General features: G+C 69.5%; 206 protein-coding genes, 2 tRNA genes and 2 pseudogenes (2 of these 210 running past the window's edge). 86 read left to right on the top strand and 124 right to left on the bottom strand.

Annotated features, from left to right (window positions below):
- From BLU84_RS01440 to BLU84_RS01415, 5 genes are all read right to left on the bottom strand, one after another.
- Window positions 1–812, bottom strand: partial view of an AMP-binding protein gene (locus BLU84_RS01440; RefSeq protein WP_074861934.1) — the 5' portion only. Its footprint begins 523 nt before the window's first position; only the first 812 of its 1335 coding nucleotides appear in the window; the start codon lies at window positions 810–812; its stop codon lies off the left edge, out of view.
- Complete coding sequence (locus tag BLU84_RS01435; RefSeq protein WP_074861931.1) at window positions 809–1312, bottom strand: hypothetical protein; 504 nt, start codon at window positions 1310–1312, stop codon at window positions 809–811. Before BLU84_RS01435 ends, BLU84_RS01440 begins: the two co-directional genes overlap by 4 nt.
- Before the next feature lie 375 nt (window positions 1313–1687).
- On the bottom strand, window positions 1688–3781 hold the full coding sequence (locus tag BLU84_RS27660) for a nucleotidyltransferase family protein (protein WP_233431037.1): 2094 nt from the start codon (window positions 3779–3781) through the stop codon (window positions 1688–1690).
- Window positions 3778–4557, bottom strand: coding sequence for an ABC transporter permease (locus tag BLU84_RS01420; protein WP_074861927.1), 780 nt, complete (start codon window positions 4555–4557; stop codon window positions 3778–3780). Before BLU84_RS01420 ends, BLU84_RS27660 begins: the two co-directional genes overlap by 4 nt.
- A gap of 44 nt (window positions 4558–4601) precedes the next feature.
- Window positions 4602–5246 (bottom strand): GrpB family protein, encoded by a 645-nt coding sequence (locus BLU84_RS01415; RefSeq protein ID WP_233431036.1) that lies wholly within the window; start codon window positions 5244–5246, stop codon window positions 4602–4604.
- 568 nt (window positions 5247–5814) lie between these two features.
- Here BLU84_RS01415 and BLU84_RS26050 point away from each other — a divergent pair.
- A complete protein-coding gene (locus tag BLU84_RS26050; RefSeq protein WP_139174535.1) occupies window positions 5815–6486 on the top strand; it encodes a hypothetical protein in 672 nt (223 codons plus the stop codon).
- A gap of 147 nt (window positions 6487–6633) precedes the next feature.
- Here BLU84_RS26050 and BLU84_RS01410 read toward each other — a convergent pair whose 3' ends face one another.
- The 3 genes from BLU84_RS01410 to BLU84_RS01400 all read right to left on the bottom strand — a co-directional run bounded on the left by BLU84_RS01410 (window position 6634) and on the right by BLU84_RS01400 (window position 10453).
- Entirely contained in the window at window positions 6634–7413 is a 780-nt protein-coding gene (locus BLU84_RS01410) for a TSCPD domain-containing protein (RefSeq protein ID WP_074861921.1), read from the bottom strand.
- 114 nt (window positions 7414–7527) lie between these two features.
- Complete coding sequence (locus tag BLU84_RS01405; RefSeq protein WP_074861919.1) at window positions 7528–8049, bottom strand: hypothetical protein; 522 nt, start codon at window positions 8047–8049, stop codon at window positions 7528–7530.
- Between the two features lie 250 nt (window positions 8050–8299).
- A complete protein-coding gene (locus tag BLU84_RS01400; protein WP_074861916.1) occupies window positions 8300–10453 on the bottom strand; it encodes an adenosylcobalamin-dependent ribonucleoside-diphosphate reductase in 2154 nt (717 codons plus the stop codon).
- A gap of 867 nt (window positions 10454–11320) precedes the next feature.
- Between BLU84_RS01400 and BLU84_RS01395 the strand changes: the two genes are divergently transcribed.
- The 16 genes from BLU84_RS01395 (at window position 11321) to BLU84_RS01320 (ending at window position 30019) form a co-directional block, all read left to right on the top strand.
- Complete coding sequence (locus BLU84_RS01395; RefSeq protein ID WP_074861914.1) at window positions 11321–12763, top strand: Do family serine endopeptidase; 1443 nt, start codon at window positions 11321–11323, stop codon at window positions 12761–12763.
- 238 nt (window positions 12764–13001) lie between these two features.
- Window positions 13002–13364, top strand: coding sequence for a hypothetical protein (locus BLU84_RS01390; protein WP_074861912.1), 363 nt, complete (start codon window positions 13002–13004; stop codon window positions 13362–13364).
- On the top strand, window positions 13365–13886 hold the full coding sequence (locus BLU84_RS01385; RefSeq protein WP_233431035.1) for a phage holin family protein: 522 nt from the start codon (window positions 13365–13367) through the stop codon (window positions 13884–13886).
- Window positions 13883–14257, top strand: a complete 375-nt coding sequence (locus BLU84_RS26045) for a hypothetical protein (RefSeq protein WP_074861909.1) — start codon at window positions 13883–13885, stop codon at window positions 14255–14257. The genes BLU84_RS01385 and BLU84_RS26045 overlap by 4 nt, the downstream gene beginning before the upstream one ends.
- A gap of 504 nt (window positions 14258–14761) precedes the next feature.
- On the top strand, window positions 14762–15787 hold the full coding sequence (locus BLU84_RS01375) for an AI-2E family transporter (protein WP_232518492.1): 1026 nt from the start codon (window positions 14762–14764) through the stop codon (window positions 15785–15787).
- Between the two features lie 7 nt (window positions 15788–15794).
- Complete coding sequence (locus BLU84_RS01370; protein ID WP_074861906.1) at window positions 15795–16292, top strand: endonuclease V; 498 nt, start codon at window positions 15795–15797, stop codon at window positions 16290–16292.
- Between the two features lie 70 nt (window positions 16293–16362).
- A complete protein-coding gene (locus BLU84_RS01365) occupies window positions 16363–17094 on the top strand; it encodes an HAD family hydrolase (protein ID WP_074861901.1) in 732 nt (243 codons plus the stop codon).
- Window positions 17091–18467 (top strand): leucyl aminopeptidase family protein, encoded by a 1377-nt coding sequence (locus BLU84_RS01360; RefSeq protein WP_074861898.1) that lies wholly within the window; start codon window positions 17091–17093, stop codon window positions 18465–18467. Before BLU84_RS01365 ends, BLU84_RS01360 begins: the two co-directional genes overlap by 4 nt.
- 22 nt (window positions 18468–18489) lie before the next feature.
- Window positions 18490–19146, top strand: a complete 657-nt coding sequence (locus BLU84_RS01355) for a nucleoside 2-deoxyribosyltransferase domain-containing protein (RefSeq protein ID WP_211664496.1) — start codon at window positions 18490–18492, stop codon at window positions 19144–19146.
- A 422-nt stretch (window positions 19147–19568) separates the two neighbouring features.
- The gene (locus BLU84_RS01350) at window positions 19569–21650 is read left to right on the top strand and encodes a DUF7933 domain-containing protein (RefSeq protein WP_074861895.1); all 2082 of its coding nucleotides are present in this window, start codon (window positions 19569–19571) and stop codon (window positions 21648–21650) included.
- A gap of 252 nt (window positions 21651–21902) precedes the next feature.
- Window positions 21903–23927, top strand: coding sequence for a GEVED domain-containing protein (locus tag BLU84_RS01345; protein WP_139174533.1), 2025 nt, complete (start codon window positions 21903–21905; stop codon window positions 23925–23927).
- Window positions 23928–24125: 198 nt separating this feature from the next.
- On the top strand, window positions 24126–25394 hold the full coding sequence (locus BLU84_RS01340; protein ID WP_074861888.1) for an efflux RND transporter periplasmic adaptor subunit: 1269 nt from the start codon (window positions 24126–24128) through the stop codon (window positions 25392–25394).
- A 256-nt stretch (window positions 25395–25650) separates the two neighbouring features.
- A complete protein-coding gene (locus BLU84_RS01335) occupies window positions 25651–26343 on the top strand; it encodes an ABC transporter ATP-binding protein (RefSeq protein ID WP_074861885.1) in 693 nt (230 codons plus the stop codon).
- A 13-nt stretch (window positions 26344–26356) separates the two neighbouring features.
- Window positions 26357–27523 (top strand): ABC transporter permease, encoded by a 1167-nt coding sequence (locus BLU84_RS01330; protein WP_074861882.1) that lies wholly within the window; start codon window positions 26357–26359, stop codon window positions 27521–27523.
- A gap of 12 nt (window positions 27524–27535) precedes the next feature.
- The gene (locus BLU84_RS01325) at window positions 27536–28861 is read left to right on the top strand and encodes an ABC transporter permease (protein ID WP_074861878.1); all 1326 of its coding nucleotides are present in this window, start codon (window positions 27536–27538) and stop codon (window positions 28859–28861) included.
- 162 nt (window positions 28862–29023) lie between these two features.
- Entirely contained in the window at window positions 29024–30019 is a 996-nt protein-coding gene (locus tag BLU84_RS01320) for a hypothetical protein (protein ID WP_074861875.1), read from the top strand.
- A gap of 1 nt (window position 30020) precedes the next feature.
- Here BLU84_RS01320 and rarD read toward each other — a convergent pair whose 3' ends face one another.
- From rarD to BLU84_RS01305, 3 genes are all read right to left on the bottom strand, one after another.
- Entirely contained in the window at window positions 30021–30929 is a 909-nt protein-coding gene (gene rarD, locus BLU84_RS01315; RefSeq protein ID WP_074861872.1) for an EamA family transporter RarD, read from the bottom strand.
- Window positions 30926–31891 carry a drug/metabolite exporter YedA gene (gene yedA, locus BLU84_RS01310; protein WP_074861869.1) on the bottom strand — a complete coding sequence of 322 codons (966 nt, stop codon included), beginning with the start codon at window positions 31889–31891 and terminating at the stop codon, window positions 30926–30928. The genes rarD and yedA overlap by 4 nt, the downstream gene beginning before the upstream one ends.
- A 306-nt stretch (window positions 31892–32197) precedes the next feature.
- Window positions 32198–32698 (bottom strand): GNAT family N-acetyltransferase, encoded by a 501-nt coding sequence (locus BLU84_RS01305; protein ID WP_211664495.1) that lies wholly within the window; start codon window positions 32696–32698, stop codon window positions 32198–32200.
- Window positions 32699–32849: 151 nt separating this feature from the next.
- On the opposite strand from BLU84_RS01305, the gene BLU84_RS01300 reads away from it, so the two are divergent.
- Window positions 32850–33356 carry an Lrp/AsnC family transcriptional regulator gene (locus BLU84_RS01300; RefSeq protein WP_074861863.1) on the top strand — a complete coding sequence of 169 codons (507 nt, stop codon included), beginning with the start codon at window positions 32850–32852 and terminating at the stop codon, window positions 33354–33356.
- A 301-nt stretch (window positions 33357–33657) separates the two neighbouring features.
- Here BLU84_RS01300 and BLU84_RS01295 read toward each other — a convergent pair whose 3' ends face one another.
- Complete coding sequence (locus BLU84_RS01295) at window positions 33658–34566, bottom strand: bifunctional transcriptional activator/DNA repair enzyme AdaA (protein WP_083382232.1); 909 nt, start codon at window positions 34564–34566, stop codon at window positions 33658–33660.
- A 350-nt stretch (window positions 34567–34916) separates the two neighbouring features.
- A complete protein-coding gene (locus BLU84_RS01290) occupies window positions 34917–37130 on the bottom strand; it encodes a carboxy terminal-processing peptidase (RefSeq protein WP_074861861.1) in 2214 nt (737 codons plus the stop codon).
- Between the two features lie 573 nt (window positions 37131–37703).
- Between BLU84_RS01290 and BLU84_RS01285 the strand changes: the two genes are divergently transcribed.
- Entirely contained in the window at window positions 37704–38048 is a 345-nt protein-coding gene (locus BLU84_RS01285; RefSeq protein ID WP_074863230.1) for a hypothetical protein, read from the top strand.
- A complete protein-coding gene (locus BLU84_RS01280) occupies window positions 38045–38914 on the top strand; it encodes a DUF6973 domain-containing protein (protein WP_074861858.1) in 870 nt (289 codons plus the stop codon). The genes BLU84_RS01285 and BLU84_RS01280 overlap by 4 nt, the downstream gene beginning before the upstream one ends.
- Before the next feature lie 118 nt (window positions 38915–39032).
- Here BLU84_RS01280 and lipA read toward each other — a convergent pair whose 3' ends face one another.
- The 3 genes from lipA to BLU84_RS01265 form a co-directional block, all read right to left on the bottom strand.
- Window positions 39033–40070: a lipoyl synthase gene (gene lipA / locus BLU84_RS01275; RefSeq protein WP_074861856.1), complete on the bottom strand. Its 1038-nt coding sequence runs from the start codon at window positions 40068–40070 to the stop codon at window positions 39033–39035.
- Window positions 40071–40233: 163 nt separating this feature from the next.
- Window positions 40234–40917, bottom strand: coding sequence for a lipoyl(octanoyl) transferase LipB (gene lipB / locus BLU84_RS01270; RefSeq protein ID WP_139174634.1), 684 nt, complete (start codon window positions 40915–40917; stop codon window positions 40234–40236).
- Window positions 40917–41195, bottom strand: coding sequence for a DUF493 family protein (locus BLU84_RS01265; RefSeq protein ID WP_074863229.1), 279 nt, complete (start codon window positions 41193–41195; stop codon window positions 40917–40919). Before BLU84_RS01265 ends, lipB begins: the two co-directional genes overlap by 1 nt.
- Before the next feature lie 219 nt (window positions 41196–41414).
- Between BLU84_RS01265 and BLU84_RS01260 the strand changes: the two genes are divergently transcribed.
- From BLU84_RS01260 to BLU84_RS28100, 4 genes are all read left to right on the top strand, one after another.
- Window positions 41415–42110 carry a hypothetical protein gene (locus BLU84_RS01260; protein WP_074861851.1) on the top strand — a complete coding sequence of 232 codons (696 nt, stop codon included), beginning with the start codon at window positions 41415–41417 and terminating at the stop codon, window positions 42108–42110.
- The gene (locus BLU84_RS01255; RefSeq protein WP_074863227.1) at window positions 42107–42697 is read left to right on the top strand and encodes an NIF family HAD-type phosphatase; all 591 of its coding nucleotides are present in this window, start codon (window positions 42107–42109) and stop codon (window positions 42695–42697) included. Before BLU84_RS01260 ends, BLU84_RS01255 begins: the two co-directional genes overlap by 4 nt.
- Window positions 42698–42863: 166 nt before the next feature.
- Window positions 42864–43772 carry a hypothetical protein gene (locus tag BLU84_RS01250; protein ID WP_139174531.1) on the top strand — a complete coding sequence of 303 codons (909 nt, stop codon included), beginning with the start codon at window positions 42864–42866 and terminating at the stop codon, window positions 43770–43772.
- Window positions 43773–43808: 36 nt separating this feature from the next.
- Entirely contained in the window at window positions 43809–43874 is a 66-nt protein-coding gene (locus BLU84_RS28100) for a DUF6053 domain-containing protein (RefSeq protein WP_425479315.1), read from the top strand.
- 117 nt (window positions 43875–43991) lie between these two features.
- Here BLU84_RS28100 and BLU84_RS01245 read toward each other — a convergent pair whose 3' ends face one another.
- The 6 genes and pseudogenes from BLU84_RS01245 to BLU84_RS01225 all read right to left on the bottom strand — a co-directional run bounded on the left by BLU84_RS01245 (window position 43992) and on the right by BLU84_RS01225 (window position 49482).
- Window positions 43992–45233, bottom strand: coding sequence for a D-alanyl-D-alanine carboxypeptidase family protein (locus BLU84_RS01245; protein ID WP_074861845.1), 1242 nt, complete (start codon window positions 45231–45233; stop codon window positions 43992–43994).
- A gap of 232 nt (window positions 45234–45465) precedes the next feature.
- Window positions 45466–47118: a septal ring lytic transglycosylase RlpA family protein gene (locus tag BLU84_RS27995; RefSeq protein ID WP_074861842.1), complete on the bottom strand. Its 1653-nt coding sequence runs from the start codon at window positions 47116–47118 to the stop codon at window positions 45466–45468.
- 68 nt (window positions 47119–47186) lie between these two features.
- Window positions 47187–48335: pseudogene (mltB, locus tag BLU84_RS01235) on the bottom strand (lytic murein transglycosylase B); the annotation flags it as partial.
- Between the two features lie 160 nt (window positions 48336–48495).
- Window positions 48496–48588 carry a DUF6053 domain-containing protein gene (locus tag BLU84_RS28095; protein ID WP_425479314.1) on the bottom strand — a complete coding sequence of 31 codons (93 nt, stop codon included), beginning with the start codon at window positions 48586–48588 and terminating at the stop codon, window positions 48496–48498.
- Window positions 48569–49003 carry a hypothetical protein gene (locus BLU84_RS01230; RefSeq protein ID WP_074861838.1) on the bottom strand — a complete coding sequence of 145 codons (435 nt, stop codon included), beginning with the start codon at window positions 49001–49003 and terminating at the stop codon, window positions 48569–48571. Before BLU84_RS01230 ends, BLU84_RS28095 begins: the two co-directional genes overlap by 20 nt.
- Window positions 49003–49482: a hypothetical protein gene (locus BLU84_RS01225; RefSeq protein WP_139174529.1), complete on the bottom strand. Its 480-nt coding sequence runs from the start codon at window positions 49480–49482 to the stop codon at window positions 49003–49005. The genes BLU84_RS01230 and BLU84_RS01225 overlap by 1 nt, the downstream gene beginning before the upstream one ends.
- 144 nt (window positions 49483–49626) lie before the next feature.
- Here BLU84_RS01225 and BLU84_RS01220 point away from each other — a divergent pair, with 144 nt between their 5' ends.
- A complete protein-coding gene (locus tag BLU84_RS01220; RefSeq protein ID WP_074861832.1) occupies window positions 49627–50757 on the top strand; it encodes an alpha/beta fold hydrolase in 1131 nt (376 codons plus the stop codon).
- A 19-nt stretch (window positions 50758–50776) separates the two neighbouring features.
- Here the strand turns inward: BLU84_RS01220 and BLU84_RS01215 are convergent, their stop codons facing one another.
- From BLU84_RS01215 to BLU84_RS01180, 8 genes are all read right to left on the bottom strand, one after another.
- On the bottom strand, window positions 50777–51100 hold the full coding sequence (locus BLU84_RS01215) for a hypothetical protein (RefSeq protein WP_074861829.1): 324 nt from the start codon (window positions 51098–51100) through the stop codon (window positions 50777–50779).
- Complete coding sequence (locus BLU84_RS01210) at window positions 51097–51579, bottom strand: GNAT family N-acetyltransferase (protein ID WP_211664494.1); 483 nt, start codon at window positions 51577–51579, stop codon at window positions 51097–51099. Before BLU84_RS01210 ends, BLU84_RS01215 begins: the two co-directional genes overlap by 4 nt.
- A 5-nt stretch (window positions 51580–51584) precedes the next feature.
- Window positions 51585–52019, bottom strand: coding sequence for a YcxB family protein (locus BLU84_RS01205; RefSeq protein WP_170849066.1), 435 nt, complete (start codon window positions 52017–52019; stop codon window positions 51585–51587).
- A gap of 282 nt (window positions 52020–52301) precedes the next feature.
- Complete coding sequence (locus tag BLU84_RS01200) at window positions 52302–52700, bottom strand: DUF1801 domain-containing protein (RefSeq protein ID WP_074861821.1); 399 nt, start codon at window positions 52698–52700, stop codon at window positions 52302–52304.
- Window positions 52701–52743: 43 nt separating this feature from the next.
- Entirely contained in the window at window positions 52744–53214 is a 471-nt protein-coding gene (locus tag BLU84_RS01195; protein ID WP_074861818.1) for a DUF1801 domain-containing protein, read from the bottom strand.
- The gene (locus BLU84_RS01190) at window positions 53211–53876 is read right to left on the bottom strand and encodes an SIMPL domain-containing protein (protein WP_083382230.1); all 666 of its coding nucleotides are present in this window, start codon (window positions 53874–53876) and stop codon (window positions 53211–53213) included. The genes BLU84_RS01195 and BLU84_RS01190 overlap by 4 nt, the downstream gene beginning before the upstream one ends.
- Before the next feature lie 58 nt (window positions 53877–53934).
- The gene (locus tag BLU84_RS01185; protein ID WP_074861813.1) at window positions 53935–54444 is read right to left on the bottom strand and encodes a YcxB family protein; all 510 of its coding nucleotides are present in this window, start codon (window positions 54442–54444) and stop codon (window positions 53935–53937) included.
- Window positions 54445–54504: 60 nt separating this feature from the next.
- Window positions 54505–55131: a HEAT repeat domain-containing protein gene (locus BLU84_RS01180; protein ID WP_074861812.1), complete on the bottom strand. Its 627-nt coding sequence runs from the start codon at window positions 55129–55131 to the stop codon at window positions 54505–54507.
- Window positions 55132–55395: 264 nt separating this feature from the next.
- On the opposite strand from BLU84_RS01180, the gene BLU84_RS01175 reads away from it, so the two are divergent.
- The gene (locus BLU84_RS01175) at window positions 55396–55893 is read left to right on the top strand and encodes a hypothetical protein (RefSeq protein ID WP_074861809.1); all 498 of its coding nucleotides are present in this window, start codon (window positions 55396–55398) and stop codon (window positions 55891–55893) included.
- Window positions 55894–55926: 33 nt separating this feature from the next.
- Here the strand turns inward: BLU84_RS01175 and BLU84_RS01170 are convergent, their stop codons facing one another.
- The 3 genes from BLU84_RS01170 to BLU84_RS01160 form a co-directional block, all read right to left on the bottom strand.
- Window positions 55927–56289 (bottom strand): hypothetical protein, encoded by a 363-nt coding sequence (locus BLU84_RS01170; protein ID WP_074861806.1) that lies wholly within the window; start codon window positions 56287–56289, stop codon window positions 55927–55929.
- 284 nt (window positions 56290–56573) lie between these two features.
- A complete protein-coding gene (locus BLU84_RS01165; RefSeq protein ID WP_083382229.1) occupies window positions 56574–57458 on the bottom strand; it encodes a PIG-L family deacetylase in 885 nt (294 codons plus the stop codon).
- Window positions 57459–57694: 236 nt separating this feature from the next.
- Window positions 57695–58636 carry an AraC family transcriptional regulator gene (locus BLU84_RS01160; RefSeq protein ID WP_074861800.1) on the bottom strand — a complete coding sequence of 314 codons (942 nt, stop codon included), beginning with the start codon at window positions 58634–58636 and terminating at the stop codon, window positions 57695–57697.
- A 131-nt stretch (window positions 58637–58767) separates the two neighbouring features.
- Between BLU84_RS01160 and BLU84_RS01155 the strand changes: the two genes are divergently transcribed.
- Window positions 58768–59724 carry an alpha/beta hydrolase family protein gene (locus BLU84_RS01155; protein ID WP_074861797.1) on the top strand — a complete coding sequence of 319 codons (957 nt, stop codon included), beginning with the start codon at window positions 58768–58770 and terminating at the stop codon, window positions 59722–59724.
- 565 nt (window positions 59725–60289) lie between these two features.
- Here the strand turns inward: BLU84_RS01155 and BLU84_RS27005 are convergent.
- The gene (locus BLU84_RS27005; RefSeq protein WP_170849065.1) at window positions 60290–60574 is read right to left on the bottom strand and encodes a hypothetical protein; all 285 of its coding nucleotides are present in this window, start codon (window positions 60572–60574) and stop codon (window positions 60290–60292) included.
- 569 nt (window positions 60575–61143) lie between these two features.
- On the opposite strand from BLU84_RS27005, the gene BLU84_RS26040 reads away from it, so the two are divergent.
- Window positions 61144–61677, top strand: a complete 534-nt coding sequence (locus BLU84_RS26040) for a hypothetical protein (protein ID WP_139174527.1) — start codon at window positions 61144–61146, stop codon at window positions 61675–61677.
- Window positions 61678–61757: 80 nt separating this feature from the next.
- Complete coding sequence (locus tag BLU84_RS01145; RefSeq protein ID WP_083382228.1) at window positions 61758–62435, top strand: DUF4145 domain-containing protein; 678 nt, start codon at window positions 61758–61760, stop codon at window positions 62433–62435.
- Window positions 62436–62637: 202 nt separating this feature from the next.
- On the opposite strand, the gene BLU84_RS01140 is transcribed toward BLU84_RS01145, so the two are convergent.
- From BLU84_RS01140 to BLU84_RS01130, 5 genes are all read right to left on the bottom strand, one after another.
- The gene (locus tag BLU84_RS01140; protein ID WP_074861789.1) at window positions 62638–63018 is read right to left on the bottom strand and encodes a VOC family protein; all 381 of its coding nucleotides are present in this window, start codon (window positions 63016–63018) and stop codon (window positions 62638–62640) included.
- A gap of 366 nt (window positions 63019–63384) precedes the next feature.
- Window positions 63385–63903, bottom strand: a complete 519-nt coding sequence (locus BLU84_RS26035) for a hypothetical protein (RefSeq protein WP_139174525.1) — start codon at window positions 63901–63903, stop codon at window positions 63385–63387.
- A gap of 1 nt (window position 63904) precedes the next feature.
- Window positions 63905–64219 carry an STAS-like domain-containing protein gene (locus BLU84_RS01135; RefSeq protein ID WP_074861786.1) on the bottom strand — a complete coding sequence of 105 codons (315 nt, stop codon included), beginning with the start codon at window positions 64217–64219 and terminating at the stop codon, window positions 63905–63907.
- 2 nt (window positions 64220–64221) lie between these two features.
- Window positions 64222–65145 carry an ATP-binding protein gene (locus BLU84_RS26030; protein WP_139174523.1) on the bottom strand — a complete coding sequence of 308 codons (924 nt, stop codon included), beginning with the start codon at window positions 65143–65145 and terminating at the stop codon, window positions 64222–64224.
- Between the two features lie 213 nt (window positions 65146–65358).
- Entirely contained in the window at window positions 65359–65604 is a 246-nt protein-coding gene (locus tag BLU84_RS01130) for a helix-turn-helix domain-containing protein (protein ID WP_074861783.1), read from the bottom strand.
- Window positions 65605–65816: 212 nt separating this feature from the next.
- On the opposite strand from BLU84_RS01130, the gene BLU84_RS26025 reads away from it, so the two are divergent.
- Window positions 65817–66194, top strand: coding sequence for a hypothetical protein (locus BLU84_RS26025; RefSeq protein ID WP_139174521.1), 378 nt, complete (start codon window positions 65817–65819; stop codon window positions 66192–66194).
- A gap of 108 nt (window positions 66195–66302) precedes the next feature.
- Here the strand turns inward: BLU84_RS26025 and BLU84_RS01125 are convergent, their stop codons facing one another.
- From BLU84_RS01125 to BLU84_RS01095, 7 genes are all read right to left on the bottom strand, one after another.
- Window positions 66303–66734 carry a hypothetical protein gene (locus tag BLU84_RS01125; protein ID WP_074861780.1) on the bottom strand — a complete coding sequence of 144 codons (432 nt, stop codon included), beginning with the start codon at window positions 66732–66734 and terminating at the stop codon, window positions 66303–66305.
- Window positions 66735–66850: 116 nt separating this feature from the next.
- Entirely contained in the window at window positions 66851–67279 is a 429-nt protein-coding gene (locus BLU84_RS01120) for a hypothetical protein (protein ID WP_170849064.1), read from the bottom strand.
- A 28-nt stretch (window positions 67280–67307) separates the two neighbouring features.
- Window positions 67308–68423 (bottom strand): rod shape-determining protein RodA, encoded by a 1116-nt coding sequence (gene rodA, locus BLU84_RS01115; RefSeq protein ID WP_074861775.1) that lies wholly within the window; start codon window positions 68421–68423, stop codon window positions 67308–67310.
- A complete protein-coding gene (gene mrdA / locus BLU84_RS01110) occupies window positions 68420–70681 on the bottom strand; it encodes a penicillin-binding protein 2 (protein WP_074861772.1) in 2262 nt (753 codons plus the stop codon). Before mrdA ends, rodA begins: the two co-directional genes overlap by 4 nt.
- 1 nt (window position 70682) lies before the next feature.
- Entirely contained in the window at window positions 70683–71168 is a 486-nt protein-coding gene (gene mreD / locus BLU84_RS01105) for a rod shape-determining protein MreD (protein ID WP_074861769.1), read from the bottom strand.
- Window positions 71165–72379: a rod shape-determining protein MreC gene (mreC, locus tag BLU84_RS01100; RefSeq protein ID WP_074861765.1), complete on the bottom strand. Its 1215-nt coding sequence runs from the start codon at window positions 72377–72379 to the stop codon at window positions 71165–71167. The genes mreD and mreC overlap by 4 nt, the downstream gene beginning before the upstream one ends.
- A 185-nt stretch (window positions 72380–72564) precedes the next feature.
- On the bottom strand, window positions 72565–73611 hold the full coding sequence (locus BLU84_RS01095) for a rod shape-determining protein (protein ID WP_057949112.1): 1047 nt from the start codon (window positions 73609–73611) through the stop codon (window positions 72565–72567).
- A gap of 541 nt (window positions 73612–74152) precedes the next feature.
- Between BLU84_RS01095 and BLU84_RS01090 the strand changes: the two genes are divergently transcribed.
- A complete protein-coding gene (locus BLU84_RS01090) occupies window positions 74153–75085 on the top strand; it encodes a carbohydrate kinase family protein (protein ID WP_074861762.1) in 933 nt (310 codons plus the stop codon).
- Window positions 75086–75373: 288 nt separating this feature from the next.
- Window positions 75374–76423 (top strand): alpha/beta hydrolase family protein, encoded by a 1050-nt coding sequence (locus tag BLU84_RS01085; protein WP_074861759.1) that lies wholly within the window; start codon window positions 75374–75376, stop codon window positions 76421–76423.
- 141 nt (window positions 76424–76564) lie between these two features.
- Here BLU84_RS01085 and BLU84_RS01080 read toward each other — a convergent pair whose 3' ends face one another.
- The 5 genes from BLU84_RS01080 to BLU84_RS01060 form a co-directional block, all read right to left on the bottom strand.
- Window positions 76565–77302, bottom strand: a complete 738-nt coding sequence (locus BLU84_RS01080) for a GH25 family lysozyme (RefSeq protein ID WP_083382226.1) — start codon at window positions 77300–77302, stop codon at window positions 76565–76567.
- 28 nt (window positions 77303–77330) lie between these two features.
- Window positions 77331–78008, bottom strand: a complete 678-nt coding sequence (locus tag BLU84_RS01075) for a hypothetical protein (RefSeq protein ID WP_074861752.1) — start codon at window positions 78006–78008, stop codon at window positions 77331–77333.
- An 84-nt stretch (window positions 78009–78092) separates the two neighbouring features.
- Window positions 78093–78824 (bottom strand): hypothetical protein, encoded by a 732-nt coding sequence (locus BLU84_RS01070; RefSeq protein ID WP_074861748.1) that lies wholly within the window; start codon window positions 78822–78824, stop codon window positions 78093–78095.
- Window positions 78821–79801 (bottom strand): alpha/beta fold hydrolase, encoded by a 981-nt coding sequence (locus BLU84_RS01065; RefSeq protein ID WP_074861746.1) that lies wholly within the window; start codon window positions 79799–79801, stop codon window positions 78821–78823. Before BLU84_RS01065 ends, BLU84_RS01070 begins: the two co-directional genes overlap by 4 nt.
- Window positions 79802–79820: 19 nt before the next feature.
- Entirely contained in the window at window positions 79821–81785 is a 1965-nt protein-coding gene (locus tag BLU84_RS01060) for a M1 family metallopeptidase (protein WP_074861745.1), read from the bottom strand.
- Between the two features lie 395 nt (window positions 81786–82180).
- Between BLU84_RS01060 and BLU84_RS01055 the strand changes: the two genes are divergently transcribed.
- Entirely contained in the window at window positions 82181–82924 is a 744-nt protein-coding gene (locus BLU84_RS01055; protein WP_074861744.1) for an SDR family NAD(P)-dependent oxidoreductase, read from the top strand.
- Window positions 82925–83419: 495 nt separating this feature from the next.
- Here BLU84_RS01055 and BLU84_RS01050 read toward each other — a convergent pair whose 3' ends face one another.
- Genes BLU84_RS01050 through BLU84_RS28090 form a run of 3 tightly spaced genes read right to left on the bottom strand, consistent with a single transcriptional unit; the run spans window position 83420 to window position 84583 of the window.
- Entirely contained in the window at window positions 83420–83620 is a 201-nt protein-coding gene (locus tag BLU84_RS01050; RefSeq protein ID WP_074861741.1) for a hypothetical protein, read from the bottom strand.
- Between the two features lie 22 nt (window positions 83621–83642).
- A complete protein-coding gene (gene ubiE / locus BLU84_RS01045) occupies window positions 83643–84407 on the bottom strand; it encodes a bifunctional demethylmenaquinone methyltransferase/2-methoxy-6-polyprenyl-1,4-benzoquinol methylase UbiE (protein ID WP_074861739.1) in 765 nt (254 codons plus the stop codon).
- 8 nt (window positions 84408–84415) lie between these two features.
- Complete coding sequence (locus BLU84_RS28090) at window positions 84416–84583, bottom strand: DUF6053 domain-containing protein (RefSeq protein ID WP_425479313.1); 168 nt, start codon at window positions 84581–84583, stop codon at window positions 84416–84418.
- Window positions 84584–84630: 47 nt separating this feature from the next.
- Here BLU84_RS28090 and BLU84_RS01040 point away from each other — a divergent pair, with 47 nt between their 5' ends.
- Entirely contained in the window at window positions 84631–85107 is a 477-nt protein-coding gene (locus BLU84_RS01040) for a GNAT family N-acetyltransferase (protein ID WP_074861738.1), read from the top strand.
- On the opposite strand, the gene BLU84_RS01035 is transcribed toward BLU84_RS01040, so the two are convergent.
- Window positions 85081–85989: a DUF417 family protein gene (locus tag BLU84_RS01035; RefSeq protein WP_074861736.1), complete on the bottom strand. Its 909-nt coding sequence runs from the start codon at window positions 85987–85989 to the stop codon at window positions 85081–85083. The genes BLU84_RS01040 and BLU84_RS01035 overlap by 27 nt on opposite strands.
- 143 nt (window positions 85990–86132) lie before the next feature.
- Here BLU84_RS01035 and BLU84_RS01030 point away from each other — a divergent pair, with 143 nt between their 5' ends.
- The 3 genes from BLU84_RS01030 to BLU84_RS01020 all read left to right on the top strand — a co-directional run bounded on the left by BLU84_RS01030 (window position 86133) and on the right by BLU84_RS01020 (window position 88468).
- Complete coding sequence (locus BLU84_RS01030) at window positions 86133–86588, top strand: nucleoside deaminase (protein WP_074861735.1); 456 nt, start codon at window positions 86133–86135, stop codon at window positions 86586–86588.
- 57 nt (window positions 86589–86645) lie between these two features.
- Complete coding sequence (locus BLU84_RS01025; RefSeq protein WP_074861733.1) at window positions 86646–87905, top strand: hypothetical protein; 1260 nt, start codon at window positions 86646–86648, stop codon at window positions 87903–87905.
- A gap of 92 nt (window positions 87906–87997) precedes the next feature.
- Window positions 87998–88468: a GNAT family N-acetyltransferase gene (locus BLU84_RS01020; RefSeq protein ID WP_074861729.1), complete on the top strand. Its 471-nt coding sequence runs from the start codon at window positions 87998–88000 to the stop codon at window positions 88466–88468.
- A gap of 254 nt (window positions 88469–88722) precedes the next feature.
- Here the strand turns inward: BLU84_RS01020 and BLU84_RS01015 are convergent, their stop codons facing one another.
- The 13 genes from BLU84_RS01015 to BLU84_RS00955 all read right to left on the bottom strand — a co-directional run bounded on the left by BLU84_RS01015 (window position 88723) and on the right by BLU84_RS00955 (window position 104441).
- Window positions 88723–89196 carry a DUF2269 family protein gene (locus tag BLU84_RS01015; protein ID WP_074861728.1) on the bottom strand — a complete coding sequence of 158 codons (474 nt, stop codon included), beginning with the start codon at window positions 89194–89196 and terminating at the stop codon, window positions 88723–88725.
- Window positions 89197–89200: 4 nt separating this feature from the next.
- Complete coding sequence (locus tag BLU84_RS01010) at window positions 89201–90544, bottom strand: NAD-dependent epimerase/dehydratase family protein (protein ID WP_083382224.1); 1344 nt, start codon at window positions 90542–90544, stop codon at window positions 89201–89203.
- Between the two features lie 190 nt (window positions 90545–90734).
- Complete coding sequence (hslU, locus tag BLU84_RS01005) at window positions 90735–92111, bottom strand: ATP-dependent protease ATPase subunit HslU (protein WP_233431033.1); 1377 nt, start codon at window positions 92109–92111, stop codon at window positions 90735–90737.
- A 51-nt stretch (window positions 92112–92162) separates the two neighbouring features.
- On the bottom strand, window positions 92163–92714 hold the full coding sequence (hslV, locus tag BLU84_RS01000; protein WP_074861727.1) for an ATP-dependent protease subunit HslV: 552 nt from the start codon (window positions 92712–92714) through the stop codon (window positions 92163–92165).
- 84 nt (window positions 92715–92798) lie between these two features.
- Window positions 92799–93704, bottom strand: coding sequence for a tyrosine recombinase XerC (gene xerC / locus BLU84_RS00995; protein WP_074861726.1), 906 nt, complete (start codon window positions 93702–93704; stop codon window positions 92799–92801).
- 70 nt (window positions 93705–93774) lie between these two features.
- Entirely contained in the window at window positions 93775–94458 is a 684-nt protein-coding gene (locus BLU84_RS00990; RefSeq protein ID WP_074861725.1) for a DUF484 family protein, read from the bottom strand.
- Window positions 94455–95315, bottom strand: coding sequence for a diaminopimelate epimerase (gene dapF / locus BLU84_RS00985; RefSeq protein WP_074861724.1), 861 nt, complete (start codon window positions 95313–95315; stop codon window positions 94455–94457). The genes BLU84_RS00990 and dapF overlap by 4 nt, the downstream gene beginning before the upstream one ends.
- A complete protein-coding gene (lptM, locus tag BLU84_RS00980; protein ID WP_074861723.1) occupies window positions 95308–95673 on the bottom strand; it encodes an LPS translocon maturation chaperone LptM in 366 nt (121 codons plus the stop codon). The genes dapF and lptM overlap by 8 nt, the downstream gene beginning before the upstream one ends.
- Before the next feature lie 93 nt (window positions 95674–95766).
- Complete coding sequence (locus BLU84_RS00975; RefSeq protein WP_074861722.1) at window positions 95767–96225, bottom strand: YbaN family protein; 459 nt, start codon at window positions 96223–96225, stop codon at window positions 95767–95769.
- Window positions 96226–96466: 241 nt separating this feature from the next.
- Window positions 96467–98593 carry a S9 family peptidase gene (locus BLU84_RS00970; RefSeq protein WP_139174632.1) on the bottom strand — a complete coding sequence of 709 codons (2127 nt, stop codon included), beginning with the start codon at window positions 98591–98593 and terminating at the stop codon, window positions 96467–96469.
- A gap of 407 nt (window positions 98594–99000) precedes the next feature.
- Window positions 99001–101118, bottom strand: coding sequence for a prolyl oligopeptidase family serine peptidase (locus BLU84_RS00965; RefSeq protein WP_074861720.1), 2118 nt, complete (start codon window positions 101116–101118; stop codon window positions 99001–99003).
- A gap of 395 nt (window positions 101119–101513) precedes the next feature.
- Window positions 101514–101900: a hypothetical protein gene (locus BLU84_RS27645; protein WP_233431032.1), complete on the bottom strand. Its 387-nt coding sequence runs from the start codon at window positions 101898–101900 to the stop codon at window positions 101514–101516.
- Between the two features lie 159 nt (window positions 101901–102059).
- The gene (locus BLU84_RS00955; protein WP_074861719.1) at window positions 102060–104441 is read right to left on the bottom strand and encodes a M66 family metalloprotease; all 2382 of its coding nucleotides are present in this window, start codon (window positions 104439–104441) and stop codon (window positions 102060–102062) included.
- Between BLU84_RS00955 and BLU84_RS27000 the strand changes: the two genes are divergently transcribed.
- Window positions 104440–104826 carry a hypothetical protein gene (locus tag BLU84_RS27000; protein WP_170849063.1) on the top strand — a complete coding sequence of 129 codons (387 nt, stop codon included), beginning with the start codon at window positions 104440–104442 and terminating at the stop codon, window positions 104824–104826. The genes BLU84_RS00955 and BLU84_RS27000 overlap by 2 nt on opposite strands.
- 9 nt (window positions 104827–104835) lie before the next feature.
- Here the strand turns inward: BLU84_RS27000 and BLU84_RS00950 are convergent, their stop codons facing one another.
- The gene (locus tag BLU84_RS00950) at window positions 104836–105804 is read right to left on the bottom strand and encodes a patatin-like phospholipase family protein (protein WP_074861718.1); all 969 of its coding nucleotides are present in this window, start codon (window positions 105802–105804) and stop codon (window positions 104836–104838) included.
- Complete coding sequence (locus BLU84_RS00945) at window positions 105804–106772, bottom strand: helix-turn-helix transcriptional regulator (RefSeq protein ID WP_074861717.1); 969 nt, start codon at window positions 106770–106772, stop codon at window positions 105804–105806. The genes BLU84_RS00950 and BLU84_RS00945 overlap by 1 nt, the downstream gene beginning before the upstream one ends.
- A gap of 90 nt (window positions 106773–106862) precedes the next feature.
- Here BLU84_RS00945 and BLU84_RS00940 point away from each other — a divergent pair, with 90 nt between their 5' ends.
- Window positions 106863–107453 carry a LolA family protein gene (locus tag BLU84_RS00940; protein WP_139174517.1) on the top strand — a complete coding sequence of 197 codons (591 nt, stop codon included), beginning with the start codon at window positions 106863–106865 and terminating at the stop codon, window positions 107451–107453.
- Window positions 107454–107508: 55 nt separating this feature from the next.
- Here BLU84_RS00940 and BLU84_RS00935 read toward each other — a convergent pair whose 3' ends face one another.
- Window positions 107509–107712, bottom strand: coding sequence for a hypothetical protein (locus tag BLU84_RS00935; protein ID WP_074861715.1), 204 nt, complete (start codon window positions 107710–107712; stop codon window positions 107509–107511).
- 117 nt (window positions 107713–107829) lie between these two features.
- Between BLU84_RS00935 and BLU84_RS00930 the strand changes: the two genes are divergently transcribed.
- From BLU84_RS00930 to BLU84_RS28995, 7 genes are all read left to right on the top strand, one after another.
- On the top strand, window positions 107830–110847 hold the full coding sequence (locus tag BLU84_RS00930; protein WP_074861714.1) for a molybdopterin oxidoreductase family protein: 3018 nt from the start codon (window positions 107830–107832) through the stop codon (window positions 110845–110847).
- Between the two features lie 116 nt (window positions 110848–110963).
- Complete coding sequence (locus BLU84_RS26020; protein ID WP_096376641.1) at window positions 110964–111167, top strand: hypothetical protein; 204 nt, start codon at window positions 110964–110966, stop codon at window positions 111165–111167.
- Window positions 111164–111949 carry a 4Fe-4S dicluster domain-containing protein gene (locus BLU84_RS00925; RefSeq protein ID WP_074861713.1) on the top strand — a complete coding sequence of 262 codons (786 nt, stop codon included), beginning with the start codon at window positions 111164–111166 and terminating at the stop codon, window positions 111947–111949. The genes BLU84_RS26020 and BLU84_RS00925 overlap by 4 nt, the downstream gene beginning before the upstream one ends.
- Before the next feature lie 74 nt (window positions 111950–112023).
- The gene (locus BLU84_RS00920; RefSeq protein WP_074861712.1) at window positions 112024–112977 is read left to right on the top strand and encodes a dimethyl sulfoxide reductase anchor subunit family protein; all 954 of its coding nucleotides are present in this window, start codon (window positions 112024–112026) and stop codon (window positions 112975–112977) included.
- A 207-nt stretch (window positions 112978–113184) separates the two neighbouring features.
- The gene (locus tag BLU84_RS00915; protein ID WP_074861711.1) at window positions 113185–113904 is read left to right on the top strand and encodes a DUF481 domain-containing protein; all 720 of its coding nucleotides are present in this window, start codon (window positions 113185–113187) and stop codon (window positions 113902–113904) included.
- Between the two features lie 281 nt (window positions 113905–114185).
- Window positions 114186–114866, top strand: a complete 681-nt coding sequence (locus BLU84_RS00910; RefSeq protein ID WP_074861710.1) for a DUF481 domain-containing protein — start codon at window positions 114186–114188, stop codon at window positions 114864–114866.
- A gap of 142 nt (window positions 114867–115008) precedes the next feature.
- Window positions 115009–115083, top strand: a complete 75-nt coding sequence (locus BLU84_RS28995) for a DUF6053 domain-containing protein (protein ID WP_484502529.1) — start codon at window positions 115009–115011, stop codon at window positions 115081–115083.
- Window positions 115084–115331: 248 nt separating this feature from the next.
- On the opposite strand, the gene BLU84_RS28080 is transcribed toward BLU84_RS28995, so the two are convergent.
- From BLU84_RS28080 to BLU84_RS00885, 6 genes are all read right to left on the bottom strand, one after another.
- Complete coding sequence (locus BLU84_RS28080; protein ID WP_484502528.1) at window positions 115332–115409, bottom strand: DUF6053 domain-containing protein; 78 nt, start codon at window positions 115407–115409, stop codon at window positions 115332–115334.
- 39 nt (window positions 115410–115448) lie between these two features.
- Entirely contained in the window at window positions 115449–116390 is a 942-nt protein-coding gene (gene hemC / locus BLU84_RS00905) for a hydroxymethylbilane synthase (RefSeq protein WP_074861709.1), read from the bottom strand.
- Window positions 116391–117106: 716 nt separating this feature from the next.
- Complete coding sequence (locus BLU84_RS00900; RefSeq protein WP_074861708.1) at window positions 117107–117841, bottom strand: LytR/AlgR family response regulator transcription factor; 735 nt, start codon at window positions 117839–117841, stop codon at window positions 117107–117109.
- A 17-nt stretch (window positions 117842–117858) separates the two neighbouring features.
- Entirely contained in the window at window positions 117859–118929 is a 1071-nt protein-coding gene (locus tag BLU84_RS00895; RefSeq protein WP_074861707.1) for a sensor histidine kinase, read from the bottom strand.
- 12 nt (window positions 118930–118941) lie between these two features.
- Complete coding sequence (locus BLU84_RS00890; protein ID WP_074861706.1) at window positions 118942–119631, bottom strand: alpha/beta hydrolase; 690 nt, start codon at window positions 119629–119631, stop codon at window positions 118942–118944.
- 71 nt (window positions 119632–119702) lie between these two features.
- Complete coding sequence (locus BLU84_RS00885) at window positions 119703–120755, bottom strand: TonB family protein (RefSeq protein WP_139174515.1); 1053 nt, start codon at window positions 120753–120755, stop codon at window positions 119703–119705.
- Window positions 120756–121117: 362 nt separating this feature from the next.
- On the opposite strand from BLU84_RS00885, the gene BLU84_RS00880 reads away from it, so the two are divergent.
- The 5 genes and pseudogenes from BLU84_RS00880 to BLU84_RS00860 form a co-directional block, all read left to right on the top strand.
- Window positions 121118–121477, top strand: a complete 360-nt coding sequence (locus BLU84_RS00880; protein ID WP_074861705.1) for a hypothetical protein — start codon at window positions 121118–121120, stop codon at window positions 121475–121477.
- Window positions 121478–121605: 128 nt separating this feature from the next.
- Window positions 121606–122964 carry a TolC family protein gene (locus BLU84_RS00875; protein ID WP_083382221.1) on the top strand — a complete coding sequence of 453 codons (1359 nt, stop codon included), beginning with the start codon at window positions 121606–121608 and terminating at the stop codon, window positions 122962–122964.
- Window positions 122961–123992, top strand: coding sequence for an efflux RND transporter periplasmic adaptor subunit (locus tag BLU84_RS00870; protein WP_074861704.1), 1032 nt, complete (start codon window positions 122961–122963; stop codon window positions 123990–123992). The genes BLU84_RS00875 and BLU84_RS00870 overlap by 4 nt, the downstream gene beginning before the upstream one ends.
- Window positions 123982–127254, top strand: coding sequence for an efflux RND transporter permease subunit (locus BLU84_RS00865; protein ID WP_074861703.1), 3273 nt, complete (start codon window positions 123982–123984; stop codon window positions 127252–127254). Before BLU84_RS00870 ends, BLU84_RS00865 begins: the two co-directional genes overlap by 11 nt.
- Before the next feature lie 118 nt (window positions 127255–127372).
- Window positions 127373–128266: pseudogene (locus tag BLU84_RS00860) on the top strand (cation diffusion facilitator family transporter); the annotation flags it as partial.
- Window positions 128267–129262: 996 nt separating this feature from the next.
- Here the strand turns inward: BLU84_RS00860 and BLU84_RS00855 are convergent.
- Genes BLU84_RS00855 through BLU84_RS00845 form a run of 3 tightly spaced genes read right to left on the bottom strand, consistent with a single transcriptional unit; the run spans window position 129263 to window position 132656 of the window.
- Entirely contained in the window at window positions 129263–129850 is a 588-nt protein-coding gene (locus BLU84_RS00855; protein ID WP_139174513.1) for a hypothetical protein, read from the bottom strand.
- A gap of 11 nt (window positions 129851–129861) precedes the next feature.
- On the bottom strand, window positions 129862–132051 hold the full coding sequence (locus tag BLU84_RS00850) for a xanthine dehydrogenase family protein molybdopterin-binding subunit (protein ID WP_074861701.1): 2190 nt from the start codon (window positions 132049–132051) through the stop codon (window positions 129862–129864).
- Between the two features lie 56 nt (window positions 132052–132107).
- The gene (locus tag BLU84_RS00845) at window positions 132108–132656 is read right to left on the bottom strand and encodes a (2Fe-2S)-binding protein (protein WP_083382219.1); all 549 of its coding nucleotides are present in this window, start codon (window positions 132654–132656) and stop codon (window positions 132108–132110) included.
- Between the two features lie 356 nt (window positions 132657–133012).
- Between BLU84_RS00845 and BLU84_RS00840 the strand changes: the two genes are divergently transcribed.
- A complete protein-coding gene (locus BLU84_RS00840) occupies window positions 133013–134023 on the top strand; it encodes an XdhC family protein (RefSeq protein WP_074861700.1) in 1011 nt (336 codons plus the stop codon).
- Window positions 134024–134026: 3 nt separating this feature from the next.
- Window positions 134027–134620 carry a nucleotidyltransferase family protein gene (locus BLU84_RS00835; RefSeq protein ID WP_074861699.1) on the top strand — a complete coding sequence of 198 codons (594 nt, stop codon included), beginning with the start codon at window positions 134027–134029 and terminating at the stop codon, window positions 134618–134620.
- 362 nt (window positions 134621–134982) lie between these two features.
- Here the strand turns inward: BLU84_RS00835 and BLU84_RS00830 are convergent, their stop codons facing one another.
- Together BLU84_RS00830 and BLU84_RS00825 are read right to left on the bottom strand one after the other, a co-directional pair.
- On the bottom strand, window positions 134983–135198 hold the full coding sequence (locus BLU84_RS00830) for a hypothetical protein (protein ID WP_074861698.1): 216 nt from the start codon (window positions 135196–135198) through the stop codon (window positions 134983–134985).
- A 257-nt stretch (window positions 135199–135455) separates the two neighbouring features.
- A complete protein-coding gene (locus tag BLU84_RS00825) occupies window positions 135456–136403 on the bottom strand; it encodes a LysR family transcriptional regulator (RefSeq protein ID WP_074861697.1) in 948 nt (315 codons plus the stop codon).
- 101 nt (window positions 136404–136504) lie between these two features.
- On the opposite strand from BLU84_RS00825, the gene BLU84_RS00820 reads away from it, so the two are divergent.
- The gene (locus BLU84_RS00820) at window positions 136505–136966 is read left to right on the top strand and encodes a carboxymuconolactone decarboxylase family protein (protein WP_074861696.1); all 462 of its coding nucleotides are present in this window, start codon (window positions 136505–136507) and stop codon (window positions 136964–136966) included.
- 156 nt (window positions 136967–137122) lie between these two features.
- Here BLU84_RS00820 and BLU84_RS00815 read toward each other — a convergent pair whose 3' ends face one another.
- A complete protein-coding gene (locus tag BLU84_RS00815; RefSeq protein ID WP_074861695.1) occupies window positions 137123–137932 on the bottom strand; it encodes a class I SAM-dependent methyltransferase in 810 nt (269 codons plus the stop codon).
- A gap of 225 nt (window positions 137933–138157) precedes the next feature.
- On the opposite strand from BLU84_RS00815, the gene BLU84_RS00810 reads away from it, so the two are divergent.
- The 3 genes from BLU84_RS00810 to BLU84_RS00800 all read left to right on the top strand — a co-directional run bounded on the left by BLU84_RS00810 (window position 138158) and on the right by BLU84_RS00800 (window position 141079).
- On the top strand, window positions 138158–138763 hold the full coding sequence (locus tag BLU84_RS00810; RefSeq protein WP_074861694.1) for a TetR/AcrR family transcriptional regulator: 606 nt from the start codon (window positions 138158–138160) through the stop codon (window positions 138761–138763).
- Window positions 138760–139983 carry an MFS transporter gene (locus BLU84_RS00805; protein WP_074861693.1) on the top strand — a complete coding sequence of 408 codons (1224 nt, stop codon included), beginning with the start codon at window positions 138760–138762 and terminating at the stop codon, window positions 139981–139983. Before BLU84_RS00810 ends, BLU84_RS00805 begins: the two co-directional genes overlap by 4 nt.
- Window positions 139984–140131: 148 nt before the next feature.
- On the top strand, window positions 140132–141079 hold the full coding sequence (locus BLU84_RS00800) for a DedA family protein/thiosulfate sulfurtransferase GlpE (RefSeq protein WP_074863213.1): 948 nt from the start codon (window positions 140132–140134) through the stop codon (window positions 141077–141079).
- A gap of 64 nt (window positions 141080–141143) precedes the next feature.
- Here the strand turns inward: BLU84_RS00800 and gloA2 are convergent, their stop codons facing one another.
- The gene (gene gloA2 / locus BLU84_RS00795) at window positions 141144–141530 is read right to left on the bottom strand and encodes an SMU1112c/YaeR family gloxylase I-like metalloprotein (protein WP_074861692.1); all 387 of its coding nucleotides are present in this window, start codon (window positions 141528–141530) and stop codon (window positions 141144–141146) included.
- A 138-nt stretch (window positions 141531–141668) separates the two neighbouring features.
- Between gloA2 and BLU84_RS00790 the strand changes: the two genes are divergently transcribed.
- Window positions 141669–141953, top strand: a complete 285-nt coding sequence (locus BLU84_RS00790; protein WP_074861691.1) for a DUF4031 domain-containing protein — start codon at window positions 141669–141671, stop codon at window positions 141951–141953.
- A 21-nt stretch (window positions 141954–141974) separates the two neighbouring features.
- Here the strand turns inward: BLU84_RS00790 and BLU84_RS00785 are convergent, their stop codons facing one another.
- Complete coding sequence (locus tag BLU84_RS00785; protein ID WP_193830637.1) at window positions 141975–142604, bottom strand: LysE family translocator; 630 nt, start codon at window positions 142602–142604, stop codon at window positions 141975–141977.
- A gap of 413 nt (window positions 142605–143017) precedes the next feature.
- Here BLU84_RS00785 and BLU84_RS00780 point away from each other — a divergent pair, with 413 nt between their 5' ends.
- From BLU84_RS00780 to BLU84_RS00775, 3 genes are all read left to right on the top strand, one after another.
- Window positions 143018–143422: a hypothetical protein gene (locus BLU84_RS00780; protein ID WP_074861690.1), complete on the top strand. Its 405-nt coding sequence runs from the start codon at window positions 143018–143020 to the stop codon at window positions 143420–143422.
- Between the two features lie 194 nt (window positions 143423–143616).
- Entirely contained in the window at window positions 143617–144300 is a 684-nt protein-coding gene (locus BLU84_RS26010; RefSeq protein WP_139174511.1) for a hypothetical protein, read from the top strand.
- On the top strand, window positions 144293–145726 hold the full coding sequence (locus BLU84_RS00775) for a hypothetical protein (protein WP_139174509.1): 1434 nt from the start codon (window positions 144293–144295) through the stop codon (window positions 145724–145726). The genes BLU84_RS26010 and BLU84_RS00775 overlap by 8 nt, the downstream gene beginning before the upstream one ends.
- 414 nt (window positions 145727–146140) lie before the next feature.
- On the opposite strand, the gene BLU84_RS00770 is transcribed toward BLU84_RS00775, so the two are convergent.
- From BLU84_RS00770 to BLU84_RS00760, 3 genes are all read right to left on the bottom strand, one after another.
- A complete protein-coding gene (locus tag BLU84_RS00770) occupies window positions 146141–149299 on the bottom strand; it encodes an autotransporter domain-containing protein (RefSeq protein ID WP_074861688.1) in 3159 nt (1052 codons plus the stop codon).
- Between the two features lie 379 nt (window positions 149300–149678).
- Window positions 149679–150338 carry a response regulator gene (locus BLU84_RS00765; RefSeq protein ID WP_074861687.1) on the bottom strand — a complete coding sequence of 220 codons (660 nt, stop codon included), beginning with the start codon at window positions 150336–150338 and terminating at the stop codon, window positions 149679–149681.
- Window positions 150335–151846, bottom strand: coding sequence for a HAMP domain-containing sensor histidine kinase (locus BLU84_RS00760; protein ID WP_074861686.1), 1512 nt, complete (start codon window positions 151844–151846; stop codon window positions 150335–150337). The genes BLU84_RS00765 and BLU84_RS00760 overlap by 4 nt, the downstream gene beginning before the upstream one ends.
- Before the next feature lie 127 nt (window positions 151847–151973).
- Here BLU84_RS00760 and BLU84_RS00755 point away from each other — a divergent pair, with 127 nt between their 5' ends.
- A complete protein-coding gene (locus BLU84_RS00755; RefSeq protein WP_074861685.1) occupies window positions 151974–153188 on the top strand; it encodes a DUF418 domain-containing protein in 1215 nt (404 codons plus the stop codon).
- Between the two features lie 36 nt (window positions 153189–153224).
- Here BLU84_RS00755 and BLU84_RS00750 read toward each other — a convergent pair whose 3' ends face one another.
- Complete coding sequence (locus BLU84_RS00750) at window positions 153225–154310, bottom strand: lipid A deacylase LpxR family protein (RefSeq protein WP_083382218.1); 1086 nt, start codon at window positions 154308–154310, stop codon at window positions 153225–153227.
- Between the two features lie 288 nt (window positions 154311–154598).
- Entirely contained in the window at window positions 154599–155000 is a 402-nt protein-coding gene (locus BLU84_RS00745; protein WP_074861683.1) for a DUF3224 domain-containing protein, read from the bottom strand.
- A gap of 266 nt (window positions 155001–155266) precedes the next feature.
- Between BLU84_RS00745 and BLU84_RS00740 the strand changes: the two genes are divergently transcribed.
- Genes BLU84_RS00740 through BLU84_RS28075 form a run of 3 tightly spaced genes read left to right on the top strand, consistent with a single transcriptional unit; the run spans window position 155267 to window position 158930 of the window.
- Window positions 155267–157468 (top strand): TonB-dependent receptor, encoded by a 2202-nt coding sequence (locus tag BLU84_RS00740; RefSeq protein ID WP_074861682.1) that lies wholly within the window; start codon window positions 155267–155269, stop codon window positions 157466–157468.
- Window positions 157465–158820 carry a PepSY-associated TM helix domain-containing protein gene (locus tag BLU84_RS00735; RefSeq protein WP_074861681.1) on the top strand — a complete coding sequence of 452 codons (1356 nt, stop codon included), beginning with the start codon at window positions 157465–157467 and terminating at the stop codon, window positions 158818–158820. Before BLU84_RS00740 ends, BLU84_RS00735 begins: the two co-directional genes overlap by 4 nt.
- An 8-nt stretch (window positions 158821–158828) precedes the next feature.
- Window positions 158829–158930, top strand: a complete 102-nt coding sequence (locus BLU84_RS28075) for a DUF6053 domain-containing protein (RefSeq protein ID WP_425479311.1) — start codon at window positions 158829–158831, stop codon at window positions 158928–158930.
- Between the two features lie 147 nt (window positions 158931–159077).
- Here BLU84_RS28075 and BLU84_RS00730 read toward each other — a convergent pair whose 3' ends face one another.
- The 8 genes from BLU84_RS00730 to BLU84_RS00695 form a co-directional block, all read right to left on the bottom strand.
- A complete protein-coding gene (locus tag BLU84_RS00730; protein WP_083382217.1) occupies window positions 159078–166976 on the bottom strand; it encodes an autotransporter outer membrane beta-barrel domain-containing protein in 7899 nt (2632 codons plus the stop codon).
- Between the two features lie 518 nt (window positions 166977–167494).
- Window positions 167495–167920: an organic hydroperoxide resistance protein gene (locus BLU84_RS00725; RefSeq protein ID WP_074861679.1), complete on the bottom strand. Its 426-nt coding sequence runs from the start codon at window positions 167918–167920 to the stop codon at window positions 167495–167497.
- A 160-nt stretch (window positions 167921–168080) separates the two neighbouring features.
- Window positions 168081–168566, bottom strand: a complete 486-nt coding sequence (locus BLU84_RS00720; protein WP_074861678.1) for a MarR family winged helix-turn-helix transcriptional regulator — start codon at window positions 168564–168566, stop codon at window positions 168081–168083.
- A gap of 247 nt (window positions 168567–168813) precedes the next feature.
- Window positions 168814–169977: a serine hydrolase domain-containing protein gene (locus BLU84_RS00715; RefSeq protein WP_083382216.1), complete on the bottom strand. Its 1164-nt coding sequence runs from the start codon at window positions 169975–169977 to the stop codon at window positions 168814–168816.
- A 110-nt stretch (window positions 169978–170087) separates the two neighbouring features.
- Complete coding sequence (locus BLU84_RS00710; RefSeq protein WP_083382215.1) at window positions 170088–170882, bottom strand: M15 family metallopeptidase; 795 nt, start codon at window positions 170880–170882, stop codon at window positions 170088–170090.
- Window positions 170842–172419 (bottom strand): serine hydrolase domain-containing protein, encoded by a 1578-nt coding sequence (locus tag BLU84_RS00705; RefSeq protein WP_074861677.1) that lies wholly within the window; start codon window positions 172417–172419, stop codon window positions 170842–170844. The genes BLU84_RS00710 and BLU84_RS00705 overlap by 41 nt, the downstream gene beginning before the upstream one ends.
- Before the next feature lie 110 nt (window positions 172420–172529).
- A complete protein-coding gene (locus tag BLU84_RS00700; RefSeq protein ID WP_074861676.1) occupies window positions 172530–175499 on the bottom strand; it encodes a TonB-dependent receptor in 2970 nt (989 codons plus the stop codon).
- 44 nt (window positions 175500–175543) lie between these two features.
- Window positions 175544–176983, bottom strand: coding sequence for a transglutaminase-like domain-containing protein (locus tag BLU84_RS00695; RefSeq protein ID WP_074863204.1), 1440 nt, complete (start codon window positions 176981–176983; stop codon window positions 175544–175546).
- A 332-nt stretch (window positions 176984–177315) separates the two neighbouring features.
- Here BLU84_RS00695 and BLU84_RS00690 point away from each other — a divergent pair, with 332 nt between their 5' ends.
- Window positions 177316–178758, top strand: a complete 1443-nt coding sequence (locus BLU84_RS00690) for a C40 family peptidase (protein WP_074861675.1) — start codon at window positions 177316–177318, stop codon at window positions 178756–178758.
- Here the strand turns inward: BLU84_RS00690 and BLU84_RS28070 are convergent.
- Window positions 178730–178975, bottom strand: a complete 246-nt coding sequence (locus BLU84_RS28070) for a DUF6053 domain-containing protein (protein ID WP_425479310.1) — start codon at window positions 178973–178975, stop codon at window positions 178730–178732. The two genes, BLU84_RS00690 and BLU84_RS28070, sit on opposite strands and share 29 nt — an antisense overlap.
- Here BLU84_RS28070 and BLU84_RS00685 point away from each other — a divergent pair.
- From BLU84_RS00685 to BLU84_RS00675, 3 genes are all read left to right on the top strand, one after another.
- A complete protein-coding gene (locus BLU84_RS00685) occupies window positions 178974–180074 on the top strand; it encodes a dipeptide epimerase (protein ID WP_074861674.1) in 1101 nt (366 codons plus the stop codon). The two genes, BLU84_RS28070 and BLU84_RS00685, sit on opposite strands and share 2 nt — an antisense overlap.
- 67 nt (window positions 180075–180141) lie before the next feature.
- Window positions 180142–180990 (top strand): MurR/RpiR family transcriptional regulator, encoded by an 849-nt coding sequence (locus BLU84_RS00680; protein WP_074861673.1) that lies wholly within the window; start codon window positions 180142–180144, stop codon window positions 180988–180990.
- Window positions 180991–181190: 200 nt separating this feature from the next.
- Entirely contained in the window at window positions 181191–181955 is a 765-nt protein-coding gene (locus tag BLU84_RS00675; protein WP_074861672.1) for a L,D-transpeptidase family protein, read from the top strand.
- A gap of 404 nt (window positions 181956–182359) precedes the next feature.
- Here BLU84_RS00675 and BLU84_RS00670 read toward each other — a convergent pair whose 3' ends face one another.
- The 9 genes from BLU84_RS00670 to BLU84_RS00630 all read right to left on the bottom strand — a co-directional run bounded on the left by BLU84_RS00670 (window position 182360) and on the right by BLU84_RS00630 (window position 193366).
- Window positions 182360–184240, bottom strand: a complete 1881-nt coding sequence (locus BLU84_RS00670; protein ID WP_074861671.1) for a DUF885 domain-containing protein — start codon at window positions 184238–184240, stop codon at window positions 182360–182362.
- Between the two features lie 173 nt (window positions 184241–184413).
- Window positions 184414–185658 carry an alpha/beta hydrolase family protein gene (locus BLU84_RS00665; protein WP_074861670.1) on the bottom strand — a complete coding sequence of 415 codons (1245 nt, stop codon included), beginning with the start codon at window positions 185656–185658 and terminating at the stop codon, window positions 184414–184416.
- A 354-nt stretch (window positions 185659–186012) separates the two neighbouring features.
- Entirely contained in the window at window positions 186013–187218 is a 1206-nt protein-coding gene (locus BLU84_RS00660) for a M24 family metallopeptidase (protein WP_074861669.1), read from the bottom strand.
- Entirely contained in the window at window positions 187215–188822 is a 1608-nt protein-coding gene (locus BLU84_RS00655; protein ID WP_074861668.1) for an aldehyde dehydrogenase family protein, read from the bottom strand. The genes BLU84_RS00660 and BLU84_RS00655 overlap by 4 nt, the downstream gene beginning before the upstream one ends.
- Window position 188823: 1 nt before the next feature.
- Window positions 188824–189729, bottom strand: a complete 906-nt coding sequence (locus tag BLU84_RS00650; RefSeq protein ID WP_074861667.1) for a dihydrodipicolinate synthase family protein — start codon at window positions 189727–189729, stop codon at window positions 188824–188826.
- Window positions 189726–191078, bottom strand: a complete 1353-nt coding sequence (locus tag BLU84_RS00645) for an NAD(P)/FAD-dependent oxidoreductase (protein WP_074861666.1) — start codon at window positions 191076–191078, stop codon at window positions 189726–189728. The genes BLU84_RS00650 and BLU84_RS00645 overlap by 4 nt, the downstream gene beginning before the upstream one ends.
- On the bottom strand, window positions 191071–191316 hold the full coding sequence (locus BLU84_RS00640; protein WP_074861665.1) for a 2Fe-2S iron-sulfur cluster-binding protein: 246 nt from the start codon (window positions 191314–191316) through the stop codon (window positions 191071–191073). Before BLU84_RS00640 ends, BLU84_RS00645 begins: the two co-directional genes overlap by 8 nt.
- Entirely contained in the window at window positions 191313–192413 is a 1101-nt protein-coding gene (locus BLU84_RS00635; RefSeq protein WP_074861664.1) for an NAD(P)/FAD-dependent oxidoreductase, read from the bottom strand. The genes BLU84_RS00640 and BLU84_RS00635 overlap by 4 nt, the downstream gene beginning before the upstream one ends.
- A gap of 14 nt (window positions 192414–192427) precedes the next feature.
- On the bottom strand, window positions 192428–193366 hold the full coding sequence (locus BLU84_RS00630; RefSeq protein WP_074863202.1) for a 4-hydroxyproline epimerase: 939 nt from the start codon (window positions 193364–193366) through the stop codon (window positions 192428–192430).
- A 170-nt stretch (window positions 193367–193536) separates the two neighbouring features.
- Between BLU84_RS00630 and BLU84_RS00625 the strand changes: the two genes are divergently transcribed.
- Entirely contained in the window at window positions 193537–194235 is a 699-nt protein-coding gene (locus BLU84_RS00625; RefSeq protein WP_083382305.1) for an AraC family transcriptional regulator, read from the top strand.
- A 102-nt stretch (window positions 194236–194337) separates the two neighbouring features.
- Here the strand turns inward: BLU84_RS00625 and BLU84_RS00620 are convergent, their stop codons facing one another.
- Entirely contained in the window at window positions 194338–195699 is a 1362-nt protein-coding gene (locus tag BLU84_RS00620; RefSeq protein WP_074861662.1) for a Gfo/Idh/MocA family protein, read from the bottom strand.
- 254 nt (window positions 195700–195953) lie between these two features.
- On the opposite strand from BLU84_RS00620, the gene BLU84_RS00615 reads away from it, so the two are divergent.
- The 5 genes from BLU84_RS00615 to BLU84_RS00595 are packed head-to-tail and all read left to right on the top strand — an operon-like array spanning window position 195954 to window position 200678.
- Complete coding sequence (locus BLU84_RS00615; RefSeq protein ID WP_074861661.1) at window positions 195954–197180, top strand: hypothetical protein; 1227 nt, start codon at window positions 195954–195956, stop codon at window positions 197178–197180.
- Entirely contained in the window at window positions 197177–197374 is a 198-nt protein-coding gene (locus tag BLU84_RS00610) for a hypothetical protein (protein ID WP_074861660.1), read from the top strand. Before BLU84_RS00615 ends, BLU84_RS00610 begins: the two co-directional genes overlap by 4 nt.
- Window position 197375: 1 nt before the next feature.
- Window positions 197376–198671, top strand: coding sequence for an amino acid deaminase (locus BLU84_RS00605; protein WP_074861659.1), 1296 nt, complete (start codon window positions 197376–197378; stop codon window positions 198669–198671).
- A 28-nt stretch (window positions 198672–198699) separates the two neighbouring features.
- Complete coding sequence (locus tag BLU84_RS00600; RefSeq protein ID WP_074861658.1) at window positions 198700–199584, top strand: MurR/RpiR family transcriptional regulator; 885 nt, start codon at window positions 198700–198702, stop codon at window positions 199582–199584.
- Window positions 199581–200678 (top strand): 2-dehydro-3-deoxygalactonokinase, encoded by a 1098-nt coding sequence (locus BLU84_RS00595; protein WP_083382213.1) that lies wholly within the window; start codon window positions 199581–199583, stop codon window positions 200676–200678. Before BLU84_RS00600 ends, BLU84_RS00595 begins: the two co-directional genes overlap by 4 nt.
- Before the next feature lie 76 nt (window positions 200679–200754).
- Here BLU84_RS00595 and BLU84_RS00590 read toward each other — a convergent pair whose 3' ends face one another.
- Window positions 200755–201282, bottom strand: coding sequence for a nuclear transport factor 2 family protein (locus tag BLU84_RS00590; protein WP_233431030.1), 528 nt, complete (start codon window positions 201280–201282; stop codon window positions 200755–200757).
- A gap of 168 nt (window positions 201283–201450) precedes the next feature.
- Window positions 201451–201741, bottom strand: a complete 291-nt coding sequence (locus BLU84_RS00585) for a hypothetical protein (RefSeq protein ID WP_074861657.1) — start codon at window positions 201739–201741, stop codon at window positions 201451–201453.
- A gap of 230 nt (window positions 201742–201971) precedes the next feature.
- Between BLU84_RS00585 and BLU84_RS00580 the strand changes: the two genes are divergently transcribed.
- The 3 genes from BLU84_RS00580 to pdxR all read left to right on the top strand — a co-directional run bounded on the left by BLU84_RS00580 (window position 201972) and on the right by pdxR (window position 204766).
- Window positions 201972–202214 (top strand): hypothetical protein, encoded by a 243-nt coding sequence (locus BLU84_RS00580; RefSeq protein WP_074861656.1) that lies wholly within the window; start codon window positions 201972–201974, stop codon window positions 202212–202214.
- Window positions 202215–202509: 295 nt separating this feature from the next.
- Window positions 202510–203127 carry a hypothetical protein gene (locus BLU84_RS00575; protein WP_211664493.1) on the top strand — a complete coding sequence of 206 codons (618 nt, stop codon included), beginning with the start codon at window positions 202510–202512 and terminating at the stop codon, window positions 203125–203127.
- A gap of 148 nt (window positions 203128–203275) precedes the next feature.
- Window positions 203276–204766, top strand: coding sequence for a MocR-like pyridoxine biosynthesis transcription factor PdxR (gene pdxR / locus BLU84_RS00570; RefSeq protein WP_074861655.1), 1491 nt, complete (start codon window positions 203276–203278; stop codon window positions 204764–204766).
- 22 nt (window positions 204767–204788) lie between these two features.
- Here the strand turns inward: pdxR and BLU84_RS00565 are convergent, their stop codons facing one another.
- Complete coding sequence (locus BLU84_RS00565) at window positions 204789–206465, bottom strand: sensor domain-containing diguanylate cyclase (RefSeq protein ID WP_074861654.1); 1677 nt, start codon at window positions 206463–206465, stop codon at window positions 204789–204791.
- A 582-nt stretch (window positions 206466–207047) separates the two neighbouring features.
- On the opposite strand from BLU84_RS00565, the gene BLU84_RS00560 reads away from it, so the two are divergent.
- Complete coding sequence (locus BLU84_RS00560; protein WP_074861653.1) at window positions 207048–207923, top strand: endo alpha-1,4 polygalactosaminidase; 876 nt, start codon at window positions 207048–207050, stop codon at window positions 207921–207923.
- A 114-nt stretch (window positions 207924–208037) separates the two neighbouring features.
- Here the strand turns inward: BLU84_RS00560 and BLU84_RS00555 are convergent, their stop codons facing one another.
- The 11 genes from BLU84_RS00555 to BLU84_RS00505 form a co-directional block, all read right to left on the bottom strand.
- A complete protein-coding gene (locus BLU84_RS00555; protein ID WP_074861652.1) occupies window positions 208038–208811 on the bottom strand; it encodes a Crp/Fnr family transcriptional regulator in 774 nt (257 codons plus the stop codon).
- A 251-nt stretch (window positions 208812–209062) separates the two neighbouring features.
- Window positions 209063–209401, bottom strand: a complete 339-nt coding sequence (locus tag BLU84_RS00550) for a RebB family R body protein (RefSeq protein ID WP_074861651.1) — start codon at window positions 209399–209401, stop codon at window positions 209063–209065.
- A gap of 99 nt (window positions 209402–209500) precedes the next feature.
- Window positions 209501–209821: a RebB family R body protein gene (locus BLU84_RS00545; protein ID WP_074861650.1), complete on the bottom strand. Its 321-nt coding sequence runs from the start codon at window positions 209819–209821 to the stop codon at window positions 209501–209503.
- Window positions 209822–209881: 60 nt separating this feature from the next.
- Window positions 209882–210511: a hypothetical protein gene (locus BLU84_RS00540; protein WP_074861649.1), complete on the bottom strand. Its 630-nt coding sequence runs from the start codon at window positions 210509–210511 to the stop codon at window positions 209882–209884.
- A gap of 329 nt (window positions 210512–210840) precedes the next feature.
- Window positions 210841–211089: a hypothetical protein gene (locus BLU84_RS00535; protein ID WP_074861648.1), complete on the bottom strand. Its 249-nt coding sequence runs from the start codon at window positions 211087–211089 to the stop codon at window positions 210841–210843.
- Between the two features lie 48 nt (window positions 211090–211137).
- On the bottom strand, window positions 211138–213477 hold the full coding sequence (locus tag BLU84_RS00530) for a hypothetical protein (protein ID WP_074861647.1): 2340 nt from the start codon (window positions 213475–213477) through the stop codon (window positions 211138–211140).
- A gap of 107 nt (window positions 213478–213584) precedes the next feature.
- Complete coding sequence (locus BLU84_RS27640; RefSeq protein ID WP_233431029.1) at window positions 213585–214622, bottom strand: hypothetical protein; 1038 nt, start codon at window positions 214620–214622, stop codon at window positions 213585–213587.
- Between the two features lie 55 nt (window positions 214623–214677).
- Window positions 214678–214911: a RebB family R body protein gene (locus BLU84_RS00520; protein WP_074861646.1), complete on the bottom strand. Its 234-nt coding sequence runs from the start codon at window positions 214909–214911 to the stop codon at window positions 214678–214680.
- 103 nt (window positions 214912–215014) lie between these two features.
- The gene (locus BLU84_RS00515) at window positions 215015–215650 is read right to left on the bottom strand and encodes an RNA polymerase sigma factor (protein WP_233431059.1); all 636 of its coding nucleotides are present in this window, start codon (window positions 215648–215650) and stop codon (window positions 215015–215017) included.
- Window positions 215651–215926: 276 nt separating this feature from the next.
- Window positions 215927–216409, bottom strand: a complete 483-nt coding sequence (locus BLU84_RS00510; protein ID WP_074861645.1) for a hypothetical protein — start codon at window positions 216407–216409, stop codon at window positions 215927–215929.
- The gene (locus BLU84_RS00505) at window positions 216406–216972 is read right to left on the bottom strand and encodes an RNA polymerase sigma factor (RefSeq protein ID WP_074861644.1); all 567 of its coding nucleotides are present in this window, start codon (window positions 216970–216972) and stop codon (window positions 216406–216408) included. The genes BLU84_RS00510 and BLU84_RS00505 overlap by 4 nt, the downstream gene beginning before the upstream one ends.
- 229 nt (window positions 216973–217201) lie before the next feature.
- Between BLU84_RS00505 and BLU84_RS00500 the strand changes: the two genes are divergently transcribed.
- Both BLU84_RS00500 and BLU84_RS00495 read left to right on the top strand, forming a co-directional pair.
- The gene (locus tag BLU84_RS00500; protein ID WP_074861643.1) at window positions 217202–217525 is read left to right on the top strand and encodes a hypothetical protein; all 324 of its coding nucleotides are present in this window, start codon (window positions 217202–217204) and stop codon (window positions 217523–217525) included.
- A 217-nt stretch (window positions 217526–217742) separates the two neighbouring features.
- On the top strand, window positions 217743–218762 hold the full coding sequence (locus BLU84_RS00495; RefSeq protein ID WP_074861642.1) for a polysaccharide deacetylase family protein: 1020 nt from the start codon (window positions 217743–217745) through the stop codon (window positions 218760–218762).
- A gap of 90 nt (window positions 218763–218852) precedes the next feature.
- On the opposite strand, the gene BLU84_RS00490 is transcribed toward BLU84_RS00495, so the two are convergent.
- The gene (locus BLU84_RS00490; protein WP_074861641.1) at window positions 218853–219287 is read right to left on the bottom strand and encodes an Lrp/AsnC family transcriptional regulator; all 435 of its coding nucleotides are present in this window, start codon (window positions 219285–219287) and stop codon (window positions 218853–218855) included.
- Between the two features lie 113 nt (window positions 219288–219400).
- On the opposite strand from BLU84_RS00490, the gene BLU84_RS00485 reads away from it, so the two are divergent.
- From BLU84_RS00485 to BLU84_RS00465, 5 genes are all read left to right on the top strand, one after another.
- Window positions 219401–219961: a cysteine hydrolase family protein gene (locus BLU84_RS00485; protein ID WP_074861640.1), complete on the top strand. Its 561-nt coding sequence runs from the start codon at window positions 219401–219403 to the stop codon at window positions 219959–219961.
- A 658-nt stretch (window positions 219962–220619) separates the two neighbouring features.
- Window positions 220620–220687: transfer RNA gene (locus tag BLU84_RS00480), tRNA-OTHER, on the top strand.
- Window position 220688: 1 nt separating this feature from the next.
- Window positions 220689–220755 (top strand) — tRNA-Leu (locus BLU84_RS00475).
- Window positions 220756–221178: 423 nt separating this feature from the next.
- Window positions 221179–222309: a slipin family protein gene (locus tag BLU84_RS00470; RefSeq protein WP_074861639.1), complete on the top strand. Its 1131-nt coding sequence runs from the start codon at window positions 221179–221181 to the stop codon at window positions 222307–222309.
- Between the two features lie 161 nt (window positions 222310–222470).
- A protein-coding gene (locus tag BLU84_RS00465) for a hypothetical protein (protein ID WP_074861638.1) crosses the window boundary here: on the top strand, window positions 222471–222963 show its 5' portion. 362 nt of this gene lie beyond the right edge of the window; the window shows 493 of its 855 coding nt (coding positions 1–493); its start codon is at window positions 222471–222473; its stop codon lies beyond the right edge, outside the window.

The following is a 222963-nucleotide window of genomic DNA, read 5'->3' as shown; positions in this document are numbered from 1 at the left end:
GCCGCGGAAATCGCGATCACGCCCAGCTCCGAACTTCCGTACAGGTCGAACACGCGCTGGAACACCACCTGCGCTTGCGCGTGCAGCGGCGCCGGGATGCCGTCGCCGGCCAGCACCAGGCTGCAGTTCTCCGAAATGGGAGCGTGCTTGCGCTGCACCAGGGTGCGCAGCAGATGCGGCGTCGAGTACACCCAGGTCGGCGCGGCGGTGCGCAGCGCTTCGTTGAAGCTGAGCAGGTTGGCCTTCGGCAGCAGATGGACCTGCGCCCCCGCCAGCAGTGCGGGGATCAACGCCGCGCCGAGACCGTACATATGGTGCAGCGGCACGGTGACCAGTACGCGGTCGTGCGCGCGAAGGTCCAACCGCCGCATCGCCAGCGCCGCGGTCGCGAGCAAGTCGTGCGGGTCGTGCCAGATGATTTTCGGGGTGCCCAGCGTGCCCGAAGACAACACCGCCAGGCCGTCCGGATATAGCGGATGCTCCTCGGCGATGCGCGCGCGGTCGTCGCGGATTTCGATCGCGCCACCGATAACGCCATCGCACGCAGCGGGCGCGGCCGCGTCGGCAGCGCACAGCAACGCCGTGCGCCGGTCGACGATGGCGGCCAGCAGCAGCGACAACATGTCGATGTCGCCGATCCCGCGCAGCGCGGGGAACCTGCAGGCCGCATGCGCCTGCCAGCCGGCGCGCCCGCGCGCCAGCAAGGCCTGCACGCCGAGCGATTCGCCGCCCAGGTGCACCACGCTGGCGCTGGAGGCGAGCGCGTCGGTCCAGTCGCGGTCGGCCCGCGTCGCGCGTTCGACTGCGCTCATCGGGCGCGCTCCAGCGATTCGTTGTTGAGGATTTCGCGGATCTCGCCGTAGTGCACGCCGTTGATCGTCATCGAGAAATAGCGCGAAACGGCCCAGTCCGAGGCGGTCTGCAGGGTGTGCGGCGCCGGCACGCGCGCGACTTCGATGTCGCGCTTTTCGAGCAGCCCGAGATTGCCCGGATCGAGCAATTTGCCGATGCCTTCGATGCGCTCGATGAGTTTCTCGCGCTGCTCCGGGTCCAACCGCGACAACGCGATCTCGGATTCGGCCACCAGGACGATGTTGCGCGGATGCCGCACGTAAAGGCGCGAGTGGCGATGCAGGATGTCGCCGCGATGCGGATGCGTTTCGATGGACTGCTGCAGTACTTCGACTTCGACCGGATGGCCGCTGATGGTCTGCAGAAAGAACGTGGTCGAGCCCTGCAGGGCCAGGTAATCGGCGAGCCGCTTGGAAGGCGCGGCCTCGTCCGTACTCAGGAGGGTGTCTGCAGAAGCCAAGCCCGCGCTCGCAAGCGCCGGCTGGAGAGCCAGGAAATCAGAGTTCATGGACGTCCGTGCCGAGAAGCGATTCCATTGGCCGCCGGTGCGGCGACCACTGCCTGTGCGGGTCCAGCGAAGCGGATGCGTCCGTCGGCAAGGCTGCCGGCTTATACAGTCCAATTGTGGAAAGCGCGTGACGACTATAGGCACCGCGCAAGGGGGAATTCAATACACAGGTCTAGCCACGATCACCGTGGATTCGGACCCGTATCACGAAACCCTGGAGACTTCCGCAACGATTCGCTGTTGCAGTCACTTTAGGCCGGACAGGTCTCGCAGACCGAGAAAGCGCGCGCCGTTGAAATAGGGATCGATCGTTGTCCGCCGACGCAGTCAGCGCTTCCATTCGGCGAGCGCGGCGCCGGCCGACACCGAGAACACCCAGGCGGTCTGCCGGCATCGCTTGGCGTTGGGGTCGTAGCCGCCGACGTACATCATGTCCGGCGCGAACGGCGAGGCGGCGAAGGTGCGCGCGGCGACGAGATCGGCGGTGCCGGGCACTTGCGGATCGTCGACGCGTCCCAGCGTGTAGCGCGAGCCGTCGGGATCGCGAATGAGATACCACGCGTCGGTCACCCAGGCATCGGCCGGGTGCGTGTCGAGTTGCGTGCTGTAGGTGGCGCCCAGTCCGCACAGCAACCGCGGCGCGCCGCCGTGCGCATCGGCCACCGGAGTGAAGTCGTCGTAGGCGGCCACGGCATAGGTCGGACGCGTTCCCCACTGCTGGTGCAGGAAATCGATGACATCCAGCTCCAGGGTTTCGCGGAAACCGTCGTTCGGATCGATGCGCACCACGCGGCACAGGTCGCCTTCGAGCGCGGCCAGCAGCACTTCGCCGCTGCCGTTCGGATCGGGCACGGTGCTGAGCCCGCGGAAGCCACTGCTGGGAACCACCAACGGATGAGCAATGGTGTAGACCTTTTCCCACTGCGGCGTCGGGCCATCGATGCGCCGGTAGATGTCGGGCTTGATGCTGACGTATAGCTGGCCGTTGCATCGGGTAAACGACATCGGCCGACGCGTGTAGCCCGACAGCTCGGCGGTTTCGTCCCAGCGGATGCGGCCCGGCACGTCCGGGTCGTAGACGCCGCTGAAGATGCCGGTGGGTGCGGTGCCGGCGAATACGCGTTCCTGGCCGGTCGCAGTGTCGCGATGGATGAAGAAGCTGCGGGTGCTGGCCACGCCGTCGCCGCTGCCCAGATGGGTGCGCGTCCAGGTGCCTGCGTCGTCGTCGAAGCTGTCGACATAGACATGCCCGCGGCTGTCGGAGGGCGCGGCGAGCAGCAGCGACACCGGCGCATCGAGCGAGCGCCCGTGGCCGTCGCGGGTGAAGGTCACCGACTCCAGCGTCGTGCGCCAATGCACGCGCTCGTAAGCGTGGGCGAGCCGCCAGTCGCCATCGGCGCGGTCCAGCACCGCGATCTGCGCGCCGTTGTTCGGATCGTCCGGCCGGTAGTCGTTCAACTTGTACGACAGCGACGCGAACAGGCGCCCGCGATGCGGCACCAGATGCAACACTTCGGTCCCGCCCAGGAGTTGCCCGTCGGCATCCGTCAGCCCGGCTTGGAAGACGCGGCGGAACGAGGCGGGCGCGGTCGGGGTCGATCCATCCATGAGCGGGTTCCGTTGGAAGTGGCTGTCGAGCACCGCGAACGAGGCGGGCTCGCGCGCATGGGCGTAGAGCCGTCGCCGGAACTGCGCCCGCTGCGCGTCTTCGAGATGCAGGTGGTTGGGGATCCAGCGATGGATGCGCTCGCCCATGCCCTGGATGTCGCGGTCCGCACGCTGCTCAAGATGCGCGTGGATGCCGTCGGTGGCGGCGTAACCGCGACTGAGGAACTGCAGGATGCGAAAGCTGGTGCGATAACTGGTGTCGAGCACGCGATGGTGGGTGATCAGCCGCAGCGTCTTGGTCCGCACGTCGTCGATGCCGCAGCCCAGCGGATCGAGCAGCGCGTTGTCGCGGCAGTCGTAATAGAACGCATTGACCGAGAAGTCGCGCATCTGCGCGTCCTCGACCAGATCGGCGCGCGGAACGAACGTGGTGGTCCACATGTCGTCGTTGCGGATGTCCTTCCAGCTGCGCAGCATGTTGATGTCGACGCCGCCGCTGGCTTCGTCGCCCCAACGCAGCACGCCGAAGCGCTGGTTGTGCATGCGCACGCCGTCGATGGCCGGATACGCTTCGCGCAGGCGCAGCAGCGCGTCGTCGGCGGCCGCGTCCACGCACAGGTCGATGTCGTTGCCCGGTTGCCCGACCAGCCAGTCGCGCGGCGCGCCGCCGACGATGAACACGCGCATGCCGGCAGCCTGGAGCAGCTCGATCACCTCGCCGACGCGCACGTCGTGGCGGTCGTCGCGATACACCGGCCGCGCGTAGGCGTCGGCGATCAGGACAGGATCGAGCGCGGCATCGATGCGGTTCACGAGCGCGTCCCCACGCCGCGGCCGAGCAGGGCCAGGGCGAGCGCGGACAGGCCCAGCGTCAGGCCGAGCATCACCGCGATGGACAGGCCGAAGCCCGACGCGCCGGTGCCGAGCACGCCGTAGCGGAAGGTGCCGATCATGTGCGCCAGCGGATTGACCTGGGCGACCGCCTGCCATGGCGCGTCCAGCAGGCTGATCGGGTAGAACACGCCACCGAGGTAGGCCAGCGGCGTGAGCACGTAGTGCGAGACGTGGCCGATGTCGTCGAGCGTCTTCGCGTACAGCGCGTTGATGAAGCCCAGCAGCGAGAAGATCGTCGCGGCCAGCAACGCCGACAGCACGGCGACCAGCGGGTGCGCCAGGGACAGCGACGGCGACAGCACCAACGCGATGGCGACGACGATCGCGCCCACCATCAGGCTGCGCACCACCGCGCCGGCGACGTAGCCGAGCAGGATGATCCAGTTGCGCATCGGCGACACCAGCATCTCCTCCACCGCGCGGTTGAAGCGAACGAAGAAGAACGAACTGGAGGCGTTGCCGTAGCTGCTGGTGATGATGCACATCATCACCAGCCCGGGGGTGATGAACTGCAGATAGCTCGAGCCGCCGTCGACGCTGCCGATGCGGTCGCCGATCAGCTTGCCGAAGATCGCGAAGTACAGCGCGGTGGACACCGCCGGCGGCACCAGCGTCTGCAGCCACAGGCGCAGGATGCGCGAGACCTCGCGGCGCACGATGCAATGCAGCGCGATCAGATCGGAGGAGACGCTCATGCCTGACGGCCCCGGGCCGGAACGCGATGCTGCCGCATGCAGGCTCAGACCTCGCCGCCGGCCGCGCGCCAGGCGTTGGCCCGTGCGGTGATGCGCACCACCAGGATCTTCTTCAGCGCGCTGTATTCCAGCCAGGTCTGGCCCGGCGTGGCCGCCAGTTCGCGCTTGAGCTCGACGTAGCGCTGCCGCTCCTGCGGGAACGCGCACAGGAAGTCGCGAAAATTCTTGATCTCGGCCAACCGCGGGTTGTCGGCGGCGCAGGTGTGGACCACGAACGAGCGGCCGCCGTCCTGCGCGATCCGCCAGTGCCACGCGAAGCCGGCGTCGATCGGGCTTTCGCCATGGGCCTGATAACCCAGTCCGGCCAGCGTGCGCGCCACGCGCTCGATCGCCGCCGCATCGCGCATCGCCACCACGATGTCCAGGATGTCCTTGCTCGCCAGTTGCGGAATCGCGGTGCTGCCGATGTGTTCGATGCCGGCCACGTCTTCGTCGGCGAGCGCCGCCAGCAGGCGCTGTTTCTCGTCGCCGAACGCTTGCGGCCAGGCCGGGTCGTAGCCGCCGTGCAGGTTCAGATCGAGCGCCGGCGCGCGCACGCGCGAGTAGCGGCGCACGAATTGCTCGACGCTTTCCGCGCCCAGCTCGCCGGGCTGCACCTGCGCCCGCAGCCGCCGGAGGACGCGCGCCACCTGCAGCGCCCCGCTGAGATCTCCTGCCGCTGCATTCATCGCGTTGCGTCTCGCAGTCCGCGCGCAGCCGTCTCGCGCCATGCGGCGCGCAGGAGCGAAGTCGTATTTGAGACGGCGTCCGAAGTTTCGCGGTCGGCGATGCCGAGTGCGGCGGACGTAGGCGGGTGTGAGACGGCGGGTAGCGGATTCATCCTGATCCTGAGCGCGACTGCTGAACTCCTGGGGGTAACATAGCATGCAGTCCGCGGGTCCCCGATAGTGAGATCCGGCGCCGCGGCCGACTGCCGCCCTGGTCGAAAACCTCGCCCCGGGGCGCCGCCGCACCGGCGTTGCGTCTAATAGCAACGCACTGCGTTTCGCTTCAAGAACGACTCGGCGACGGCGAGCCCGCGATCATCGCAGAATCCGACGCGGCGCTCACGATGCCGCAAAACCGGCCTTTTATATCTGTGAGCGGCAACACCTTATGCCGCGCGGAAATCTATAGATCATTGATCGCACAGGACGCACCGTGCGATCGCTCGCCCGTGGAAGTTTGCATCGCTAAACGGACTTACAGGGAGCCGCCATGAAATTGCTCAGATTGCTATCGGTTCTGGCAGTTTTTCTTTTCAGTCAGCCGGCCTACGCCGCCTACATCAATGTATCGCCGCTTCCGGTCGTGGTCCCTGCGGGGCAGTCGACCACCAACGTTACGATCTCGTGGGGCGACGCGTTCTCCACTACCTGCGTGTGGTGGAACGGGGACCCGAGCAACAACAACTACACGCCGTGGGGCCCGCAGAAATGCGGCGGCGGCGGCGGAACCGCGACGCCCTACGCGCTTACGCCCGGACGATACAAGTTTTGGATAAGCGAAGGATCGTCCTCGAATGCGGTCCGATCCGAAATCAGATTCACGGTGGAAAGCGCGCCCGCCAATCCGATCGGCCTGTTCGCCACGCCGAATCCGGTCACGATTCCGTCGGGTCAAACGTCGACCAACTTCTTGCTGACCTGGAATTGGCCGGGATATTCGAGCTTCGACGTATGGGTGACCGTGGACGCCGCGCCGAATGCGCTGTGCATCGGTCAGGGGATCGGGCCTTCCGGCTCCAGCACCAACGTGGGCATAGGCTCGCGCCAGAAACTGATCTTCTATCTGGTGCCGACGTCAGGCGCAGGCTGCAGAGCCGGCACGACTTCGCCAAGCATTCCCACGCCGATTCTGACGACGCTGACGGTCACCACTACGAACTGAGGTACGCGCGCCCGAACGTGTGCGGATGTATTGTCGAGCACGCACTGCTTCGCAGGCGCTCAAAACAAAAGGGCCCCAAGGGCCCTTTTGTCCATGCCTATCGGCTCGCCCGCAACGCGCTTGCGCGATCGCGACGGCGCTATCGCCTCAGCCGCACTTCGAATACCCGCAGTTCAAGCACGTCGCGCAGCCGTCCATGATCACCACCGCCTTGGTATTGCACTTGTGGCACATGGTCGCGCTGGGCGGGAAGCTGGCGCCGTCGCCGGTGACGGTGACGTCTTCGCTGCGCGGGGCGACTACGCTGATCGAGGCGCCGGCGTCAGCGTTTTTTTTTGAGCGTTCTTCGTAGGCGCGGCGCTTCTCGGCGATGAGTTCGCGCTGGGAGTCGCTCATTTCCGGGTCGTGGATCATGCCGATCGACTTGAGGTGGTCTTCGACGATCGCGCCGAGTTCGGCCACCAGCGAGGGCATGTAGACGCCGCCGGCCTTGAAGTAGCCGCCGCGCGGGTCGAACACGGCCTTCATCTCGTCGACCAGGAAGGTCACGTCGCCGCCCTTGCGGAACACCGCCGACATGATGCGCGTGAGCGCCACGATCCACTGGAAGTGGTCCATGTTCTTGGAGTTGATGAAGATCTCGAACGGACGGCGCAGTTCGTGTTCGGTGCCGGCGTTGAGCACGATGTCGTTGATGGTCACGTACAGCGCGTGCTCGAACAGCGGCGATTTGATCTTGTAGGTCGAGCCGATCAGGATCTCGGGGCGCTCGATGCGTTCGTGCATCTGGATCACGTTGTCGACCGGCAGTTCGGCCGGCGCGGCGGCCGCGCTCGCGGCGGCGGCCTTGGCGGCGGCGTCCTTAGCCTTGTCTTCCGGCGTGACCACGCTGTAGCCCTTGATTTTCTTCTCGATCTTGACGGCCATGGGCCCGACTCCTGCGTTGCTGCGCTGCTGTTGCTGATGGGGGAAGCTCGTTGCCGGGCGGGGACGCCGCCCTGCCCTCTCCCGTCGCGGGACGGGAGAGGGACTTCGCGGAACTCAGCGCTTGGCGGCCTTCTTGGCGGCCTTCTTCGCCGGCGCCTTCTTGGCCGCGGCCTTCTTCACCGCTTTCTTGGCGGCTTTCTTGGCCGGCGCTTTCTTGGCGACGGCTTTCTTGGCGGCGGCCTTCTTCGCCGGCGCCTTCTTCGCCGCGGCCTTCTTGACCGCCTTGACCGCCTTCTTCACCGCCTTCTTGGCGGCGGCCTTCTTGGTCGCGACTTTCTTGGCGACCTTCTTGGCCGCCTTCTTCGCGGTCTTCTTGGCGGCGGCCTTCTTGCCGGTGGCCTTGGCCTTCAGCGAGGAGGCTTCCTTCTTGGCCGTGGCGCTGGCCTTGGCGAGCTTCTTCTTGGCGTCGCCGACCGCCTTCTTGGCGGCCTTGCGGGCGCGCTTGGCGGTCTGCTTGACCGAGGCCACGGCCTCTTCGGCGCGCGTGGCGATGGCGCTGCCGAGGTTGGACGCGGTTTCCTTCACGTTCTCGGCCGCCTGGGTCAGGGTCGCCGTCACTCCATTACCGTTGCTCATTGTGCCCTCCTGGTGGGCGGTATCGTCTTAGGCGTACGCATGGTTACGTGCAGCAATCGGGGTGTTGCCGGAGTGATGCTATACCTGTGGCGCGCCGTAAAAACAGAGGGCGCGCGCCGCTGCGACCAACGGCGCAGAGCCGGCGCGGCGCAGTGGATCGCAAATCGGCGAGTTCGCTGCGCCGCCTGAACGGGAACGCCCGCCTTCGCGCCGCCCGGCCCGGGGCCGGCGGCGCGCGGCGGGCGCGCCGTCAGAACTTGCCGTAGTAGCCTTCTTTCAGCGCGTCGAACAGGTTGGCGGCGGTGTGCATCTCGCCGTCGTATTCGATTTGCTCGTTGCCCTTGACCTCCAGCACGCTGCCGTCTTCGAGCTCGAAGCGGTAGGTGGTGTTCTCAAGGTCGGCTTCCTTGACCAGCACGCCCTGGAAGGCGGCCGGGTTGAAGCGGAAGGTGGTGCAGCCCTTGAGGCCCTGCTGGTGGGCGTAGCGGTAGATGTCCTTGAACTGCTCGTACGGGTAGTCCGTGGGCACGTTCGCGGTCTTGGAGATCGAGGAATCCACCCACTTCTGCGCGGCGGCCTGGACGTCGACGTGCTCTTTCGGGCTGATGTCGTCGGCGGCGATGAAGTAGTCCGGCAGCTTGGCCTCGGCTTCGTCGCTGAACGGCATCGCCTTGGGGTTGATGAGTTCGCGGTAGGCCAGCAGCTCGAACGAGTAGACGTCGACCTTTTCCTTCGACTTCTTGCCTTCGCGGATCACGTTGCGGCTGTAGTGATGGGCGAAGGACGGCTCGATGCCGTTGGAGGCGTTGTTGGCCAGCGACAGCGAGATCGTGCCGGTCGGCGCGATCGAGCTGTGGTGGGTGAAGCGCGAGCCGGTTTCGGCCAGTTCCTCGACCAGCTCCGGCGCGGCCTCGGCCACCCGCTGCATGTAGCGCGAGTACTTGGCGTGCAGCACCTTGCCCGGGATGTCCTGGCCGACGGTCCAGCCGTCGCGCTTCATTTCCGGGCGCTTGCGCAGCATTTCGGCGGTGACGGTGAAGATCTCGTCCATGATCGGCGCGGCGCCCTTTTCCTTCGCCAGCGCCAGGCCCATCTCCCAGCCGGCCACGGCCATTTCGCGGGCGATGCGCTCGGTGAACTCGCACGACTCGGCCGAGCCGTACTTCATCTTCAGCATCGTGACCGTGCTGCCCAGACCGAGGAAGCCCATGCCGTGGCGGCGCTTGCGCATGATCTCGTTGCGCTGCTGCTCCAGCGGCAGGCCGTTGACCTCGACCACGTTGTCGAGCATGCGGGTGAACACGCGCACGACTTCCTTGTACTCCTCCCAGTCGAACTCGGCCCGGTCGGTGAAGGCGTTGCGCACGAACTTGGTCAGATTGACCGATCCCAGCAGGCAGGCGCCGTAGGGCGGCAGCGGCTGTTCGCCGCAGGGGTTGGTGGCGCGGATGGTCTCGCACCACCAGTTGTTGTTCATCTCGTTGACGCGGTCGATCAGGATGAATCCGGGCTCGGCGTAGTCGTACGTCGAGACCATGATCATGTCCCACAGGTGCCGGGCGCGGATGTGGCCGTAGATCTTGCACGCCACCAGGCCGTCGTCGCGGACGATGTAGTTGCGGTGGGTCGGCCAGTCGCGCCAGACCGTCTGCTCGGGGTTCTCCAGGTCCAGGTCGCCCTTTTCCTTGATGTTGACCGGGAACACCAGCGGCCAGTCGGCGTCGCTGTCGACCGCTTCCATGAAGCCGTCGGTGATCAGCAGCGATAGGTTGAACTGGCGCAGGCGGCCGTCTTCGCGCTTGGCGCGGATGAAGTCCTTCACGTCGGGATGGCTGACGTCGAAGGTGCCCATCTGCGCGCCGCGGCGGCCGCCGGCGGAGGAGACGGTGAAACACATCTTGTCGTAGATGTCCATGAAGGACATCGGCCCCGAGGTGTAGGCGCCGGCGCCGGCGACGAACGCGCCGCGCGGCCGCAGGGTCGAGAATTCGTAGCCGATGCCGCAGCCGGCCTTGAGGGTCAGGCCGGCCTCGTGGACCTTCTCCAGGATCCCGTCCATCGAATCTTCGATGGTGCCCGAGACCGTGCAGTTGATGGTCGAGGTGGCCGGCTTGTGTTCCAGCGCGCCGGCGTTGGAGGTGATGCGGCCGGCGGGGATGGCGCCGCGGCGCAGCGCCCAGACGAAACGCTCGTACCAGTACTGCTGCTTCTCGGCGTTGGGCTCGGCGTCGGCCAGGGCCCGCGCCACGCGCTGGTAGGTTCCGTCGATGTCGGCATCGACCGCGTCCCCCGACTTGGTCTTGAGCCGGTACTTCTTGTCCCAGATGTCCTGGGACGCGGGCTGCAGCGCGATCTCCTGCTCTGCCGCCGGGTGCTTGACCGCCTCGAGGCGCACGGTGCTCATGCCTGTTTCGTCTCCTTCAATGGCGGCGGGCCGTTGGGTTGCGCCCGCCGCCGGTGGTTTCTTTGTACGAGGTAATCGGGGGATGGTGCTTACGGTGTCGCAATGTGCCGGGTCACAGCACGGGTGGTGCCACTACTGCATCGGTGAAGCGGGTCAAACCGGTAATCGGGACTTTCTTTTTGTGTCCCGAAACGGAGTTCCCCAGACGTGTTGTGTATCGATTCACGTGTGTAGGAACCGTCGCGGGTGGATTGCATCCGCTCGGGCGATGGCGGCCCGGCGCGGGTCGTTGCGAGCGCGCCGTCAGCCCCCCGCCGACGACGATGCGCGCGGCGCGTTGGCTACGCGTCGCGTGCTGCCTTTTTGGTGGTTGCGAGGTTCGCGTCCGCTCTCGTCATGAGCATGTACCGCCTCAAGGAGACGTGAAGACCTTCCCAAGCCGAACCCCTACGCTTGGGCTCCCTCCGCAGGGCCAACCACTAGATGTTGTGGCCTCGCAGGGGTTCAACGCTACGCCCGGCGTTCCTGGAAGTCAACGGCTTGTTGATGACTATCACGCTTCGCAGGGCTTCGCCGCGACCGGGGTCGCAGCCCGGCCGCGCCCGCGCATGCCGCACACGCAGCGTGCCTGCGCGGCGCAACGCGACGGCGGCGACTTCATCGGGTATTTATTGCCGCTCTCCAACACTGCACAGCGGCGCCGGAACGAGTCGCGGCCGTCGCGGTCCAAGCCCGCGCGCGGCGCTTGAAGCCGCGGGCCGCCGCCACGATTGCTGTAACCACGCACGATTCGGGAACGCGCGCCGCCGCGGCGTTCGTTCCGCCCGCCCCGCCCTCCCGTCCACGCAACTTCGGAACCGCGACACGATGCGCCCCTTGCCGACCTTGTTGACCCTCGCCCTGGCCGCCGCGTTCGGCGGTTTCGCCGCCACCGCCATCCGCGAAGGCCTGGAGGCGCCGGCGCAGGCCGCGCCGCCGCCGGCGATCCCGTCGGTGACCGTGCCGGCCGCGGCGGCGCTGCCGGCCTCGGTGGTCGGCCAGCAGCTGCCGTCGCTGGCGCCGATGCTGCAGCGGGTCACCCCGGCGGTGGTCAGCGTGCACACCAAACAGACCGTGCGCATCCGCAACCCCTTCGCCAACGATCCGATCTTCCGCCGGATGTTCCCCAACATCCCGCAGGAACGGATCAACGAGTCGCTGGGCTCGGGCGTCATCATCGACGCCAAGAACGGCTATGTGCTGACCAACCACCACGTCATCGAGGGCGCCGACGAGGTCTCGGTGACGCTGGCCGACGGGCGCACGGTCAAGGCCGACTTCATCGGCTCCGACCCGGACACCGACGTGGCGCTGATGCGCATCCCGGCGCAGAACCTCAGCGCGATTTCGCTGGCCGATTCTGACGCGCTGCGGGTCGGCGATTTCGTGGTCGCGGTCGGCAACCCGTTCGGCATCGGCCAGACCGTCACCTCCGGCATCGTCTCGGCGGTGGGCCGCAGCGGCCTGCGCGGGCTGGGCTACCAGAACTTCATCCAGACCGACGCCTCGATCAATCCGGGCAATTCCGGCGGCGCGCTGGTCAACCTCAACGGCGAGCTGATCGGCATCAACACCGCCAGCTTCAACCCGCAGGGCAGCATGGCCGGCAACATCGGCCTGGGCTTCGCGATCCCGGTGAATCTGGCGCGCAACATCAAGGACCAGTTGATCGCCAACAACGGCGTCGTGCGCCGCGGCACGCTGGGGCTGGAGTCGCAGGACGTGACCCCGCAGCTGGCCGCCGCGCTCAAGCTGGCCGAGCCGCGCGGCGCGCTGGTCTCGCGCGTGTTCGCCGGCAGCGCCGCGGCCGCGGCCGGGCTGCGCGCGGGCGACGTGATCCTGGCGGCCAACGGCCAGCGCGTCGACGGGCGCGATGCGCTGCGCAATTTCGAAGGCCTGCAGTCGATCGGCAGCAAGATCGCGCTGGACGTGCGCCGCGACGGCCAGGCGCTGCAGCTCAACGCCACCTTGCGCGAGCAGCCGCGCTCGCTGGCCGGCGCCGATCTCGATCCGCGCCTGGCCGGCGCCAGCTTCGGCGAGCTGCCCGAACGCCTGCGCCAGTCCGGCCTGTCGGGCGTGGTGGTGGAAAGCGTGGCCCGCGGCAGTCGCGCCGAGGCCAACGATTTGCGCAAGGACGACATCATTCTTGCGGCCAGCAGCGGCAATTTCGATGATCTTCCGGGCTTCCGCGCGAGCTTCACGCGCGCCCCGGCACAGTTGCTGCTGCGCGTGCAGCGCGGCAACAACGTCGGCAACCTGGCGCTGCGCTGACTGCGCCGTCCCGCCCGGCGCACGCGGGCCGTTAACATCGGCCCGCTAAGATCGAGGCGCCTAGATCGAGCCATTGAGTAAGATCGACCGCGCCAACGCACGGCCGCCACGGCGGCCGCGCCCCGCGACACCCGTTCAACGCCGCGCAAGGGCCGCTGCATCGCCCGGCCCGACCGCGGCACGCCGAACCCGGGACACGTTCCGCGGTTCATTCCCGCAGCAATACGGAGGAAACCACATGTCCCCCACCTCGACCGATAACGTCAAGAGCAACCTCGGCCAGGCCGGCAGCCACCTCAAGCAGGCCGCCAGCGACGCCGGCGAAGCGATCCGCAGCGCCGCCGGCGTGGCCGGCGAAGAGCTCAAGCTCGGCAAGGCCAACGTCAAGTCCGATCTGGCCGACAGCGCGCTGGCCGGCATCGCCGCGGCCGAGCACGCCGGCGGCGCCGCGCGCGAGCAAGTCGACGCGCTGATGGACAAGGGCCGCGATCTGATCGAAAGCGCCGCCGAGCTGGTGCGCGAGCGTCCGCTGGCTTCGTTCGGCGTCGCCTTCGCCGCCGGCTTCATCATCGCCAAGCTCGCCCGCAGCGGCGACAAGTAAGTGAGCGCAAGCGACGCGCCCAACGCCGAGCGCGCGCCGGGCGAAGCCCCGCGCGCCGACGGCAGCAACCGCAGCGAGCCCCGACAGGGGCCGCTGCCGCTGGAGGACGCGGTGCGCGAGATCGGCGATGCCGGCCGCGAAGGCCTGTCCGCCGCGCTCGACACCGGCCGCGCGCTGCGCGGCCTGTTGATCGCCGATCTCGCCCTGGCCCGCAGCGCGCTGGGCCGGGCGCTGATGTGGGTGGCGGTGGCGATCGTGTTCGGTGCGTCCTCGTGGCTGTTGTTGATGGCGGCGCTGATCGCGCTGTTGCAGGGCGTGCTGGGCTGGTCGTGGCTGGCGTCGATGTCGACCGCGGCCGGGCTCAGCCTGGTGGTGACGGCCATCGGCGCGTGGCAGGCGTTGCGTTATTTCGAATACACCCGGCTCGCGGCGACGCGGCGGCAGTTGCGCCGCATGGGCCTGGGCCACGACGACGACGACGATCGCGAGATCGACGCGCGGCAACCCAAGGAGGCGCGATGAGCCGGTTCGATCGCCTGCAGCGACGCGTGGACAAGCGCGAGCGTTTGCTCGAGGGCCGCTACGAGCAGGTGCAGGAACGCAAGCAGGTGTTGCTCAAGACCTGGCGCGAGGCGTGGACGCCGGGGCGGATCGTGGTCGTGGGGCTGGTGACCGGTTTCTTCATGGGCCGCGCCGAGCCGGTCAAGATCGCGGTCAAGAGCGGCAATCTGATGCAGATCGTGAGCCTGTTGTCGGGGCTGTTCGCCGGCGCTGGCGCGCAGGAAGCGGCGGACGAAGCTGGGCAGGCGGCCGGTCAGGCCGGGCGCGCGGCACGTGCGGCGGGGCAGGCGGCGGATGGGGCGCAGGCGGCGGCGGAACGCAGCGCGGCTTGATTTCGTTTTGACTCGGGGGCGCTGAGCGAGGCTTCGGGGCTCGGACCTTGGGCCGGGGAAGCTCCCCGCGGGCTAGGGCCTGCGGCAAACGCCCGCGGGGAGCTTCCCCGGCCCAAGGCCCTCCACCTCTTCTGATGGCTCGCATGCGCGGCGTGTGCATGCACGTCCGCCCAGCTCGCGCCGTAGCACCGGCGCCCTTCCCCACCCACCCAACGAAAATCGGAGCATCGGGCCTGGCGGGGTTCCCCACGGGCGTTTGCCGCAGGCCCTAGCCCGTGGGGAACCCCGCCAGGCCCGATGCCCCCGCGCCCCCAACACATCGCGCTGGCGCGTACACGCGCAAGAGCGCACAGTTTGCGCCGGTTCCGCCGCATCGCCGCCGCCTTGATCCCGTCCCCGCCGTCCGCCACCGATTCCGTCCCGCCGCCTGCGCCGGACGCCGCTACCGCTTCCGTCGCCGGCGAATCCGGCGTCGTGCCTGCGCAGCCGCGCCCGCGCGGGCCGGTGTCGCTGCTGGTCCTGGCCACGCTCGCATTCGGCTACACCTTGTGGGCGGCGCAGGAGCTGCTGCTGCCGATCCTGCTGGCGGCGTTCTTCGCCCTGGTCGGCAATCCGATCCTGCGCCTGCTCGGCAAGCTGCGCCTGCCGCGGCTGTTGGCCGCGCTGCTGGTGCTGGCCGGCGGCCTGGCCATCGCCGGCACCCTGACCCTGCAATTAGCCGAACCGGCCGGCGAGTGGGTGCGGCAGGTGCCCAAGGAACTCAAACAGGTCGGCCCCAAGCTGCGGCAGATGACCAAGCCGCTGCAGGACGCCAACCGCGCCGCGCAGAACTTCGCCCGCGCCGCCGGCGGCGAGAACACCGCCAAACCGGTGCAGGTGGTCAAGACCGAACTCGACGATCCCTACCGCGCGCTGACCTCCACGCCCAAGCGCGTGGCCCAGGTGCTGGCCGTGGTGCTGCTGACCTTCTTCTTCATGGTGTTCGGCGAATCGCTGCAGCGCAACGCCATCGCCCTGTTGCCGAGCCAGCAGCAGAAGAAACTCACCATCGACATCCTGCATTCGATCGAGCGCGAGATCTCGCGCTACGTGCTCACCATCAGCCTCATCAACACCGGCCTGGGCCTGGCCCTGGCCGGCGCGCTGTACGCGCTGGGCACGCCGCTGCAGGAAGCGCTGCTGTGGGGCACGATGGCCGCGATCCTCAACTTCGCGCCCTTCGTCGGCCCGCTGATCGGGGTGGCGGTGATGCTGGTGATGGGGCTGGTCGCCTTCGACGAACTGTGGCCGTCGCTGCTGCCCGCCGGGCTGTATCTGGGCCTGCACACCATCGAATCGCAAGTGGTGACGCCGCTGGTGCTGGGCCGGCGCATGCGCCTGTCGCCGCTGGTGCTGATGCTGGCGCTGATGTTCTTCGGCTGGCTGTGGGGCATCGTCGGCCTGCTGCTGGCGGTGCCGCTGCTGGTGTGCGTGAAGCTGGTGCTGGCGCGGATCGAAGGCCTGGACGGCTGGGCCCGGCTGCTGGAATGAGCGGGGCATGATCCTCGCCACCGATGTCCACTATTTCGGTGCCAGCGCGCGTGCGGCCGGGGTGTTGTTCGCCGACTGGAGCGATCCGCAGGCAGCGGCGACGCTGACCGTCGATATCGACCAGGTCGCCGACTACGAACCCGGCGCGTTCTACCGCCGCGAACTGCCGTGCCTGGCCGCGCTGCTGGCCCGGCTCGACGCGGCGCCGGACTGCATCGTCGTCGATGGCCACGCCTGGCTCGACGGCGCCGGCCGGCCCGGCCTGGGCGCGCACCTGTGGGAATCGCTGCAGCGCCGCACCGGCGTGGTCGGCGTCGCCAAGACCCGCTTCGTCGACACGCCGGCGGACGCCGAAGTCCTGCGCGGCGGCGGCACCCGGCCGCTGTACGTGACCGCCGCCGGCCTCGACCCGGCGGCAGCGCGCGCCGCGGTGGCGCGCATGGCCGGCGCGCACCGGCTGCCGGACTTGCTCAAGCAGGCCGACCGGCTGGCGCGCGGCGGCTGAACGCGGCCGCGCGCGCGCACGGCGACGCGCGTCGGCCATTGCGGCCGCCCCGGCAGGCTAAAATGCCGGCATGAGCTTCCCCGTCCGCGCCATCACCCTGGACCTCGACGACACCATCTGGCCGATCGCGCCGGTGATGCTGCGCGCCGAGGCGATCCTCGACCAATGGCTGCGCACGCATGCGCCGCGCACCGCCGCGCGGTATCCCATCGAAGCGGTGCGCGCGCTGCGCGACCGCATCGCCGGCGAGCGCCCGGATCTGGCCCACGACTACACCACCCAGCGCCGCCTGACCTTGCAGCACATGCTGCGCGAGTCCGGCGACGACCTCGCCCTGGCCGAGCCGGCGTTCGATGCGTTCTTCGCCGCGCGCTGCGAAGTCGAGCACTACGCCGACAGCGAAGCCGCGCTGGCGCGGCTGGCGGCGAAGGTTCCGCTGGCGGCGCTGAGCAACGGCAACGCCGACCTCAAGCGGATCGGGCTGATGCCGCTGTTCCGCTTCCAGCTGGGCGCGCGCGAGCACGGCCGGGCCAAGCCCGACGCCAGCATCTTCCACGCCGCCTGCGCGCGCCTGGAGCAGGAACCCGCGCAGGTGCTGCACGTCGGCGACGACATCGAACTGGACGTGGTCGGCGGCCGCCTGGCCGGCCTGCGCACGTGCTGGATCAACCGCGAGGCGCGCGCGTGGCCGGCGCATCACCCGCGCCCGGACCTGGAATTTTCCACCCTCACCGCTCTGGCCGACTGGCTGGAGCGCGCCCCATACGACCGCACGCCCCGCACGGACACCGCCGCCGCATGACTCTGCCCCTGGGTTTCACCTCCTCCGACGCCGGCGCGCTGCCGCTGGACCTGATCGGCCGCGCCGACTTCGCCGCCTGGCGCGACGCGCTGCCGGCCCCCACCGCCGCCTGGGTGCAGGCGCACGGCTTCGACGGCTCGCCCGGCAGCAGCGTGCTGCTGCCCGGCCCGGACGGCCAGCTGATGGGCGCGGCGGTCGGCATCGGCGATCCGCTCGACCCGTATTCCTACGGCCACGCGCCGTTCGCGCTGCCGGCGCGGACCTGGCGCACCAGCGGCCGCCACGAGCCCGGCGTGCGCGACGCGCTGCGCCTGGGCTGGGGCCTGGGCAGCTACCGCTTCGACCGCTACAAGTCGACGCCGCGCGCGCCGGCGCAGTTGCTGGTCGACAACGCCGACGACGAAGTCTTCGCCGTGCTCGCCGCCAGCGTGCGCGTGCGCGATCTGGTCAACACCCCGACCGAGCACATGGGCCCGGCCGAACTGGAGCAGATCGCGCGCGAGATCGCCCAGCGCCACGGCGCCAGGATCGAAGTGACCACCGGCGAGGAACTGCTGGCGCAGAACTTCCCCGCCATCCACGCCGTCGGCCGCGCCTCGCACCGCGCGCCGCGCCTGATCGCGCTGGAATGGGGCGACGCCGCGCATCCGCACGTGGCCCTGGTCGGCAAGGGCGTGTGCTTCGACACCGGCGGCCTCGACCTCAAGCCCGCCGACGGCATGCGCTGGATGAAGAAGGACATGGGCGGCGCCGCGCACGCGATCGCCCTGGCCGAGCTGATCATGGCGCGCAAGCTGCCGCTGCGGATCACCCTGCTGGTGCCGGCGGTCGAGAACGCCGTCGGCCCCGACGCGTTCCGCCCGGGCGAGGTGATCGCCACCCGCCAGGGCATCAGCGTGGAGATCGACAACACCGACGCCGAAGGCCGGGTGATCCTGTGCGACGCGCTGACCTACGCCGGCGAGCGCAAGCCGGCGCTGCTGCTCGACTTCGCCACCCTGACCGGCGCGGCGCGCATCGCGCTGGGCCCGGACCTGCCGGCGCTGTACTCCAACCAGGACACGCTGGCGCAGGACTGGCTCGACGCCGGCATCGTTCAGCGCGACCCGGTCTGGCGCATGCCGCTGTGGCGCCCGTACCTGCGCTACCTCACCAGCCACATCGCCGACATCGCCAACGGCGGCCCGTCGAAGATGGCCGGCTCGGTGACCGCAGCGCTGTACCTGGAGCGCTTCGTCCCGGCCGACCAGGCCTGGGCGCACCTGGACGTGTACAGCTGGAACGACGCCGACCGCCCCGGCCGCCCGGCCGGCGGCGAAGCGCAGGGCTTGCGCGCGGTGTACGCGATGCTCAAGTCGCGCGCGGCGCGCTGAGGCTGCGATGCGCGCGCCTGGGGTGAGAACGCGCTCGGTCGCGCTGACGTTTGCGGCGATGGTGGCTGCGGCGCCGGCGATGGCGGCGGAACAGACGCCGGCGGCGGACGCGGCGCAATCGAATCCGGCGGTATCGAATACCGCCGTGCCGAACGCGGCGATCTCGGGATCGGCGCAGCCGTCGACGGTTGCGCGCTCGCAATTGGTGCGCTCGCCCGCCCCTGTGCCCGCCGACGACCGGCTCAAGGTCTTCCTCGCCGGCAGCATCGACATGGGCGGCACCCAGGACTGGCAGGCGCAGCTCGCGCGCGAGCTCGCCGACGAAGGCGTGGTGCTGCTCAACCCGCGCCGCGAGGATTGGAACCCGGCGTGGAAGCCGGTCGCCGAGGAACCCGAATTCCGCCGCCAGGTGGAATGGGAACTCACCGCGCTGCAACGCGCGGACGTGATCGCGATGTACCTGGCGCCGGGCTCGCAGGCGCCGGTCAGTCTGCTCGAGCTCGGCCTGCACGCTGGCTCGGGCAAGGTCCTGCTGGCCTGCCCGGACGGGTTCTGGCGCAAGGGCAACGTCGACATCGTCGCCCAGCGTTACGGCATTCCCCGCTACGACTCGCTGCCGGCGCTGGCGCAGGCGGTGCGCGAACGGCTGGCCGAACTGCGCCGCGCACGCGCGCGCTGAGCGCACGCTCGGATCTACACACGTCACCCGCCGAATCGCGGCGAACACGCGCGACGCCCGGCGACGGCGCGCCTTCGAACATCTCGCGATGACGCGGCGCGCGAACGAGCAGCTGCCCGGCCGCAGGCGCAACCCGCGCCAGCCCGCTCGCCCGGATCGCCCAGCACAAACGAAGCGCCGGCGCGGCCGGGCCGCGCGCCGCCCGCTGTCCTCTCCCGCGCCCGTATCCCGTTATTCCTTGCGGTTCCGGGTGTCCCAGGGGACTGGCGCCCGGACTCGTGTTCAGACAAAATGTGATTTGTGGCACATTAATTCAGTGCCATGAATCACTGTAGTCCGCCCGGGCCTGCGTCCGGGTCTCAGGGCCGCCAGGCAGCCTCAGCGCCCGAACCTTCGCAGTAAGGCTCGAAACAGGGGAATCCATGAATCGCTCGACCCAACTCGGCCGCACGGCCGGCGCGCTGCTGTGCGCGTTCGCGCTGGCTTTCGCCGGCACCGTCCTGGCCAACGGCGCCAGCACCCAGCGCACGGCCAACACCACCGGCGGCCTGCTGGCCGACGGCTCCGACGGCCTGCGCGTCATTTGGGGCAGCAACAGCCAGTTCCAGGTGCGGCTGGGCAATGCCGACCAGGTCTACAACAGCGGCGCCACGCCCTCCAGCGGCAGCATGTTCAACAGCGTCTCGCTGCGAGTGGACCGCGGCGCCGGCGCGGTGCGCGTCTACAACAACAACGACAACTCCAACGGCGCGCCGTTCCTGCAGTTCACCCAGGCCTCGCAGAGCGGGATCTCCGCCGCCTCGCCCTATCAGGTGACCACGGTGTTGCGCCCCAGCAACGCGGCCGACAACGGCATCAGCGTCAGCATCGACGACCGCTATGTGACCCCGCAGGCTTGGTTCACCCGGCGCGTCACCCTGAGCGGCCTGCCGACCACCGGCGCGTCGATCAAGTTCTACCAGAACATCGACACGTATCTGCAGGGTGGCGACAACGGGCCCGGCTTCGTGCGCACCAGTCCCGGCAACAACAGCGGCCGCCCCGATCTGGTCGGCGTGGCCAAGGGCACCCAGTTCGAAGCGCTGTGGTGGGAGCCCTCGTCGGGCACGCCCAATTGGGACCGCTACTTCACCGGCCGGTTCGACTGGCCCAAGCTGCTGACGTGCTACGGCAACACCACCGGCACCGGCGCCTGCACCACCGGCACCGGCAATCTCGACAATACCGTCAACACCAACGCCGGCACCGACAACGGCATCGCCGCGCAGTGGGACGTGCCGGCCGGCGTTTCGACCTACACCATCGAGTACCGCGTCACCTTCGCGCTGGCATCGGTCGACCTGATCAAGCGCTTCGCCCCGGCGACGATCAACGTCGGCGGCGTGTCGACGCTGACCTTCGACCTGACCAACAAGAGCGTCAATCCCGCCAACAGCATCCGCTTCACCGACACGCTGCCGGCCAATGTGGTGGTGGCGCCGACGCCGAACGTGCGCACCAGCTGCCCCAACGGCGGCGCGCTGGGCACCGCGCTGGGCGGCATGACCGTGACCGCCACCGCCGGCAGCGGCTCCATCGCGATCAACAACGCCACCGTCAACGGCGCCGCCAGCAACGGCGGATTGCGCACCTGCCAGATCGCAGTCGATGTCACCTCGGCCACCGTCGGCGTCTACCACAACACCAACGCCAGCATCGGCAACACCAACAATCTGGTGAACCTGGTCGGCGACGAAATCCTGACCGTGGTGCAGCCGCAGCTCACCGCCAGCAAGTCGGTGGTCGGCGCGCTCGCCGCAGGCCAGACCGGCGCGGCCGCCGACGGCTACTTCAACATCGGCGTACAGAACAGCGGCAGCGGCCCGACCAGCGGCGCGATCTCCATCGTCGACACCTTGCCCGCCGGCTTCAGCCTGGTCGCGGCGTCGAGCGCGCAGGGCGCGGTGAATTGCGGCACCCTGCCGGCCACCGGCACGGTCACCTGTACCTTCACTCCGACTGCGCCGATCGCCGCCGGCGACAGCGCCAGCGTGCGCCTCAACGTCGCCATCCTCGCCACCGCGACCGGCTCGCCGATCAATCACGTCGCCGTCGCCGGCGGCGGCGATCCCGATCCGCTGCCGACGTGTCCGGCCGCCGGCAATCCGCAGTGCGCGCAGACGCCGGCGCCGATCGCGGTCAACGTCAGCCTGAGCCTGGTCAAGAGCGAGCAGCCGGTGTCGGCCACCTACACCCCGGGCAACGGCAGCACCTACACCTTGCGCGCGTGCAACGCGAGCGGGCCGGCGGTGGCCAACGGCGCCACCCTCAACGACCCGCTGCCCAACGGCGCGCGCCTGTCCGGCGCGTGGAGCTGCAGCGGCACCGGCGGCGGCACCTGCCCGGCCAACGGCGGCAGCGCCGGCGACGCGGCGGTCGCCATCGCCGGCGTGGTCCTGCCGGTCGGCGCCTGCATCAACGTGTTGGTGCCGGTGACGTTCAACCCCAATCCGGGCAGCTACTGACAGCACCGCGGGCGCATCGCGCCCGCACCGGCCGGCCCCGACGGGGCCGGCGACCCGGCAGGACGCGGCGTGTGTCCGTCCTGCGAAGCGGTTCGCGTTTTACCTCCTGAGTTACGAGTTTTGGTGGATTAAGCACTGATAGAGTGCGTACCGCCCATCGCATCTGGGGCCCCGATCGAGGTCGGGGTTTGCGATCGTCCACTCGGGAATCCAATGATGCAGATCACGAATTTCCGGTCGCGCGCGACCGGCATGCGATTCTGTACGGCGACGTTGTGCGCGCTCGTGCTCGGCCTGGGATCGGCCGCGCAGGCCGCGCAGGTCAACAACGCCACCGCCAGCGGCACCACCGGTACCGCCGGCTCATCGAGCAAGCCCTATCCTTCGGCGTTGACGGCGACCTACACCCTCGCCGGCGGCACCAACGTGCAGATCATCGCCAACAACGTGCCGCTGAGCACCTTGGGCGGCGCGACGGCGGCGATGTTCAGCCCGAACGTGCCGACCACGACCACCGGCATCCAGCTGCAAACCGTCGGCGCGTCGTGCAACTTCGCCAACAACGCCGCCGCCACCGTGACCTGCGGCAACATCGGCAGCACCCTGACGATCAGCTTCAGCCGGCCGGTGACCAATCCGGTCGTGCACTTCCTCGGCCTGGGCAGCGTGCGCAGCATCACCGGCGATACCGTCACCATCACCGCCGGCCGCACCACCCACACCCTGGCCGGCTCGAGTCCCGCCGGCGCGACCCTGACCACCCTGCCGGGCGCGGTGAACCTGCAGCCGCTGACCAACGCGCCGCTCAACAGCACGCTGGACATCGCCAACGCCACCTACAACGGCACCAACTGCTCGACCATCGCCGCGCCGGCGACCCAGCTCGCCGGTTGCGGCAGCGTGCGCGTCAACGGCACGGTGACCTCGGTGACCTTCACCATCGGCATGTCGGGCGCGCGCAACGTCTTCAACGCGACGATCGGCAACGCGCTCGGCGACGACGGCTACATGGTCACCACCAGCGTCGACGAAGACTTCGGCGACGCGCCGGCCAGCTACGACTCGGTCGAAGCGGCCAGCCACATCGTCGACGGCCTGCGTCTGGGCGCGAGCATCGACGCCGACAACACCAACGTGTTCAACGACACCCCGGCGGTGACGCCGAGCCCGAACGCGGTCGCCGCCGGCGCCGACAACAACGGCAGCAACGGCGACGGCAGCGACGAAGACGGCCTGACCACGCCGCTGCCGACCCTGCACACCGGCCTGATCGGCCAGACCTATTCGCTCGCGCCCACGCTCAGCGGCGGCACCGCCGCCGGCAACGTGTGCGGCTGGATCGACTTCAACCGCAACGGCGTGTTCGAGACCGCCGAAGGCGTGTGCAACGCGGTCGCCAACGGCGCGACCTCGACCACCTTGAACTGGACCGTGCCGATCGCCACCACCGCCGGCCGCAGCTACGTGCGGCTGCGCGCGACCCAGGGCGCGCAGCTGAGCCCCGCCACCCCGACCGGCCGCGTCGACAGCGGCGAGGTCGAGGACTACATGATCGAGATCAAGCCGGTCATCCGGGTCATCAAACAGCTCAATCCCACCGGCGCCACCGGCCGTTTCGATCTGGGCATCGGCGGCACCGCGTTCGCGGTCAACCAGGGCCACAACGGCACCACCGGCTTCCGCACGCTGTACCACAACAGCGCATCGGGCGCGCCCGACCTCACCGTGGCCCAGAACATCGCCACCACCGCGATCACCACCGCCGTGGTCGAAGTCCCCAACGCCGCGACCACCGCGCTGTACACCGCTACCTACACCTGCGTGAACGGCGCCGGCGCCGCGGTCGCGACCGGCACCGGCACCAGCGTCAACATCACCCTGCCGGTCTCGGTCACCGGCGCCGCCGCCAACGGCCGCGCCCAGGCGGTCACCTGCACCTTCACCAACCGCCTCAACACCTCGGCCTTGTCGATCGTGAAGAGCGACAGCGCGACCACCTACACCCCCGGCGGCCCGGCTACCTACACCCTGACCGCCTGCAACGCCGCCGGCGCCGACGCCGCCAACGGCGCGACCATCGCCGACACCCTGCCCGCCGGCGCGACCCTGTCGGCGCCGTGGCAGTGCGTCGGCAGCGGCGGCGCGAGCTGCTCGGCCGGCAGCGGCGGCGCCGCGGGCGGTTCGACCATCAGCCTCAGCGCGACCGCGCTGCCGGCTGGCGGCTGCCTCAACATCACCGTGCCGGTGTCCTTCAGTTCCAACCCGGCCAATTACTGAGCCCGGCCCATCGCCGGGCCCGCACAGCCGGCTTTGGGGCCGGCTGGCGCCGCGCAGGCGTCGGCCGACACCCGCCGCAGGTGACAACTGTCAGCCCCCGGCGCCGACAACGGCGCTGACAAAAACTGACTTTAAGCAGGTTGGATCGGATCGGTGCCGCGGTCACACTACGCAACGTCTGGCGTCCTGGTTGGGAACATGAGCGCATCCGCCGATCTGCTGAAGGAACTCCGCATCGACCGCAACCGCCCGCCGGCGCCCTCGGGCCCGGGCCGCGGCGTATTGATCGGCGTGGCGGTATTGCTGGTCGCGGCCGCCGCAGGGGGCTGGTTCGTCTTCGGCCGCAGCGCCGGCGCGCAGGTGCGCACCGCCAGCGTCACCGCGATCGGCGGCGGCAGCGGCGGCGCGGGCGCATCGGTGCTCGACGCCACCGGCTACATCGTCGCCCGCCGCATCGCCACGGTCTCGGCCAAGATCACCGGCAAGGTGCGCGAGGTGATGATCGAGGAAGGCCAGCGCGTCGAGGAAGGCCAGATCATGGCCACGCTCGACCCGATCGACGCCAACGCCCAGCGCGAGCTCAGCGCCGCCCAGCTCGCGGCCGCGCAGAGCGACGTCGCGCGCGTGCAGGCCCAGCTCAAGGAAGCCGAGGCCAACGCCGCGCGCCTGTCGTCGCTGACCCAGCAGCAACTGGTGTCGCGCTCGCAATACGATCAAGCCATCGCCCAGCGCGATTCGCTGCGCGCGCAACTGGTGACCGCGCAGCGCAACGTCAAGGTCTCCGGCGACAGCCTGCGCATCTCCGACCTGGGCGTGGACAACACCATCGTGCGCGCGCCGTTCGCAGGCGTGGTCACCGCCAAGGCCGCGCAGCCGGGCGAAATCGTATCGCCCCTGTCGGCCGGCGGCGGCTTCACCCGCACCGGCATCGGCACCATCGTCGATATGGATTCGCTGGAAATCGAAGTCGACGTCGGCGAAGCCTTCATCGGCCGGGTCAAGCCGAAGATGCCGGTGGAAGCCACCCTCAACGCCTACCCGGACTGGAAGATCCCGGCCGAGGTGATCGCCATCATCCCCACCGCCGACCGCGGCAAGGCCACGGTCAAGGTGCGCATCGCGATCAAGAGCCGCGACGCGCGCATCGTCCCCGACATGGGCGTGCGGGTCAGCTTCCTGGAACAGGCCGCGGCCAAGCCCGCCGGCGCCGCTCCGGCCAAGCCCAGCGCGATGCTGCCCAACGCCGCGCTGGCCCAGCGCGGCGGCAAGGACGTGGCGTTCGTGGTCGAAGACGGCAAGGCCCGCCAGGCCGAGCTGACCCTGGGCCGCAAGCTCGGCGACGACCGCGAAGTCACCGCCGGCCTCAGCGGCGGCGAGACCGTGGTGCTCGACCCGCCGGACTCGCTGGAGAACGGCGCCAAGGTGCGTGTCGAAAACGACGGCGCCGATTCGTCGGATACACATTGACGCGTTGACGCGACCACGTTGACGCGCGCAAACGCCGACGCGCCCACGCGCTGACGCGGACGCAGCGACGATCCACGGCGACCGCGGCCCTACGGCCGGCGGCCGCCGCCGCAACCCCGCGCGGCAGCCTCAGCGCCGCGCGCGCTCCACCGGTCCGCGACCGGCGCGCCTGCGTGCGCGCGGCGCCCGCCGGTTCCGCACGCGTACCCGCCTCCGTACCCACACCGCATCCGCACACCGCCCGAGGACGTCGAAGATGGACACCCTGGTTTCGATCAATCACCTCACCAAGACCTATCAGCGCGGCCCGGAAAAGGTCGAAGTGCTGCACGGCATCAACCTGGACATCGCCAAGGGCGACTTCGTCGCGCTGATGGGCCCGTCGGGCTCGGGCAAGAGCACCCTGCTCAACCTGATCGGCGGCCTGGACAACCCCAGCAGCGGCGAGATCACCATCGAAGGCGAGCGCATCGACCGCATGAGCCCGGGCCAGCTGTCGCAGTGGCGCAGCCGCCACGTCGGCTTCGTGTTCCAGTTCTACAACCTGATGCCGGCGCTGACCGCGCAGAAGAACGTCGAACTGCCGCTGCTGCTGTCGCCGCTGGGCGGCGCGCAGCGCAAGCGCAACGCCGAGATCGCGCTGACCCTGGTCGGCCTGGCCGAGCGCCGCAGCCACCGCCCCAACGAACTGTCCGGCGGCCAGCAGCAGCGCGTGGCGATCGCCCGCGCGATCGTCTCCGACCCGACCCTGCTGATCTGCGACGAACCCACCGGCGACCTGGACCGCCAGTCGGCCGAGGAAATCCTCAACCTGCTGCGCCTGCTGAATCGCGAACACGGCAAGACCATCGTCATGGTCACCCACGACCCGAAGGCCGCCGAGTACGCCACCCACACCCTGCACCTCGACAAGGGCACCCTGGTCGAGCAGCAGCCCGGCGCGCACTGAGCGGAGACCGGCCATGAAATATTTCCATCTCATCTGGGCGGAGCTGATGCGGCGCAAGACCCGCACGGCGCTGACCCTGCTGTCCATCGTCGCCGCGTTCTTGCTGTTCGGCCTGCTCGACGGCGTGCGCGAGAGCTTCGACCAGGCCGGCAACAGCGCCAACGGCGTCAAACGCCTGCAGACCGGTTCGCGGCTGTCGTTCATCCAGCCGCTGCCGATGTCGCTCAACGACCGCATCGGCCAGGTGGCGGGCGTGAAGCAGGTGTCCTACGCCAACTGGTTCGGCGGCGCGTACCAGGATCCGCACAACCAGATCTTCAGCTTCGCGGTGGCGCCGAACTATCTCGACCTGTATCCGGAAATCCAGGTCGACAAAGCCCAGCGCAAGGCCTTCGACAACACCCGCACCGGCGTGCTGGTCGGCGCGCAGCTGATGCAGCGCTTCGGCTGGAAGGTCGGGCAGAAGCTGCCGCTGCAGTCGACCATCTTCCCCACCAGCGACGGCAGCAAGAACTGGAGCTTCGACATCGTCGGCGTGATCGAAGCGGCCGACAAGAAGACCGGCGGCTGGTACGACCAGATGGTGCTGCTGCACTGGAAGTACTTCGACGATTCCAACCCGTACAACCGCGGCCAGGTCGGCTGGTACATCACCGAGGTGAGCGATGTGAACCAGGCCGACCGCGTGGCCAAGGCGATCGACGCGATCTCGGCCAACTCCGACCACGAGAGCAAGACCCAGACCGAAGCGGCCTCGGCGGCCAACTGGATGAAGCAGATGGCCGACATCGGCCTGATCGTCGGCTCGATCATGGGCGCGGTGTTCTTCACCCTGGTGCTGCTGACCGGCAACACCATGGCCCAGGCGGTGCGCGAACGCACCTCGGAACTGGCGGTGCTCAAGACCATCGGCTTCCCCGACCGCAGCGTGCTGATGCTGGTGCTGGCCGAATCGGTGCTGCTGCTGTTGATCGGCGGCGTGATCGGCGTGGGCCTGGCGCGCGTGCTCGGCCCCATCGTCAGCGCCGCTAGCCGCGGCGCGATCAACGTGCCGCCGATCAGCGGCAGCAGTTGGGCGATGGCGCTCGGGCTGATGGTCGCCATCGGCCTGGTGGTCGGCGCGCTGCCGGCGATCCGGGCGATGCGCCTGAACATCGTCGACGCCCTGTCCGGGCGCTAACGGAGACTGCACATGAACAAGCTCGTTAAATGGGGCCGCGGCCTGCTCACCGCGCTCGCGCTGATCGCCGGACTGGCGCTGTGGGCGATCGCGCCGTGGCCGGTGCTGCTGGCCTTGGCCGCCGCGGTCGCGCTGTGGATGCTGCTGACCCGCAGCGGCCAGCAGGCCGCCTCGGTCGCCGGCGTCGGCATCAGCACGCTGCGCCAGCGGCTGGGTTCCTCGTCGGTGGTGGTGATCGGCATCGCCGGCGTGGTCGCGGTACTGGTGGCGATGCTGTCGATGGCCGAAGGCTACCGCCAGACGCTCTCGCGCACCGGCAGCGACGACAGCGTGCTGGTGCTGCGCGGCGCCTCGGCGGCGGAAGTGATGTCGACCCTGGACCTGGCCAGCATCAACGTGATCGAACAGGTGCCCGGCATCGCCCGCGGCCCCGACGGCCGCCCGCTGGCTTCGCCGGAGACCGTGGTCGCGGCCAACCTGCCGGTCAAGGGCATGGCGCCCGACGTGGACGGCAGCGTGCAGTTGCGCGGCGTCGGCGACCGCGCCTGGCTGGTGCGGCCGCAGGTCAAGATCGTGCAGGGCCGCAAGTTCGAAACCGGCAAGCGCGAAGTCGTCGTCGGCAGCGGCGCGCAGCGCCAGTTCGCCGGCCTGGAGGTCGGCAAGCAGATCCGCCTGGGCAGCGAGCAGTGGACCGTGGTCGGCGTGTTCAAGTCCGGCGACGCGATGGATTCGGAAGTGTGGGCCGACGCCGAGATGGTCGCGGCGACCTACCGCCGCGGCGCCTCGCGCAACGCGGTGGTGGCCAAGCTGACCTCGGCCAAGGAGTTCAAGAGCTTCAAGGCCGCGCTGGCCGGCGACCCGCGCCTGCAGGTCGATGTGACCACCACCGCCGAGTACTTCGCCAAGCAGTCCGAGACCATGACCACGGTGATCCGCGTCATCGGCATCGTGGTCGGCTCGATCATGGCCATCGGCGCGGTGTTCGGCGCGCTCAACACCATGTTCGCCACCGTCGCCACCCGCGCGCGCGAGATCGCGACCCTGCGCGCGATCGGCTTCCGCGGCCTGCCGGTGGTGGTGGCGGTGATGCTGGAGACGATGCTGCTGGCCTTGGTCGGCGGATTGATCGGCGGCTTGCTGGCGTGGGCGATCTTCAACGGCTACACCGCGTCCACCATCGCCGGCGGCGTCGGCCAGCTGACCTTCGACTTCCGCGTCACCGGCGCCTTGCTGTGGAGCGGATTGAAGTGGGCGCTGGCGATCGGCTTCGTCGGCGGCCTGTTCCCGGCGCTGCGCGCGGCGACGTTGCCGGTGACGGCGGCGCTGCGGGCGTTGTAAGCGCAGGCGCCGAGCCGCGGCGCCGAATGTCGGTGCGATCCCGGAGCCCCCTTCCTCGAAGGGGGCTCTTTCGTTGCGGCGACGCGGCGCCCGCCGGGATCGCTGGCAGCCTCAGCCCGCTGCGCGCTAGGCTTCGATGACGCCATCGTGTCCAAGGATCGGATGAACGCCATTGTCCGCAAGCGCTGCTACACCCTGGCCGCGACCGTGCTGGGGATGTCGACGATGATCCTCGCGCTCGAAACCCCCGGGCCCGGCATATCGTCGCCCTGGCTGGGCCTGGGCCTGTTGCTGGCAGGCGCCGCCGCTGCCGCGGCCTGCGCGATCGCAGCCTGGCGCATCGATGCCGACCCGCCCGCGCAGACCCACGCGCAAGTGCGCGATGCGCTGCGCGACGGCGGCGTGCGCGGCGTCGGCGGCGATCCCGGATGGACGATCGCTGTGTTCGTCGCAGCGGCCGTCGCGTGCGGGTGGCTGGCGTGGGCTCAGGCGTCCCAGGGCCGCATCATCCCGGCGCTGCTGGCCGCCGCGCTCGCTGCCCTGGGCGCGACCGGCTCGGTATGGCGCTGGCGTACGCGCATGCACCGGCGCGAGCTGCGCATCGATGCGGCCGGCGTGCATTCGCCCGACTTCGGCCTGATCGTCTGGGCCGATGTGGTCGGCCTGCGCCGTTACCGTGCGCAGCTGTCGAGCGTGGACTGCGAAGGCCTGCAGCTGTTGTTGCGCGATCCCGGCCGCTATGCCGCGCGCGCGCCGGCATGGCTGCGCCGAATCAGCGGTTTGGACGCGCCCGGCCAGCGTTACGCACCGTTGCTGCTGCCACTGGATGTGTACGGCATTCCGGTGGAAGCCGCCTACGTCGCCGCGACGACCCTGCGCCGCCGCGCGGGAACGCCGTTCGTCGAAGGCTGGCATCCGCGCATGGAGACAGCCGAAATCGACGAACTGCTGGCCGCTCCCGCACCGCAGCCGCTACCCGCCGCCGATGCGCCGTGGCGCGAGGATCCGCTGCTGCCGATGGTGCGCCGGCAACTGCGCCATCACCGGCGCGAACAGCGCCGGATCGAATCGATGTTCTTGTGGCGCAGTCTGGTCATACCAGCGACGGCGCTGGGCTACATCGCGCTGCACCTGCTGATCGAGCGCCTGCTCGCCTGACTCAGGCCGCCTGAGCCGCCGCTGCCAACCTGCGCGAGCGCAGCACGCCCTCGCTGGCGAACACCGCCAGCCCCGCCCAGATCAGCGCGAAGCCGATCGCGCGCAGGCCGTCGAAGGCCTCGCGCAGCACCAGCCAGCCGATCAGGAACTGCAGGGTCGGCGCGACGTACTGCAGCAAACCGATCGCGGTCAGCGACACCCGCCGCACCGCGTAGGCGAAGCCGATCAGCGGCAGCGCGGTCAGCGCGCCGGCGATCACCAACAACGCGTCGATGCCCAGGCCCCAGCCGCCGAGGAAACCGCCCATGCCCTGGGTTTCGCCCCAGACCATCAGCGCCAGCGCGGCCGGGAACAAGTAGACGTTCTCCACGCCCAGCCCGGTCACCGCCTCCACCGCGACCAGCTTGCGCACCAGCCCGTACACCGCGAACGAGATCGCCAGCCCCAGCGCGATCAGCGGCGGACGCCCGTACTGCACGGTCAGCCAGACCACGCCGGCGAAGGCCAGCGCCACCGACACCCATTGCACCGCGCGCAGGCGCTCGCCGAGGAACAGCACGCCGAGCATCACGCTGACCAGCGGGCCGATGAAATAGCCCAGGCTGGTTTCGATCACGTGGCCGGCGTTGACCGCCCAGATGTACAGCCCCCAGTTGAACGCGATCAGACAGCCGCTGACCGCGAGCATGCCGGCCTTGCGCGGCTCGCGCAGCACCTCGCGCAGCCAGTGGCGGCCGTTCTTCCAGCACAGCCACGCGGTCACCAGCAAGGTGCTCCAGACGATGCGGTGGGCCACGATCATCAGCGAGGGCACCGAGTTGAGCAGATGCCAGTACAGCGGCATCAGCCCCCACAGCACGAAGGACGCGACCGCGATCCACAACCCGCGGCGGTCGGTGCCGGTATTCATGTCGACTTCTCCAGTTCGCCCGCGGCGGCGGCGGCCGGCGCGGGCGCGGCCGCGACGACGGCGGTCTTGCCCGCGCGCGCCTTGGCCAGGGTGATGATGACCACGCCGACCAGGATCACCGCCATCGCGCCCAGGTCGTGGGAGGTGAAACGTTCGCCCGCCAGCAGCGCGCCGAACAGTACCGCGATTGGCGGATTGACGTAGGCGTAGCTGGTCGCCAGCGCCGGCCGCACGTGGTGCAGCAGCCAGATGTAGGCGGTGAAGCCGAAGATCGAGCCGGCCACGACCAGGTACAGCAGCGCCGCGGTGGCGCTGAAGGTCGGCCACTCGTGGATGCGCTCGCCGCTGACCGCGGCCGCGCCGAGCATCCACGCGCTGCCGGTCAGCATCTGCGCGCTGGCGGCCATGAACGGCGACGGCAGGTCGAGGTCGCGGCTCCAGATCGAGCCCCAGGCCCAGGCGATCGGCGCGACGATCAAACACACCAGCCCGAGCGTGGACGCCGACAGCTTGCCGCCGGCGTTGAGCCACACCACGCCGGCGAAGCCCACCGCCAAGCCGACCCACTCGATCTTGGCCGGATGCCGCCCGCGCATCATCGCGAACACCCCGGCGAACAGCGGCATCGACGCCACCGCGATCGCCGCCAGGCCCGAATCGACCTGGGTCTCGGCCAGGTTCACCAGGCCGTTGGACAGCAGCACCATGAAGATCGACAGCACCCACAGCGTGCGCCACTGCTTGCGCGTCGGCGCCGCCGCGCCGCGCCAGCGCAGCACCACGTACATGATCGCGCCGGCCAGGAACATGCGCGCCGCGCCGAGCAGGAACGGCGGGTAGCTCTCCAGGGCGAAGCGGATGCCGAGGTAAGTCGAGCCCCACAGCACGTAGACGGAGGCCAGGGCGAAGCCGACGGCCAGCGGGCCCGGAGCGCGGTGATCGGAAGAAACGGCGGCGCCCATGGGCAAGTACTCGCGGGGAACAGCGGTGGCGGGGGAAACGCCGGCCGCAGGCGGCGCCGGCAGGCGAGAAAAGAACGGCGAAAAAACCGGCGCGCAAAGCGAAGGGGAAAAACGCGATAGCTTGACCCGCCCGAGGGCCGCGCGGGAGCGAGAAAAACTTGAGTCAGCCTGTAGCAACGCTTGAGTCCGCGCGGCTCAAGGCCGTGCGCCCTCGCGCGTTCGCATCCGTGCGTCGCGGGCGCGCGGCCCGCCATGGACGCGCTTCGTGCGCGCCTGTCCCCTGCGGCTTCGCGCCGCCGCGCCGGCTCAGTCGCCGGCGAGCCAGCGCGAGACGCTGGTGCGGCCGCTGCCGGCCACGCGCCGGCGCGGGTCGTCGTAGACGTCGATGACCTCGAAGCCGGCCTTGCGCATCATCCCGGCCGAGCCTTCGTTGTCCTCGTGGCGCTCGATGTAGATCTCGCGCAGGCCCATCGCGCGCATGCGCTCCACCGCCTGCGCCAGCAACTGCGAACCCAGCCCGTGGCCGCGATGGCCGCGATGCACCACCGCCTCGCCGACATGCCCCTGCCAGGCGATCTCGCGCCCGGCCGGTTGGTAGCGATGGAAAGCGTCGCTGGGTTCGAACGTGACTACCGCCACGATTTCGTTACCGGCCAGCGCGACCAGCGCCTGGGTGCGGCCACGACCGATCCCGGCCAGGTGCGCCGTCAGCTCCCGCTCGGGCAGGTAGTTCCAGGGATTGGGCCCGTGTTCGCGGATCAGCGTCAGGATCTCGCCGATCTGCTCGGGTACAGCGGCTTGCGTCACGTACCGGGACATCCCGGGGGCGTCCGTTCTTGAAGGGTCGGGGGAATACGCCGGCACATAAAAATTCTTCATGACCCCGGCGCAGGAATAGCGTATCGATGTCAGTCAAATTGCGGTTGAATATTTATCCGCGCGGACGCAAAAATCTTGCATGAACGCTGCCCCCCTGGTCCTGGACGAGTTCGATCACAAGCTGCTCGAACTGTTGCAACACGATGCCTCCGCCACCCTGAGCGAACTCGGCGACGCCGTCGGCCTGTCGCCGAGCGCGGTACAGCGGCGCATGACCCGCTATCGCCAGGACGGCCTGATGCGCCAGGTCGCGGTGCTCGACCCGATGGCCCTGGGCAGCACCCTGGCCGCGGTGTGGGTAACGATGGAGCGCGAATCGGCCGAAGGCAATGCCTCCTTCCACGCCCGCGTGCGCGCCGCGCCGGAGGTGCAGCAGTGCTACACCCTGGCCGGGGAATGGGATTACCTGGTGATCCTGGCCACCACCGGCGTCGCCCACTGCCGCCAGGTGGTGGACCGCCTGTTCCTCGACGAAGGCAACGTCAAGCGCTACGACACCCATCTGGTGTTCGACGTGGTCAAGCACGGCCTGGAGCTGCCGACCCGCGACGCCCCGCGCGCCGCGCGCAAACGCCGCGGCGCCTGAGCCCTGGACCTTGTCGCGCCGTGCCGCGACAAGCCTCTGCCGCGCAGGCCGGGTATCTCCCTGTAGGAGCGGCGCAAACCGCGACCGCGTTGCTTCCAGTTTGCGCCGCGAGCCCCGAGTCCGCGGTCGCGGCTCGCGCCGCTCCTACAGGGGCTTCGGGCGCGTCCGCCTCATCGGGCCACAAGATGCAGCCCAAGCGCGAGCTACGCCGCCCCCCCTGTAGGAGCGGCGCAAGCCGCGACCGCGCCCTTTCAAACTCGCACCGCAAGCCCGAAGCCGCAGCCCAGCGCATAACCTCCCCTCAAGCCGCCCGCTCGCGCTGCAGCAGCCTGTCCTTGAGCGGCAAGCCCCAGCGATACCCGCCCAGCGACCCATCGCCGCGCACCACCCGATGGCACGGCACCACCACCGCCACCCGATTGTGCGCGCACGCCTGCGCCACCGCGCGCGCGCCGCGCGGCGAACCGATCTGCCGCGCCACCTCTTCGTAGCTGCGGGTCTGACCGGGCGGAATCTTCATCAGCGCGTCCCACACCTTCTTCTGGAACGCGGTGCCGATCAGGTCCACCGGCACCTCGCGCTCGCCGCCGCCGAGCGCGTCGGCCACCGCCTGCACGCGCGGGGCGAGGAATTCGTCGCGACCGGCGTCGACCCGTTCCAGCGAGGCGCGCGGGAACTCCTCGCGCAATCGCGCCTCCAGCGCCGCCGCGTCGTCGCCGAGCTCGACCATGCAGATTCCGCGCGCGGTCGTCGCCACCAGCGCCAGGCCCAACGCGGTGCGGGTGACGCTCCAGCGGATCTGCTCGCCGGCGCCGCCGGCGCGGTAGCGCGCCGGGGTCATGCCCAACTTCGCCGCGCCGGCCTCGTACACGCGCGACGGCGAGCCGTAGCCGGCGTCGTACAGCGCGGCGCTGACGTCGTTGCCCTCGCGCAGCGCGCTGCGCAGGCTGCCGAGCTTGCGCTGGGCCAGGTACTCGGCCGGGCTCAGGCCGAAGCGCGCGCTGAAGCGGCGCTGCAGGTGCGAGGCGCTCAGGCCGACCGCGGCCGACAGCTCGGTCAGCGACAGTTCGCCGCCGTCGAGCAGTTGGCGGGCGCGTTCGAGCTTGTCGCTCGAAGGCGCGGAGGTCGAAGTTACGGGAGACGAGACACCGGCGATCGCCTGAGCGGCGGGGCCGGGACCGGACTTGCGCAGGGGAGATTTGGCGTTCATGGGGCAAGACTAGGCCTGCGAGCGCGGGGTCGCTATCCGCATCTTGTGCGCCGGTGGTTTGTTTGTCGGCGGGGCTTGGCTTGCGGGGACTGGGATTCCAGGCTTGCGGCGCGGATTGAAACCCTGCGGTCGCGGCTTGCGCCGCTCCTACATGAACTCCGGCGAGTTTCGTATCCGACTGTAGGAGCGGCGCGAGCCGCGACCGCGGGGCTTCAATCTCGCGCCGCAACTCGCAGATCGCGGTCGCGGCTCGCGCCGCTCCTACAGGGGCTTCCCCGACATTCGCGGCGCGCAAAAAGAAAGCGCGCCGAGGTCGGCGCGCTTTCGGTACTACGCAAACCCAGCCAGGCTCAGTCGGCCCAATGCCCCGGCCGCGTCGCGGTCGGCAGCACCTGCGCCGACAGCTGGCGGTCGGCGTTGAGCAGGCGCACCGCGTCGGCCAGGATCGAGGCCGATTCGCGCAGCAGCGGGTCCGGACGCTTGTCGGCCAGCTTCTCGCGCGCCGCGTCCTTGACGATGTCGCGCTCGGACGAGGCCAGCCCGTCGTCGGTGGCGTCGTCGGCCAGCGGGTCCAGGGCCAGGCCGAGCGTCTTGCGCTCTTCCTGGCGCTGCTTGCGCTTGGCGTCCTCGCGGTCGCGCTCGGCGCGGCGGTCGGCCTCGTTGAGCGAGATCCACTTCTTGGCGCGCTCTTCGCGGAACTGCGCCACGTCCTGCGACCACCACTGGAATTCCTTGTCGCCGGCGATGCGCGCGCTGTGCAGGGTCTCCAGCTTCGGCAGCAGCGGCGCGAAGTTGCCGTAGCTGGTGTGCTGCACGGCGGCGATCTTGGTCCACGGCAGCGCGTTGTCGTAGGTGCTCTCGCCGTACTCGGTGGCGTCCACCGAGACCGGGAAGGCCAGATCCGGCACCACGCCCTTGTTCTGGGTCGAGCCGCCACTGACGCGGAAGAACTGGGCGATGGTCAGCTTGACCTGGCCGAAGCGCGCGGTCTCGTTGGCCGGCCAGCGGTCGAGGTCGACCAGGTTCTGCACCGTGCCCTTGCCGAAGGTAGTCTCGCCGATGACGAGGCCGCGACCGTAATCCTGGATCGCGCCGGCGAAAATCTCGGAGGCCGAGGCCGAACCGCGGTTGATCAACACCGCCAGCGGGCCTTCCCAGGCGATGCCGTTGTCGCTGTCGCCTTCCACGCTGACCCGGCCGCCGGATTCGCGCACCTGCACCACCGGGCCGCGGTCGATGAACAGACCGGTGAGCTCGATGGCTTCGTTGAGCGAGCCGCCGCCGTTGTTGCGCAGGTCCAGGACCACGCCGTCGACCTTGTCGGCGCGCAGCTTGACCAGCAGCTTGGCCACGTCGCGGGTGGCCGAGGCGTAATCGTTGGCGTTCTTGCGGCGGCCTTCGAAGTCCTGATAGAAGCCCGGCAGCTTGATCACGCCGATGCGCTTGGCCGGGCCGTCGCCGGCGGCGGGGATGTCGATGATTTCCGACTTCGCCGCCTGTTCCTCCAGCCGCACCTTGTCGCGCACCAGCACGATGCGGTTGGGCTTGCTGTCCTGGCCGGCTTCGGCCGGGATCACGTCCAGGCGCACCTTGGTGCCCTTGGGGCCGCGGATCTTGGCGACCACATCGTCGATGCGCCAGCCGATCACGTCCTCCATCTGCCCGCTGTCGCCCTGGCCGACGCCGACGATGCGGTCGCCGGGCTTGACCAGATGGCTGCGCGCGGCCGGGCCGCCGGGGATGATCTCGCGGATCGCGACCACGTCGTCCTGCTTCTGCAGCTGCGCGCCGATGCCGTCGAGCGACAGCGACATGGTCATGTTGAAGTTGTCGGCCGACTTCGGCGTGAGGTAGTCGGTGTGCGGGTCGATCGCGTTGGCGTAGCTGTTGACGAAGGTCTGGAACACGTCCTCGCCCTTGAGCTCGCCGATGCTCTTGGCCATGTTGGCGTAACGCTTGTCCAGCGTCTTGGCGATGTCGTCGGGCTTCTTGCCGGCCAGCTTCAGCCGCAGCCAATCGTTGCGCACCGACTGCTTCCACAGCGCGTCGACCGCGGCGGTGTCGGCGGCCCACGGCGCTTCCTTGCGGTCGTACTCGTAGCGCTCGCTGCCGGTGAACTCGAAGTTGCCGGGCTGCTTGAGCAGCGTGCGCGCGTAAGCGACGCGCTCGTCCACGCGCTGGCGGTAGGTCGAGAAGATGGTGTAGGCGGGGGTCAGGTCGCCGCTCTTGATCGCATCGTCGAGCTTGTTCTTGAACGCATCGAAGCGGGCGATGTCGGCCGCGCTGAAGAACTGCTTGTTCGGATCGAGCGATTCGAGATAGCGCTTGTACATGTCGGCCGAAAGCGCATCGTCGAGCGCGCGCGGCCGATAGGCGTAGCGGCTGTCGGAGAGCAGGCCGTAGACCAGCTTGGCCGCCGTGGTCTGGTCGGCGGTGGGCGCGCTGGGCAGGGTCGAAACGGAATTCGCGGACGCCGCGCCGTCGGGCCGCGCCAGCAGCGCCAGCGGAGCGGTCAGCAGCAGGCCTGCGAACAGGGTCAGGGCACGCGTGTTCTTGGAGGTCATCGCGGGGTCTTCCCGGCCGGGGGAGCCGGACTTGGGCGGTTGCAGCAGGAGGATGATGCGGCGTTGGACAAGCTCACAGTGCCGAAAGTTGCCGGCCCTGTCACGCGACTGGGCGCAATTGCGTGTTGCGGGCACGAAACCGGTTCAGATTGTCGCCGGCGCGGCGCAGATCGGGTGCCGCGCAGCCGCCCGGGCCGCCGCGGCTCACCGGATTTCACCGGATTTCGCCCGCTCCCGAGCCCCGTTTCGCCGGGTCGCGCCCGCGCGCCGCCGCGGCGGCTTGTCGCCCCATCGGGACTGGACTATGTTGGCGCCGTGCAAAGCGACGGCCGCGCGGCGGCCGCCCCACCGACCCGCAACCGCCCCGCGCGATTGCGCCTGGAGTCCGCCAATGGAACTGGCAGCGACAAAATCGGCTCTTTTGAAGCCGGCCCCGGCCCGCCGCCACCGCGCGGACGCGCCCCCGTCCGGCCCGCCCCGCGCCGGCCCCGCCGCATTCCCGGTCCCGCCATGCGCCTGACCCGCCTCGCCCTGCTGATCGCCCTTTCCACCTGCTTTCTGAGCGGATGCCCCATGTCCCACACCGATGACGCCCAGCAGTACTTCACCCGCCAGGTCGCCAAGCTGCTCGAAGGCCGCGACTCGGCCGTGGTCGACGCCGCCCAGCTGACCGACTTCGACTGGCAGAAGCTGTGCTTCGAGCGCGAAGACGCGCTCGAGCTCACCTTCAGCGGCGCCGGCGCCGACAAGGTGTTCCGCTTCGGCTACGAGGACTATTTCGTCGCCGAGCCCTACGTCGAGCGCTCGCCGGCCGAGCGCTGCATCGGCCGCCAGGACAAGCTGGTGCTGAAGAAGAAGTACCCCGGCTACAAGGACACCGTTGAGTTCCAGCTCGCCGACGGAGCGGCCGCGCCATGAACAATCCCATGAGCGACATCAAGCGCGGCATCGAGCAGGACGCCTACCGCTACTACGAGCAGCTCAGCGGCCAGACCCTGCAGCGGCGCGCCGACGGCAGCTTCGCCGGGCAAGGCCACAACGACGCCCTCGACGCGTTCCGCCACGCCTACACCAGCGGCCGGGTGACCCAGCTGTCGATGGACCAGCAGTGGGTCGCGCGCAGCTACGGCGACGACAACGAGATCGGCCCCAAGCATCCCAACGATCCGCGCGAACACCGCATGGATCTGTGGAACAACGAAGTCGGCCGGCGCCTGGGCGACGAGGCCTCGGGCAAGGACGATCTGGCCAAGCGCTGCTATGAAGCGGCAACCAACGGCACCTTGATCACCAGCCTCAACGACACGCGCATCGGCCAGCTGTATCCGAGCGACCCGCGCCTGCAGCGGCCGCAGGGCGATCCCGAGCGCGAGCTGATGACCAAGGAGGACGTGGCCAAGGTCAACCGCGACGTCAGCCACGCGCTCGACCACCCGCGCGTGCCCTTCCCCAAGGACCATCCCGACCGCGACCTCTACGACAAGCTGCGCTCGGGCCTGCCGGCCCAGGTGACCGATGAGAAGGTCGCCGAGGCGGTGCTGGCGACCAAGCGCGCCGGCATGCACGAGCCCAGCGACATCGGCAAGGTCGCGCTGCAGAACGACCAGATCTTCATCGCCGGACGCACCCCGGGTTTCCACGCCCAGGTCGATGCGGGCAAGCCGGCGCCCGACATGAGCGGCACCGTGCAGCAACTGAACTCGCACAACCGCGCCGAGGCCTACGAGCAGAAGAACCAGCAGCAGCAAGAGCAGCAGCCGAACCAGCAATACGGCGGGCGCTGAGGCGGCAAGGCGGCGCGCGGCGCCGGCCGATCCGCAAACGAAAAAGCCGGCGCGATGGCGCCGGCTTTTTCGTTTCGACGCGCGCGACTCGCTTCGCCGCGCGCATGCCGCGCCGCGCTTACGCCACCGCGAACCCGGCGTCGATCGCCTGGCGGTCGGCGTGGTACGACGAGCGCACCAGCGGGCCGGAGGCGACGTGGGTGAAGCCCAGCGACATGCCGTAGACCTCGAGTTCCTTGAACTCTTCCGGCGTCCAGTAGCGCAGCACCGGGTGGTGGTGCGGCGTCGGCTGCAGATACTGGCCGATGGTGATCATGTCGACGTCGTGCGCGCGCAGGTCGCGCAGGGTCGCCTGCACCTGCTCCATGGTCTCGCCCAGGCCGAGCATGATGCCGGACTTGGTCGCCACGTTCGGATGCTGGGCCTTGAACTTCTGCAGCAGGGTCAGCGACCACTGGTAGTCGGCGCCCGGACGCACGTTGGTGTACAGGTCCGGCACGGTCTCGACGTTGTGGTTGAACACGTCCGGCGGGTTGTGCGACAGGATTTCCAACGCGCGTTCCATGCGGCCCTTGCCGCGGAAGTCCGGGGTCAGCACTTCGATCTTGGTGCGCGGGCTCTGCGCGCGGATCGCGGCGATGCAGTCGACGAAGTGCTGGGCGCCGCCGTCGCGCAGGTCGTCGCGGTCGACGCTGGTCACCACCACGTACTTCAGGCCCATGTCGGCGACGGTGTTGGCCAGGTTGATCGGTTCCTGCGGATCCGGCGGCTTGGGCCTGCCGTGGGCGACGTCGCAGAACGAACAGCGGCGGGTGCAGACCTCGCCGAGGATCATGAAGGTCGCGGTGCCGTGGCCGAAGCACTCGTGGATGTTCGGGCAGCTGGCTTCCTCGCACACGGTCACCAGGCGGTTCTCGCGCAGCTTGGCCTTGAGCTGGGCGACCGAATTGCCCGAGGGGATGCGCACGCGGATCCACGAAGGCTTGCGCAGCACCGGCGCGTCGGCGAACTGCACCGGCGAGCGGTTGATCTTGTCGCCGCCGAGCTGTTTGGCGCCCGGGGTCATGGTGGTGGATTGCAACACCGCCGGGGCCACGACCGGATCGGCCGCGCCGACGACGGTGAGCGGGATGGTCTTGCTGGCGGTGTCGCTCATGTGTGCATCGACTCTGGAGATTGATCTCCCTCTCCCGCTTGCGGGAGAGGGCCGGGGTGAGGGCATCGGCGGCCTGCGGTATCGCGGCGCCTGGCGGATTCGTGGGCCCTCATCCGCCCTTCGGGCACCTTCTCCCGCAAGCGGGAGAAGGAAGAAACAGCGGTCAGCCGAAACTCAACGGCGCCGCATCCTCGACGCTCAAACCGAACTGGCGCGCGATGTTCGCCACCAGCACCGGCTTGACCTGGTCCATGCCCGAGGGGCCGCCCAAGTCTAGCACCGAGGTCACTTGCAGCCCCTGATAACCGCAGGGGTTGATGCGCTGGTACGGCGACAGGTCCATGGCGATGTTGAACGCCAGCCCGTGGAAGGTGCAGCCGCGGCGCACGCGGATGCCCAGGGCCATGACCTTGGCGCCAGCCACGTACACGCCCGGGGCGCCGTCGCGGCGCGCGCCTTCGATGTTCCATTCGGCCAGGGTGTCGATGGTGGCCTGCTCGATCCGGTCCACGTACTCGCGCACGCCGACCTTGAGCCGGCGCAGGTCCAGCAGCGGGTACAGCACGATCTGGCCGGGGCCGTGGTAGGTCACCTGGCCGCCGCGGTCGACGTGGATCACCGGGATCTCGCCCGGCATCAGCACGTGCTCGTCCTTGCCGGCCTGGCCGAGGGTGAACACCGGGTCGTGCTCGACCAGCCACAGCTCGTCGGGCGTCTCGGCATCGCGCGCGTCGGTGAAGGCCTGCATCGCCCGCCATACCGGTTCGTAGGGCTGGCGGCCGAGGTCGCGCAACTGCGCGCGCGGCGGCGCGGACGGGCCGCCGAAGACTTCGGCGACGGCGTCGATTACAGCGTCCACTTCACTTCCGGGTGATCGCGCAGCACCTGGTGGGCCAGGTCGTACTGGGCGCGGTCGACGGCGCGGAAGGTCAGCCGGACCGAGACGTACTTGCCGGTCGAGGACTGCTTCCACTGGATGGTTTCGGTTTCCACGTCGATCCCGGCCTCGAGCAGGCGCTTGGGCAGCTCGCGCTCCAGGCCGGCGTCGGCGGCGCCCATCGCGCTGAGCTCGAAGGTGCCGGGGAATTGGAAGCCGTGATCGGGGTTGTCGGAATGAATGTCCATGGCCGCCATTATGGGTCCGCGGCCAGGGCAACCCAAGCGCGGCGGCGGGACGGCGGCATTGCGCTGGTGGAACGCGGCCGCGCCGCGGCTGCGGCCGCGACCGCCGGATTCCCGCAAGATTCGGCACGGCCGCGGCGCGCGACGCCGTTGCGCCGGCGGTCTGCCGAAACGCCACGACAGACGTTAACGTGGAGCTCCCGTTCCGCAGTTCAGGCCACGATGGGTCCGCGCGACCGCCAGCATTCGATCCGCCTCAAGGCCCCCGGCCTGCTCGTCCTGCTGCTGTTCGCCGCGGCCCTGGCGGTGGCCGTGCCGGCCCTGCGCCGGCCCGAGCGCGCCGGCTGGATCGCGCTGCCGCCGCAGCCGATGGAGGCGACCGACCCGGACGTGCGCGAACTGCTGCGCAAATCCGCGCAGCTGGCGCCGGCCGGCCAGCCCGCCCTGGCCGTCAGCTGCGGCGCCGACGACGTCGAACCCGAACGCCTGCCGCCGGACTTCGCCCGCCCGCCGGCGCCGGCCGACGCCGACGAGGCGCCGCTGGAAGAACGCTACGCCCTGCTGATCGGCGGCCCGGACCGGCGCCCGTGGCGGCTGGACATCGACGTGCACGGCGAGCGCGCCCGCCTGCGCGCGCAGGAGCCCGGCGCGGCCGCGACCGAGCGCGAGCTGCCGCTGACGGCGCTGGCGCCGCTGCGCGCGGCCCTGGCCGAGCCGGAGCTGTGGTCGGCGCCGCAGCGCAGCTCGGTGTTCTGCGCCGACCGCCACCGCCTGCGCCAGGCCTACGTCGAAGCCTGCGTGGACGGACGCTACTTCGCCCGCGACCGCGCCTGCGACCGCCTCGCCGCGCCGCTGCTCGACGAGCTGTGGCGGCAGGCGCGCGCGCTGGCGGCGCCGGCCGCCGGCGCCGCACCATGACCCGCGACCGCCCCGCCGCGCCCAGCGGCGACCGCCTGACGCTGATGCTCGACCTCGACGAAACCCTGGTCTACGCCAGCGAGATCGAACTCGGCCGCGCCGCCGATTTCCAGGCCCTGGGCTATCACGTCTACCGCCGCCCGCACCTGCAGACCTTCCTCGACCACGTGCTGGCGCGCTACGACGTCGGCGTGTGGACCGCGTCCGGCCGCCGCTACGCCGACGCCGTCTGCGCCGCACTGTTCCCGCCGCAGGCCCTGCGTTTCGTGTGGTCGAGCGAACGCTGCTCGCTCAGCCGCGACTGGACCACCGGCGAATACCTCAACCGCAAACGCCTGCAAAAGCTCAAGACCCACGGCTACCGCCTGGAGCGACTGCTGGCGATCGACGACACCCCGAGCAAGCACGCGCAGAACTACGGCAACCTGGTGTGCGTGAGCGAGTACCTGGGCGAGGACCCGCACGACGACGAGTTGCTGCGGTTGATTGGGTACATCGATGCGCTGGCCGGCGAGGCCGATGTGCGCAAGATCGAAAAACGCCGCTGGCGCGAACGCAGCGTCGCAAGCGCGCCGAAGCCCCTGTAGGAGCGGCGCAAGCCGCGACCGCGACACCTGGCTTGCGTCGTAAGCGCGATGTCGCGGTCGCGGCTCGCGCCGCTCCTACAGGGGGCTCCGCAGCAACGCGCCAGTCTCAATTTGTGCGCACAAAGCGCGATAGATTGGCACCTGCCTCGTCCTCCGGAGCCCGGCCATGCCTCCCAGCCAGTCCGTTGCCCTGCCCTTGCGCGGCCAGTTCCGCGCGCTGTACCAGCAGCTCAAGCGCGCCGGCGCGCTGGCGCGCACGCCGGTGGTGTTTTGCGAGGGCGATTCGTGGTTCTCCACGCCGCTGGCGATGAACCTGCTCGACTGGATCGTCTCGCCCGCGCCGCAGGACGAGGAACGCGGCGTGCCGCTGCTCGGCCAGGGCGGGCTGTTCTTCCGCGCCGAGCGCAGCGGCGATTGCGCTGCGCGCAATCCCGACGATCCCAAGCGCTCGATGTTCGTGCGCGACAACATCGACGACCTGATCGGCTGGTATGCGAACTTCGAGTTCGACCTGATCCTGCTCAGCGCCGGCGGCAACGATTTCGTCGACGGTTTCCTGCGCCGCGCGCTCGGCAACCGCAACGGGCTGAGCGCGCAGCAGGCGTTCCAGCGCGTGCTCGACAGCGGCCAGTACGACACCGTGCGCAAGGCCTATGCGCTGTTCCTGCAGGCGGCGATCGCGGCGCGGCCGGGCGTGCCGGTGCTGGCGCACACCTACGATTATCCGCTGCTGATCGGCCGCCCCGGCGCGCTGACGCCGGGCAACCTCGGCGTGGCGGCGTTGCTGAAGAAGAGCGTGGGGCCGTGGATCGGGCCGAACATCCTGGGCGTCGTCGAGAGCGAGCGTCCCGCGTTCGTGCGCCTGCTCATCGACGGGTTCGAACAGCACGTGCTGCGCGCGCTGAAGCAGGACGCGCGCTTCGCCGCGGTGTTCGACTACGTCGACCTGCGCGGCACGCTGACCCAGCCGCAGCAGTGGTTCGACGAGATGCATCCGACCGAAGCCGGGTTCCATGCGCTGGCGACGAAGTTCCGCGGCGTCATGCTCGGCAAGTTGCCGGCGAACAAGCGCTGAGGCGCTCGCGCCCTTGTGGCAGGGCCTTCAGGCCCGATGCTTGGCACTCTTGTGGGAGGGCCTTCAGGCCCGATGCTTTTGTTTCAGATCGCCGCGACTTGAACCAAAGGCATCGGGCCTGAAGGCCCTCCCACAAAAGCCCTCGCACAGGCCTTCCTGTCGCACAAAAACAAAAAGGCCGGCGAAGGCCGGCCTTTTCGTCGCGATGCGAAGCGGCGCTTACTCCGATTCCCACCACATCCAGAACTCGTCCCACAGGCGCTTGAAGAAGCCGCCTTCTTCGACCGCGGCCAGCGCCACCAGCGGACGCTGCGCGACCACCTTGCCGTCGAGCATGACCTTGACCGAACCGATGGCCTGGCCCTTCTTGATCGGCGCGACCAGGGTCTTGGGCACGTCCATGCTCGGCTTGAGCTGCGGGTACTTGCCGCGCTGCACGGTCACCAGCAGCGGCTCGGCCACGCCGAGCTGCACTTCGGCGCTCTGGCCCTTCCAGACCTTCTGCTTGGCGATGGCCTTGCCGGCGTCGTAAAGCTTGTGGGTCTCGAAGAAGCGGAAGCCCCAGTTCAGCAGGGCCTGGCTGTCGGTCGCGCGCTGGGCCTCGGAGGTCGAGCCCATCACCACCGAGATCAGGCGCTGGTCGCCGCGCTGGGCCGAGGCCATCAGGCAGTAGCCGGCCTTGGAGTGGTGGCCGGTCTTGATGCCGTCGACCGACGAGTCGCGCCACAGCAGCAGGTTGCGGTTGGGCTGGGTGATCGGCCCGACCTTGAGTTCCTTGATCTTGTTGTACGAGTACGCGGTCGGGAAGTCGTGGATCAGCGCGCGGCCGAGCAGGGCCAGGTCGTGCGCGGTGGAGTAGTGGTTCTCCTGCGACAGCCCGTGCGGGTTCATGAAGTGGCTGTTCTTCAGGCCGATGCGCGCGGCGTACTGGTTCATCAGCGCGGCGAAGGCGTCCTCGCTGCCGGCGACGTGCTCGGCCAGGGCGATCGCGGCGTCGTTGCCGGACTGCACCACCATGCCCTTTTCCATCTCCACCAGCGGCGCGGTCTGGTTGACCGCGAAACCGGAGTAGCTGCCGTCGGTGGCCGCGCCGCCCTTGCGCCAGGCGTTCTCGGTCATCATCACCTGGTCGGTGTCCTTGACCTTGCCGCCGGCCATTTCGGCGGCGATCACGTAGCTGGTCATGACCTTGGTGATGCTGGCCGGCTCGACCCGCATATCGGGCTCATGGCTGGCCAGGATGTTGCCGCTGGCCGCGTCCATCAGCACCCACGCGGTGCCGGCGATCTGCGGCGGCGGCGGCACCGGCAGCGCATCGCTGGCCGGCGGTTGCGCGGCGGCGGGAGCGCTGGCCGCGGCGGCGGGCTTGGCGGCGGGCGCCTGGGCCGAGGCCAGGCCGGCGACGGCGGTGGCGAGGAAGGCCGAGGTCAGCGCGGCGAAGGCGGCCGCGCGCGGGGCCATTCTCTTAAAGCGGGAACTCATCGTTGAACTGTCTCCGGGACCGGTACCGTGCCGGCCGCAAGGCTTGGAGGTCGGCGCCGCCGTCCTGGCGGCCACCGTCGAAAGTGGCGGGACCGTGCCTTCCTGCTGCGGTCCGCGAGGCGTGCATCGTGCCTGAGATGGGCGGCGCTTGCAGCCGCCGGCCCTGTTGGCCGGCGGTGCGCGTTCAGTCGCGCCCGTTCAGGCGGGCGCCTCAGTCGCGAACGCGCTGCGGCTGCCCGAAGCCCAGACCGACGATGCGGGCGGCAAGTTCCGGCGCCGCGTCGGCCTGCAGCGGGCCGACCCGCAGGCGCCAGATCTTCTGGCCGTTGGCGGCGTTGCCGTCGAGCAGCCGGGCCGCGGCGATGCCGGCGCCGCGCAGCATGCCCAGGGCGCGGTCGGCGTTGCTGCGGGCGGAGAAACTGGCCACCTGCAAGGTCACATCGCCCGCCGAGGGCGTGCTGGCGGCGACCACCGCGGCGGCCTTGGCCGGGGTCGGCGGCGGCGGCGCGGCCGGCGGCGCCGGCAATGCTGCGGCGGCTACGGCCGTGGCCGGGACGGCGCTGCCGGCCTTCTTCGCGGCCTTCTCGGCCTCGGCCAGCGCGCGCTGCTGTTCCTTCTGCTGCTTGGCCAGCAACTTCTGCTGCTCGCGCTGCTGTTTCTCCAGCGCGCGCTTCTCGGCCTTGGTCAGCGCCTTGGTCGGCGGCGGCGCGACCGGTTGGCCGGTGGCCACGCGCACTTGGCGCGATTTCATCCAGGCGTCGAATTCGTCCGCGGTCATCGACTTGCCGTTCTGCATCATGTCGAAGCGGTAGTCGTGCGGGCCGGGCTTGCCGGCCGCGGCCGTCGGCGCGGCGCTGGCGACTGCGGTCTTGGCCGGCGCCGGCTGGCCGGTGGCGACCGTGGTCTTGACCGGTTCGGCCGCCGCGACCGGCGCGGGCTTGCCGGTAGCGACGGTGGTTTTCACCGGTGCGGCGCTGGCGCCGGCGCTCATCGGCGTCGGCTTGCCGGTGGCGATGCGCACGCCCGGCGGCAGTTCGCCGGCGTTGGCGCTGGCGATCGGCATCGCCGAGACCAACCGATCCATCGCACTCGGGGTCTTCGGCGCGGCGGCGGGCGCCGGCGGCGGATTGTTGCCGGCGCTGGCGTACAGCGGCGGCGCCGCCTCGCCCGGATGCAGCGCGCGCACCTCGACCCGGCCGGTGCCGCGCTGGGTGATGCCCAGCTTGATCGCGGCCGCATAGCTCAGGTCGATCACGCGGTCGTCGTGGAACGGGCCGCGGTCGTTGACCCGCACCGTCACCGACTTGCCGTTGTCCAGGTTGGTGACCCGGGCGAAGCTCGGCAGCGGCAGCGACTTGTGCGCGGCGGTGAAGGCGAACATGTCGTACACCTCCAGGTTGGAGGTGCGGCGGCCGTGGAATTTCTGGCCGTAGTAAGAAGCCGTGCCGGTCTCGACGTAATCGTCGTGCGAGTCGAGCACCTTGTAGGTCTTGCCCAGCACCACATACGGCGAGCGGTTGCCGAACTGCGAACGCGCCTCGGCGACGACTTCGGGTTCGGGAATCGAATCGACGTCGGGGATGTAATCCGGCGTGCTGTCTTTGACCCCCGGCGCGTACAGGCCGCCGGCCTTGTAGTTGCCGCGCTTGCTGAGGTCTTCCTGGGCCGGCGCGTACGGCGATTTCTTGCGCGCGCCGCCGTGGGCCAGGGCCGAGCTGTGGACGCGGCCGCGGTCGGGCAGCGCGAGCGCCTCGGAGCCGGATTTCTTCGGGGAGCTGGCGCAGGCCGCGAGGGCCAGCGGCAGCGCGGCGACGACCAGCCGCCCGATCAATTCGATCGACGGCCGCTTCGCGCCGGCGCTCATGGGCGTGGCGCCTGGGGTTTGACGGCGGGCGCCGGCGCAGCGGCGGGCGCGGTGGGTGCGGTCGCAGTGGCCAAGGGATTCTCCCGTCCGGCGATCGCTTCCGCCAACTGGTACACCGCCATGCCGTAATGCTTGGAGATGTTGTAGCGGGTGATCGCGTAGAAGTTGCGGAAACCGAGCCAGTATTCGGGACCGTTCGCCCCGTCGAGATTGAGCAGCGTCGCGGTCTCCGTCGGCGCCACCGGGGTCAGCGGACGGTAGCCGCGAGCGGCCAGATCCGTGAGCGAGTACACCGGGTCCATGCTCTCCGGCGCGAAATCCTGCGCGCTGGCGTCGCGGTTGGCGCGCGCCACCACCGGGCCGCCGCGCACCCAGCCGCCCTTCTTGACGAAGTAGTTGGCGACCGAAGCGAACACGTCGTCCAGATCGGTGAACAGATTGCGCTTGCCGTCGTTGTCGCCGTCCACCGCGAACTCGCGGTAGCTCGACGGCATGAACTGGCCCCAGCCCATCGCGCCGGCGTAGCTGCCGGTGAGGGTGGTGATGTCGATGCCCTCTTCCTTGCCCAGCGCGAACAGCTGCGCCAGTTCGCCGCGGAAGAACGCCTCGCGGCGGTTCTCGCGATCGAGCTTGGCCGGATCGCCGCTGCGCGGATAGGCGAAGGCAAGCGTGTACAGCGCATCGACCACGTTGTACTTGCCGGTGTTCTTGCCGAAGCTGGTCTCGACGCCGACGATGGCGACGATGATCTCGGCCGGCACGCCGGTCTGCGCCTGCACGCGCTCGAGCTGGGCGCGATGCTCGGCGAGGAAAGCCTTGCCGCCGTCGATGCGCGCCTGGGTGATGAAGATCGGCCGGTAATCGCGCCACGGCTTGGCCTCGGCCGGCCGAGACATCGCCGCGACGATGGCGTCCTTGATCTGCGCCTTGGCCAGCACCGATTCGATATAGGCCGGCTCCAGGCCGTACCGGATCGCGGTGTTGGCGACGAACTGGGCGCGGGCCTGCTCCAGCGGCATCTGCACCACCGGCTCGGGCAGCGCGGGCGTGCCGACCACCGGGGTGGCCGGCTTGACCGGCGCCGGGGCGGCGGCGGCTTGCGGCGGCGCGGCCTGGGCGGAGGCGATGGGCGCGATCGGCGCCTGCGTAGCGCAGGCGGCCAACGCGATCGTGAGCGCGCCGAACAGGGCGCAACGGGCGGTGTGGCGTCGGGTCATCGGCGCGAGAGTAGCACGCGATTGCGAGGCAAAAAACCTTGGCATTGCGGGACTTAACCGATTTTATTCATGTAGGGTTTGCGAAGTGGAGACGCCTTCGGGCCGCCTGGAAAGATGAACAGAGGCACGTTCCCGCCCCCGCTCCCGACCGCTGCCGCCCTCACCCAAGACGGCCTTTTGTGGGAGGGACTTCAGTCCCGATGCCTTCCGCTCCGGTCGCCGCGCCGCCCCCATCAGTCCCCCAGCCGCGAATTGCCGATGGTCAGATGCAGCGCCGGCTCCGGCTCGCGCGGCAGCCCCAATTCCTCGCGCAGCGTCAGCAGGCGCTCGCAGCGCACCGGGCACCACACGAAGCCGTCGGTCTCGCGCACCGCCGGGTCGTAGCCGAACTCGACCGTGGCGCCGTCCCAGCGTTTCCACAACGCCTCCAGCGGCGGCCGCTCGCCGCGGATCGCCGAGATGTGCGCGCCCCACAGCGGCCCCTGCAAACGCCGGGTGCGGCGATGGCCGAGCAGGAACTGATGGCGCAGATAGCGGCCGAGCTCGGGATCGCACTCCACGATCAGCCACCACTGCGTGCTGCCGCCGTCGCGGCGGGCATGGCCGGTTTTGCCGAGCGCGGGGCTGTAGCGCAGGGTGCCGGTGGCGGGGAGGAAGCGGTCTTGCATCAACGTCTCGACCGCATACGCAGTTCGTCCAATTGCGCGCTCAACTGCTCTATCGAAGCGACGACCTCTTGCAGCGCTTCGATCGAGTACGCCGTTTCCGTCTGCTGCGGCGACGTGGGCAGTCCCGTCACGCACATCGCGGCCGGCGGCTGCGCCCTGAATCCCCAACGGGCATGGATCAACTTATTGCGCATTTCGCGCATGGCATCGGTGCGGTCCAGCCAGTCGATATAGGCGATCCGCAGCGATTCGTCCGTCAGGCCAGACGCGTATTTGCGCAAGAACTCCAGCTTCGCATGGAACGTGCGGTTGCCGAACTCATCCGTCAGCCGCTCCAATCGCGCAGGATCGGTCCAGACCACGGCCAGTCCCAGCAGCGTTTCCAGCCGGCCGAAGGCGAACAACAGCCGCCCAAGCGCGAGCGCCGCCGCCTGCTCGATCCGTTCCCGTTCGCAGAAGAGGTTCATGGCGATACTCATCGAAATGCCCCTGGCCGGGGTCCTTCGCCAGGTCACGCCAGTTTATGTCGGCGGCGAATCGCCGCGTCGGCGAAACCGGTGTAAACCGATCCTGCCTTGGCCGTATCCAGGATCACCATCGCCCGTCCTTCGCCCGGAGCCCGCATGAACGTCCTCGCCCGCACTCTCGTCCTCGCCGCCGCCCTCGCCGCCGGCGCCGCGCACGCCGACGAGCCGGCGCCCAAGCCGGTCAAGCCGACCAATCGCGCCGAAGCCATCGCCGTCGTCGCCCAGGCGCGCCGGATCGTGACCCCGAACGCCATCGAGCGCAGCGAGAAGGTCCGCATCGGTGGCATCGAACAGTGGGTGTCGATCCGCGGCAACGACCGCCGCAACCCGGTGCTGCTGGTGGTGCACGGCGGCCCCGGCTATGTGTCGATGCCGATGAGCTGGTGGAACGGCCGCGGCTGGGAGGAGTACTTCACCGTGGTCCACTGGGACCAGCGCGCCTCCGGCAAGACCCACCTGCTGACGCCGCGGGAACAGATCGCGCCGACGCTGACGCCCGAGCGCATGATCGCCGACGTCGAAGAAATGGTCGCCTGGGTGCGCAAGGACCTGGGCAAGGACAAGATCTTCCTGCTCGGCCATTCCTACGGCAGCTACCTCGGCCTGGAAACCGCGCGCCGGCATCCGCAGTGGCTGCACGCCTACATCGGCGTCGGCCAGGCCACCGACGTGGCCGAAAGCGAGCGCCGCGGCTGGCGCGCCACCCTGGACGCGGCCAAGCGCGACGGCAACGCCGAGGCGGTGCGCGAACTCGAAGCGCTGGCGCCCTACGCCGCGCCGGGCCATCCGCCGACGATCCAGCAGATCTACGCGCAACGTAAATGGCTGCAGCGCTATGGCGGGACGATGGCGTACCGACAGAACAACGACGACGACAGCGTGCTGGCGCGCCTGTCGCCCGACTACAACGACGAACAACTGCGCGGAGTGTGGAAAGGCAACGACTTCGCCACCCCGATCCTGCTGCCGCAGCTGATGACCCAGAACCTCGCCACCGGCAAGACCCTCGACTGCCCGCTGATCCTGCTGCTCGGCCGCCACGACACCAACGTCAACTCCGACGTCGCGGCCGAGTGGTACGCGCAAGTCAGGGCGCCGGGCAAGGCGCTGGTGTGGTTCGAGCACTCCGCGCACATGCCGATGACCGAGGAGCCGGGCAAGTTCCTGCTGGCGCTGGTGAATCAGGCGCGGCCGTATGCGCAGAAGGTCGGGGACGCGGCGCCGTAAGCGCTGCGTCGGGAAGCGCTCAATCCTGCGGCGCTTCGTCGCGCACGAGTCGGGAGCGGCGCAGACCCAGCGCCCTGCGCAGCGGAACGTCTGCCTGCTTGCGCCAGCCGTGGCGGCGCGTCGCCGCGACGGCCGACTCCACCGTCTCGGCGTCGGCCGGCTCGCCACCGGACAGCGCCGAGAGTTCCTGATGCACGGCCTTGCGATAGGACTGGTTGACCCAGCGCTTGCGCCGCGCGATCGCGGCCCGCGCGCCCCACGGGCTTTCCGCCACCGTGTTGCGGCAATCGCGATCCAGGCTGAGTTCCTTTTTCTCGCGCGGGGTGCGGCGGCGTTTCTTCATGCGCGCTCCCCTGCGCCCAGCGACAAACGCATCTCGGCATTGGGCACTTCCACCCCGCGCACCAGCGGTCTGCGCTGCTCCGTCACCTCGAAGCCGAAGCGGGCGAAGAACGGTTGTGCGGTGCGGCTGACGTGCGAGCGCACCGCGGGCAGGCCGCGCTCGCGCGCGTCAGCCAGCAACTGCGCCATCAGCGCGGCGCCGACGCCGCGGCGGGCGAAGTCGGGCGAGACGTAGAAGTGGTCGATGAGTCCGTCGTCCTGCAGGTCGGCGTAGCCGGCGAGGACGCCGTCGATCTCGGCCACGAACGGATGCAGCGCGCGCACCCGTTCGATCCAGGCTTCGCATTGCGCCGGCAGCCAGTGCGGCGGCGACCAGGCGTCGATCTGTTCGGCGCTGTAATCGCCGGCCGCGGTAGTACGCACGGCGGCGCGGAAGATCGCCAGCAGCGCCGGGATTTCGTCGGCGCGGGCGGCGCGCACGCGCATCAGCCGGCGGCCGCGCCGACCCCGTGCGCGCGCGCCAGCGCGGTCAGCGCCGCTTCCTGCGGCCCCGGCAGCGCGCGCAGCGGAATGGCGTGGGCCTGGCGCGGCGAAACGAAGAACAGCAGGAACCCGCCGCTGCGCTTCATGCGTACGATCTGGGTCCAGTCGTGGGTGTGCTGGAACGCGCTGGTCCACACATGCACGCCGCCGTGGTCGAACGCGTAATTCAACGGCTCGCGCATGCGTCCGCCGACGATCAGCGCGCCGATCGCGCTGATCGCCAGCACGACCGGCATCAACGCGAAGCAGAACGCGACCAGCCGCCACACCGTCGCGCCGACCGGCAGGTCCGACGTCAGCGCGATCACCGCCAAGGTCACGCCGACCATCGGCCAGGCCAGGATGAAGACTACGAACAGCTTGCGCTGGAACTGCATCACCGCGGCGAGGCGGACGCGTTCCCAGGGGCTGGGCGAAAACGAAAGGCGAAGGTCCTGGGGCTGATCCATAGCGACGGCGCAGATGAGTGGAAGCTCGGAAGGAGTCGGCGGCGCGGATTCCTTCGCGCCGGCGTCGGGCACGGGCTGGATGCAGGTCCGGCCTCGCGTGGGCGGCCAGTGTACGTGGCCGCGCGGCCGCGGTCGAAGCCATACGCTCGCGGCAGCGCCCACGGCGCAGACATTCGCGTCCGCGATCGGACTACCGCGCGCGGCGTCGCCTCACTTCGACAGGTTCAGCGCCGCCGCCGCGCGGATCAGCGCCTGCAACGCCTTGCCGTCGATCTTGTCGCCTTCATGGATGTCGATGGCGCGGCGGGTATTGCCGTCCAGACTGGCGTTGAACAGCCCCTTCGGATCCGGCAGCGACGCGCCCTTGGCGAAGGTCAGCTTGACCGCGCTCTTGTAGGTCTCGCCGGTGCACAGGATGCCGGCGTGCGACCAGGTCGGCACGCCGCGCCACTTCCACTCCTCGACCACCTCCGGATCGGCCTCGAGGATCAGCTTGCGCACCTTGGCCAAGGTTTCGCCGCGCCAATCGCCCAGTTCCTGGATGCGTTCGTCGATCAGCTGCGAGGCGGCCGCGGAAGGAGCGGCCGGGGAACCAGCGGTCTTTTTCATGCGCAGTGTCCTGTAGTCGTGAACGAGAACGGCGGCGCGCGCCTCACATGCGCTCGCCGGGCAGACGGCTGGCCTGCGCGATCCAATCGGCCCAGCGCGCCTCGTCGAACGGATCGTGCTCGTGGATGTGGTGATAGCGCACGTGCTCGACCTTGGACGGCTGCGCCGGCGGCGGATCCAGCGCGGCGCCGCGAAAGAAGGTGACCTTGAGATAGCGGTCGAAGCAATGCATGGCGAGGAACCAACTGCCCTCCTCCACCCCGTACAGCGGCGTGTTCCACTTCACCGCCTTGCGCACGCCGGGCACGGTGCGCTCGATCAGTTCGTCCAGGCGCCGGCCGACCTCGCGCTTCCAGCCGGGCATGGCGGCGATGTAGGCCTGCACGGGCGCATCGCCGTAGCCTTTGGGAATCTGCGGATTGCCGCCGGAGAGCAGGCGGGGTTCGGCGGGCGTCGGCTCGTGCGCGCCTGGATTCCGCCGAGCCGGACGCGCGGCTTTGTCTTTGTCGGTCATCGTGGTTCCTGCGCGAACTCGCCCACCCGCAGCTCCATCCGCACCGTCAGCGCGAGCTTGCCTTCGTGGTTCTCCACCAGCTGATAGCCCTTCATGTCCTCGACGCTGGCCGCCAGTTTGGCGCGCATGCTGCGGGCCCCGCCGTAGTGCGGCTCGTCCGGCTCGCCGGGCTCGGACCACTGCTGCGACAGGCTGTGGACCGAACGCAGCGTCAGCCCTGCGGCGTCCGCGATCAATTTGGCCTGGCGCATCGACTCGGCCACGGCGGCGCGCAGCAGTTCGTCGCGCTCGGCGGTCAACGCGCCGTACTCGCGACGCATGCTGCGCAAGGAAACGCCCTTGAGCGCCGACAACCCGGCCAAGGCCTCGGGCACCGATTGCGGCGGCAGGTCGCGGATTTCCAGATCGATCTCGACCGAGGAACCGGAGAACCAGCGCTCGCCGGCGGCGAAGGTCAGCGAGTCCACGCGGATCTTGTCCTCGGCCACGCCCAGCCCGCGCATCAGTTCCTGGATCGCGACCAGTTCTTTGCTCTTGCGCACCGCCGCCATCGAACCGACCGCGACGGTGCCGACTACGTGCACGTGCAAGACGATGCCGATTGGCTTGACCCAAGCGTCGCGGGTGACTTGGGTTTCTATGCGGTCGGGCATGGAAGACATCGGAACATCCTGAAGATGAGAAAGGGTCTAGGGTCGATCCGCGGTGAACCCGCAGGGGTCACGCGCGACTGACATCGGCGCCGTGCGCGGCCGCCAAGGCGACCAGTTCCGCCTGCGTCGCCCGGTCAGCGATCGCGCGCAGCGGGATGCAGTGCGCGCAGCCCGGCGAGAAGAAGAACATCAGGAAGCCGGCGCTGCGCTTCACTTTGAAGATCGCAGGCCATTTGTGCGTGTACTCGTACGTGGTCGCCGATACGTGCACGCCGTCGGCATCGAACAGATAGGCGAACGGCTCGCGCGACCGACGATGCCCGAAATACGCGATCGCCGTATTCAACAGCACCATCGTCGGGACAAAGAGCATGGCCAGGACCACGGCCAACCAAAGCTCGCCTGTGAACCGCAAGCCATTGCTCCACGCGAACACCAGCAACCCCAGGCCGGCCAACGGCCAGATCAGCGCGATGGCCAGAATCCAGGGACGCTCCAGGATCAGAACCAGCGCGGCGCGAACCCGGTCCCAGTAACCGAAAGCCGGCGAAAGGCGTATTTCTTGCGGGCGATCCATCCATTCCTACTCGGTAGCCGAATCAGTGCCGATGCAGCCGGCCCGCGTCCAGTGTCGCACTCATTTCAGGTTCTGCATGCGTTCGGCGAACTGCCGCAGAAACGGCCGATTGTCCTGCATCGCCTCGGCCAGCAGCCGATCCAGCCGCGGCGAGCCCAGCATCTGCAAGCATTCCAGCACCGACATGCGCGCCCACTCCTGATATTCGTCGGCGCGATGCCACGCCGCCCACGCCAGTTCCTCGGCCGCGCGCACGCCCAGGCCGGCCAGCGCGCGGATCGCGCGGCGGCGCACGTATTCGTCCTGGTCGGTCGCCAGCGCGAACAGCAACGCCTGGGCCTCTTCGTCGTCGGCCAGATGCCCCAGCTCCGCCGCCAGTTGCCAGCGCGCGTCGGCCTCGCCGTGCGCGAGCGAGGCGCGCGCAAGGAAACGCAGCGCGCCGGGACGGCGCTTGCGGATTTCGCGGACCAGGTATTGCGCGTCGTTGTCGCGCGCGATCGCGTACAGCACGTGGCCGATCTCGGCCTGCGACCAGCCGCGCGGATTGGATTCGTCCACCTTGGCCAGCACCGCGCGATGCCACGCCGGCCAATCGCTGTAATCGCATTCCCACTGGCCCTCGCGCGGGCCCAGGCCGCCTCCGGCCCATTCGCGGAAACGGGTGGTTTCGATGCTCAGGTCGGTCATGACGGCGCGGCGGCTCCGTGCGGGCGCTGGCGGCCAGCTTAGCGAAAAGCGCGCGCCGCCGGAGCCGCGACAGCGACCCGCCTCACCGCCGCTCACGCTGCAACGCCAATCACATCGGCCCGGTTCGCGCCGCGCCTAAGATCGGCCCCGGCGGCCGTCCGCGCCGCCTCGTACCGTCAGGCCAGTCCCTCGCGCGCAAGCGCCGTCGCCCGCGTGCCGCCCCCGCGGCGCGCGCCGTCCGTCGTCCCGTTCACGGAGAAGACCATGAGCCGAAGCCTTCCGATCGCCTGCCTGTTCCTGCTCGCCGCCGCCTTCGCCGGCGATGCGCTCGGCAAGAAGAATTTCGTCCGCCAGCTCGGCGGCGCCTGCGGCGAAGACGCCAACATCGTCGCCACCTGCGATGTCGGCATGAGTTGCAAATCCGGCTATTGCGAGATGAACAGTTACTTGTCCGCCGCGTCCAAGGGTTGCCGCGACCTCATGATCGGCGCCGGCGTCATCGGCCCGCGCGAGACGGTCTCGGTGCACGACGGCTTCTGCTACAAGAGCTGCGACGGCATGTACGAGTTGGCGATACGCGCCACGCCGGTGACCGAACGGTTGATGTCGCGCGCGCAGGTCGGCTCGAAGGAATTCGGCGACGAAGTGGCCAAGCTGTCGGACAGCGAAAAGGCGATATACAAGGCCGCCGAAGACAAGTGCAACGCCTGCGGCAAGCAATGCGCGATCGGCCCGGTCTACCTCGGGCGCGGCGGCTACTGACCCGCCGCCGCGGCGCGCGCCGTCCGAAGCCGACTAAGGCAGGCCGGCCAGAGCGCCGGCCACGGACGCGCCGTGCGCCGCCATCGCATCGACGGGCAGCGCCTGCGCGGCGGTCGCGGCGCAGCGGCCGGCGTGGGCGCCGAAGCCGGTGCGAACGCCGGTACGAAAGTCTGCGCGCAGCGGCCGCGCCGCCAACGCCATCGACGGCGCCGCCGACGGGTGCGTCAGCGAACGCTGGGTCCGCTGCACCCACTGCAAAGCCGCCGGCGTGCGCGCCGCCGCATGCCGCGCATCGTCGGGCGCGAACCGCAGCGCCGCCCCGGTCGAGGCCATGGCCAGGGCGTAGACGATGAAAGCCGGCCGCACGGCCTGGAGGAAATCGCTCGACGTCAGCATGGGGGATGGCCTCGATGGGGAGCCATCGCACGCTATCGCCGGGCCGGCGGCGGCGCGGGGTTTATCGGTCGAGTGGGGAAATCGGCCGGCGAGCGGCCGGATCGGCGGGCGAGCGGCGGGGTGGATCGGCCGATGCCGCGGGCGGCGGCTGCGGGGTGCCCGCTTCGCCGCGGGGCCGGCGTCATGGCGAGCCGGTATCGGAAAGCGCCTGCCGCCGATGCGGACGACAGGCGCCTGGTTCGGCGATTACAGCCGGTTCGGCAGCGCCGAACCGGCCGCCGCGATCAGAGCGCGCAATCCCCCGTGCCGTTGAGCACTCGATAGTAGGTGCGCGTCAGCCACGGATTGTGGTCGTTGTCGAAGGAATTGGCGTGGTCCATGTCGGCGATGCCGGAGTTGGTCGCGCCCCAGGTCGCGACCTTGGTCACCAGGTTGTCGCCGCCCACGTTCGCCGGCCGGTTCTTGGTGTCGTATTCGACGAACAGCGCCTGATTGATGCAGGTCGACAGCGCGGCGCGCGCCTCCTGCATCGCCTGCGAGGTGTAGACGTGATCGGTATGGTCGCCGGGATTGAGCGTGGCGTCGGTGTCGGCGAGGTTGAACCAGACATCGATCGAACCCGACGCCTCCGCGCGCACCAACGCGGCCAGGGTCGCCGTGAAATCCGCCCAGGTGCCGTACGTCGTCGAGCCGTCGATGGCGCTGACCGGCGTGCCGGCCGTCTTCAGCAACGCGATGCTCTGGCTGCCGCCGACGCCACCGTCGGGCAGCCGCAGGAAATACATGACCGCGCGACCATCGCTGGACGCATAACGCACGATCGGATGCCCGTTGATCGTGCGCACCGTGCGCTGCAACTGCTGCTGGCCGACATCGCGGTACGCCGACTTGATGAAGCGCAGCGCGCGCAACGCCCCTTCCTCGCGTGCGAGGTAATACGGCTGCGAACGCCCGGCGTTGCCCGTCCCCACGCCGGCGTCTCCCGCGGTGGTGTGGACGATGACGGTACGGGCGTTGGCGTCGCGCACGTCGTTGAAGGCGTTCGGGTTCATGAACAACTGCCAGTCGTCCTGATGGCCGACGGCGTAAACACTCGTAGTGGGCGTGGCGGCCGTGGCGGCCGAAGAGGCGAGAGCAAGCAGGAGGAAAAGCGGATTCAGGATTTTCATGGTGGCTCGCAATGGAAGGTCCGGTTCGCAGCGGCTACAGGGACCGGATCGCCTCGCGAAACGCTGACGCGAGCAGGGCGATGGGAGAGCCAGGCGCGATCCGGTGCGGCGAGTCTATCGCCGGGCGACACACTGCATGAGACGCGGAAACCTCGGCCCGAAGGAATACTCGCGTCGGCCGAAGCGTTCGTTCGGCGAACGCCACCTATGGGTGCGTATCCGTCAAGCCGCTGACGTCACTCGCCCGACGCCACCGCCGTTTGCGGCCGTTCCGAATCCACCGCCAACGAACGCAAGTAATGCGACGGCGCGACGCCGACGAAGCGGGTGAACGCCGCGCTGAACGCGCTCGCAGATCCGTAGCCGACGCGCTCGGCGATGCCGGCCAGACCGTCCTGGCCGCGGTGCAGGAAGTTCTTGGCCAAGGCCATGCGCCACGACAGCAGATACTCCATCGGCGCCACGCCCATCGCGCGACTGAAGCGCTCGTAGAACGCCGAGCGCGACAGCGCGGCCTCGCTGGCCATCGACGCCACCGTCCAGTTGCGCGCCGGGCTTTCGTGCAGGCGGCGCACCGCGGCTGCGAGCCGCGCATCGGCCAGACAGCGCAGCAAACCCGGCGATGCGGCGGTGCCGGAAGAACAACGCAGCGCTTCGATCAGCATCACTTCGAGCAAGCGCGCCAGCACCACCTCGCGCGCCGGGCGCCGATGGCGTGCTTCCTCGCCGACCAGGGCGACGATGGCGCCCAGCCGCGGATCGCCGCGCACGTGGATCAGCGCGGGCAGCAACGACACCAGCAGCGCGCTGTCCGGCGAACCAAAGGTCAGATGACCGACCAGGGCGCGCAGATTGGCCGGCGCGTCGGGATCGCCATGACGCACCTCGCCGTCGCGCACGGCGACCGCTTCCGGATCGGCGCCGCCGTCGCTCTCGGGCTCGCCGCCGGACAACTCGAAGCCCGACATCGCCGGGATCAGCACGAAATCGCCCGGCAACACCTCGACCGCCGCCTGCCCGCCCACCCGCAGCGCGACCGTGCCCTCCAGCACCACGCAGTAGAACGGCCGGTCGCCGCCCGGGCGGCGCACGCGCCAGGCGCCGCCGCCGCTGACCACCTTGGACAGCGCCGCTTCGGGCTGCAGCAGCGAGACGACTTCGGCGAGCGGGTCGGTCACAACCGGACGATCTCTGGCGATTTATGGATATTCGACTATGGGACGTCCTGTTTGCGCTGTCTACAGTGGCTCATCCCGTCCCGCCCTTCGCCCTCGCGGAGCGCGCCCGGATGCCACCTCAGGAGCCCGCCATGAGCGAACCGAGCCTCAAACCCGACCGCGCCCCGGTCACCGCCGCCACCCCGACTCTGTCGTTCAACCCGGTCCGATTCGACGTACCCGGCCGGATCGCGCCGCTGGAACTGCGCGTCACCGCGCCGGTGACCGGCGAGGCGCTGCCGATCCTGCTGCTCTCGCACGGGCACGGCGCCTCGAACTACCTGTCCTCCAGCCGCGGCTACGCCCCGCTGGTCGACTTCTACGCCGCGCACGGCTTCGTGGTGATCCAGCCGACCCACCAGGACTCCAAGACCCTCGCGCTCGACCCGACCGGCCCCGAAGGCCCGCTGTTCTGGCGATCGCGCGCGCGCGACATGCACTTCATCCTCGACCACCTCGACGCCATCGAAGCCGCGGTGCCGTTCCTGGCCGGGCGCCTGGCCAAGGACCGCGTCGTCGCCGTCGGCCACTCGCTCGGCGGCCACACCGTGTGCCTGCTCGCCGGCATGCGCATGACCGACGCCGACGGCCACCTCGTCGACCTCACCGATCCGCGCCTCAAGGCCGCAGTGGTGTTCGGCGGCCCCGGCGACGGCAAGGACGTCGCCGCGTGGGCGGCCGAGAACTACCCCGACCTCAAGGGCAACGACTTCAGCACCATGACGCTGCCGATGCTGGTCGTCGCCGGCGACAAGGATTTCCATCCGTTCTTTTCCGAGCGGCAGGATTGGCGCGCCGACGCTTACCGGCTGGGGCCTGCGCCGAAGACGTTGCTGACGGTGTTCGGGGCCGAGCATCTGTATGGCGGGATCAGCGGGTATGACGCGAAGGAGGCGACGGATGAGGATCCGCAGCGGTTGGCGGATATGCAGCGCTTGAGTTGGGCGTATTTGCGCTCGGCGTTGGATCCGCAAGACACGGCTTGGCCGGTGGTCGTGGAGGAGTTGGCGAAGGCCGACAAGCCGGTGGCTGCGGTGCAGAGCAAGTAAGGCGGGTTGCGGGTAGCGGCGTCGGCGCGAGCCGGCGGCCCAAGCGCAAGCCGCGCAGCCCCGGCCGCAACCCGTCGCGGCTTGCGCGCAACGCGCTGATACCCGGCCGCAACCCCGCACAGGTTGCCCGCGACGTATTTGGCTTGAGCGCAACGCTCAAAGCGTTGCGCTCGCAAGCCAAAACGGCTCGCGCGCAAGCCTTTCCGCACCAAGCGCAAGCCACCGTGCCCCAAGCGCAAGCCAAACGACTTGCGCGCGACACCCGGCGCGTTGCGAACGCAAGACTCGAACCGTCGCGCGCAAGCATCCGCAGCTTGGGCGCGAAGCGAATCGCCTTGCGGCCGGGATGCGCGATGCGGCGACCCGGGCGGCGCGGCTTGCGGGCGAGAAAAAGCCCTCCGACGGCGACCCCAAAAGCCTTGCGCGCGACGCCTTCCGGCTCGCGCGCAAGGCTTTTTGGCTTGCGATCGGCGCGGCCCGGGCCGACGCCAAGTCCTACCGCAGCGACGGCGAGGCAGGACGAGCCGCAACCGCCCTGCCGCTACCGGAGCAAGCCCCCCACAGGTCAGTGCAGACGCCGCGACGGCGCCGGCCCCGCCCCATCGTCCCCAACGGGCGACCACACACAAGCATCCATCACCGGATCCAGCCGCCGCGCCAGCGCCTGGAACACCTCCCGCAGCAAGCGATGGTCCTGCCCGGCGGGATAACCGATTTCGACCAACACCTCCGGCTGCAAGGTCCGCACGATCCCGTGCAACTCCTGCTGGAAAGCGGAAAGCGCTTCGAACGCGTCAACGGGCATCACCACCCCTTCGCGCGGGGGCTCGGGGTCGGATTTACGAGGCATACGCGGCACTCCTGTCCTTGAGCGGAAAACCCGCGCGGCGCGGCATGCGGCCGGCGGGGTGTCGGGAGGCTCTAACCGCTCGAAGCCGGCGGGCGTATTCCCCTTGCGGGTCTTGTATTAGCCGCCCTCCCGACGCAGGAAACCGCATCGGTATGCCTGAACATCAGACGTGAAAAACCCACCGTTTACGTAAGGTGGGTACCGCTTCGAGCGGAGGTTAGAGGCTCCGTGGCTGGGACTTTGTAGAGCCAGCCAGCGGGCGTCAATCAGACAAGTCCGAATTTATTGCCGAAACGCGTATCTCGTAGAAGATATTCAAGGGCAATAGATCGCAGAGAGGCCGCTTCCGACCTAAAGCGGACTTTCATGACTGCTAAGTTCGGTCTCGTCGATCCGGTTATGGGTCGACTTGTTAGCCGGACCAAGCGGCCCTAAGATCGCGCCGTATCAGGGAATAGCCCACCATACGGTGCTCTGTAGATAGGTCGTATAACCGGACACAGGAGTCCGGCTATTAGGTAGTTAGGTGAAAGACCCAATGCCACTCCGGCGAATTACAGGACCGAGCCATGACCGTTGAGTTCACAGTGCAGAAACGACTTGAACTTCAGACAGAGGACATTCCCAATACGCACGGATTGATCCGTACACTAAATGAGAAATCGATCGAGCGAATTCAGACCAGCGCTTCCGGCAAAGGCTACGGCATCTATATCTTCGCCTTGAATAACGGCGGCGGCAATCCTGTTCCCTGGTATGTAGGAATGGCAGCGAAACAAACGCTTTGCGCTGAGTCCGTAACGCGAGACAAGTTGAGGAAGTACTCAGCAGCAATGTTTGGTCGACAAGGAAAGCCATCTATCACTTTTATTTCCGCAGATAGCAAACAAGCCATTTCCAAAATAGATAGTCTTGAGACGCTATTGATATGGATTGCAAGATCTAAGAACCCCGGCCTAATAAATGAAAGAAAAGTCAGCGGACGTCCGAAAACCATAATTTCAACTGTAAATCAAGTTTCCGTGAGGGGAGTGATAAACCGCGGCCAAGGTCAGCCGTCCAGCAACGCACGAGCCTTCGCAGGACTTATGGGGCTAGAATGAAGGCTGCGGCCTATCTGTCACCTAAAGATTAATTCGAGGCGTACGACCACGCCGCCGCTCAATTACGGGGTTAAAACTCTATGCCAAAGAATACTGTCACCCGAGAGATAAACAAGACCGCCAATGCGGTCATTGACGCTCAGTGCAGCGAGTGCAAACGCTCGACAAAGCACCTTGTACTCGCTTCTGTGAACATCGATGGAGAAAACTGGTTCGGTGAGAATTCAGTACAGTACTGGGCTGAGTACCAAGTGATCATGTGCCAAGGTTGCGAGATAACTGGATTTCGGTCGTCCAGTCGCAACTCGGAAGATTGGGACTTTATTGATCTTGAGAACGTTGAATACAACGAGACTCTAAACCTCTACCCAGCTCGGGACGGAAGGTCGCCGCTTAAAGATGTGTACCTTTTACCCGGCAATGTGCAGCGGATCTACGAAGAGACTATCAAGGCAATAAACAACAATCAGCCTGTTCTTGTTGGCATAGGTCTTAGAGCAATCGTCGAGACGGTCTGCAAAGACAAATCCTCCCCGGGGGCAAACTTAGTCCAGCGCATTGACGGATTAGTTTCCCAAGGATCGCTGTCTCCAGAGGGGGCGAAAATCCTTCACAAGATAAGAACGCTTGGAAACGACGCCGCGCATGAGGTTAAACCACACAGCGAAGACCAACTCGGCGTCGCGCTCGATGTCTGTGAGCATCTTCTCCAAGATGTGTATGTACTGCCCCAGCATGCAGCTAGAGCGTTCACGTGAAGAGGTCTAACAAATCATTCAAACGATGCCGCTTCGCGGCAAGCGTCCTTCACGCGGTCATTGAGGCTAAGTACGACAAGGCTACGATGCAGAAGATTGCTAGAACGGGGTCAGAGCAGCCTTTCTCGACTTATAGAGAGAAAGGCTGCTCTGACCCCTATTTGCGCGGAGGCTAATGTCCAATCGGTTGGCGCGTCCGTGCTCAATCCCATGCCGTCGCGTTCTTCGGAAACCCAGGCCGCTGAACCCGCACCACGCAGAACCGCTGCCCCGTAGGCGCCTGCATCACCACCCAGCGTTCCAGGCGGTCGACCACCGTTGCGCCCAACGCCTCAAGGCGCGCCACCTCCGCTGGAATATCGTCGGTCTCGATATCGATATGGACCCGACTCTCGTGGTCGACCTTCTGGATCTGCATGATGGGCTCATCCGGCGGCGTTTCCAGCATGCGGTAGTTTCCGCGGGTTCCCGGATGATCGGGATCCACCGGACGGCCCAGCGCGTCGGCCCAGAACCGGGCGGCACGGTCGATGTCGGAGGTGTTGCAGTCGATCAGAAGGGCGCAAAGACGCGAGTGGTGCATGGCGGGTTCCTTCGCTAGAAAGGGGTCAGAGTAGCCTTTCTCGTCTTATAGAGAGGAAGGCTACTCTGACCCCTGCTTGCGGTCGAGGCCATGGTCACCGCATAGACGATGAAAGCCGGCCGCACGGCCTATATGAGATCGCTCGACGTCAGCATGGGGGGCCTCGATGGGGGCGCCATCGCACGCTATCGCCAGGCCCGGGTGGGCGCGGAATAAATGGCGAATGTGAGATCGGGGGGCGAGCGGTAGAGGGTTGGGGATGACGCGAAGCTGATTGCCATACATCGCTGCGCTTGGCCCGCGCCGAGCGCCTTGTCCATCCGCGCATTGGCATGAGCCATCACATCAGTCGGAACCAAAAGTCATTTAGTAAATACGGCGCACAATGCCCTTCAACAGGGAAGCGATCGTATATTCCGGCTGCTTAATTACAACTTCAGCGGACTCAAGTAAAAATCGATCCAGATCATCCGCCGCCTCCTCAACCCCCTGAATTAATTCGGAACTAGCATCATGGAGGGCAAATTCGCCAGGATCGAAATTAGAGAACGTAATGGCCTTTTTAAACTTAAAAACGTAATCTCCAGCACTCATTCCTACTAACTTTGCGCGATTCAACTGAGAAACCTCAAGCCCCAGCGTCGACAGCGAGCGCATAATATTTCTGCCGGCTCTAGCGTCATATTCGCCTGTATGGTAAGCAATAGCTGCAACTTCTATCTTTGAAACGCTTTCGCGAAGCTTGGAGAATTTTGAATAGTTGTTTTTTGCTATCTCCATCTGAACCTGGCGCTCGCTGATAACAAGCCAACCAATCATTACAAGCATCCATGTAACTAGCGAAGTCACCACTTCCCCAAGCATTTTCAAAGTGGCCTCATCCATATCACGAGGCCGCCTGTTCAATATAAAATTGAATCTCTTTTTTTAATGATTCATCCTTTGTAATGAGCTTGACCCTCGCCAGCAGATCTGTTTTTTTTACCCCACTTCTAATCATTCCGCCAAAAACCTCTTCCAGGAAAGAAGATCCATATCCAAGAGCGCTATCAAATAAAATCTCAACCAGCTCATTGCTAGTCAGAGCTGGCCGCAGCCAGTCCTCCCGGAAAATCTCTCCGTTGTGTTTCCCTTGATTTTTATACCGACCCACCGGGTACCGGCTAAATTCTTTCCCGATATCAATTATCTTAGTGCCCATAGCTATTTCGCCTTGAGGGGTATAGTCCAGACAACTACAGTGCCCTTTATTGAACGTCTAAAGTTCTTTCTCGTGAACCCACCATTCCTATAAGTAACGACGCCGCGATTGCTGAACAGATGCAGAGTTCCACCTTCAACTTCATCGATAATTCTCTTCAGATCAAATAAACCAATGCCGCGTCCGTCACGCTCTGTTCTGGTTCGAGCAAGTTCCATTGCCGCCTGGATCATTCTTGAGTCAGTTCGGTAATAACCGCCGCTTAGCGCAGCCATAGCTCCAGAAATGTATTCGTCTGCATATTTCTTAGGCAACGACCTCGGAATTCCAATCCCAAGATCGCAAACAGCAACAAAAAAAGATTCCTCGGTTTCGCGGCAAAACATCCACCAATTGCTCTGAGAGGGGGGCGGCAATCCATCTTCTCGATCCTCTACGTAGGCATGTTCAACTGCATTGATCATGGCTTCGCTTGCACCGCGAAAGAAGTGACTTCCAACATCCGGCGACAATGAAAAACGATCTATAAGCCCACCAACCTTATCACCATCAATTTCCGATCCTTGAGCCATCTTCCAGCAAACGATGTCAGGACGCCTGGGAACTACATGGCTCGTGAATCCGCACAACTCAAATATCCGCAAGTGTTGCAGCGCTTGATTAACTGAATCCTCCTTCGATGGGATGCAGTAGAGCCGTATCGTTGGATAGATAACCTTGAGACGTTGGAGTTCGGAAAAAAACAATAATGTTCCGCCAGCTACGCATTGAGTTGTAGGCCGGAAATCCAGAACGGCTCTCTTTTGAGCGGCAGCTGCGGAGCGAAGTTCCGTCAAAAATCGCACTAGATCGTCATGCCACGGAGCTTCAAGGGCGAACTTCTGGGGCCCCCGGATACGGACATCATCTGCGGCAATCTCTGGCATGTCCTCAGCCAAGCGCCTCAATTGATGCAATCTCGCTAGCCGCCGCCGCTCCCTAGCTTTCGCCAGCTTGAGCAGCTTCCATTGCCGAATCTTTGCATGATCCATATGTTCTCGACGTATAACGCCGCCCCATTTATGAACACATGTTATACGAGCCCATCGCTGACAACGAGACCATCTGGATCCTCTCGCAGCCGTCAGTCTTCGGCCGCCCTAGTGAAGTCGCGCCTCAAAGCGCTTCACGAATGCAATCAGTTGGTCTCCACAGGCAGCGCAGTAGTCACGGAGCTGGATCAAATCCAATCGACGTGTGCCACTTTCGATGTCGCTAATGTGGGATTGCGATCGCCCCAGAGCTTCAGCGAGAGCCACCTGTGTGATACCCGATGCCTGACGCATCTCTCTGAGCAGTTCGACCAGAACGGCATGCTCATCTTGGTGGACTGATTTCTTAGGCATTTCTTGTGGCCCCAAAAATGTCGGACCACCAAGACGCTATATCTACTTTTTAGATATCAGAAAAACAGATATAACTGCATCGACGCGACTGCCGCGCAAGGGGCCTCAGAGGCGGCTAACGCGCGACGTCAAGCGCTCCGCAAACATGGAGAACAGCAGCTATGTCTTACGCTACAGCCTCATCCCACACAGCCTCTTTAGTGCTGGAGCTATTGAACCGCCCCCAACCCACCCAAGTCAGTCTTGGACACCTCGACGCGACCGTACTCGACTACCTACAAACCAAGGCTCTGAGCCTCCATTGCCGTGCTATTAGCGAGGCACGTGACCTGCTCGATGTCGTGCTGGAGTCGCTTGAACATCCCCTATCTCCAGAGCATCAACGTCGTCTGATCGAAAGAGCGGACGACGAGCTGGCTTCAGCCCAGCAGTGGAGCGAATTGGCGGCGAACGCGCGTTTCTGCAGGGAACATCCCGAGTTGGCGCAGCAACTGGCGGGCGACGCCACACGAAGCACAGCGCCAGCTACGGCGCCGCGCGAGGAATTGAGGCCACGACGCGCGAACCGCAAGAACGCGGCACGCAGTTGAGACGAAAGCCATGCGTGTCTCGCTCGGATTCAGCGTGCGCTGGCCGCCATGGTTCGCGGTCGCGGCTTGCGCCGCTCCTACAGGGAGAAACCGAGGCCACGCGACAGGTCAGTTGTCGAACCAGAACACCACGCGCGCGACGCCGGATGCCTGCAGGTCGCGCACTTCCGTCAGGAACTCGTCGTCGAGCAGCTCGCGATAAGTGGCTTCGGTGCAGCGGGGGTCGCGGCCTCCCTCGCGGAACAGCAGCGGCTGGTCGTAGTCGAAGTTCAGCAGTTCGTGGAGGGTCAGCCAGGAGTGGGAGTGTCCGTCGACGTCCCATTCGTCGGATTGCTCGCGCACGGTGGCGCTGACGTCGTGAGGCAGGCCGCGCGGGGAGCTGAGCGGGATGATGTTGGCCCAGTTGCGCACGCCGGCCAGGAAGGCGAAGCGGCTGTAGCTGCGCACGCCCAGCGGGTACTCGTCGGGCACCTGCGGGATTTCGACGAAGCGGCCGCGTTCGTCGCGGCGTTCGAGGTGGACGTGGATGTCGCAGCCCATCGGTTGCTCCTTGCGGTGGGCGGGGTTGGGGGTTGCGTCGTTGGTGCGGTGTCGCGGTCGCGGCTTGCGCCGCTCCTACAGGGGGAATCGGCGCTCGCGCCGAGATTGAAGCGGCGTCAGTGAATCCAGTACACGATGCGATCCGCGCCCAGCGCCTTGAGCTGGTTCGCTTCGTCGAAGATCTGGTCGCCGAACAGGGCGCGGTAGGTATCGGCTTTGAGCCGGGGGCCGGGGCCACTTCCTTGGAAACGCAGCGGCGCGTCGTAGTCGAAGCCGAGCAGTTCGTCGATGCTCAGCCACGACATCGCAACGATGTCGCCGCACTCGGCCAAGCCTTCATAGGCGAGGCGAACCTGTTCGGAGACGTCGTCCGGCAGCTCGCGCATCGGCGCGATCGGTTCGAGGTTGTGTTCGTTCCTTACCCCGGCGAAGAAGGCGAACCATGATGGAGTTCCGGTGTCGGACAGCAGTTCGGTTTCGCCCAGGGAGCAATAGCGACCTTGCTGGTCGCGTTTCTCCGCGTGCACCGCCATGACGTAAGCCACGATTGCTCCCTGAAAAATCGCTCGCCGGTCAGCGGCCGCCGTGCACGGGTTTGTGGGCGCGTACGGCCATGACTACGCCCAGGCCCGCGAGCAGCGAGACGGCCGAGGTGCCGCCATAGCTCAGCAACGGCATCGGCACGCCCACCACCGGCAGCAGGCCGGAAATCATGCCGCCGTTGACGATCACGTAGACGAAGAACGCCAACCCCAGCGCACCCGCGATCAATCGCGAGTAGCCGTCGCGCGCGCCGGCCGCGATCCACAGGCAGCGGCCGACGACGAACAGGTACAGCGACAACACGGTGATGACGCCGACCCAGCCGAACTCCTCGCTCAACACCGCGAAGATGAAGTCGGTGGTGTGTTCGGGCAGGTAGTTCAGGTGCGACTGCGAGCCTTGCAGCCAGCCCTTGCCGGTCATGCCGCCGGCGCCGATGGCGATCTTGGACTGGATGATGTTCCAGCCGGTGCCCAGCGGGTCGGTTTCGGGGTTCAAGAACGTCAGGATGCGGTCTTTCTGGTATTGCCGCAGCAGGAAGAACCACGCCGCCGGGGCGATCGCGGCGACGGCGCCGAAGGCGGCGACGAACCACCACCACGACAGGCCGGCCAGGTACAGCGCGAACGCGCCGCTGATGCCGACCAGCATCGCGGTGCCGAAGTCGGGCTGCAGCAGGATCAGCACGGTCGGCGCGCCGATCAGCACGCCGGCGATCAGCACGGTGAGGAACTTGGGCGGCAGCTGCTGGCGGTTGAGGAACCAGGCCACCATCATCGGCAGGCTCAGTTTCAACAGCTCGGCGGGCTGGAAGTAGAAGACTTTCAGGTCGATCCAGTGGCGGCCGTGCTTACCGGTGCCGATCACCAGCACCGCCAGCAGCGGGATCATCGACACCGCGTAGATCACCGGCGTCCAGTTGCGCAACTGGGTGATCGACATGCGCGACAGGCCCCACATCGCGGCCAGGCCCACGGCGAAGCGCGAGCCCTGGGCGAAGACCATGCGGGTGGAATGTTCGCCGGCGCTGTACAGCACGGCCAGGCCGATGACCATCAGCGCGAGCAGCGCGGCCAGCATCATCAGGTCCAGGGTGCGGGTGAAGCGCAGGCCCAGGTCCCACAGGTAGCGCAGGATCACTCTCACCGCTGCGGCTCCACGGTCGGGCTCACATCGTCGTCCTGGGGGTCGAGGTCGGGTTCGATCAGCGCGTCGTCGTTGCGCGCGGGCGCGCCCTGCTCGGGCGGCGGCACGTAGCCGGGCAGATTCGGGCGCAGGCCGGATTGGTTGCCGGCCTCGGCCTGCGGCACGTGGCCGGGCTGGGTGGCGACGCGCGCGTTGGCCTGCGCCACCGCCTTGGCCCAGGCGCCGTTGACCGGCACCGCCACGACTTGATGCTCGGCCGGCACCGCGGCGCCTTCGCCGACGCTCTGGCCGGGCGAAACGGTCGGCGCCGAACCCGGCGCCATCGCCAGCGGCGCGATCGGCGGGCCGCGCTTGGCGTCCTTGCCGTCCTTGCCGGGCTCCGGCTCGGGCATCTTGCCCAGCAGCCAGGCGTCGAAGATCTTGCGCGCGATCGGCGCGGCGGTGCTGCCGCCGTAGCCGCCGTGTTCGACCACCACCGCGACCGCGATGGTCGGGTTGTCGGCCGGCGCGTAGCCGACGAACAGCGCCTGATGGCGCAGGTGGTACGGCAGCGAATGCGGGTTGAGGCTGACGTTGCCCTTGCGGCTGACCTTCTGCGCGGTGCCGGTCTTGCCGGCCATGCGGTAGGGCGCGCCGCGCGCCATCACCCGCGCGGTGCCGCGGCCGCCGTGGATGGTCGATTCCATGCCCTCGTGCACGGCCTGCAAGTGCGCGGGGTTGTCGGTGATGCGGGTGGGCTCGTTGAGCTCCTTCGGCAGCCACGGCGATTCGTAGCCGGTGCGGATCTCGCGCACCAGGTGCAGCTGGCGCAAGGTGCCGTTGTTGGCGATCGCGGCAGTGCCGCGCGCGAGCTGAAGCGCGGTCACCACCCAATAACCCTGGCCGATGCCGGCGATGACGGTTTCGCCCGGGTACCAGCCTTCCTTCTTGTTGCGCTTGGCCTTCCACGCCGGCGACGGCAGGATGCCGATGTTCTCGCCGAGCAGGTCGATGCCGGTCTTCTGGCCGAAGCCGTAGCGGATCATGTACTGATCGACCCGGTCGATGCCCATGTCCAGCGCGAGCTTGTAGTAGTAGGTGTTGACCGACTGGGCGATGGATTCGCGCAGGTCCACCCAGCCGTGGCCGCCGCCGTGCGAGTCGCGGTAACCACGCTTCTGGCCGGGAATGTGGAATTCGCCGGTGGACAGGGTCTTGTCTTCCGCGCGGCGGAAACCGCTGTCGAGGCCGGCCAGCGCCATGAACGGCTTCATGGTCGAACCCGGCGGGCCGCCGCCGAGCACGTTGCGGTTGAACTGCGGGCGCGAGGGATCGTCGTTGAGCGCCTTGTAGTTGGCGCTGGAGATGCCGTTGACGAACATGTTGCTGTCGTAGCTGGGCAGGCTGACCATGCCCAGCACTTCGCCGGTGCGCGGATCCACCGCCACCGCCGAGCCGTCCATCTCGCCGAAGGCGGTGACCATGGCGCGTTGCAGGTCGAGGTCGATGCTCAGGCGCAGGTCGGCGCCGGGCTTGGCCGGGACGTGGCCGACCTGGCGGATCGGGCGGCCGTCGACATTGGTTTCGATCTGCTCGTAACCGACCTGGCCGCGCAATTGTTGTTCGTAGGAACGCTCCAGCCCGGTCTTGCCGATGTGGGTGAGCACGCCGGCGTTGACGCCGAGCGACTCCTGGTCCTTGGTGTCGATGCGGCCGACGTAGCCGATCACGTGCGCGAACAATTCGCCGTAGGGATAGCGGCGGTTGAGGTAGGACACCAGCTCCACGCCGGGGAACCGCCAGCGGTCGACCGCGAACGCCGAGACTTCCTCGTCGCTGACCCGCATCTTCAGCACGATCGGCTTGAAGCCGCGGGTGGCCTTGCGCTCGGCTTCGAAGCGCGAGATGTCCTCGGGCGTCAGCGCGATCACCCGCGCCAGCTGCGGCAGCCATTTGTCGCTGTCGCCGGCTTCCGACGGGGTGACTTCGATGCGGAACGCGGGGACGTTGTCGGCCAGGATGCGGCCGCGGCGGTCGTAGATCAGCCCGCGGCCGGGCACCACCGGGCGCAGCTTGACCCGGTTCTGCTCCGAACGCATCGCGTAGTCGTCGTGCTGCCAGACCTGCAGGCGGAAGTACCAGAAGCCCAGGCCGACCACGCCGATCAGGACGAAGAAGAACGCGACCGCGGCGCGCAGGCGGAACTGGTCGGCCTCGGCCGCGGTGTTCTTGAGCACGCGCGGGCGGCGGTTGAGCAGGCGGCGGCGGCGCGGTCCCATGTCAGCGCCTGCGCCAGGTGCCCAGACGCAGCGCGTCGAGCAGCAGGAAGATCACCGGCCACAGCGCCATGCCGGTCAGCGGCGCGAACCAGTACGCCGACGGCAGCGAGGGCTCGCGCAGCACCATGTGCACGGCGGCGGTGACGATGCGGTCGTTGAGCATCAGCCCGCCGACGGCGAGCGCCTGCTGCGACAGCGGAAAGAAGCGCAATCGCGCGCGGAAGCGCTGCAGGATGAAGGCCATCACCACCAGCCGCAGCGCCTGTTCGCCGAGCAGGCCGTCGGACACCAGGTCGCCGCACAGGCCGACGATGAAGGCGAAGCCCAGGCCGACCCGGTCGGGGTCTTCGATCACCCAGTAGGCCAGCACCAGGCCGAGCCAGTACGGGCGCAGCGGCGCCAGCAGTTGCGGCATCGGCAGCAGGCTCAGCGCCAGCGCGGCGACGAGGCTGACCGGCAGCACCCAGTGGTGGCGGGCGCGGGTCATCGCTGCGGCTCCTGTGGGGTCGGCGCTTGCCGGCTCGGCGCCGGTTGGGTGCGTGCGGGCGTCGCGGACGCGCGCGCGGCGGGTGCGGCGTTGTTGCGGTTGCCGGCGGCGGCGCCGGCGTTGGCGTTGGCACCGGCGTTCGAACGTGCGCTCGCACCGGCCGCATTGTCGGCCGGCGGCGCCGGTTCGATCTCGGACTTGAGCTCTTCCGGCGCGGTCGCGCTGCGCGCCCTGGGCTTGCGCTGCTTGAGCTCGCTCAGGCGCTGCGCGGCGGCCTGCTCGGCCGCGGCCTGGGCCGCCGGCGAGGACGCCGACGCGGTCTCCGGCATCGCCGGCTGGGTGTCGAAACCGCCCGCGTCCACCGGCGGCGGCGGCAGCGACAGCAGCACCAGCACTTCGCGGCCGCGGTCGAGCTGTGCGGCCGGCTTCACTTCGCCGACCAGGAACGCGCGGCTGTCGTCGGGTTTGAGCGCGGCGATGGTGCCGACCGGGAAGCCCGGCGGGAAGCGCCCGCCGAGGCCCGAGGTGACCAGCACGTCGCCGACGCGCACGTCGCTGGACAGCGGCACGCTGCGCAGGGTGAGGCGGTCGCTGCGGCCTTCGCCGTAGGCCACCAGGCGCACGCCGTTGCGGGCGACCGCGACCGGCACCGCGTGCGAGGGGTCGGTGATCAGCAGCACGCTGGCGTGCAGCGGGGTGATGCCGGTGATCTGGCCGAGCAGGCCGCCGGCGTCGATCACGCTCTGGCCGACGCGCACGCGCTCGCGGCTGCCGGCGTCGAGGATCAGGCGCTGGCGCGAGGGGTCCAGGTCGATGTCGAGGATCGGCGCCAGCACCACGTCGAGATTGCCGCGCTCGGCCGCTTCCAGCAGCCCGCGCAGGCGCAGGTTGTCGGCGGCCACCGATTGCAGCCGGGCCATGCGCGCCTGGTTGAGCAGCGCTTCGTTGCGCAGGCGGCGGTTCTCTTCGGTGAGCTGGCTCAGGGTGCCGGCGTCGTCGCTGACGCGTTCGACCAGCCGGCCGGGCCAGCCGGCCACGGCCCACAGCGGCGCGACGATGGTCGCGGCCTGCTTGCGCGCCTGGCTGAGCCAGCCGCCGCGGTGGTCGAGCACGATCAGCACCAGGGCCAGCGCCAGATAAGCCATCAGGCGCAACGTATCGGCGACTTCGCCGCTGCGGGCTGCGGTGGGTGGGCCGGCGTAAGGGGGCATCGGGCCGGAGGGTCGCTGTCGGAATCAGGTGGAGTAGAAACGCGAACGCAGCGAAAGTTCGCTGCGCGCGTGACGATGACGCTCGGTTTGGATCTTACTCGCTGCGCCGCGCGGCGGACGCATGAGCGCACGGCATCGGGGGAAACGCAGTCCGCAGGCGCCGCGCGTTTGCAGCGATGGCCGGATCACTCCGGCGCGAAGAACTCGTTGCCGTGCATGTCCACCAGCTCCAGCGCGCGGCCGCCGCCGCGGGCGACGCAGGTCAGCGGGTCGTCGGCCACCTGCACGTGCAGGCCGGTTTCCTCGCTGATCAGGCGGTCCAGGTCGCGCAGCAGCGCGCCGCCGCCGGTCAGCACGATGCCGCGCTCGGCGACGTCGGCGCACAGTTCCGGCGGGGTCTGCTCCAGCGCCAGCTTGATCGCCGAGACGATGCCCGACAGCGGCTCGCGCAGGGCTTCGAGCACTTCGTTGGAATTGATGGTGACCATCTTCGGCACGCCCTCGGCGAGGTTGCGGCCGGAGATTTCCACGGTGCTGGCGCGTTCCTGCGGGTAGGCGCAGCCGATCTCAAGCTTGATGCGCTCGGCGGTGGCTTCGCCGATCAGGGTGCCGTAGGTGCGGCGCACGTAGTTGATGATGGATTCGTCGAAGCGGTCGCCGCCGATGCGGACCGAGGCCGAGTAGACGATGCCGTTGAGCGCGATCACCGCGACCTCGGTGGTGCCGCCGCCGACGTCCACGACCATCGAGCCGCGCGCCTCGGTCACCGGCATGCCGGCGCCGATCGCCGCGGCCATCGGTTCTTCGATCAGGTAGACCTCGCGCGCGCCGGCCTCTTCGGCCGATTCCTTGATCGCGCGGCGCTCGACCTGGGTCGAGCCGCAGGGCACGCACACCAGCACGCGCGGGCTCGGGCGCAGGAAGCGCGACTTGTGCACCTTGCGGATGAAATGCTTGAGCATTTCCTCGGTGTAGGTGAAGTCGGCGATGACGCCGTCCTTCATCGGCCGGATCGTGGTGATGTGGCCCGGGGTACGGCCGAGCATCTGCTTGGCCTCGCCGCCGACCGCCGCGACGGTGCGGTTGCCGCCGATCATCCGGTCCTGGCGCACGGCGACCACGGACGGTTCGTTCAGGACGATGCCCTGGCCGCGCACATAAATGAGGGTATTCGCCGTGCCCAGGTCGATGGACAGGTCGTTGGAGAACATGCCGCGAAACTTCTTGAACATCGGGGGATTGGGCCGTCAAAAATGGGGGCGGAGCGGGGCCGTTAGCCTAGCAACCGCCCCCCCTGCGAGCAAGGAAAATCAACGGTTTCGGGCGACGCCGGCTATTCAGCCAAGGCTGCCCGGGAGGGGGCCGGGACCCTGGGGATAACCCTAGGTCCGGACCCCGGGCGGCGATCCCGGAGCGAGGTCGGCGCCGGGGTCGCCGGGGGCGGCCCGGCCGGCGCGGCAAGGCCGGTCGCGAAGCCGGCGGAGGGGCGACCCGGAGCCGGGTCCACGGCGGCGCGGGAGCGGTTCGCGGGCCGAATCGGGTCGCGAACCGGCGCGAACCCGGCCCGTCGCCGGACCTGACCCGGGCCGGATCCGGCGCGGATCGGCGCCGGCGCGCGGCCGAAGCGGGCGCGGCGGCGCAAAAAACTGGCCGCGCGCGCGTCCAGCGGCTACCCTACCGCCGCCGGGCGGCCACAAACCGCCCGTTCTTGCATTCGCGGACTGGATTCCGCGACGACGACGCGTCCAAAAACAATCTTCGGGGTGAACCTACATGTCTGCGCTGATCTGCGGCTCGCTGGCCTACGACACCATCATGGTGTTTCCGGACCAGTTCAAGAACCACATCCTGCCGGACAAGGTCCACATCTTGAATGTGTCGTTCCTGGTGCCGCGCATGCGCCGCGAATTCGGCGGCTGCGCCGGCAACATCGCCTACAACCTCAAGCTGCTCGGCGGCGATCCGTTGCCGATGGCCACCGTCGGCCAGGACTTCGGCCCGTACCGCACGCACCTGGAAGCCTGCGGCATCCGCCTGGACTGCGTGCGCGTGTTCGAAGACCAGTTCACCCCGCAGTGCTTCATCACCACCGACCTGGACAACAACCAGATCACCGCCTTCCACCCGGGCGCGATGTCGAACTCGCACAGCAACCATGTGCGCGACGTGGCCGGCGTGAGCTTCGGCATCGTCGCGCCGGACGGCCGCGACGGCATGCTGCAGAACTCGAAGGAATTCGCCGAACTCGGCATTCCCTTCATCTTCGATCCGGGCCAGGCGATGCCGCTGTTCAACGGCGAAGAGCTGCGCGCGTTCATCGAGCAGGCCGATTACGTCGTGGTCAACGACTACGAATCCAACCTGCTGCAGACCCGCACCGGCTGGGACGAGAAGCAGATCGTGTCGCGGGTGAAGGCCTACATCACCACCCTGGGCCCGCGCGGCGCGATCATCCACACGCCCGAAGAGACCTACACCATTCCGCCGGCCTACGAACGCCGGGTGACCGATCCCACCGGCTGCGGCGACGCCTTCCGCGCCGGCCTGATCTTCGGCATCGAGAAGGGCTACGACTGGCTGACCATCGGCCGCATGGGCAACCTGATGGGCGCGCTGAAGGTCGAGCACCCGGGCACCCAGAACCAGCGCTTCGATTACGCCGAATTCGCCGAGCAGTTCCGTCAGCAGTTCGGTTACGCGCTGTAAGCGCAGCGCCATCGTCGCACTCGCGAAATCCCGGCTCCGGCCGGGATTTTCGTTTCTGCACGGCCTACCTCATGGCCTACCTGTAGGAGCGGCGCAAGCCGCGACCGCGCCACCGCGACTACGACGCAAGCCCCTGCCACCCGCGAATCGCAGTTTGCGCCGCGACCTGCCGTTGCGCGGTCGCGGCTTGCGCCGCTCCTACAGGGGGAAATCGCGGCCCTGTCGCGGCTCATGGAGCAGCGCAGCGCCCGCCGTAGAATCGGCGCGACCTCCCGCCAGGATCCGCCCATGCCGCGCTGCGCCCCGCTCCGCCTGCCGCTGCTGCTCGCCACCCTGCTCGCCGCCTGCGCCGCGCACGCCGACGGCGTCGGCCTGGGCACGCTGGACACCCGCGAGCCGGTCACCGGCACAAAAGTCCCGGCGGCGATCTTCTATCCCAGCCGCGAGGCCAAGGCCGACGCGTCCGCCGACATCGGGCCCTACACCGTGCAAGCCCAGCGCGACGCTGCGCCGGCGGACGGCAAGTTCCCGCTGATCGTGCTCTCGCACGGCCACCTGGGCAGCATGTACGGCCATCACGACCTCGCCGCGGAGCTGGCGCGGCACGGCTACATCGTCGCCGCGCCGCAGCACACCGGCGACAGCTACGACGACGCCAGCGGCGCCGGCACCGACCGTGCCCTGCTCGGCCGCGCCTGGCAGGCCAGCGCGGTGATCGACGCGCTGCTGGCCGACCCGCGCATCGGCGTGCATGTCGACGCCGAGCGCATCGGCGCGGCGGGCTTCTCCGCCGGCGGCTACACCACCTTGTTGCTGCTCGGCGCCCAGCCCGATTTCGATCTGTTCCCGAAGTACTGCGCGCAGCATCCCGGCCTGCCCGAACTGTGCGACCGGCCGCTGCCGGCGAAGATGCGTACCTTCGACACGCCGCCGCCGACCGTCGATGCGCGCGTGCGCGCCGGCTTCGCGATGGCGCCTTTCAGCATCCTGTTCGACGCCGACAGCTTCCGCGCGATGCAGCGCCCGGTGTTCCTGTACATCGCGCAGAAGGACCAGGTGCTGGCGCCGGCCGACAACGGCCTGCGCATCCGAGGCCTGATTCCGAACCTGGCCGGTTTCGCCGAAGTGCCCGGCGCCGGGCATTACGTGTTCCTGCCGCCGTGCAGTGCCGCTTTCGCCAAGGAAGTGCCGGCGATCTGCACCGACGCACCGGGCGTGGATCGCGCGGCGGCGCATCGCGACATCAATGCGGCGGCGGTGAAGTTCTTCGATGCGCAGTTCAAGGCGAAGGCGATTGCGCCGGCGCAGAGCGCGGGCCAGGTGAAAAACGAGTTGTGATCGCAAGCTGGGCGATCTACCTGTAGGAGCGACGCGAGTCGCGACTGCGGGGCAACCGATCGCGCCGGAGCTTTCGCCGCAGTTGCGGATTCGCGGTCGCGACTCGCGTCGCTCCTACAGGCAGATCGCGCAGCCGCGCGGTCAGCGTATAGCGCCGCGCCAGCGCGCGAACGCCGCGGCGTCACCATCGAACACGTTGAGATCCACCGGCCCGTCGATGCCGGCGACGCGCGCGCGGTTGTGGTATTGCCACAAGGTCCACGCCGCGCGCGAATCCGGCGTGTGCAGGATCGAACGCCGCCACAGCGGCCGGGGCGGCAGCGCGTCGCGGTAGGCGTCGAAGAATTCGGGCGTGACGTACAGCAGCGCCGGCTTCGCATAGGCCGCTTCCACCGGCGCCAGGAACGCGTCGAGTTCGGCGCGCATCGCCGCCGCGTCCGGGCGGCGGCCGCAATTGCCGCCGAACTCCAGGTCCAGCGCCGGCGGCAGCGCGTCGGCGCTGGCCGGCGCGGCGGCGAGGAAGTTCGCCGCCTGCTCGGCGCCGCCGCGGCAGAAGGTGAAGAAGTGGTACGCGCCGGCCGCCACGCCGGCTGCGCGCGCGCCCGCGGCGTTTTCGCCGTAACGGCGGTCGCGGTGGTCGCCGCCTTCGCTGGCCTTGAGGTAGGCGAAGACGACGTCGTCGCGCGCGACCGCGTTCCAGTCGATCGCGGCCTGGTGATGCGAAACGTCGATGCCGCGCAACGGGTAGCGTTCGCGGTCGGGTTGCCAATGCAGGAACCACGCCCGCGCGGCGATGCCGGCAGCGAGCACCGTCGCGGCGATCACGAAAGTGCCCATCGCGATGCGGCGCCAACGCCGGCGCGTGCGCTTGTACGTCATCTTCGCCCGCCCATGCCGTGCGCGCCGCTCAGGGGTACACGGTCGGGTCCAGCGCCACTGCGGCGCGGGTCAGGACGGCGTCGATCGCGGCCATATCCTTCATCTCGGTGGTTTGTTCGTTGCCGCCGCGGCCTTTGCCGTCGACCAGGATCTTGATCTGGTCGCATCGGTGGGACAGCAGCAGCTGGTAACGATGCCCGCCGTCGGCGAAGGCGACCGCGTGACGATAGATCGGCTCGCAGATGAAACCGTAGCTGGGCACGTTCGCCAACGCCTCGCGCGCCGCCTTGAACACCAGCGGGCGATCCGCCGCGCCGACCTCGACGCTGCCGAGCACGCGATTGCTGTCGATGCAGTCGTGGCCGCGGCACCATTCGCGCTGGGTCTGACGGATGAACTCCTCCATGCGTTGCCCGCGCTCGTCCAGCGACCACAGGTCCCACGCTTCCGGCGTGCCTTGCTTCGGCGTGGGCTGCAGCGAGTACAGCGTCAGCGTCTGCGCGCGCTGCAGCGCCGCCAGCGCCTGCGCGCGCACGCTGCCCGGCCACGGTGCGCCCGGCGCGGCCTGGCTCGCCTGGCCGCTTGCAGGCGCGGCAGCGGGCGCGGGCGGCGCGTCCGCCGCTGCGCACGCGGAAAAACTCGTGCATGCCGACATCAACATCGCCAGCACCGCCGCGATCGTGCTCCAGCCGCTTCGCGAATCCATTCGTCCTCCGTCCTGCATCCTCGCTCCTGCACGGCCCGGCGTTCGCTCAGTCCGCGGCCACCGCCATGAAACGGCCACCTCGCCTTACTTCCACCCGGGCATCTTCTCCGGCTTCAACCCGCCGACCTCGAAGCTCGCGGTGCGGGTGCCGCCGGCCTTGACCGGGAACTCGATGCTCAGCGCTTTCGCACCGCCGACCAACTTCCACAGCGCACGCTCGTCCTCGACGAACATGGCGATGGCTTCGTCGGTCTTGGGCCGGCTGCCGGCCATGGTCTTGGTCTTGCCGTCCACCGTCACCTTGAGCTTGCAGCCGCCGTAACAATTGAAGTCGCCGGTCTGCAGCACGAGGTAGCTGCTGCGGCCCCAATCGGGATGGTCGCGGAAGATCAACTGCACCGGGCGCGGCGTGCCACCGTCGGTTTCCACGTTGGCTTTTGCGTAGATCGAAGCCGACAACTGGATGCCGTCCTTGCCCTTGGCGAGCTTGACCGGCGTGCTCATGTACGACCACAGCGACTCGACCCGGCGCTGCTCGCGCGCAGCCTTGGCTTTGCCCTGCGCTTCTTCGTACTGCGCGCGGATGCGCTCGGCGGTCGGCGTGCCGGCGTACTTGGAAGTCACCATTTCGCCGTAGGCCGCGGCCATGTCCCATTTCTGCTCGGCGTAGGCGGCGTCGAAGTTCTTGGCTTCGGCGGCGGCGGCCTGCTCTTTCTGCGCGGCCTGAGCGGCCTCGGCGATCTTCGGATCGGGCTTCTCGCAGCCGGCCAGGATCAGCGCGGCGGCGAGCAGGGCGGTGGCATGGCAGACGTTCATCGCGGGCGTGCCTCGGTTATCAGTCGGTTCACCGCGTCGGCGGCTTGTTGCGGGCGTTCGACGATCGACATATGGCCGCAGCCGCGCAACAACACGCGCTGCGCCTGCGGCAGGCGCGCGGCATACAAATCCAGGGCGCTGGGATCGATCACCACGTCCTGCGCGCACCATAGCAGCAAGGACGGCTGGCGGATGCCGGCGGCCTCGATGCCCGGCAGGAAGCGCTCGTCGCTGCGGCCGATCTTGTCGAGCACGGACTGCTCGAACCCGGCGTCGCGGCGGCGCTTGTCGATGTAGAAGCGGCTGGCCGGCCACGGGATGATCGGCTTGGCCGCATCGTCGTAGAACACGATGTCGATGTAACGCTGCAGCGAAGCGGCATCGTCCACGGCGAACGGATTCTTGCCGCGCAGCACCGCCAGCCCGAAGGCGTTGTCGTTGAAGCGCACGCCGGCGGCGTCGAACAGGCCCATGCGGTCGACGTCTTGCGGATGCCGCGCGGCGGTCAACGCCACGATGCCGCCGCCCATCGAATGGCCGAGCAGCACCACCTCGCTGCCGGGCTTGCGCGCCACCTGTTCGATGAAACGCGCCACGCGCGCGCTCTGGGCGAGGAAGCCGTAATCGCCGCCGGCCTTGCGCTCGCTTTCGCCCCAGCCGGGCAAGTCCGGCACGAACAATCGATAACGGCCGCGCAGGCGCTGCGCCAGCGGATACCAGTTCTCCTTGCTGCCGGTGAAGCCGTGGATCATCACCACCGTCGGCGCGCCGGCCGGCGCTTCGTCGTTGTAGGCGTAGACCCAGCGGTGGTCGTCGATCTTGGCCGCGCTGCGGGTCAGGCCGGCGAGCCAGCGCTGGCGCGCGTAGTCGGCCAGCACCGCGCGGTAGGGATCGGGCCACAGCCAGACCGCCAGCGCGCACAGCAAGACGGCCGCCCCGAGGGCGGCCGTCTTGAACAGGGCGCGACGCTTGCTCATGCGTTCGCGCGTCCGGCTGTTACTGCCCCGCCGGCGCGGCCGGCGCCGCCTTGGCCTTGGCGATGGCCGCCTCGACCGAACCGGTGGTGATCGGGTGATAGCCCGGCTTGGCCTTGGCGAAGGTGTCCTCGGCCAGCTTCAGGCCTTCGGGGGTTTTCACCAGTTCCTCGTAGGTCGGCATGATCAACTTGCGGCGGCCGATCTTTTGCAGGAACGCGGCGATCGCGGCATCCGCCGCGTGGTAGCCGCTGCGCACCGCCAGCGGATACCAGCGCTGGGCGATCTCGCCGTTGGGCGTGCCGGTGAACTTGTAGGCCGCGTCCAGCGCCTTGAGTTGGTCGACGCTGAGTTTTTCCGGCATGCCTTCGACGAAGTGCACCCACTCCTGGGTGCTCCACTTCGCGGTCGCCGCCGCGTCGGGCAGCTTGCCGCCGTCGACCCAGGCCTTGCGGGCGGCGTCGACCGCGTCGAAGCGCGGCGACACCGTCGCCGGCGCCGACTTCGGGATGCCCGGGCCGTAGATCCACTCGTCCAGCTCGGCCTCGCTGACCTTGCCCGGATGCTTGGCCAGCAGGTTGGCCTTGGCGTATTCGACGAACTTCTCGGTCGGGATCGACTGGAACGCGAAGTGGTCGAAGTAGCCGCGCAGGAACGGGTCGAACACGTCGCGGCCGTAGCGCTGTTCCAGGAACTGCAGGAACCACGCGCCCTTGGTGTAGACGGTGGCGCTGGAGGCGTCGTCCGGGTCCTTCAGCGTGCCCGGCTTGAGCGCCAGCGCCTGCAGCTTGGGATCGATGGTCTTGAACTCGGCGGCCAGCTCGTTGCGGCCGATCACGTTCTCCATGTCGGCGCGCTCCTTGCCGTACAGCGCCTCGACGATGCGGTTCTCGACGTAGCTGGTGAAGCCTTCGTTGAGCCAGCCGTCCTTGCTGCTGCTGAAGGTGACCAGGTTGCCCGACCAGCTGTGCGCCAGCTCGTGCGCGACCAGCGACACCAGCGACTTGTCGCCGACGATCACGGTCGGGGTGGCGAAGGTCAGGCGCGGGTTCTCCATGCCGCCGTACGGGAACGACGGCGGCAGCACCAGGATGTCGTAACGCTCCCAGCGATAGGGACCGTAGAGCTTCTCGGTGGTCTCCGTCATCTTTTCGGTGTCGGCGAACTCGGTCGCGGCCTTCTTGACCATCGCCGGTTCGGCCCACACGCCGCTGCGGTTGGAGATCGGCTGGAACACCAGGTCGCCGGCGGCGATGGCGAGCAGGTAGGACGGGATCTTCTGCGGCATCTTGAAGCTGTAGTCGCCGTCGCGCGCCGCCTTCGGGTCGTTGTCGGCGCTCATCAGCACCATCGCGTCCTTCGGCCCGGTCACGTGCGCGGTGTAGGTGAAGCGCACGCTCGGCGTGTCCTGCAGCGGCACCCACGAACGCGCGTGGATCTGCTGCGACTGGCTGAACATGAAGGGCAGTTTCTTGCCCTCGGTCATCGACGGCTCCAGCCATTGCAGGCCGGAGGCGTTCGGCGAGGTCGCATAGGCGACGCGGATGCGCTTGTTGCGCTGCGGCGCCTCGATGGTGAGCTTGCTGCCGAGGGTCTTGTCGGCGTCGGCGAGGGCGAACTTGAGTTCCTGCCACTTGCCGTCGGCGGCTTCGCCGAACACCTGCTCGATCTTCAGCTCGCGGGTGTCGAGCACCAGCTGCACGGCCTTGGGATCGGTCCAGTCGAGGGTGTAGGTAGCGCTGCCGGACAGGGTCTTGGCGGCGAAGTCGACCTTGAGCTCCAGGGCCAGGTCGTCGATGCGCACCAGGTCGGGCTGGGCATAGGAATGTTCGTCGCGGTCGGCCGCGGCAACGGCGGTGTCGCTCACTTTGGCCTCCGGGGTCGCGGCGGGCTTGGCGGAGTCGGCGGCGGGCGCGGCGTCGCGCGAGCAGCCGGCGGCGGCGGTGAGGGCCGCGACGAGACAGACGGTGAGGATCGAGGTGCGCATCGATGGACCAACCACACAATGGGATGAAAGGCCGAGTGTAGCGTCTCGTCCAGCGGCGGGGCTTGTGCATCTTGGCAGTCGACGCGGTGGGGGCGGCGGGGTTTGGGGCGAGGTCTTAGGCGGCGGCTGGCGTGTGCGGGCGGGCTCGGCGGGGCGTGTCGCGGGGGACGGGCGGCCGTCCCTGGGGAACGGCGGCTCGCTAGCGGGCGCCGCGATCTCGCTCGTGTGCGGCGAGGTGGGGGCGCGGCTGCCCGTCGACCCAGAGCCTGCAGCCGACGCCGGACGGCGCCGTGAGTTCGCTCCGGCGGCACGCAGCGTCCCGGCGGCGCGGGGTGGCGGAGGCTCCACGGCCCGGCTAGTCTTGTCCCGTTCTTCCATCATTCGGAACTTTAGACATGACCCTACCCCTCGCAGGCAAAGTCGCCCTCGTCACCGGCGCCAGCCGCGGCATCGGCGCCGCCATCGCCCGCCGCCTCGCCGCCGACGGCGCCGACGTGGCCATCACCTACGTCAGCTCGGCCCAGCGCGCCGAGGAGCTCGCCGCTCAGATCCGCGCAGGCGGCCGCCGCGCCATCGCCATCGCCGCCGACGCCGCCGACGCGCAGGCGGTGACCGCCTCGGTCGAGCGCACCGTCGCCGAGCTGGGCCGGCTCGACATCCTGGTCAACAACGCCGGCGTCTTCGCCTACGGGCCGTTCGAGGACGAGACGCTGGAGAACTACGAGCGGGTCATGGCGATCCACGTGCGCGCGCCGTTCGTGGCCGCGCAGGCGGCGTCCAAGCACCTGCCGCGCGGCGGCCGCATCATCACCATCGGCAGCTGCCTGGGCGAGCGCGTCGGCGCGCCGGGCATGGCGCTGTACTCGCTGAGCAAGGCCGCGGTGGTCGGCTTGAGCAAGGGCCTGGCGCAGGACCTGGGCAAGCGCGGCATCACCGTCAACACGGTGCAGCCGGGCCCGATCGACACCGACATGAACCCCGCCGACGGCGAAGGCGCCGACCACCAGCGCGCAGGTTTGCCGCTGGGCGCGTTCGGCACCGCCGACGACATCGCCGCGACCGTGGCTCATCTGGCCGGCCCGGGCGGCGCGTTCATCACCGGTACGCAGATTTCGGTGGATGGCGGGTTCTCGGCCTGAGGTTCGAGACCGTCGCTGGGCTTGTGCGGCGCCACCCTCCAGCCGTCATACCCGCGAAGGCGGGGATCCAGAGACTTCAGAGTCGTGTCGCGATAAAGCCCTGGATTCCCGCCTTCGCGGGAATGACGGTAGGTGAGTTTCGCGGCGCCTCTGCCAGTGCGTCATCCCCGCGAACGCGGGGGATCCAGAGACCTCAGAGTCATGTCGCGGTAAAGCCCTGGATTCCCGCTTTCGCGGGAATGACGGTAGGTGGGTTGCGTTGGTTGACGCTTAGCCGCGTCTCTTGCAGAACGTCATCCCCGCGAACGCGGGGATCCAGAGACTTCAGAGTCGTGCCGCGGTAAAGCCCTGGATGCCCGCCTTCGCGGGCATGACGGCAGGTGGGTTGCGTTGGTTGACGCTTAACCGCGTCTCTTACAGAACGTCATCCCCGCGAACGCGGGGATCCAGAGACTTCAGCGCGCTGCCTCGATAAGCCCGGCGACCGGCGGCCCGCTACCAAAACACCACCAACAACACGAAACCGATCGCGGCCGCCGCCACCAGCACGCCGACCGCCAACGCCGCGTTGCCGCCGCCGCAATCCTTGCAATACCGCGCGCCCGGCAAGAGGCCGAGCAGGGGAAAGGTCAGCAACGCCAGCAGCCCCAGCGACGAGCCTTCATCGACCGGCCGCTCCTCGCATCGCGCGCACATCCGTCGCACGACGCGGAACCGCTCAGGCCTTGTAGCCGGTATGCACCGCGCAAATCCCCGCCGACAGGTTCTTGTAGTCGACCCGCGCGAACCCGGCCTCGGCCATCATCCGCTTGAGCTCGTCCTGCGGCGGATGCTTGCGGATGCTCTCGGCCAGATACCGGTAGCTGTCGCTGTCGCCGGCGAACAAACGGCCCAGCTTCGGCAGCACGTTGAAGGAGTGGAAGTCGTAGATCGGCTTGAACCACTCGGCCTTCACTTCCGAGAACTCCAGCACCCGCGCCTGGCCGCCGACCTTGAGCACGCGCAGCATCTCGCGCAGCGCGGCGTCCTTGTCGGTGACGTTGCGCAGGCCGAAGGCGATGGTGACCAGGTCGAAGCTGGCGTCGGGGAACGGCAGCGACTCGGCGTTGCATTGCACGTACTCGAAACCGGACACGCGGCCGCGGTCGGTCATGCGATCGCGGCCGACTTTCAGCATGTCGTAGTTGATGTCGCCCAGCACGATGCTGCCGCTGTCGCCGACCCGGTCGCGCAGGAGCGCGGCGATGTCGCCGGTGCCGCCGGCCAGGTCGAGCACGCGGTCGCCGCGGCGGACCTGGGCGGTGGCGGTGAAGTAACGCTTCCAGACCCGATGGATGCCCAGGCTCATCAGGTCGTTCATCAGGTCGTAGTTGCCGGCGACCGAGGAGAACACTTCGCCCACCAGCTTGCGCTTTTGCTCGCGCGGCACGTCGCGGAAGCCGAAGTGGGTGGTGTCGTCGCTGCGGGGCTTGGATTCGTTCATGGCCGCGATTATCGCATGCCAACCGGGCCCGGGCTTTGCCTGGCTGGGAGGGCTTTCAGGCCCGGCTCCGCTCTTGTGGGAGGGCCTTCAGGCCCGATGCCCTTGGCTCGGATCGCCGCAACCTGAGCCAAGGGCATCGGGCCTGAAGGCCCTCCTACAAAGTCCCCCGAAAGGATTAGCCCGGCCCCGCTCCATAGCGCCCGCGCTTTGGCATGATGCAGGGATGACCGCGACCGTGAGCTGGCAAGCCAAGCGTTACGCCGACCTGAGCCTGGACGAGCTCTACGAGCTGCTGCGCCTGCGCTCGCAGGTGTTCGTGATCGAGCAGAACTGCGTCTACCTCGACCCCGACGACAAGGACCGCCACCCCGAGGCGGTGCACCTGATGGGCCGCGCCGCCGACGGCCGCCTCGCGGCCTACCTGCGCATCCTGCCGCCTGGGTTGAGCTATCCCCAAGTCAGCTTCGGCCGGGTGCTGACCGCGGCGGAGTTCCGCGGCCAGCGCCTGGGCGGGCCGCTGCTGGAAGCGGCGCTGATCGAGATCCAGCGCCGCTGGCCCGGCGCCGACATCCAGATCGGCGCGCAATCGCATTTGCAGACCTATTACGGCCGCTATGGTTTCGAGCCCTCGTCCGAGCCTTACGTCGAAGACGGCATCCCGCACATCGACCTGCTACGCCGCGGCCGCGGCGCGGCCTGAGCCGCTGCGGCGATCGGCCGCACCGGCGCGCAGCAGCGCCACCGCGCCGAGCAGCAGCAAGCCGTCCTTGAGCAGGAACTGGCCGGTGCCGCCGACGAAGGGGAAGCCGTAACCGGGCTGCCAGCCCGGCAGGCTCAGCAGGAACGTGTTGGTCAACACGTAGGTGAAGACGGCCGCGAGCAGCCCCCAGCGCGCCACCTGCCAACGCCACGGCCACGCCGCGATCAGCGCCGCGGTGAACAGTTCGATCAGGCCGATCAGATCCGACGCGCCCTGCACGCCCAGCGGCCCGTACAGCCAGGAAAACAGCGGGCTGCTGCGCATCAGCCCGGCCACGCCCTCGGCCTCGACCGCGGTGAACTTCATCAGCCCGATCCACACCAGCACCAGCAACTGGCCCGCCCACAGCGTCCACAGCGCGCGCTGGCGCCCGCGCGCGCAGCCGCGTTCGTGCGCGAACACGCCCAGGGCCAGGCCGGCGATGCCCAGGTGCTTGAGCAGGGTCTGGCCCGAGCCGATCACCGGGAATCCGCCGTAGGGCGGCTCGTGGATCCACGCCGCCGGGCTCAGCAGGCCGAGCAGGCCGGCGGCCCAGAACAGCATCGCCGCGAACGCCGCGTCGCGGCGCCAGCGGCCCGCGGGCGCGATCAGCAGGACCGCGCCGATCGCGCCTTCCAGCACGCCCAGCGCCGGGCTCAGCCAGTGCGCCTGCGCGGCCAGCGCCGGCAGGCCCGCGCCGGTCAGGGTCTTGGCCAAGGCCGCCGCTTCGAAAGGAAAGGCGCGCATCGCGCCGAACCACAGCATCGCCAGCCCCAGCGCGCGCACCGAAACCGCCCACACGCGCGCCGCCGGCGCGCGCTCCATCGCACAGTGCATCTTCATCGCTCCAACATCCGCGCGCATCGGCGCCTACGGTGATAAGAGGCCGCCGCGGCGCGAAAGGGTTCGCGCCGGGAGTGGCGCCGCCCCTCGACCCGGGCGCGCCGGCGCGCCAGACTGCACGGCGATACGCACCGGAGTTCCGCATGATCGCCACCCCCGACTACCGCGCCCTGCTCGCCACCGCTGTCGCCGAAGCCCGCCAGGGTATCGCCGAGGGCGGCATCCCGATCGGCGCGGCGCTGTACCACAACGACGGCCGCCTGCTCGGCTGCGGCCACAACCGCCGCATCCAGGAGAACGACCCCTCGGTGCACGGCGAAACCGACGCCTTCCGCAAGGCCGGCCGCCAACGCCGCTACCGCGACACCATCATGGTCACCACCCTGGCGCCGTGCTGGTACTGCAGCGGGCTGGTGCGCCAGTTCAACATCGGCACCGTGGTGGTCGGCGAATCGGTCAACTTCCGCGGCGGCATCGACTGGCTGCGCGAGAGCGGGGTCGAGGTGATCGATCTGGCCGATCCCGAATGCATCGAGATGCTCGGCGGCTACATCGCGGCCAATCCCGAGGTCTGGAACGAGGACATCGGCGAGGACTGAGTCCGCCGCCGCGCCCTCAGCGACAGATCAGGAATCGGACCAGGAAACGGAGTTCCCATGCCCCCTCGCATCGCCTGGCCGCTGCTGCCGCTCGCCGCCGCGTTGTTCGCGCCGGCGGCGGCGCAACCGCCCGATTGCGGCGCCGCTGCCGAGATCGCGCTGATCTGCCGCCAGGCCGAAGACGGCCGCAAGGCCAGCCTGGTGCGCACCGAGCTGCCCGCGCGCGGCGGCTGCGCGCAGCCGCTGCTGGAAACCTTCACCGACAGCGATCGCGACCGTCCGCGCAGCATCGCCCTGGCCGTCGGCCAGACCGGCGAATGCCGCTTCGCCGACGGCGGCCGCCTGCGCGTGCAGGTGCAGGCCGAACCGCCGCCGCCGGCCGGGCCGTGCAGCAACGCGCCGTCGGCGAGCTTCACCTTGTGGCTCGACGACCGCCGCGTCGCCGACCGGCGCGCGGTGCGCGACCGCTGCGAGATCGCGCCGACGCCGTGGATGTACCGGGTCGACCGCGACGCGGTGTACGACTGCAGCAACGGCGATTGCGGGCCGTTGCTGGCGCCGGATCAACCGCTGTCGTCGCTGCCGGTGGACTCAATGATCGCGCCGGAAGCCGCAGCGAACGCGGCCGCAGCCACAGCGGCCGCCGCGGCGAGCAACCTGCAACGCCTGCTCGACCGCGGCCCGGTCTGCGCCGAACTCGAGCGCCAGCTCGCGCTGGACTGGAATGCGCTCGACCCGTTCCGCCGCGGCGCCGACGACGGCGCGCCGCTGCAGCGAGTGGTCGCGGCCGAAGCGCCGGCCGGAACCGCGCTGCCGGACGGGTTGGAATTCATCCACGGCCCCTGGCGCGCGTTCGACTTCGATTTCGACAACGACGGCTTGATCGACCGCGTCTACCTCGGCGACACCCGCGGCCTGGAGGGTTGGTACTCCTCGCCGCTGTTGGTGGCGGCCGGCGCCGCAGGCGACGGCTTCCGCGCCCGCGACGGCGCCGCCGCGCCGCAGGCGGTGCCGTGCCAGTGGGACGGCGCGCGGCCGCCGCTGTCGCATTGCGACGACCTGCGCAACGCCGCCTGGAACCGGCGCGAGCCGCTGCGCCAGGCGGTGCCTGCACCGCTGCCGGGCATCGCCGACGGCGACGATTTCTTCCAGACCCGCACCACCACCGCGCTGCCGCTGCGTTTCGGCGACGCCACCTATGTCGCGCTGTGGAGCTCGGCCGGGCCCGCGCTCGACTACGTCGGCCTGTACCGGCCGCGGCCGGGCGGCCGGCGCGAGGCGGTGTGCCTGATCCGGCGCGCGGCGGGCGCGCGCTGACGCCGGCTTCGGTTGCGTGCACGCACGCCCAGCGGCCGGCTTACCCCCGTCACTGGGCAAGCGCCACGGCCGGAGGGCAGAATCGCCGGCACATGGCCGCCGCCCCCGCCCCGCTGTCGATCCGCGCCTACCAGCTCAGCGACTGGCCGCGCCTGTGCGACATCCACGACCGCGCGCGCCTGGACGAACTCCAGCGCAGCGCCGGCGTCGCCGCGTTCCGCACCCTGGCGCGCACCGCGCATAGCGAGGGATTGTTCGATGGTCGCCTGGATGTGGCCGAAGTCGACGGAGTGGTGCGCGGTTTCGTCGCCTTCCAGCGCGGCTCGCTCAACTGGCTGTATGTGGATCCCGACAGCTACCGACAAGGTGTGGGGCGGGCGTTGTTGCGGCATGCGGTCGCCGCGTCGGGGGCGGTGATTTCGACTCAGGCGCTGCAGGGGAACGAGCCGGCGATCGCGTTGTATCGCTCGGAAGGTTTCGTCGAGATCGAGCGTCGGTCTGGGCGGCTGGCGGGGTGCGATGAGATTGCGGCTATTGGCGTGATTCTGGAACTACGGCGCTAAGACGAAGGGAACTCGGGTCGTCCGGCAGGCGCAGCACGCATGTCGTTTTAATCCCCCGCTTCAGCTCGCGTCGTTTCCACACCCCGTCATTCCGGCGAAAGCCGGAATCCATTTTGATTTTGATCCTCGCGCGAGGGAGCGAAGGCAACAGCAAAATGGATTCCGGCTTTCGCCGGAATGACGGGATTTTTGTGGGTTCGGCCTCGTCTGGGCGATGGGCTTGGGGATCGGGGCTTCGGGTGGCGACGGCGGAGCTACGCAACTCCGGTTGGCTTCAACACCATCAACCAAAAAATCCCCACCACGCTCAAAAACGCCGGCCATCCCAGCCAGAACCACCAGAACATCGTGCGGTGATAGCTCGCCGGCAGCGCCGTGCCCGCGGCCGCCGCCGCGGCCGCGAGCCGGCGCGCGCGCGCCTGCAGCCACAGCACCGGCAGCCAGCACGCGCCGACCACGAAGAACAGGATCAGCGCGGTCTTGAGCCAGAACATGTTCCACGGCATGCCCAACTGCAGCGTCAGCCACACGCCGGTGCCGAACTGCACCAGCACCGCCGGCGCGGTGAAGCAGGCGTCGGCGATGACCACGGTGCGCGCGGTCTCGGCGATCACTTTCGCGTCGCCGCGCTTGTGCGCGATCCAGAAGAAGAACGCGATGCCCAGGCCGGTGCCGAACAGCAAGGTCGAGGACAGGATGTGAATCCACTTCACCCACAGATACAGCATGGTCTTATCTCCGATCCGCCAACACCCATGCCACCGCCAGCGCCGGCAGCACCACCAGGTTCTTCGCCAGTCCGCCGAGCGGGTCCAGCCACTGCGCCGGCAACAACGCGCCGAACGCGAGCGTGTAGGCGAGCACGCTGATCCCCATCAATCCCAGCATCAGCCGCGGCCGCCAGCCGATCAGCAAGGCCAGCGCCAACACCGCGTCCAGCGCGCCGGTGACACGCGCCAGCAGCACCGGCTGCCACGCGGCCAGCGGCGTGCCGGCAGTCATCGCCTCGATGGTCGCGGCCGGCGTCAGCCAACCGGCTGCGGCCGAAATCAGCCACAGCGCGACGATGGCGATGCGCAAGCTTGGCGCGAGGAAATACAGCTGCGCCTGCCAACGGTCCTGGACCTGGCTCGGCGTCGCCGCCAGCGCCTGCGCCAGCGCGGCCGGCGCGTGGCCGAAGTCGGCGCGCACGCGCGCATGCGCGTCGGCGCGGGCGACGTTGCCGCGGCGGAGCATGCGCCACATGGTTTCGCCGACCGGGCCGCGGCCCAGGCGCTCGCCGACCGCCACCTGCAGGCTCACCAGCGCTTCGGGAAAGAACACCGCGCCTTCGCCGTCGATGCGCAGCCAGCGCCGCCAGGTCGCCTGATATTCGCGCAGGCTCAGCGGCGCCGGGCCGCCGATCTCGTACACGCCCGATTGCGCGCCGCCCGCGGCGCGCGCGGCGATTTCGCCGAGGTCTTCGGCGGCGACCGGCTGCAACGGCCAGCGGCCGTCGCCGGGCAGCAGTTGCCGGCCGGGGAACGCGGCCAGCGCGCGCAACAGCGAGGTGCCGCCGTAGGAACCGGACGCGGCGTAGACCACCGACGGCCGCAGCGCCACCGCGCTCAGCGGCAGCGCCAGCAGCGCGTCGTCGAAGCGGTGCTTGGAGGCGATGAATTCGCCGTCGGCCGGTTCGCCGAGCGCGGACAGCTGCACGAAGCGCGGCACGCCGAATTCGACGCAGGCGCGCGCCAGCGCCAGCGGGCCGTCGACGTGGATGCTCTGGAAGGTCTGCGCGCCGGCTTCGCGCAGGATGCCGGCGGCGTTGACTACGGCATCGACGCCGCGCAGCGTCTCGCGCCAGTCCTGCGGCGCGGTCATGCGCGCGAGGTCGGCGCGGCGTTCGTCCTCGCGCAGCGCGCGGCCGCCGTCGCGGATGCCGCGCAGCACGCGCCAGCCGTGGCGGCGCAGCGAGGCGATGAGGTAGCCGGCGAGAAAGCCGTTGGCGCCGATGACGAGCGCGGTCTTCGGCGCGGGTGCGTTGGTTGCGGAAGCGTCGGTCCGTGGCGCGCTTGCGGGTGCGGGGTCGTCCATGGGGCGACACGGTAGCAGAGCGCGGCGGGGGCGAGGACTGTCAATAAACAGCGCCTTGCGGCGCTGCCCTCACCCTGGCCCTCTCCCGTAAGCGGTAGAGGGAACGGTTGCGTCGTCTCTGCGCCCCTCGAGCGCAAAGCCCCTCTCCCGCTTGCGGGAGAGGGGTTGGGGTGAGGGCCGCTTTACAACATCAAAGAATGTACCGACTCAAATCCGGATCCTGCACCAGTTCGCCCAGATGCTGATCCACATACGCCTTGTCGATCGTCACCGCCTGCCCGTCGCGATCCGGCGCCTCGTAGCTCAAGGTATCGAGCAAGCGCTCCAGCACCGTATGCAGGCGCCGCGCGCCGATGTTCTCCTGGCGCTCGTTGACCTGCGCGGCGATCTCGGCCAGGCGATCCACCGCATCGGTGGTGAACTCCAGCGTCACCCCTTCGGTGCGCAGCAATTCGATGTACTGCGTGGTCAGCGCCGCCTTCGGTTCGGTCAGGATGCGCACGAAATCGTCCTTGCTCAGCGCGCCGAGTTCCACCCGGATCGGGAAGCGGCCCTGCAGCTCCGGAATCAGGTCGCTGGGCTTGGCCAGATGGAACGCGCCGGAAGCGATGAACAGGATGTGGTCGGTCTTGACCGCGCCGTACTTGGTGCTGACGGTCGAGCCTTCCACCAGCGGCAGCAGATCGCGCTGCACGCCTTCGCGGCTGACGTCGCCGCCGCTCATGCCGGCCTCGCTGCGCTTGGCGACCTTGTCGATCTCGTCGATGAAGACGATGCCGTGCTGCTCGCAGGCCTCGATCGCGGCCTGGCGCACGTCGTCCTCGTTGACCAGCTTCGCCGCTTCCTCTTCGACCAGCTGCGGACGCGCGGCCTTGATCGACAGGTGCTTCTTGTGGGTCTTGCCGCCGGACACCTGCGAGAACATCTGCCGCAGCTGCTGGCCCATCTCTTCCATGCCGGGCGGCGCCATGATGTCGACGCCGCCGAGGTTGACCGCGGTTTCGATCTCGATCTCGCGATCGTCCAGCTCGCCGCTGCGCAGTTGCTTGCGCAGCTTGGCGCGGGTGTCGCTGTCGGGCGCGCTATGGTCGGCGGCCGGGGTTTCCGAACCGAAGCCGAAACCGCCGGGCACGCGCTTGGGCAGCAGCGCATCGAGGATGCGGTCTTCGGCGCGTTCCTCGGCCTGGGTGCGCACGCGGGTCTTGGCCTGTTCGCGATACAGCTTGACCGCGGTGTCGGCCAGGTCGCGCACGATCTGCTCGACGTCCTTGCCGACGTAACCGACCTCGGTGAAACGCGTGGCCTCGACCTTGACGAACGGCGCGTTGGCCAGCGTCGCCAGGCGCCGCGCGATCTCGGTCTTGCCGACGCCGGTGGGGCCGATCATCAGGATGTTCTTGGGCATCACCTCGTTGCGCAACTCGGCGGGCAGCTGCATGCGGCGCCAGCGGTTGCGCAGGGCGATGGCGACCGCGCGCTTGGCCGAATGCTGGCCGACGATGTGTCGGTCCAGTTCCTGCACGATCTCGCGCGGAGTCATGGTGGCGTGGCTGTTGTCGGGCTTCATAAAGTCGGCAGTGAAATAAGGGGAGTGAAGTGCGAGTGGCTGCGCTGTTTCTTACAGCTCTTCCACCACCACGTTGCGATTCGTATAGATGCACACGTCGCCGGCGATGTTGATCGACTCGGTGGCGATGGCGCGGGCGTCGAGGGTGCTGTGCGCCATCAGCGCGCGCGCGGCCGACAGCGCGTACATGCCGCCGGAACCGATGGCGACGATGCCGTCTTCGGGCTCAATCACATCGCCGGTGCCGCTGATGACCAAGGACGTTTCCCGGTCGGCGACGGCGAGCAGCGCTTCGAGCTTGCCCAGGCGGCGCTCGGTGCGCCAATCCTTGGCCAGTTCGACCGCGGCGCGGGTCAGCTGGCCGTGCTTTTCGAGCTTGGCTTCGAACAGTTCGAACAAGGTGAACGCATCGGCGGCGGCGCCGGCGAAACCGGCCAATACCTGGCCGTCGCGGCCCAGGCGGCGCACCTTGCGCGCGTTGGATTTCATCACCGTGTGGCCGAGCGTGACCTGGCCGTCGCCGGCGATGGCGACGCGGCCGTCGCGGCGGACCGAGACGATGGTGGTGGCGTGGAAAACGTTGGGATTCTGGCTCGGGTCCATGGCGACCTCCGGGGGATAGCCCTTGGATGGGGGCTCGCTCCGGCGAGTCAAGGGCCGGCGTCCGGCCGGCCCTGCGTCAACGGTTCAGCCGGCCTCGCCCTCGCCGCCGCCCTGCCCTTTGCGCCGCGCGCGCGGATGCGCCGCGTCGTACACCTTGGCCAGGTGCTGGAAATCCAGGTGCGTATAGATCTGCGTGGTCGCGATGTCCGCATGCCCCAGCAGTTCCTGCACGCCGCGCAAGTCGCCGGAGGATTCCAGGATGTGGCTGGCGAAGGAATGCCGCAGCAGGTGCGGATGCACGCGCTTGAACAGGCCCTGGCGCTGGGCCAGCGCGCGCACGCGCAGTTGCACCGCGCGCGAGCTGATCTGGGCGCCGCCGCGGCCGGGAAACACGAACGCCTCGGCGCCGGCGCCGGTGGACGCTCGCCATTCGCCCAGCGCGGCGCGCGCGTGCGAGCCCAGCGGCACGCTGCGCTGTTTGTTGCCCTTGCCGAGCACGGTGACCAGGGCGTCGTCGAGATCGAGGTCGCGCCAGCGCAGCGCGCACAACTCGCTCAGGCGCAGGCCGGAGGAATAGAACAGCTCCAGCAACGCGCGATCGCGCAAGCCCAGCGGCGCGTCGGTGTCGACTTCGACCAGCGCCTTGGCTTCGTCGGGATCGAGCACCTGCGGCAGTTTGCGCGGCGCCTTGGGCGCGCGGATCGGCGCGGCGGGGCTGGCCTCCAGCGCGCCCTGCCGGACCTGCCACGAATAGAAGCTGCGGCAGGCCGACAAACGCCGCTGCAGGCTCTTGGCGGTGAGGCCGCGGCGGTGCTCGGCGGAGATGAAGGCGCGGATGTCCTCGACCTGCAACGCCAGCACGTCGCCGCCGGCGTATTGCAGCGTCCACACCGTCAGCGCGTCGAGATCGCGCTTGTAGGCGTCCAGCGTATGCGCGGACATGCGCTTTTCCACGCGCAGGTGATCGAGGAAGGCGTCGACCGGATTCATGCCGCGCATCCTACTCCGCCGCGCGCGTGCGCGGCGTGGCGGCCGGGACGAGGCCCCGGCCGCGCCGGCATCAGTCGAAGCGGCGCAGCGCCACCGCCAGCGATTCGCCCATCATGCGCAGGAACAGCGTGCCCATGCCGGGGAAGAAGCGGTTGGGGTCGCGGCTGCCGACCGCGATCAGGCCCACGCCCGGCAGCGGCAGCAGCGCGGTGGATTGCACGTCTTCGGCGCGCTCGCCGTACAGCACGGCGTGCTTCTCCGGCTGCAGGCGGCCGCACAGCGGTTCGCCGTCGCCGAGCGCGTCGCGGAACGGCTGCAGGCGCGCGTCGCCGTCTTCGATGATCTGCAGCCACTCGCTGTCGGCCACATCGTCGTAACGGCGGAACACGATCAACCGGACCAGGTCGCCGTTGAAATCCTCGGCCAGGCTCGCGGCCATCGCGCGCAAGGTGTCGCCGGCGTTGTTCTGGCGCATCAGCGCCAGGGTCAGCTGATGCGTGCGCACCGCCAGCCGTTCGTTTTCCTGGGCGTTGCCGAACAGCTCGTGCAGGCGCCGCGAGAGTTCGCGGTTCTTGTCGCGCAGCACTTCCAGCTGATAGCTCGCCAGCGAGGCGGCCGAGCCTTCTTCGCGCGGCACCACCAGGCTCATCGACAGATCGGGAAACTGCTGCAGGAAGCGCGGGTGGCGGCGCAGCCACGAAGCGACTTCGTGCGCGCCGAGCTCGGCCGGCTTGTCGCCGAGTCTTTCGCTCATCGGTTCCACTCTCCTTCGAACACGAATGCGGTCGGCCCGGCCATCGACAGGGTCGCATCGGCCTCGGGCCAGGCGATGCGCAGTTCGCCGCCTGGCAGTTGCACCGCGACCTCGCGCCCGACCCGACCGCGCTGCATCAGCACCGCCGCGGCGGCGCAGGCGCCGGAGCCGCAGGCCAGGGTTTCGCCGACGCCGCGCTCGTACACGCGCAGGCGGATGCGGTCGGGCGCCACCACCTGGGCGAAGCCGACGTTGGCCGATTCGGGGAACTCTTGGCTGGACTGCAGCATCGGGCCGATCGTCTCCACCGGCGCGGCGTCGACGTCGTCGACTTCGATCACCGCGTGCGGGTTGCCCATCGACACCGCGCCGAAGCCGATCACGGTGTCGTGCACGTCGAGCACGTACTGGTCCTGGCGGCTGGGGTAGCCGCGCAGCGGGATGCGTGCGGGGTCGAACTCGGGCCGGCCCATGTCGATGCGGAAGCCGCCTTCGCCCAGCGGCGTCACCGCGTGGCGGCCGGTCGGGCTGTCGACGGCGAAGCCGGCGCCGGCCGCGGCGGCGCCGTCGCGCACCAGCCAGGCGGCGATGCAGCGCGCGCCGTTGCCGCACTGCTGCGAGGCCGAGCCGTCGGAATTCCAGATGCGGTAGGAGGCGACCGCGCCGGCGCTGAGCGGGTCTTCGACGGTGAGGATCTGGTCGCAGCCCACGCCGGTGTGGCGGTCGGCCAAACGCCGGCACAGTTCGGCGTCCGGCGGCGCCGCGCCGCGGCGCAGGTCGAGCACGACGAAATCGTTGCCGGCGCCGTGCATCTTGCTGAAACGCAGCGGCGCGCGCGCGGCGACGGCCTCAGCCATCGCCCTGGCCGCTGGCGGGCACCGGCTCGGCCGGCTTGTCCGCGCCGTCGGACGAATCCTGTCCGGACTTGTCCTTGCCGGCCTTGTCCTTCTCGGCCTTGTCCTTGTCGGCGCCTTCGGCCGGCGGGGCCAGCACCTTGTCCAGCGACGGCACCGCCTGCGACTTCTTGTGCGGGTCGGTCGCCACCGGCGGCGCGTTGGCGTTGGAGATGGTCACCGGCACTTCGCCGGGCTTGGCCTTGGGCGCTTCGGGCGGCGGCGGTGCGGTCGGCAGGACCAGCGGGCCCTTGTTGCCGCAGGCGGCCAGGGCCAGGGTCAGCGCGACCGGGATCAGGAACGAGGCGGGGCGTGCATTCATGCCCTGAAGTGTAGCCCGCGGGGGTGACCGAAACGAACCCTGCGCGCGGGACTGGGAGCGCCGTCTGGGTACGGGTTCAGGCTCGCCCGCGGCCTAGCCGGACGGCGGTTCGGGCCGGCGCCACAGCCACACCGCGACCACGGCCATGATCGCGGTGCCGCTCGCGGCCATCCACCACTTCGGCGAAGTCAGGAACATGATCGCCGCGCACGCCGCCATCATCGACACCGCCAGCCGCTTGGCCCGGCGGCTGACCGCGCCGTGCGCCTGCCAGTCGCGGATCATCGGGCCGAACTGGCGGTGCGCCAGCAGCCAGGCGTGCAGCCGCTGCGAGCCGCGCGAGGCGGCGAAGGCCGACAGCAGCACGAACGGCACCGTCGGCAGCCCCGGCACGACGATGCCGACGATGCCCAGCCCCAGACTGACGTAGGCCAGCAGCCACCATGCCCAGCGCAGACGGACCCGGGGCGCGGGCGGCGGGGCGGCGTCGGCGGCCGGCGGAACGGGCTCCGGGTCGCGGGCGGCGTCCTGGGGAGGCGGTGGGTCGGACATGCGGGAAGTGTATGCGGCGTGGCGCGGCGGAAGGCGGGGCTCGTCGTTGTCGACAAGTCGCGGTCGCGGCTCGCGCCGCTCCTACATGGGCTCCGTGTAGGAGCGGCGCGAGCCGCGACTGCGAAAATACAACTGCATCGAATGCTGCGGTCGAACGCGTTGAATCGGATCCGACTCGCGCCCAGAAACGAACAGGCCCGGCTCGCGCCGGGCCCGTCGTCGAACCTCTCGCTGCCGCGGCTTACTTCGCCGCGACCTCGTGGCTCACCCGCAGCTGATCGATCATGAACGCGAACATTTCCGACTGCTCGCGATAGCGGCGGAAACGGCCCGACTTGCCGCCGTGGCCGGCGTCCATGTTGGTGCGGAACAGCACCGGCCGGTCGCCGGTGTCGAGCGTGCGCAGCCGCGCCACGTACTTGGCCGGCTCCCAGTACTGCACCTGCGAATCCCACAGGCCGGTGCCGACGAACATCGCCGGATAGGCCTGCTTCTTCAGATTGTCGTAGGGCGAGTACGACAGCATGTAGTCGTAGTAATCCTTCTTTTCCGGATTGCCCCACTCGTCGTACTCGTTGGTGGTCAGCGGGATGCTGGCGTCGAGCATCGTCGTCACCACGTCCACGAACGGCACCTGCGACAGGATCACCCGGTACTTGTCGGCGGCGATGTTGGTGATCGCGCCCATCAGCAGGCCGCCGGCGCTGCCGCCGTAGGCGGCGACGCGGTCCGGCGCGGCGTAGCCGGCCTTGACCAGGGCGTCGGTGACGTCGACGAAGTCGTTGAAGGTGTTCTGCTTCTTGAACAGCTTGCCGTTGTCGTACCACTGCCGGCCCATTTCCTGGCCGCCGCGGATATGGGCGATGGCGTAGACCATGCCGCGGTCGAGCAGGCTGACGTTGGTGCCGGAGAAGGTCGGATCCATCGACATGCCGTAGCTGCCGTAGGCGTACTGCAGCATCGCCGCCTTGCCGTTCTTCTCGAAGCCCTTCTTGTAGACCAGCGACACCGGAATCCGGACGCCGTCGCGCGCGGTCGCCCAGAAGCGCTCGGTGACGTACTTGTCCGGGTCGTAGCCGATCACCGGCTGGCGCTTGAGCAGCTTGCGCTCGCCGGTTTCGGTGTTGAGCTCGTAGGTCGTCGCCGGCGTGGTCAGCGAGGTGTAGCTGTAGCGCAGCCACGGCGTGTCGTGCTCGGAGTTGATCGACAGGCCCATCGAGAACGCCGGCTCGTCGGCCTTGACGAACTCCTCCTTGCCGTCCTTGCCGTCTTTGCCCTTGTGGATCAGGCGCAGGCGCTCGAGCGCGTCGGAGCGCTCGGACACGGCGGTGAAGCCGTCGAACAGCTCGAAGCCCTCGATGAACACATCGTCGCGGTGGGCGATCCAGTCCTTCCATTCCTTGCGCGAACGCGCGCTGTCGGGCGCGGTCACCAGCTTGAAGTTCGGCGCCGGCTTGCCGTCGGCGCCCGGCGCGTTGGTGCGGATCACCCAGCGGCCGTCGAGGCGGTCGGCGTGGTACTCCACGTCGCGCTCGCGCGGCGCCAGCACCGCGAACTCCTTCGGATCGGCGGCCGGCGCGCAGCGCATTTCGCTGGACACGGTGCTGTGCACGTCGATGCACAGGTAGGCGTCGTCGCGGGTGCGGCCCAGGCCCATGTAGAAGCTGTCGTCCTTTTCCTCGTAGACCAGGACGTCGCCGGACGCCGGCGTGCCGAGCACGTGCTTCTTGACCCGCACGGTCAGCAGCGTTTCCGGATCGTTCTCGATGTAGAACAGGGTCTTGTTGTCGTCGGCCCACATCAGGTCGGTCGACACGCCTTCGATCACGTCGGGATAGATCTCGCCGGTGTCGAGGTTCTTGAAGCGGATCGTGTACTGGCGGCGGCCGACCGCGTCGTCGGCCCAGGCCAGCACGCGGTTGTCCTGGCTGACTTCCATTGCGCCGACGCTGAAGTAGTCCTTGCCCTTGGCCATGACGTTGACGTCGAGCATCACCTGCTCGGCCGCGTCCATGGCGCCCTTGCGGCGGGCGTGGATCGGATAGTCCTGGCCGGTTTCGAAGCGGGTGTAGTACCAGAAACCGCGCTCGCGGTACGGCACCGAGCTGTCGTCCTGCTTGATGCGGCCGACGATCTCGCCGTAGAGCGCGTCTTCCAGCGGCTTGAGCGGCTTCATGGCCGCGTCGACGTAGGCGTTCTCGGCGTTGAGATAGGCCAGCATCTGCGGGTTCTTGCGCTTGTCGTCGCGCAGCCAGTAGTACTCGTCCTGGCGCTGCGCGCCGTGCGGCGCCTTGACGGTGTGCGGCTGCTTGGCCGCGACCGGCGGCGCGGGCAGGCCGGCGGCGGGGGCGTTGAGTGTGGTGGTCATCAGAAGCGTGGCCGCTAAGGTGAAGAAAGAAGATTTCATATGGGGTCCGCCGGGATGGTCCTCAATGTCTCAGGGTGAAGCGCCGGGAAACGCGTACGCAGGTCACGGATGGCGGGCGGCGAAGAGCTCAAACGACGCGCCTGCCTCACCCCCGTCATTCCGGCGAAAGCCGGAATCCATTTTGATCTTCGCTATTGCTCGGCTCCCAAGGGCGGAGCAACAGCAAAATGGATTCCGGCTTTCACCGGAATGACGGTGGGAGAGAACGCGGGGGCACGGGATCGAGCCGCGGGCGTCGGGCGCGACGCGCCGGACCGCCTTCGTCCCGAAACCCGGGCTGCCAACGCACGAACGGGCGCCCGAAGGCGCCCGTCCGAAATCGCGACCGACCGATTCCGCTGGCCCGGTCACTTGGCCAACTGCTCCCACAGGAAGGTGTAGGCCAGCGCGTTCATGTGCGCGGCCTGGGCGTTGTTGGCCGCGCCGCCGTGGCCGCCTTCGATGTTTTCGTAATAGCGCACGTTGGTCTTGCCGGCGTCGAGCATCTTCGCCGCCATCTTGCGCGCATGGCCCGGATGGACGCGGTCGTCCTTGGTCGAGGTCATGAAGATCACCGGCGGATACTCGCGCTTGGCGTCGAACAGGTGGTACGGCGAGAAGGTCTTGATGAACGACCAGTCGCTGGTGTCCGGATCGCCGTACTCGGCCATCCACGAGGCGCCGGCCAGCAGGTGGCTGTAGCGCTTCATGTCCAGCAGCGGCACCTGCACCACCACCGCGCCGAACAGGTCGGGGTATTGGGTCAGCATGTTGCCGGTGAGCAGGCCGCCGTTGCTGCCGCCCTGCACGCCCAGGTGCGGGGTCGAGGTGATCTTGCGCGCGATCAGGTCCTGGCCGACCGCGGCGAAGTCCTCATAGGCCTTGTGGCGGTTGGCCTTGAGCGCGGCCTGGTGCCAGCGCGGGCCGTACTCGCCGCCGCCGCGGATGTTGGCGACCGCGTACACGCCGCCCTTCTCCAGCCAGCCCTTGCCGATGCCGCCGGAGTAGCTCGGGGTCAGCGAAATCTCGAAACCGCCGTAGCCGTACAGCAGGGTCGGCGCCTTGCCGTCGAACTTCAGGTCCTTCGGCCGCACCACGAAGTACGGCACGCGGGTGCCGTCCTTGCTGGTGGCGAAGTGCTGCTCGATCACGTCCTTGGACGCGTCGAAGAAGCTCGGGTTGGTCTTCAGCGTTTCGGGCTGCTTGCCGATCTGCGCCAGCGCCAGCGTGGTCGGGGTCAGGTAGTCGGACGCCGACAGCCACACCGCATCGCTGTCGTCGCTGTCGACCGCGGCGACGCCGACGGTGCCGAACGCCGGCGCGCCGACGAACTCGCTGCGCTTCCACTCGCCCTTGCCGGGGGTCAGCACGCTGAGCTTGTACTTGACGTCGTCGAGCACGTTGAGCACGAGGTGGTTGCGGGTCCAGGCCACGCTCGCCAGCGAGGTGGTCTGGGTCGGCGCGAACAGAGTGGTGAAGTCGCGCTTGCCGGCCATGAAATCGTCGAAGCCGATCGCGATCAGGCTGCCGGCCGCGTATTGCTTGCCGCCGGCTTCGAACGGGTCGCGCAGTTCGGCCATCAGCCATTCGCGATGGACGAACTTGTTGGCCGAATTCGGCAGCTCGATCTTGCTGAGCTTGCCGTCCTTGCCGCGCAGGTAGAGCTCGTCGTTGTAGAACGCCAGCGCGCGGTTGACGAAGTCGCGTTCGAAGCCCGGGGTCGGGTCGTGGTAGGCGCTGACCGACAGGTCGGTGTCCTTGCCTTCGTACACCGGCTTGGCCTGCGCCATCGGCGTGCCGCGCGTCCACAGGCGCACGGTGCGGGCGTAACCGGAGGTGGTCATCGAGCCCTTGCCGAAATCGGTGGCGACGTAGACGTGGTCCTGGTCGATCCAGCTCAGGCTGCCCTTGGCTTCGGGACGGAAGAAGCCGTCCTTGATCCAGGCCTTGGTGGTGAGGTCGAACTCGCGGGTGACGTCGGCGTCGGAGCCGCCGCGCGACAGCGCGATCAGGCAGCGCTGGTACTCGGGCTTGAGGCATTCGGCGCCGTGCCAGACCCACTGCTCGTTCTCTTCGCGGTTGAGCGCGTCCAGATCGATCACCGTTTCCCAGGCCGGCTTGGCCTTGCGGTATTCCTCGAGCGTGGTGCGGCGCCACAGGCCGCGCTGGTGCTGCGCGTCCTTCCAGAAGTTGTAGTAGTAGCCGCCGATCTTCTCGACGCCGGGGATCTTGGCGTCGGAGTCGAGCACGGCGCGGATGCTGGTTTCGAGCTGCTTGAACTGCGGCGTGGCGGCCAGTTCGGCCTCGGTCTTGGCGTTGCGCTGCTTCACCCAATCCAGCGCGCGCTTGCCGTCGACGTCTTCCAGCCAGGCATAGGGATCATCGGTCACTTTGTTCTCCTGAGCGGACGCCACGCCAGCGCTGGCGGCGGCGGCCAGGCCGGCCGCGAACAACAGGGACTGACAGGTCTGGGACATCTTCGGCATGACGGTTCCGGGACATAGGAAGGCCGTCACGCTAACACAGGGCGGCGGGGCGGCCGCCCTGTCCTTGGTCATGTAGGGAGTTGCCGGGTCTGGCGCGTTGGCGGCCGTCCGACGGGGGGCGCGAAAGCGCTGCGGGGCGCGGGTATCGGCGTTGGGCGAAGGCTTCGCCGGGCGCGTCGGCGCGTGCGGGAACGGAGCCGGAAACGGGGGCGGGAATCGGAAACCGCCGGGGCCGATGCCGGCGGAATCGACGCCGCGACTATCGGCCGCGCAGCACGCGCCCGGCCTGCGGCGCCGCGAGGCGCCGCCATACCGATGCCGGCGGTGGCGCCAGCACCGGAGCCGGCGTCGAAATCCGTGCCGACCGGCACGCGGCCGGCCGGCGCCGGGTTGGTTCAGGCCACGCGCGGCAGCGGACGCGCGGGCAGCGCCGGACGCGCGCGCCGGCGCGCCTGCATCGCGCCGCGGCGGCGGCGGCGCGCCGGCGCGGCATCGGCCGCGACCTCGTCGCGACGCCACGACGGCAGGCGGAAACGGTGCAGCGCCCACCACGCCAGCGCCGGCATGCCGACCAGCCACAGCGGCAGCCAGCCGATCGCCGCGTGCGAGCCGCGCGCGGCCGGCAGCATCAGCACCAGCAAGGCGCCGACGGCCACGGCGTAACGCAGGCCCAGGTCCAGATCCGCGCGCCAGCGCGCGGCGCTGTCTTCGACGATGTCGCCGCCGAACTCGGCGTCGACAGGCGGGGCATCGCTGCAGCGGGTGGATTCGAGAGCGGTCATGGCCGGGCTCCGTAGCGAAGGGTTCGTGTGCCTCGCACGTTCCGGCTGCGCCGTCTCAGAGACTGCGATGTCGGCGACCGCCGGTCGGCCCGGGCTGCGGGCCGGCCGCGATGCGCTGGCGCGGCCCGCTCGGGGCGTCCGGCCCCGAACGCGCGCCCCTCACCGCCTGCGGGCGGCGCGCAGGTACTGAAGCAGCATCGTCCGTGTCGCCTCCACCGCGGCCCTGGCTTGCGCCGCCTGGCCGCAGCGCGGCGCCGGCAAGGCGCTGGCCGGTGCCGCGCGAGTCGGCAGTTCCACGCACCCCGGAACTGCGGACGAGGCGATGTCCCGCGAGACCAGCACCGTCGGGTTCGCCGGAAATCCCTGCCAGACCATCGGCGTGTCCAGCATTTCGACCTTGCGCAGCGGCTTGTCGCCGGGGACTTGCACCAGCCAACGCTGGAAACTGTCGCCGTTGAGCGGATCCTTGGCGCTGTCGGGCACCGGCGATTCGGCGCCGAACCAGGTACGAAAACCCGAACGCAGCACTACATGCCGCAGACTGCCGTCGGTGTACGTCACTCGCAGGGTGTAGTCGCAGCCGAAGCGCTGGCAGTACCAGCGATACGGGCCCGTCTTCGGGTCGATACTCGCTCGCTGGGCGGCATCGGTGGGGTCGATGTATCGGATCAGGTTGCCGACGAAGCTCAACGGCGGATAGAACTGCGAGACTTCCGGCGTACCGGCGTAGCTGTAGCTGAGCGAGATCGCATGCACCGGCACGTTGCGCTGCTGTGGCAATTTGCCGTCGAACTCATACAGCCCGTAGCTCGGGGTCGTCGGCGCGTAGTTCACCCAGCGTCGGTCGATCGTGTCCCAGATCCGGTAGCCGCCAGGATAAGCCGCGTCCGCTACGACCGCGCTCCCGTCGTGTTCATGCGTGCCGTCGGCGGCGACCGTGGTCCTGCCCTCGTAGTAGCGCTGGAACATCGCGGCGGTGTAGTCGGAGAAGATCGTGAACCGATAGCCCTTGGCCTGGTCCCCCGACCCGCTCTGCATCGGATCCTGACGCACGCACCGGCCCTGCGCGTCGAGTTGGCGCGGGGAGCCGTCGAAGGTATCGGCGCGACAGTCCTTGTACCTGGACGCGGAAGACGGCACGAACGGCCCCTGGAAGCGGCGGTTGACCTGGTCGTAGCCCCAGGCCGAACCCGCGAGGCTGCCGCCCACATAAGGGTACTTGCCGTCTTTGTACGCGCTGCCCTGGTGCGGAGAGCCCATCGCGTGGCCTTGCTCATGAATGAAGATCCCGCTGTAGCCGACTCCGCCGGAGCCGACCGAAAAGCCGCCCAGCCCGCCGCCGCTGTCGGCAAGCTTGCCGTTGGCATCGAACATGATCAGTGGGACATAGCCCTGCACCTGACCCAGGTCGTCGCCATTGGCGTCGAGCAAATTGCTGATCAGGTTCAACATCACGCCCATCGCTACGAATCCGTCGAGCTTGTCGTCCTTGGCCCGCGCGAGGAACGCCGGATTGCCGTCGACCGGCGGCACCGCCAGCGTCGGCCATATCACCGCCTGGGCCGGATGGCTCTGGATCACCAGGCGCGCCACCGGCCATTGAGCGTAGATCTGGTCGACCGCGTCCTGCGGCGCGACGCCGGCCTCGGACAAGGGATAGGAATTGTCCGGCGTGGCGCCGAACAGATAGAACGGAAGTATCCGCACCAAGGCATCGCTATCGGCGCCGATCACCGGCGCCTGCAGCGCGCCGGCGCGGTAGTTGTCGGCGACCACGCGCAGTTGCAGCGCCGAAGTCATCCACGCGGCGGGAATTTCGGCGCTGTAAAGATCGCTGGCGTAGGCCTGGCCGTTGTCCTCGGTCGGCGGCAATGCCGACGGCGGCGCCAGCGCCAGCGCGCCCAGCGGCGCGCCGTTGGCGAAACCTTCCAGGCGCACGTTGCCGGCGTTGTTCGCCGACAAGCGCAGCAGCGCCAGCGCGGCGCGGCCGCCAACCGCGTGATAACTCTCGCTGGCGTTGGGCAAGGTCCAGCTCAGCCCCTGCGCCGGCAGCACATGGGCCTGCGCCAGCTCCAGCGAAGCGATCTCCAGCGCCGCGGTCGGCGCCTGCGCCTGCGGCACGGCCTGGGCCTCGTTCGAGGCGGCGCCTGCGCCATCGGCGTTGGCCGCGCGCACGATGAAGTAATAAGTCGCGCCCGGCGCCAGCCCCTGCACGGTGGTGGAGGTGGCGGTGAGGTTCGAAAGCACCGGCGTAGCGCCCTGGCCGCCGGGGGTGGTGGCTTGGTAGACGTTGTAGGTCAGCGCGCCGGGCACCGCGTCCCAGGTCAAGGCGACGCTGGCCACGCCGGCGGCGGCGACCAGATTGGCCGGCGCCGCCAGTGCGGCCGGGCCGGGCGGGGTCGGATTGCCCGGGTTGCCGGGGTTGGCCGGCGGCGGCCCGGTGTCGGGCCGAGGCGTCTTGCCGCCACCGCCGCCGCAGGCGGACAGGCACAGGGCGGCGAACACGGACAGGGCGATGGTAGTGCGGCGAAGCTGAGCCATGGGTGCGATTCCCGATTCGCAGAAAAGTGGCATCCGCGCGGCGGGCGCCCACCTGTGCGATTCCATCGCATCGCCCGAAGGCTCCGGTTCCGTTCGGTTCGGCTGCGCCGGCCGCGCGCAAGCGGCACGACCGGCGGCGGGCTGCGGCCTGCGCCGCAGCGCTGCGCGGCCGACCGGCCGCCGCGGTCTCGATGGGTGCCATCGCCGTGCATCGATGTGCACGGACATCGCCTGGATGCTGTTGTGCCGAATTGGAACGATCCGCACACAACCGCAAGGCCCGCTCGCGGCGATTCCCGGCGGGATCGGCACACAGCCAACCGACCGCGCTACGCCGTCGGCGCGGGCTTATGGGCAAGACAACGGCAAGCGCCGGCGTGCCTGAGCGCGCGGCTCAGTAACCGGCTTTATCCAGCGCCTGTTCGGCCTGCTCGCGGCCGAGTTCGATCAGTTCCTTGGCGCGCCAGAATTCGTAGAACTGGCAAGCGTCGCGCGGGATGCGGATGACCAGTTCGGGCGGATCCAGCGCCAGCTGCACGCGCGCGATCTGCGCCTGCATGGTGTCGAGCGAGCGCGCCATCAGCTCGCTGAAACTCAGTTCGTGCGGCGGCGAGTCTTCCGGCGTTTCGGCCGGCACCGCGCGGTTGCGACGGAACCAGCGGCTCAGCGGCGGCGGCTTGAGCGAAACCAGTTGCTCGGCCGGCACCGGCGCGTGCCGCGGCGCATCGGTGCTGGCGTGGCGTCCGAGCGTGCCGGTGGGCTGGTCGGGCCAGCCGTGCATGTCCACCGCGATCAGCCGGTGCGCATCCGACAAGCGCGTGGCGGTGATCGGCAGCGGCGCCAGCAGGCCGCCGTCGACCAGTTCGCGGCCGTGCAGTTCGTACGGGGTGAACACGCCGGGGATGGCGATGGAGGCGCGGATCGCGTCCCACAGATCGCCTTCGCGCAGCCACACCTCGCGCTGGCGCAGCAGGTCGACCGCGACCGCGGTGAACTGCACCGGCAAGTCCTCGATGCGCGGCTCGCCGATCAGCTCGCGCAGCGCGTGCATGAGCCGGTCGCCGCGGAACAGCGCCGGCTGGCCGAACACCGGATCGAGCAGGCGCAGCATGTCGGTGCGGCTCATGCTGTAGAGCCAGTCGCGGTACACCGCCATCTTGCCGGCAGCGAACAGGCCGCCGACCAGGGCGCCGCTGGAGGAGCCGGCGACCGCGACGATGCGCAGCTTGCGCGCCTGCAAGGCCTCGATCACCCCGATCTGGGCCAGCCCGCGCGCGCCGCCCGCGCCGAGCACCAGCGCGACCGGCTCGCCGGGTTCGGCGTGGCCGGGAGAATCGCTGCGCGGTACGTCGGCGCCTGCCATCAACGGCCGTAGTTGCTCAGCGCCAGTTCCAGCATGGTCTTGGCCTGTTCGCGCAGCACCACCGGCTCGACGATCTCGGCGTCGTTGCCGTAATGCATCACGTCCATCAGCAACTCGCGCCCGGCGCTGTAGGGCACCTTGAGCTCGTAGCGGCCGTCGGGCAGGAACCGGCCCTGCTGCTGCGAATGCCAGTGCTCGTCGGCGACCCAGCGCGCCGCCTTGGCGCTGAACAGGATCGTCGCCCAGCCCTTGGGCGCGCCGGAGAAGATGCCGTAGCTCGAGGCCAGGTGCTGGTCGAGTTCGTCGTCGGCGACATCGCGCGCCGCGTCTTCGCCGACCTTGGCCGCGCTGATGCGGTCGACCGAGAAGCTGCGCAGCGCATCGCGTTCGTGGTCCCAGGCGTCGAGGTACCAGTTCTCGCGATAGTGCGTCAGCCGCTGCGGCGACACGCTGCGGCGGGTGCGCTCGTCGGTGGAGCGGGCGCGGTATTCGAAGGTCAGGCGCTTGCGGTCGAGCACGGCGGTGGCGACCGAGCGGAATGCGGTCTCGTCCTGGCGACGGGTGCGGTGCGGGATCACCCGCACCCGCTCCACCGGCAGGCGGCGGCCGCCGGCGTGCTCGTCGAGCAGCTTCTCGATGCGCTGCTGCAACGGCGCCAGCGCGTTCGACAGCACGCCGCCGCCGCTGCGCATGAGCAACTGCTGCGCGGCCAGCAGCGCGTGCAGTTCCTCCGAGCTCAGCCACAGGCCGGGCAGTTCGAAGCGGTCGCCTTCGCTGGTGTCGTAGCGGAAGCCGGCTTCGCCGTTGCCGACCACCGGTGCCATCAGGTAGTCGCGCAGGTAGGCCAGGTCCCGATAGACGGTCGCGCGCGAGCATTCCAGGTCCTCCTGGAGCCGCTGAACTGTGACCGGGTACCTGGCCGCAGTGAGAATCCGGTGCAACGCGTGAATGCGTTCGATACGTTCCATGTCGGCCGAGATATGGTGGAGTCGGTGGGGTCGCAACTAGCATGGCACCGGCCGATGCACGGCCGCCACCATCGAACCTGAGGATCCTACGTGATCAAGCCCTCAATATCCGCAACACTGGCCCCGGCGGTGATGCTGCTGGGCCTGGCCGCCTCCCCTGCGGCCGTCGCCGGACCCAAGGAGGAGGTGGTCGCCGCGGTGGACAAGTTCCTGGCCGCCAAGAGCTACCACGCCAGCATGAGCATGGGCCCCGGGCCGGCCACCGAGACCGACTTCGTCGCGCCCGACCGCGTACGCGTGAAGCTGGGCACGATGGGCGATCAGATCGTGATCGGCAACGTCATGTACATGACGCTGCAGGGCCAGACCATCAAGCGGCCTGCGCCGAGCGGCGGCGCGGCCGCCTCGCGCAGCCGCGAGAAGATGCTCGGCAACCTGCAGACGCTGAAGGTATCCGCGCTGGGCGACGAAACCCTCGCCGGCGTGGCGACCCGCAAGTACAAAGTGGACAACAGCCAGCCGAACAAGACCTCCTCGACCTTCTGGGTGGCGGCCGCCACCGGCTATCCGGTGCAGGCGGTCAACGTGGCCGAGGTCGGCGGCAAGACCTATACCTCGACGCTGAAGTACTCGCGTTACAACGATCCGAGTATCAGGATCGAGGCTCCGGCGGTGAAGTGACATTAGACACGACTGCGGTCGCATGGATTGCGACCGCGGCGGTGGGCTTGCGCATTCAGCCGCCCGCCGAGCGCATCGCCGCGCCCATCTGGCGCAAGACATACAGGCCGCCGACGCCCAGCGCCGCCGAGACGATCGCGGCCAGGTACCAGCGATTGAAGCCCGGGCGGCGCGCGCGCTCGCTGTAGCCGACCCAGGCCAGCAACGCGCCGGCCCAGATCGGTCCGCCGTAGTAGACGAACCCGAACACGAACTCCATAAGCCTTGGCGCTCCCTGGGTGCGACCGCGCGCCGCAGTATGTCCGCACCGCCGCGGCAGCGACAAGCCGCACCGGCGCCGCTCGCCTGATCGCGACGCGGTAGGCACAATGGCGGCATGCGAGAGCACGCTCCCACCGAGCCGGCGATCGACCTGTCGCCTTCGCCCGGCGACGAGGTCAAGACCACCACCTGCTACATGTGCGCCTGCCGTTGCGGCATCAAGGTGTGGCTCACCGACGGCAAGATCCGTTACATCCAGGGCAATCCCGAACATCCGGTCAACCAGGGCGTGCTGTGCGCCAAGGGGTCGGCCGGGATCATGCAGCACTACTCGCCGGCGCGTTTGAGCAAGCCGCTGCTGCGGGTGGGCGAGCGCGGCCGCGGCGAGTTCCGCGAGATCGAATGGGACGAGGCCTTGTCGATCGCCGCCGGCTGGCTCGGCGCGATCCGCGAACGCAATCCCGACGAACTGGCGTTCTTCACCGGCCGCGACCAATCGCAGGCGCTGACCGGCTGGTGGGCGCAGCAGTTCGGCACGGTCAACTACGCCGCGCACGGCGGTTTCTGCTCGGTCAACATGGCCGCCGGCGGGTTGTACACGCTGGGCGGTTCGTTCTGGGAATTCGGCGAGCCCGACTGGGAGCATTCGCGCTATCTGATGCTGTGGGGCGTGGCCGAAGACCACGACTCCAATCCGATCAAGCTCGGCCTGGGCAAGCTCAAGGCGCGCGGGGCCAAGATCGTCGCGGTCAATCCGGTGCGCAGCGGCTACGGCGCGATCGCCGACGAGTGGATCGGGATCCGGCCGGGCACGGACGGGTTGTTCGCGTTCGCGCTGATCCACGAATTGCTCAAGGCCGACAAGATCGACCTGGAGTATCTGGTGCGCTACACCAATGCGCATTGGCTGGTGTTGCGCAATCCGGGCGGCGCGGACGATGGGTTGTTCGCGCGCGATGGTCAGGGGCGGGTGCTGTGTTGGGCGCGGGGCCCTCACCCCGGCCCTCTCCCGCAGGCGGGAGAGGGAGCACAGCGGTCGCCTTCATCTGCTGGCCCGCAAGCGACGGACGCAGCACCGCGGCCGTCCTCGCCCGAAGAACCCCCTCTCCCGCCTGCGGGAGAGGGCCGGGGTGAGGGCCGCGCGCATCCCGCCGATGCGGTCGGCATCTCGCCCGCCGTCGTCGGCGAATACGTGCTCGCCGACGGCCGCCGCGCCGTGCCGGTGTTCCACCTCGTCGCCGAACGTTATCTCGACCCGCAGTACTCGCCCGACGCGGTGAGCGAACGCTGCGGCATCCCCGCCGACACCATCCGCCGCATCGCCCGCGAACTCGCGCACGCCGCATTCGAACAAACCGTGCGCCTGCCGATCGCCTGGACCGACGCGCACGGCCGCGAGCACGCCGAGATGATCGGCCGCCCGGTCAGCCTGCACGCGATGCGCGGCATCAGCGCGCACAGCAACGGCTTCCACACCTGCCGCGCACTGCACTTGCTGCAATTGCTGCTCGGCGCGGTCGATACGCCGGGCTCGTTCCGCTATCAGCCGCCCTACCCCAAACCAATCCCGCCGCCGAACCGCCCAGGAAAGCAGCGTCAAAGCAATGGCACGTTAGACGCAGCACCGCTCGGCTTCGTCCACGGCCCCGAAGATCTGGTGGTCGATGCAAGTGGCAACCCACGCCGCATCGACCACGCCTTCTCCTGGGCCTACCCGCTGTCCGCGCACGGCATGATGCACAGCGTGATCCGCAACGCCTGGGCCGGCGATCCGTACAAGATCGACACGCTGATGATGTTCATGGCCAACATGAGCTGGAATTCGGCGATGAACACCCGCCAGACCATGGGCTGGCTCACCGACAAGGACGACAACGGCGATTACCGCATCCCGCACATCATCTATGCCGATGCCTATGCCTCGGAGATGACCGCCTACGCCGACCTGGTGCTGCCGGACACGACCTACCTGGAACGCTTCGACGCGATCAGCCTGCTCGACCGGCCGATTTCCGACGCCGATTCGGCCTGCGATGCGATCCGTCATCCCATCGTGGATGCAGCCACCCAACCCTTGCAGGACAACCCGAACCCGCGCGACGTCCGCGGCTTCCAATCCGTCCTGCTAGACCTCGGCGCCCGCATCGGCCTGCCCGGCATGACCCTGGACGACGGTAGCCCGCGCTACCGCGATTACGCCGACTACATCGTCCGCCACGAACGCGCGCCCGGCGTCGGCCTGCTCGCCGGCTGGCGCGGCGAGCATGGCGAACTCGAAGCCAAGGGCCCGCCCAATCCCGAGCAGCTGCAGCGTTACATCGACAACGGCGGCTTCTGGCGCGGGCACGTGCCGGAAGCGGCGCGCTATTACAAGATGAGCAACCGCGCGTACCTGGACTGGGCGCAGAAGCTCGGCTTCCTCGGCCACGCCGAACCCATCGCCTTGCAGCTGTATTCGGAAACCCTGCAGAAGTTCCGCCTCGCCGCGCAAGGCCACGGCGCGCAGCAACCGCCGGCGCAGCATCGCGAACGGGTCGCGACCTATTTCGACCCCTTGCCGATCTGGTACGAACCCTTCGAAGGCGCGCAGGTCGAAGACGGCGCGGCGCGCTTCCCGCTCAGCGCGGTGACCCAGCGGCCGATGTTCATGTACCACGCCTGGGGTTCGCAGAACGCCTGGCTGCGGCAGATCGCGACGCGCAATTACCTCTATCTGCATCCGGACACCGGCGCGCGCTACGGCATCGACGACGAAAACTGGATCGAGGTGGAATCGCACCACGGCCGCATCCGCGTGCAGGCCAAGTTCGCCGGCAACGTCCAGCCCGACACGGTCTGGACCTGGAACGCGATCGGCAAGCGCCGCGGCGCCTGGAAGCTCGACAAGAACGCGCCGGAGGGCCGCAAGGGCTTCCTGCTCAATCATTTGATCAGCGACATAACCCCGCGCGGCGACTACGCCAACGCCGACCCGGTCACCGGCCAGGCGGCCTGGTTCGATCTGCGCGTGATCATCCGCAAAGCCGCCGACGCCGGCGAGGAAACCTCGCAACCGCAGTTCGAACCGTTGCCCGGCCCGGCCGCCGACGACCGCCCGCTGCGTTACGGCGTAGAGTTCCGCAAACGGCGATGAAATCGCCAGCGCGGCGCAATCGCGCCATGCACCCGCAAGCCCCGCACTCAGCCACCCCGCCAGGAAGCGACCGATACCATGACCGCCACCGCGCCCCCACCGATGAGCGACGCACGATGAGGGCGGCGCGCGTATTCGCCGGGTTGTTGTGCATCCTGGCCAGCGTCGCGGTGATCGCGCTGCTCGGCTTCGGCACGATGGACCCGGCCGCGCCGAGCGCGTCGACGCCGGCGATGGTGGCGCTGCTGCCGAGCGTGGCGCTGGGCTTGTCGGTGTTCGCGCTCGGCCTGTGGTTGCTGTTCGCGGGACGCAAGCGATGACCGCGCTGCCGCCGCCGTCGAAGAAGAAACTCGGGCTGGTGATCGACCTGGACACCTGCGTGGGCTGCCACGCCTGCGCGGTGAGCTGCAAGGAATGGAACACCGGCGGCATCGCCGCGCCGCTGACCGACGAGCGCCCTTACGGCGAAGACCCCAGCGGCGTGTGGTTCAACCGCGTGCACAGCTACGAGCTGGCGGCCGAGCCCGCCTCGACGGGTTGCGGCGGCGGTGGCGATGCCGCGGTCGCGGCGCAACCGGCGATGACCCTGCACTTCCCGCGCTCGTGCCTGCATTGCGAAGAGCCGGCCTGCGTCACCGTGTGCCCGACCGGCGCCAGCTTCAAGCGCGCCGAAGACGGCATCGTGCTGGTCGACGAGGACAAGTGCATCGGCTGCAAGCTGTGCTCGTGGGCCTGCCCCTACGGCGCGCGCGAGTACAGCCCGGTCGAGGGGGTGATGAAGAAGTGCACGCTGTGCATCGACCGCATCTACAACGAAAATCTGTCCGAAGCCGAGCGCCAGCCGGCCTGCGTGCAGGCCTGCCCGACCCGTGCGCGGCATTTCGGCGATCTCGGCGATCCCGATTCGGCGGTGTCGAAACTGGTGGCCGAGCGCGGCGGCGTCGATCTGATGCCGCAGTTGGGCTATCGGCCGACCAATAAGTACCTGCCGCCGCGGCCGCGCCGCGCCGAGGAAGCAGCCGCGCCGGCGCCGCAGGAAACGCTGGATCCGCAGGCGCTGCCGGGCGTGCTGCGCTGGCTCGACAAGGTGCTGTCGCGATGACGCGCGGGTCCGTTCGTTATCGCCGCAACACCGCTTCGCGCGTTTTCGCCTGCACCCTCCGGTTTCGCTGACGCATGCATCCCGCTTTTTCGGTCATTTTCTTCACCACCCTGTCCGGCGCCGGCTACGGCCTGATGATGTGGCTGGGCGCGTTGGCGCTGCTGCAGCACGGCGGCCTCGACGGCGCGCCGGAGTTGTCGCTGCGCGCGCTCGGCGCGGGGCTGCTGGCGTCGCTGCTGTTGGTCACCGCCGGGCTGCTGAGTTCGACCGCGCACCTGGGCAAGCCGCTGCGCTCGTGGCGGGCGTTCTCGCAATGGCGCACCTCCTGGCTGTCGCGCGAGGGCGTGATGGCCGTGCTGACCTACGCGCCGGCGCTGGCGCTGCTGGCGTGGTTGCTGGCGCTGAGCCCGGAACGCGCGTGGCCGGCGGCATGGCCGGCGCTCGCCGGCGCCGCCTTGAGCGTGTGCGCGCTGCTGACGGTGGCGTGCACGGCGATGATCTACGCCTCGCTGCCGCCCATCCCGGCCTGGCGGCATCCGCTGGTGGTGCCGGTGTACCTGGCCTTCGCCGCGCTCAGCGGCGCGGCCCTGCTCGGCGCGCTGCCGGGCGGGTCCGGCGTTGGCCGAGTCGCGGCCTGGGCGGTGGCGTTGCTGGCGCCGCTGACCGCGCTGCTGAAGTGGCGCTACTGGGCCGCGATCGACCGCCAGCCGCTGCCGGCGAGCCGCGGCGACGCGCTCGGCCTGCCGGGGCGCCAGCCGTCGGTATTCGAGCGTCCGCACACCGAAGACAACTACCTGACCCGCGAGATGGGCTACGTGCTGGCGCGCAAACATGCGGCGAAGCTGCGGCGGATCGGCGCAGGCTTGTTCGCGGGGTTGCCGCTGGCGCTGGCCGTGGCCGCGCTGGCGCTGCCGGCCGCGGGCGGGGCGCTGATGGCTGCGGCGGCGGTGTCGGTGCTGTTGGGCGCGTTGGTCGAGCGATGGCTGTTTTTTGCCCAGGCCCGGCATGTGGTGACGCTTTACTACTGAGGCGGGGCCTCGTGGCTTGCGCTGTAGTTGAGAGGGCGCGGTCGCAGCTTGCGCAGCTCCTACAGCGGCTTCGTTGTGGCGGCGCGGGGCTGGGTGAGAGGCTGAACAGTCTGAATTTTGTGACGATCTTCACATTTATTTGTGCATAGTCTCCGGACCGCCGGAATCACCGGCGGTTTTTTTTGTTCATCGATCCGGAGTCGTTGCATGCATAAGTTGTTCGCCGCCGCCGCGCTGTGCGCTGCGTTTTCGCCCCTCGCCCACGCCCAGGAGGCCGCCCGCAAGGACGGCTGGAGCGGCACCGGCGAATTGGGCCTGGCCATTTCCAAGGGCAATACCGACAGCCAGACCCTGATCGGCAAGCTCAACATCGCCAAGGAAGATGCCCAGTGGAAGCATTCGGCCGGCGCCTCGTTCCTCTACGGCAAGCAGGACGATGTGGAAAGCGCGCGCCGCTACGAAGTGTTCGGCAGCAGCGGCTATCGCCTGAGCCCGCGCAGCTACGTGCTGGGTTCGGCGCGCAACGAGCGCGACCACTTCACCGCCAACGAATACCAGTGGACCGCCGCGATCGGCTACGGCTTCGAGGCGATCAAGAACAAGGACACCCACCTGACCTTCGAAGTCGGTCCCGGCTACCGCTGGGCCAAGCTGCAGGATCTGCGCGAGCACAAGAACGAGGCTATCGCGCGCGGCTTCATCGACTTCGGCCACAAGCTCACCGACACCACCTCGGTCTACAACACCCTGCTGATCGAAGCCGGCAGCGACAACACCTACGCCCGCAACGACCTGGGCCTGCTGGTCAAGATGACCGACGCGCTGGCGCTCAAGGCCGGCGTGGAAGTGCGCCACAACACCGACGTGCTGCCGGGCACCAAGAAGACCGACACCCTGACCACGATGAACGTGGTGTACGGGTTCTGATCTAGTCCCGCCCCGCCCCGGCGCGACGCCGGGGCGGCTGGCGCGTTGCGGGGCGGGCGCCGCCCGCGACCGCCGCTGGAACTCGTCGAGACCGCGGCGCCGTCCGCGCCTCAGCGTCTCGGCGCCTCAGTGTCTCAACGTCTCGGCGTCTCGGCGTCTCGGCGTCTCGGCGTCTCGGCTTCGCCAGCGTGACCAAAACCTGTCCGGGGCGTGCCCGGTCGCAGTCCTGTAATCGGTTCCATGGCATTATCCTCAATCGTCCCACGGCCACTTTCCAGACGATGCTCGGTGCAATCGGGCTCGCCCTGCTCGGCGCGCCCCTGGTCACATTGCCGACGCCCGCCTATGGCGGCGACCCCACGCTGATCGCGATCGCGAGCGATCCGGCGCAGATGCGCCTGTACTGTTTCTCCACCCGCTGCGGCGACGAGGAATGGCGCACCGCGATGGCGCGCACCAGCCGCCTGCCAGACATCGACCCGGCCGAACTGCCGCCGCTGCGGCCCAATGTGGCCCTGCCCGGCCAGCAGCGCGTCGGCATCGGCGGCGTCAGCGCCCCGGCCAGCTCGCGCGAGAGCCGGGCGATGTACTCCAACGACTACCGCATCGGCACCCGCTACGGCGTCCAGGCCGTGCGCGACGGCCCGACCCAGATCGGCCTGAGCTTCGGCGCCGGCTACCGCCTGGCGCCGCTGTACGACGACGGCATCAACCGCACCGGCGCGGTGTTCCGCGGCGAGCTCAACCTCGGCCAGCGCATCAGCGACCGCGCCCGCTGGACCCAGCGCGTGCAGGTCGAAAGCGGCGGCGGCGACACCTTCGTCAAACAGTCGCTGCGCCTGGACGTGGACGTGTACCCGAACTGGAAGCTGGAAACCGACTTCGCCATCCGCCACGACAACAAGGGCGGCGGCGGCAGCGACAGCGCCGAGAGTTCGATCGAACTGATCCGGCGGTTCTGAGCCGCAGCGCAGGCGCGGGCTGCGATTGTGGGAGGGCCTTCAGGCCCGACGCCCTTCGCTCAGGTCGCCATTGCACCTCGGATACAAAAGCGTCGGAGCTCAAGCCCCTCCCACATGATCCTGTATCGACAGCGCGGCCACTGTGGGAGGGCCTTCAGGCCCGACGCTTTTAGCTCAGGTCGCTACTGCACCTCGGGCACAAGAGCGTCGGGGCTGAAGCCCCTCCCACATAAACCCCTCTATGGCGCTGCGATTGTGGGAGGGCCTTCAGGCCCGACGCTTTTCGCTCAGGTCGCCACTGCACCTCGGATACAAAAGCGTCGGGGCTCAAGCCCCTCCCACATAAGCTCATCTCGATGGCGCCGCGATTGTGGGGGAGGGCTTTCAGGCCCGACGCCCTTCGCTCAGGTCGCCACTGCGCCTCGGATACAAAAGCGTCGGGGCCCAAGCCCCTCCCACATAAGCTCATCTCGATGGCGCTGCGATTGTGGGAGGGCCTTCAGGCCCGACGCTCTTGGCCCAGGTCTCCACTGCACCTCGGATACAAAAGCATCGAGGCTCAAGCCCCTCTCACACGGCGCTTCAGTCGTCTTCGCCGGCACCACTCAGCAAGGACGCGGCGATGAATTCGCCCGCGCCCTGCTCCAGCAGTTTCTGCGCGACCTCGATGCCCAGGCATTGCGGCGCGTCGCCGCGGCCTTCGCCGTGCGCGCGCACGCGGCGGCCGTCGCCGGCCGAGCCGACCAGGCCGTCCAGCCGCAAGTGCTCGCCGTCGAGCCAGGCGTAGGCGGCCACCGGCACGTGGCAGCTGCCGTGCAGGCTGCGGTTCATCGCCCGCTCGGCCTCCACGCAGGTGCGGGTAGCGGCGTGGTCGAGCGCGGCGCACAGCTCGCGCGTGGCCACGTCGTCCTCGCGGCATTCCACTGCGATCGCGCCCTGCGCCGGCGCCGGCAGCCAATGCGGCGCGTCGAGGCGACGGCGGATGCGCGCATCCAGGCCCAGCCGCTGCAGGCCGGCGCAGGCCAGGACGATGGCGTCGTACTCGCCGGCGTCGAGCTTGCCCAGGCGGGTGTTGACGTTGCCGCGCAGGTCCAGCAGTTGCAGGTCCGGGCGCAGCGCGCGCAGTTGCGCCTGGCGGCGCAGCGAGGAGGTGCCCACGCACGCGCCGGGCGGCAGGTTCTCGATGCCGTCGTGGTCGTTGCTGACGAAGGCGTCGGCGTAGTCGGCGCGTTCGAGCACGGCCGGCAGGGCGAAGCCGGCATCGAGCTCCATCGGCACGTCCTTGAGCGAATGCACGGCGCAGTCGGCTTCGCCGCGCTGCATCGCCAGCTCGAGTTCCTTGAGGAACAGGCCCTTGCCGCCGATCGCGGCGAGCGAGCGGTCCAGCACCTCGTCGCCGCGGGTGCTCATCGGCACCAGGGTCACCGTCAGTCCGGGGTGCGCGGCGCGCAGGCGGTCGGCGACGTGCTCGCTCTGCCACAGGGCGAGCGGGCTTTTGCGGGTAGCGATGCGCAGGGTCTTCATGCGGGCATTATCGCCGCAGCGGCGGGTTGGGGCCAAAGGGGCGGTGTGTGGGGATAACGGCTGCGGGTCGGGGTGGGTTTCGGCGTGGCTGGGAGAGAGGGCTAGCGAGGGTCGGGCGATCGGTTCGACGTAGCTGGACTAAAGCCGGACGCCCCGGGCCCGCGAGGCGATCTCCTTGCGTAGCTTTGATCGCGACTGCGGCCGCCTGCGTCGCTCTCCCGACCGTCATCCCCGCGAAAGCGGGGATCCAGGGCTTTATCCAGACATGACTCTGAAGACTCTGGATTCCCGCTTTCGCGGGAATGACGAGGTGGGAGATGACGCTGAAGGCTCTGGACTCCCGCTTTCGCGGGAGTGACGGGGTGAGAGATGACGCTGAAGGCTCTGGATATTCGGCTCCGCCGAAAAAAAGCGGAGCCCGCTTTCGCGGGAATGACGGGGTGAGAGATGACGCTGAAGGCCCTGGATGTTCGGCTCCGCCGAAAAAAACGCAGCCCGCTTTCGCGGGAATGACGAGGTGAGCGACGGCGCTGAAGACTCCACTCACCCGCACCGCCGTAACGCCAGCCCCTGTAGGAGCTGCGCGAGCTGCGACCGCGACTTCTCAGCTGCGACGCAAGCGCGGTGTCGCGGTCGCAGCTTGCGCAGCTCCTACAGGCAGTTCCCGCGGAAATGCCGCGATCTGCCGAATCCCGAACCGTCGAACCCCGAACCGCTCAAAGATGCTTGAGCGTCTCGCGCAGCGAAGCCACGCAGCGCCGGCTCACTTCCAGCGGCTGCTTGCCGTGGCGCAGGATCGCCTGCACATGGCCCTCGGCGTTGCGCTTGAGTTCGACGATCTCGTGCCGCGCCACCAGGCAATTGCGATGGATGCGCACGAAGCGTTCGCCGAATTCGTCCTCCAGCGACTTCAGCGATTCCTCGATCAGGTCTTCGCCGCGGGCGTGGTGCACGATGACGTATTTCTCTTCGGCGTGCAGATAATGCACGTCCTCGATCGGGATCAGCCGCAGACTGCCGCGCAGGCGCGCGCACAGGTGGCTGCGCACCTGGCCCGGCGCGGTCTCGCCGTCGCCGGCGCGCTCGCGCCCGGCGGCGAAGGTGCGCACGCGCTCGAGCGCGGCGTCCAGGCGCTCGGCGCGCACCGGTTTGACCAGGTAATCGATGGCCTCGGCGTCGAACGCCGACAGCGCGTGGGCGTCGTAGGCGGTGCAGAACACCACCGCCGGGCGCGGCTCGAACGCGGCCAGGTGGCGCGCCGCCTCCAGCCCGTCGATGCCGGGCATGGCGATGTCGAGCAGGACCAGGTCCGGCCGGTGCTCGGCGCAGGCGTGCAGGGCGTGCTGGCCGTCGGCGGCCTCGGCCACCACCTCCACGTCCGGGCGTTGCGCCAGCAGGCCGCGCAGGCGTTCGCGCGCCAACGGTTCGTCGTCAGCGATCACCACTCTCATGGCCAGCCTCGCACCCTTCATCGGCTCTGCGCCTCCACCCCGGTCGGCACGTGCAGTTCGCACAGATAGTAGCCCCCGTCCCATCCTGCGGTCATCCGCGCCGTGGGTCCATAGGCATAGCGCAGGCGCTGGCCGATGCTGTGCTGGGCGTGGCGGGCGCCGGCGCGGCCCTCGGCCGGGGTCGGGGCGGGGTTGCGGATGCGCAGCAGCAGGTGGTCGCTGAGCTGGGTCAGCTCGATTTCGACCTCGCCGCCGCCGGGCAGGCGCGAGATCCCGTGCAGGACCGCGTTCTCCACCAGCGGCTGCAGCACCAGCCGCGGCAGCGGCATTTTCCACGGCAGCGGCTCGCGCTTGCGCCAGACCACGCGCAGGCGCTCGCCCAGGCGCAGTTGCTCGATCGCCAGGTAGCGCTCGGCCAGCTCCACCTCCTCGGCCAGGCTGGAATCGCTCTTGGACGCGCCCAGCGCGGCGCGGAACAGGTCCGACAGGTCCAGCACCGCGCGCTCGGCCACGACCGGGTCGCTGCGCACCAGCCCGGCGATGGTGTTCATGCTGTTGAAGAGGAAATGCGGCTTGATCCGCGCCTGCAGGGCCTCGACCTCGGCGCGGGCGTTGGCCCGCACCTGCGCTTTCCAGCTGTCGTTGACGTACAGATAGCGCAGCACCACGCTGACCGCGAGGATCGCGATGGCGGCGGTGCCGCCGACGAAGCGGCCGAAGCCGGTGCCGGCCGGGATCAGGCCCAGGCCGGTGATCGAGTCGATCGAATGGGTCACCGCGGCGACCGCGGCGGCGATCGCCGCGGCGGTGGCGGTGGCGATGAAGCCGCCGACCCCGGGCGGCAGCCGCGACAGCTGCCGGCGCGAGACGCACAGCAGCACCGAGATCGCCAGCGCCAGCCACAGGGCGAAGGCGCTGGAGGAGACGAAGCGGCTCAGGTTCCACGCGCTGCCGTCCGGCGCCAGCGCCAGCACGATCACGATCAGCTCGGCCATGCTCAGCATGACCACCAGCCGCGGCAGCCGGCACAGGTCCGGCAGCCAGGGCTCGGGCTCGCTCGCGGGAGTGCCGGTGCGCGGGTCGGCCATGGGCGCCTGCGGTCAGGCCTGGGCGAAACGCCGGCCGAGCCAGTCGGCCACGGCCTCGATTTCCTCGCCGCAGGCCTGGTGCGCCATCGGATAGGTGTGCCACTCGACCTCGAAGCCCAGGCTGCGCAGGCCCGCGGCGGCCAGCTGGCCGCCCTGGAACGGCACCACCGGGTCGTGGCTGCCGTGGGCCATGAACACCGGCTGCGCGCTGGCCTGCGGCGCGGCCTCGCGGATCAGGCGCTCGCCCAGCGGCAGATAGGTCGACAGCGCGATCAGCCCGGCCAGCGGCTCGCGCCGGCGCAGGCCGGCGGCCAGGGTGATCGCGCCGCCCTGCGAGAAGCCGGCCAAAACCACCCGCGAAGCCGGCACGCCGCGCTCGGCCTCGCGCGCGATCAGCGCCTCGACCTGGGCCACCGACTGCTCCACGCCTTCGGCGTCGGCGCGGTTGGCCAGGTCCTGGAAGTCGCGGATGTCGTACCAGGCGGGCATGCGCACGCCGTTGTTGATCGTCACCGGCCGCACCGGCGCGTGCGGGAACACGAAGCGCACGGACGGCCAGCCCTGGCGCAGCAACTCGGGCACCACCGGCGCCCAGCCTTCGCCGCTGTCGCCCAGCCCGTGCAGCCACAGCACGGTCCAGGCCGGCTGCGGGCCGGTTTCGAGTTCGACGGTTTGCAACAGGGCGGGGGCGGCGGTAGTCATCGCGGCATTGTGGCCGCTCGCGCCGACCGCGCCAACCGCGCGGCCGCCGCGGCCGCGCTCAACCCCTGCGCTCAGCGCTTGGGTTGCTTGAAGTTCAAGGTGCGCCGGGCCGGGTGGCTTTCGCCGCTGGGCTCGAAGCGCAGCCGCGCCACCGCGGCCAGCGCGGCCTGTTCGAACACCCCGGCCGGCTCGGCCGAGACCACCCGCGCCGCGCTGGTGCTGCCGTCGGGCTGGATGGTGAAGGCGACCTCGACGCTGCCTTCGAGCTTGCGGTTGAGCGCGCTCAGCGGGTAGCGCGGGCTGGCGTCGGCGACCAGCCGCGGCATCGCCTTGGCCGGCGCCGCGGTGCGCGCGGCGGGCGCCGGCGCGGCCGCGGCGACCGGCGCCGGGATCGGTGCGGCCGGGGTGGTCGCGCGCGCGGCGGCTTCGTCGGCCGCGGCGGCGCTGGCGTTGGCCTGGGCCTTGAGCGCGGCGTTGGCCGCGGCGGCGCGCTGCGCGGCCTGGGCGCTGGCCTGGCTCTGGGCCCGGCTGGCGGCGTCGGTGCGTTCGGCCAGCTGGCGTTCGGCGTCCTCGCGGCTGCGCTTGTCGTGCGCGGCCTGGGCCGTGCGCAGGCCCTCGCGCAGGCGCGGCAGCGCCGGCGCCTGCGGGTCCATGCGCGCCAGCAGGCCGGTCAGGCGCTGGGATTCGGCCAGGTCGGCGTCGGCCAGGGCCTGTTCGCCGGCGATGACCACGTAGGGCTGCAATTCGGTCAGCGCAGCGGCGACGTCGGCGTGGCCGGGATCCTTGTCGCGCAGCGCCAGGTAGTAATCGACCGCGCTGTCGCCGGCCGGAGTGTGGATGCGCTGTTCGCGCAGGGCCCGCGCGGCGCGTTCGCGCAGGCCGCCGGCATCGAGTTCGTCCAGGGCCGGCGGCAGCGGCGCGGCGGTTTCGGCAGCGGGCGCGGCCGGCGCCGGCGCCGGTGCCGCGGCTTCGGCCGGCGGTTTGCCGGAGCCGCAACCGCTCGCCAACAGGCTCAATCCCAGCGCTGCGCCCAATGCGGCGAGCGGCCAACCCGACGCGCCGCGGCGCGCACCCGAGCCCTGGCCGGCGGCGGCGATGCGCCCCGGCTCGATCACAAACGTCACTGCCAACCCCCTGTACAACCGAACTGCGAAATGCGCGCGCAGCTTAGGCCGGGGATGTGACGCGGTTGCGGCATCGCCCGACCTGTCCGGCCGGGTGCGTGCACGCCGGCTGCGCCTTCGGGCGTCCTGCCGCGCGGCGCGGATTATGGCGACGGCGCGGCGGCGATGCGATGCGCAATCGGTCCACTGGCGGCCGCAGCGCGCGGCCGCAGCGAACCGCGCGACCGAATGTCGCGGCGCGCGCCACGCGACGCCGCCACACCGCTGCCATGCGGCCATACGCAGAAAACGCGCCTCCAGACTGAACGGAATATGCGCCGTTGAAATTGTATTGCGCGCATGCCGGCTCCTATGATCGCGCCATGCCCGACTCGTCCGCCCTCACGAATGTGTTGCGCCACCTCGTCTTCGGGGTGCTCATCGCCGTGATGCTGGTCAAGCCGGTGCTGGCCTTCGCCGGCGAGATCGGCGAACTCGACGACCTGGTGCCGAACGCCGCGCTGACCTTCGACGCCGCCCACGCCGGCGGCCTGCCCGACCCGGACGGCTGCGGCGATCTGCAACGCCACGTCTCCCATTGCTGCGCCGTGCAGGCCGCTTTGCTGCCGCGCATCGAGCTGGGGCTGCTCGCCCCCTCCCCCGCGAGCCCGCTCCCGGCGCGCGCCACGGCCTTCGTCGCGGCCGATCCCGCGCAACCGCTGCGGCCACCGATCCGCGCCTGAGTCGCCGCCGGCCCTCGCCGGCGCTGGACACGACGTCCCTAGCCTCGAACCGACCACCGCGTCGAGCTAGCAAGCCGCGCCCTGCGTGCCCCACGCATCGGCGTCGATAGCGATTCAGGAGACAACCCATGCGTTTGCGTCCGACGGCCCTGGCCGTCCTGACGGCTGCGCTGTGCTTTTCCGCACAGGCGCGGCCGCCCGTTGCTGCCCCCTCGCCCGCTGCAGCGCCGCCCGGCGCGCAGGCTGGCACCCACGCCGAAGCCGGCGCCGCTGTGCGCGGCGGCTCGGTGTTCACCCTCGACGACGCCTTCGGCCGGATCCAGGACAGCCACCCGGACCTGCGCCTGTTCGGCAACCAGCGCAGCGTGCTGGAAGCCGAGCGCGACATCGCCGCGCAAAAACCCGCGTACGTGGCCGGCGTGTCGTTCGACAACGCGCTGGGCACCGGTGCGCTCAGCGGGGTCAAGGCGGCCGAACTCACCCTGACCCTGGCCTCGGTGTTCGAACGCGGCGGCAAGCTCGATGCGCGCCGCACCTTCGCCCAGAGCAACATCGACGCGCTGGCGGTGGACCGCGAAGGCCGCCGCCTCGACCTGCTCGCCGAAACCGCGCGCCGCTATCTGGCCGTGGTCGCCGAACAGCGCCGGATCGACCTGGCCGAGTTCGACATCGCCCAGCGCAAGCGCGCCGTCGCCGCCGCGCGCGTGCGCCTGGAGGCCGGCGCCTCGCCCGAGTCGGGCCTGCTGACCGCGCAGGCGCAGCTGGCCCGCGCCGAGCTCGACCGCAGCCGCGCCCAGCGCGCGCTGCTGGCCGCGCGCCAGTTCCTCGCCGCGCTGTGGGGCGAGCGCGATCCGGGCTTCGCGACCGTTGCCGGCGATCCGTTCGCGCTGCCGCAGATCCAGGAAGCGACCGCGCTGGCGAGCCTGCTGGAGCGCAATCCGGAACTCGCCCGCTTCGTCGACCAGCGCCGCATCGCCGAGGCGCGCGTGCGCCTGGCCCAGACCCAGTCCAAGGCCGACGTCGACTGGCAAGTCGGCCTGCGCCGGCAGCAGGAGAACGGCGACTTCGGCTTCATCGCCAGCGTGTCGATGCCGCTGGGTGCGGCCGCGCGCGCCGAGCCCGGCATCCGCGGCGCACAAGCGCAGGTGGCGATGCTGGAAACCGAACGCGAAGCCAAGGGCCTGGCGCTTTACTCCACGCTGGTGGAAGCGCAGGGCCGCTACGTGGTGGGCGCGCTGGAAACCCAGCGCCTGAAGCAGGACGTGCTGCCGCGCCTGGAGCGCGCCGAAAAAGCCGCCGAGTACGCCTACCGCGCCGGCGCGATCAGTTATCTGGAACTGGCCCTGTTGCAGGCCGAAAGCGTCGCGGTGCGACGCCAACGCCTGGACGCCGCGCTGGATGCGCAACTGGCGCTGATCGAAATCCAGCGCCTCACCGGCGAGCCCTTCCTCGCCGCCAACACCGCCCCCGCAGGAGCCACGCCATGAAGCCCGAACTGTTGATCGCCGCGGGCCTGCTGGCCCTGACCCTGAGCGCCTGCGGCGGCGCGGAAAAAAATTCCGCCGCGCCGGCCGCCGCCGCGCAGGGCAAGGACGACCACGCCGACGAAGGCCATGCCGACGAAGGCCAGTCCGGCCACGCGCACAAGGAAGCCGCGGGCGAAGCCGGGCACGGCGAAAAAGAAGGCGAAGAAAAGCCCGAAGCGACCACGATCCCGAACGAGATCGCGCGCCGCTCCGGCATCGTCGCCGCCGCGGCCGGCCCCGGCACCGTCGCCGACGAACACGACGTGCAAGGCCTGATCACCCCGCTGGAAGGCCGCGTGGCGCGCATCACCGCGCGCTATCCGGGCCCGGTGCGCTCGCTGCGCGCCAACATCGGCGACCCGGTCAAGGCCGGGCAGACGCTGGCCACCATCGACAGCAACCTCAGCCTGACCACCTACAGCATCGCCGCGCCGATTTCCGGCGTGGTGCTGGCGCGCAACGCCTCGGTCGGCGAAGTCGCGGTGGAAGGCACCGCGCTGTTCGAAATCGCCGACCTGTCGACGCTGTGGGTCGACCTGCACGTGTTCGGCGCCGATGCCTCGCATCTGCGCCCGGGCCTGCCGGTGACGGTGATGCGCATGGGCGACGAGAAAGGCGTGGACACGGTGATCGACCGGATCCTGCCGGGCACCGCCACCGCCAGCCAGAGCACGGTCGCGCGCGCCTCGATCAAGAACCCCGACGGCCTGTGGCGCCCCGGCTCGGCCGTGCACGCGCGGGTGACGGTGGAACAGCAGCCTGTGGCGTTGGCGGTGCCGCTGACCGCGTTGCAGCGCATGGACGACGGCGATGTCGTGTTCGTGCGCGACGGCGAGCGCTACAGCGCGCGCCCGGTCAAGCTCGGCCGCCGCGACGCGCGCCGCGCCGAAGTGCTGTCCGGGCTCAAGGCCGGCGAGCAGGTGGTGGTGGAGCAGAGCTTCCTGATCAAGGCCGACATCGAAAAATCGGGGGCCTCGCATGAGCACTGAGCCGCTGCCTCCCAACGGCACCGAGGGCAAGGCCGGCGCGCTGGAACGCATCATCGGCTTCGCCATCCGCCACCGCTGGCTGATGCTGGCGCTGACCCTGGCGCTGATCGGCCTGGGCGTGTGGAGCTTCACCAAGCTGCCGATCGACGCCACCCCCGACATCACCAACGTGCAGGTGCAGATCAACACCCAGGCGCCGGGCTATTCGCCGCTGGAGGCCGAACAGCGCGTCACCTTTCCGATCGAGACCGCACTGGCCGGCTTGCCCAAGCTCGATTACACGCGCTCGCTTTCGCGTTACGGGCTTTCGCAAGTCACCGTGGTGTTCAAGGACGGCACCGACCTGTACTTCGCCCGGCAACAAGTCGCCGAGCGCCTGCAGCAGCTCAAGTCGCAGATCCCCGACGGGCTGGAACCGCAGCTCGGGCCGATCGCCACCGGCCTGGGCGAGATCTTCATGTACACCGTCGACGCCGATCCCAAGGCGCGCAAACCCGACGGCAGCGCCTACACCGCCACCGACCTTCGCACCCTGCAGGACTGGGTGATCCGCCCGCAGTTGCGCAACACCCCCGGCGTCACCGAGGTCAACACCACCGGCGGCTTCGCCCGGCAGATCCACATCACCCCGGATCCGGCGCGGCTGATGGCGTTGAACCTGAGCCAGCGCGACATCGTCAATGCGCTGGCGGCCAACAACCAGAACGTCGGCGCCGGCTACATCGAACGCAACGGCGAGCAGTTCCTGGTGCGCGTGCCGGGGCAGATCGGCAACATCGAGCAGATCGGCGGAATCGTGCTCGACCGCCGCGACGGCGTGCCGATCCGCATCCGCGACGTCGCCAGCGTCGGCGAAGGCCCGGAACTGCGCAGCGGCGCGGCCACCCAGAACGGCCACGAAGTCGTGCTCGGCACGGTGTTCATGCTGGTCGGCGCCAACAGCCGCGACGTGTCGCTGGCCTCGGCGGAAAAGCTCAAGGTCGCCAACGCCAGCCTGCCCAAGGGCGTGACCGCCAGCCCCGTGTACGACCGCACCTCGCTGGTCGACCGCACCATCGCCACCGTGTCGAAGAACCTGATCGAAGGCGCGCTGCTGGTGGTGGTGGTGCTGTTCCTGCTGCTCGGCAACTTCCGCGCCGCGCTGATCACCGCGCTGGTGATTCCGCTGGCGATGCTGTTCACCATCACCGGCATGGTCCGCGGCGGAGTCTCGGGCAATCTGATGAGCCTGGGCGCGCTCGACTTCGGCCTGATCGTAGACGGCGCGGTGATCATCATCGAGAACTGCCTGCGCCGCTTCGGCGAAGCGCAGCATTCGCTGGGCCGCGAGATGACCCGCGAGGAGCGCTACGACCTCACCGCCAAGGCCACCGCCGAAGTGATCCGTCCCAGCCTGTTCGGCCTGGGCATCATCACCGCGGTGTACCTGCCGATCTTCGCGCTCAGCGGCATCGAAGGAAAAATGTTCCACCCGATGGCGATCACCGTGGTGCTGGCGCTGACCGGCGCGATGCTGCTGTCGCTGACCTTCGTGCCCGCGGCGGTGGCGATCTTCCTCGGCGGCAAGGTCGACGAGAAAGAGAACAAGGCCATGGCCTGGCTCAAGCGCCGCTACGAGCCGGCGCTGGCCTGGGCGATGCGCAGCCGCGCGATCGTGGTCGGCGGCACCGCCGCGCTGGTGATCGTCAGCGGCTTCATCGCCACGCGCATGGGCACCGAGTTCGTCCCCAGCCTCGACGAGGGCGACGTCGCGGTGCAGGCCATGCGCATCCCCGGCACCAGCCTGACCCAGTCGGTGACGATGCAGAAGAACCTCGAGCAGGCGCTGCGGGTGATGCCCGAAGTCGAGCGGGTGTTCAGCCGCGTCGGCACCTCGGAAGTGGCCAGCGACCCGATGCCGCCATCGATCGGCGACGCCTACGTGATCCTCAAGCCGCGCGATCAATGGCCGAATCCGAAGAAGACCAAGGACGCGGTGATGGAGGAGATCGAAGCCATCGCCCGCACCCTGCCCGGCAACAACTTCGAGTTCACCCAGCCGATCCAGATGCGCACCAACGAGCTGATCTCGGGCGTGCGCGCCGACGTCGCGGTCAAGGTCTACGGCGACGACCTGCAGCAGTTGCTCAAGGTCGCGCAGCAGATCGAGGCGGTGGCGCGGCAGGTGCCGGGCGCGGCGGACGTGAAGACCGAACAGGTCACCGGCCTGCCGATGCTGAGCATCGAGCCGAACCATCGCGCTTTGGCGGTGTACGGGCTCAACCCGGCGGCGGTGCAGGAGACCGTGGCCACCGCGGTCGGCGGCGAAGTCGCGGGCCAGTTCTTCGAAGGCGACCGCCGCTTCGACCTGGTGGTGCGCCTGCCGGAGCACCTGCGCCAGGATCCGGCCGCGCTGGCCGACCTGCCGATCCCGCTGCCGGCCAGCACCGGCGATCGCGACGAGTCCAGCCGCGACGCCACCTGGCTCGCCGGCGCGCCGCGCACGGTGCCGCTGCGCGAGGTCGCGGCGATCAAGTCGGTGCTCGGCCCGAACCAGATCAACCGCGAGAACGGCAAGCGCCGCATCGTGGTGACCGCGAACGTGCGCGATCGCGATCTGGGCGGGTTCGTGACCGATCTGCGCTCGCGCATCGACGCGCAGGTGAAGCTGCCGGAAGGCTACTGGATCGGCTACGGCGGCACCTTCGAGCAGTTGATCTCGGCCAGCCAGCGCCTGGCGGTGGTGGTGCCGGTGACTTTGGTGCTGATCTTCGCCCTGTTGTTCATGGCCTTCGGCTCGGCCAAGGACGCCGCGATCGTGTTCAGCGGCGTGCCGCTGGCGCTTACCGGCGGCGTGATCGCGCTGTGGCTGCGCGGGATACCGCTGTCGATCTCCGCCGGCGTGGGCTTCATCGCGCTGTCGGGCGTGGCGGTGCTCAACGGCCTGGTGATGATCGCCTTCATCCGCAAGCTGCGCGAACAGGGCGATCCGCTCGACAACGCCATCGTCGACGGCGCGCTCGGACGCCTGCGGCCGGTGCTGATGACCGCGCTGGTGGCCTCGCTGGGCTTCATCCCGATGGCCTTCAACGTCGGCGCCGGCTCGGAAGTGCAGCGGCCGCTGGCGACCGTGGTGATCGGCGGCATCGTCTCCTCGACCCTGCTGACCTTGCTGGTGCTGCCGGTGCTGTACCGCTGGCTGCACCGCAACGAAGAGCGCGGCGACAGCGATACGCCGGCGCCTGCGGCGTTGCCGCCGGGCGAACCCGCGCCGGCGCACTGACGCCGGCCACGCGCGGGCCGTCGCGAGACGGCCCGCGTCCATGCCGCCGCGCTCACGCTCGGCGCGCTTGAATGGGCCGTCGCCGCCCGGCGGCGGCCCGCACTGACGGAGAATCGACATGGGCAGCGGACACGACCACGGCACCACTGCGATCCGCCACGAAAAACCGCTGTGGTGGGCGCTGGGCCTGACCGGCGGTTTCCTCATCGCCGAGGTCATCGGCGCCTTCCTCACCAACAGCCTGGCGCTGCTGTCCGACGCGGCGCACATGGGCACCGACACCGTCGCGCTGATGATCGCGCTGACCGCGGTGCGGCTGAGCCGCAAACCGCCCGACGCCAAGCGCAGTTTCGGCTACGCGCGCATGGAAGCCTTGGGCGCGATGGCCAACGGCCTGATGCTGTTCCTGGTCGCCGGCTACATCCTTTACGAAGCCATCGGCCGCTTCAGCCAGCCGCCGGAAATCGCCACCACCGGCATGCTGATCATCGCCTCGCTGGGCCTGGCGGTGAACCTGATCGCGATGCGCCTGCTGCAGGCCGGCAGCGGCGAAAGCCTCAACATGAAGGGCGCTTACCTGGAAGTGTGGAGCGACATGCTCGGCTCGGTCGCGGTGATCCTCGGCGCGATCGCGATCCGCTTCACCGGCTGGGCCTGGATCGACCCCGCGCTGGCGGTGTTGATCGGCCTGTGGGTACTGCCGCGCACCTGGACCCTGCTGCGCGAAGCCGGCAACGTGCTGATGGAAGGCGTCCCCAAAGGCGTCGACCTCAACGCCGTGCGCGCCCTGCTGGCCTCCAGCGCCGGCGTAGCCGGCGTGCACGACCTGCACGTGTGGTCGCTGGGCTCGAGCACCCCCGCACTGACCGCGCACCTGGTGGTGACGCCGGGCACCGACGGCGACGCCTTGCGGCGTGAGCTGGCCAAACTGCTTGACGAGCGCTACGGCATCGAGCATTGCACCTTGCAGATCGAGAGCGAGGCGTGCGATGGAGAGGTCTGCGATGCGCCGCATGCTTGAGTGTTGGCGCTGAGAACGAAATCAACCGAACTCGCTGAGCTCTGCCGCAGTCATCCGAAGCCCGCAACCTCCAACCCGTCATTCCGGCGAAAGCCGGAATCCATGTTGCCGTTGCCGTTGCTGTTGCCGTCGCTCTTAGCTCCCCCCGCCGCCCCGAACTCGCCACAGGCAATCAGAGACCCGAAGGGCGGCGCGCAGGACGCGCGCCGTGCGCCACCCAGGCCATGGATGGCCTGTGTGGCGCATCCCTGTGCAGGCTCCGAGCGCTAGTGGCTTTTGATTCGAAACAGGGGAAAGCACTTTCTTTGGTTACTTTCTTTGTTGCTTTGGACAAAGAAAGTGACCCGGCCGCTTGCGGACGGAAGCTGTTGATCTTCGCTGGTCGTCAAACGCAGCCAACAGGCTTAGGTTGAGTTTGTCGTAGGTTCGTTGGCGTGGTCGCGACTTGCGTCGCTCCTACAGGGGGCGTTCCGCGGTGGTTTTCGTCGTTACTCGGATGGCGAGTGAGGACAAGCTGCAATCCAAAGCTTCCGTCCGCAAGCGGCCGGGTCACTTTCTTTGTCTTGCCAAAGAAAGTAACCAAAGAAAGGCGCTTTCCTTGTTTTCGAATCAAGAGCCACTAGGGGGCGGAGCGGACGCGGGGATGCGCCACACAGGCCATCCATGGCCTGGGTGGCGCACGGCGCACATCCTGTGCGCCGCCCTATCGGGGGGGCGGAGCGGACGCGGGGATGCGCCACACAGGCCATCCATGGCCTGGGTGGCGCACGGCGCGCGTCCTGCGCGCCGCCCTTCGGGTCTACGATTACCTGTGGCGAGTTCGGAGCGGCGGGGGGAGCGAGGAGCAACGACAACAGCAAAACGGATTCCGGTTTTCGCCGGAATGACGGCGTGGGAGTTGTGGGGCTCCGGCAAGTTTCGTATCCGACTGTAGGAGCGGCGCAAGCCGCGACCACGACAATCGGACAACAACGAAACACCCACTCCTCACCCCTTAGGACAAGGCCCCCCCGCATCCGCCCAAGTCCTGAACGCCTCCACAAACCGATCATGCGCCACCGGCACCGGCGCACGTTCCCCGCCCGGCGCCCACCCCCACAACACCAGCTTGTCCTCGCTGACATGCTTGATCAGCGCAGCGAAATCGCGCCCGCCATTGCGCTCGCGATCCTTGATCATCGCGCACAACTGCGGCGCCGGCAGCCCGATCCAGGCCATCTTGTGCTCGGGCGGCGGCAACTGCCAATGCGGTGCGCCCGGCGGCGCATCGGGGCCGTAGCTGGCCGGCAAGTTGGCTTCGCCGTGGCAGGTCGAACACGGCAACCCGGCCGCGCCCTTGCCTTCGGGGCCACGCACCACGCCTTGCGCGTGCGGGCGGCCGTCGTCGAACTGCAGCGGCTGGTCGCCGGGGATATGGCAGTTCTGGCAGCGCGGATGCTGGAACACCTTCTGCACCGTGGCGAAAGCCGCCACCGCGCGCGCGTCGGACGCCGGCGCGGGCTTGGAACCGGCGCCGAACACCGCCAGCAACGGCGCCAGCGCCAACGCGGCGAGAATCGCGGGAGTTGCGCGCATCGTCGTTCTCCTCAAGCCTTCGCTCGCAACGGCAGCTCGCGCAGCCGCTGCCCGCTCAACGCGAACACCGCATTGGCCACCGCCGCCGCCACCGGCGCGGTGCCCGGCTCGCCGGCGCCGCCCATCTTTTCCGCGCTGGCAAGGATGTGCACCTCGATCGCCGGCGCCTCGTCCAGGCGCAGCACGCGGTAGTCGTGGTAGTTGGACTGCTGCACCCGGCCGTCCTTGAACGTCAGCTCGCTGTACAGCGCCGCGCCCAGGCCGAAGTTGATGCCCGATTCCATCTGCGCGCGCACGCCGTCGGGATTGACCGCCAGCCCGCAGTCGATCGCGCAAACGAAGCGGTGCACGCGGATGCGCTTGCCGCCGCCGGGCGCGTCGAGCAGCGAAACCTCGGCGACCTGGGCGATGTAGCTGCCGAAGGATTCGTGCACGGCCACGCCGCGCGCGCGGCCCGCGGGCAGTTTCCCGCCCCAGCCGGCTTTCTCGGCAACCAGGTTCAGCGCCGCCAGATGGCGCGGATGCGCACCCAGCAGCGAACGTCGGTACTCGACCGGATCGCGCCCGGCCGCGTGCGCGGCCTCGTCGATCAGGCTCTCCATGACGAACGCGTTGTAGCTGTGGCCGACCGAGCGCCACCACAGCACCGGAATGCCGGTCTGAGGCGAATGCAGTTCGACGAAGCGATCGCCGATGTCGCGCAGGTAGGGCGAATCGGCCACGCCCTCGACCGAGGTCGAGTCGATGCCGTTCTTGACCAGCGCCTTCTCGAACGGCGAGCCCGTGATGATCGACTGGCCGACCATGACGTGCTTCCACGCCACCGGCCGTCCCTGCGCGTCCAGGCCGATGCGCGCGCGCTGCAGGTACATCGGCCGGTAATAGCCGCCGCGCACATCGTCCTCGCGCGACCACACCGTCTTGACCGGTTTGCCCGCGGCCTTGGCCACGTGCACGGCTTCGGAGACGAAGTCCGAGCTCGGCGTCGCGCGGCGGCCGAAGCCGCCGCCGAGGAAGGTGGTGTGGATCTGCACCTGCTCCGGCGCCAGGCCGGTGATCTTGGCCGCCACGCCCTGGTCCATGGTCTGGAACTGGGTGCCGGTCCAGATCTCGCAGCGGTCGGCATCGATCTTGACCGTGCAGTTGAGCGGCTCCATCGGCGCGTGCGCGAGGTAGGGCACGTGGTATTCGGCTTCGATCACCTTGGCCGCGCGCTTGAGCGCCGCGTCCGCGTCGCCGGCTTTCGACGCCACCGCGCCGCCGCCGGCCGCGGCCAGCCGGGCGAATTCGGCGCGCAGCTTGGCATCGTCCAGGCCGGCCGCGTGCGGGCCGGTGTCCCAATCGATCTTGAGCGCATCGCGCCCCTGCTTGGCCGCCCAGTAGTGATCGGCGACCACGGCCACGCCCGACGGCACCTGGACCACGTCGCGCACGCCCGCCACCGCGCGCGCGGCGCGGTCGTCGAAGGATTTCACCGTGCCGCCGAACACCGGCGCGCGCGCGACCAGCGCGGTCAGCAGGCCTTCGAACTGAACGTCCATGCCGAACTTGGCGCGGCCGTCGATCTTCTCCGGCCCGTCCAGGCGCCGGGTCGGCTTGCCGATGATCTTCCAGTCCTTGGCGTCCTTGAGCGTCGGCGGCGTCGCCGGCGGCGGCAGCGCGGCCGCCGCGGCGGCGAGTTCGCCGTAGCGCAGCCGGCGCGAGCCTGCGATCACCGCTCCGTTCTCGGTGCGCAGTTGTTCTACCGGCACGCCGAGCCGTTTCGATGCGGCCGCCAGCAACAGCGCGCGCGCCGTCGCCCCGGCCATGCGGTAGCGCTCGAACTCGGTCCAGGTGCTGGTGGAACCGCCGGTCATCTGCATGCCGAACAGGGTGTGCGCATACGCCGGCGCGGCCGGCGCGTGCTCGACCTTGATCTTCGACCAGTCGGCGTCGAGCTCTTCGGCGATCAGCATCGCCAGCCCGGTCCAGATGCCCTGCCCCATTTCCGAATGCGACAGCAGCACGGTGACGGTGTCGTCGCTGCCCACGCGCAAGAACGCGTTGGGCGCGAAGCCCGCCGACGCCGCTGCGGCCGCGGCCGGCGCGGCGGCGGCGAAACGCTTGGCGCCGGGCACGACGAAGCCGACCACCAGGCCGCCGCCGATCAGCGCGCCGCTCTTGAGGAACCGGCGCCGCGAGGGCGCGTCGAGGGTGTTCACAGCCACCTCCTTGCAAACGCGGTGCGGTCGCGGCGGACGCCGCGGCCGCGGAACGGTCAGGCGGTTTCGATGTTGCGCAGCACCGGCAGCGGCAACGGCAGCGCGTGGTCGGCGCGTTCGTCGCTGCGTTGGTCGGTGTCGGCCGCCGCGCGGCCGCCGGCGATCTGCGCGGCCCGATGCACCGCCGCGCGGATGCGCGGATAGGTGCCGCAGCGGCAGATGTTGCCGGACAGCGCCTGGTCGATGTCGGTGTCGGTGGGCTGCGGGATTTTGCTCAGCAAGGCCGCGGCGGACATGATCTGGCCGGACTGGCAGTAGCCGCACTGGACCACGTCGATCTCGGCCCAGGCGCGCTGCACCGCATGCGGGCCGTCGCGGCCGAGGCCTTCGATGGTGACGATCTTGCGGCCCTGCACGGTCGCCGCGGGCGTCACGCAGGCGCGGCGCGGGGAACCGTCGACGTGCACGGTGCAGGCCCCGCACTGGGCGATACCGCATCCGAACTTGGTGCCGGTCAGATGCAGCAGGTCGCGCAGCACCCACAGCAGCGGCATGTCCGGCGGCGCGTCGACCTCGTGGTCGGCGCCGTTGACGTTGAGCTTCATCGGCATCCCTCGCGGCGGCTGGGGTGGTTCGAGCCTACACCCGGCTTCGGCCGATTCGCCAGAACGCGCCGGCGCCGGTGCGGCGATGCTTGACGCGCGTCGCGCAAGCGCGCGGCGATGCGCGCTTGCCGGAAACCGCACGCGGGCGCGGCCGGATGCGGGCGATTTTCTCCGCCGACTCGCAACCCATCGGCAAAATGCCCGCGCCGCCTGGATCGGCGATGCGGCCGCAGTATCGATGGCTTGCCTAAAACTGCCGCAGCGCACATTTGCCTGCTGCGCCAAGCGCCGTCGCCGCGTGTCGCGCCGCCACAGTCGTTCTAGACTCGACCCCACCCCGCCCACGGCAGCCGCCCATGGCCGATTCGCCGGAACCCAGCTCCTTGCCGCGCAGCGCACCCGGCGGCGTGCGTGCGGTCGTCGAGGCCAGCGCCGCGGCCGCCGCGCGCGGCGATCCGGCGACCCTGGCGCTGGTGCTGGAAACCGAGGGCTCCACGTATGTGCGTGCCGGCGCGCTGGCCTTGTTCGGCGCGCGCGAGGGCCAGGTCGGCTGGCTCAGCGGCGGCTGCATCGAACCGGAGATCGAGCAGCGCGCGGCCGAAGCCGCGGCCGGCCAGGGCGTCGGCTGGATGGACATCGACACCCGCAGCGACGAAGACCTGTTCGCCGGCTCCGCGCCGGGGTGCCGCGGCCGGCTGCGCCTGGCGCTGCTGCCGCTGGCGGCGCTGCGCGAATGGCCGGCGCTGATCGACGAATGGCGCCGCGGCCACGGCGACCTGCGCCTGGACCTGCAAGCCGGCGGCGCGCTGGCCGCATCGGTCGGCGACGAACGCCAGCGCTGGACCCTGCCCGCCGCGCCGCTGCCGTGGGCCGCCGGCAGCGACCGCTGGCGCCTGGAGATCGCCGCGCCGCCGTCGGTGCTGGTGCTCGGCGCCGGCCCGGAAACCCCGACGCTGCTGCCGCTGCTGCGCACGCTGGGCTGGATGACCACCCTGGTCGAACGCCGCCCGCGCTGGGCCGCACTCGCGGCGCTGGCCGACCACGCCGTCGCCCGCGCGCCCGCGCAGGCGCTGGCGACCGCACGTACGCACGACGCCGCGCTGGTCATGCACCACCACTTCGAACTCGACCGCGAGGCGCTGGAGCAGCTCGGCGGCGATAGCGGCCAGGCGATCGGCTTCGTCGGCCTGCTCGGCCCGCAGCGTCGCCGCGACGACCTGTTCCGGGTGCTGCCGGCGAGCGCGCGCGAATCGCTGGCGCCGCGCCTGCATTCGCCGATCGGCCTGGCGCTGGGCGGCGAAGGGCCCGAAGCGATCGCGCTGAGCGTGGCCGCGCAGTTGCAGCGCCATCGCCACGGCGGGGCGTGAGCGGTGGAGTTCGCTGCCGTCCTGCTCGCCGCCGGCGCCAGCCGTCGCCTCGGTCGGCCCAAGCAACTGCTGCGCCGCGACGGCGAAACCCTGCTGCGCCGCGGCGCGCGGCTGGCGCTGGCCAGCGGCGCGGCGCGCACCCTGGTGGTGCTCGGCGCGCGCGCCGACGCGCTGCGCGGCGAACTCGACGGGCTGGCGGTGGAAGCCGTGCTCAACCCGGATTGGCAGGACGGCATGGCCGCGAGCCTGGCCGCAGCGGCGCGCGCGCTCGCCGGCTTCGACGGCGCGGTGCTGGTGCTGGCCTGCGATCAACCCGCGCTGGAGCTCGCCCACCTGCACGCCCTGCGCGACGGCGCGGCCGCCGCCGGCTGCGCCGCGACCGAACACGCCGGCGCGCTCGGCGTGCCGGTGCTGATCGCCCCGGCGCTGTGGCGCGACGCCACCGATCTGCGCGGCGACCGCGGCTTCGGCGCCGCCCTGGCGCAGGCCCCGGACGGCGCAGTGTGGCGACTGCGCGCGCCGGAGCTGGAACTCGACCTCGACACCCCGGGCGACGTGGACGCAGCGATCGCGCGCGGCTGGCTAGATCCGGCCTGACCGGACCTGCGCGAAAGTCCGCTATCTCCCTGTAGGAGCGGCGCGAGCCGCGACTGCGACATCGCGCTTGCGTCGTACCGGTGAGGTCGCAGTCGCGGCTCGCGCCGCTCCTACAGGGGGCAAACGGATCTATGCCTGGCTCGTACCGACTCGGGTCATAGGCCGCGGCCGCTGGGGAGGGCCGGGGACGGCCTGGGGAATGCGGCCGCGACCTATGACCCCAGCCGGCGCGCAACCGCGCACACGACGCGGCCGCCCCGACGGCGGGGAAGGAACGATTCGATGAGGAGGTTCATCGGCGAAGGCCCGCGCCGCCCGGCCAGACTCCCTGTCAGCCGGGCGGCGCAAACCGCACGCCGGCCCTAGGGAACCAGCGTGCCAAACACGGGCTGCGAGTCGGCATCGTAAATACGCAGCCACAGCCCTTTGCGGGCCTGCGCCGCGTATTTCCGGGCCGAGGGCAGCACGGATTTCAGCGCCGCTTCGGCGCTGCGGTACTCCTGTCCGATTTCTGCGATCGCCACGGCCAACGCACGGTCGTCGCCGCCGTCACGCTGCTTCAGTTCGACGCGGAACATGGGTCATCCTTGTGAGAAGTTCAGCCGGCCCGGTCTGGGGGATGTCCGCTTCAGCGGATCTGTGACTCGGTTGTGCCGTCGAGCGATTCAAAAGATGCTTGTTGCGCGCAATAGAAACTGTCGTCGGAGTGCTCTAAAGCGTGTAGGAATTTTCCTAATACGACGTGTCCGACGTCACAGGTTTCAGATGCAACTGTGGACTTGTGATGCCGTTTGTTCATGTGGACCTGCTTCACGGTTAGCAGGCCCGTGCAGCGCTAAGGCGTCGCGCCGGCCGCCTGCGGCACACCGGACAGGCGCGGCTGCAGCTCGCGCAGCCCCTCGCGCAGCGCGTCGGCGAGCGCACGCACGCGCTCGGTGCGGCGCAGGTCCGGGTGGTTGAGCAGCCACAAGTCGGCGCCCATCGCCTCGACCGGCGCGCCGACCCGGACCAGTCCGCGCTCGGCGTCGCCCAGATAACACGGCAACACCGTCAGGCCCATGCCGGCCGCGGCGGCGTCGCGCAACGCCAGCAGGCTGTTGGCGCTGAACACCGTGCGCCGGTCGTACTGCATGCGCCGCAGCCACTGCGCCATCGCGATGTGGGCGAGATTGCCGGCCGGCGCGAGCCAGTCGTAGCCGTCCAGATCCTCCGGCCCGGCGCCGCGCGGCAGGCGCAGCGCGCGCGGACGGTATACCGCGCTGGCCAGGCGCGCGACCTTGCGCCCGACCAGCCCCTCCGGCGGTTCGCCGCCGGGGCGCAGGGCCAGGTCGGCCTCGTGCCGGGCCAGATCCTGGGTGTGATTATCGGCGGTCACCTGCAGCACGATCCCGGGATGAGCGCGGCGGAAGCGCGCCAGCAGCGGCGGCACCACCCCGTACAGCAGCGGCTCGACCGTGGTCAGGCGGACCTTGCCGGTCGGCCGCGCGTCGAGCCCGGACAGGCGTCGCTCGGCCGCGGCGATGCGCGCCTCGATCTCGGCCGCCGCGGCGATGGCCTCCTCGCCGTTCGGCGTGGGCGTATAGCCGTCGCGCGCGCGCTCGAACAGGCGCACGCCGAGCGCGCGCTCGATCGCGTTGATGCGGCGGAACACGGTGGGATGGCTGACCGCCAGACGCTTGGCCGCGCCGTTGAGCGAGCCGGCGCGGCCGACCGCGAGCAGGAAGCGGTAATCGTCCCAGGCCAGCCCGGCGCGGTCGGCGGCGGGCGCGGAAGGCTTGTTCATCGGTGCAAACCCGGCTTGCGCGTTTGGGGAAATGTATTACAGCGATGAACATCCTAACGTGGCGTCACCGCGTCGCACGACGCCTAACCTGAGAAAGCCCCATGTCCGCCCGCCTGGATTACAACAAGGTCGACCCGCGTGGCACCCAAGCGCTGCTGGGCCTGCACAAGTACATCGAACACAGCGGCCTGGAAGCGTCGCTGATCGATCTGGTCAACGTGCGCGTCTCGCAGATCAACGGCTGCGCCTACTGCATCCGCGCCCACACCGACGAAGCGACCGCGCGCGGCGAGAGCCAGCACCGCCTGCACCTGCTGCGGGTGTGGCCGGAAGGGCCTTTCAGCGAACGCGAACGCGCCGCGCTGGCCTGGGCCGAGGCGATCACCTATGTCGGCGACCAGCGCGATCAGTCGCCGGTGGACGATGCGGTGTACACCCGGGCGCGCGCGCAGTTCAGCGATTCGGATCTGGTCGCGCTGACGTACACGGCGATCGCGATGAACGCGTGGAACCGGCTGGCGATCGCGTTCCGCAAGCCGGATCCGGCGTTGTCGGCTGGTTGATGAGTCGCGGCCGTCCGCGACGATGCGGCCGTAGCCCCTGTAGGAGCGGCGCGAGCCGCGACCGCGACACCGCGGTTGCGTCGTCAGCGTGGTGTCGCGGTCGCGGCTCGCGCCGCTCCTACAGGGGGAATCGGTGTTTCGCGGCGAACGGGGCGCTCAGAAACGGTAGCGCGCGACGCTGCCCAGATCGCGCAGCCAGCGCGAGCGTTCGTACAAGCGCAACGCCCAACGCTGTGTGCGCGGCAGCGCGGCGGTTTCGGGCAGTTGCGAGTAGCGCGCCTGGTCGATCAACTGCAGGCGCGGATGCCAGTCCTGCAGCGCGGCGGCGTCGCGCGCCTGCCACTCGCCGATGCGCGCGTCGGTGACGCGGATCATCCGCGCGTGCCGCAGCAACCGCAGCGCGAGCCGGTTGTAGACGTCGCACAGCAGTTGCCCGCCCTGCGGGAAATGCTCGATCAGCCGCCGCACCAATTCGCGCGCGCGGTCTTCGTCGAGGTACGGGAACAGGCCCTCGGCGATCACCAGCACCGGCCGGTCCGGATCGAGCTTGCCGATCCAGTCCGGCTCCATCACGTTGCTGGCCAGGGTGCGGTACTTGCCCAGCCGCTGCGGCAGCAGCTCGCGCCGCAGCCGGATCACTTCCGGGAAGTCGATGTCCAGCCAGTCCACGTCCAGCGCCGGATCGACCCGGTAGATGCGCGAATCCAGGCCGCAGGCCAAATGCAGCACCAAGGTGTCGTGGCGCGATTGCAGCGCCGCGCGCGTCCAGTGGTCGATCGCCAGCGAGCGCAGCGCCAGGCCGCGGATGTCCAGCGGGCTCAGGCCGAAACGTTCGAAGTCGTAATCGATGCGCCGGACCAGATCGTCGGCGAGGCGGTCGTGCAGGAGCGGATGTGCGGCGCGGTTGTCCATCGCCTTGGCGTAGAGGGTGATCAGCAGGGTTTCCTGACTGCCTTCCAAGCGCATCGAAAGCTCTCCGGGAGGGAACGGCGGCACCACGACTGCGCCGGGATTGCGGCCGTACCGCACGCGCAGCGAGCCCGGATTGTGCGCAGCGCGCCGTGACGTTCAGGCGTAGGCAGGCCGCTTCAACGCCGCCGAAACGGCCCGGGCGCCCTCCGCCTTAAGTCGGATTTTTCAATTAAAACAATCGTTTATTAATAGACCAACTGATCTATTAATGACTCCGCCATGCGTCCGATCGACCCCGTCCAGCACCAGCAGCGCCGCCAGCAGATCGTCGAGGCCGCGCTGGAGTGCTTCGCCGAGAAAGGCTTTCACCGCACCCGCACCGCCGACATCGGCCGTCGCGCCGGCATGAGCCCGGGCCATTTGTTCCATTACTTCGACAGCAAGGACGCGATCTTCGCCGAGGTGGTCGAGCAGGACCGGCGCGACGCCGCCGCCCATTTCGCCGCGCTGCACGCGCGCGAGGACCGCTACGGCGCGCTGCTGGAGTTGGCCGACACGGTGCTGGCGCTGGTGGTCCAGCGGCGCTACGCCGCGCTGACCCTGGAAACCGCCGCCGAAGCCTTGCGCCATCCGCGCCTGGCCGCGGTGTTCGAGCGCGACGACGCGCTGATCAAGGCCGACCTCGAACGCCTGCTGGGCGATGCCGCGCAGCACGGCCAGATCGATCCCGGCGTGGAGCCGCAGGCGCTGGCGATCTGGCTGCTGGCGCTGATGGAAGGCGCGCTGATGCGCGCCGCGCTCGACCCGCACTTCGACCTGGCGCGAGAGCGCGCCACCCTGCGGCTGTTGCTCGAACGCCTGCTGCGCCCGCACGGTGGGCGATGAACGCGACCGCGCGCCGGCGGCTGCCGTTGCTGGGCAGCCTGTTCGCCGGCTGTTTCGGCGCGCTCGGCAATTCGGTGGCGATGGTGGCGATGCCGTGGTTCGTACTCGAACTCACCGACAGCCCGGCCCAGGCCGGCCTGGCCGCCGCGGCCGGCACCGTGCCGCTGGTCGCCGGCATGCTGTTCGGCGGCAGCCTGATCGAGCGCTTCGGCCCGCGCAAAGTCGCGGTGTGCGGCGATCTGGTCAGCGCCGTCTCGGTCGCCGCGGTGCCGGTGCTGCACGCGCTGGACTGGCTGAGCCTGCCGCTGCTGTTGCTGCTGATCGCGATCGGCGCGGTGCTCGACGGGCCGACCCGGGTGGCCGCCGATTCGCGCCGCCCGGAACTGGCGCGGCTGGCGCGCATGCCGCTGGAGCGCGCCACCTCGCTCGACGAAATGCTCGCCAACCTCGCCGTGCTCGCCGGCCCGGCGCTGGCCGGCGCGGCGATCTCGATGGTCGGCATGGCCGCGACGCTGTGGCTCACCGCCGCGTGTTCGCTCGTCGCCGCCGTGCTCGATGCGCTGTCGCTGCCTGGCGCGCGCCGCCGCCGCGTCCATGTCGATCACGCCGGCTGGCGCGGCGCGCTGGCCGGCCTGCGCTTCGTCCTCGGCCAGCCGCTGCTGCGCGCGCTGGTGCTGCTGGCGACGGTGTTCGTGGCCGCGTTCGGCGCGATCGAAACCGTGGTGATGCCGGCGCTGTACCGCTCGCAGGGCCGCGAGGCCCTGGAACTGGGCCTGTTCCTGTCCGCGGCCGGCGGCGCCTCGGCGTTGTCGGCGCTGTTGTACGCGCTCAACGTCCATCGCCTGCGCCGGCGGCCGGTGTTCCTGGCCGGCTGCGCCCTGCTCGCCGCGGCCGCCGGCCTGCTCGCGCTGCAGCCCTCGCCGGCGTGGCTGATCGCGGCCGGCGCGCTGGCCGGGTTCGGCGCCGGGCCGCTGGCGCCGATCGAGAACGCGCAGTTGATGCGGCGCGCGCCGGCCTCGCTGCGCAGCCATGCGCTGGGCGCGACCGCGGCGTTGAGCCTGTCGAGCCTGCCGCTGGCGATGATCGCGGCCGGCGCCGCGGTGGAGCGCTTCGGCGCGGCGCCGCTGCTGGCGACCGCTGCGCTGATCCTGGCGGTGCTGACCGCGCTCGCCTGGCGCGGGCGCGCGCTGCACGGCCTGGACGGCGACGCACGCGACTGACAGCGCATCGGGGCGCGCCGACGCGGCGCGCCTGCAACGCTGCGTGCTCCCGGCGCGATTGCGCGGCCCGCGCGGCGCGCGGAGACTGCACGCCATCGCCACGCCGGCCGCCGTTTCGCGCGCCGGCGGCGCCGCCCGGAATCCGCCGATGGACGCGCTGCTGCATCTGATCGAACACTACGGCCTGCTCGTGGTCTTCGTCTGCGTGCTGCTCGACCAGGGCGGGCTGCCGGTGCCGGCCTATCCGCCGATCGTGGTCGCAAGCGCAGTGGCGGTGGACCATCAACCCAACCTGTGGCTGGCGCTGCCGCCGGTGTTGCTGGCCGCGACGCTGGCGGCGCTGTTGGCCGACAGCGTGTGGTACTTCGGCGGCCGCCGCATCGGCGCGCGCCTGCTGCGGCTGATGTGCCGGCTGTCGCTGTCGCCGGATTCGTGCGTGCTGACCACGCGCAGCCTCTACGCGCGCTGGGGCGCGCCGTCGCTGGTGGTGGCCAAGTTCGTGCCCGGCTTCGCCGCGGTGGCCACGGTGCTGGCCGGCGAAACCGGCACCCGCCCGCGCCGCTTCGCCTTCTACGACGGCCTCGGCGCGCTGCTGTGGGCCGGCGTGGCGGTGGCGCTGGGCGCGATCTTCCATCGCGCGGTCAACCAACTGCTCGACCGTCTCGACACCCTCGGCCGCTACGGCCTGATCGTGCTGGCCGCGCTGATCGCCGCGTGGGTCGGCTACAAGCTGCTCAAGCGCCAGTTGTTCCTGCGCGAGCTGCGCATGGCGCGGATTTCGGTCAGCGAACTGGGCCGGCTGCTGGCCGACGGCGGCGAGCCGACCATCCTGGACGTACGCAGCCATCAGCAGCGCGACGCCTCGGGCTGGATTCCCGGCGCGATCTTCGTCGCCACCCTGGCCGACGACTCGCTCAGCGGCATCCCGCCGGAGCGGCGCGAAGAAGTGATCGTCTACTGCGATTGCCCCAACGAAGCCTCAGCCGCGACCCTGGCGCGCGAGCTGCGACGGCGCGGCTTCAAGCGGGTGCGGCCGCTGGCCGGCGGCTTCGAGGCGTGGCGGGCGCAGGGGTTGGCGGTCGCTGTGAAGCAGTAGATAGCGGACAGGAGCTGGGAGATAGCGAAGGGCAAAGCGTCGCGCATCCCGTTTTCGCTATCTGCTAACTCTCGTAGAACTCGATAGGCAGCCCGTCCGGATCGGCGCAGAAGGTGAAGCGGCGGCCGGTGTATTCGTCGACGCGGATCGGTTCGACTTCGACGCCGTGGCGTTGCAGGTGCGCCACGCAGGCGTCGAGCTCGGGCGTGCCGAACGCCAGATGGCGCAGGCCGCAGGCTTCCGGATACGACGGCCGCGGCGGCGGGTCGGGAAACGAGAACAGTTCGATCTGGCCGCCGTCGGGCAGCGCCAGGTCGAGCTTGTGCGAGCGCCGCGCCTCGCGCCAGGCCTCGGCCACGACCCGCAGGCCCAGCACCTGGGTGTAGAAGCGCTTGGAACGCGGGTAATCGGCGCAGATGATCGCGACGTGATGGATGGACGACAGCTGCATGCGGCGCTCCGGCGAGCGCGGGGGTGTCGCTCGCGAAGGGCCGATTGTCGGATACTGCGCGCACCTTGTCGCGCCGCGACCCGCCCCCGCCACCACCGCCATGCCGCGCCCTTTGCAGCCATCGAACCGGAGATCGCCATGACCGTCTACGTCGACGACGCCGTGTGGCCCTGGCGCGGCGATCGCTGGGCGCATCTGATGGCCGACACCCTGGACGAGCTGCACGAGTTCGCCCAGCGCCTGGGCAAGCCGCGCGCCTCGTTCCAGGACAAGCTCAGCGGCTGCCATTACGACGTCAACGTGCGCATGCGCGAACGCGCGCTGGAACTGGGCGCGGTAGCGATCTCGCGCCACCGCGACCGCGCCCAGGTACGGGCGATCATCCAGCGCGCGCGCGACCAGGCCGCCCGGCGCGCGCCTTGAACCGGGCCGGCGCTGCGCCGCTCAGCGGCGCGCGTCGACCGCCATGCGCACGGCGAGCGCCGACAGCACGCCACCCATGACCCAACGCTGCGTCGCGATCCAACGCGGCCGCCCGGACAGGAACGCGGCGATCGCGCCGGCGCCGGCGACGATCAACGCGTTGACGCCGAGGCTGATCGCGATCTGCACGCTGCCCAGCAACAGCGACTGCGCCATCACGCTGTGCTGCGGATCGATGAACTGCGGCAGCAAGGCCAGATAGAACACCGCGACTTTCGGATTGAGCAAACTGGTAAGCAGGCCCATGACGAACAAGCGGCGCGGACTGTCCGGCGCCAGCTCGCGCACCTGGAACGGCGAACGCCCGCCGGGCTTGACCGCCTGCCAGGCCATCCACAGCAGGTACAGCGCGCCGCCGATGCGCAGCGCGTCGTAGGCGTAAGGCACGGCGAACAGCAACGCGGTGATGCCGAAAGCCGCAGCCAGCAGATAGAAGACGAAGCCCACGCCGACCCCGGCCAGCGACACCAGGCCGGCGCGGCGGCCCTGGCAGATCGAACGGGAGACCAGATACACCATGTTCGGTCCCGGCGTCAGCACCATCACCAGGGCCAGGCCGGCGAACGCCAGCAACGACGAAAGCGCGATCACGCGGGACTCCGTGGGCAGAAGGCGCGGCGGCGCCGGTGGGCCATGATCGCCGATTCGGCGGGGGTGTGGGTGGCCTCGGCACGGACCCAATCGATGTCGGCTCGGGCCTGAGAGGTTCGGCGAAGAGGGACTCGTACTCGATCATGACGGCGTCGCCGTTGTTCTTCAGATTCCCAGCCGATGTTCGGACATTTCCATTTCCGCCGAATCTGTGCCCGCGACAGCGAACCGATGCCGAAATAGTTCACTGCCAGTCCGTCTTGACGCCCAATCGAACGGCGATCCAAGCTGCGAGCCAGAAATTGCCCACCCTATCGACCAACGCACAGCATCTCCGAGTGCTCCATTGCGCAGCCGACGCAGCGCGATAATTTTCAAGACTCGAGCATGCCGCGCGCAGACAAGGAACCGCCATGCCCATCGCTCCCGAACTGCAAGCCAAGATCGACGCGTTGGAAGACGAAAATCTGCGCAACAGGATTCTTCGGGTTCTTAATGGCCCCGGCAAGAAGCGAGCGAGCGACGAGGCGATTTACGAGACCATCGTGTCTTCTTACACGATGGCTACGGAGCAGCAGGCCCGATTGAGGAAGTGGACGGAAGACGAAGTAGTCGCATTCGCGAAATACTTCAAGGAAAAACAGCCTGAAGACTACGTCGAATTTCTGCGGCAGGAAAAGCAATTCAACGAGATCGAGGGCGGGTTTGCCTTGGGCGTTCGCCAGCTGGTTAAGGAATGGATGCCTGATTTGAACCGGAATGACTGCAGCGGAATGTTCAGCCGCTTCCGGGACTATGCCAAGTCGCGCGCCAACTGAGCTAGAGGAGACAGTCCGTGGCGAAGGATCGATTCCCATTGATACGGAAAGCCGCTGGCCGCCAACGGGATGGTTTTCAGCGTTTCGTCTCCTCTCTGAATGGTTCGTGGTGCCTGTTGGCTCTCTTCGGGCTAACGGCTTGCGTCCAGCCTGCCGCTGATCCAGCCCCAACAACACCCAAGGAGAATTCCGCCATGACGGCCGCGAATTCCGACCCAGCTATTTCCACCACGCCGGAACAGGCTGCCGACGCCGCCGCCGCGGCGGTTGATCGGGCTGCCGGCCAATCATCCGCGGTAGCTCGTCTGCCCGGGGGCAGATCCCCACTTCCGCTCCCGCTGGGACCCAAACTGGAGGTCACGGACCTGCGGGCACGGGTTCTCAAGCTAGTGGGAGGGCTGAGGACCGCCCAGGATACGGAGGCCGTCGCCGTAGCTCAGATCCTGAACCTCCCGTTTGGCCCGGATCCGGAGGATCCGAACGGCCAGGTAGTGGAAGGACGCTTGAGCAGTGCTGGGCGCTACTACGCCACGGTGACGTCGGCCGGCCATGACATGCCGGGCAAAGAAATTGAAGTCCGGTTTATTCCTGAGGGTTGGAAGGGCGATCCGCGCATTGCCGAAAACGCCCTGTCCACATGCAGTCTTGATTTTTCCGCCTTCAATGAAGACATCGCCAAACTAGGGTATTCGGGGACCGAAGGTCCGTCTTACCTCAAGGAGTTCTGGTCATATCGGAAGGATTGGCCGGCTAGCAACATCAGCTTTTACTTGGTCGTAAACATCTATAGGGCAACCACCGGCGATCAGCCCAAGGGACGGCCTTGCGTGCTCTCAATTGAGATCAGCGCAGATAGCACCGAGGTCGATCGTGGCTAAGCCGTTGCCTGCGCAACTGCGCTCGATGGTCGACGAACTCGCCAAACAACAGGGCATTCCCCCCGGCGCTGCACGCGACGTTGAAGCGGCGATCGCGAGCTCGCCCTATCTCGCTGCGGTGATGTCCGATGCGGCGAACCAACGAACGCTCAAGCACATCGGCTTAAGCGCTGAGAAACACGAAGGCGGCCACTACGACAAGGAGAGCGGCACTGTCTTCATCAGTACGGACAGCTTCACGAACAAGTTGCTCAAAGACCGGACGCGCCTGGACATCATCACGAACACGCTTGGGCACGAAACCGGGCATGCGCTCACTGCAAACGCACGCAGCCTCGAGTTGCAGCGGTTTTCCAACGATGTCGACACCGCACTGAACGATGGGGTTGGCAACGCGTCGTATGTCGATTTGACTCGGGAGAGCCAGCGTTACCTCGATTTCACTCGTAGGGACGAGGCGTTGGCCGAGCTAGTGGGTTTGAATGCTCTCGCCAGTCGTGTTTCCGGCGGCCGGGCCGATGAGTTCGACAGGCTCCAATTCTTAAAGCGCGCGGTCCCCACCACAAACTGCGTCAGCTTATCCGAGGGCAATAGCAAAGCTACTTTGGCTGCGGGTATCGATCTGCGAGCCGATGGCATGCAGCTAACCGGCAATCGCTTCAAGAGCCCTGCAATAGAGGCTGTCGCAGCCTGCCACTACGATCAAGGCGCTTCGCTTGGTCGACATGGAGACTCGAATTATCGCGACTACTACGGCATCCAGGTGTTCACCACCATCGCGTCCGCTCATAACGACGCTGCGGTAGGAACCTCGCAAGCCGTGCCCGAAGTTCGATTGGACCTCCAGCGTCTCAAGCTCAACCTGGCTCAGGTCGAACGCAACGGGGTCGACCTGGGCATGCCCAGCAACAGTTTCGGCTTTACAGACACCAGCCACGGAAAGCTTGAGCTCAGGAGTGTTCGGGATACGGGCCTTGGAATGGACAAGGCGCCCAAGGATGCCGTGGCCGAGAGGGTTGCTCCGGCGCCTGCGCGAGCAAATAGCCCTGGCCACCCTGACCATCCGGCCTTCGAGATGTTCCGTCGTGCAATCACCGCGGATGGTCGATGGAGCGAGGGTGAGGCGCGCAATCTCGCCGCGGCAGGCTTGGCCGCCGTAAAGGCGGATCCAACCGTTGGGGCGAACCTCACAGGGGTCGTGATTGGACGGGCGGCCGACGGAAGCACGAGCCTCATCGGGTATGCCTCCCCGCATGGGCCGGCCGGTCCGCATCACCACTTGGCAATCAACGCCGACAGTGCGGCCCAAGTTCCCGCGGAAAAGAGCTTGGAGCGTGTCGAACAACTCAGCCAGCAACAGACACCACAGCGCCCAATGCAGGGCCTGGACTCGCCGTCCCAGAGCGGTCCGAAGATGACACTGTAGGAGATGACGCTGTAGGCGTAGGTCGGCCGCATTGTGGCCTGATTGGCTCGCGCCCGACGACAATCCCGCGCCGACCACAGGGAAGCGCAAGACGGCCCACAACGGCGGGAGAAAAGCCCTTCGGAGCGATTAATGCCTCGCTGGAGCACCGAGACACAGAACGGGCATAAGCCCGGTTTGTGAACGGCCCAAGAGTCCGGTAGCGCGAAATCAACTGCATCTCACTTTCAGCTCTCGATGTCCGTCGAGTTCGATCCTCGTCGCCGAGCGCATTGCGACCATGCACCATAAAAAAGCCGCGACGGCAAACGCCGTCGCGGCTCCGCGGCGCCCTCGGGAGGCGCCGATGGCTGGGCCGGCCCAACCCGGCCGATCGGACTGCGCCGATCGAACCGGGCCGGCCGGCAAGGTCGATCAGAACCGCAGCGAGTAGCGCGCGTTGACGCCGTGGTCGTCGGCCTCGTCGGCGAACTGGCCGCTGTAGTTCAACTCCAGCAGCCCGTTCGCGCTCAGGCGCGCGGCGATGCCGGCTTCGACCAGGGTGGCGTCGTCGGCCAGCGGCGCGCCGGCCGCGTCGAAACCGGCGCCGCCGCGCCAGGCCACCTGGGTCACCGGGGTCAGGTCGCCGCTGGCGTGGCGACGGCCGAGGCCGCCGCGCAGGCTCAGCCAGCTCTGTTCCTGCTGCGAGCCCTTGAGGTCGAGGTTGAAGCGCACGCCCAGGGTCGACAGATCGACCTTGCTTTCGGCGCTGCGCCCGCTCAACGCGGCCGCGCCGCCGGTTTCCTGGAACGCATCGCTCTTGGCCCGCACCTGCGCGAACTGCAGGTACGGCTCCACGCCCCAGGTGTCGCCGCCGAAGCGGTAGCCGCCTTCGACGAAGGCCTGCTGGGTGCGGCCGTCGTAGGACGCGCGGGTGCGGTCGGCGAAGCCGTTGAAGCCGATCCGGCGCTCCAGGGTCAGGTCCTGGCGCGCGTGCGTGTAGCCGGCGCTGAGCGCGATGCGGCCCCAGTTCTGGCCGCCGTAGATGCCCAGCTGGGTGCTCTTGATCCGGCCCTTGTCGAGGCGGTCGCTGTCGTTGTCGGTGCGGCCGGTGCCGCCGAGCACGCCGATGCGCCAGCCGTTGGCGAAGCGGTAGTCGTAGCCGACCAGCGTGGCCGAGCCGTTGTACTCGTTGCGCGCGGCGTTGCCGTCGCCTTCAAGCGTGCCGCCGGACTTCAGCAGCTGCACCCACGCGCCCTGCGAAGCGCCTTCACCGTCGGCGGCGAACTCGCCGCGGCCGCTGCGCGCGCGCGCCAGCGCGGCGTCGCGCACGTGGCGGCTGTCGTCGATGGCGATCGAACGCAGGCTGGCATGGCCTTCGCCGCTGAGCTGGTCGAGCGCGGCCAGCGCCTGCGCCGGGAACAGCTGGGTCAGCGGCTGCGCCAGGCCCTGGGCGATGGCCAGGCGGTCGGCCGCGCTCGCCGCCGCGATCTGGTTCGGCGTGGTGCCGGCCGAAGCCAGCGACGCGCCGCGGGTGACTTCCACCCCGACCTGGTTGGCGCCGTAGCTCAGGCCGAACTTGAGGAACGGCGAGAACGCAGTCTGGTCGAGCGCGGCGAACTGGCCGCTGATACCGCCGGCGGCGCTGATCAGGTTGAAGTTCTGGCCGAGGAAGTACTGGCCCGGCGCGTGCAGCACCATCAGCGTGCCGCCTTCGAGCACGGCCTTGCCGGTGACGTCGATGCGGTCGGACTGGCCGCCGGCCGAGAGCTCGGCGACGTAGGTCGAACCGGCCGCCTGGGCGTAATCGCCCTGTACGGTCAGGGTGCCGATGGAATTGCCCGGCGACACCGCGCCTTCGACGCGCACGTTGCCGACGATGCGGCCGCTGCCGCCGAGGCCGGCGCCGGCGTGCACCGGCAACTGCGCGGTGGTCAGCGTGCCGTTGACCACCAGGGTGCCGCCGTCGACCTGCGCCGCGTAGGTGTTGTTGCCGGTCAGTTCCAGCACGCCTTCCTTGACGTGCAGGCCGCCGAAGGCGTTGTTGCCGCTCAGGCGCAGCCAGCCGATGCCGGACTTGGTCAGCACGCCGGTGCCGCCGATGTCGTTGCGCCAGTCGTCCCAGGCCTTGCCATCCCACACCTTGGCGCCGCCGGCGAGGCGGTCGACGATCACGTCGGTGTCGACGCGGATCTGGCCCGGGCCGTCGATGGCCTTCTTCAGATCGATCAGGCCCCAGCCGTAGACCTCGTCGACGCCGGGCGCGCCCAGGTCGGTGGCGGTGGTCAGCAGCACGTCGCGCACCTGCGCGCCGGTCATGTACGGGAAGCGTTCGAACAGCAGGCCCAGCGCGCCGGTGACGTGCGGGGTGGCCATCGAGGTGCCGCTGAGCAGGCCGTACTCGTAGGTCGGCGTGCCGGCGGTGATGTTGAACGACTGCGAGCCGTCCGGGTTGGTCACCAGCCCGCCTTGCAGCGAGCCTTCGCCGCCGAGATAGGTCGAGGCGATGTCCGAACCCGGCGCGGCCACGCACCAGTTCGCCGCCTGCGCGCAGCGCATGGAGAAATCGCTGAGGGTCAGTTGCTGATTCACGCTGACCACGGTCAGCCAGTACTGCTCCAGGTCTTTGAACGCGCGCGGCAGGCTGGCGTACATGCCGGCTTGCGGCGCGGTCTCGGGCGTCACCGCTTCGTTGTGGTTGCCGGCGGCCCACACCTGCAGCATGCCCTTGGCGCGCGAAGCGTCGCCGAACACGTTGAAGTAGGCCTCGTTCTCGGGGTCGAACAGGTAGCCGTCCAGGTCTTCCAGCGTGGCCGGCTCGTCGGCCAGGCCCCAGCTGTGGTTGAGCGCGCGCACGTTCTGCGCGTTCATGTCGGCGTACATGCGCGTAATGGTGGCTTCGTCGGCGCTCGGGCGCGGGATGCGCACCACGTTGTAGCCGGTGGCGGTGCGCTGCCATTCCTGCACGCCGTTGAACGACCACTTGGCCACGCTGAGGTCGGAAGCGAAAGCGACGCCATGGGTGCCGGTGCCGTCGCGGTTGGCGGCGATGGTGCCGCCGACGTGGGTGCCGTGGGTGTTGAACTCCCAGCCCGGCTGCACGTACGGGCCGGCCATGATGATGCGGCGGATGTTCTCCGGCACGTTGGCGTTGAAGCCGGTGTACTGGATCTGGGCCTGGTCGCCGCGCGAATAGAAGCAGGCGCCGTCGCCGGTCAGCACGCTGGTGTTGCTGCAGTAGCTGCCGTCGGGCAGCTGCTCGGCCATGACGATGGCGCGGTTGTCCTTGCCGGCGAACTCCGGATGCGCCAGCGCGGTGCCGCTGTCGTACACGCCCAGTCGCACGCCCTTGCCGGTCAGGCCGCGGGCGTAGGCGTACTGGGCGTTGATCGCGTCCAGGCCCCAATCGGCGTCGAATTCTTCGCTATGCCAGCTGTCGGGATTGCCGACCTGGCCGTTGACGCTCTGCGCCGAAGCGGCGCCGGCGGCGGCCAGCAGGCCGCAGGCGACGGCCAGGCACAGCAGCGAGCGCGAATGGGAGCGGTGCGACGGGACAGCATTTTTGCGCGTCAGTGCGCGGTGGGAGCCTTGCATCTTGTTGATGAACCCCTGTCATGTGGAAGACGTCCTGGCGGACGCCATCGGTCAATGGCGGATGCGCGTGGGCATCGCAGACGAAACGGGCCGCTAGGGCGGCCTCTAGTAATCAGTAACGCAATTGAAAGATGGCCTCCCTACCCGCAGTTTTGCGGATTGAGGCATGACCAAAGACACATGAAAGATCGAACTCGGCAAAGCGCCGGCGAGTGCGGGTGTTTTTTCGCGCTGCGTTGTAGCGGCCGCCCCCTGTAGGAGCGGCGCGAGCCGCGACCGCGACAACGCAACCGTTGCGCAGGTTTCGACGCAGTTGCGTTGTCGCGGTCGCGGCTCGCGCCGCTCCTACAGGGCGATACGAACCGTCGCGAACGCGGGCTCAGTCGTCGTCGCGCTCGCCGGCCATCAGGCCGCGGCGCCAGGCGAAGGCCACCGCTTCGGTGCGGTCGGCCAGGTGCAGCTTGGCCAGCACGTTGCCCAGGTGCGACTTGACCGTCTTCTCGCCGATGTTGAGCGCGGCGGCGATGCGCGCGTTGCTGCCGCCTTCAGCCAGCTTGCGCAGCACGTCGAGCTCGCGCTCGGTCAGGCAGGCGAACGGGTCCTCGCGCGGTTCGCGCTTGCGCCGCACCGCCTTGAGGATGCGCTGGGCGACGAAGGGATGGATCACCGCCTCGCCGGCGGCGATCCGGCGCAGCGTCGCCAGCAGTTCGTCGCCGAGCATGCTCTTGAACAGCAGCGACTGCGCGCCGGCCTCGATCGCGGCGAAGGCCAGGTCGTCCTGGTCGGTCGAGGTCAGCACCGCGATCGCGCTGCGCGGGCTGAGGGTCTTGATCGCGCGGATCGCCTGCACGCCGTCCACGTCCGGCATCATCAGGTCGATCACGATCAGGTCCGGCGCCAGGTCGCGCGCCAGCGCGATCGCCTCGGCGCCGCCGGCGGCCTCGCCGATCACTTCGAAATCGTCGGTCAGCATCAACAGGCTGCGGATGCCCTTGCGCACCACTTCGTGGTCGTCGACCAACAGGACCGAGGTGCTCATGCGGAATCTCCTTGCGGCTCGGGCAGAGTGAAAGACACCGTCACCACCGTGCCGCTGGCGGAACTGGCGATGCGGAAGCGCCCGCCCGGCAGGGTCCGCGCGCGCATGCGCATGTTGCCCAGGCCCATGCCGGTGGTTTCGTGTTCGTCGATGGAAAAGCCGCAGCCGTCGTCCTGGATGGTCCAGCCGTAACGGTCGCCGGCGCTGTTGAGCACCACCTCGATCCGCTTGGCGCCGCTGTGGCGCAGGCTGTTGGCGGCGGCCTCGGTGGCGATCAGCAGCAACTGCCCGGCGTGCTGCGGATGCTCGCCGACGCCGCGCTCGGCCACGCCGTCCAGCAACAGCCGCCATTCGATGCCGCTGCCGCCGAGCAGATGCGAGTAAGTGTCTTCCAGCGCCTTGCGCAGCCCTTGCTCGGCCACGGTCGGCGCGCTGAAACGCTGGATCACGTCGGCCAGATCGCGCTGCAACTGCCCGGTCAGGCCGAGCGCGGCCTTGATCAGCGCGCCCTGGCGCGGGTCGCGCCCGTTCTCGCCGTCGCGGCCGTTGAGGTGATCGAGCACGCTCAACTGCAAGCCCAGAGCGAAGCTGCGCTGCTTGGCGGTGTCGTGCAGATCGCGCGCCAGCCGGTTGCGTTCTTCCGACACCGCCAGCCGCTGGCGCACCTGGATCACTTCGCCGAGCGCGTCGGCCATGCGGTCGAAGCGTTGCGCCAGGCGTCCGAATTCGTCGTGGCCGCGGTCGTGGATGCGGGTCTCCAGATCGCCTTCGGCCCAGGCGTCGGCGATCTGTTCGGCGTGACGCAGGCGCTGGGTCAGCAAGGTGGCCACCGCCACCGATGCCATCGCGCTGATCACGATCAGATAGATCGCAAGCCCGACCACATCGCCCAAGGTCATGCGCATGAAGGTCGCGACCGAACCGCCCGGATGCTGGCCGACGCCGAGGCTCGCGCCCGGCGTCGCCGCCAGCGGCACCGCGGCTACGCTGATCCAGTCGCCTTCGCGTTCCAGCCGCCGGGTCGCGGCCACGCCGTCGGCGGCGGCCTGTTGCCCGGCCTGCGCCAGCGCCTTCGCCAGCGGCGCGCCGGGCTGCGGCGGATACATGCAGGCGCGGCCGTCGCGGTCGAGGTAACGGATCGCGATGCGGCCTTCGCCGGGGCCGCCGGCGTAGCTGTAGGAATACATCCACTGCGGCGTGTCCATGCCGACCACGCGCACCAGCAAGCCTTGCAACAGCGCCTCGCATTGCGCCGGCGGCAGCGTCGCCAGATCCGGCAACGGCCCGACCCGTTCGAGCTCGCGCTGGATCGCCGCTTCCAACACCTGCGGCGCCAGATCGGTGCGCAGGTCCTGGCGCAGCAGGTACACCGCCAGCAGCGACAACAGGCCGGTGCTGATCCAGCACGCGACCAGCATCGACAGCAGGCATTTCCAGAACAGCCCGCTCCACCAGCGCCGGTTCGGCGCGCGTGCGGCCGGATTCGGGCGGGCGGCGGTTTCGTTCATGCCGCCAGTATTCCAGTTTCTGCGCTGATTTGATCCGCCAAACGGCCGGGATCCGGCCCGCCCGCGGCCCGATGCCGGGCGCGCGCGCCGCGCTCAGCATGCGTCCTCCCCGACCGGACCTGCGACCATGCCTGCCCCACAACGCTCCGACGCGCGCACCGACGCGCGCATCGAACACCTAGACGCGCTGCGCGGTCTGTCCCTGCTCGGCATCATGCTGGTCAACATCGGCGTGTTCGCCTCGCCGTGGTGGGGAATCGGTCTCGATCCGGTCCACGCCGACCCGCTCAGCCGCGCGGTCGATGCGCTGGTGACTACGGTGTTCGAGATGAAGTTCTACCTGTTGTTTTCGTTTCTGTTCGGTTACAGCTTCAGCCTGCAGCAGCGCGCCGCCGCGCGCGCCGGCGAGGCGTTCGCGCCGCGCATGCGCCGGCGCTTGCTGGGCTTGTGGGTCGTCGGCGCACTGCACGCGGTGTTGCTGTTCCACGGCGACATCCTCACCACTTACGCGCTGATGGGCGCGGTGTTGCTGGGCTTGAGCCGCGCCAGCGAACGCACGCAGTTGCGCATCGCGCATGCGCTGATCGCAGCGACCGCGCTGGGCTGGGGCGGACTGGGCGTGCTGGCGTGGGCGGATCCGCAGGCGCTCGCCGACCCGGCCGCAACCGCGGCGCAGGCGCAAACGATCCTGCAAGGCTTCACCGGCGCGCCGGCGCAGGTGCTGGCCGCGCGCTGGCGCGAGATCGGCGGCACTTGGCCGATCCTGCTGCTGTTGCAGGCGCCGTGCGCGTTGGCGATGTTCCTCTACGGGCTGATCGCGGGCCGGCGCGAAATCGCCGCGCGCCTGGACGACTACCGGCCGTTGCTGCGGCGCCTGCGCATCGCCGGCTTCGCCATCGGCGTGCCCGCCGCGCTGGCGCTGGGCGCGAATGCGCTGTGGCCGGTGTCCGAGGCGGTGCAACTGTGGGTGCTCGCGCTGAGCCTGCTGACCGCGCCGCTGTTGAGCCTGGCTTACGCCGCGTGCGCGCTGCCGTGGTTCGCGCGCGGCGGCGCGCGCCTGGCCGACCGGTTGGCGCCGGCCGGGCGCATGGCCTTGTCCAACTACCTGCTGCAATCGGCGGTGCTGGCGGTCGTGTTCACCGGTTATGGCTGGGGCGCGATGGGCCAGGCGACGCCGGCGCAGGCGGTGGCGATCGCGCTGGCCGTGTTCGTCGCGCAACTGTGGCTCAGCCGCTGGTGGCTGCGCCGCTTCGCCTACGGCCCGCTGGAATGGCTGCTGCGCGCGCTGACCATCGGCGCGTGGCCGCGCTTGCGGCGGCCGGCTTACGAGCCGACGCGCTGAGACCGGCGCGCCGCGCTCAATGGCTTGTTCATCGCCTCAGAACGCCCGGCTCACCGTCACGCTGCCGAACACCGGCGTCTGCTTCTGCCCTTCGAACTCGCGCGTGCTGTGGTAGCGCGCGAACGCGAACTTCCAGCGTCCGTGCATCAGCGCCACGCCGTAGCCGACCTCGGCCACGAACGGGCGCTTGTCGACGCTGTGGCTGCTGCGGAAGGTGTTGCCGTCCAGGGTGATGTCGCGCAGCACCCAGCGCACGTCACTGGTCAGGAACAGATGCGCGGCGAACGGCCGGTCGCCGGTGTTGTAGTGGGTGGTCGGCGCGGTGTTCTCGCCGGCCGGACGCAGCGGCGTGCTGCCGAAATCGTCGGGCAGGCGCAGGCCGAAGCGCACCTCCATGCCGGCGTTGGCGTAGGTGGCGAGGTTGCCGAAGCTGCCGCCGTAGTGGCCGACCGCGTCCCAGCCCCAGCGGCGCTCGGCCGCATCCTCAGGCGCGAAGCGGCGCATGCGTTCGTGGACGATGCGGAACACCGGCTCGTCGTGCAGTTGGTTGTCCCAGCCTTCGAAGGTCTTGTCGCCGAGCGCGCGGTGCACCGCGTTCTGCACCTGCTTGCCCAGCGCCGAGGGGCCGACGATGCCGAACTGCAACTGCGTGGTGCGCAGGCGGTCGCCGGTGCGCGCGTTGTAGCCCAGGCCGGCGAGCAGCGCGCCGGCGTAGGGCCGGTCGTCGCGGATCAGGTCGCGGCGGCTGTAGTCGGTGGGGGTGAAGATGCCCTGGGCGAAGGTCGCGATCATGTTGCGCTGCTCGAAACCTTGCGGCGGTTGCAGCGCATCGAGATGGCGGTTGATCCAGCGCGCCAGGCGCGGGATGCACGGGTCGTCGGTGTAGTCGGCCAGGTTCGGCGACACCAGGGTGAGCTGGATGCCGTTGCTGTAGCCCTGGTCCTGACCGCCGAACAAGTCGTTGTCCACGCGCAGATTGACGGTGGGAGGCAGCCGGGTGTGGCCGTTGGTGCAGGCCTCGCGGCCCTGCGCGGCGGCGGCGGGCGCGTGCAGCGCGGCGCCGGCGAACAGCAGGGACGAGAGCAGCAGGGACGAGGACGGAACGTTCGCGCGCATAGGCATCGGCAGACGTGCGCCGCCGCGTCCGACGCGGCGGCGGGTGGGTGCGGCGGGACGCGCCGCGAACCGTGGCGGCGGCGGCGCATCGGGTGGCGCGGCCGCGCGGCTGGGCAGGGCGGACAAAATCGCATGGATCGGCCGGCGACGGCGCTGGCGCGGCCGCGACGGTTCGTCCCGCCGATGGTGCTTGAGATGCCTGGCGGCGTCTTTGCCGCTTGAGCCTGCTGGCCGCGCTGCGGGCGCCTGCCCGGATCGGAACGGTTCGCAGCGCGCCGCCGCAGCGCGCCGCGCTTACGACGCGTCGGGCAGTTCGTAGTCGAAATGATAGAAATGCGCGCCGCCCTCGCGCACATCGATGCGCATGCGGCCGCTGAGCCCCTGCAGTTCGCCGGTGCCCGAATCGGGCACCACGACGATGCTCAGATCGGCTGCGCCGCGATCCATCAGCCCGCGATGCAGCAGCAGGAAACTGCCGCGGCGCCCGTCCAGCGCGCCTTCGACTTTCTCCAGCGCGACATAGCCGGCCGAGCCTTTGACCGCGCTCATGGCCGCGAGCATCTCGCCGCGGCCGCTCGCCTCCAGCGCGCCTTCGAAGCGCTTGTCCAGGGCCATGCGCCCGAACGCGCCCTCGGCCTGCGCATGCACCGGCTGTGGGCTCAAGCTCACCTGGAACGGTCCTTCGATCTGCGGCATGGCGATGGCCCGGTGCGCGGCGGCGCCCCGTCGGCGCGGCCCAGCGGCGCATGCTAATCCGATTCGCGCCGCCGCGTTGCGCCGGGCTTGCGCGCACCGTGCGCGCAGTGCGGCAACTTGCCGCAGCCGGCCTCTACGCCCCTGCCCTAGCATCTGCGCCAGCCGCGGCCGTTCGCGCGGCGCCTGTCACGATGCGCCGGCGGCGCGCTCCCCTCTCCCACCCTCGCGCGCCGCCGACGCCGCGCGGCCCGGCCGTCCGTTCCGTCATGTCGATCTTTCCCCGGCGCCGCCGCGCCCACGCCGCCACCGGCCTCGCCGCCGCGATCTGCGCCGCCGCGCTCGCGCCCGCCGCGCGCGCCGACGGGCCCGCCTCGCGCGCTGCGGTCGAACTCGACACGGTGCGGGTCCAGGCCGAGCGCCGTGACGCCCGCGCCGCCTCGGTCGCCAGCGCCAGCCGGCTCGGCCTGGAGCCGGGCGAGATTCCCGCCACCCTCGACGCGCTCGACGCCGACGACATCCAGGCACGCGGCCTGCGCGACAGCGTCGAAGTGCTGCGCGCGATGCCCGGGGTCATGGCCGGCAACCTGCCCGGCCAGCCCGGCGCGGCGTCGATGCGCGGCTTCGGCTCGGGCGCGGTGTCGTATCTGTTCGACGGCGTGCGCCTGACCAGTTCGGGGTTCTCTTCGCGCAACTGGGACAGCTTCCAGTTCGAACGAGTCGAAGTGCTCAAGGGCCCGGCCTCGGTGCTGTACGGCGAAGGCGTGCTGGCCGGCGCGATCAATTTCGTGCCCAAGAGCGCGCAGCTCGACAGCCGCAACGGCGAGGTGCTGCTCGGCTACGGCAGCCACGGCAGTTTGCGCCTGGGCCTGGACGGCAACGCGCCGCTGAGCCCGACCCTGGCCGTACGCGGCGTGCTCAGCGCCAACCGCAGCGACGGCTACGTCGACGACACCGCCTCGCAGGCGCAGGCCTTCAGCGGCTCGCTGCTGTGGCAGCCCGACGCGCGGCTGAGCCTGCGCGCGGCGCTGGACTACAACCGCGACGATTTCGATACCGCGTATTTCGGCGCGCCGCTGGTGCCGCTCGAAGTCGCGGCCGATCCCAGCGGCTTGGTCGGCAATTCGCTCGGGCTGGTGGTGGACAAGGCCGCGCGCGAGCGCAACTACAACGTGCGCGACGGCCGCATGGATTCGCGCTCGTGGTGGCTGCGCACACGCCTGGACTATCGCCTGGGCGACCGCTGGAACCTCAGCAACGAAGCCAGCGTCTATGACGCGCGCCGGCGTTGGGACAACAGCGAGGACTTCACTTACGACGCCGCCAGCGGCCGCCTGCAGCGCAGCGCAGCGCGCATCCACCACGACCAACGCGTGTGGAACCAGCGCCTCAGCCTGCGCCACGACGGCCGCCTGGGCGGGCGCCGGCATCTGTTCGCGGCCGGTTTCGAATACAGCGACACCGATTTCTTCAACCTGCGCCGGTTCGGCCGCGCCGGCTCGGTCGACTTGCTGGCGCAGGATCGCGGCACCCTGCCGCCGGACAATCCGCTCGACTACGGCGACGGCCGCAACGATTTCAGCACCCGGGTCAAGGTGGCCGCGCTGTTCGCCGAGGACGCGCTCAACCTCACCCCGCGCTGGCTGTTGGTCGCCGGGTTGCGCCACGAGCGGATCGAACTGCGCCGGCGCAATCTCGACCTGGACAGCGGCCAGCGCAGCGGCTTCGGCCGCGAGTTCTCGCCGACGTCGTGGCGCCTGGGCAGCGTGTTCGAACTGCGCCCGCACACCCAGCTCTACGCCCAGTACAGCAGCGCGGTGCTGCCGGTGAGTTCGTTCCTGACCATCAACCAGCGCAACAACGCCTTCGACCTCAGCCATGGCGAGTCGCTCGAAGTCGGCCTGCGCAGCGAACTGTTCGACCAGCGCCTGCGGCTCACCGCCGCGGCCTACAAGCTGCGCCAGGACGACATCCTGACCCGCGACCCGCTGCAGCCGCAGATCAGCGTGCAGGACGGGCGCCAGTCCTCGCAGGGCGTTGAGTTGACGCTGAGCGCGCAGGCCGCGCCGCGCCTGCGCATCGACGCCAGCGCGGCGCTGCTGTCGGCGCGCTTCGACCGCCTGCACGAGGCCGGCGGCGCCGACCGCAGCGGCAACCGGCCGTCCAACGTGCCCGAGCGCACTGCCAGCGTCGACGCCTGGTATCGCTTCGATGGCCTGCCGCTGAGCGTCCATCTGGGCCTGCGCTACGTCGGCGATTTCTATACCGACAACGCCAACCAGTTCCGCGTGCGCGGCCACACCGTCGCCGACGCCGCGCTCGACTGGAACGGCGCCAGCGGCCGCTACACCCTGCGCGTGCGCAACCTCGGCGATGCCTTCTATGCCGACTGGTCCGGCTACAGCGCGCGCCAGGTCTACCTGGGCGCGCCGCGCAGCGTCGAGCTCAGCTACACCCGGGCGTGGCGATGAACGCTTCGGCGCATCGGCGCGGGTTCTACCGCAGCGTCTGGCGCTGGCATTTCTACGCCGGCCTGCTGGTGATGCCGCTACTGCTGGTGCTGGCGCTGACCGGCGCGGTGTATCTGTTCCACGACGAGATCGAGGACACGGCCCACGCATCGCTGCGTTTCGCGCCGCAGCGCAGCGCCGAGCTGCCGCTGTCGCGGCTGATCGCGGCGGCGCGCGCGGCGTATCCGGGCGAGGTCACCCGCATCGACGTGCCGGTGGATCCGCGCCGCACCGCGCAGGTGTTCGTGACTCCAGCGCGCGGCGAGCCGCTGCGTGTATTCGTCGACCCGGGCAGCGCGCGCGTGCACGGCGCCTTCGTCTATACCCGTACCTTGGTCGGCTTCGCCGACACCGTGCACGGCTCGCTGATGCTCGGCCGCGTCGGCGATGCGCTGGTGGAACTGGCCGCATGCTGGGCGCTGCTGCTGATCGCCACCGGCGCCTACCTGTGGTGGCCGCGCGGACGCGGCTGGCGCGCTGCGCTGTGGCCCGACTGGCGCGCGCGCGGCCGCGGCTTCTGGCGCAGCCTGCACGCCAGCGTCGGCGCCTGGACCGCGGCATTGATCGTGTTCCTGATCCTCACCGGCCTGCCGTGGGCCGGGGTGTGGGGCGATCTGTTGCGCGCCGGGCTGCAGCCGCTGGGCCTGGGGTATCCGGCCGAACATCGCCACCACGCCGCCGCCGCGCCGCGGGTCGGACAGGCGGTGAGCGATGCGCCGTGGACGCTGCGCGACGCGCCGTTTCCGGCTTCGCACGCGCACCATCACGGCGGCGACAGCGCCGGCGCGCGCGATGTCGGCATCGACGCAGTCGCGCGCACCCTGGCCGCGCGCGGGCTGCGCACCGACTATCGCCTGTCGCTGCCGCGCGGTAGCGATGGCGTCTACACCGCGGTGGTCTATCCCGACCGGCCGCAGGGTCAGCGCACCGTGCACGTCGATCGCTACACCGGCGCGGTCGCCGGCGATACCGGCTTCGCCGATTACGGCCTCGGCGCCAAGGCGGTGGAACTGGGCGTGCAATTGCACATGGGCCGCTATTTCGGCCGCGCCAATCAGATCGTGATGTTGCTGCCGTGCATCGGAATCGTCGTGCTCAGCCTCAGCGGCGCGTGGATGTGGTGGCGGCGGCGTCCGCGCGGGCGCCTGGGCGCGCCCCCGGCGCCCGCGCCGGCACGGCTGCGCACGGTCGCGGCGATCGCACTGGGCTGCGGTCTGCTGTTCCCGCTGCTGGGCGCGTCGCTGCTGCTGGTGTACGCGCTGGACCGGCTGCTGATCGCGCGGGTGCCGCGTTGGGCGGCGTTCGTGCATTGAGCTGCGCCGTGGTCACAGGGCCTTCAGGCCCGTTGCCTTGCGTTGCGGTCGTCGCGATCGGATGCAAGCGCGTCGGGCCTGAAGGCCCTCCCACAACGGCCCCGGCATAAAAACGGCACCGCCGCTCGCGCGGCGATGCCGTCCCCTGCCGATCCCATTGCGATCACGTTTCGACCAAAGCGACTACCGACTCCGGTCCAGCGCACCGGAGCCGGTAGCGCCACCCGTCCGGCGGCGCTGATGCTTCCGATCCGGCATTACGGCGTCCGGGTCGGAGCCTCGTCGCACCACGTCGTCGGCTGGGCCACCGCGCCCGACGGAGGGGCGGATCGCGGTGTCACGGCGGCCAGTTGCGTCAGCGGACGACGCGGCTTGGCCTTGCTGCCGGTGCCGCGCGAGGCGACACGCTTGCTCTTGGAAATCGGACGCGCGCCGCCGCTCTTGGCCTTGGCGATCTTGCGCGCCGGCGCGGCCTTCGCTGCCGGACGCAGCTTGCATTGGCCGAAGCCGCCGCCCGCCGCGGCCGTGGCGCCGCCGGCGTTGGCGCCCGCCGCGGTGCCGATGCCGGCGCCGGCCAGCGCGGCCGCGGTTGCCGGGTCCGAAGCGCCCGACGCGGAACCCGAGGAAGACGCCGATGCCGGCGACGACGAAACCGCACTGGCTGCGGCACCGGCCGCGACCGCCGCTGCCGCGGCACCGCGCACAGAACCGGAACTCGAACTCGAACCCGAGCCCGAAGCGGAACCCGACGCTGCGGTGCCGTTCGCCGTCGCTGCCGTAGCGCCGGCCGAACCGGCTGCAGCGGCCGCACCCGCTGCAGCCGCGCCCGCACTACTCGCACCGCCCGCACCACTCGCACCACTCGCACTTTGCGCCGCCGCGGCATCCGCACCGGCCGCTGTCGACTGCGCCGTCCAACCCGCCGCGGCCGGCGTAGCCAACGGCGCCGCACGCGCGGCCGCCACCGCCGCCGATCCGCCCCAGCCCAGACGCAGGCCGACATTCAGCGAATGCGCGCGATCGTCGCTGCCGATATCGCCGCGGTATTCGACGAAGCCGCTGCTGACCGGGCTGATCCGGTACTGCAAACCCAGCCCCACGTTCCAGCGATTGCGCTCGGCGGCGAAACCGGTGGTGGCGAAGCCCGGCACGTTGGCGCCGGCGAAGGCGTTGCGCGCCTGCGGCCGGTCGTCGTTGAGATCGTGCAGATAGCGGATGTCGGCAGTCGGGCTCCACTTGCGCGCGGCGTTGCCGGGCACGCCGGTGAAGCGCACGCCGATGCCGGCGGTGGTGACGTCATAGCTGTCCACCGCCACCTGCAAATCGGCGTCGCCGGCGCCGCGTTCGCGGAACCGCACCGACTCGACCTTGTTGTAGTACACGCCCAGCAACGGTTCCACGCGCACCCGCGCGGCGTCGATGCGCCAGCCGGCTTCGAGCATCGCGTACACGCCGTCGTTGCTGAAGTGCGCCTGGGCGCGGCGGTTGTACACGCCCACCGACACCTCGCGCTCGGCGTCGAAGCTGCCGTAGCTGTAGCCGGCCGCGCCCTGGGTCCAGAACGGGCCGGGCGCGTACAGCCAGTGGATGCCGACGTTGAACAGGTCGCCGTCGACCTTGTCGTCGCGGCGGTCGGTTTCCATCTTCGAATGGGCCATGCCGATATGCCCGCCGAAGCGCAGATGCTCGGCCGGCGAGCCTTCCAGGCCGATCGCCAGGCCGCCGACGGTGTTGTCGATGCCGTCCAGGCGCTCGCCGTCGAACTCGGCGCGGCCGCCGTAGGCGGTGGCCCACAGCGTGCCCAGCGTGGCCTCGTCGTCGACGCCGTTGTCGCGCGCCAGATCCATTTGCCGCGACACGCTGCGCTGCAGCTGCTCGGCGTTGTAGCGCTGGGCGCTGGCGATGGAGGCGTAGGTCTCGCCGCTGAGGGTGTCGAACGCGCGCGGCGCCTGCGCCGCGCTGAGGCCGCGCGCGGCGGCGATCAGCACCGGCAACTGGCCGCTGTTGCGGTCGGCGATGGTCTGCAGCGCGTTGGCCACCGCCTGCTGGTTCGGGCTCAGGTTGGGGAACTGGTTGAAGCGGATGCCGGTGCCGCCGACGTCGTGCTCGCTCAGACGCAGGAACACGTCGTTGCCCTGCACGAACAACGCCGCGTCGAGGAACGGCAGCGCGGTCTGGCTGACGCCGGTGAAGGCGCCGCTGAGCGAGCCCGCGTCGAGGATGCGGTAATCGGTCACCGGCGCGTAGCTGCCCGGCTGCGGGATCGCCACCACCTGGCCGCCGTTGACCGCGGCGTTGCCCGCCACCACCACACTGTCGGTGGCGCCGCCGCCGTTCTGCCGCACTTGCAAGGTCGCGCCCGGATTCACCGTCAGGCTGGCGACGTTGAGCGCCGCGCCGACCGTGCCGGTGCCCGCGGCCGCGCCGCTGGCGCCGGACAAGCCCGACGGCGCCAAGGTGCCGCCCAAGGTCAGCGCGCCGGCCAGCGCGCCATCGCCGATCAACGCGCCGCCCGCGGCGACCGTGGCGTTGCCGCCGAGGTTGCCGTCGAGCACCAGGTTGCCGCCGATGCTGGATGTGTCGAACGCGCCGGTCGCGCCGCTGGCCAGCACCAGGGTGCCGCCCGGGGCCAGCGCGAGGTTTTCGAAACCGATCAGCCCGGCCGCCGGCAGGATGCCGTCGCCCGTGCCGTTGACCGCGAAGGTGTCGCTGCCGCCACCGGCGTTGACCGCGCCGGTGAGCCCGGCGAGGTTGGCCAGGCTCGAAGTCAGCGAATCGTTGCCCGCACCCAGATTCACCGCGCCGGCGACCGCGCCGTTGACGGTGAGGTTGTCGGCGCCGCCGCTGAAGTTGGCGGTGGTGCCCGCGGCCGACGCCAGGCCGGCGCTGATCGGATTGGCGACGTTGAGCGTGCCGCCCTGCAGCGACAGCCCGCCGGTGAAACCCAGCACCGGGCCGTTGAGGCCGAGCGCGCCGGTGCCGTTCTTGACCAGCGTGCCGCTGCCGGACACGGTGCCGTTGAAGTCCAGGCCGTTGTTGCCGTTCAAGTTCAGCGCGCTGCCGGCGGCCAGATTGACCGCGTTGGCCAGCGCCAGCCCCGGCAGCGCCGCAGTCAGCGCGGCGTTGCCGCCGATGTTGAGCGCGCCGGTGCCCAACGCAGCGGCGTTGCCCAGGCTCAGCGTGCCGGCGTTGAGGTTGGTGCCGCCGGTGTAGCTGTTGGCCGCGCCCAGCGCGAGCGTGCCGCTGCCGTTGAAGCCGAGGCTGCCGCCGCCGCCGATGCTGCCGCCCAGGCTCAGGTTGTTGCTGCCGCCGATGCCGAGCTGCGCGCCGGTGCCCAGGGTGATCGCGTTGCCGAGCGCGATGCCCGGCGCGGTCGCGCTCAGGCCGGCGTTGCCGCCGACCGTCAACGCGCCGCTGCCCAGCGCGGTGTTGGTGCCGACGCCGAGCGAACCGGCGTTGAGCGCGACGCCGCCGCCGAAGCTGTTGGCGCCGCCAAGGTTGAGCGCGCCGCTGCCGTTCATGGCCAGGCCACCGGCGCCGCCGATGGCGCCGCCGAGCGCGAGGTCGTTGCTGCCGCCGACGCCGAGGGTGACGCCGGCGCCCAGATTGACCGCATTGCCCAGCGCCACGCCCGGCGCGCTGGCGGTAAGCCCGGCGCTGCCGCCGACGTTGAGCGCACCGCTGCCCAGCGCGGTACTGGTGCCGACGCCAAGGGTGCCGCCGCCGAGCGCGACGCCGCCGGCGAAGCTGTTGGCGCCGCCCAGGGTCAGCGTCGAGGGCCCGTTGAAGCTCAGCCCGCCGGCGCCGCCGATGGCGCCGTTCAAGCCGAGGTTGGCGCCGCCGCCGATCGCGAGCGCGGCGTTGAGGTCGATCGCGTTGCCCAGGTTCACCGCTGCGCCGGCGTTGAGCGTGGCCGCGCCGTTGATGCCGAGCGTACCGGTGCCCAGCGCGGTGTCGGTGCCGACGTTGAGCGTGCCGGCCTGCAGGTTCAAGCCGCCGCCGAAGCTGTTGTTGCCGTTGAGGGTCAGCGCGCCGGCGCCGGTCTTGATCAGCGAACCGCCGCCGTCGATGGCGCCGCCCAGGGTGATGTCGGGCGCGCCGCCGAGGCTCAGCGCCGCGCCGGCGCCGAGGTTCACCGCATTGCCGAGGTTCAAGGCCGCGCCGGTGCTGCCGAGCGTGGCGTTGCCGGTGACCGCGAGCGTGCCGGTGCCGAGCGAGGCGCTGCCGCCGAGCAGCAGATTGCCCGAGCCCAGCGCGACGCCGCCGCCGAAGGTGTTGGCGCCGGTCAAGGTGAAATCGCCGCTGCCGTTGATCGACAGTCCGCCGCCGCCACCGATGGCGCCGCCGAGGTTGAGCGAGTTGGCGCCGGTGAGGCCGAGCACCGCGCCCGCGCCCAGGTCGATGGCATTGCCCAAGGCGATGCCCGGTGCGCCCGCGGTGAGCCCCGCGCTGCCGCCGACGCTGAGCGTGCCGGTGCCCAGCGCGGTGTTGCTGCCGACGCTGAGCGTGCCGCTGCCGAGCGCGACGCCGCCGCCGAAGCTGTTGGCGCCGTTGAGCGCCAGCGTGCCGGTGCCGCCGAACGCGAGCCCGCCGCCGCCGCCGATGCTGCCGCCCAACGTCAGATCGTTGCTGCCGCCGATGCCGAGCGTGGCGCCGGCGCCGAGGTTCACCGCATTGCCGAGGTTCACGCCGGCGCCGCTGGCGAACAGGCCGGCGCTGGCGCCGACATTGAGCGCGCCGGTGCCCAGCGACGTGCTGGTGCCGACGCCGAGCGTGCCGGCGTTGAGCGCGACGCCGCCGCCGAAGCTGTTGGCGCCGCCGAGGTTCAAGGTGCCGGTGCCGTTCATCGCCAATCCGCCGGCGCCGCCGATGGCGCCGCCCAGGCTCAGATCGTTGCCGCCGCCGATGCCGAGCGACGCGCCGGCGCCGAGGTTGACCGCATTGCCCAGCGCGATGCCCGGCAAACCCGCGCTCAGGTTGGCGCTGCCGCCGACGTTGAGCGCGCCGGTGCCCAGCGCGGTGTTGCTGCCGACGCTGAGCGAACCGCCGCCGAGCGCGAGGCCGCCGCCGAAGCTGTTGTTGCCGTTCAAGCTCAGCGCGAACGGGCCGTTGAAGCTCAGCCCGCCGGCGCCGCCGATGTTGCCGTTCAAGCCCAGATCGACGCCGCCGCCGAGGGTCAGCCCGGCGTTGAGGTTGATCGCGTTGTTCAAGTTCATCGCCGCGCCGGCGTTGAGCGTGGCCGCGCCGTCGACCGACAGCGCACCGGTGCCTAGCGCATTGGCGTTGCCGAGCGCGAGCGTGCCGGCCTGCAGGCTCAGGCCGCCGGTGAAGCCGTTGACACCGTTCAAGGACAAGGTGCCGGCGCCGCTCTTGATCAGCGAGCCGCCGCCGTTGATGCCGCCGCCCAGGCTCAGGTCCGCGGCGCCGCCGAGGTTGAGCCCGGCGCCGGCGCCGAGATTGATCGCATTGCCCAGGTTCAAGGCCGCGCCGGTGCTCGCGAGCCCGGCGTTGCCGCTGACATTGAGCGCGCCCAGGCCGAGCGACGTGTCGGTGCCCAGCAACAGATTGCCCGAGCCCAGAGCGACCCCGCCGCCGAAGCTGTTGGCGCCGCCGAGAGTGAAGCTGCCGCTGCCGTTGATCGCCAACCCGCCGCCGCCGCCGATGGAGCCGTTGAGGCCGAGCGCGTTGGCGCCGCCGAGCCCGAGCGTCGCGCCCGCGCCGAGGGTGATGCCGTTGCCGAGATTCACGCCCGGCACGCCGGCATTGAGGCTGGCGTTGCCGCCGACGGTGAGCCCGCCCAGACCCAGCGCGAGATTGTTGCCGACGCTGAGCGTGCCGCTGCCCAAGTTCACGCCGCCGCCGAACGTGTTGGCGCCGTTGAGCGCGAGCGTGCCGGTGCCGTTGTAGCTGAGCCCGGCGCCGCCGCTGATCAAGCCGCCCAGAGCGATGTTGTTGCCGCCGCCGATGCCGAGCCCGGCGTTGAGCACCACCGCATTGCCCAGGTTGACCCCGGCATTGGCGTTGAGCGTGGCCGCGCCGTTGACGGTCAGCGCGCCCAGGCCCAACGAAGTGTTGGTGCCGACGGTCAAACCGCCGCCGAGCAGATTCAGCCCGCCAGCGAAGTTGTTGGCGCCGCCGAGGGTCAGGTTCGCCGCGCCGGCCTTGGTCAAACCGCCGAGGCCGCCGATGCTGCCGTTGAGCGCGAGATTGTTGCTGCCGCCGATGGCGAGCCCGGCGTTGAGATTGAAATTGTTGGCCAGGCTGACCCCGGCGTTGGCGTCGAGCGAGCCCGCGCCGCTGACGGTCACCGCGCCGGTGCCCAGCGCGAGGTTGTTGCCGACCACCAGCGCGCCGCCGCCGAGATTGAAGCCGCCGGAGAAATTGTTGGCGCCGTTGAGCACCAGCCCCGGCACGCCGGCCATGCTGATCCCGCCGGCGCCGCTGATCGCGCCGTTGAGCGTGAGCGCGCCGCCGCCGGCGCCGAAGTTCAAGGTGTTGTTGAGCACGATGTTGTTGCCCAGCGTCACCCCCGCCGCGCCGGTGAGCCCGGCCGCGCCGTTGACAGTCAGCGTACCGGTGCCCATCGCGCCGCTGTTGCCCAGGTGCAGCGAACCGGCCTGCAGCACGGTGCCGCCGGAGTAGTTGTTGGCCCCGGTCAAGGCGAGGTTGCCGCTGGCGAGCGTCAGCGAACCGGCGCCGTTGATGTTGCCGCCGAGGGTCAGGTTGCCGGCGCCGTTGAGGGTCAGCGCGCTGTTGAGCTGCACTTGGTTGGCGAGCGTGCCGGTGAACGCGGTATTGAGCGAGGCCGGCCCGCCGACCAGGAACAGGCCGGTGCCGAGCGAGTTCGCCGTGCCCAGGGTCAGCCCGCCGCCGTTGAGGGCGAAGCCGCCGCTGAAGTTGTTGTTGCCGGCCAGGGTCAGCGTGCCGGCGCCGTTCTTGATCATGCCGCCGGTGCCGCTGACGGTGCCGCCCAGGGTGAGGTTGTTGGCGCCCTGCACGATCAGGCCGCCGGCGAGGTTGACGTTCTGCAGCAGCGCCAGCCCGCCGACGGAGGCCTGGATCGCGCCGCCGTTGCCGGTCAGCGTGCCGGTGCCGAACGACAGCGCGTTGTCGAAGATCGCGGTGCCGCCGTTGAGCGTGGCGCTGCCGCTGACCACCGCGCCCTGCAGGGTCCAGGTGCCGCTGTTGAGGGTGAGGTTTTCGAAGTTGAGGTATTGCAACGCCGAGATCGTGCCGCTGCCGCCGCTGCCCGAACCGGGCCCGGCGACGGTGTTCTGCAGCACCAGGGTGTCGCTGCCGCCGAGGCCGGCGTCGACCGTGCCGCTGGTGGAGTAGTTCAGCACGCTCGGCGGAATCGAAGGCGTCGGGACGATCACGCCCGGCAACGGCAACAGGCCGCCGTTGATGCTCGAGCCGGTCACCGCGACGAAGGTGTTGCTGCCGCCCAAAGCGCCGAGCGAGACGCTGCCGTTGATGGTGCCGGAGTTGACGAAGACGTTGCCGCCCGCGCCCGGGCTGGAGAACGCGACCCGCCCGGTGATGGTGCCGGTGTTGGTGAAATTGACGTTGCCGCCGCCGTAGATGCCGACCGCGATCGAATTGATCGGGTCGAACAAACCCAGCGCGCTCATGCCGATGCTGCCGGAGTTGGTGATCGTGGTGCTGCCGGTATTGGCCACCACCATCGCCGAGCCGAGCAGGCCGAAGGTGCCGTCGAAGGTGCCTTCGATCGAGCCCTGATTGTCGATGACGACGTTGCCGCTGCCCGGCACGATCAGATTGCCGACCGCCAGCGCGCGCGCCAGCACCAGCGAGCCGGCGGCGTTGGCGTCGATCGCGCCGAGGTTGGTCAGGTTCAGGCCGTTGCCGCCGAAGGTCATCGCGGTGCCGCCCGGCAGCGTGCTCATGATCGCGCCGGATTGCACGGTGACATTGAGGTTGTTGGCATTGCTGAGGAACGAGTTCGGATTCGGCGGCAACAGGATCGGCACGCCGGTGCAACTCACCGTGGCGCCGTCGGTCGGCGCGGCCGGCGTGCACGCCGCCGACGCGCTGCCGCTGTAGAACTGCAGGGCCAGCAACAACGGGATCGCTTGGGCGACGCCGAGGCTGAGGGGATGGAAGCGAAGACCACGACGTTGCGTGCGTGCGGACATGACCGAATCCTCCGTCTTTCCGATGTGCGGTCCAGGTCGTCCTGGCGGAGACCGGTGCGAACGGGACGAACGAAGGACGAGGACCTTCGGCCGGAAGCGGCGCCACGCTCGTGCCGGCGACGGGGGCGGATGCAGGAATCCGCGAACCGTCCGACAGCGACGAAACCAATCGACGATGTTTCAAGGCCGACCGCTTCGGTTTTTTTCGGGGGAAAACCGAATCGGCGACCGGGTGCGACGGCTCGGAGCCTACTAGTGAAAAATATTCGTAAAACTCACCTTCACTCACGTTCCTGAGCGCATTCATGCGCCTGTACCAAGCTCACCCAGGCTCACCGGATGTCATGGCGGAACGGAAAAAAGTTGCGCGCGTTTCCGCCGGCGAAAACCGCAGCGTGATCGGCTAAGCGCAATCGCGGTTGCGCAAAAGCGCGAGCCCCGGGCGCTTGCGCGTCCGGGGCTCGTGAAGGCGATGTCGATGCGCCGCCGGCCGCCGCTGCGGCCGGCGATGCCGACGATCAAACCAGGGTCAGGGTCACATCGATGTTGCCGCGGGTGGCGTTGGAGTACGGGCACACCACGTGGGCCTTCTCGATCAGTTCCTGCGCCTGCTCGCGCGGCAGGCCCGGCAGCGAGATCTTGAGTTCGGCCTGGATGCCGAAACCGGTCGGCAGCGGACCGATGCCGACGCTGCCGTCGATGGCCGCATCGGCGGGGAACGCGATCTTGTCGCGGCCGGCGACGAACTTCATCGCGCCCATGAAGCAGGCCGAGTAGCCGGCGGCGAACAACTGCTCCGGGTTGGTGCCGTCGCCGCCGCCGCCGCCGAGTTCGCGCGGGGTGGTCAGCTTGACGTCGAGCACGTTGTCCGAAGACACGGCGCGGCCGTCGCGGCCACCGGTGACGTGGGCGTGGGCGGTGTAGAGGACTTTTTCGAGGGACATGGCGGGGCTCCGGTTGGGGTCGGTGTTGCGGTTCGGGTTGGGGTTGGCTCCGCGCAGTGCGCGGGAGGGTGAACAAAGCGTGGTGCGCGGTTTATATCGCTGACTATTGAATAGCGTGCTACTTCTTTATGACGCAGCAAAGCGCGCCGCGGCGTTCGGATCAGGCATGGCGGATCAGGCTGGCGCGCAGGGATTCGAGCTGGCCCTTGAGCACGGTGAGTTCGTCGATGCTGCAGTCTTCCAGCGCGCAGCCCATGCCCTCGGGCACGCTGCGAGCCTTGGTCTTGAGCGCGCGGCCGGCCTTGGTCAGCTCGATCACCACCTGGCGCTCGTCGCTGGCGGCGCGGGTGCGGGTCACCAGGCCCGCGGCTTCCAGGCGCTTGAGCAGCGGGGTCAGCGTGGCCGAGTCGAGGAACAGGCGCTCGCCGATCTCCGACACTGTGACCCCGTCGCGCTCCCACAGCACCATCATCGCCAGGTACTGCGGATAGGTCAGCTCCAGCTTGCCGAGCAGCTTACGGTAGACCTTGTTGAGCGCCAGCCCGGTCGAATACAGGGCGAAGCACAACTGGTCGTCGAGCAGCAGGGTCGGTCGCGGCGGCTGGGCCGGGGCGTTCCGGGCGACGGTGGCGGCGGGCTTCTTCATGGGCCGCAATTTACATAGCGCGCTATTTAATAGCAAGCATTAGGCGACGGGCGGCGGGGGTCCGGAGCGTTCTGCGGGTGGAGCGAATCGGTTGGGGCGGGGTTCGGCGCCATCGGGCGGGTTCGCGGTCGCGGCTCGCGCCGCTCCTACAGTCGGATACGTAGCTGCGGTCGCCCCCTGTAGGGGCGGCGCAAGCCGTGACCGCGCCAACCCAACTACGACGCAACCCCGCTCCCGCGCGCATCGCTCAATGCGCGCGAACCGGACTCCCCGGCAAATACAGATCGCCGATCTTCAACGCCATCCGATACGGCTCCGGATCGTTGCGATTGCTCAACACCACCACCGTCAGCCGCCGCTGCGGCCAACGCACGATCACGTTGCGGAACCCCATCGACTCGCCCGAATGCCACAAGGTCTCGCCGGTGACGCGCCAGCCATAGCCGTAGCCCACATCGGGCGCATCGGTCGGCGTGTGCGCGGCGAAGGCGAGCGCGCGCGAGGCGTCGCTGAGCAGACGCTGGTCGTACAGCGCCGCATCCCACTTGGCCAGATCGTCGATCGACGAATAGATGCCGCCGTCGCCGAGCGTCGCGCTGGTCGGACTCTGGTCGGTGCGTTGCCAGCGCCCGTGCTCGTAGCTGTAACCATAGGCGCGGTGCGCCACGCTCGACACGCCGCGCTCGTAGGCGACGGTGTCGCGCATGCCCAGCGGCAGGAAGATGCGTTCGCGCAGGAACTCGGCAAAGCCGCGCCCGGAGGCCTTGGCCACCACCAGCGCCAGCAGCGAATAGCCGCTGTTGCTGTAGCGATAACCACTGCCGGGCGCGAAGTAAGTGCGGTCCTGGCCTTCGAGCACGGCCAGCACATCGCGGTCGTGCATCTGGTGGGCGTCGGCGTCGAAGCTCGCCGGCATCACGTCTTCGTAGTCGATCAGGCCGGATTGGTGGCTGAGGATCTGGCGCAGGGTGATCGCGTCGCAGGCCTTGGGCAGGCTCGGCAGCCAGCGCCGGACCGGATCGTCCAGGCCGAGCTTGCCGTCCTGCGCCAGCAGCAGCACGGCGGCAGCGGTGAACTGCTTGCTGACCGAAGCCAGCCGGTAGTTGGTCTGCGGCGTAGCTTTGATGCCGTCTTCGAGCACCGCCAGCCCGTAGCCGCGGCGCAGCAGCGGGCGGCCGTCGCGCAGCACCAGCACGCTGGCGCCGGGCACGCGGCCGCGGTAATCGGCGAGCAAGCCATCGACTGCGCGTTCGGCCTGCGCAGCGTCTGTCGCGCCCTGCCCCGCTGCGCGCGACGGCGTACCGGTGCAGGCCGCTGCGCCGAGGCAGGCGACGGCGACGACGGCGAAACTCGCGCCGCGCAAACCGGTCGTAGCCGTGGCCGGCAATACCGCGCGCTTCTCATCGCTCATCGTTTCGCCTCCACCAGAAGACTGTCGCAACCCACGAAGCAAACGCGCATTCCGAAAGCGCTGCCGCTCCCGGCGATCCGCACTCTCTGCATTCCTTTTTACGCGCCCGATCACCGCACCGGAAAATCGAACGCCACTGCCGGCGTCGGCTCGGGCTTGAAGGTGTAGTGCCACCACTCCAGCGGATAATTCTCGAAACCCTCGCGCTGCATCGCCGCGCGCAGGCGCTGGCGATGGCCGCGCTGGGCCAGGCTGGCGCGCGGCGATTCGGTGTGAGCGAGCTCGTCGAAGAAATCGAAGCCGGTGCCCATGTCCAGCGGCGCGTAGCCCTCGCCGCGGCGTTCGAGCACGGTCAGATCGAGCGTGGCGCCGCGGCTGTGGCCTGAGGTCGGGGAGATGTAGTCGCCGAGCAACTTGCTTTTGTCGAGCGTGGGGTAGAAGCGCGACTTGGTCTTCTGATCGTCGGGATCGGCGGCCCAGGCGACGAAGTCGCGCACCGCGCGCACCGGCCGGTAGCAATCGTAGATCCGCAGCCGCAAACCTTGCGTGCGCAGTTCGCGTTCGACCCGCGCCAGCGCTTCGGCGGCGCGGCGGTGCAGGTAGCAGCCGGGCCCGAGGTAGCCCGCGATGGGACGGCCGACGAAGTTGTCGCTGCCGGCGTAGCGGATCTCCAGGTCGATGTCGGGCACCAGGGTGCGGATCTCGACCATGCCCGCGGCCGCGGCGTCCTGGGCGGTGGAGATGGTCGGCGCGACCGCCGCCACCGGCGCGGCGGCGGCCGGCCTGGCCGGCGCGGGATCGGACTGCGCCTGCGGCGAACGCACCGCGGCGACGCAGCCGATCAGCACCAGCAGCGCGCAGGCCTCAACCGCAATCGCCGACGCGCGCGAACGCCAGGTCTTCATAGTCGTAGCTGAAATCGGCATCCGGATCGAGCTTGCTCATGCTGAAGGCGGCTGGCTCGGCCGCGGCGGCGAAATCGATCCAGGCCTCGGCGTCGACTTCCTCCGCGTCCCAGTCGACCAGCAGGCGCGGCCCGACCCGGATGATCTTACCGCTCATCAGCGGCGACTTTCGCGAGGCGAATTCCACTTCGCCGCCGCGCGCGCACAGCGCCACCTCGCCGAACCACGGGTCGCGGTACACGCCGAGCTTGCCGCGCAGCTCGGCCGGCGCGAGCGGCCGGCGCGCGGAGGTGTCCGGCGCGCGGCTCGCCGCCGGCGCCTGCGCTTCGCGCTCGATCGCATCGGCGTACCAGGCCGGACCGCGCTCGCTGCGCGGACGTGTGTAGCGCTGGGTCAGCGCCTGGTCGAACACGCTGCGCGCATCGCCCGCATCGCCGTTGATCAACACCACGAAGCCGGCCTTGCGCTCGGGCAGCAGCGCGGTCAGCGAGTACATGCCCATCAGCGTGCCGGTGTGGCCGACCTTGAACTCGCCGTCGAAATCGCTCAGGCGCCAGCCGTAGCCGTAAGCGGCGAAGTGGGTGTTCGACCATTCGCGCTGGCGCCGGCTCGGCGTCATCGGCATCTGCGCGCGCCACAGTTCGCCGCGCTGCTGCGCCGACAGCCACGGCGTGCCGCCGCGCGCGGGCGCGGCCGGATCGAGCCAGGCGCGCAGCCAGCGGGTCATGTCGCCCAGGCCACAGCGCACGCCGCCGGCCGGGTCCATCGCGGTGGCAGCGATGCGCTCGCCGTCCTCGCGTACCGGCACATAGCGCCCATCGCGGCGTGCGTGCGGTTGCGTCAGCGGCGCGGCGTCGCTGCGCGCGAACGCGCCGACGCGGCAGCCGTCCATGCCCAACGGCGCGAACACCTCGCGCCGCAGCAAGTCCTCGTAAGGCGCGCCGCCCGCGGCGGCGGCGACTTCGCCGGCGACGATGTAGAGCAGGTTGTCGTAGTCGTAGCGCGAGCGGAAGCTGTACACCGGCTTGAGGTAGCGCAAGCCGTGGATCACATCGCGGCGGGTGAAACGGTTGGGCTCGGGCCACAACATCAGGTCGCCGGCGCCGGCGCGCAGGCCCGAGTTGTGGATCAGCAGGTCGCGCACCTGGATCTCGCGGGTGACCCAGTCCTCGTGCATGCGGAAATCCGGCAAGTACTTCGTCACCGGGTCGTCCCAGCGCAGCTTTCCCGCATCGACCAGCCGCGCGAGCAGCGCGGTGGTCATCGACTTGGTGTTGGAGGCGATCTTGAACAGCGAGTCGGCGCCGACCTTGCGCCCGGAGCCGGCGAGCAGCTCGCCGTCGGTGCGCGCGTAGACGACTTCGCCGTTTTCCACCACCGCCAGCGCCAGGCCCGGCAGGCGGTAGCGCGCCTGCACCTGATCGACGATGCGGTCGAGCTCGGCGCGGCGCGCATCGGCCGGGCTCGCCGCCACCGCACCGGCCGCGAACAACGAAGAAAAGAACAGGGCCGCGCAAAGCGGACCGATGCGTCGCATCGGCACCGGCCCTGTCGAGGTAGAACGATGGCGGCTCCCGCGTGCGGGAGCCGCCGGTGCCGGCATGACGGAAAGCGGCGTCATGCCGGCGAGCTTGGCGCGATCGCGCCTCAGAAGTCCACCGACACCGTCAGCTGCGCGTAGCGCGGCGTCTGGTAGCCCGTGCCGAGGCGATAGAACTCGTTGACCACACCGACGCCGGTCTCGTAAGAGTCGTCCACTTCCAGCGCGCGCTGCTGGTTGAGCAGGTTGTAGACCGCCAGCTTGACCCGCAGGTCGGCGCCGCCGAAGGAACGCTGGTAAGTGAGGCTGGCGCCCAGGTCGAAAGTCCACGGTGTGCGCCCGCCGTAGCCGCGCTGGCGCAGCTCGTAGGTGCGCTGGGCGAAGTCCTTGGCGGTGCAGTTGGCCACACAGACGTAGAAGCTGTGATAGACGGTCGGGTCGAACGGATTGCCCAGGCCGAAGGCGTTGATCGGCCGGCCGGACTGCGCGTTCAAGGTCGCGCCCACGGTCCAGTTGTCGTTGATCGCGTAAGCGCCGCGCAGCTTGATCTGATGGCGGCGGTCGTTCGGCAGCGCGCCGTCGCCGTTGAGGTTGACGAAGGGATCGTCGAAAGACTCGGTGCGGCCGGTGTTGTCGAAGCCGAAGTCCGAGTTCGACGGGCCTTCCACGTTGCCCTCGCTCTTGGACCACGTATACGAGGCGTTGAACGCCCACTTGTCGTCCCAGGCGCGGTCGAGCATGAACTCCAGCGCGCGGTAGGTGCGCTTGGGCTTGACCCAGCCGCGCTCGCCGACGTAGTTGCCCTTGGCGTCGTACAGCGCCCAGCCGGCGCGCGAGGTGTCGATGTCGACGTAGCCGTCCTTGACCCCGTCGCAGTTGGTGTCGGTGTACAGCTTGACCTTCTTGCCGGGGTTGCCCATCACATAGCCGATGCCGCCGGGCTCGCCGTTGCACAGGATGCCGTTGGAGGTGATCTCCATGTCGTCGATGGCGTTGTGCAGACGGCGGTAGATGCCGCGCACGCCCCACGACCAGGCATCGCCGAACATCGCCTGGTAGCCCAGGATCACCTCGTCCTGGTAGACCGGATCGATGTCGCCGTCGACCTTGCTGCGCTGGTCCTGCACGGTGCCGTCGCCCTGGCTGTTGTCGATCGGGCCGATCTGCGCGCCCAGGATCGGGCGGTAATAGGTCGCGCCGTTGCGCTGGAACGCCTCCAGCCCCTGCAGCGCGTAGAAGGTGCGCTCGTCGAGGAAAGCGCCGGCTTGCTTGACGTTGATCTGGTTGACGATGGGCAGGAAGTAGCGGCCGATGTTGCCGAACACCTTGGCGCGGCCGTCGCCGCGGAAGTCCCAGGCGAAGCCCAGGCGCGGGGCGATCATGTCGTCGATCTTGATGTAGGTGCTGCCGGCGCCGTTCTTGTTGTTGAACGCCTCCACGCGCACGCCGCCGTTGAGCATCAGGTCGGGCGTGACCTGCCAGTTGTCTTCGATGTAGTAGGCCGAGTTGATCGTCTCGAAGGTGCCGGTGACCTCCTGCTGGCGCGCGCGCACGTAGGCGTTGACGCCGGCGGGGACCACGCCGCCGTTCTCAAGCGTGGTGCCGGGCACGGTCGGGTAGATCTGGTAGAACTTGCGTGACGGGCCCGGATAGAAGCTCTCGTTGTCGGAGGTGTTGACCTCGCGGTCCAGGCCGAAGCGCAGCAGGTGGTCGCCGAGCTGCCACTCGAAGTCCAGCCGCGCGGCCTCGCGCTTGTCGGCGCCGTTTTCGATCAACGCCGAGGACACGCAGCCGATCTGCGGATTGCCGGCCACGCGCCGGTCCTGCACCGCGGCGCAGTCCTGGTCGTTGAGGCTGCTGGCGATGCGGTCGCGCTTGTTCTCGCCGTACAGCGCCTTCATCGAGAAGTTCTCGGTCAGGTAGCCGGTGTAGGTCAGCGCCCAGTTGGTGCCGCCGACCTCGCTGTACTGGGTGTTGCTGCGCGCGCCGCGGCTGCCGCGGGCGAAGTCGTACTGGTAGTTGTCGGTGGTGGTTTCGTTCTTGTCGGAGAAGGCCAGGAACTCCAGCAGGTGGCTGTCGTTGATCTGCCAGTCCAGCTTGGTGCCCCAGAAGCCCTTGTCGGCCTTGCCCTTGAAGAAGGTGCTGCCCGCATCGTTGGTGCTTTCGGGGCGATAGTCGCGAAACTCGTACATCGCGTAGAAGAACAGCTTGTCCTTCACGATCGGCCCGGAGGCGTGCACGTTGAGGTTGGTGCGGTCGCGCTTGTCGCGGCTGGCGATGCGGAACGGGTCGCCGCTGCGGTCGTAATGGTTGTCGCCGCCCGATTGCAGCGACTTGGGCTCCCACACCAGCTCGGCGCCGTACTTGAACTCGTTGGTGCCCGACTGGGTGACGGCGTTGATGACGCCGCCGGTGGTGCGGCCGAACTCGACCGAGTAGCCGCCGGTCTTGACCTGGAATTCCTTGAAGAAGCCGAACGGCACCGAGGAGAAGCCGACCCGCTTGTAGAAGTCGGTGACGTTGAGGCCGTTGATGTAGACCGCGTTCTCCGACACCGACGAGCCGCCGAACGAGGCGCCGCCGTACTGGCCCTGGATCACGCCCGGCGCCAGCAGCGCCACCGATTGCGCGTCGCGCGCGATCGGCACGCGCTCGAGCTCGGCCTTGGTGATGTTGGTGGCCGATTCGGTCGAGCGCACGTCCACCGGGGTGATCACGCGCGAGCCGACCACCTGCACCGCGGCCAGGTCGGTGGCGGCGCCGAGGTTGACGTTGGCTTCGTTGCCCAGGCTCACCACGACCTGGATCGGCGCGCCGACCGCCTGGCCGTCCTTGCTGGCCTGCAGTTGGTAGGTGCCGATCGGCAGGAACGGGAAGCGGTAATTGCCCTGGGCATCGGCCTTGACCGTGCGGGTGAAGCCGGTGTCGGCGCTGCGCACGGTGACTTCGGCGCCGGCGGCGACGCGGCCGGACAGCGAACCGTCGGTGTTGGCCGCCAGCGCCGGCAGCGCCATCGATGCGAGGCAGATCCCCATCGCCACGCACAAACCGGACTTGCGAAAGCTCTTGCCTTTCATTGCCGCACTTCCTCCCCAAAAGGTATGAGCGGTGCTGCGCCGGGTCAGTCCTTCGTCGGCAGCACCTGCGCGTGGTAGTCGTAGTCCCACTGGTCGAAGTAGAGATTTCCCCCTTCCCACTCGACCTCGCCGCGTTGCGAATCCACGGTCTCGGAACGATCGAACCGCTTGGCCGGAACGAACTGGCGGCCGTAATCGTCGTTGTAAGCCACCCGGTACGCGTCCAGGCCGCCGAGGTAGAAGCCGGCCAGTTGCGGATCGGGCGAATCGAAGCGGCCGGTGGTGACGTCCACCGGCAGCCAGCCGTAAGGGGCCAGGTACATCCAGGCCCAATCGTGCATGTTGGTGTAACCGTTGTCGCCGTACACCCAGCCCGATTGCCAGCGCGCCGGGATGCCGTTGAGGCGCAGCAGCGCCATCAGCAGCAGGGTTTGCTGGCCGCAATCGGCGTGGCCGGCGTGCAGGGCGTAGTCGGAAATGTTCGAGATCGTCGAATACTCGCGCGCGCCGGCCCACGGAATCGCATCGACCGCGGCATAGAGCTTCTGCGCGATGCGGTACGGGTTCGTCTCTTCGCCCACGACCTTGCGCGAGAACTCGCGCAGCGCCGGCGTGTAGACGATATGCGGCGCGCGTTCGCCCAGATACGGGCGGGTTTGCTCGTTCACCGGCGCGGGCACGACCCGGTCCGGATCGATGCGGCGGTATTGGCCGAATACGGTCAGCTCGTAGCTGACCTCGAATTTCGTCGGCTTGCCGGCTTGCGCGCGCTGTTCCAGATAGACCGTGCGCTGCAGCGTCGACGCCGGCGCGATGCGGTGCGTCGCCGGCGCGCTGGCGAGAAAACGGAGGCCTTCTTGCTGATGCGGCAACTCGCGCGGATACGGCAGCCACGCGCGCAAGGTCTTGCCGGCCGGCACCGCGTCGGCGCTCACCGTCAGCGCCTGGGTGATGCGCACGCGCCGCGGCGCGCCGTAGCCGCTTTCGAGCGCTGCGTCGCGCACTTCGCGCTGATGATCGTTGAGCGTTTCCATCGGCCCGACGCTCAAGGGCTTGGCGTCGGCGCGGCGGCGGGCGAGCGCCTGCGGGCTGAGCCGGAACAGGTTCGACGGCGCGCGCTGGAAATAGCGCTTGTCGCCGTCGATGGTCATCGATTCGAGCAGGCCCTGGCGGTCCCAGGCGTCGAACTCGCCCGCGGTGAGGTCGGGAATCTGCGCGCGCAGCTTCTGTTCGGCCTGGGCGCGGTCGAGACTGAAATCCAGGCGGATGCGGCGCATGCGTTCGCGCTGGAATTCCAGGGCGGCGCGCGCGTCGTCGTCGAGGCCGCGCTGTTGCAGCGCCGCATCGATCTGCGCGCGCGCTTGTTCGAAACGGCCGGCGTCGATCGAGGCGACGACGGCGGCCAGTTCCTCGCGCGCCGCGGCTTCGCCGGCCGCGCGCGCCTGCGCTTGCACGGGAGCGACCGACACGCGCAGGCCCAGCACCAGCGCCGGCAACGCGAAGATCAGGCCGAGCGCCAGCGCACGCGTGCGCCAGCGCCCGGCGGGAGAGACGATGGCCCTCGCGCGGGGAGCGATAAACAGCAGGTCAGTCACGGGATCCATACCTGTGTCACCCACGCGGGGCCATCGGTTCATGGCTGTGTAACATGTGGATGTCAGGCGGTCAATAAATTATTCCGTATCTATTTTCTTTAGGAAGCATGTATTCTCCGAACGACCCCGGAGGCGCCGTGGCGCGTCCGGGTCGGTGCCGGAGGTCCGGCATCGGGCCTGTGAGGACGCGCGCCGACGCACGTCCGCCGGAGCATGACGCGATGGGTACCGTCTCCAGCCGCCGACCTCGCCGCCGCGCGTCCGCGCGCTGCATCGCAGCATGCTGGTTGCTGCCGGGACTGCTCTCGCTCAGCGCCATCGCCGCGCCCGACGCCGCCCGCGACCGCGGCATCCCTGCGACCGGCGTGATCGGCATCGAGGAGGGGCAATTGAACGCCGACTACTGGATCCGCCAACAGGCCAAGCCCGATGCGGTGATCCTCGACACCCGCGCGATCGCCAAGCAGAACGCGCGCCTGGCCGAACTCGACCCGTCGGTGCACGACATCGAACATCTGCCGGCGACGCTGACGCGCGAACGCGTGCGCGGCTGGATCCAGGCGATCTCGCAACCGCGCGACGAGCCTCTGTTCGACGAACGCGGCGACGCCGTGGCCGAGGCGACGCTGCGCGAGCTCGAGGCCGACCTCGCGCTCGACGCGATCCCCGCGCAGCAATCGGTGCGCTACGGCCTGGTGGTGCGGCGCGCCGACCTGCGCACCTACCCCACCCGCCTGCGCGTGTTCAATTCGCGCGGCGACACCGATATCGACCGCTTCCAGGAAAGCGCGCTGTTCCCGGGCACGCCGGTCGCGGTGGCCCACCAAAGCCGCGACGGAACGTATTGGTTCGTGGTCAGCCCGCTGTACGCGGCCTGGGTCGAGAAGGACCGCATCGCGCTCGGCGACAAGGCGCCGGTGTTCGCCTACACCCATAAAACGCCTTATCTGGTGGTCACCGGCGCGACCGCGCGCACGGTGCACACGCCCGAGCAGCCCGGCGTCTCCGACGTACAGCTGGAGATGGGCGTGCGCGTGCCGCTGCTGGCCGACTGGCCGGCGGAGCAACCGGTCAACGGCCAGCACCACTACGCCTCGCACGTGATCGAGCTGCCGTATCGCGATGCCGACGGCCGCCTGACGTTCTCGCCGGCATTGTTGCCGCGCACCTCGGACACCGCTTCCGACTATTTGCCGCTGACCCAGGCCAACCTGGTCCGCCAGGGCTTCAAGTTCTTCGGCGAACGCTACGGCTGGGGCCATTCCTACAACACCCGCGACTGCAGCGGCTTCGTTTCGGAGATCTACCGCAGCTTCGGCGTGCAACTGCCGCGCAACACCCGCGACCAGGCGGTCAGCCCGGCCTACAACCGCATCGACCTGGACGACAAGCTGAGCCACGAAGAGCGGCTGAAGATCGTCAAGACTCTGGAAACCGGCGACCTGATCTACATCCCCGGCCACGTGATGATGGTGGTCGGGCATCAGGACGGCTGGCCCTACGTGATCCACGACACCACCGGCATCACCTTCCGCGACCGCACCGGCGACCTGACCCGGGTCCACCTCAACGGCGTCTCGGTGACGCCGCTGGTGCCGCTGCTGTTCAACAAGGAACAGCCGACGGTGGACCGGATCACCAGCATTCAACGTATTCGTCCATGAGGTCCGCTGCGATGCGCCCAGCTGCCGCGGCAGGACTTCGGACTTTTGTGGGAGGGCCTTCAGGCCCGATGCTCTTGTCTCGGATCGCCGCGACCTGGGACAAAAGCATCGGGCCTGAAAGCCCTCCCACATAACCGCCCGCTCTGCCGATACTTTCCCTGCCGGCGCCCGCGCGCCTCACCCGAACACCACGCGCCCCACGACACCATCGACACATGAAGATCACCGACATCCGATTCGGCATGCTGCGGGTTCCGCTCAAGACGCCGTTCAAGACCGCGCTGCGCACGGTCGACACGGTCGAAGACATCGTCGTGACCGTCCACACCGACACCGGCCACATCGGTTACGGCGAGGCGCCGGCGACCGCGCCGATCACCGGCGACACCCACGGCTCGATCGTCGAGGCGATCCGCAAGTTCATCTCGCCGCGCCTGATCGGCCAGGAGATCGCCAACCTCAACCGCATCACCGGCCTGATCCAGGGCGCGATCGAGAAGAACTCCAGCGCCAAGGCGGCGGTGGAGATCGCGGTCTACGACCTGTTCGGCCAGCTCTACGGCGCGCCGCTGTACAAGATGCTCGGCGGCGGCGACCCGGTCATCACCACCGACCTGACCATCTCGGTCGACTACATCGAGAAGATGGTCGCCGACTCGATCGCCGCGGTGGATCGCGGCTTCGAATCGCTGAAGATCAAGGTCGGCAAGGACATCGGCGTCGACATCGAGCGGGTCAAGGCGATCTACGCCGCGGTCGAAGGCCGCGCGCTGCTGCGCCTGGACGCCAACCAGGGCTGGACCGCCAAGCAGGCGGTGTACGCGCTGCAAACGCTCGAAGACGCCGGCGTGCGCCTGGAACTGGTCGAGCAGCCGGTCAAGGCGCAGGACCTGGAAGGCCTCAAGTACGTCACCGACCGCGTCCACACCCCGATCATGGCCGACGAGAGCGTGTTCGGCCCGGCCGAGGTGATCGACCTGATCCGCATGCGCGCAGCCGACATCATCAACATCAAGCTGATGAAGACCGGCGGGCTGTCCAAGGCGATCCAGATCGCCGACATCGCCGCCATGTACGGAGTGGAATGCATGATCGGCTGCATGATCGAGACCTCGATCTCGGTCGCCGCAGCGGTGCACCTGGCGGTGGCCAAGTCCAACGTCATCACCAAGGTCGACCTCGACGGCCCCTCGCTGTGCGCGTTCAACCCGGTCGACGGCGGGGTGATCTTCAACGAGTCCGAGATCACCGTCACCGATGCGCCGGGCCTGGGCATCCGCGAGATCCGCGGCCTGGAGGCGCTGGCCGCTGCCTGACCTGCGCGGCGCCGCGAAGCCGGCTACGCTGTAGGCCTCCGCCGCGCCCGGGACCGGACCCCTGCCGATGTCGCCCCTGCTCAAGATCCGCTCAGAACGCGACCAGATGTCGGCGATCGAACGCCGCATCGCCGACTACCTGCTGGAAAACGCGCACCTGCTGCGCGACTACTCCTCGCAGCAGTTGGCCAACGCGCTCGGGATCAGCCAGTCCAGCGTGGTCAAGTTCAGCCAGAAGCTGGGCTTCAAGGGCTATCCGGACCTGAAGTATTCGATCGGCGAAGCGATCGCCCGCGGCGACCGCCACGACGACAACGGCGACGCCCAGGCCGCGCCCGCCGATCCCAACCGCGCCCTGGCCGAGCGCCTGTGGCACGGCAAGGCGCGCGCCGAGGAAGAGACCCGGCTGATCAACCCGCCCGAGCGCATCGAGGCCATCGCCGAGCTGATCCAGCACGCGCGCCGGGTCTACGTCATCGGCCTGGGCGAGGACGGCATCGCCGCGCGCGCGCTGTCGATGAAGCTGGCGATGATCGGCATCCTCAGCGTCCACCACTTCGACCCGGTATTGATGGCCGCCAGCACCGCCAGCGCCGGCGCCGGCGACGTGCTGCTGGTGCTGTCCGAGCAAGGCAAGCTGACCTCGCTGTGCCACCTGGCCCGCACCTTCGGCGAAAGCGGCGGCAAGGTGGTCTCGGCCACCCGCCACACCCCCAACCCGCTGCGCGCGCACGCCGACCACGCCCTGCTGGTGTCGGCCCACGACGAACGCGCGCACATGGAGCCGCTGCTGTACCACAGCGCGCTGCAGCACCTGATGGACCTGATCTTCGTGCTGCTGTGCGAGCACGGCCAGGACCGCCTGCGTCAGCTCGACAACCATGCCGAGCGGGTGCAGGACATGCTCGATATCTGAGCGTCGCACCGGATCGCCGCGATGCTCCGCAATCTCCCTGTAGGAGCGGCGCGAGCCGCGACCGCGGTAATGCAACCGCGTCGCAACCTTCGTCGTAAGCGATATGGCGTTGTCGCGGCTCGCGCCGCTCCTACAGGGAGAAACCCGACCACGCCGCGCTTCGCCCGATCCGCGCCCAACGCTCCAGGACCGAACCGCCCATGCTCCGCTACGTCCTCGCTCTCGCCGCCGCCATGACCCTCACCGCCTGCGCCACCCGCGCCGACCGCGCCGGCGACGGCGCCGTACAGCCGCAGTTGGTGCTGGTGACCACCGCCGACTGGAACGCCACCCAGGGCCGCCTGCAGCGCTATCTGTTCGAAGGCGGCCAATGGCTCGCGGTGGGCGCGCCGGTGGAAGTCAGCATCGGCCGCAACGGCGCCGCGTGGGGCCGCGGCCTGCGCGCCGCCCCCAGTGATGGCGGCCCGCTCAAGCGCGAAGGCGACGGCCGCGCGCCGGCCGGGCTGTTCGCCATCGGCACCGCGTTCGGGTATGCCGATACCGCGCAGACCGCGCTGCCGTACGCGCCGATGAGCGCCAGCCACTACTGCATCGACGTGCCCGATTCGCCGCTGTACGACCGCATCGTCGATGCTCGCGCCGTCGGTAGCGAGGCGGTGAAAGGCTCGACCGAACCGATGCGCCGCGACCTGCACGCCGACGGCGACCCGCGCTACCGACTGGGCTTCGTGATCGCGCACAACCCGGCGCATGTACCCGGCGCCGGCAGCTGCATCTTCGCCCACCTGCGCCGCACGCCGGGCGAGCCGACCGCGGGCTGCACCGCGATGGACGACGCAGCGATGGACGAACTGCTGGCCTGGCTGCGCCCGCAGGCGCGGCCGCTGTTCGCGTTGTTGCCGCAGGCGCAGTATCGGGCGGTGTGGAAGCAGTGGGGGTTGCCTGAGCCTGTTTCTGACGAATGATGGTCGGGAGGTTTCTCCGCGTCTGTCTCAGAACGTCATCCCCGCGAAGGCGGGGATCCAGAGACTTCAGAGTTATGTCTCTATGAAGCCCTGAATTCCCGCGTTCGCGGGAATGACGGCTGGTAAGTTTCGCCGCACCTCTTACAGATCGTCATCCCCGCGAAAGCGGGGATCCAGAGACTTCAGAGCCATGCATCGATAAAGCCCTGGATTCCCGCCTTCGCGGGAATGACGGCAGGCAGGTTTCTCCAGGCCTCTCCCAGAACGTCATCCCCGCGAAAGCGGGGATCCAGAGACTTCAGAGTCGTGCATCGATGAAGCCCTGGATGTTCGGCTTCGCCGAAGTAAAGCGAAGTCCGCCTTCGCGGGAATGACGATAGGTAGCTTTCGTCTCGCTTAAGCCCTCACCCCGCCTCAGCCGCCTTCTTCGCAGCCGCTTTCTGCCGCTTCTCCGCCGCCTTGACCCGGCTCTCGTCGATGAACCGGTCCACTCGCCGCTCCAGCACCGGCAGCGGCACCGAGCCCAGCGCCAGCACCGCGTCGTGGAAGGCGCGGATGTCGAAGTCCGCGCCCAGCGCCTGCTCGGCCTTGGCGCGCGAGCGTTCGATGCTCATCTGGCCGAGGTAGTACGACAGCGCCTGCCCCGGCCAGCCGATGTAGCGGTCGACTTCGGTCTCGACCTCATGCTCGCTCAGCGCGGTGTTGTCGCGCAGGAACGCCAGCGCCTGCTCGCGGGTCCAGCCCAGGTGATGCACGCCGGTGTCCACCACCAGCCGGCTCGCGCGCCACATCTGGTAGGTCAGATAACCGAAGTAATCGTAAGGCGTGTCGTACATCCCCATCTCGATGCCGAGCTTCTCGGTGTACAACGCCCAGCCTTCGCCGTAAGCGGAGATGTAGGTGTAGCGGCGGAAATCCGGCAGCCCTTCGTGCTCGGCCGCCAGCGACATCTGCAGCGAATGGCCCGGCGCGGATTCGTGCAGGGTCAGCGCCGGCAGATTGAACAGCGGGCGCGACGGCAAGTCGTAGGTGTTGACCAGGTAAACATCTCGGCCGCCGCGGCCAGCGGTGTAGAACGGCGCCAGGTCCGCCGGCACCGGCTTGATCGCGAAGCGCTGGCGCGGCAGCAGGCCGATGTAGTTGCCGATCTCGGCGTCCACGCGCTTGGCCAGCCACGAGGCGCGCATCAGCAGCTCTTCGCCGCTCTTGGGATAGAACTTGGGATCGGTGCGCAGGTAATGCAGGAATTCCGGGAACGTGCCCTTGAACCCGGTCTTGACGATGGTCTGCTCCATCTGCGCGCGGATCTTGGCCACTTCCTGCAGGCCGATCTCGTGGATCTGCTGCGGGGTCAGGTCCAGCGTGGTGAACTCGCGGATCTTGGCGCGGTAGTAGTCCTCGCCGCCGGGCATCGTCTCCGCGGCCAAGGTGGTGCGCGCCTGCTGCATGTACTCGTCTTGCATGAACTTGAGCAGCTTGCGGTACGCCGGCAGCACCGAGGCGTCGATCGCCTTGGCCGCCTCGGCGCGCAGCCGCGCCTGTTCGGCCGCCGGCATGTTGGCCGGCATCTTCACGAACGGCGTGTACAGCAGGTTGTCCTCGAGCTTGGCGTCGACGACTTCCTTGATCGACACATCGCGTCCCTTCAGCGTCACCCGCGGCACGCTGAAGCCGCGCTTGAGGCCGACGCGCATGTTGGCGATCTGTTCGTCGAAGTAGCGCGGGATGTCGCGCAACTGGCCGAGGTAGCGTTCGTAGCCCTCGACATCGCGGATCGGCCGGCGCGCGGTGAAGCCCAGGTTGGTCCAGAACGCGCTGTCGCTGTTGAACGGCATCTCGTACTGGCGCACGCGCTGGTTGGCCAGCAGGCTCTGGATCTGCTGGCGGAACACTTCGGCGTTGACCGCGTCTTCGCCGGCGAGCTTGGCCGCGTCGATCGCGTCGAGTTCCTTGAGCACCTGCGCCCAATAGCGCTCGCGCATGACCTGGGTGGCCGGGTCGACCTTGGGCAGGCGCGCGGCCGGCTGGCCCTGCGGGCCGTCCTCGTCGTCGCCGCCGGCGAACTGCGCCTGGCGCCATTTCCATTCGCGCGTGTACAGCGCGGTGAAGCGCGCGGCGGCGTCGCTTGGCGCGGCCTGCGCGGTCTTGTCGGCGGTGGAGGCGGCCGTTGCTTGCGCGGGCGCTGCCTGCGCAGCCGCTGCGGGCGTCGCGCCCAGGGCCATCAGCACAGCGACGGACAGCGCGGCCAGCGGCGCGCGCACGGAGACGGAACGGATCGAAGGCATCGCGGAACTCTGCGGTGACGGGCTCAGTGCCGCGATCATGCGGCAATCGCGCGCCCGACGGATATGCCTTTTGGGCTAGGAACGCCGGTTCCGGCCGCCGGTCGCGGCCGTTGCCGGCACCGGTCGCCGCGCGGACGCGGCAACCGGCAGATTCGGACAAGCCCCAGCCGCGCTCAGGGCACCGGCTGGAAGTTCGGATACGCCGGGCTGCCGGCGTCGAACAGCCGCGTCGGCCGTCCTTTCAAATGCAGATCGAAGAACGCCCGCACATAGGCGCGGGTGCCGGCGACCGCTTCGGCCGCCGGCAAGGTGCCGTAGGCGCCGGCGGCGAAACCCGCCGGCACCGCGTCGCCCAGCGGCGGCAGGATCGCGGGGAAATCACTGAAGGTGAAATGCACGCCCAGCGGCAGGTGCGCATCGCGCTCCCAGCCGCGCTGATTGCTCCAGAACTGCGGCCAGGACGGATCGCCCGGATTGAGGTGGGTGTGGCCTTGCGCGCCGACCAGCAGGAACGGCCGGTCCAGGCCGAAGCGGGTGGCGCGGGTCGGGCCGTAGGGCAGATCCTGCGGCGGGCCGTAGGTGGTCGACAGGCGCCCGTCGAAATCGATGCCGGCGTCGACGCGGCGGTCGAAGAACATGGTCTCCGCGGCGGTGGTGCCGCCGTAGGAATGGCCGAAGAAACCGACCCGCGACAGATCCAGCCCGCCGCGCCAGCCCGGCGGCAACCGGCCCGGCTCCGCGCCGGGATAGAAACCGCGGTCGGACAGCGCCAGCGCATCGAGCAGATTGCGCGCATCGCCGACCCGCGTGTCCAGCCACATCTGGGTGGATTCGACGGTTTCCTCCAGCGCCTGCCCGCGCACCACACGGCCGCCGGGGAAGGCGGTGTAGAAGGCTTCGTGGGTGTGGGTCATCGACGCGACCACGTAGCCGTGGCTGGCCAGATCGTCGGTCAGCGAGCTGTAGAGTTCGCGGAAGTACTGCAATCCCGGCGAGAACAGCACCACCGGCCAACCGTGCGGACGACGCAGCAGCGGCGCGCCGACCAGCGCCGGCCGGCGCGCGCCGGCCCAGTCCACCGCGCCGGGCGCGAAACCGTAGCCTGCGGTGGTGGCGCTCCATTCCGGCACCAGCGCCGGCTCCAACCACGGCGCGCGCGCACCACGCGCGTGCGGCGCGACCGGATAGGTCACGGTGACCATGTACTCGCGCGGGCCGCCGACGAAACCGTCGGTGCGCGAACGGTCGATCAGATGCAAGGTAAACGTACCGACCTGATAGGGGCCGCTGACCGGCGGCAGGTCGAAGCGCTTGGGCGGCGCGGCGCAGACAGGCGCAGCGAAGGTCAGAGCCAGCAACAACACGGCGGCGTAACGCAAGGGCGAAGCGAGCCACGAACGGCGGATAGCGCGGAACATGCGAACCTCCTTGGACGGCGTGTTCGGGATACGCGCCGCGAGCGCGGCGCAGCCGTCAGCGAAGCGCGAACCCGGCGCAGGCCACCAGTGCCGCAAGCGCTATGTCGGCGCAACGAACCATGACCACCCGCGCAGATGCGCAGTTCGACGCAGACAGCCGCAACCGAAACACTCGCCCGGGCTGCCCGTAGGAGCGGCGCGAGCCGCGACCGCGCCGACGCGACAGCCGGCGCCCCTTGGATCGAGCGCGGCTCGGTTCCGCGCACGATCGCAAAGGTTCGTCGTAGTCGAAGTGCCGCGGTCGCGGCTCGCGCCGCTCCTACAGTCGGGAATCGAACATCGCGTCGGTGCGGTTCAATCCGCGAACGGGCGGTCGATCGCCGGCGAGGGTTCGGTGAACCAGCGCGCGCCGTCTTCGGTGACGTGGAAATGATCTTCCAGGCGCACGCCGAAGCGTTCCGGCACCACGATCATCGGTTCGTTCGAGCAGCAGTTGCCGACCTCGAGCCCGGCGCGGTTGCCGCGCACCAGGTACGGCGCTTCGTGCACGCTCATGCCGCAGCCGTGGCCGGTGCGGTGCGGCAGGCCCGGCAGGCGGTAATCCGGGCCCAAGCCGCCGCGTTCGAGCACCGCGCGCGCCGCCGCGTCCACCGCTTCGCCGCTGACGCCGGGGCGCACCGCTGCGAACGCGGCGCGCTGGGCGGCGTGTTCCAGGTCCCAGATGCGCCGCTGGTCGTCGTCGGCGCGGCCGCAGATGTAGGTGCGGGTGATGTCGGACTGGTAGCCCTGCACCGAGCAGCCGGTGTCGATCAGCACCAGCTCGCCTTCGGCCAGTGTCTGCTCGCCCGGAATGCCGTGCGGATACGCGGTGGCGTGGCCGAACTGGACGATGCAGAAGGTCGAGCCGTTGTCGGCGCCGAGCGCGCGGTGCGCTTCGTCGATGAAGCGGCGCAGGGCGGTGGTGGTGACGCCGGGCTCGGCCAGCCCCGCAGCGAGGCGGTGCGCGTGCAGCGTCATCGCCGTGGCCTGGTACATCAGCGCCAGTTCGGCCGGCGACTTGCGCGCGCGGCAGCCGTCGACGATGGCGCTGGCATCGCCGAGTTCCAGTTGCGGCGCGGCCGCGCGCAGGCCGGTGAAGATCGCGAACGCCGCGGACGGATCCAGCGCCAGCCGGCGCGCGCCGCGTTCGCGCAGCGCCGCGGCGACCAGGGCGTAAGGATTCTCGTGCTCCTCCCACAAACGCGGCTGCGCCGCGATCTTGAGCACGTGCGAGAGCGAACCGGCCTCGAACGCCGGGCAGATCAGCAGCGGGTCGCCGTCGAGGGTCAGCAGCATCGCCACCAGCCGCTCGCTCGCACCCCACGGCACGCCGGCGAAATAGCGTAGCGAAGCGCCGGCGTCGATCAGCAGCGCATCGAAGCCGCCTGCGCGCATCAGCGTGCGCGCGCGCTCGATGCGCTGTTCGAATTCCGCCGCAGCGATGGCGGGCGCACGCCGCTCCCACGGTGCCAGCTGCGCGCGGGCCTGTTCCAAGGTCGATCCGCCGATCTGCCCGCTCATGCGTTCGCTCCGATGTCGTCCAAGGTCCAGCGTCCGTCGATCCAGCGCGACAGTCCGCCGGGATTGCGGTCGCGCAATTCCTCCGGCAGCGCTTCGGCGCGCACGTGATCGTAGCAATGCAGCGCAGCGAAACGGCGGATCGCGCTGGGCATGCCGACCGCGGTGAAGCCCGGATGGCCGGTGCTCGGGTACGGGCCGCCGTGGTTCATCGCCGCACTGACCGCAACGCCGGTGGGCATGCGTCCGTCGATCAAGCGGCCCACGCGCGGGCGCAGCGCGCCGGCGAGGCGGCGCCAGTCCTCGTCGTCCTCGGCGCGGTCGCCGCCGTAGATGGTGCCGGTGAGATTGCCTTCCAGCGCCGCGGCCACCTGCAGCGCTTCGTCGATGCCGTCCACGCGCACGATCAGGCTGGCGGGGCCGAAGGCTTCGCCTTGCAGGCGATGGTCGGCGATGAATGCGGCTGCGTCGCTGCTCAGCAATGCAGGGCGAACGCGATAGCCCTCGCCGTCGGCCGTTTCACCGCCGCCGACCGGTTGCGCGCCGGCCTCGCGCCACGCGCTTACCCCGGCGTGCAGGTGATCGAGCACGCCGCGCGAGAACATCGTCCCCGCCGGCGCGTCGGCGAAACGCTGCGCGGCCGCGGCGACGAAGCGGTCGCCGGCCTCGCCGCGCGGCACCACCACCACGCCGGGGTTGGTGCAGAACTGGCCGACACCGAGCGTGCACGAGGCGAAGAACTCCTGCGCCAGCGCTTCGCCGCGCTCGCGCAGCGCGCCTTCGAGCAGGAACACCGGGTTGATGCTCGACAGCTCCAGATACGCCGGCACGCCGGTCGCATCGGCCGCGGCCTTGAGCGCGAGCCCGGCGCGGCGGCTGCCGGTGAAGGCCAGCGCGCCCAGGCGCGCATCGCCGGCCAGTTCCAGGCCTAGCGCCGGGTCGAGGTGATACAACACTTGCAGCGATTGCGCCGGCAGATCCGCATCCAGCAACGCGCGATGGGCGATTTGCGCCAGCCGCTGGCTGGTGCCCGGATGCGAGGGATGGACCTTGGCGATGACCGGGTTGCGCGCGGCGATGGCCGAGGCGAAATCGCTGCCGGCCACCGCGTTGAACGCGAACGGAAAATTGTTCGGCCCGAAGATCAGCACCGGTTTGTGCAGCGGCGCCAGGTGCGAGCGCAGGCCGGCGGCGGTGTCGATGATCGGCTGGGTCCAGCTGCGTTCGCGCGCCGCGCGCGCGGCCTGGCGCAACTGCCCGGTCGCGCGCGGCAGCTCCACCTCGGCCAGGCGCGGTTTGGCCGCCAGCGCGGTTTCCAGATGCGCCAGTTCCACCAGCGCATCGGCATCGGCCTCGATCGCCGCGGCATACGCTTCCAGGAACGCCGCGATGCGCGCCGGCGCGCACGCGGCCAGCGCATCGGCCGCCGCGCAGGCCGAAGCCAGCGCGGCGCGCGCGTCCTGCGCGCCGGAGATCGGGAACGCCGCGCCGACTTCGACCGCGCGGGTCGGATCGAAGGCGCGGAACTCGCCGGCCGCGTCCAGCGACGGTTGCCAGCGGCCGCCGATCAGGACGTGCTCGCGCACTCCGGTTTCGCGCAGACTCATCTCAAAGCTCCGGACGCTGCGCCTGGGCGCGTTCGATCACCGCCAGCGCGGCCTCGCGCTCGGCGCCGGCCACCACCAGCCGCGGCGCGCGCACGTGCTCGGCGCCCATGCCCACCTGCGCCTGCACCAGCTTGATCAGTTGCACGAACTTAGGGACCGTGTCCAGACGCAGCAACGGCAGGAACCACGCGTACAGCGCGGCCGCGGCCGGCGCGCCGCCGTCGCGGGCGAGTTCGAACAGGCGCACCGATTCCTTCGGATACGCGTTGACCAGACCCGCGATCCAGCCGGTCGCACCCATCGCCACGCCTTCGACGATGGCGTCGTCCATGCCGACCAGCAACTCCAGGCGCTCGCCCAGCAGCGCGCGCAGCGCGGCGAAGCGGCGCACGTCGGCCGAAGATTCCTTCACCGCCTGCACGTTGGCGAATTCGCCGGCCAGTTCGGCGATCTGCTCGGGCGAGAAGTCGGTCTTATACGCGACCGGGTTGTTGTAGATCATGCACGGCAGCGCGGTCGCGCCGATCACCGCGGCCACGTGCGCCTTCATCTCGCGCCAGTCGGTCGAATACACGTACGGCGGCAGCACCATCAGGCCGGCGCAGCCGATCTTCTGCGCTTCCTGGGCCAGGCGTACGGCCTCGTCGGTCGACAGCGCGGCGATGCCCGGGATCACCGGCGCGCGGCCCTTCAGCGCTGCGGTCAGCGTGCGCAGGATCGCCAGCTTGTCCTCGAAGCTGAGCGTCGCCGCTTCGCCGAGCGAACCCAGCGGGACGATGCCGGTACAGCCGGCGTCGATCAGCTGCTGCGCGTGGCGGGCGAGGAAGTCGTGGTCGAGCGAGCCGTCGGCGTGGAAGGGCGTGGTGATGGCGGGAATGACGCCGCGCCAGATGGAAGCAGTGCTCATGGAACGGTTCCTTGTGGGGCTGAGTGCGTGATCGGAGCGGACGCCGCCGGCGGCGGCGCCTCGTGCAGGGAAACGGCGGACGCGGCCAGCGCCGCCAGACGGACGGGAAATACCGGTGGGCGCGTGCCGGCGCCGGCGGACGGCGCGAACGCGGCGCCGCGCAGCTGCGCCAGCGCCGCGCCGCAGATGCGGCCCTGGCAACTGCCCATACCGCAGCGGGTGGCGAGCTTGGCCGCGCGCCAGTCGGCGTGGACGTCGAGTTCGCCCAGGCGCACGTCCTCGCAGCGGCAGACCACGCTGTCGGCGGTCGCCGCATCGGCGATCTGCGCGCGCAGGGCGAAGTGTTCGGGCAGCAACGCGGCGAACGCGCGCGCGCGCTGGCGCTGCGGGCGCAGGGCGCGCGCGGCCTCGGGCGCGCCGGCGGCGGCGTGGCCGGCCATCGCGCCTTCGACCAGGGCGCAATCGCGCCCGCCGATGCCGCAGGCTTCGCCGGCGGCGTAGATACCGGCGACGTTGGTGCGCAGGTCCGCATCGACGCGCACGCTGGCGTGGGCGCCGTGCGCTTGCAGTTCGCAGCCCAGTTGCTGGGCGAGTTCGAGATTCGGCACCAGGCCGTAACCGACCGCCAGATGATCCACGCCGACGCGCTCGACGCCGCGCGCGCCGTGCAATTCGACTTCGGCCACGGGGCCGTCGCCGTGCGCGGCCGCGACCCAAGTGTCGGCGCGATACGGCGCGCCGAGCAGGCGCGCGCGCAGCGCTGCGGCCTGGGCCAGCTTGCCCGGCCAACGCCACAGTTGGCCGGCGAAGGCGCGCAGTTGCGCGGCCGGCGCCTGTTCGCAGATCGCGACCACGCGCGCGCCGTGGCGCCGCGCGGTGTCGGCCGCAGCCAACAGCAACGGCCCGCTGCCGGCGATCAGCACGCGCTTGCCGGCGATGGGCCAGCCTTGCTTGAGCAACGCCTGCAAGCCGCCGGCGCCGGTGACGCCCGGCAAGGTCCAGCCCGGAAACGGCAGCAACAATTCACGCGCGCCGGTCGCCAGCACCAGCGCGCCGTATTCCAATTCGTAAGCGATGCCGGCCTGTTCGACCAACACCCGGCCCGGTCCGGCTGCGATCACCTGGGCCTGTCCGAGCCAGCGCACGCGGTCGCCGTCGAGCAAGGCGTCGAGGCGGTCGCGCGCCGGATCCGGCCAGGGCCGGCGCACATCGCGCCGCCACACTTGGCCGCCCGCGTTGGCCTGCATATCTATCAGCGCGACCTCGGCGCCGTGCGAAGCCGCCGCGCGCGCCGCCGCCAGGCCGGCCGGGCCGGCGCCCACCACCACCACATCAAAGCGCTCAGTCATCGCAGACCACCTGCATGCCTTCGCGCGCCGGCACCAGGCAGGCGCGTTGATGCTCGACGCCGTCGATGCGCACCCGGCATTCGAAGCACACGCCCATACCGCACAGCGGCGCGCGCGGCTGGCCGCTGCGCGAGCGGCGGAAATGCGGCGCGACCGAAGCCACCGCGGCGGCGACGCTGGCGCCGGCCGGCACGTCGACCGCGCGGCCGTTGACTTCGATGCGGACCAGCGCGCTCATCGCAGCGCCCGCGCCGGCGCATACGGCGCCGGGTCGATGGCCGGCGCGCGGCCGAGCAGTTGTTCGATCAGCAATTGCGCGGTGCCCAGCGCAGTGGTGACGCCCAAGCCTTCGTGGCCGGCCGCGACCCAGGTGTGCGCACGCGACTCCAGCGCGCCGATGTACGGCCGCCCGTCCGGCGTGCACGGACGAAAGCCGGTCCACACCCGCAGCGCCTGCAGCTCGCGCAGCATCGGCACGAACGCGAACGCGCGTTCGAGCATGCGTTGCAGCATCGGCGCGGACACGGCGCGGTCGTCCCGGCCGAACTCGCGCGAGGAGCCGATCAGGATCTGTCCGGTCGGCCGCGGCTGCACGTTGAAGGCGACGCTGCTGTCGGCGTCGCCGTGGGCGCTGTCGGCGTAGCCCAGCTCCAGCAGTTGGTGACGGATGCGGCCGGGATAGCGCTCGGTGATGACCAGATGGCCTTTGCGCGAACGCATCGGCAGTTGCGGCAACAGTTCCGGCAAGGCGCAGCCGGTCGCGACCAGCACCGGGCCGCGCAGTTCGGCGCCGTCGTCCAGGCGCACGCCGTGCGCGGTCAACGCGGTCGCGCGGCGGCCGAGATAACACTCGGCCTTCAATTCGCGCGCCAGTTGCAGCAAGTGCTGGGCCACGCGCGGCGGATACACCACCGCCTCCTGCGCCACCAGCATGCCGCCGCACAGGCCCGGCGCCAGATGAGGTTCGAGTTCGTACAACTCCGCCGCCTCGATCCGCCGTGCCGCCACGCCGGCCGCAGCCAGGCGCGCGACTTTGGCCGCAACGCCGTCGAGTTCGCGCGGCTCGCGCGCCACCCACAAGGTGCCGCAGCGGCTGAATTCGGCCAGCGGCAATTCGGCGAAGCGTTCCCACAGCTGCAGCGACAGCCGCGACAGCGCCAGTTCGGCCGGATCGTCGTCCATCGCCACCAGATGCCCCATCGCCGCCGCAGTCGCACCGCCGCCGACCGGGCCGGGCTCGATCACGGCCACGCGCAAACCCTCGCGCGCGGCGCGCTCGGCGCAGGCCGCGCCGACGATGCCGGCGCCGATGACGATGAGGTCGTAACTGGCCATGCCCGCGACCGCGCTCAGCGCGCGCCGATGCCCCAGGCGAACGGGTCGGTGTCGTCGATCAGCAGCTGCGCGCGTGCGGTGATGTGCGCGCTGCCGGTGATGGTCGGGTGCACGCCGCGTTCGCCGGCGCGATAGGTCCCCTCGAACACGCTGCCCAGCACGCTTTCCTGCCGCCACACCGCGCCCGGCGCGAGCTTGCCGTCGGCGGCGAGGCAGGCGAGCTTGGCGCTGGTGCCGGTGCCGCAGGGCGAGCGGTCGTAGGCCAGCCCGGGGCACAGCACGAAGTTGCGGCCGTGCACGCCCGGCGTCGGCGAAGCGGTTTCCAGTTCGATGTGGTCGATCTCGGCGCCGTCGGCGCCGGTGACGCCGGCGGCGACCAGCGCGGCGCGAATCGCTTCGGCGAACGCGCTCAACTCGCGCACATGGGCCAACGCGATCTCCTGCGCGACCTTGGCGATGAAGAACCAGTTGCCGCCCCAGGCCACGTCGCCGCTGACCGTGCCGTAGCCGGGCACCTCGAGCTTCACCTGCGCCGCGTGGCGCCAGCTTTCGACGTTGTCGACCGAGACCCGGCCGTCCTCGTGCAGGCGCGCGCCGACCGTGCCGACCGGCGTGTCGATGCGGTGCTCGCCCGGCTCGATCCGGCCGAGGAACTGCAGCGTGCGCACCAGGCCGATGGTGCCGTGCCCGCACATGCCGAGGTAACCGACGTTGTTGAAGAAGATCGTGCCGGCGCAGGCGCCGGGCGATTGCGGCGGCAGCAGCAGCGCGCCGACCACCGGGTCGGAGCCGCGCGGCTCGCACGCCACCGCGCTGCGCCAACGGTCGAACCGCTGGGCGAAGCGCTGGCGCTGCTCGGCCAGGGGGCCGCCGCCGAGATCGGGGAATCCGGCGACCACTACGCGGGTGGGTTCGCCGCCGGTGTGCGAGTCGATGATGTCGAGGCTGTGCATGTTGGACATGCTCGCGGCGCGGGCCGCCAGGGTCTAGACGAGCTTGGCGGACGCCGATGCGGAATTCGGCATAATCGGCGGCAACCTCCGCCGCCCGCGCCGCCGCTGCCCACATGGCCCCTGCCCTGCCCGCCGCCGCTTCCGACCCGGTGCGGATCGATGCCGAACTGATGCAGACCCTGTGCGACGCGCTCGCCGACGTGGTGTTCTTCGTCAAGGACGGCGCCGGCCGCTACACCCACGCCAACCTGACCCTGGTGCGGCGGCTCGGGCTGAAGCGGCGCGAGGACGTGATCGGCCGCGAAGTGGCGGAAGTCTTCCCAGCGCGGCTGGCCGCGCGTTACGCGCAACAGGACCGGCGCGTGCTCGACGGCGGCACCATCGAGAACCAGCTCGAAGTGCATCTGTACCCGAACCGCCGGCCCGGCTGGTGCCTGACCGGCAAGCGCCCGCTGACCTTGCCCTGCGGCAGTCGCGGACTGGTCGGCTTGTCGCGCGACCTCGGCGCGCCGGACGGCCGCGACCCCACTTACGAGCGCCTGCGCCGGGTGTTCGAACACATGCAGCTGCACTTCGCCGAGCCGCTGCGCATCGCCGCGCTGGCGCGGCTGGCCGACCTGTCGGTGGCGCAACTGGAGCGGCATTTTCAGCGCGTGTTCCAGCTCACACCGCAGCAGACCCTGACCCGCCTGCGCATCGAAGCGGCGATGCGCGACCTGCACGGCGCGGCCAGCATCGCCGACGTCGGCCTGGCCTGCGGCTTCACCGACCAAAGCGCGTTCGCGCGCCAGTTCAAGGCGATGGTGGGGATGGCGCCGCGGGATTATCGGGCGCTGCATCGGGATGGGCGGTGGAGCGCGATGGGCTGAAACCGGCGCGCGCAGACGCCGCCAGGCGACGACGCGACCGGCTTCGATCGGCCGCCCTGAAGCAACGCACCGCCGTCGCGAGGACGGCGGCGCATCGATCGCTCAGTACCGGTCGTCGAAACCGAAGATCGGCTTGCGGTCCTTCCACTTGCCGTCGGTGAAGTCCGGGAACTCGAGCGTGCGGTGCTCGGCGATGGACTGCTCCGACAACGGCGTGATCGCGCTCCAGGCCACCGCGTCATAGATGTCGATCGGCATCGGCGCGTCGGCCTTGAGCGCTTCGACGAAGGCGTTGATCACGAACCAGTCCATGCCGCCGTGGCCGGCGCCGGCGGCGGTGGCGCCGTGGCGCTTCCACAGCGGGTGGTCGTACTGGTCCAGCCACACGTCGGCCTTGTCCCACTCGTGCGGCTTGCTCTTGCCTTCGATGTGGATCGAGTCGTTGACGTCCATCCACAGCCCGTCGGTGCCCTGCACGCGAAAGCCCAGCGAGTACGGGCGCGGCAGCGAGGTGTCGTGCTGCAGCACGATGGTCTCGCCGTTGGCGCAGGCGATCTGGGTGGTCACCAGGTCGCCGAGCTTGAACTTGACCTTGGCGTTGGGATGCTCCGCGCCGGCTTTCTTGACGATGTAGTCGTGCAGGCCGCGCGGCTTGCTCGACATCGCGCTGAGGTAGGTGAAGCGGTTGCCGCGATGGATGTTCGCCGCCATCGCGCAGGGGCCGATGCCGTGGCTCGGATACAGGTCGCCATCGCGCTTGACCGAATGCTCGGTGCGCCAGCGCGCTTCCGACCATCCCTTCGGTCCGAACTCCACGCCGCTGCCGTAGGGCTGGTCCGGGTTGCCGTTGTTGAACTTCACCGCACGCAGGTCGTGCTGATAGCCGCCTTGCAGATGCACCAGTTCGCCGAACAGGCCCTGCCGGACCATGTTGAGCACCGCCAGCACATCGCGGCGATAGCACACGTTCTCCAGCAGCATGTACGGCGTGCCGGTCTTGAGCTGGGTGCGCAGCACCTGCCAGTGGTCGTCCAGGGTGATGCCGGCGACCACTTCGCAGCCGACCGCGATGCGCGCCTGCATCGCCGCGATCGCCATCGGCGCGTGGTACTCCCACGGCGTGGCGACGATCACGCCGTCCAGGCCGCCCTTGGCCAGCATCTTGCGATACGCATCGACGTCGCCGCCGTCGCCGTAGGTCGCGGGCTTGGGCTTGGGCTTGCCGGCCTTGTCGATCATCGCCAGCGCGCGGCCGAGCATGATCGGTTCGATGTCGCACAGCGCGACGACTTCGACGTCGTCGCGGCGCACCAGTTCCTTGAGCAGCACCTGGCCGCGCATGCCGGTGCCGATCAGGCCCAGGCGCAGCTTGGAGCGCTTGCGCGCGAGCGCCGGTGCGAAGGCGTTGGCGGCCAGCAAAGTGCCCGCGGTCGCGGAGCTGGCGATGAAGTCGCGTCGGTTCATGCAAAGGCCTCGGTGGATGCGGTGCGGCGAATAGACGACGTCAGAAGGACGCCTCGGCGCTGCGCCCGGCGCAGCGTTGATCGAAACATATCGGAAGGTAAATCTTTCTAATTTCTTTCGATAAAATATATTACGAATATTCAGGATGCATTTTGCGCCGCACAATGTGGCATAAGTATCGAATTCATTAGGATAGATCGCGAAGCGCGGCGAAAACCGAAAGTTTATCGTTGAGAATTACAAGGAATCGAAAGATGTCGGCCGTTCATTCCACCCCATTGCGCTCGCTGTATGTCCATCCCTGGGACGTGGCCTCGCGCGGCGCGCGCGAGTTCGCCGCGCAGGCGAGCGCGCTGGGCATGACCGGCGCGACCCTGGCGCTGAGCAGCCACGGCGGCCAGTTCGTCAGCCCGCAGCACCGCGGCAGCCGCGTGGTGTTTCCCGAGGACGGCGCGGTGTGTTTCGAACCCGATCCGCGCGGCTACGGCGAGATCGCGCCGCTCGCGCACAGCGACCCGGCGCTGCGCCACGTCGTCGACGATCTCGCCGGCGACGCGCGCCTGCAACTGCGCGCCCGCATCGTACTGCTGCACAACCGCCCGCTGGGCGCGCAGCATCCGCTGCACGTGGCGCGCAACGCCTGGGGCGATGCCTACGTCCACAACCTGTGCCCGTCTTCGCCGGCCGCGTTCGAGTATGCGCTGGCGCTGTGCGCCGACATCGCCCGCCTGCCGCTGCGCGGACTGGTGCTGGAAACGCCGAACTGGCTGCCTTATGCGCACGGCCATCGCCACGAATTCATGCAGGCGCGCGGCAACCTGTGGCTGGAAACGCTGCTGGGCCTGTGCTTCTGCAGCCACTGCCGGCGCCTGGCCGGCGACGCCGACCTGGACGCCGACGCGCTGGCGGCGCGGGTGCGCGCGCGCACCGATGCGTATCTGGCCGCGCCGGTGGACGCCGCGCCGGATCAGGCGGCGGCGTGGCTGATGGCGGATCTGCTGGAGATGCCGCAGTTGGCGGCGTATCTGCAGCTGCGGCAAAAACGCGTCGCCGAGGTGGTCGCGGCGATCCGCGCGCGGGTGCCGCGCGACCGCGAGGTGTGGACGATTCCCACCGCGCAGCGGCCGACCGCCAACGCCTGGCTCGAAGGCAGCCACCTCGCCGCCCTGGCCCGCGCCTGCGACGGCGTGGAAGTGCCGTTCTACGAAGCCGACGCCGCGCGCGTGGCCGCCGACGCCTTCGACACCGTGCAGCGCGTCGGCGACCCGGCGCGGGTGCGCGCGATCCTGCGCCCCGGCCCGCCGGACCTGGGCGACGGCGCCGAGCTCGGCGCGGCGCTGGCGGCGTTGCAGGCCGCGGGCATCGGCGGGGTTTCGTTCTATCACTATGGACTGCTGCGTCCGGATCGCTTGCAGGCGCTGGCGGCGCAGTTGCGCGCCGAGACGGCGCCGCCCGCGCCGCGACAGACGCGCTACGCATGAACGCGCTGCGCGCCGCATCGATGCTCGACCACCGCGGCGCGCCCGCTTCGCCCGCGCTCGCGTCCTGGCGGCCGCGCACGGTAACGCGCCCGCGCGTGGCCGATGATGCGAGCCAGCGCCGCGCGTTCCGATCCGCCGGCGCCGCGCCCGGCCGCCGGCCGCGAGCGCAGCGACGCATCGGGGAGCGTTACTGAGATGGCGATCAACGAGGCATTGCGCGCGCTGCAAACCCAGACCCTGCTGCCGGGCGTCAAAGGCCTGCCGCTGCGCGCGCCGCTGCGGCAGGACCAGATCGCCGCACAAGGCTACGACGTGCTCGACGGCCGCCTGTCGTACCCGGTCGCGGTGCTGCGCCAGTCCACGCTCGAACACAACCTGGCCTGGATGCGCGACTTCGCCGCGCGCGCCGGCGCGCTGCTGGCGCCGCACGGCAAGACCACGATGAGCCCGCAGCTGTTCCAGGCCCAACTCGACGCCGGCGCCTGGGCGATCACCTTGGCGACGATCCCGCAGTTGCGCGTGGCCCACCGCTTCGGCGTGCGCCGGGTGCTGCTGGCGAACCAGCCGGTGGCCTACGCCGATATCGAAAGCCTGGCCGCGCTGCTGCGCGAGGACGCGGACTTCCAGGCCTGGGTGCTGGTCGACTCCAGCGCCGGCGCCGCGCGCTTGAACGAGGTCATGGCCCGCCACGCGCCGCAGCGCCGCCTGCCGGTGCTGGTGGAGTTGGGGCTGGACGGCGGCCGCACCGGCGCGCGCGGCGGCGAGGCCGCGCTGGCGCTGGCGCGCGAAGTCGCGGCCGCCTCGCACCTGAGCCTGGCCGGCATCGAAGGCTACGAAGGCCTGTGGACCGGCGCCGACCGCGCCGCCGACCTGCAGCGCGTGCACAGCCTGCTGGCGCAGATGCTGGAACTGACCCGCCGCTGCGACCAGGCGGCGCTGTTCGACGGCGAGGACATCCTGATCAGCGCGGGCGGCTCGGCCTATTTCGATTTCGTCGCCGACGCCTTCGCCAGCCTCGATGGGCTTTCACGGCCTGTGCGGCGGGTGTTGCGCTCAGGCTGCTATCTGACTTCCGACCACGGCCTCTACCATGGCCTGCAACAGGAAATGCGCACCCGTCACGGCGCCGAGTTCCGCCACGGCCTGCAGCCCGCGCTGGAGCTGTGGGCGATGGTGCAGTCGCGGCCCGAACCCGGGTTGGCGCTGCTGACTTTGGGCAAGCGCGATGCGTCCTACGACGTCGAGCTGCCGCGCCCGCTGCAATGGCATCGCCCCGGCGAACCCGCGCCGCGCCCGCTGCGCGAGACGCGCATCGCGCGCATGAACGATCAACACGCTTACCTGGAACTGCCGCCCGAGCATCCGCTGCAAGTCGGCGATCTGGTCGCGGTCGGCATCTCGCATCCGTGCACCACCTTCGACAAATGGCCGTTGATGCTGCTCAGCGACGACAGCTATCGCATCGTCGGCGCGATCAACACCTTCTTCTGACCGACCCTGCAATGAGGAGCGCGCCCTCGTGTCCGACAACCTGATCCCGGCGATCCGCGGCGCGCTGCCCGAGCTGCGCCCGGCCGAACGCAAGGTCGCCGCCATGGTCCTGGCGGAAATGGACTTCGCCGCCTGCGCCAGCATCAGCGCGCTGGCCGCGCGCGCCGGCGTGTCCGAGCCCAGCGTGACCCGGTTCTGCCGCGCGGTCGGCTGCGGCAGCCTGCGCCAGTTCAAGCTGCAACTGGCGCACAGCCTCGCCGCCGGCGTGCCGTACCAGGCGGTCACCATCGACAAGCGCGACGGCGCGGCGGCGCTGGTGCACAAGGTCTGCGACGGCATCGCCGCGGCACTGGAGGATGTGCGCGAACGCATCGACCCGGCCGCGCTCGACGACGCCGCCGCGGCGATCTCCGCCGCGCGGCGGGTGTGCTGCATCGGCATGGGTTCGGGCTCGGGCGTGGTCGCGCAGGAAGCCTCGCTGCGCTTGTTGCGCCTGGACATCGCCGCCAGCGCGCACAGCGATGGTCAGTTGCAGCGGTTGGCCGCGGGCATGCTCGGCGACGGCGACGCGCTGCTGGCGATCTCGTTGTCGGGTTGCAGCGCCGAGGTCAACGACAGCGCGCGCATCGCCCGCCGCCGCGGCGCGCGGGTGATCGCGCTGACCCAGCCCGGCACGCCGCTGGGCCGCGAGGCGCAGGTGCCGCTGTTGTTGCCGCTCTCCAGCGCGTCCACGCCGTATTCGCCGGGCGTGGCCCAGCTGATGCAGCTGGCGATCGTGGACATGCTGGCCATCGCGGTGGCGCTGCGGCAACAACCGGCGGTGCTGGAGAAAGCCCGCCGGGCCAAGGCCGAAGCCGAACGTTCGCGCTCGGCCGGCGCCGCATTCGCCGCCGCGGCGAGCGCACGGCCATGAACGATCGCGATTTCCAGCCGGCGATGGCCGAAGCCGAGCGCCATCGCAGCGACCGCAGCGCGACGCCGGCCGATGCCGCCACGCACGAGACGCGCATCGCCGCGCCGCGCGCGCTGCGCGGCGACAACCTCGAAACCGCTGTTGGCGCGAAGCCGGCGCCTCGCGCCGACCGCTCGCTGGCAACGCGCGGGCCGCGCCTGCCGGACGTCGCCCTGATCGGCGTGGATTGGGGCGCGACCCATCTGCGCGTGCACGCCTTCGACGCGCACGGCGGCGTGCTCGCCACCCGCCGCAGCGCGCGCGGCCTGGCCACGTTGGCCGCACCGGACGAATTCGCCGACGCGCTCGACGAGTTGCTCGGCGCGGATCTCGACGACGGCCGCGCGCCGATCCTGCTGGCCGGCATGGCCGGCGCGCGCCACGGCTGGCAGGAAACGCCGTGCGCGCCGCTGCCGGCCGATGCCTCCGCGCTCGCGGCGTTGTTGCAACCGCTGCAATTCCGCGGCCGTCGCGCGGCGATCGTTCCCGGCGTCGCCGCAGCGGACGCCGGTTTCGCCGACGTCATGCGCGGCGCGGAAACCCAGGCCCTGGGCATCCCGCCGGGAACCGCGCGCGCGGTCGCGCCGGGCACGCACAGCCGATGGCTGCGCCTGCGCGACGGCGCCGTGACCGGATGTTCCAGCTACGCGACCGGCGAGCGCTACTCGCTGCTGCTCGAGCGAAGCCTGCCCGGACGCAGCCAACCGGCGCGGGCCTGGTCCGAACGCGGTTTCCTGCTCGGGCTGGACGCCGCACGCGCGCATCCGGACCGGCTGCACGAGTTGTCCGGCGCGCATGCACAGCCGATGCGCGACGCCGTGCCGGCCGGGGAACTGCCGGCGTTCCTGTCGGGACTGCTGATCGGCTACGAATGCCTGAGCGCGCTGGCGGCCGACGGCGCGAACTGCGAAACCGCCATCGTCGGCGACGCGCGCCTGGCCGCGATCTACGCGTTGGCGCTGCGCCGTTACGGCTGCCCGCACTACATCATCGAAGGCGACACCGCCTTCTGCCACGGCCTGTGGCGCATCGCGCGCGAGGCCGGGTACGCATGAGCGCCGCCGCGAGCGCGCGCCAGCGCCGGCACCGACGCAACGGGCGAACCGCGAGCGCGGCGACGACGCGAGCGAGTCAGCGCGTGTCGGCCTCGGCGCGGTGCGCGTAGCTGAGCACGCGCGTGGCCCGCCAGGCGTCGCCGTCGCGATGCCAGAGCACGACGAACTCGCCGCGGCCCTCGCACACGCCGCCGTCCGGCGCGCAGAAGCGATGCTCGCCGATCTCCATCGCGCCGAATCCGGGCAAGGGATAGACCCGCAGGCTGCCTTGCACCAGTTCGCGGCGGATCTTGCCGCACACGTTGCGTCGCGTGTTTTCCAGCATGCGTTCGCGGGTCCAGGTGACCCCGCCGCGGTCGTGATAGAACTCCACCTTCTCGTCGAACAGCGCCGCATGGCGGGCGAGCTGGGCCGGATCGGCGCAGCGGTTGAACGAGTCGAACAACTGCGTATCCAGTCCGGCGACCAAGTCGGTCAGCGCCTGTCCCTCGGGCAGCGGCGGCGGCGCGACGGGTTGCTTGGCCGCGACCGCTCCCGACATCGCCGCGATCGCCACGGCCGTGCATCCCGCGGCGCGGGCCGCCTTGCTTGCGTGTGCGAACATCGAAACGCTCCGTTTTCGTATGCGCCGCAGACTAACCCGCGCGGCCGCGCGCAGCCGGGGCCATAGGTCACGGGGTCGTCCGTCACGGTGGCGCGCGGCCGGGTCGTATCGCGAGGTTGCGGCCGGCGCTGTTTCGCCGCAGCCATCGCGACGAAACCCGCGCGCGGCTCAATCGTTCGCCGGCGCCGCGCCTTCGTCGTCCGCCGGCGCTTCGGCGGCGGCCACCGTCACCGCCACCAGACGCAGCCGCGTTTCCGCTTCGTCCTGCGCAGCCGGCGTCTCGACGATGGCCCGGCGGATCTCCGCCAGCATCGGCAGCAGGTTGTAGAACGAATTGGCCACGGCCTTGCGACCCATCGCGGTGTAACGGTCGCCTTCGCACAACGCGAACCAGGTCGCGTTATGCAGGGCCTGGATCGCGCGGTCGGCCTGCGCGGCGGAAACGGTGTGCGTGCTCATGGCGGCCTCTCGTCGGCGGAATGCAAGCAGCGATGAGCCAATCTAGCCGAGCGCCGGTGCAGCGCCTGCGACGGCGTCCCGAATTACGCCGACGCAGATTCGCGGCGTTGTGCTGGCGATCAGTTTCGTTCGGTGCGACGCGGCGATGGAATCCTGGTTGCCGTTCCGGCCGACGCCCGTCGCGCCGCCCCGCCAACGCGCGCAACGCCGCGGCGCATCGGGAATGCCTCATGTCCGATCTCATCGACCAAGCGCAACACTTCGAAGCCATCAATCTGGCGCAGTCGCTGCTGGCGCAACAGCGGCGGGCCGAAACCCAGCCGCGTCCGGCGGCATGCGGCCACTGCCTCAATCGCGAGTGCCTGGAGCCGTTCGACGCAGCCGACCAGGCGCGCCTTTACTGCGGCCCGCCCTGCGCCGAAGCGCATCTGCGTCAGCTGACGCTGGCCAGGCAGCGCTCGGGCGCGCGCTGATGCCCGGCGAGGCGCTCCGGGCGCGCTCAAGGCACTGAATGAGCTGAATAAAATTATCGATTCGCCGACGCAAGGGATCGATTCAGATTTCGGGTAAATCGGGTTTGCAGTCACATTCAATCGCGCAGATGCGATCCGACGGCCGGCAGAACGAAGCGGCACGAGCCGCAGCCTGACGTCGCCGCGGTCGGATCTCGCCGCCGCCGGCGGTGGCCGTGCGCCGACGGCATGAATGGCCCTGTCGCCGCCGCATGGCCGCGCGCACCGTGGAAGCCCGTTTGTGCGAACCGCCCGCATGCCCACGCCCGCTTCCCCTTCGCGCCGCCGCATCCTATTCGACGCGCTCGCCGGCACCGCCGCGCTGAGCCTGGCCCCGCTGGCCCGCGCGACTGGCGCGACTGGCGCGACCATCGCCGCCAAGACCCTGCCCGGCACCGATCTGGTTCTGCCGACCGGCAGCATCCACGACTTCGACTTCTTCGTCGGCGCGTGGAACTTCCGCAACTACCGCCTCAAGCGCCGCTGGGTCGGCAGCCGCGACTGGGACGAGTTTCCCGCCTCGCTGCGCTGCGAGAGCCGCATGGGCGGCGTCGTCAATCTCGACGAAGGCGTGTTCCCGACCAAGGGCTGGCAGGGCATGACCCTGCGCGTGTTCAATCTCGAGGAGCAGCGCTGGTATCTGTACTGGATCAACAGCAGCACCGGCCAGTTGTTCCCTCCGGTGGCCGGCGGCTTCGACGGCGACCGCGGCGAGTTCTACGGCGAAGACCGCGACGAAGGCCGGCCGGTCAAGGTGCGTTTCCGCTGGACCCGCATCGATGCCGATCGCGCGCGTTGGGAGCAGGCGTTTTCGCTGGACGGCAAGCAATGGGAAACCAACTGGAAAATGGAGCACACGCGGGTCGGGGCCTGAGCGCTGCTGGCGGAATCTCCAACCGCCATCCGCGCGAACGCGGGGATCCAGAGGCTTCAGCGTCCTGTGTGGGCTTGGCGATGCTCGCTCGCCGCCCGCATGACATCCCTCATCCCCGCCGCGCGCGCGGACCGGCTACGCTACCGGCATGGCCAAGCATGCCGGCTCCGTATTCAGCGTCGACGTCACCGGCCTGGACCGCGACGCCGGCCAGCCCGCCTACGCGCGCATCGGCGAGCGCATCCGCACCGCCATCCTCAGCGGCGCGCTGGCGCCGAACGCGCGCCTGCCGTCCGGCCGCACCCTCGCGCGCGATCTCGGCGTGGCCCGCAACACCGTCGATTGGGCCCTGGATCAGCTCGTCGCCGACGGCTACATCGTGCGCCGCCGCGGCGCCGGCAGTTATGTCGCCGCGCAATTGCCCGAGCGCGATGCGCCGCCGCGAAAGCCCGAGCTCAACCGCCCCGCCGTCGCCGACACCGCACCGCGCCGCCTCTCGCGCCGCGCCGACGCCTTGCGCGCCTATCCGGGCCATTACCAGCCGGCCGCATCCACTCCGTTCGCGCCATCGTTGCCGCCGACCGACCTGTTCCCGCGCGAAATCTGGAACCGCCTGCTGCAGCGCGAAGCCGCGCGGCCGGGCGACGACTACTGGCACTACGGCGCGAGCAACGGCCTGCCCGCGCTGCGCCGCGCCATCGCCGCGCACGCCGCGGCGATGCGCGCGGTGCGCTGTTCGCCCGAGCAGGTGATCGTCGTCACCAGCACCCAGCAGGCCGTCGAGCTGGCGGCGAAGGTGCTGGCCGATCCGGGCGACAAGGCGTGGTGCGAGCTGCCCGGCTATCCGCCGGTGCGGCACGGACTGCGCAGCGCCGGGCTGGAGGTGGTGGATGTCGCGGTCGACGACGAAGGCCTGGATGTCGCCGCCGGCCTCGAAACCGCGCCCGAGGCGCGCCTGGCCTACGTCACCCCGGCGCATCAATACCCGTTGGGCGTCGAACTGTCGCTGCCGCGCCGCCGCGCCCTGCTCGACTGGGCGCATCAACGCGATGCTTATGTGCTCGAAGACGATTACGACGGCGACTACCGCTACGAAGGCCGGCCCATCGCCTCGCTGCAAGGCATGGACGAACGCGGCCGCACGATCTACATCGGCAGCTTCAACAAGATCCTGTTTCCGGCGCTGCGCATCGCCTACGCGATCGTGCCCGAGCCGCTGGCGGATGCCTTCGTCGACGCCAAGCACATCGCCGACGGCCACACCGCGCTGCTCATGCAGGGCGCGCTGGCGGCGTTCATCGACGAAGGCCATCTCGGCTCGCACCTGCGCAAGACCCGCGCCGCCTACGACCGGCGCCGGCTGGCGTTTCTCGATGAAGCCGGCGCGCTGCAGCGCTGGCTGCGCTTCGGCCCGGCGCTGGCCGGCATGCACGTGGCGGCGCGCTTCACCGATGCCGCGGCGGCGCTGGACGATCGCGCCGTGGCCGCGGCCTGCGTCGCGGCCGGCGCGGTCGTGCACCCGTTGTCGAAGTATGGAAACCGCGGACGCGGCGGCCTGGTGTTCGGCTTCGTCGGCGGCGAGCGCGCGCAGGCGCGGCGCGGGCTGGAGACGGTGGCGCGGGTGCTGGAGCGCGGTTGACGGGCCGCGCCGCGCGCGGCGATCAGATCGGCACTTCCTCGCCCGCCGCCTGCTGCACGGTGACCCGGTCGCGGCCGCCGGCCTTGCTCGCGTACAGCGCCGCATCGGCGCGTTCGAGCAGTTGTTCGTAGCTCTCGCCGGCGCGCAGCTCGGCCACGCCCATGCTCAGGCTGAGGTTGAGCGGCTGGCCGTTGAGGCTGGGCGGGTTGGCGCCGACCGCGCGGCGCAGGTGCTCGGCCACCACCAGGCCCTGCTCGAGCCGGGTGCCGGGCAGGCCGACCAGGATCTCGTCGCCGCCGTAGCGGCCGCACAGGTCGGTCGAGCGCAGGCGCTGGCGGGTGCGTTCGGCGACCGAGCGCAGGGCTTCGTCGCCGGCGCTGTGGCCGTGCTGGTCGTTGATGCGCTTGAAGTGGTCGATGTCGAAGAACACCACGGTCAGCGGGCGGCGGGTGCGGTGGGCGGCGTGGATGGCATCGCGCAGCGCCTGCTCGATCGCCTGCCGGTTCATCACGCTGGTCAGGCGGTCGTAGGTGGCGCGGTGCTTGGCGGTGTCGTGGTCGTGGCGCAGCTTCTGCAGCTTCGCCGCCAGGCCCAGCAGCAGGCCCAGGCCGCCGAACACCAGGCCGATCGGGTAGGCGTATTCGAGCCAGGCGAACATCGGCCACCAGCGCTGGAAGCCGCCGACCAGCACCACCAGCACCGCCAGCAGCGGCGCCCACGCGGCGAGCAGGAAATAGGCCTCGCGCTGGCGCTGGGCGATCGCCACCGCGCTGGCGTAGGCGACCGTCAGGATCACCGTCAACAGCATCAGGTTGCCGAAGCTGGCGCTGAAGCTCCAGGTGTGCACCAGCGACACCAGCAGCAGCGCGCCCAGCACCCAACTGCAGACGTTGAGCACGCGCGTGACCGCGGGCTGGGTCGCGCGCAGGTCCAGGTAGAACACCAGGAAGCGCACGCTGGCGATCACCGCCGCGGTGTTGAGCACGACGTTGGTGCGGCGGTTCGGCAGCACGTCCTGGAACCACGGCAGCATGCGGATCTCGCCGCCCTCCACCGCCAGGTTGACGGTCTGCACCAGCAAGGTCAGCGACAGATAGGCGTAGCCGCGTTCGCGCAGGCCGACCCAGAAACCGAAGGCGAGGATCGCGGTCGCGCCCAGCGCGGTCAGCACCACGCTGCGCAGGGCGACGTGGCTCATGTCCTGGCGATGGACCAGGGCCAGCGGCTCCACCCGCAGGGTCGAGGGGGTGAACTCGGTCGCCCAGGTGCGCAGGTAGATCACCTCGCCCTTGCGCAGCCCGCCCTCCAGCGGATAGACCACGAACCGCGAGGAATGCTGGAACTCGCTGCCGCGGCCGTGCAGCGCGCGCCGCACCGGGTCGGCGTCGCGGTGGCGCCAGATGTCGAAGAACTTGCGGTAGGGCTGGTCGATCACCAGCTGCGGCAGCTCGTCCTCGCCGACCTCGGCGGTGGCGACCAGGCGCAGCCATTGCGGCTTGCGCCCGGAATAGACGATGCGCTCGCCCTGCTGCGGCGCGAAGCGCGCGTCCAGCCGCCCCGACAGCACCTGCGCCAGCGGCGGATCGACGCCGGGCCCGAGCCGCGAGACCGCGAACGGCTGCGCGCAGGCCAGCGCCGCCGCGCTCAGACCCAGCAGGGCCAGCAGGGTCTGCCACAGTAGGCGCCAGGACCGATCCATTTCCTCAACACGATGACGTAAGCGACGCAGGATAGCCCAGCGTATACGGCTCCCCGCCCGGCCCCGCCGCCGGCGCCGGCGGGCCGAACGCGGAACTGCGACGCCGATCCCCAACGCGGGCGCCGCCACGCCCGTTCACCCGTGCGGCCGCGCCGCGCACAGCGTTTGTAAGCGAAGGTGAAGTTGAGAACCCGGCCCGGTTTCGGCGCCGGCCGCGCCGCGATGCTGACGCCCCTCGGCCGGGCCGCTGTCTGCGTCCCGAGCCGCGGGCGGCCGGCATGCGGCCGCGCGGCGCTTGCCCGCGCCGCGTCCGCATGCAGGCCGCGCACTCGCAGTCGCACCCATCGCGCGCGGACGCAGGACGCAGGCAGGAGCCGCCGCGCGCGCCACCGGCGCCGTCCGCGCCGTCCGCATCGGATCCCCCTCGCACCCGCCCGGCGCCGCGCGCGCCCGGCGCGGTCGCGGCCTGGCCGTCGCTGGCGCGCGGCGCCAAGGCCGCGCAGTGCGAAGCCACGGGGAACGCGGACGGCGCGGCGGCGTCTGCCCATCCGCATGCTCCCAACGCTTTCTTCTGGAGACGCAATGAACAAGCTCGCTGTGATCGCCCTGGCCCTGGCCGCCGCGCTGTCGGCCGCCGCCGCCCAGGCGCACTCCCCCGCCACCGCGCCCGCCGCCCGCGCCGCGGCCGCCCCGACCTGGAAGCCGCTGACCCCCGGCACCACCTGGAACTGGCAGCTCGACGGCCGCGCGGTCAATTCCGCCGTGCTCGACGGCTCGGCCAACCCCAAGAAAATGCTCGACATCGACCTGGACGCGACCCCGGCCACGACCATCGCCGCGCTCAAGGCCAAGGGCATCTACGTGGTGTGCTACACCGAAGTGGGCAGCTACAACATGGATCGCGCCGACGCCGCCGAGTTCCGCAAGGTGCCCGGCCTGATCGGCAAGCAGATGGACGGCTTCGACCGCGAGTACTGGGTCGATGTGCGCAAGACCGACGCGCTGATGCCGATCATGACCGCGCGCCTGGACAAGGCCCGGGCCAAGGGCTGCGACGGCGTCGAGCCGGACCTGGACGACTCGTTCAACCAGGGCGTGGACAAGACCGGCTTCGACCTGACCATGGAAGACTCGCTGTATTACCTGCAGTTGCTGGTCGACGCGGCGCATGCGCGCGGCATGTCGATGGGCCTGAAGAACGGCCCGGAGATGGCGCCGTACGCAGCGGTGTTCGCCGACTGGGCGCTCAACGAGGAATGCAACCAGTGGGGCGAGTGCGGCAACTACAAGGAGTTCATCAAGCGCAACAAGGCCGTGTTCCAGGTCGAGTACCGTTCCAACGGCACCCGGGTCAAGGACTTCTGCCCGGCCGACAACAAGAGCAACTTCGACGGCCTGCTGAAAGACGCCAGCGAAGCGCTGCACGCGCTGCCGCGCGACGCTTGCCGCAACGGTTGATCCAGGCGTGACCACGCCGCGGCATCGCTCGCCGCGGCCGGGCCGGCTCCCGTCGGGGGCCGGCCTTTTCGTTGGCGTGCGCGCCGCGCCGGAGCCGCTTGGACGCCGGCGCGCTCAGGAATTGCGCCACGCCGCCGGCGCCCGCGCGCGCCCTTCCGGGCGTTCGAAGTCGCGGCCCAGATAGGCCTTGCAGCGGAACTGGTCGATGTCGTTGATGCGCAGGATGTTGCGCTTACGGCTCACCAACCCGCTGCGGTGCCAGGTCTGCAATTGCGCGTTCAACTTCGGCCGGCTGGCGTTGACCATCGCCGCCAGGATGCTCTGGGTCGGCGGCAGCGCCACTTCGAAATCGCCGCCGCGCGCCTGCGGCTGGTTGTGCATCAGCGACAGCAGATAGCGCGCCAGGCGCGACTCCAGGCGGTGCAGGCACATCGTCTCCAGGCTCTCCACCGCCTGGCGCAGACGCAGGCACAGCGAGGCGTGGGCGCGCTCGATCACCACCGGGTCGTTGGTCAGGCTGGGGAAATGCCGGCGCGGCAGCAGCAGCACCCGGGTCGGGCTGTAGGCCACGGCGGTGAAGGTGTGGGCGTGGTTGTCCAGCAGCGGGGTTTCGTCGACCGTCTCGCCGCTGTCGATGGTGTCCACGATCAGTTCCTGGCCGTCGGGCCCGTACAGCAGTTTGTAGATGCGGCCGTGCACAACGAAGGCGAGGAAGTCGCTGGGATCGTTCTTGAAGAACAGCGCGTCGCCTTCCTCGAGGTTGGCCTCGCTGCTGTGGCGGGCGATGTGCTCCAGCAGCGTCGTGGGCAGGCCGCGCAGCAGCGCGCAGCGGTCCAGGCCCCAACGGCGCCGGCGCACCGCCACGCCATCGTCGGCGGTCAGCGCCATGCGCCCGGCCGCGCCGGCGGCGCGGCGGCGGTTGCGCCGGCGCGGCCGGCGGCGATGCGGCCGCGCGGGCGGCCGGTGGCAGGATTCATAACGCCCCCTGTGGACGTCGGCATGGCGCGGCCGCGATGCGGCGCGCGGCGCGGACGATCGACCCGGCGCGGTGCGGGCCAGCCGCGCCGCGGCGCGCGGCCGGATGCGGCTGGGAACGATGCCGGCGCCGCGCAGCGGACCGGCATCGCGTGGCGCGGGCCTTACGGGCCGTACGGATTGCTCTTGAACGACTGCAGCACGGTCATCAGGCTGGTCAGGTTGTCCGACACGCCGGTCTGGGCGATCTTTTCGGTCGCGCCGGCCGCGGCGGTGGTGTCGAGGCTGTAGATCTGCATCACGCCCTGGTTGGCGGCCGCCTGCGCCAGCGAGGTCTGCTGCTGCTGCGAGGCGATGGCGTTTTCGAACAGCAGGCCGGTGGAGTGGGCCGCCGACTGGTACATCGAACCCATCGCGAACGCGGGGCCCTCGGCGATGACCTTGACGTTGGACTGGGTGACGGCGTCGGTGATCTGGTTGTTGACTGCGGTGGGGTATGCCATGGATCGGTCCTCAATGACGGATTAAGTCGGCTCCACGGCGCCGGCCCGACAAGCCGGCCGGCGCCGCACCGCCCGATCGCGCGGATCGGGCGCCACGCGTTACTTGAACGCGCGCAGCACGGTCAGCAGGCTGGTCAGGTTGTCCGACACGCCGGTCTGGGCGACCTTCTCGGTCGCGCCGGCGGCGGCGGTGGTGTCGAGGCTGTAGATCTGCATCACACCCTGGTTGGCCGCCGCCTGCGACAGCGAGTTCTGCTGCTGCTGCGCCGCCACGGCGTTTTCGAACAGGATGCCGGTGGAGTGCGCCATCGACTGGTAGATCGAACCCATCGCGAAGGCAGGCGCCTCGCCGATGACCTTGACGTTGGACTGGGTGACGGCATCGGTGATTTGATCGTTGACGGCGGTCGGGAATGCCATATCGAGCTCCTTGGAATTTTGAAGTACGGCCGCTGCCGTACATCGCTGATTAACGAGTCGTCAGTTGCTTTGTGAAGCGGCCGGACCGTTCGCCTGTGCGGCGTTGTTGGGGTTGTTGTCGCGGTCGGGGCGAGCGGCGGAATCGCCGTCGCGGCCGGTCGCGCGCGACTCGTCGGGGTGCGCGGAACCGGTGGTTTGGGGAGGCAGCAAGCCGTTGGACTGGGCGGCGCCGATCACGTCCTGCAACTGGCGCGCGAGCGGGCCGATCTGGCGTTGGAAACATGCATCGACTTCGTGCCGGACCAGATCGGCCAGGCGCGCGGCGATCTGCTCCATCGGCGTGGGTGGAATCGCGGCGGCGCCGGGCGCGGGCTTGGCCGGCATCAGGTCCTGCAGCGATTGCGCGCGCTCGACCGCGCCGAGCACGGCGGTTTCGGCGGCGCGTTCGGCCTTGGCGTTGCCGTCGACGGCGGCCTGGGCGCGGTTGAGGCTCTGCCGGATCACCGCCTCGATCTGCTGGCGTCCGTTCTCCAGCACGCCGGCGGCGCCGCCGGGCGGCGGCGAAGGCGACGGCGAGGCCGGCGCAGGCGGCTGCGATTGCGCGCCGACCATCGCCACGTAAGCGCTGAGCACCTGCTGCTCTTCCGCCTGCAGGGCGCGGCCGAGTTGGGTGCGGGCGAAGCTGCGCACGGCCTCGTCGAGTTCGGACAGCGCCGAGGCTGGCGCAGGATCCGGTGCGGGTGCCGGTGCGGGCGCGGGCGATGGCGACGACTGCTCGGCTGGGGGTGCAGCAGCAGCCGGCGGCTGCGATTGCTCAGGTGCGGGCGTAGCTGCGGCGGGCGCCGGCGGCGATTGCTCGGGTACGGGCGCAGTTGCAACGGTCGCCGGCAGCGACTGCTCGGGCGCAGGCGCGGATGCGGGTTCAGCCGCCCCCGTCGTCGCGGACGCGGGCGGCGACGCGCCCGGCGGCGGCGGCGGGCTGGTCGGCGAATTCTGCGGCGGGGTCTGCGAGGCGTACATCAGCGCGCCTCCAGCAGGCGCAACAGCGCCTCCAGCAGCTTGGGATCGTGCAGACGCTGGGCCAGCAGGCGGGCGATCTCGCCCTGCTCGACCGGCTCGGGCCGCGGCGACGGCGCGGTCGCCGGCTTGGGCCGGGGCACCGCAGGCGCAGGCGGCGGCGCGGCGCGGCCGCCCGCGCGGGTCGCGGCCGGCGCAGCGAACAGGCCTTCCAGTTCGTCATGCAGCAGGTATTCGAGATTCTCGTCCATCGCGAACTCCGGTCTTACACGTGATGCGATACGCAATGAGGGCGCCGATCAGGCCGACGATGCCGTTGCAGATGCGAACACCGTCACCACCGAATCGGGCGCTTTATAACCATTGACCGCCACCTGGAGCGTCGGCGGCGCCTTCGCCACCGGCGAGGGCGGGCCGACGGTGACGCTCCAGTAGGCGCCGGACACCGTGTCGATCAGCGTCTGCAACTGCACGGCGACCTGATCGGCGTCGGGGATGTTCACCGCTTCGGTGCCCGAGTCGGTCGGCGCCTGTTCGCCCGCGGCGGGCGCCAGCGGCATCAGGCTGTAGGCCATCAACAGCGCGCAGCGCAGGTACTCGGCGCGGCTGTCGGTGTGCTCCACGCCCTGGCCGTCGCAGCCGAGCAGGTAGCTGCGCCAGTTGGCGAACAAGGACAGCACCCGCGTCGCCGCATCGAACCAGACCGCGCGCGACGCGCTGAGGCCGATCATCGCCTCCAGCAGCACGCCGAAACAGTCGCTCCATTCGTTGGCGGCGCGCGCGTCGTAGATCGGCGCCATGGCCTTGCCGAGCAGCGCCGGCAGCGCCGCGCCGACCCGGTCCATGAAATCGGCGCCGTCCTTGCAGGTCCGGCTCAGCTCCAGCAGCGCCTGCACATCGCTGCGGTCCAGCGAGCGCACGCCGGCGTACATCACCCGGTCGCTCAGTTCCTGGATCGCATTGGTGTCGATATAGCCCTGCAGATGGCGCAGGCCGCGGTTGAGGCGGTAGCTCTCGCTGGAGTCGAACAGGCCCGAGGCGCCGGTGATCGCGTTGCTGCCCAGGTTGGTGTCGAAGGCCACGTAGGGATAGCGCGCGCCGACGTAGCTGCGGTAGTAGTAGGCGTGGCCGAGCCGGAACACCATCGGCCGGTCGCCCTGGGCCAGCACCTGGTAGTAGTTCTCGCCCTTCTCGCCGGGCAGCGCCGGCGTCTTCGGCACGGTGTCGAAGGCCTCGCTGATCGCCATCATGTTGCGCTTGCCGGTGTAGGCCACCAATTGCCGCGTGCGCGCGCTGTTGCCGTCGTAGCGGCGCAGCATCAAGCCGTCGATGGTCAGCGAATCGTTGCGGAACAGCTCGTCGAACAGGCCCGAGACGTGCTCGCCGGGCAGGCGCGGCGCGTCGGGCGTGCCGTCGGTGCCGCGCCAGTGCTCGGCCTCGCGGCTGCGCGCGGCGTCGATGCCGGTCAGCACGTAGCGCCAGAACGCGCGATAGAACGACGCCGGCAGCGGCGCGCTCAGATAGGTCATGGCATAGCCGATCGCCGAACGATTGTCCATCGCCACGCCCATGCCTTCGCCGCAGTGGATGTGGTTGCTGAATTTCAGCGCCAACTTGAGCGGATAGCTCGGCGGCGAGGTGTCCGCGCCGAAGCGCGCGGTCAGCTCGGCACGGTTGCGGCTGAGGAATTCGAAATAGGTCAGATACGCGCCGACCTTGTTCTCGGCGCCGAGCAGGTCGAACCCGACCACGTTGCGCAACGTCTGGTCGGCCAGGCAGGCCTTGAGCTTGTCGAGGTCGGCGAGAAATTTCTCGTCGCTGCTGTAGACGTGCGAGCTGTGCAGCAGCAGCTTGTATCGAGTGTCGCGGGTACCGTTGTAGGTTTCCACGCAGGCGTCGTGCTGCTTGGCCTCGTCCGGCCCCAGCGCCAGCTGGGCGTTGGTCACGCCTTGCTGCTGCAGGTACATCAAGGTCATGTAGATCAGCCGCCGGACCGGATCGGAATCTTTCTGCTCGACCGCCAGCTGCTTGAGCGCGAACGAGCGGGCGAAGTAGGCGTCGTCGAACGGGGTGTACTTGCTGGCGCTGTAGAACTTGGCGTTGAAGTGCTCCAGCATCGGCAGCATCGCTTCGATCTCGTCGCCGGCGTCCTTCGGCGCGCCGCGCTCGCGCCAGGCCAGCTGGAGCTGCTCCAGGCGCGCGCGCACGCCGGCGTACAGCGCCGGGTCGGTCGCCGCCAGGTCGAAACAGACGCTCAGCTTGAGCCGGTCGGCCAGCCATACCGCGGCGATGTAGATGTTCTCGCCGACGCATTCGCCGCGCTGATAGGCCTGGCGGTCGCGCGGCTGCTGCGCGACGGCCTGCAGCGGATTGCGCTCCTCCATCAGCCGCAACGCCTTGAGCAGCAGCGACACGGTGCCACGGCGCTGCCAGCCCGGCGTGAGTTGGCCGGCGGCGAGCCCGTACAAGCCCACCAACGACAACGGCTGGTCGGCGGCGACGATCGGGCCTTTACCAGCAGGGTCGAACTGCAGGCCCGAGGTCGAATCGCCCTTCACCGGCAAGATGCCGTTGAAATGGCTGTGGTACTCGAAGCGATAAGCGCTCGCGCTCAGGTGCGGAATGCTGAAGTAAGCCACGACGGGGTTCCTCGGATTTCGGCCGCGCGCGACGGCGCACACCGCGCAGGCGGGCGCGCGCTACGACGGGAAAGGGGGCCGGCGCGGGTTCGGCGCGCCGGCGCGGTTTACGGGCTGCTGCCGCTGTTCTGCAGCACCGAGGCGTACTTGGCGATGCTCTGGTCGATGCTGTCGATGGCGAACTTGGCCGACTCGGCCTCCATCGCGCCCGCACCGGCCGCGACCGCGGCAGCCACCGCCATGAACACGTCGGTGGCGAGGATGCCGAGCGCGTCCTCGGCCGCCTTCTTGGGCTGGTCGGCGACGATGTCCTCGGTCATCTGCTTCATCAGCACGCCCTGGCTGGCCAGCGCGATCTTGGTGACGCCGTCGAAGTAGACCGCGGCCGACTGCGCCACCAAGCCGGCGGCCTGGCTGATCAGCATGTCGGCGGTGGTGGCGATCTGCGCCGGCGCGTAGGACGCGGTCTCGGCGTTGCTGAACTGCACCGCCTGCACGATCTGCTGGTTCAAGGCGCCGGTGGCCGGCGCGGCCGCGGCGTTGCGCGCGACGGCGAGGGCGCGCGCGGCGGCGAGCGGGGATTTCGGCGTGCTGTTGCTGGCGCTGTTGTTCGTGCCGCTACCGCCTGCGCCGTTGCCGTTGGCGCCGCTGCCACCCGAACCGCTGCCGCCTGCACCGCCGGCACCCGTGCCACCGCTGCCGACACCGCCGCTACCCGCACCATTGCCGCCGGCGCCGCTGCCCGGATTCTGCCCGGCGCCGCCATCGGCGCCACCGCTTCCACCGGCGCCGCTGCCGCCTGCGCCGCTGCCGCCAGCACCGGCAGCGGCGCCGCCGGCATTGGCCGCCGCTGCGGCCGCTGCAGCAGTCGCGGCCGTTCCCGTGGCCGCAGTACCCGCCGCAGCACCAGCGGCGTCGCCGCTGCCCTGCGGCGCCGCGCCCTGGCCGTCGCCGCCCGGTCCCCCGGAGCCTTCGCGGCCGGCGTCGTCGGCGCCGTCGCCGGCCGCGTCCGCGTGCCCGCCTTGCGCCGCAGCGTAGGCCGCCGCGGCCGAGGCGGCGGCATCGGCCGCGCCCTGCGCCGCGCCCGTTTGCGCATCCTGCTCGGGCGCGGCGCCCGCGTTATCGTCGTCCCATCGGTATTTCATCGCCGTTCTCCAAAGCGTGCGTCCGTCGTCTCATCGCCCCGCACTGCAGCGCGCGCTATGGCTTGTCGCCCACGGCCATGATCAGCTGCACCGCCTTGGACACCACTGCGCTGGAGATCTGGTTGAGCACCTGCTGGCTGTGCACCGCGTTTTGCAGCGCCAGGCCGGTGGAGTGGCTGGACACTTGGTACAGCGAGGCGATCGCCTGCGCGGGCGCCTCGGCGACGACCTTCACGTTGGTCTGTGTGACGGCGTCGGTGATCTGCGAATTGACGGGCGTGTCGGTCATGAGCCTGTCCCTGGAGTGAGTGTGCGTTGCGGGTCTATAGCGGTGGAACGCGAGCCCGAGAGGCTTGTGAATCCGGCCGCGCCGGCGGTGCGCCCGGGCCCGCTCATTCGCGCCCCACCGCCAGCCGCAGCCGGTTGCGCAGCAGTTCGACCCGCTTGCGCGCCAGCGGCTGGTTGATGTGCAGCCGCTCGGCGATTACTGGATACGGCAAATCCTCGATGAAGCGGTAAGCGAACAGCCGCCGCTGTTCGCGGCTCATCCGCGCCACCGCCGTCACCACCCGCTCGAGCTGTTCGTCCAGCTCCAGCTGCTGCAGCGCCGACAGGCCTTCGTGGGCGAAGCCGCCGCCCTCGCCGTCGACTTCGCGATGGCGGTCGAACACCTCGCGGTCGCGGCCGCGCCGGCGCACGCTGTCTAGGAACACGTGGCGCAGCACCACGAACAGGAAGCCGCCCGGGTCGGTGATGGTGTGCGGCGAGCGGCGCATGAACAGCAGCGCCTTGATCGCGGCGTTGCCGAGCAGTTCCTCGGCGCGGTCGCGCTGGCCGTCGGCGAAGCGGCGCGCGCGCGCTTCCAGTTCCGGCAGATTGGCGCGCCAGGCGCCTGCGAACATTTCGTCGGCGAGCTTGAAATCCGCGCGCGGCGCGGTCGCATCGCGGTCGCGCGCAAGCGGCGCGCGCTCCGGCGGCATGGCGTGAAAGCTGTTGCAGTCGGCGCGTTCGCGCCCGTCGGCGTCCATCACGATCCCCCTCCTTCATCTGCGGTGCAGCGAGTCTGGGCAGGGGGGTGGGCGATGGCTGTTACTTGGGTGACACGCACGGCGGGCGCGCGGGCGGGCAACTGCGCATCCCGTCGCGATACCAAGAAATATCGGGTTTTCCGCGGGTTTTTTCGCGAGTTCTTTTGCGCCCATGCGGCGCGAAGGCGCGCGGCCGATACCGCGCGCGAGCGTGTTTAAAGCATGCGGGCGCTCACATTCGTCCCGCAGCGGCGTTAGCGGTATGCGCGTGCGCGCTCACGCCGGACGCGAAGGCGCGCCCGGCTCCAGGCCCAGCGCGCGCGCGATGCCGCTCCAGCCCCAGCTCGCCAGGCAGCACGCGACGGCGACCGCGCCCCACGACACGCCGGCTTCCGGCAGCCGCTGCAACTGCGCCATCGCCTGCGGCCACCAGCTCGCCGCGCCGCCCAGGACCATGCCCGCGCCGGCGGCGATCAGGCCGAACAACAGCAGTTGCTGCAACCAGCGCTCGACCCGGTCGCCGGCATCGGCGGCGGCCGCGGCGCGGCGCGCGACCTGTTCGGCGAAACCGTAGGGAATCGGCTCCATCGGCGGCGCGCGCAAGGCCCGGCTCAGCAGGCGGTACTGGGCCAGGCGCGGGTCGCCCTCGCTCATCGGCGCGCCGGCGCGTTCGTGTTCGCGCGCGCGCTCCTGCAAGGCCCATTCGCGGGCCGTGGCCGGATCGTCGAAGCGCGCGTCGCGGTCGTTGTTGCGGTTCATGCGAATTCTCCCAGCCGCGCTTCCAGCCGCTGGCGCAGGCGCGCCCGGGTCCGGAACAGGTGGCTCTTGATGGTGCCCTCGGCCAGGCCGGTCATCTGCGCGATCTCGCCGATGGGCACTTCTTCCAGGTGATACAGGGTCAGCAGGGTGCGCTGCAGCGGCGGCAGCGCCTCGATCTCGGCGTGCAGGCCGGCGGCGATCTCCTCGTCGGCGCAGGCCGCCTCCAGGTCGAAGCCGTCGCTGACCGCGTCCAGCGGCGACAGCGCGTCCTCGTCGGCCGCGGTCTCCACGATCGGAATGCGCTTGCGCTCCAGATGGCGCTTGGCCACCGAATAGGCGACCTGGCCGATCCACGACTTCAGCGCGCTCTCGTAGCGGTACTGGTGCAGGCACTGGTGGACGCGCAGGAACGCCTCCTGGCACAGCTCGCGGGTGTCGTCCGGGTGGCGGACCATGCGCTGGATGATGTGCCAGCACAGCCCCTGGTACTCCCGCACCAGGCGCTCGAACGCGCCCGGCTGGCGGGAGAGGACGGCTTCGACCAGGGCGCGGTCGTCGTTCATGGGCTGGAACCGGTCATCGGGTCGAGGATGCGGGCAAGGCGCACGCGGTTGCAGTGGCGGGCGCACCTGCCGCGCTGTGACGAGTGTCACCCCGTGGCCCTGCCGCCCCCGCCGCGGCGGCTGCAACCGGGCGGGCACGGGCCGTATCTCTTGCCTCGAACGCCGAACGAACCACCCGCATTCCCGTTCGGTACCGACCGTCACGCACTAGCCCGAGGAGGCCGCCGCCATGCCCGGAATCTTGGTTCCCATCACCTTGTTCATCTGCATCACCTTCGCCATCAAGTTCGTGGTGGACGCGCGTTTCCGCAGCAAACTGCTGCAGACCGGCGGCGCCGACGAACTGCTGCGCTCGCTGGCCCGCGACGAAGACCTGCGCCGCCGCCACGGCGCGCTGCGCTGGGGCATCGTCATGGTGCTGCTGGCGGGCGCCTTCGCCATCATCGAGGCCGCCGGCTGGCGCGAACTCAACGCCGGTACCCTGGCGGTGCTGATCGGCGCGGTCGGCCTGGGCAACCTGGCGTACTACTTCATTTCGCGCAAGTACGGCTGAGATCGGTGCGGCGCCGCGGGCGCCGGCTCGAAGCGCGCCGCAGGGCCGGCCCCAGGCGCGGACCGGCTCGAATAGGCTCGAACCGGCGCAGGCCGCACGCGGCGACCCCAAGCGCTGTTTGAACGGCAGCGAAGGCGCGCGCCGGCCTAGGACCTAAGTCGCTGGTCAGGCCGGGCGGCGCGGACGATGATCGACGCAGTCCCGACCGGAAGCCCGCATGCGCCCGTTCGCCGTCCTGCGTTGCCTGTTCGCCAGCGCGCTGCTGTCGCTCGCCCTGCCCACGTTCGCCGGCGCCGCCGCGGCGCGGGCCGACGCGCCGCCCGACCGGCGCATCGCCCTCACCGTCGACGACCTGCCGTGGGTGCAACTGCCCGCGGTCACCACCGAGTCGATCATCGCCGACCACCGCCGCCTGATCGCGGCGATCCGCAAGGCCGGCGTGCCGCTGACCGGCTTCGTCAACGCCGGCAAGCTCGAAGACGGCGGCCGGGTCCAGCCCGAACGCGAGGCGATGCTGCGCGACTGGCTCGACGCCGGCGCCGAGCTGGGCAACCACAGCTTCAGCCACGCCGACCTGCACGCGGTCGGCCTGGCCGCCTATGAGGACGACATCCTGCGCGGCGACCGGCAACTGCGCCCGCTGCTGCAGGCGCGCGGCCAGAGCCCGCACTGGTTCCGCCATCCTTACCTGCGCGCCGGGCGCAGCGCGCAGGACAAAGCCGCGCTGGCGCGCTTCCTCGGCGAGCACGGCTACCGCATCGCACCGGTCACGGTCGACAACTCCGACTGGATCTGGGCCGCCGCCTACCTGCGCGCCGGCGAACCGCATCCGGGCACGCGCCCGCACCGCAAGCCGCACACCGAAGGGGTCAAGGCCCGCCTGCGCCGCGACTACGTCAAATACATGGGCCGCAAGCTCGACTACTACGAGCGCCAGTCGCAGGCCCTGCTCGGCTACAACCTGCCGCAGATCTGGCTGATCCACGCCAACGCGCTCAACGCCGACACCTACGGCGAGCTGATCGCGATGGCGCGCAAGCGCGGCTACCGCTTCATCGGCCTGGACGAAGCCATGCGCGACAAGGCCTACCAACGCGCCGACGCCTACACCGGCCCGGCCGGCCCGAGCTGGCTGCACCGCTGGGCGATCGGCGAAAACAAACCGGCCAGCTTCTTCGCCGGCGAACCGCAGGTGCCCGAGTGGGTGCTCAACCTGGCCCAAATCGAATCCGAATGAAGCGAAGACCCCGCATGGCCTACCTGTAGGAGCGGCGCAAGCCGCGACCGCGCGCCCACAACCGCCGGCGCCCCTGCTTCGCGCCGCGCCTCACAACCGATCCAGCACCGTCCGCAACACCGGCACCGTCGTGACATCGTCCACGCCCTTGAACCCCGCGACCCGCTCGCGCACATCGGCCAGCTCGCCCGGCGAGCGCGTTTCCACCAGCACCATCAGATCGGTCTCGCCGGCGACGCTGTGCGCCAGCCGCACCTGCGCCAGCTCCGCCAGCAGCGGCACCACATCGTCGCAGCTGAAGCCCTCGGCATAACGCAACAACAGCCACGCCCGCAGCGGATCGTCGCCGCTGCCCAGACGCACGGTGTATTGGGCGATGGTTCCGGCCGATTCCAGCCGCTGCAGCCGTTCCTGCACGGTGCTGCGCGACAGCCCCACCGCCTTGGCCAGGGCCACCGTCGACAGGCGCGCGTTGTCCTGCAACAGCGCGATCAGCTTGCGGTCGACCTCATCGAGCGTTTTCATCGCGGGCGATCCAGCCACGCCGGCACGGCGCCGGCCGGGACCGGCATTGTGCCGGGTTGAGACCGGCCGCGGCGAGCGCTCACGATGGCGCGTCCCCGTCCGGTGCAACCGCCATGCCCTCTTCCATCGCCCTGATTCCCATCGATGTGCAACGCGGCTTCGACTACCCGCCGTGGGGCCGCCGCAACAACCCGCACATGGAACGCAACGGCCAGCGCCTGCTCGCGGCCTGGCGCGAACGCGGCTGGCCGTTGATCCACGTGCGCCACGATTCGGTGCAGGCCGGATCCACGCTGCGACCCGATCATCCCGGCAACGCGTTCCGCGACGGCTTCGAACCGCGCGACGGCGAAGCACTGGTGAGCAAGTCGGTCAACTCCGCCTTCATCGGCACCGACCTGGACCTGCGCCTGCGCCGGCTCGGCGTCGACACCGTGATCGTGTTCGGCGTGAGCACCGACATGTGCGTATCGACGACCGCGCGCATGGCGAGCAATCTGGGCTATCGCACCATCGTCGTCGCCGACGCGTGCTTCTGCTTCGATCTCGACGACGGCGCCGGCGGCACCCTCGCCGCCGAAGCGATCAGCGCCGCGCATCTGGCGACCTTGCGCGCGGAGTTCGCGCGGGTGATGGATTCGTCCGAATTGTTGGCGGCGCTCGACGAGCTCTGACGGGTTCGATGCCCGCATCGATCGCCGCGAATCGAACGATCGCGCGAATTATTTCCCGCTCGCAAAACGACGAACGGTCTTGCCAGCGAAATTTTTCGCGCGTAGAGTTCGCGCCCATCTTCCTTACCTCTTACCGACCGCCTTCCATGCGCAACGACATCGCAACCGCCAAGAAAGACGTGCAAGGGCATTACTGCCCCGCGTCGTTCGCGTGCGCGCCGATGACGCGCGGTCGCGACGAAAGCCTGCACAGCCCGCACTGATCTTCCCCTCCACGGAAGATCGGTCGCCCCGATCTTCCGAGGAAGCAGACGCCCTCGGACTCGCACTCCGGGGGCGTTTTCGTTTCGCGCGTCGGCAAAGGATCTGCTGGAAAACCGCTGCAAAACAAGCATTCGCGCACACCCCCGAAGCATCCGAGACGAAGGGGATAAGCCGTCGAGGCGTGAACCACGCTGTGCCCCGGTGCTTCGGCGCGGGCGGCGCGTGCGCGAAACCAACGACATGGGCGTTCGCGCCCGAACGAATTGCCGCCCGGAGACGGGCGGCGATTGGCAGCACCCGATGAAACGCACCGCAACGGCGCCGGTTTCCGACCGGCCCGGTGCGCGCGGCCTTGCCGTGGCGTATGCCGCGGTGCGTGGAGGGGCTCTGTACCGGGAAGGTAGCTCAGAGGTAGAGCAGCGTTGTATGCGCGGGTCGCCGGTTCGATTCCGGTCCTTCCCTCGGATATAGCTCAGTCGGTAGAGCGCAGCAAAAGATGCTGTTGTCGCGGGTTCGATTCCCGCTATCCACTGTCCTTTCACGACAGTCGTTGCAAATCGGAACGAAGGTTCCGAACAGGGAAACGCCCCGCGCGGCGTTTCGAAGTGCGCCGCCGGCATGGGGTTCGCTACGAAGCGACGCAGCGGCGACACCGCCGGCTCCATGCCCGGCGGGCGAGGCCACCGCGTGGCGCGGCATCGACCACAACGGACGTGGCGAAGCCGGCGGCGAGGGTTCCGCGCCCGCCGCGCATGCGGTCCGCGATGCCGGCGCCAGGGGCGTTTCCCACCTATTCCGCGATGGCGCGCTTGCGCGCCGCGCTTCACCGTCAGCTGCCACGCAGCGACTGCATTCGCGTCGCCGACGCGACCACCGTTCGACGCGACCTTCCGATTCGGTCGCATCGGCCCACACCACGGATCGGACCACACCGGAACCTCAAGGAGAAAGCCATGTTCTGGATGAAGAAGGTCGTGGTCGGCGATGCCGAGCGCGTCCTGGTTTACCGCGACCGTCGCGTCGAGCGCGTGCTCGGCCCCGGCGTGCACCGCTTGCGCGACCTGCGCAACCGCCTGAGCCTCAGCCACTACGACATCGGCAGCAGCGCCTACGCCGGCAACGACAGCGAAGCGCTGATCGCCGGCTTCGGCAAGCGCCTGTCCGAGCACTTCGTCCTCGCCGACATCGGCAACGATGAAGTCGGCCTGGTGCTGCGCAACGGCCGTTACGCCGAAGTGCTGGCGCCGGGTCTGCGTCGCCTGTACTGGAAGGGCCTGGCGCAGATCGAGGTGCGTACGCTGGCGCTGAGCCCTGGACTGGCGATCGAGCGCGAAGTCGCCGACGGCCTGCGCCAGATCGCCCAGCTCGACCGCGTCGCCACCCACGGCGTCGTGCCGAGCGAATCGGCCGGCCTGCTGTTCGTCGACGGCACCTTCGTGCGCACCTTGGCGCCGGGCGCGTATGCGTTCTGGAACCTGCGCAAGAACGTCGCGGTAGAAACCGTGGAACTGCGCGTGCAGGCGGTGGAGGTCTCGGGCCAGGAACTGCTGACCCGCGACAAGGTCACCTTGCGCGTCAACCTCGCCGCCGGCGTGCGCGTGTCCGACCCGGTCGCTGCGCGCACCCGCGTGGCCAAGTACGCCGAGCATGTCTATCGCGAGCTGCAGTACGGCCTGCGCAAGGCGGTGTCGTCCAAGACCCTGGACGAACTGCTCGGCGACAAGGCCTCGCTCGATGCCGACATCCTCGCCGCCGCGCGCGGCGCCTGCGCCGGGATCGGCGTGGAGGTGCTCGGCGTCGGCGTCAAGGACGTGATCCTGCCGGGCGAGATGAAGGACATCCTCAACGCCGTGGTGCAGGCGGAGAAGAGCGCGCAGGCCAACGTGATCCGCCGCCGCGAGGAAGCCAACGCGACCCGCAGCCTGCTCAACACCGCCAAGCTGATCGAGGAAAGTCCGGTGCTGATGCGCCTGAAGGAACTCGAGGCCTTGGAAAAAATCACCGAAAAGATCGACAAGCTGACCGTCTTCGGCGGTCTGGAGGGAGTCATGAAGCAACTCGTCAGCCTCAAGGGCCACGGCTGAAACGCAGGACCGGGCGGCATCGCGCCGCCCGGGTTCCGATAGCGCGACAGCCCAAAGCCAACGCGAACGCCGCCCTCGACGGGGCGGTGAACGGCCCCGTGCGCGGCTCGCATGCCGCGCGCGCGGCCGACTATCGGATACGAATCCTTATGCGAAGCGATATGTACAAAGTGATCGTGGAACGGCCGCGCACCGGCGCCGGCTGGGCCAAGCCGGGGCGCGAACTGCGCGACCCCGACGAACGCCCTTCCCACGAAGGCATGCGCCATCGGCTCAACACGAGCCGCAAATGGCTCAACGAAAACCTGCGCCCGCTGCAACGCTGGCTGGATCGACAGGCCGGCAGGCGCTGGGACGCGGTCTATGCGGAACTGTGCAAGAACGTGGATCGACGCAACACCGTGCAGCAACACATCCATGAGCATCTGCGCGATTTCGTCGAGGTCGACGTGTACGAAAGCGAGGGCCAGCTCTACGCCATCCGCCGCTGGCGCGGCGCGGTCGCGCTGGCCGAGAGCTATTGCGATCTGTATGTGGACCCGCGCAACGGCTGCCTGATACGCAACGAGGCCGCGTTCGTTCGCCGCGTACGCAAACGCGACGAGCACCGGCTTGCGGTGCATGCGCGGCAAGCGGGTTGGCGCGAAGGCGTCC

The sequence above is a fragment of the Lysobacter enzymogenes genome, assembly GCF_900106525.1.
Classification (GTDB): Bacteria; Pseudomonadota; Gammaproteobacteria; order Xanthomonadales; family Xanthomonadaceae; genus Lysobacter; species Lysobacter enzymogenes.
Note: the sequence above shows the minus strand (reverse complement) of the source record. Positions and strands in the feature narration are given on the sequence as shown.

What these genes read in the sequence shown, in the direction of transcription:
- BLU84_RS01420 (WP_074861927.1), bottom strand. Translation starts at nt 4,557, where the DNA reads ATGAGCGTCTCCTCCGATCTGATCGCGCTGCATTGCATCGTGCGCCGC.
- BLU84_RS26050 (WP_139174535.1), top strand. Translation starts at nt 5,815, where the DNA reads ATGAAATTGCTCAGATTGCTATCGGTTCTGGCAGTTTTTCTTTTCAGT.
- BLU84_RS01410 (WP_074861921.1), bottom strand. Translation starts at nt 7,413, where the DNA reads ATGGCCGTCAAGATCGAGAAGAAAATCAAGGGCTACAGCGTGGTCACG.
- BLU84_RS01405 (WP_074861919.1), bottom strand. Translation starts at nt 8,049, where the DNA reads ATGAGCAACGGTAATGGAGTGACGGCGACCCTGACCCAGGCGGCCGAG.
- BLU84_RS01400 (WP_074861916.1), bottom strand. Translation starts at nt 10,453, where the DNA reads ATGAGCACCGTGCGCCTCGAGGCGGTCAAGCACCCGGCGGCAGAGCAG.
- BLU84_RS01395 (WP_074861914.1), top strand. Translation starts at nt 11,321, where the DNA reads ATGCGCCCCTTGCCGACCTTGTTGACCCTCGCCCTGGCCGCCGCGTTC.
- BLU84_RS01390 (WP_074861912.1), top strand. Translation starts at nt 13,002, where the DNA reads ATGTCCCCCACCTCGACCGATAACGTCAAGAGCAACCTCGGCCAGGCC.
- BLU84_RS26045 (WP_074861909.1), top strand. Translation starts at nt 13,883, where the DNA reads ATGAGCCGGTTCGATCGCCTGCAGCGACGCGTGGACAAGCGCGAGCGT.
- BLU84_RS01370 (WP_074861906.1), top strand. Translation starts at nt 15,795, where the DNA reads ATGATCCTCGCCACCGATGTCCACTATTTCGGTGCCAGCGCGCGTGCG.
- BLU84_RS01365 (WP_074861901.1), top strand. Translation starts at nt 16,363, where the DNA reads ATGAGCTTCCCCGTCCGCGCCATCACCCTGGACCTCGACGACACCATC.
- BLU84_RS01360 (WP_074861898.1), top strand. Translation starts at nt 17,091, where the DNA reads ATGACTCTGCCCCTGGGTTTCACCTCCTCCGACGCCGGCGCGCTGCCG.
- BLU84_RS01350 (WP_074861895.1), top strand. Translation starts at nt 19,569, where the DNA reads ATGAATCGCTCGACCCAACTCGGCCGCACGGCCGGCGCGCTGCTGTGC.
- BLU84_RS01345 (WP_139174533.1), top strand. Translation starts at nt 21,903, where the DNA reads ATGCGATTCTGTACGGCGACGTTGTGCGCGCTCGTGCTCGGCCTGGGA.
- BLU84_RS01340 (WP_074861888.1), top strand. Translation starts at nt 24,126, where the DNA reads ATGAGCGCATCCGCCGATCTGCTGAAGGAACTCCGCATCGACCGCAAC.
- BLU84_RS01335 (WP_074861885.1), top strand. Translation starts at nt 25,651, where the DNA reads ATGGACACCCTGGTTTCGATCAATCACCTCACCAAGACCTATCAGCGC.
- BLU84_RS01330 (WP_074861882.1), top strand. Translation starts at nt 26,357, where the DNA reads ATGAAATATTTCCATCTCATCTGGGCGGAGCTGATGCGGCGCAAGACC.
- BLU84_RS01325 (WP_074861878.1), top strand. Translation starts at nt 27,536, where the DNA reads ATGAACAAGCTCGTTAAATGGGGCCGCGGCCTGCTCACCGCGCTCGCG.
- BLU84_RS01320 (WP_074861875.1), top strand. Translation starts at nt 29,024, where the DNA reads ATGAACGCCATTGTCCGCAAGCGCTGCTACACCCTGGCCGCGACCGTG.
- rarD (WP_074861872.1), bottom strand. Translation starts at nt 30,929, where the DNA reads ATGAATACCGGCACCGACCGCCGCGGGTTGTGGATCGCGGTCGCGTCC.
- yedA (WP_074861869.1), bottom strand. Translation starts at nt 31,891, where the DNA reads ATGGGCGCCGCCGTTTCTTCCGATCACCGCGCTCCGGGCCCGCTGGCC.
- BLU84_RS01300 (WP_074861863.1), top strand. Translation starts at nt 32,850, where the DNA reads ATGAACGCTGCCCCCCTGGTCCTGGACGAGTTCGATCACAAGCTGCTC.
- BLU84_RS01295 (WP_083382232.1), bottom strand. Translation starts at nt 34,566, where the DNA reads ATGAACGCCAAATCTCCCCTGCGCAAGTCCGGTCCCGGCCCCGCCGCT.
- BLU84_RS01290 (WP_074861861.1), bottom strand. Translation starts at nt 37,130, where the DNA reads ATGACCTCCAAGAACACGCGTGCCCTGACCCTGTTCGCAGGCCTGCTG.
- BLU84_RS01285 (WP_074863230.1), top strand. Translation starts at nt 37,704, where the DNA reads ATGTCCCACACCGATGACGCCCAGCAGTACTTCACCCGCCAGGTCGCC.
- BLU84_RS01280 (WP_074861858.1), top strand. Translation starts at nt 38,045, where the DNA reads ATGAACAATCCCATGAGCGACATCAAGCGCGGCATCGAGCAGGACGCC.
- lipA (WP_074861856.1), bottom strand. Translation starts at nt 40,070, where the DNA reads ATGAGCGACACCGCCAGCAAGACCATCCCGCTCACCGTCGTCGGCGCG.
- BLU84_RS01265 (WP_074863229.1), bottom strand. Translation starts at nt 41,195, where the DNA reads ATGGACATTCATTCCGACAACCCCGATCACGGCTTCCAATTCCCCGGC.
- BLU84_RS01260 (WP_074861851.1), top strand. Translation starts at nt 41,415, where the DNA reads ATGGGTCCGCGCGACCGCCAGCATTCGATCCGCCTCAAGGCCCCCGGC.
- BLU84_RS01255 (WP_074863227.1), top strand. Translation starts at nt 42,107, where the DNA reads ATGACCCGCGACCGCCCCGCCGCGCCCAGCGGCGACCGCCTGACGCTG.
- BLU84_RS01250 (WP_139174531.1), top strand. Translation starts at nt 42,864, where the DNA reads ATGCCTCCCAGCCAGTCCGTTGCCCTGCCCTTGCGCGGCCAGTTCCGC.
- BLU84_RS01245 (WP_074861845.1), bottom strand. Translation starts at nt 45,233, where the DNA reads ATGGCCCCGCGCGCGGCCGCCTTCGCCGCGCTGACCTCGGCCTTCCTC.
- BLU84_RS27995 (WP_074861842.1), bottom strand. Translation starts at nt 47,118, where the DNA reads ATGAGCGCCGGCGCGAAGCGGCCGTCGATCGAATTGATCGGGCGGCTG.
- BLU84_RS01230 (WP_074861838.1), bottom strand. Translation starts at nt 49,003, where the DNA reads ATGCAAGACCGCTTCCTCCCCGCCACCGGCACCCTGCGCTACAGCCCC.
- BLU84_RS01225 (WP_139174529.1), bottom strand. Translation starts at nt 49,482, where the DNA reads ATGAGTATCGCCATGAACCTCTTCTGCGAACGGGAACGGATCGAGCAG.
- BLU84_RS01220 (WP_074861832.1), top strand. Translation starts at nt 49,627, where the DNA reads ATGAACGTCCTCGCCCGCACTCTCGTCCTCGCCGCCGCCCTCGCCGCC.
- BLU84_RS01215 (WP_074861829.1), bottom strand. Translation starts at nt 51,100, where the DNA reads ATGAAGAAACGCCGCCGCACCCCGCGCGAGAAAAAGGAACTCAGCCTG.
- BLU84_RS01205 (WP_170849066.1), bottom strand. Translation starts at nt 52,019, where the DNA reads ATGCAGTTCCAGCGCAAGCTGTTCGTAGTCTTCATCCTGGCCTGGCCG.
- BLU84_RS01200 (WP_074861821.1), bottom strand. Translation starts at nt 52,700, where the DNA reads ATGAAAAAGACCGCTGGTTCCCCGGCCGCTCCTTCCGCGGCCGCCTCG.
- BLU84_RS01195 (WP_074861818.1), bottom strand. Translation starts at nt 53,214, where the DNA reads ATGACCGACAAAGACAAAGCCGCGCGTCCGGCTCGGCGGAATCCAGGC.
- BLU84_RS01190 (WP_083382230.1), bottom strand. Translation starts at nt 53,876, where the DNA reads ATGTCTTCCATGCCCGACCGCATAGAAACCCAAGTCACCCGCGACGCT.
- BLU84_RS01185 (WP_074861813.1), bottom strand. Translation starts at nt 54,444, where the DNA reads ATGGATCGCCCGCAAGAAATACGCCTTTCGCCGGCTTTCGGTTACTGG.
- BLU84_RS01180 (WP_074861812.1), bottom strand. Translation starts at nt 55,131, where the DNA reads ATGACCGACCTGAGCATCGAAACCACCCGTTTCCGCGAATGGGCCGGA.
- BLU84_RS01175 (WP_074861809.1), top strand. Translation starts at nt 55,396, where the DNA reads ATGAGCCGAAGCCTTCCGATCGCCTGCCTGTTCCTGCTCGCCGCCGCC.
- BLU84_RS01170 (WP_074861806.1), bottom strand. Translation starts at nt 56,289, where the DNA reads ATGCTGACGTCGAGCGATTTCCTCCAGGCCGTGCGGCCGGCTTTCATC.
- BLU84_RS01165 (WP_083382229.1), bottom strand. Translation starts at nt 57,458, where the DNA reads ATGAAAATCCTGAATCCGCTTTTCCTCCTGCTTGCTCTCGCCTCTTCG.
- BLU84_RS01155 (WP_074861797.1), top strand. Translation starts at nt 58,768, where the DNA reads ATGAGCGAACCGAGCCTCAAACCCGACCGCGCCCCGGTCACCGCCGCC.
- BLU84_RS27005 (WP_170849065.1), bottom strand. Translation starts at nt 60,574, where the DNA reads ATGCCTCGTAAATCCGACCCCGAGCCCCCGCGCGAAGGGGTGGTGATG.
- BLU84_RS26040 (WP_139174527.1), top strand. Translation starts at nt 61,144, where the DNA reads ATGACCGTTGAGTTCACAGTGCAGAAACGACTTGAACTTCAGACAGAG.
- BLU84_RS01145 (WP_083382228.1), top strand. Translation starts at nt 61,758, where the DNA reads ATGCCAAAGAATACTGTCACCCGAGAGATAAACAAGACCGCCAATGCG.
- BLU84_RS01140 (WP_074861789.1), bottom strand. Translation starts at nt 63,018, where the DNA reads ATGCACCACTCGCGTCTTTGCGCCCTTCTGATCGACTGCAACACCTCC.
- BLU84_RS26035 (WP_139174525.1), bottom strand. Translation starts at nt 63,903, where the DNA reads ATGGATGAGGCCACTTTGAAAATGCTTGGGGAAGTGGTGACTTCGCTA.
- BLU84_RS01135 (WP_074861786.1), bottom strand. Translation starts at nt 64,219, where the DNA reads ATGGGCACTAAGATAATTGATATCGGGAAAGAATTTAGCCGGTACCCG.
- BLU84_RS26030 (WP_139174523.1), bottom strand. Translation starts at nt 65,145, where the DNA reads ATGCCAGAGATTGCCGCAGATGATGTCCGTATCCGGGGGCCCCAGAAG.
- BLU84_RS01130 (WP_074861783.1), bottom strand. Translation starts at nt 65,604, where the DNA reads ATGCCTAAGAAATCAGTCCACCAAGATGAGCATGCCGTTCTGGTCGAA.
- BLU84_RS01125 (WP_074861780.1), bottom strand. Translation starts at nt 66,734, where the DNA reads ATGGGCTGCGACATCCACGTCCACCTCGAACGCCGCGACGAACGCGGC.
- mrdA (WP_074861772.1), bottom strand. Translation starts at nt 70,681, where the DNA reads ATGGGACCGCGCCGCCGCCGCCTGCTCAACCGCCGCCCGCGCGTGCTC.
- mreD (WP_074861769.1), bottom strand. Translation starts at nt 71,168, where the DNA reads ATGACCCGCGCCCGCCACCACTGGGTGCTGCCGGTCAGCCTCGTCGCC.
- mreC (WP_074861765.1), bottom strand. Translation starts at nt 72,379, where the DNA reads ATGCCCCCTTACGCCGGCCCACCCACCGCAGCCCGCAGCGGCGAAGTC.
- BLU84_RS01095 (WP_057949112.1), bottom strand. Translation starts at nt 73,611, where the DNA reads ATGTTCAAGAAGTTTCGCGGCATGTTCTCCAACGACCTGTCCATCGAC.
- BLU84_RS01090 (WP_074861762.1), top strand. Translation starts at nt 74,153, where the DNA reads ATGTCTGCGCTGATCTGCGGCTCGCTGGCCTACGACACCATCATGGTG.
- BLU84_RS01085 (WP_074861759.1), top strand. Translation starts at nt 75,374, where the DNA reads ATGCCGCGCTGCGCCCCGCTCCGCCTGCCGCTGCTGCTCGCCACCCTG.
- BLU84_RS01080 (WP_083382226.1), bottom strand. Translation starts at nt 77,302, where the DNA reads ATGACGTACAAGCGCACGCGCCGGCGTTGGCGCCGCATCGCGATGGGC.
- BLU84_RS01075 (WP_074861752.1), bottom strand. Translation starts at nt 78,008, where the DNA reads ATGGATTCGCGAAGCGGCTGGAGCACGATCGCGGCGGTGCTGGCGATG.
- BLU84_RS01070 (WP_074861748.1), bottom strand. Translation starts at nt 78,824, where the DNA reads ATGAACGTCTGCCATGCCACCGCCCTGCTCGCCGCCGCGCTGATCCTG.
- BLU84_RS01065 (WP_074861746.1), bottom strand. Translation starts at nt 79,801, where the DNA reads ATGAGCAAGCGTCGCGCCCTGTTCAAGACGGCCGCCCTCGGGGCGGCC.
- BLU84_RS01060 (WP_074861745.1), bottom strand. Translation starts at nt 81,785, where the DNA reads ATGCGCACCTCGATCCTCACCGTCTGTCTCGTCGCGGCCCTCACCGCC.
- BLU84_RS01055 (WP_074861744.1), top strand. Translation starts at nt 82,181, where the DNA reads ATGACCCTACCCCTCGCAGGCAAAGTCGCCCTCGTCACCGGCGCCAGC.
- BLU84_RS01050 (WP_074861741.1), bottom strand. Translation starts at nt 83,620, where the DNA reads ATGTGCGCGCGATGCGAGGAGCGGCCGGTCGATGAAGGCTCGTCGCTG.
- ubiE (WP_074861739.1), bottom strand. Translation starts at nt 84,407, where the DNA reads ATGAACGAATCCAAGCCCCGCAGCGACGACACCACCCACTTCGGCTTC.
- BLU84_RS01040 (WP_074861738.1), top strand. Translation starts at nt 84,631, where the DNA reads ATGACCGCGACCGTGAGCTGGCAAGCCAAGCGTTACGCCGACCTGAGC.
- BLU84_RS01035 (WP_074861736.1), bottom strand. Translation starts at nt 85,989, where the DNA reads ATGAAGATGCACTGTGCGATGGAGCGCGCGCCGGCGGCGCGCGTGTGG.
- BLU84_RS01030 (WP_074861735.1), top strand. Translation starts at nt 86,133, where the DNA reads ATGATCGCCACCCCCGACTACCGCGCCCTGCTCGCCACCGCTGTCGCC.
- BLU84_RS01025 (WP_074861733.1), top strand. Translation starts at nt 86,646, where the DNA reads ATGCCCCCTCGCATCGCCTGGCCGCTGCTGCCGCTCGCCGCCGCGTTG.
- BLU84_RS01020 (WP_074861729.1), top strand. Translation starts at nt 87,998, where the DNA reads ATGGCCGCCGCCCCCGCCCCGCTGTCGATCCGCGCCTACCAGCTCAGC.
- BLU84_RS01015 (WP_074861728.1), bottom strand. Translation starts at nt 89,196, where the DNA reads ATGCTGTATCTGTGGGTGAAGTGGATTCACATCCTGTCCTCGACCTTG.
- BLU84_RS01010 (WP_083382224.1), bottom strand. Translation starts at nt 90,544, where the DNA reads ATGGACGACCCCGCACCCGCAAGCGCGCCACGGACCGACGCTTCCGCA.
- hslU (WP_233431033.1), bottom strand. Translation starts at nt 92,111, where the DNA reads ATGAAGCCCGACAACAGCCACGCCACCATGACTCCGCGCGAGATCGTG.
- hslV (WP_074861727.1), bottom strand. Translation starts at nt 92,714, where the DNA reads ATGGACCCGAGCCAGAATCCCAACGTTTTCCACGCCACCACCATCGTC.
- xerC (WP_074861726.1), bottom strand. Translation starts at nt 93,704, where the DNA reads ATGAATCCGGTCGACGCCTTCCTCGATCACCTGCGCGTGGAAAAGCGC.
- BLU84_RS00990 (WP_074861725.1), bottom strand. Translation starts at nt 94,458, where the DNA reads ATGAGCGAAAGACTCGGCGACAAGCCGGCCGAGCTCGGCGCGCACGAA.
- dapF (WP_074861724.1), bottom strand. Translation starts at nt 95,315, where the DNA reads ATGGCTGAGGCCGTCGCCGCGCGCGCGCCGCTGCGTTTCAGCAAGATG.
- lptM (WP_074861723.1), bottom strand. Translation starts at nt 95,673, where the DNA reads ATGAATGCACGCCCCGCCTCGTTCCTGATCCCGGTCGCGCTGACCCTG.
- BLU84_RS00975 (WP_074861722.1), bottom strand. Translation starts at nt 96,225, where the DNA reads ATGTCCGACCCACCGCCTCCCCAGGACGCCGCCCGCGACCCGGAGCCC.
- BLU84_RS00970 (WP_139174632.1), bottom strand. Translation starts at nt 98,593, where the DNA reads ATGACCACCACACTCAACGCCCCCGCCGCCGGCCTGCCCGCGCCGCCG.
- BLU84_RS00965 (WP_074861720.1), bottom strand. Translation starts at nt 101,118, where the DNA reads ATGCCGAAGATGTCCCAGACCTGTCAGTCCCTGTTGTTCGCGGCCGGC.
- BLU84_RS27645 (WP_233431032.1), bottom strand. Translation starts at nt 101,900, where the DNA reads ATGACCGCTCTCGAATCCACCCGCTGCAGCGATGCCCCGCCTGTCGAC.
- BLU84_RS27000 (WP_170849063.1), top strand. Translation starts at nt 104,440, where the DNA reads ATGGGTGCGATTCCCGATTCGCAGAAAAGTGGCATCCGCGCGGCGGGC.
- BLU84_RS00955 (WP_074861719.1), bottom strand. Translation starts at nt 104,441, where the DNA reads ATGGCTCAGCTTCGCCGCACTACCATCGCCCTGTCCGTGTTCGCCGCC.
- BLU84_RS00950 (WP_074861718.1), bottom strand. Translation starts at nt 105,804, where the DNA reads ATGGCAGGCGCCGACGTACCGCGCAGCGATTCTCCCGGCCACGCCGAA.
- BLU84_RS00945 (WP_074861717.1), bottom strand. Translation starts at nt 106,772, where the DNA reads ATGGAACGTATCGAACGCATTCACGCGTTGCACCGGATTCTCACTGCG.
- BLU84_RS00935 (WP_074861715.1), bottom strand. Translation starts at nt 107,712, where the DNA reads ATGGAGTTCGTGTTCGGGTTCGTCTACTACGGCGGACCGATCTGGGCC.
- BLU84_RS00930 (WP_074861714.1), top strand. Translation starts at nt 107,830, where the DNA reads ATGCGAGAGCACGCTCCCACCGAGCCGGCGATCGACCTGTCGCCTTCG.
- BLU84_RS26020 (WP_096376641.1), top strand. Translation starts at nt 110,964, where the DNA reads ATGAGGGCGGCGCGCGTATTCGCCGGGTTGTTGTGCATCCTGGCCAGC.
- BLU84_RS00925 (WP_074861713.1), top strand. Translation starts at nt 111,164, where the DNA reads ATGACCGCGCTGCCGCCGCCGTCGAAGAAGAAACTCGGGCTGGTGATC.
- BLU84_RS00920 (WP_074861712.1), top strand. Translation starts at nt 112,024, where the DNA reads ATGCATCCCGCTTTTTCGGTCATTTTCTTCACCACCCTGTCCGGCGCC.
- BLU84_RS00915 (WP_074861711.1), top strand. Translation starts at nt 113,185, where the DNA reads ATGCATAAGTTGTTCGCCGCCGCCGCGCTGTGCGCTGCGTTTTCGCCC.
- BLU84_RS00910 (WP_074861710.1), top strand. Translation starts at nt 114,186, where the DNA reads ATGCTCGGTGCAATCGGGCTCGCCCTGCTCGGCGCGCCCCTGGTCACA.
- hemC (WP_074861709.1), bottom strand. Translation starts at nt 116,390, where the DNA reads ATGAAGACCCTGCGCATCGCTACCCGCAAAAGCCCGCTCGCCCTGTGG.
- BLU84_RS00900 (WP_074861708.1), bottom strand. Translation starts at nt 117,841, where the DNA reads ATGAGAGTGGTGATCGCTGACGACGAACCGTTGGCGCGCGAACGCCTG.
- BLU84_RS00895 (WP_074861707.1), bottom strand. Translation starts at nt 118,929, where the DNA reads ATGGCCGACCCGCGCACCGGCACTCCCGCGAGCGAGCCCGAGCCCTGG.
- BLU84_RS00890 (WP_074861706.1), bottom strand. Translation starts at nt 119,631, where the DNA reads ATGACTACCGCCGCCCCCGCCCTGTTGCAAACCGTCGAACTCGAAACC.
- BLU84_RS00880 (WP_074861705.1), top strand. Translation starts at nt 121,118, where the DNA reads ATGCCCGACTCGTCCGCCCTCACGAATGTGTTGCGCCACCTCGTCTTC.
- BLU84_RS00875 (WP_083382221.1), top strand. Translation starts at nt 121,606, where the DNA reads ATGCGTTTGCGTCCGACGGCCCTGGCCGTCCTGACGGCTGCGCTGTGC.
- BLU84_RS00870 (WP_074861704.1), top strand. Translation starts at nt 122,961, where the DNA reads ATGAAGCCCGAACTGTTGATCGCCGCGGGCCTGCTGGCCCTGACCCTG.
- BLU84_RS00865 (WP_074861703.1), top strand. Translation starts at nt 123,982, where the DNA reads ATGAGCACTGAGCCGCTGCCTCCCAACGGCACCGAGGGCAAGGCCGGC.
- BLU84_RS00855 (WP_139174513.1), bottom strand. Translation starts at nt 129,850, where the DNA reads ATGCGCGCAACTCCCGCGATTCTCGCCGCGTTGGCGCTGGCGCCGTTG.
- BLU84_RS00845 (WP_083382219.1), bottom strand. Translation starts at nt 132,656, where the DNA reads ATGAAGCTCAACGTCAACGGCGCCGACCACGAGGTCGACGCGCCGCCG.
- BLU84_RS00840 (WP_074861700.1), top strand. Translation starts at nt 133,013, where the DNA reads ATGGCCGATTCGCCGGAACCCAGCTCCTTGCCGCGCAGCGCACCCGGC.
- BLU84_RS00830 (WP_074861698.1), bottom strand. Translation starts at nt 135,198, where the DNA reads ATGTTCCGCGTCGAACTGAAGCAGCGTGACGGCGGCGACGACCGTGCG.
- BLU84_RS00825 (WP_074861697.1), bottom strand. Translation starts at nt 136,403, where the DNA reads ATGAACAAGCCTTCCGCGCCCGCCGCCGACCGCGCCGGGCTGGCCTGG.
- BLU84_RS00820 (WP_074861696.1), top strand. Translation starts at nt 136,505, where the DNA reads ATGTCCGCCCGCCTGGATTACAACAAGGTCGACCCGCGTGGCACCCAA.
- BLU84_RS00815 (WP_074861695.1), bottom strand. Translation starts at nt 137,932, where the DNA reads ATGCGCTTGGAAGGCAGTCAGGAAACCCTGCTGATCACCCTCTACGCC.
- BLU84_RS00810 (WP_074861694.1), top strand. Translation starts at nt 138,158, where the DNA reads ATGCGTCCGATCGACCCCGTCCAGCACCAGCAGCGCCGCCAGCAGATC.
- BLU84_RS00805 (WP_074861693.1), top strand. Translation starts at nt 138,760, where the DNA reads ATGAACGCGACCGCGCGCCGGCGGCTGCCGTTGCTGGGCAGCCTGTTC.
- BLU84_RS00800 (WP_074863213.1), top strand. Translation starts at nt 140,132, where the DNA reads ATGGACGCGCTGCTGCATCTGATCGAACACTACGGCCTGCTCGTGGTC.
- gloA2 (WP_074861692.1), bottom strand. Translation starts at nt 141,530, where the DNA reads ATGCAGCTGTCGTCCATCCATCACGTCGCGATCATCTGCGCCGATTAC.
- BLU84_RS00790 (WP_074861691.1), top strand. Translation starts at nt 141,669, where the DNA reads ATGACCGTCTACGTCGACGACGCCGTGTGGCCCTGGCGCGGCGATCGC.
- BLU84_RS00780 (WP_074861690.1), top strand. Translation starts at nt 143,018, where the DNA reads ATGCCCATCGCTCCCGAACTGCAAGCCAAGATCGACGCGTTGGAAGAC.
- BLU84_RS26010 (WP_139174511.1), top strand. Translation starts at nt 143,617, where the DNA reads ATGACGGCCGCGAATTCCGACCCAGCTATTTCCACCACGCCGGAACAG.
- BLU84_RS00770 (WP_074861688.1), bottom strand. Translation starts at nt 149,299, where the DNA reads ATGCAAGGCTCCCACCGCGCACTGACGCGCAAAAATGCTGTCCCGTCG.
- BLU84_RS00765 (WP_074861687.1), bottom strand. Translation starts at nt 150,338, where the DNA reads ATGAGCACCTCGGTCCTGTTGGTCGACGACCACGAAGTGGTGCGCAAG.
- BLU84_RS00760 (WP_074861686.1), bottom strand. Translation starts at nt 151,846, where the DNA reads ATGAACGAAACCGCCGCCCGCCCGAATCCGGCCGCACGCGCGCCGAAC.
- BLU84_RS00755 (WP_074861685.1), top strand. Translation starts at nt 151,974, where the DNA reads ATGCCTGCCCCACAACGCTCCGACGCGCGCACCGACGCGCGCATCGAA.
- BLU84_RS00750 (WP_083382218.1), bottom strand. Translation starts at nt 154,310, where the DNA reads ATGCCTATGCGCGCGAACGTTCCGTCCTCGTCCCTGCTGCTCTCGTCC.
- BLU84_RS00745 (WP_074861683.1), bottom strand. Translation starts at nt 155,000, where the DNA reads ATGCCGCAGATCGAAGGACCGTTCCAGGTGAGCTTGAGCCCACAGCCG.
- BLU84_RS00740 (WP_074861682.1), top strand. Translation starts at nt 155,267, where the DNA reads ATGTCGATCTTTCCCCGGCGCCGCCGCGCCCACGCCGCCACCGGCCTC.
- BLU84_RS00735 (WP_074861681.1), top strand. Translation starts at nt 157,465, where the DNA reads ATGAACGCTTCGGCGCATCGGCGCGGGTTCTACCGCAGCGTCTGGCGC.
- BLU84_RS00730 (WP_083382217.1), bottom strand. Translation starts at nt 166,976, where the DNA reads ATGTCCGCACGCACGCAACGTCGTGGTCTTCGCTTCCATCCCCTCAGC.
- BLU84_RS00725 (WP_074861679.1), bottom strand. Translation starts at nt 167,920, where the DNA reads ATGTCCCTCGAAAAAGTCCTCTACACCGCCCACGCCCACGTCACCGGT.
- BLU84_RS00720 (WP_074861678.1), bottom strand. Translation starts at nt 168,566, where the DNA reads ATGAAGAAGCCCGCCGCCACCGTCGCCCGGAACGCCCCGGCCCAGCCG.
- BLU84_RS00715 (WP_083382216.1), bottom strand. Translation starts at nt 169,977, where the DNA reads ATGAGCGATGAGAAGCGCGCGGTATTGCCGGCCACGGCTACGACCGGT.
- BLU84_RS00710 (WP_083382215.1), bottom strand. Translation starts at nt 170,882, where the DNA reads ATGAAGACCTGGCGTTCGCGCGCGTCGGCGATTGCGGTTGAGGCCTGC.
- BLU84_RS00705 (WP_074861677.1), bottom strand. Translation starts at nt 172,419, where the DNA reads ATGCGACGCATCGGTCCGCTTTGCGCGGCCCTGTTCTTTTCTTCGTTG.
- BLU84_RS00700 (WP_074861676.1), bottom strand. Translation starts at nt 175,499, where the DNA reads ATGAAAGGCAAGAGCTTTCGCAAGTCCGGTTTGTGCGTGGCGATGGGG.
- BLU84_RS00690 (WP_074861675.1), top strand. Translation starts at nt 177,316, where the DNA reads ATGGGTACCGTCTCCAGCCGCCGACCTCGCCGCCGCGCGTCCGCGCGC.
- BLU84_RS00685 (WP_074861674.1), top strand. Translation starts at nt 178,974, where the DNA reads ATGAAGATCACCGACATCCGATTCGGCATGCTGCGGGTTCCGCTCAAG.
- BLU84_RS28070 (WP_425479310.1), bottom strand. Translation starts at nt 178,975, where the DNA reads ATGTGTCGATGGTGTCGTGGGGCGCGTGGTGTTCGGGTGAGGCGCGCG.
- BLU84_RS00680 (WP_074861673.1), top strand. Translation starts at nt 180,142, where the DNA reads ATGTCGCCCCTGCTCAAGATCCGCTCAGAACGCGACCAGATGTCGGCG.
- BLU84_RS00675 (WP_074861672.1), top strand. Translation starts at nt 181,191, where the DNA reads ATGCTCCGCTACGTCCTCGCTCTCGCCGCCGCCATGACCCTCACCGCC.
- BLU84_RS00670 (WP_074861671.1), bottom strand. Translation starts at nt 184,240, where the DNA reads ATGCCTTCGATCCGTTCCGTCTCCGTGCGCGCGCCGCTGGCCGCGCTG.
- BLU84_RS00665 (WP_074861670.1), bottom strand. Translation starts at nt 185,658, where the DNA reads ATGTTCCGCGCTATCCGCCGTTCGTGGCTCGCTTCGCCCTTGCGTTAC.
- BLU84_RS00660 (WP_074861669.1), bottom strand. Translation starts at nt 187,218, where the DNA reads ATGAGCGGGCAGATCGGCGGATCGACCTTGGAACAGGCCCGCGCGCAG.
- BLU84_RS00655 (WP_074861668.1), bottom strand. Translation starts at nt 188,822, where the DNA reads ATGAGTCTGCGCGAAACCGGAGTGCGCGAGCACGTCCTGATCGGCGGC.
- BLU84_RS00650 (WP_074861667.1), bottom strand. Translation starts at nt 189,729, where the DNA reads ATGAGCACTGCTTCCATCTGGCGCGGCGTCATTCCCGCCATCACCACG.
- BLU84_RS00645 (WP_074861666.1), bottom strand. Translation starts at nt 191,078, where the DNA reads ATGACTGAGCGCTTTGATGTGGTGGTGGTGGGCGCCGGCCCGGCCGGC.
- BLU84_RS00640 (WP_074861665.1), bottom strand. Translation starts at nt 191,316, where the DNA reads ATGAGCGCGCTGGTCCGCATCGAAGTCAACGGCCGCGCGGTCGACGTG.
- BLU84_RS00635 (WP_074861664.1), bottom strand. Translation starts at nt 192,413, where the DNA reads ATGGCCAGTTACGACCTCATCGTCATCGGCGCCGGCATCGTCGGCGCG.
- BLU84_RS00630 (WP_074863202.1), bottom strand. Translation starts at nt 193,366, where the DNA reads ATGCACAGCCTCGACATCATCGACTCGCACACCGGCGGCGAACCCACC.
- BLU84_RS00625 (WP_083382305.1), top strand. Translation starts at nt 193,537, where the DNA reads ATGCAGACCCTGTGCGACGCGCTCGCCGACGTGGTGTTCTTCGTCAAG.
- BLU84_RS00620 (WP_074861662.1), bottom strand. Translation starts at nt 195,699, where the DNA reads ATGAACCGACGCGACTTCATCGCCAGCTCCGCGACCGCGGGCACTTTG.
- BLU84_RS00615 (WP_074861661.1), top strand. Translation starts at nt 195,954, where the DNA reads ATGTCGGCCGTTCATTCCACCCCATTGCGCTCGCTGTATGTCCATCCC.
- BLU84_RS00610 (WP_074861660.1), top strand. Translation starts at nt 197,177, where the DNA reads ATGAACGCGCTGCGCGCCGCATCGATGCTCGACCACCGCGGCGCGCCC.
- BLU84_RS00605 (WP_074861659.1), top strand. Translation starts at nt 197,376, where the DNA reads ATGGCGATCAACGAGGCATTGCGCGCGCTGCAAACCCAGACCCTGCTG.
- BLU84_RS00595 (WP_083382213.1), top strand. Translation starts at nt 199,581, where the DNA reads ATGAACGATCGCGATTTCCAGCCGGCGATGGCCGAAGCCGAGCGCCAT.
- BLU84_RS00590 (WP_233431030.1), bottom strand. Translation starts at nt 201,282, where the DNA reads ATGTTCGCACACGCAAGCAAGGCGGCCCGCGCCGCGGGATGCACGGCC.
- BLU84_RS00585 (WP_074861657.1), bottom strand. Translation starts at nt 201,741, where the DNA reads ATGAGCACGCACACCGTTTCCGCCGCGCAGGCCGACCGCGCGATCCAG.
- BLU84_RS00580 (WP_074861656.1), top strand. Translation starts at nt 201,972, where the DNA reads ATGTCCGATCTCATCGACCAAGCGCAACACTTCGAAGCCATCAATCTG.
- BLU84_RS00575 (WP_211664493.1), top strand. Translation starts at nt 202,510, where the DNA reads ATGCCCACGCCCGCTTCCCCTTCGCGCCGCCGCATCCTATTCGACGCG.
- pdxR (WP_074861655.1), top strand. Translation starts at nt 203,276, where the DNA reads ATGGCCAAGCATGCCGGCTCCGTATTCAGCGTCGACGTCACCGGCCTG.
- BLU84_RS00565 (WP_074861654.1), bottom strand. Translation starts at nt 206,465, where the DNA reads ATGGATCGGTCCTGGCGCCTACTGTGGCAGACCCTGCTGGCCCTGCTG.
- BLU84_RS00560 (WP_074861653.1), top strand. Translation starts at nt 207,048, where the DNA reads ATGAACAAGCTCGCTGTGATCGCCCTGGCCCTGGCCGCCGCGCTGTCG.
- BLU84_RS00555 (WP_074861652.1), bottom strand. Translation starts at nt 208,811, where the DNA reads ATGGCGCTGACCGCCGACGATGGCGTGGCGGTGCGCCGGCGCCGTTGG.
- BLU84_RS00550 (WP_074861651.1), bottom strand. Translation starts at nt 209,401, where the DNA reads ATGGCATACCCCACCGCAGTCAACAACCAGATCACCGACGCCGTCACC.
- BLU84_RS00545 (WP_074861650.1), bottom strand. Translation starts at nt 209,821, where the DNA reads ATGGCATTCCCGACCGCCGTCAACGATCAAATCACCGATGCCGTCACC.
- BLU84_RS00535 (WP_074861648.1), bottom strand. Translation starts at nt 211,089, where the DNA reads ATGGACGAGAATCTCGAATACCTGCTGCATGACGAACTGGAAGGCCTG.
- BLU84_RS27640 (WP_233431029.1), bottom strand. Translation starts at nt 214,622, where the DNA reads ATGAAATACCGATGGGACGACGATAACGCGGGCGCCGCGCCCGAGCAG.
- BLU84_RS00520 (WP_074861646.1), bottom strand. Translation starts at nt 214,911, where the DNA reads ATGACCGACACGCCCGTCAATTCGCAGATCACCGACGCCGTCACACAG.
- BLU84_RS00515 (WP_233431059.1), bottom strand. Translation starts at nt 215,650, where the DNA reads ATGGACGCCGACGGGCGCGAACGCGCCGACTGCAACAGCTTTCACGCC.
- BLU84_RS00510 (WP_074861645.1), bottom strand. Translation starts at nt 216,409, where the DNA reads ATGAACCGCAACAACGACCGCGACGCGCGCTTCGACGATCCGGCCACG.
- BLU84_RS00505 (WP_074861644.1), bottom strand. Translation starts at nt 216,972, where the DNA reads ATGAACGACGACCGCGCCCTGGTCGAAGCCGTCCTCTCCCGCCAGCCG.
- BLU84_RS00500 (WP_074861643.1), top strand. Translation starts at nt 217,202, where the DNA reads ATGCCCGGAATCTTGGTTCCCATCACCTTGTTCATCTGCATCACCTTC.
- BLU84_RS00495 (WP_074861642.1), top strand. Translation starts at nt 217,743, where the DNA reads ATGCGCCCGTTCGCCGTCCTGCGTTGCCTGTTCGCCAGCGCGCTGCTG.
- BLU84_RS00490 (WP_074861641.1), bottom strand. Translation starts at nt 219,287, where the DNA reads ATGAAAACGCTCGATGAGGTCGACCGCAAGCTGATCGCGCTGTTGCAG.
- BLU84_RS00485 (WP_074861640.1), top strand. Translation starts at nt 219,401, where the DNA reads ATGCCCTCTTCCATCGCCCTGATTCCCATCGATGTGCAACGCGGCTTC.
- BLU84_RS00470 (WP_074861639.1), top strand. Translation starts at nt 221,179, where the DNA reads ATGTTCTGGATGAAGAAGGTCGTGGTCGGCGATGCCGAGCGCGTCCTG.